General features: G+C 72.2%; 175 protein-coding genes, 8 tRNA genes and 1 pseudogene (1 of these 184 running past the window's edge). 140 read left to right on the top strand and 44 right to left on the bottom strand.

The genetic code is table 11. The annotated features are described in order from the left end of the window. Positions 1-160: 160 nt before the first annotated feature. Positions 161-1411, bottom strand: coding sequence for a glycoside hydrolase family 26 protein (locus tag MTQ01_RS18450; RefSeq protein ID WP_247491698.1), 1251 nt, complete (start codon positions 1409-1411; stop codon positions 161-163). A 152-nt stretch (positions 1412-1563) separates the two neighbouring features. Between MTQ01_RS18450 and MTQ01_RS18445 the strand changes: the two genes are divergently transcribed. Together MTQ01_RS18445 and MTQ01_RS18440 are read left to right on the top strand one after the other, a co-directional pair. Continuing rightward, positions 1564-3111: an ATP-grasp domain-containing protein gene (locus MTQ01_RS18445; RefSeq protein WP_247491696.1), complete on the top strand. Its 1548-nt coding sequence runs from the start codon at positions 1564-1566 to the stop codon at positions 3109-3111. Beyond that, a complete protein-coding gene (locus MTQ01_RS18440) occupies positions 3104-4360 on the top strand; it encodes an NAD(P)-binding domain-containing protein (RefSeq protein ID WP_247491694.1) in 1257 nt (418 codons plus the stop codon). The genes MTQ01_RS18445 and MTQ01_RS18440 overlap by 8 nt, the downstream gene beginning before the upstream one ends. 64 nt (positions 4361-4424) lie before the next feature. Here the strand turns inward: MTQ01_RS18440 and MTQ01_RS18435 are convergent. After that, a tRNA-Leu gene (locus MTQ01_RS18435) sits at positions 4425-4509 on the bottom strand. 134 nt (positions 4510-4643) lie between these two features. Between MTQ01_RS18435 and MTQ01_RS18430 the strand changes: the two genes are divergently transcribed. The 3 genes from MTQ01_RS18430 (at position 4644) to MTQ01_RS18420 (ending at position 7313) form a co-directional block, all read left to right on the top strand. After that, the gene (locus MTQ01_RS18430; protein WP_247491692.1) at positions 4644-5975 is read left to right on the top strand and encodes a M20/M25/M40 family metallo-hydrolase; all 1332 of its coding nucleotides are present in this window, start codon (positions 4644-4646) and stop codon (positions 5973-5975) included. Positions 5976-6152: 177 nt separating this feature from the next. Then, entirely contained in the window at positions 6153-6386 is a 234-nt protein-coding gene (gene chpH / locus MTQ01_RS18425; RefSeq protein WP_247491691.1) for a chaplin ChpH, read from the top strand. A 156-nt stretch (positions 6387-6542) separates the two neighbouring features. Beyond that, a complete protein-coding gene (locus MTQ01_RS18420) occupies positions 6543-7313 on the top strand; it encodes a chaplin (protein ID WP_247491690.1) in 771 nt (256 codons plus the stop codon). Positions 7314-7424: 111 nt separating this feature from the next. Here MTQ01_RS18420 and MTQ01_RS18415 read toward each other — a convergent pair whose 3' ends face one another. Further along, positions 7425-7613 (bottom strand): DUF5703 family protein, encoded by a 189-nt coding sequence (locus tag MTQ01_RS18415; RefSeq protein WP_211041498.1) that lies wholly within the window; start codon positions 7611-7613, stop codon positions 7425-7427. A 408-nt stretch (positions 7614-8021) separates the two neighbouring features. Here MTQ01_RS18415 and MTQ01_RS18410 point away from each other — a divergent pair, with 408 nt between their 5' ends. Next, the gene (locus tag MTQ01_RS18410; protein ID WP_247491689.1) at positions 8022-8690 is read left to right on the top strand and encodes a hypothetical protein; all 669 of its coding nucleotides are present in this window, start codon (positions 8022-8024) and stop codon (positions 8688-8690) included. Between the two features lie 140 nt (positions 8691-8830). Here the strand turns inward: MTQ01_RS18410 and MTQ01_RS18405 are convergent, their stop codons facing one another. Together MTQ01_RS18405 and MTQ01_RS18400 are read right to left on the bottom strand one after the other, a co-directional pair. After that, the gene (locus MTQ01_RS18405; protein ID WP_247491688.1) at positions 8831-10927 is read right to left on the bottom strand and encodes an ATP-dependent RecD-like DNA helicase; all 2097 of its coding nucleotides are present in this window, start codon (positions 10925-10927) and stop codon (positions 8831-8833) included. Further along, positions 10924-11910 (bottom strand): aldo/keto reductase, encoded by a 987-nt coding sequence (locus MTQ01_RS18400; RefSeq protein WP_247491687.1) that lies wholly within the window; start codon positions 11908-11910, stop codon positions 10924-10926. The genes MTQ01_RS18405 and MTQ01_RS18400 overlap by 4 nt, the downstream gene beginning before the upstream one ends. 88 nt (positions 11911-11998) lie before the next feature. On the opposite strand from MTQ01_RS18400, the gene MTQ01_RS18395 reads away from it, so the two are divergent. From MTQ01_RS18395 to mshC, 5 genes are all read left to right on the top strand, one after another. Then, positions 11999-13048: an LLM class F420-dependent oxidoreductase gene (locus MTQ01_RS18395; protein ID WP_247491686.1), complete on the top strand. Its 1050-nt coding sequence runs from the start codon at positions 11999-12001 to the stop codon at positions 13046-13048. A 301-nt stretch (positions 13049-13349) separates the two neighbouring features. Beyond that, positions 13350-14057 (top strand): histidine phosphatase family protein, encoded by a 708-nt coding sequence (locus MTQ01_RS18390; RefSeq protein ID WP_247491685.1) that lies wholly within the window; start codon positions 13350-13352, stop codon positions 14055-14057. 87 nt (positions 14058-14144) lie between these two features. Then, on the top strand, positions 14145-14735 hold the full coding sequence (locus MTQ01_RS18385; protein WP_247491684.1) for a DUF3090 domain-containing protein: 591 nt from the start codon (positions 14145-14147) through the stop codon (positions 14733-14735). After that, on the top strand, positions 14696-15688 hold the full coding sequence (locus MTQ01_RS18380) for an SCO1664 family protein (protein WP_247491683.1): 993 nt from the start codon (positions 14696-14698) through the stop codon (positions 15686-15688). Before MTQ01_RS18385 ends, MTQ01_RS18380 begins: the two co-directional genes overlap by 40 nt. Positions 15689-15840: 152 nt before the next feature. Beyond that, positions 15841-17070, top strand: coding sequence for a cysteine--1-D-myo-inosityl 2-amino-2-deoxy-alpha-D-glucopyranoside ligase (mshC, locus tag MTQ01_RS18375; RefSeq protein WP_247491682.1), 1230 nt, complete (start codon positions 15841-15843; stop codon positions 17068-17070). A 201-nt stretch (positions 17071-17271) separates the two neighbouring features. Here mshC and MTQ01_RS18370 read toward each other — a convergent pair whose 3' ends face one another. The 5 genes from MTQ01_RS18370 to MTQ01_RS18350 form a co-directional block, all read right to left on the bottom strand. Beyond that, positions 17272-18540, bottom strand: a complete 1269-nt coding sequence (locus tag MTQ01_RS18370; protein ID WP_247491681.1) for a PAC2 family protein — start codon at positions 18538-18540, stop codon at positions 17272-17274. Between the two features lie 365 nt (positions 18541-18905). Further along, complete coding sequence (locus MTQ01_RS18365) at positions 18906-20510, bottom strand: glycerol-3-phosphate dehydrogenase/oxidase (protein WP_247491679.1); 1605 nt, start codon at positions 20508-20510, stop codon at positions 18906-18908. Between the two features lie 5 nt (positions 20511-20515). Next, entirely contained in the window at positions 20516-22054 is a 1539-nt protein-coding gene (gene glpK, locus MTQ01_RS18360) for a glycerol kinase GlpK (protein WP_247491677.1), read from the bottom strand. Positions 22055-22121: 67 nt separating this feature from the next. Then, on the bottom strand, positions 22122-22904 hold the full coding sequence (locus MTQ01_RS18355) for an MIP/aquaporin family protein (RefSeq protein ID WP_211041510.1): 783 nt from the start codon (positions 22902-22904) through the stop codon (positions 22122-22124). Between the two features lie 272 nt (positions 22905-23176). Then, positions 23177-23941 (bottom strand): IclR family transcriptional regulator, encoded by a 765-nt coding sequence (locus MTQ01_RS18350; protein WP_247491675.1) that lies wholly within the window; start codon positions 23939-23941, stop codon positions 23177-23179. A 255-nt stretch (positions 23942-24196) separates the two neighbouring features. Here MTQ01_RS18350 and metH point away from each other — a divergent pair, with 255 nt between their 5' ends. The 3 genes from metH to MTQ01_RS18335 all read left to right on the top strand — a co-directional run bounded on the left by metH (position 24197) and on the right by MTQ01_RS18335 (position 30548). Next, complete coding sequence (gene metH / locus MTQ01_RS18345; protein ID WP_247491674.1) at positions 24197-27703, top strand: methionine synthase; 3507 nt, start codon at positions 24197-24199, stop codon at positions 27701-27703. Between the two features lie 186 nt (positions 27704-27889). Continuing rightward, positions 27890-28591, top strand: a complete 702-nt coding sequence (locus MTQ01_RS18340; protein ID WP_247491673.1) for an HAD family phosphatase — start codon at positions 27890-27892, stop codon at positions 28589-28591. 376 nt (positions 28592-28967) lie between these two features. Then, positions 28968-30548, top strand: a complete 1581-nt coding sequence (locus tag MTQ01_RS18335) for an ABC transporter substrate-binding protein (RefSeq protein ID WP_247491672.1) — start codon at positions 28968-28970, stop codon at positions 30546-30548. Positions 30549-30602: 54 nt separating this feature from the next. Here the strand turns inward: MTQ01_RS18335 and MTQ01_RS18330 are convergent, their stop codons facing one another. Continuing rightward, complete coding sequence (locus tag MTQ01_RS18330; RefSeq protein ID WP_211040545.1) at positions 30603-31274, bottom strand: response regulator transcription factor; 672 nt, start codon at positions 31272-31274, stop codon at positions 30603-30605. A gap of 141 nt (positions 31275-31415) precedes the next feature. Continuing rightward, on the bottom strand, positions 31416-32324 hold the full coding sequence (locus MTQ01_RS18325) for a RecB family exonuclease (protein WP_247491729.1): 909 nt from the start codon (positions 32322-32324) through the stop codon (positions 31416-31418). A gap of 227 nt (positions 32325-32551) precedes the next feature. On the opposite strand from MTQ01_RS18325, the gene MTQ01_RS18320 reads away from it, so the two are divergent. The 3 genes from MTQ01_RS18320 to MTQ01_RS18310 all read left to right on the top strand — a co-directional run bounded on the left by MTQ01_RS18320 (position 32552) and on the right by MTQ01_RS18310 (position 35707). Beyond that, complete coding sequence (locus MTQ01_RS18320) at positions 32552-33796, top strand: site-2 protease family protein (RefSeq protein WP_247491671.1); 1245 nt, start codon at positions 32552-32554, stop codon at positions 33794-33796. 117 nt (positions 33797-33913) lie between these two features. Beyond that, positions 33914-34840, top strand: coding sequence for a tRNA (adenine-N1)-methyltransferase (locus MTQ01_RS18315; RefSeq protein ID WP_247491670.1), 927 nt, complete (start codon positions 33914-33916; stop codon positions 34838-34840). A 240-nt stretch (positions 34841-35080) separates the two neighbouring features. Then, positions 35081-35707: a hypothetical protein gene (locus MTQ01_RS18310; RefSeq protein ID WP_247491669.1), complete on the top strand. Its 627-nt coding sequence runs from the start codon at positions 35081-35083 to the stop codon at positions 35705-35707. 63 nt (positions 35708-35770) lie between these two features. On the opposite strand, the gene MTQ01_RS18305 is transcribed toward MTQ01_RS18310, so the two are convergent. Beyond that, positions 35771-36070 carry a ferredoxin gene (locus MTQ01_RS18305; protein ID WP_247491668.1) on the bottom strand — a complete coding sequence of 100 codons (300 nt, stop codon included), beginning with the start codon at positions 36068-36070 and terminating at the stop codon, positions 35771-35773. A gap of 253 nt (positions 36071-36323) precedes the next feature. On the opposite strand from MTQ01_RS18305, the gene arc reads away from it, so the two are divergent. The 5 genes from arc (at position 36324) to prcA (ending at position 42362) form a co-directional block, all read left to right on the top strand. After that, a complete protein-coding gene (arc, locus tag MTQ01_RS18300; protein ID WP_247491667.1) occupies positions 36324-38090 on the top strand; it encodes a proteasome ATPase in 1767 nt (588 codons plus the stop codon). Between the two features lie 205 nt (positions 38091-38295). Further along, positions 38296-39807: a depupylase/deamidase Dop gene (gene dop, locus MTQ01_RS18295; RefSeq protein ID WP_374207783.1), complete on the top strand. Its 1512-nt coding sequence runs from the start codon at positions 38296-38298 to the stop codon at positions 39805-39807. Between the two features lie 121 nt (positions 39808-39928). Then, positions 39929-40144: a ubiquitin-like protein Pup gene (locus MTQ01_RS18290; RefSeq protein WP_247491665.1), complete on the top strand. Its 216-nt coding sequence runs from the start codon at positions 39929-39931 to the stop codon at positions 40142-40144. Positions 40145-40592: 448 nt separating this feature from the next. Further along, complete coding sequence (gene prcB, locus MTQ01_RS18285) at positions 40593-41438, top strand: proteasome subunit beta (protein WP_247491663.1); 846 nt, start codon at positions 40593-40595, stop codon at positions 41436-41438. Positions 41439-41462: 24 nt separating this feature from the next. Further along, positions 41463-42362, top strand: a complete 900-nt coding sequence (gene prcA, locus MTQ01_RS18280; RefSeq protein ID WP_247491661.1) for a proteasome subunit alpha — start codon at positions 41463-41465, stop codon at positions 42360-42362. Between the two features lie 58 nt (positions 42363-42420). On the opposite strand, the gene MTQ01_RS18275 is transcribed toward prcA, so the two are convergent. Further along, entirely contained in the window at positions 42421-43482 is a 1062-nt protein-coding gene (locus MTQ01_RS18275) for a LacI family DNA-binding transcriptional regulator (protein ID WP_247491658.1), read from the bottom strand. 48 nt (positions 43483-43530) lie between these two features. Here MTQ01_RS18275 and MTQ01_RS18270 point away from each other — a divergent pair, with 48 nt between their 5' ends. The 11 genes from MTQ01_RS18270 to MTQ01_RS18220 all read left to right on the top strand — a co-directional run bounded on the left by MTQ01_RS18270 (position 43531) and on the right by MTQ01_RS18220 (position 55882). Beyond that, positions 43531-44808, top strand: coding sequence for an MFS transporter (locus tag MTQ01_RS18270; RefSeq protein WP_247491656.1), 1278 nt, complete (start codon positions 43531-43533; stop codon positions 44806-44808). A gap of 9 nt (positions 44809-44817) precedes the next feature. After that, positions 44818-46179, top strand: a complete 1362-nt coding sequence (gene pafA / locus MTQ01_RS18265) for a Pup--protein ligase (protein ID WP_247491654.1) — start codon at positions 44818-44820, stop codon at positions 46177-46179. Between the two features lie 114 nt (positions 46180-46293). Beyond that, a complete protein-coding gene (locus MTQ01_RS18260) occupies positions 46294-47295 on the top strand; it encodes an FKBP-type peptidyl-prolyl cis-trans isomerase (RefSeq protein WP_247491652.1) in 1002 nt (333 codons plus the stop codon). A gap of 42 nt (positions 47296-47337) precedes the next feature. After that, on the top strand, positions 47338-47709 hold the full coding sequence (locus MTQ01_RS18255; protein ID WP_247491651.1) for an FKBP-type peptidyl-prolyl cis-trans isomerase: 372 nt from the start codon (positions 47338-47340) through the stop codon (positions 47707-47709). A 128-nt stretch (positions 47710-47837) separates the two neighbouring features. After that, positions 47838-48794, top strand: a complete 957-nt coding sequence (locus MTQ01_RS18250; RefSeq protein WP_247491650.1) for a YafY family protein — start codon at positions 47838-47840, stop codon at positions 48792-48794. Positions 48795-48805: 11 nt separating this feature from the next. After that, entirely contained in the window at positions 48806-49774 is a 969-nt protein-coding gene (locus MTQ01_RS18245) for a WYL domain-containing protein (protein WP_247491649.1), read from the top strand. Between the two features lie 9 nt (positions 49775-49783). After that, the gene (locus MTQ01_RS18240) at positions 49784-49987 is read left to right on the top strand and encodes a hypothetical protein (protein ID WP_211040531.1); all 204 of its coding nucleotides are present in this window, start codon (positions 49784-49786) and stop codon (positions 49985-49987) included. A gap of 280 nt (positions 49988-50267) precedes the next feature. Next, a complete protein-coding gene (gene tatA, locus MTQ01_RS18235) occupies positions 50268-50570 on the top strand; it encodes a Sec-independent protein translocase subunit TatA (protein WP_247491648.1) in 303 nt (100 codons plus the stop codon). A 94-nt stretch (positions 50571-50664) separates the two neighbouring features. Further along, complete coding sequence (gene tatC / locus MTQ01_RS18230) at positions 50665-51624, top strand: twin-arginine translocase subunit TatC (RefSeq protein WP_247491647.1); 960 nt, start codon at positions 50665-50667, stop codon at positions 51622-51624. Positions 51625-51783: 159 nt separating this feature from the next. Then, on the top strand, positions 51784-54585 hold the full coding sequence (locus tag MTQ01_RS18225) for an RNA helicase (protein ID WP_247491646.1): 2802 nt from the start codon (positions 51784-51786) through the stop codon (positions 54583-54585). Positions 54586-54733: 148 nt separating this feature from the next. Next, a complete protein-coding gene (locus MTQ01_RS18220) occupies positions 54734-55882 on the top strand; it encodes a phosphatidylinositol-specific phospholipase C1-like protein (protein ID WP_247491645.1) in 1149 nt (382 codons plus the stop codon). Here MTQ01_RS18220 and MTQ01_RS18215 read toward each other — a convergent pair. After that, on the bottom strand, positions 55868-56731 hold the full coding sequence (locus tag MTQ01_RS18215; RefSeq protein WP_247491644.1) for a siderophore-interacting protein: 864 nt from the start codon (positions 56729-56731) through the stop codon (positions 55868-55870). The genes MTQ01_RS18220 and MTQ01_RS18215 overlap by 15 nt on opposite strands. A 57-nt stretch (positions 56732-56788) precedes the next feature. Next, the gene (locus tag MTQ01_RS18210) at positions 56789-57694 is read right to left on the bottom strand and encodes a 5'-3' exonuclease (protein ID WP_247491726.1); all 906 of its coding nucleotides are present in this window, start codon (positions 57692-57694) and stop codon (positions 56789-56791) included. Positions 57695-57882: 188 nt separating this feature from the next. Between MTQ01_RS18210 and MTQ01_RS18205 the strand changes: the two genes are divergently transcribed. Then, positions 57883-59634, top strand: a complete 1752-nt coding sequence (locus tag MTQ01_RS18205; RefSeq protein ID WP_247491642.1) for a BCCT family transporter — start codon at positions 57883-57885, stop codon at positions 59632-59634. Between the two features lie 203 nt (positions 59635-59837). On the opposite strand, the gene MTQ01_RS18200 is transcribed toward MTQ01_RS18205, so the two are convergent. Continuing rightward, complete coding sequence (locus tag MTQ01_RS18200; protein WP_247491640.1) at positions 59838-60521, bottom strand: gamma-glutamyl-gamma-aminobutyrate hydrolase family protein; 684 nt, start codon at positions 60519-60521, stop codon at positions 59838-59840. 98 nt (positions 60522-60619) lie between these two features. Continuing rightward, positions 60620-61354 (bottom strand): FadR/GntR family transcriptional regulator, encoded by a 735-nt coding sequence (locus tag MTQ01_RS18195; RefSeq protein WP_247491638.1) that lies wholly within the window; start codon positions 61352-61354, stop codon positions 60620-60622. A gap of 68 nt (positions 61355-61422) precedes the next feature. On the opposite strand from MTQ01_RS18195, the gene MTQ01_RS18190 reads away from it, so the two are divergent. From MTQ01_RS18190 to MTQ01_RS18180, 3 genes are all read left to right on the top strand, one after another. Further along, positions 61423-62814: a glutamine synthetase family protein gene (locus tag MTQ01_RS18190; RefSeq protein ID WP_247491636.1), complete on the top strand. Its 1392-nt coding sequence runs from the start codon at positions 61423-61425 to the stop codon at positions 62812-62814. 9 nt (positions 62815-62823) lie between these two features. Further along, a complete protein-coding gene (locus tag MTQ01_RS18185; protein ID WP_247491634.1) occupies positions 62824-64227 on the top strand; it encodes an aldehyde dehydrogenase family protein in 1404 nt (467 codons plus the stop codon). A gap of 135 nt (positions 64228-64362) precedes the next feature. Then, the gene (locus MTQ01_RS18180; protein ID WP_247491632.1) at positions 64363-65145 is read left to right on the top strand and encodes a 3-oxoacyl-ACP reductase; all 783 of its coding nucleotides are present in this window, start codon (positions 64363-64365) and stop codon (positions 65143-65145) included. 243 nt (positions 65146-65388) lie between these two features. Here MTQ01_RS18180 and MTQ01_RS18175 read toward each other — a convergent pair whose 3' ends face one another. Next, positions 65389-66603: an amino acid deaminase/aldolase gene (locus MTQ01_RS18175; protein ID WP_247491630.1), complete on the bottom strand. Its 1215-nt coding sequence runs from the start codon at positions 66601-66603 to the stop codon at positions 65389-65391. A 785-nt stretch (positions 66604-67388) separates the two neighbouring features. On the opposite strand from MTQ01_RS18175, the gene MTQ01_RS18170 reads away from it, so the two are divergent. From MTQ01_RS18170 to MTQ01_RS18160, 3 genes are read left to right on the top strand one after another with little or no spacing between them, the layout of a single operon-like run. After that, positions 67389-68378, top strand: a complete 990-nt coding sequence (locus MTQ01_RS18170; protein WP_247491628.1) for a hypothetical protein — start codon at positions 67389-67391, stop codon at positions 68376-68378. Then, complete coding sequence (gene mycP / locus MTQ01_RS18165) at positions 68375-69535, top strand: type VII secretion-associated serine protease mycosin (protein WP_247491626.1); 1161 nt, start codon at positions 68375-68377, stop codon at positions 69533-69535. The genes MTQ01_RS18170 and mycP overlap by 4 nt, the downstream gene beginning before the upstream one ends. Before the next feature lie 43 nt (positions 69536-69578). Beyond that, positions 69579-70334, top strand: a complete 756-nt coding sequence (locus tag MTQ01_RS18160; protein WP_247491625.1) for an SseB family protein — start codon at positions 69579-69581, stop codon at positions 70332-70334. Positions 70335-70403: 69 nt separating this feature from the next. Here MTQ01_RS18160 and MTQ01_RS18155 read toward each other — a convergent pair whose 3' ends face one another. After that, the gene (locus tag MTQ01_RS18155; protein WP_247491624.1) at positions 70404-70784 is read right to left on the bottom strand and encodes a DUF1844 domain-containing protein; all 381 of its coding nucleotides are present in this window, start codon (positions 70782-70784) and stop codon (positions 70404-70406) included. A 558-nt stretch (positions 70785-71342) separates the two neighbouring features. Here MTQ01_RS18155 and infC point away from each other — a divergent pair. The 7 genes from infC (at position 71343) to pheT (ending at position 78991) form a co-directional block, all read left to right on the top strand. Continuing rightward, on the top strand, positions 71343-72020 hold the full coding sequence (gene infC / locus MTQ01_RS18150) for a translation initiation factor IF-3 (protein WP_247491623.1): 678 nt from the start codon (positions 71343-71345) through the stop codon (positions 72018-72020). Between the two features lie 138 nt (positions 72021-72158). After that, entirely contained in the window at positions 72159-72353 is a 195-nt protein-coding gene (gene rpmI, locus MTQ01_RS18145) for a 50S ribosomal protein L35 (protein ID WP_211040515.1), read from the top strand. 110 nt (positions 72354-72463) lie between these two features. Then, positions 72464-72847, top strand: a complete 384-nt coding sequence (gene rplT, locus MTQ01_RS18140) for a 50S ribosomal protein L20 (protein WP_232267269.1) — start codon at positions 72464-72466, stop codon at positions 72845-72847. An 86-nt stretch (positions 72848-72933) separates the two neighbouring features. Further along, positions 72934-73806 (top strand): RNA methyltransferase, encoded by an 873-nt coding sequence (locus tag MTQ01_RS18135; RefSeq protein WP_247491622.1) that lies wholly within the window; start codon positions 72934-72936, stop codon positions 73804-73806. A 70-nt stretch (positions 73807-73876) separates the two neighbouring features. Next, positions 73877-75115, top strand: a complete 1239-nt coding sequence (locus tag MTQ01_RS18130) for a PAS domain-containing sensor histidine kinase (RefSeq protein WP_247491621.1) — start codon at positions 73877-73879, stop codon at positions 75113-75115. Between the two features lie 175 nt (positions 75116-75290). Then, positions 75291-76451, top strand: coding sequence for a phenylalanine--tRNA ligase subunit alpha (gene pheS / locus MTQ01_RS18125; protein ID WP_247491620.1), 1161 nt, complete (start codon positions 75291-75293; stop codon positions 76449-76451). Beyond that, complete coding sequence (gene pheT, locus MTQ01_RS18120; protein ID WP_247491619.1) at positions 76451-78991, top strand: phenylalanine--tRNA ligase subunit beta; 2541 nt, start codon at positions 76451-76453, stop codon at positions 78989-78991. Before pheS ends, pheT begins: the two co-directional genes overlap by 1 nt. 111 nt (positions 78992-79102) lie before the next feature. Here pheT and MTQ01_RS18115 read toward each other — a convergent pair whose 3' ends face one another. Next, positions 79103-79966, bottom strand: coding sequence for a 3-hydroxybutyryl-CoA dehydrogenase (locus MTQ01_RS18115; protein WP_247491618.1), 864 nt, complete (start codon positions 79964-79966; stop codon positions 79103-79105). 287 nt (positions 79967-80253) lie between these two features. Between MTQ01_RS18115 and MTQ01_RS18110 the strand changes: the two genes are divergently transcribed. After that, positions 80254-81480 carry a glycoside hydrolase family 10 protein gene (locus tag MTQ01_RS18110; RefSeq protein ID WP_247491616.1) on the top strand — a complete coding sequence of 409 codons (1227 nt, stop codon included), beginning with the start codon at positions 80254-80256 and terminating at the stop codon, positions 81478-81480. Between the two features lie 129 nt (positions 81481-81609). Here the strand turns inward: MTQ01_RS18110 and MTQ01_RS18105 are convergent, their stop codons facing one another. Then, positions 81610-81810, bottom strand: a complete 201-nt coding sequence (locus MTQ01_RS18105) for a DUF1918 domain-containing protein (protein ID WP_247491615.1) — start codon at positions 81808-81810, stop codon at positions 81610-81612. Positions 81811-81918: 108 nt separating this feature from the next. Beyond that, positions 81919-83025 (bottom strand): DMT family transporter, encoded by a 1107-nt coding sequence (locus MTQ01_RS18100; RefSeq protein ID WP_308294413.1) that lies wholly within the window; start codon positions 83023-83025, stop codon positions 81919-81921. On the opposite strand from MTQ01_RS18100, the gene MTQ01_RS18095 reads away from it, so the two are divergent. The 3 genes from MTQ01_RS18095 to MTQ01_RS18085 all read left to right on the top strand — a co-directional run bounded on the left by MTQ01_RS18095 (position 83024) and on the right by MTQ01_RS18085 (position 85558). Next, positions 83024-84478, top strand: coding sequence for a PLP-dependent aminotransferase family protein (locus tag MTQ01_RS18095; protein ID WP_247491613.1), 1455 nt, complete (start codon positions 83024-83026; stop codon positions 84476-84478). The genes MTQ01_RS18100 and MTQ01_RS18095 overlap by 2 nt on opposite strands. A gap of 309 nt (positions 84479-84787) precedes the next feature. After that, positions 84788-85354 carry a histidine phosphatase family protein gene (locus MTQ01_RS18090; protein ID WP_247491610.1) on the top strand — a complete coding sequence of 189 codons (567 nt, stop codon included), beginning with the start codon at positions 84788-84790 and terminating at the stop codon, positions 85352-85354. A 63-nt stretch (positions 85355-85417) separates the two neighbouring features. Then, positions 85418-85558, top strand: a complete 141-nt coding sequence (locus tag MTQ01_RS18085) for a hypothetical protein (protein WP_247491609.1) — start codon at positions 85418-85420, stop codon at positions 85556-85558. A 168-nt stretch (positions 85559-85726) separates the two neighbouring features. Here MTQ01_RS18085 and MTQ01_RS18080 read toward each other — a convergent pair whose 3' ends face one another. After that, entirely contained in the window at positions 85727-86677 is a 951-nt protein-coding gene (locus MTQ01_RS18080; protein ID WP_247491608.1) for a phosphotransferase, read from the bottom strand. 328 nt (positions 86678-87005) lie between these two features. On the opposite strand from MTQ01_RS18080, the gene rox reads away from it, so the two are divergent. Both rox and MTQ01_RS18070 read left to right on the top strand, forming a co-directional pair. Continuing rightward, positions 87006-88487 carry a rifampin monooxygenase gene (gene rox, locus MTQ01_RS18075; protein ID WP_247491607.1) on the top strand — a complete coding sequence of 494 codons (1482 nt, stop codon included), beginning with the start codon at positions 87006-87008 and terminating at the stop codon, positions 88485-88487. Between the two features lie 378 nt (positions 88488-88865). After that, on the top strand, positions 88866-90338 hold the full coding sequence (locus MTQ01_RS18070; RefSeq protein ID WP_247491606.1) for an FAD-dependent monooxygenase: 1473 nt from the start codon (positions 88866-88868) through the stop codon (positions 90336-90338). Between the two features lie 78 nt (positions 90339-90416). Here MTQ01_RS18070 and MTQ01_RS18065 read toward each other — a convergent pair whose 3' ends face one another. Then, positions 90417-91022, bottom strand: coding sequence for a dihydrofolate reductase family protein (locus MTQ01_RS18065; protein WP_247491605.1), 606 nt, complete (start codon positions 91020-91022; stop codon positions 90417-90419). Positions 91023-91252: 230 nt separating this feature from the next. Here MTQ01_RS18065 and argC point away from each other — a divergent pair, with 230 nt between their 5' ends. The 10 genes from argC (at position 91253) to MTQ01_RS18015 (ending at position 101960) form a co-directional block, all read left to right on the top strand. Continuing rightward, a complete protein-coding gene (gene argC / locus MTQ01_RS18060; protein ID WP_247491604.1) occupies positions 91253-92281 on the top strand; it encodes an N-acetyl-gamma-glutamyl-phosphate reductase in 1029 nt (342 codons plus the stop codon). Beyond that, on the top strand, positions 92278-93429 hold the full coding sequence (gene argJ, locus MTQ01_RS18055; RefSeq protein WP_247491603.1) for a bifunctional glutamate N-acetyltransferase/amino-acid acetyltransferase ArgJ: 1152 nt from the start codon (positions 92278-92280) through the stop codon (positions 93427-93429). The genes argC and argJ overlap by 4 nt, the downstream gene beginning before the upstream one ends. Beyond that, positions 93426-94430, top strand: coding sequence for an acetylglutamate kinase (argB, locus tag MTQ01_RS18050; protein ID WP_247491602.1), 1005 nt, complete (start codon positions 93426-93428; stop codon positions 94428-94430). The genes argJ and argB overlap by 4 nt, the downstream gene beginning before the upstream one ends. Then, complete coding sequence (locus tag MTQ01_RS18045; RefSeq protein WP_282613800.1) at positions 94427-95743, top strand: acetylornithine transaminase; 1317 nt, start codon at positions 94427-94429, stop codon at positions 95741-95743. Before argB ends, MTQ01_RS18045 begins: the two co-directional genes overlap by 4 nt. A 2-nt stretch (positions 95744-95745) precedes the next feature. Beyond that, positions 95746-96273: an arginine repressor gene (locus MTQ01_RS18040; RefSeq protein ID WP_247491601.1), complete on the top strand. Its 528-nt coding sequence runs from the start codon at positions 95746-95748 to the stop codon at positions 96271-96273. Positions 96274-96419: 146 nt separating this feature from the next. Next, positions 96420-97295, top strand: coding sequence for a M23 family metallopeptidase (locus MTQ01_RS18035; RefSeq protein WP_247491599.1), 876 nt, complete (start codon positions 96420-96422; stop codon positions 97293-97295). 170 nt (positions 97296-97465) lie between these two features. After that, positions 97466-97843 carry a DUF488 domain-containing protein gene (locus MTQ01_RS18030; protein WP_247491598.1) on the top strand — a complete coding sequence of 126 codons (378 nt, stop codon included), beginning with the start codon at positions 97466-97468 and terminating at the stop codon, positions 97841-97843. Between the two features lie 247 nt (positions 97844-98090). Continuing rightward, positions 98091-99287 (top strand): argininosuccinate synthase, encoded by a 1197-nt coding sequence (locus tag MTQ01_RS18025; protein ID WP_247491597.1) that lies wholly within the window; start codon positions 98091-98093, stop codon positions 99285-99287. Between the two features lie 118 nt (positions 99288-99405). Continuing rightward, complete coding sequence (argH, locus tag MTQ01_RS18020; protein ID WP_247491596.1) at positions 99406-100848, top strand: argininosuccinate lyase; 1443 nt, start codon at positions 99406-99408, stop codon at positions 100846-100848. Positions 100849-100988: 140 nt separating this feature from the next. Beyond that, positions 100989-101960 (top strand): aldo/keto reductase, encoded by a 972-nt coding sequence (locus MTQ01_RS18015; RefSeq protein WP_247491595.1) that lies wholly within the window; start codon positions 100989-100991, stop codon positions 101958-101960. A gap of 163 nt (positions 101961-102123) precedes the next feature. Here MTQ01_RS18015 and MTQ01_RS18010 read toward each other — a convergent pair whose 3' ends face one another. Next, on the bottom strand, positions 102124-102894 hold the full coding sequence (locus tag MTQ01_RS18010; RefSeq protein WP_247491594.1) for a lysophospholipid acyltransferase family protein: 771 nt from the start codon (positions 102892-102894) through the stop codon (positions 102124-102126). Between the two features lie 423 nt (positions 102895-103317). On the opposite strand from MTQ01_RS18010, the gene MTQ01_RS18005 reads away from it, so the two are divergent. Further along, positions 103318-104478 carry a glycerophosphodiester phosphodiesterase gene (locus MTQ01_RS18005; RefSeq protein WP_247491593.1) on the top strand — a complete coding sequence of 387 codons (1161 nt, stop codon included), beginning with the start codon at positions 103318-103320 and terminating at the stop codon, positions 104476-104478. A 358-nt stretch (positions 104479-104836) separates the two neighbouring features. After that, positions 104837-105373, top strand: coding sequence for a GNAT family N-acetyltransferase (locus tag MTQ01_RS18000; RefSeq protein WP_282613840.1), 537 nt, complete (start codon positions 104837-104839; stop codon positions 105371-105373). Between the two features lie 297 nt (positions 105374-105670). Here the strand turns inward: MTQ01_RS18000 and MTQ01_RS17995 are convergent, their stop codons facing one another. Further along, positions 105671-106078 carry a hypothetical protein gene (locus MTQ01_RS17995; RefSeq protein WP_308294414.1) on the bottom strand — a complete coding sequence of 136 codons (408 nt, stop codon included), beginning with the start codon at positions 106076-106078 and terminating at the stop codon, positions 105671-105673. A 124-nt stretch (positions 106079-106202) separates the two neighbouring features. Further along, on the bottom strand, positions 106203-106571 hold the full coding sequence (locus MTQ01_RS17990; RefSeq protein WP_247491591.1) for a hypothetical protein: 369 nt from the start codon (positions 106569-106571) through the stop codon (positions 106203-106205). Between the two features lie 689 nt (positions 106572-107260). Here MTQ01_RS17990 and MTQ01_RS17985 point away from each other — a divergent pair. The 8 genes from MTQ01_RS17985 to MTQ01_RS17950 all read left to right on the top strand — a co-directional run bounded on the left by MTQ01_RS17985 (position 107261) and on the right by MTQ01_RS17950 (position 118666). Further along, entirely contained in the window at positions 107261-108322 is a 1062-nt protein-coding gene (locus tag MTQ01_RS17985) for a methionine ABC transporter ATP-binding protein (RefSeq protein WP_247491590.1), read from the top strand. After that, a complete protein-coding gene (locus tag MTQ01_RS17980; protein ID WP_247491589.1) occupies positions 108319-108990 on the top strand; it encodes a methionine ABC transporter permease in 672 nt (223 codons plus the stop codon). Before MTQ01_RS17985 ends, MTQ01_RS17980 begins: the two co-directional genes overlap by 4 nt. Before the next feature lie 90 nt (positions 108991-109080). Continuing rightward, complete coding sequence (locus MTQ01_RS17975; RefSeq protein WP_374207782.1) at positions 109081-109944, top strand: MetQ/NlpA family ABC transporter substrate-binding protein; 864 nt, start codon at positions 109081-109083, stop codon at positions 109942-109944. 177 nt (positions 109945-110121) lie between these two features. Then, a complete protein-coding gene (locus MTQ01_RS17970; RefSeq protein WP_247491588.1) occupies positions 110122-110775 on the top strand; it encodes a GNAT family N-acetyltransferase in 654 nt (217 codons plus the stop codon). 145 nt (positions 110776-110920) lie between these two features. Next, positions 110921-112174, top strand: coding sequence for a precorrin-6y C5,15-methyltransferase (decarboxylating) subunit CbiE (gene cbiE, locus MTQ01_RS17965; protein WP_247491587.1), 1254 nt, complete (start codon positions 110921-110923; stop codon positions 112172-112174). Between the two features lie 296 nt (positions 112175-112470). Then, complete coding sequence (cobT, locus tag MTQ01_RS17960) at positions 112471-116142, top strand: nicotinate-nucleotide--dimethylbenzimidazole phosphoribosyltransferase (RefSeq protein ID WP_247491586.1); 3672 nt, start codon at positions 112471-112473, stop codon at positions 116140-116142. An 87-nt stretch (positions 116143-116229) separates the two neighbouring features. After that, a complete protein-coding gene (gene cobA / locus MTQ01_RS17955) occupies positions 116230-117540 on the top strand; it encodes a uroporphyrinogen-III C-methyltransferase (RefSeq protein ID WP_247491585.1) in 1311 nt (436 codons plus the stop codon). A 223-nt stretch (positions 117541-117763) separates the two neighbouring features. After that, complete coding sequence (locus MTQ01_RS17950) at positions 117764-118666, top strand: RNA methyltransferase (RefSeq protein WP_247491584.1); 903 nt, start codon at positions 117764-117766, stop codon at positions 118664-118666. Between the two features lie 273 nt (positions 118667-118939). Here the strand turns inward: MTQ01_RS17950 and MTQ01_RS17945 are convergent, their stop codons facing one another. Beyond that, positions 118940-120211, bottom strand: coding sequence for a serine/threonine-protein kinase (locus MTQ01_RS17945; RefSeq protein WP_247491583.1), 1272 nt, complete (start codon positions 120209-120211; stop codon positions 118940-118942). Between the two features lie 681 nt (positions 120212-120892). Between MTQ01_RS17945 and MTQ01_RS17940 the strand changes: the two genes are divergently transcribed. After that, positions 120893-121117 (top strand): hypothetical protein, encoded by a 225-nt coding sequence (locus tag MTQ01_RS17940; protein ID WP_236073222.1) that lies wholly within the window; start codon positions 120893-120895, stop codon positions 121115-121117. A 269-nt stretch (positions 121118-121386) separates the two neighbouring features. Here MTQ01_RS17940 and MTQ01_RS17935 read toward each other — a convergent pair. From MTQ01_RS17935 to MTQ01_RS17915, 5 genes are all read right to left on the bottom strand, one after another. After that, a tRNA-Val gene (locus MTQ01_RS17935) sits at positions 121387-121458 on the bottom strand. Positions 121459-121511: 53 nt separating this feature from the next. Continuing rightward, positions 121512-121583, bottom strand: a tRNA-Val gene (locus MTQ01_RS17930). A 17-nt stretch (positions 121584-121600) separates the two neighbouring features. After that, positions 121601-121672: transfer RNA gene (locus tag MTQ01_RS17925), tRNA-Val, on the bottom strand. Position 121673: 1 nt separating this feature from the next. Next, a tRNA-Cys gene (locus MTQ01_RS17920) sits at positions 121674-121747 on the bottom strand. 30 nt (positions 121748-121777) lie between these two features. Next, positions 121778-121850, bottom strand: a tRNA-Gly gene (locus tag MTQ01_RS17915). Between the two features lie 113 nt (positions 121851-121963). On the opposite strand from MTQ01_RS17915, the gene MTQ01_RS17910 reads away from it, so the two are divergent. The 3 genes from MTQ01_RS17910 (at position 121964) to MTQ01_RS17900 (ending at position 124927) form a co-directional block, all read left to right on the top strand. After that, positions 121964-123043 carry a chorismate-binding protein gene (locus MTQ01_RS17910; RefSeq protein WP_247491582.1) on the top strand — a complete coding sequence of 360 codons (1080 nt, stop codon included), beginning with the start codon at positions 121964-121966 and terminating at the stop codon, positions 123041-123043. Between the two features lie 76 nt (positions 123044-123119). Further along, on the top strand, positions 123120-123944 hold the full coding sequence (locus MTQ01_RS17905; protein ID WP_247491581.1) for an aminotransferase class IV: 825 nt from the start codon (positions 123120-123122) through the stop codon (positions 123942-123944). Positions 123945-124090: 146 nt separating this feature from the next. Next, positions 124091-124927, top strand: a complete 837-nt coding sequence (locus tag MTQ01_RS17900; protein ID WP_247491579.1) for a GNAT family N-acetyltransferase — start codon at positions 124091-124093, stop codon at positions 124925-124927. A gap of 138 nt (positions 124928-125065) precedes the next feature. Here MTQ01_RS17900 and MTQ01_RS17895 read toward each other — a convergent pair whose 3' ends face one another. After that, positions 125066-125572 (bottom strand): DsbA family protein, encoded by a 507-nt coding sequence (locus tag MTQ01_RS17895; RefSeq protein WP_247491577.1) that lies wholly within the window; start codon positions 125570-125572, stop codon positions 125066-125068. A gap of 196 nt (positions 125573-125768) precedes the next feature. On the opposite strand from MTQ01_RS17895, the gene MTQ01_RS17890 reads away from it, so the two are divergent. Together MTQ01_RS17890 and MTQ01_RS17885 are read left to right on the top strand one after the other, a co-directional pair. Continuing rightward, complete coding sequence (locus MTQ01_RS17890; protein ID WP_247491576.1) at positions 125769-126239, top strand: hypothetical protein; 471 nt, start codon at positions 125769-125771, stop codon at positions 126237-126239. 68 nt (positions 126240-126307) lie between these two features. Next, a complete protein-coding gene (locus MTQ01_RS17885) occupies positions 126308-126493 on the top strand; it encodes a hypothetical protein (RefSeq protein WP_211040176.1) in 186 nt (61 codons plus the stop codon). Positions 126494-126578: 85 nt separating this feature from the next. Here the strand turns inward: MTQ01_RS17885 and MTQ01_RS17880 are convergent, their stop codons facing one another. Both MTQ01_RS17880 and MTQ01_RS17875 read right to left on the bottom strand, forming a co-directional pair. After that, positions 126579-127166, bottom strand: coding sequence for a CGNR zinc finger domain-containing protein (locus tag MTQ01_RS17880; protein WP_247491575.1), 588 nt, complete (start codon positions 127164-127166; stop codon positions 126579-126581). 224 nt (positions 127167-127390) lie between these two features. Further along, positions 127391-127804, bottom strand: a complete 414-nt coding sequence (locus MTQ01_RS17875) for an SsgA family sporulation/cell division regulator (protein WP_003959770.1) — start codon at positions 127802-127804, stop codon at positions 127391-127393. 275 nt (positions 127805-128079) lie between these two features. Here MTQ01_RS17875 and MTQ01_RS17870 point away from each other — a divergent pair. From MTQ01_RS17870 to MTQ01_RS17855, 4 genes are all read left to right on the top strand, one after another. Further along, positions 128080-128151 (top strand) — tRNA-Val (locus tag MTQ01_RS17870). A 122-nt stretch (positions 128152-128273) separates the two neighbouring features. Beyond that, positions 128274-128345 (top strand) — tRNA-Val (locus tag MTQ01_RS17865). A 164-nt stretch (positions 128346-128509) separates the two neighbouring features. After that, positions 128510-130489, top strand: a complete 1980-nt coding sequence (gene thrS, locus MTQ01_RS17860; RefSeq protein WP_247491574.1) for a threonine--tRNA ligase — start codon at positions 128510-128512, stop codon at positions 130487-130489. A 90-nt stretch (positions 130490-130579) separates the two neighbouring features. Continuing rightward, positions 130580-131140, top strand: a complete 561-nt coding sequence (locus tag MTQ01_RS17855) for an HIT domain-containing protein (protein ID WP_247491573.1) — start codon at positions 130580-130582, stop codon at positions 131138-131140. A 125-nt stretch (positions 131141-131265) separates the two neighbouring features. Here the strand turns inward: MTQ01_RS17855 and MTQ01_RS17850 are convergent, their stop codons facing one another. Next, positions 131266-132936 (bottom strand): hypothetical protein, encoded by a 1671-nt coding sequence (locus tag MTQ01_RS17850; RefSeq protein ID WP_247491572.1) that lies wholly within the window; start codon positions 132934-132936, stop codon positions 131266-131268. Between the two features lie 387 nt (positions 132937-133323). Here MTQ01_RS17850 and pgsA point away from each other — a divergent pair, with 387 nt between their 5' ends. The 15 genes and pseudogenes from pgsA to MTQ01_RS17775 all read left to right on the top strand — a co-directional run. After that, positions 133324-134103 (top strand): phosphatidylinositol phosphate synthase, encoded by a 780-nt coding sequence (gene pgsA / locus MTQ01_RS17845; RefSeq protein WP_247491571.1) that lies wholly within the window; start codon positions 133324-133326, stop codon positions 134101-134103. Beyond that, positions 134100-135173 (top strand): phosphatidylinositol mannoside acyltransferase, encoded by a 1074-nt coding sequence (locus tag MTQ01_RS17840; protein ID WP_247491570.1) that lies wholly within the window; start codon positions 134100-134102, stop codon positions 135171-135173. Before pgsA ends, MTQ01_RS17840 begins: the two co-directional genes overlap by 4 nt. After that, the gene (locus tag MTQ01_RS17835) at positions 135170-136327 is read left to right on the top strand and encodes a glycosyltransferase family 4 protein (protein WP_247491569.1); all 1158 of its coding nucleotides are present in this window, start codon (positions 135170-135172) and stop codon (positions 136325-136327) included. The genes MTQ01_RS17840 and MTQ01_RS17835 overlap by 4 nt, the downstream gene beginning before the upstream one ends. Before the next feature lie 54 nt (positions 136328-136381). Further along, complete coding sequence (locus MTQ01_RS17830; protein WP_247491568.1) at positions 136382-136927, top strand: hypothetical protein; 546 nt, start codon at positions 136382-136384, stop codon at positions 136925-136927. Positions 136928-137284: 357 nt separating this feature from the next. Beyond that, positions 137285-138202 carry a pyridoxal 5'-phosphate synthase lyase subunit PdxS gene (pdxS, locus tag MTQ01_RS17825; protein WP_211040185.1) on the top strand — a complete coding sequence of 306 codons (918 nt, stop codon included), beginning with the start codon at positions 137285-137287 and terminating at the stop codon, positions 138200-138202. Between the two features lie 248 nt (positions 138203-138450). Beyond that, positions 138451-139068 (top strand): pyridoxal 5'-phosphate synthase glutaminase subunit PdxT, encoded by a 618-nt coding sequence (gene pdxT, locus MTQ01_RS17820; protein ID WP_247491567.1) that lies wholly within the window; start codon positions 138451-138453, stop codon positions 139066-139068. A gap of 111 nt (positions 139069-139179) precedes the next feature. After that, positions 139180-139932, top strand: coding sequence for a YebC/PmpR family DNA-binding transcriptional regulator (locus tag MTQ01_RS17815; RefSeq protein WP_247491566.1), 753 nt, complete (start codon positions 139180-139182; stop codon positions 139930-139932). Positions 139933-140097: 165 nt separating this feature from the next. Continuing rightward, positions 140098-140697 (top strand): crossover junction endodeoxyribonuclease RuvC, encoded by a 600-nt coding sequence (ruvC, locus tag MTQ01_RS17810; RefSeq protein WP_247491565.1) that lies wholly within the window; start codon positions 140098-140100, stop codon positions 140695-140697. After that, a complete protein-coding gene (gene ruvA, locus MTQ01_RS17805; RefSeq protein ID WP_247491564.1) occupies positions 140694-141320 on the top strand; it encodes a Holliday junction branch migration protein RuvA in 627 nt (208 codons plus the stop codon). Before ruvC ends, ruvA begins: the two co-directional genes overlap by 4 nt. A 163-nt stretch (positions 141321-141483) precedes the next feature. Continuing rightward, the gene (ruvB, locus tag MTQ01_RS17800) at positions 141484-142590 is read left to right on the top strand and encodes a Holliday junction branch migration DNA helicase RuvB (protein ID WP_247491563.1); all 1107 of its coding nucleotides are present in this window, start codon (positions 141484-141486) and stop codon (positions 142588-142590) included. 173 nt (positions 142591-142763) lie between these two features. After that, positions 142764-143219 carry a preprotein translocase subunit YajC gene (yajC, locus tag MTQ01_RS17795; RefSeq protein WP_247491562.1) on the top strand — a complete coding sequence of 152 codons (456 nt, stop codon included), beginning with the start codon at positions 142764-142766 and terminating at the stop codon, positions 143217-143219. 114 nt (positions 143220-143333) lie between these two features. Beyond that, complete coding sequence (secD, locus tag MTQ01_RS17790; protein WP_247491561.1) at positions 143334-145190, top strand: protein translocase subunit SecD; 1857 nt, start codon at positions 143334-143336, stop codon at positions 145188-145190. Position 145191: 1 nt separating this feature from the next. Continuing rightward, positions 145192-146379 carry a protein translocase subunit SecF gene (gene secF / locus MTQ01_RS17785; protein WP_247491560.1) on the top strand — a complete coding sequence of 396 codons (1188 nt, stop codon included), beginning with the start codon at positions 145192-145194 and terminating at the stop codon, positions 146377-146379. Further along, the gene (locus MTQ01_RS17780; protein WP_247491559.1) at positions 146376-146948 is read left to right on the top strand and encodes an adenine phosphoribosyltransferase; all 573 of its coding nucleotides are present in this window, start codon (positions 146376-146378) and stop codon (positions 146946-146948) included. The genes secF and MTQ01_RS17780 overlap by 4 nt, the downstream gene beginning before the upstream one ends. Positions 146949-147495: 547 nt before the next feature. Continuing rightward, positions 147496-149805, top strand: a pseudogene (locus MTQ01_RS17775) (bifunctional (p)ppGpp synthetase/guanosine-3',5'-bis(diphosphate) 3'-pyrophosphohydrolase); the annotation flags it as partial. A 258-nt stretch (positions 149806-150063) separates the two neighbouring features. On the opposite strand, the gene MTQ01_RS17770 reads toward MTQ01_RS17775, so the two are convergent. Together MTQ01_RS17770 and MTQ01_RS17765 are read right to left on the bottom strand one after the other, a co-directional pair. Next, complete coding sequence (locus tag MTQ01_RS17770) at positions 150064-151293, bottom strand: DUF349 domain-containing protein (protein WP_247491557.1); 1230 nt, start codon at positions 151291-151293, stop codon at positions 150064-150066. Positions 151294-151495: 202 nt separating this feature from the next. Next, entirely contained in the window at positions 151496-152341 is an 846-nt protein-coding gene (locus MTQ01_RS17765; protein WP_247491555.1) for a peptidylprolyl isomerase, read from the bottom strand. 157 nt (positions 152342-152498) lie between these two features. On the opposite strand from MTQ01_RS17765, the gene MTQ01_RS17760 reads away from it, so the two are divergent. From MTQ01_RS17760 to MTQ01_RS17745, 4 genes are all read left to right on the top strand, one after another. After that, complete coding sequence (locus MTQ01_RS17760; RefSeq protein ID WP_247491554.1) at positions 152499-153209, top strand: MBL fold metallo-hydrolase; 711 nt, start codon at positions 152499-152501, stop codon at positions 153207-153209. A gap of 11 nt (positions 153210-153220) precedes the next feature. Beyond that, positions 153221-154480 carry a histidine--tRNA ligase gene (gene hisS, locus MTQ01_RS17755; RefSeq protein ID WP_247491553.1) on the top strand — a complete coding sequence of 420 codons (1260 nt, stop codon included), beginning with the start codon at positions 153221-153223 and terminating at the stop codon, positions 154478-154480. 61 nt (positions 154481-154541) lie between these two features. Beyond that, positions 154542-155192 (top strand): vitamin K epoxide reductase family protein, encoded by a 651-nt coding sequence (locus tag MTQ01_RS17750; RefSeq protein ID WP_247491552.1) that lies wholly within the window; start codon positions 154542-154544, stop codon positions 155190-155192. A 97-nt stretch (positions 155193-155289) separates the two neighbouring features. Then, positions 155290-156657, top strand: coding sequence for a replication-associated recombination protein A (locus tag MTQ01_RS17745; protein WP_247491551.1), 1368 nt, complete (start codon positions 155290-155292; stop codon positions 156655-156657). 136 nt (positions 156658-156793) lie between these two features. Here the strand turns inward: MTQ01_RS17745 and MTQ01_RS17740 are convergent, their stop codons facing one another. Beyond that, positions 156794-157555, bottom strand: a complete 762-nt coding sequence (locus MTQ01_RS17740) for a DUF2470 domain-containing protein (protein WP_247491550.1) — start codon at positions 157553-157555, stop codon at positions 156794-156796. 145 nt (positions 157556-157700) lie between these two features. On the opposite strand from MTQ01_RS17740, the gene rpsD reads away from it, so the two are divergent. The 15 genes from rpsD to nusB all read left to right on the top strand — a co-directional run bounded on the left by rpsD (position 157701) and on the right by nusB (position 172894). Continuing rightward, the gene (rpsD, locus tag MTQ01_RS17735; protein WP_247491549.1) at positions 157701-158312 is read left to right on the top strand and encodes a 30S ribosomal protein S4; all 612 of its coding nucleotides are present in this window, start codon (positions 157701-157703) and stop codon (positions 158310-158312) included. Positions 158313-158647: 335 nt separating this feature from the next. Beyond that, positions 158648-159088, top strand: a complete 441-nt coding sequence (locus MTQ01_RS17730) for a DUF948 domain-containing protein (protein WP_211041809.1) — start codon at positions 158648-158650, stop codon at positions 159086-159088. Positions 159089-159096: 8 nt separating this feature from the next. Further along, a complete protein-coding gene (locus tag MTQ01_RS17725) occupies positions 159097-159450 on the top strand; it encodes a DUF6167 family protein (protein ID WP_247491548.1) in 354 nt (117 codons plus the stop codon). After that, positions 159450-162116, top strand: coding sequence for an alanine--tRNA ligase (gene alaS, locus MTQ01_RS17720; protein WP_247491547.1), 2667 nt, complete (start codon positions 159450-159452; stop codon positions 162114-162116). The genes MTQ01_RS17725 and alaS overlap by 1 nt, the downstream gene beginning before the upstream one ends. A 19-nt stretch (positions 162117-162135) precedes the next feature. Continuing rightward, positions 162136-162588, top strand: coding sequence for a Holliday junction resolvase RuvX (gene ruvX, locus MTQ01_RS17715; protein WP_247491546.1), 453 nt, complete (start codon positions 162136-162138; stop codon positions 162586-162588). A gap of 318 nt (positions 162589-162906) precedes the next feature. Then, entirely contained in the window at positions 162907-164985 is a 2079-nt protein-coding gene (gene mltG / locus MTQ01_RS17710) for an endolytic transglycosylase MltG (RefSeq protein ID WP_247491544.1), read from the top strand. Then, on the top strand, positions 164985-165839 hold the full coding sequence (locus tag MTQ01_RS17705) for a shikimate dehydrogenase (RefSeq protein ID WP_247491542.1): 855 nt from the start codon (positions 164985-164987) through the stop codon (positions 165837-165839). The genes mltG and MTQ01_RS17705 overlap by 1 nt, the downstream gene beginning before the upstream one ends. Before the next feature lie 93 nt (positions 165840-165932). Then, the gene (aroC, locus tag MTQ01_RS17700) at positions 165933-167117 is read left to right on the top strand and encodes a chorismate synthase (protein WP_247491540.1); all 1185 of its coding nucleotides are present in this window, start codon (positions 165933-165935) and stop codon (positions 167115-167117) included. Beyond that, entirely contained in the window at positions 167114-167641 is a 528-nt protein-coding gene (locus MTQ01_RS17695; protein WP_247491539.1) for a shikimate kinase, read from the top strand. The genes aroC and MTQ01_RS17695 overlap by 4 nt, the downstream gene beginning before the upstream one ends. Beyond that, positions 167638-168732, top strand: coding sequence for a 3-dehydroquinate synthase (gene aroB, locus MTQ01_RS17690; RefSeq protein WP_247491538.1), 1095 nt, complete (start codon positions 167638-167640; stop codon positions 168730-168732). The genes MTQ01_RS17695 and aroB overlap by 4 nt, the downstream gene beginning before the upstream one ends. Further along, the gene (gene aroQ, locus MTQ01_RS17685; protein ID WP_247491537.1) at positions 168729-169184 is read left to right on the top strand and encodes a type II 3-dehydroquinate dehydratase; all 456 of its coding nucleotides are present in this window, start codon (positions 168729-168731) and stop codon (positions 169182-169184) included. The genes aroB and aroQ overlap by 4 nt, the downstream gene beginning before the upstream one ends. Positions 169185-169387: 203 nt before the next feature. Further along, the gene (locus MTQ01_RS17680; protein WP_374207786.1) at positions 169388-170281 is read left to right on the top strand and encodes an AAA family ATPase; all 894 of its coding nucleotides are present in this window, start codon (positions 169388-169390) and stop codon (positions 170279-170281) included. A 358-nt stretch (positions 170282-170639) separates the two neighbouring features. Further along, on the top strand, positions 170640-171821 hold the full coding sequence (locus MTQ01_RS17675) for a M24 family metallopeptidase (protein WP_247491536.1): 1182 nt from the start codon (positions 170640-170642) through the stop codon (positions 171819-171821). Positions 171822-171896: 75 nt separating this feature from the next. Further along, positions 171897-172463, top strand: a complete 567-nt coding sequence (efp, locus tag MTQ01_RS17670; protein ID WP_247491535.1) for an elongation factor P — start codon at positions 171897-171899, stop codon at positions 172461-172463. Between the two features lie 2 nt (positions 172464-172465). Continuing rightward, positions 172466-172894, top strand: coding sequence for a transcription antitermination factor NusB (nusB, locus tag MTQ01_RS17665; RefSeq protein ID WP_247491534.1), 429 nt, complete (start codon positions 172466-172468; stop codon positions 172892-172894). A gap of 421 nt (positions 172895-173315) precedes the next feature. Here the strand turns inward: nusB and bldD are convergent, their stop codons facing one another. Then, positions 173316-173816, bottom strand: coding sequence for a transcriptional regulator (bldD, locus tag MTQ01_RS17660; RefSeq protein ID WP_211040432.1), 501 nt, complete (start codon positions 173814-173816; stop codon positions 173316-173318). A 197-nt stretch (positions 173817-174013) separates the two neighbouring features. Here bldD and pyrR point away from each other — a divergent pair, with 197 nt between their 5' ends. From pyrR to MTQ01_RS17590, 14 genes are all read left to right on the top strand, one after another. Continuing rightward, on the top strand, positions 174014-174634 hold the full coding sequence (pyrR, locus tag MTQ01_RS17655; RefSeq protein ID WP_247491533.1) for a bifunctional pyr operon transcriptional regulator/uracil phosphoribosyltransferase PyrR: 621 nt from the start codon (positions 174014-174016) through the stop codon (positions 174632-174634). A gap of 103 nt (positions 174635-174737) precedes the next feature. After that, positions 174738-175745, top strand: a complete 1008-nt coding sequence (locus tag MTQ01_RS17650; protein ID WP_247491532.1) for an aspartate carbamoyltransferase catalytic subunit — start codon at positions 174738-174740, stop codon at positions 175743-175745. Further along, positions 175742-177034, top strand: coding sequence for a dihydroorotase (locus tag MTQ01_RS17645; RefSeq protein WP_247491531.1), 1293 nt, complete (start codon positions 175742-175744; stop codon positions 177032-177034). The genes MTQ01_RS17650 and MTQ01_RS17645 overlap by 4 nt, the downstream gene beginning before the upstream one ends. Then, on the top strand, positions 177031-177636 hold the full coding sequence (locus MTQ01_RS17640) for a hypothetical protein (protein ID WP_247491529.1): 606 nt from the start codon (positions 177031-177033) through the stop codon (positions 177634-177636). The genes MTQ01_RS17645 and MTQ01_RS17640 overlap by 4 nt, the downstream gene beginning before the upstream one ends. After that, positions 177633-178775: a glutamine-hydrolyzing carbamoyl-phosphate synthase small subunit gene (gene carA, locus MTQ01_RS17635; RefSeq protein ID WP_247491527.1), complete on the top strand. Its 1143-nt coding sequence runs from the start codon at positions 177633-177635 to the stop codon at positions 178773-178775. The genes MTQ01_RS17640 and carA overlap by 4 nt, the downstream gene beginning before the upstream one ends. Further along, positions 178768-182085 carry a carbamoyl-phosphate synthase large subunit gene (gene carB, locus MTQ01_RS17630; protein ID WP_247491524.1) on the top strand — a complete coding sequence of 1106 codons (3318 nt, stop codon included), beginning with the start codon at positions 178768-178770 and terminating at the stop codon, positions 182083-182085. The genes carA and carB overlap by 8 nt, the downstream gene beginning before the upstream one ends. Before the next feature lie 212 nt (positions 182086-182297). Further along, complete coding sequence (locus MTQ01_RS17625) at positions 182298-183413, top strand: quinone-dependent dihydroorotate dehydrogenase (RefSeq protein WP_247491522.1); 1116 nt, start codon at positions 182298-182300, stop codon at positions 183411-183413. Next, positions 183410-184273, top strand: a complete 864-nt coding sequence (gene pyrF / locus MTQ01_RS17620; protein ID WP_247491520.1) for an orotidine-5'-phosphate decarboxylase — start codon at positions 183410-183412, stop codon at positions 184271-184273. Before MTQ01_RS17625 ends, pyrF begins: the two co-directional genes overlap by 4 nt. Positions 184274-184782: 509 nt before the next feature. Further along, a complete protein-coding gene (locus MTQ01_RS17615; RefSeq protein ID WP_211040440.1) occupies positions 184783-185106 on the top strand; it encodes an integration host factor, actinobacterial type in 324 nt (107 codons plus the stop codon). Positions 185107-185201: 95 nt separating this feature from the next. Next, positions 185202-185759 carry a guanylate kinase gene (gene gmk / locus MTQ01_RS17610; RefSeq protein ID WP_247491519.1) on the top strand — a complete coding sequence of 186 codons (558 nt, stop codon included), beginning with the start codon at positions 185202-185204 and terminating at the stop codon, positions 185757-185759. 29 nt (positions 185760-185788) lie between these two features. Continuing rightward, positions 185789-186061, top strand: coding sequence for a DNA-directed RNA polymerase subunit omega (gene rpoZ, locus MTQ01_RS17605; protein ID WP_211040442.1), 273 nt, complete (start codon positions 185789-185791; stop codon positions 186059-186061). Between the two features lie 171 nt (positions 186062-186232). Further along, positions 186233-187450, top strand: coding sequence for a bifunctional phosphopantothenoylcysteine decarboxylase/phosphopantothenate--cysteine ligase CoaBC (coaBC, locus tag MTQ01_RS17600; protein ID WP_247491518.1), 1218 nt, complete (start codon positions 186233-186235; stop codon positions 187448-187450). 261 nt (positions 187451-187711) lie between these two features. Continuing rightward, positions 187712-188926, top strand: coding sequence for a methionine adenosyltransferase (metK, locus tag MTQ01_RS17595; RefSeq protein WP_247491517.1), 1215 nt, complete (start codon positions 187712-187714; stop codon positions 188924-188926). Between the two features lie 204 nt (positions 188927-189130). Further along, entirely contained in the window at positions 189131-191281 is a 2151-nt protein-coding gene (locus MTQ01_RS17590) for a primosomal protein N' (RefSeq protein ID WP_247491516.1), read from the top strand. A 278-nt stretch (positions 191282-191559) separates the two neighbouring features. Here the strand turns inward: MTQ01_RS17590 and MTQ01_RS17585 are convergent, their stop codons facing one another. Then, a complete protein-coding gene (locus MTQ01_RS17585) occupies positions 191560-192066 on the bottom strand; it encodes a hypothetical protein (protein WP_247491515.1) in 507 nt (168 codons plus the stop codon). A gap of 355 nt (positions 192067-192421) precedes the next feature. Between MTQ01_RS17585 and fmt the strand changes: the two genes are divergently transcribed. The 4 genes from fmt to MTQ01_RS17565 all read left to right on the top strand — a co-directional run bounded on the left by fmt (position 192422) and on the right by MTQ01_RS17565 (position 197021). Further along, positions 192422-193354 carry a methionyl-tRNA formyltransferase gene (fmt, locus tag MTQ01_RS17580; RefSeq protein ID WP_247491514.1) on the top strand — a complete coding sequence of 311 codons (933 nt, stop codon included), beginning with the start codon at positions 192422-192424 and terminating at the stop codon, positions 193352-193354. A gap of 249 nt (positions 193355-193603) precedes the next feature. Next, complete coding sequence (locus MTQ01_RS17575) at positions 193604-195031, top strand: RsmB/NOP family class I SAM-dependent RNA methyltransferase (protein ID WP_247491513.1); 1428 nt, start codon at positions 193604-193606, stop codon at positions 195029-195031. A gap of 33 nt (positions 195032-195064) precedes the next feature. Further along, entirely contained in the window at positions 195065-195748 is a 684-nt protein-coding gene (gene rpe / locus MTQ01_RS17570; RefSeq protein WP_247491512.1) for a ribulose-phosphate 3-epimerase, read from the top strand. Positions 195749-196001: 253 nt separating this feature from the next. Then, positions 196002-197021 (top strand): sugar-binding domain-containing protein, encoded by a 1020-nt coding sequence (locus tag MTQ01_RS17565; protein WP_247491511.1) that lies wholly within the window; start codon positions 196002-196004, stop codon positions 197019-197021. Between the two features lie 149 nt (positions 197022-197170). Here the strand turns inward: MTQ01_RS17565 and MTQ01_RS17560 are convergent, their stop codons facing one another. Further along, positions 197171-198964 carry an acyl-CoA dehydrogenase gene (locus MTQ01_RS17560; RefSeq protein WP_247491509.1) on the bottom strand — a complete coding sequence of 598 codons (1794 nt, stop codon included), beginning with the start codon at positions 198962-198964 and terminating at the stop codon, positions 197171-197173. Between the two features lie 266 nt (positions 198965-199230). Here MTQ01_RS17560 and MTQ01_RS17555 point away from each other — a divergent pair, with 266 nt between their 5' ends. From MTQ01_RS17555 to MTQ01_RS17535, 5 genes are all read left to right on the top strand, one after another. Further along, complete coding sequence (locus tag MTQ01_RS17555) at positions 199231-199554, top strand: putative quinol monooxygenase (protein ID WP_247491507.1); 324 nt, start codon at positions 199231-199233, stop codon at positions 199552-199554. Positions 199555-199919: 365 nt separating this feature from the next. Next, entirely contained in the window at positions 199920-201359 is a 1440-nt protein-coding gene (locus MTQ01_RS17550) for a GuaB1 family IMP dehydrogenase-related protein (protein ID WP_247491505.1), read from the top strand. Between the two features lie 172 nt (positions 201360-201531). After that, positions 201532-201987, top strand: coding sequence for an Lrp/AsnC family transcriptional regulator (locus tag MTQ01_RS17545; protein WP_211040454.1), 456 nt, complete (start codon positions 201532-201534; stop codon positions 201985-201987). Positions 201988-202276: 289 nt separating this feature from the next. Beyond that, positions 202277-203068: a carbon-nitrogen hydrolase family protein gene (locus MTQ01_RS17540; protein ID WP_247491502.1), complete on the top strand. Its 792-nt coding sequence runs from the start codon at positions 202277-202279 to the stop codon at positions 203066-203068. Between the two features lie 215 nt (positions 203069-203283). Continuing rightward, positions 203284-203700 carry the 5' end (the start) of an NAD(P)/FAD-dependent oxidoreductase gene (locus tag MTQ01_RS17535; protein ID WP_247491500.1) on the top strand. The gene runs 1305 nt beyond the window's last position, so only the first 417 of its 1722 coding nucleotides appear in the window; its start codon is at positions 203284-203286; its stop codon lies off the right edge, out of view.

Here is a 203700-nt window from a genome sequence, read left to right as displayed (position 1 = left end):
CGGTCCGGACGGGGCCGACCTGCTTCCGGACGGTCCGTACGGGGCCGACCGGCGGCCGGTCGGCCGGCGCGAGGCGGCGCCGCGCCCGGCTGGTCGGCCCGCCCCCGGCGGGGTGCGGCCGACGCCCGGGCGCAGAGCCGCACCGGCCGGGTGCGCGGGCTCAGTCGGAGGCGTCCCGGCGGCCCGCCCCGGGGCTCTCGGCCGGCAACTCCGGTCGTGCGCAGCCCTGTTCGTCACCGCGCCCGGCCCACTCGTGCAGCGGCAGCGTCGGACAGCGGGCGGCGCCGGAGGCGGACGGCTCGGGGCGCCCGCCTGCCTCGCGCCCGGCGTCCTCGACCAGCCGCTCGGCGATCTCCTTGCGGAAGATCGCCGCCGAGCGCGGGTTCTCCGAGCACTGCCAGACTCCGTGCGGGCAGTAGTCGGAGATGGTCTGGTACAGCGGCCGGTGCTGCTTCATCCAGTCCAGCATCCGCCGCATGTACTCCTCGTTGTCGCCGTTGCGGAAGAGGCCCCACTCCGGGTAGGAGATCGGCTTGCCGCGGGCGGCGGCGAACTCGACCTGGTGCCGCAGGCCGTAGGGCTGGTCGACGTGGTCGTCGAAGTCCTCGCCCGGCGGCTGGTCGTAGGAGTCCATGCCGATGATGTCGACGACGTCGTCGCCCGGGTAGCACTTGGTCCACGGGATGTCGTCGGTGCCCCGGTTGGGGGCGAAGTCGAAGCGGAAGTCCTGGCCCTCCACGGCGCGCATGGTGCCGACGATGCGCTTCCAGTACGCCTTCCACGCCTCCGGGTCCGGCCCGCAGCGGTGGGTGTAGGTCGTACCGTTCATCTCCCAGCCCAGCACCACGATGGTGTCCGGCACACCGAGGTCGACCAGGTGCCGGGCCAGCTTCTCGAAGTGCCGGTCGAACCGCCCGTCGGCGCCCGCCCGGAGCAGCGCGCGCACCTCGTGGTCGGGGACGTTCTCCTCGTTGCGCTCCAGCATCGGCACGTTCAGCACGAACAGCCGGTCCTGCTTCTCCTGCCGCCAGCGGGCCCAGCCCTCCAGCAGCCCCGGTGTGCCCTCGATGTTGGACCACAGATCGCCCGGCAGGTACGTGTGTCCCACGCGCAGCCCCGAGTCGCCCAGCCAGCGTTCCATCGCGCCGATGCGCGGAATGGTCTCCGGCCCGGAGGCCAGAAAGGCGCCGACCGCGCCGGAGAGCTGCTGTCCGCCGCCCGTCCTCGGCCCGCCCGGCGCGACCGCCGGCCCGCCGGGTGGGTTCGCCGTGTTCGGCGGGGGAGCCGCGTCGCTGCGGGTCTCACCGAGCCCGTCCCGGTCACGGTCGAGGTCGTACGGGCCCGCGAACAGCAGACCGGCTGCCGCGACCACCGCGCAGCCGCCCGTCAACCAGCGACGCCTCTGGGTCATGTGGGACTCCTTCCGGACCGGCTGTTGCACCGTTCGGCGCACGACTGAACGTAATCAGCCGATCGCCCTAATGGGCTGTTCGGTTCTGCGCCCCGTAGCCCATTCGAGGAATGTGTCCCCCACCCGGCCCATTGACGTGAAGGACCGACGCGATGCCGTCGTACGACAACCCGGTGCCCGCACTGCTGCTGCGTCTCGACGCGAACCCCTTCCACCACGGAACTCTCGCCGCCGTCCGCTCACTTGGGCGTGCCGGTGTCCAGACGCACGTGCTGCTCGACGGCCCGGTCGGCCCGCTCGGACGCTCCCGCCACCTCACCCGCGTCCACCGCCCGGGACCCGAGGGCACCACCGGGACCGTCCAACTGCTGCGCCGACTGCGTGAGATCGCGGCGGAGATCGGCCGACCGGCCGTACTCCTGCCCCTGGACGACCGCGGCGCGCTCGCCGTGGCCCGGCTCTCCGAGCACCTCGCGGGCCACTACCTGCTGCCCCGCCCGGACCCCGGGCTGCTCGAACGGGTGGCGGACAAGGGGGAGTTGGCCACGCTCTGCGCCGAGCACGGCATCGCCCACCCGGAGACCCGCAGCCCCCGCAGCGCCCCCGAGGCCGCGCGCGCCGCCCGCGAACTCGGACTGCCGGTGGTCGCCAAGTGGAGCAGGCCCTGGCTGTTGCCCCCGGGCTCCGGCCTGCGCAGCACGACCGTGCTGCACGAGCCCCGCCAGGCGTACGCGCTCCACGAGGCCGGTGCCGCCCGCACGCCGTACGGGCCGGGCGAGGCCGCGGCCCGGAACAGCGGTGCCCGCGGGGCGGCCGGTGGCGGCCGGCTGCTGCTCCAGCGCCGGCTGCCCGCGGGGCCGGGCTGCGACTGGTTCTTCCACGGCTACATCGACGCGACGGGCCGGCTGCTGGCCGGCGGCACCGGCCGGAAGGAACGCTGCTGGCCGCTGTCGGCCGGGCTCACCGCCACCGGCCGCTGGGTCCCCAACCCCCGCCTCGAACGGATCGCCACCGGTTTCGCCGCCGCCATCGGCTACCGCGGCATCCTCGATCTGGACTTCCGCCACGAGGCCGCCGGCGACACGTACCACCTGCTGGACTTCAACCCCCGCCCCGGCGCGCAGTTCCGGCTCTTCACCGACGTCAACGGCCTCGACGTCGTGCGCGCCGCCCACCTCGACCTCAGCGGCCACCCCGTGCCCGTGCACATTCCGGTGCCGGGACGGCGGCTGGTGGTCGAGCAGTACGCCCTCGCCGCCACCCTCCTCGCCCCCGTGCGCCGCTCCGGACCGGCCGGTCGGCTTCCGCGCGCGGCCGGTCGCGAGACCGCCTGGTACGCACGGGACGATCCGCTGCCGTTCCTCGCGCTGCTCGCGGCGCTTCAACGTCGCCTGGCCGCACGGCTGTTGGGCCGGCTCCGGAGGGCCTTGCGGCGCAGCCGGCCGGACGGCCCGCCGTCCCGCACCCGCAGCGCCGGGCGCGGCCCGGGCCGGCGTGCGCCGGCAACCGCGAGGCGCGCGCCCGCCGACCCCGCGCTGCGGGCGCCGCGCCCCCGCCTCCCCGGGGCGTCAGGGGCGTCCGGGGCGTCGGGGGAGACCGGAGCGCCCGCCGCGGATTCCCGCCGCGCCCCGTCCCGATCCGTCCGTCCCGGTACGCACACCGGGCGGCACCACCTCCAGGAGGAGAACACCGATGCATGACCTGCTAGTCGTGGGCGCCGGCCCCTACGGCCTGTCCATCGCCGCGCACGCCGCGGGTGCGGGGCTGCGGGTACGGATCTTCGGCCGTCCCATGGCCGCCTGGCGCGACCACATGCCGCGCGGGATGTACCTGAAGTCCGAGCCCTGGTCCTCCAACCTCTCCGACCCCGCCGCCGTGCACACGCTCGCCGCCTACTGCGCCGACCGGGGAGTCGCCGCCGAACACGGCCGACCGCTGCCGATCGACACCTTCACCCGCTACGGCCTGTGGTTCGCCCAGCAGGCGGTGCCGCCGGTCGAGGAGCGCACCGTGACCTCGGTGCGGCCCTACCTCGACCACTACCAGGCCCGCACCGACGACGGAGAGGTGATCTACACCCGTACCGTCGCGCTCGCCGTCGGTGTGCTGCCGTTCACCCATCTCCCCGAAGAGGTGCGGGAGTTGCCCGCGCAGTATGTCTCGCACAGCAGCGATCTGCGCGATCCGGCCGCCTTCCGCGATCTGGACGTCACCGTCCTGGGCGCCGGGCAGGCCGCGCTCGAGACCGCGACCCTGCTGGCGGAGGAGGGCGCGCGCCCCCGCATCGTCGCCCGCTCCCGCGCACTGGCCTGGAACACCGTGCCGCAGCCGCTGGACCGCCCGCTGGTGCGCCGACTGCGCGACCCCCACTGCGGGTTGGGCACCGGCTGGCCGAGCTGGGTCTGGTCCGAGGCACCCTGGGCGGTGCGCGCACTGCCGGCTGCTGCGCGGCTGCGCATCGCCGACCGCGCGCTCGGCCCGGCCGGCGCCTGGTGGCTGAGGGACCGCTGCGAGGACCGCGTACCGGTGCGGCTGGGACGTGTGCTGCGCAGCGCCGCACTGCGCGGGCGCCGCGTCGGGCTGGAGCTGCGCACCGCCGACGGCGGCAGGGAGCGGATCGAGACCGACCACGTGGTCGCGGCCACCGGCTTCACACCCGACCTGGACCGGCTCACGCTGCTCAACCCGGCGACCCGGGCGGCGATCCGGAAGCTGGGAGCGGGCCGGGCACCGAAGCTGGGCGCGGGCTTCGAGTCCTCGCTCCCCGGGCTCTACTTCGCCGGGCTGCTCGCCGCACCCGCGTTCGGACCGGCGATGCGTTTCGTCCACGGCGCGACGTTCACCGCCGAGCGTCTGGTGCGCGACGTGCGGCGCCACCTCGCCGGCCCGCGCGCCGCCCGGCTGCCGCGCCCCGCCGAACCGGTGAAGCTGCTCGCCCGCCAGCGCTGAGCAAAGGCTCCCGGCGCACGACGAAGCGGCCGGTCGGGATCTCTCCCGACCGGCCGCTCTGCTGTGTCCGAGGGGGGACTTGAACCCCCACGCCCGATAAAGGGCACTAGCACCTCAAGCTAGCGCGTCTGCCATTCCGCCACCCGGACCGGTGGTCCACAGGCCGTTGGCCTGCGACGCGGTCAACGATAACACTGCGATCGACGTCCTCGATCACGGGTGCTCTTGGGCGGTGCGGGGGAAAGCGGGAGGATGGGGCGAGAAGCTACTTCAGGGAGGCAGCGTGAGCGCATCGGGCCCTTCGGCCGGTGGGAACATCACAGGTGAGGACGAGGTCGTCGACCTGTGCCGGGATCTCATCCGGATCGACACGAGCAACTTCGGCGGCGGGGAGGCCAGAGGCGAGCGCGCGGCGGCGGAGTACGTCGCCGAGAAGCTGGCCGAGGTCGGCCTCGATCCGGAGATCTTCGAGTCCGCCCCCGGGCGGGCGTCCACCGTGGCCCGCATCGAGGGCGAGGACTCCTCCCGCCCCGCGCTGCTGATCCACGGTCACACCGACGTCGTCCCGGCGAACGCGGCGGACTGGACCCACGACCCGTTCTCCGGCGAGATCGCCGACGGCTGTCTGTGGGGTCGCGGCGCGGTCGACATGAAGGACATGGACGCCATGACCCTGGCGGTCGTGCGGGAGCGGATGCGCAGCGGGCGCAAGCCCCCGCGCGACGTGGTGCTCGCGTTCATGGCCGACGAGGAGGCGGGCGGCCTCTACGGGGCGCGGCACCTGGTCGACCACCACCGCGACCGCTTCGAGGGGGTCACCGAGGCGATCGGCGAGGTCGGCGGCTTCTCCTTCACCGTCAACGAGAACCTCCGCCTCTACCTCGTGGAGACGGCCCAGAAGGGCATGCACTGGATGCGCCTGACGGTCGAGGGGACCGCGGGCCACGGCTCGATGACCAACAACGACAACGCCATCACCGAGCTCTGCGAGGCCGTCGCCCGTCTCGGCCGGCACAAGTTCCCGGTCCGGATGACCAAGACCGTGCGCTCCTTCCTCGACGAGCTCTCCGACGCGCTCGGCACCGAGCTCGACCCGGAGGACATGGAGGAGACGCTCGCCAAACTCGGCGGCATCGCCAAGATCATCGGCGCCACGCTCCAGAACACCGCCGCGCCGACCCAGCTCGGTGCCGGCTACAAGGTCAACGTCATCCCCGGCCAGGCCACCGCGCATGTCGACGGCCGCTTCCTGCCCGGCCACGAGGAGGAGTTCCTCGCCGAGCTGGACAAGGTGCTCGGTCCGCGGGTCAAGCGGGTGGACGAGCACGCCGACCGTGCGCTGGAGACCACCTTCGACGGAGCCCTGGTCGACGCGATGCAGAACGCGCTGCGGGCCGAGGACCCGATCGCCCGCGCGGTGCCGTACATGCTCTCCGGCGGTACGGACGCCAAGCACTTCGACGACCTCGGCATCCGGTGCTTCGGCTTCGCCCCGCTCCAACTGCCGCCGGAGCTGGACTTCGCCGGGATGTTCCACGGGGTCGACGAGCGGGTACCGGTGGACGGGCTCAAGTTCGGCGTACGCGTCCTGGACCGTTTCCTCGACCAGGCGTGAGGCCCGCGGCGGACCGGCCCGGGGCCGAAGTGCCGTGCACGGCAGGCGAATTCGGGCGGGTGTGCGTGCTTACTCAGGAAGAGTGAATCGCGGCGGCAGGTCGTAGCCCGCCCCCGTACTCCTCGTTACACGTGATGCGGTCCGCAGGTTGGATCGCTTTGCCAACTAGGAGGAAAAATGCTCAAGAAGGTCGTCGCCGCCGCGGCTGCCACCGGTGGTCTGGTTCTCGCCGGCGCGGGTGCCGCTGTCGCCGACTCCGGCGCGCAGGGTGCCGCTGTGCACTCCCCGGGCGTCGTGTCGGGCAACGTTATCCAGGTTCCGGTCCACGTGCCCGTGAACGTCTGCGGCAACTCCATCAGCGTCATCGGGCTGCTGAACCCCGCCTTCGGCAACACCTGCGTCAACGACTGAGATCTGTTGACTCGATCCCACAGGGATTAACGCCGCGACCCCGGAGCGCGCGCCATGCGCTCCGGGGTCGCCGGGTTCCGGGCGAGCAGGTGCGACTGCCGGCGCAATGCCGCGCCCCGCTCGCGTATTCGCAAGCAGATAAGGCAGGAAACAACCATGCGACAGGTCACCAGAAAGAGCTTGGTGTCCGTTGCCGCCGCGGGCGGCGTGCTCGCACTGGCGAGCGGTACCGCGTACGCGGACTCGGGTGCCCAGTCAGTCGCCGAGGGTTCTCCCGGTGTGCTGTCCGGCAACAACGTCCAGGTACCCGTGAACGTGCAGGTGAACATCTGCGGGAACACGGTGTCCGTGATCGGACTCCTGAACCCGGCCGTGGGCAACTTCTGCGCCAACGTGAGCGACAGCTCGCACAAGGGCGGCCACGGCGAGCAGCGCGCCGCCCAGGGCTCTGACTCCTCCGCCACCCAGACGCGGTCCGGCGGCGGAAACGAGAGCGGTTCCGGCGGCGCCGGGGCCCAGGGCGTCGCCAAGGGTTCGCCCGGCGTGCTGTCCGGCAACAACGTCCAGGTCCCGGTCGACGTACCGGTCAACGCCTGCGGCAACAGCATCAACGTCGTCGGCGCGCTGAACCCGGCCATCGGCAACGAGTGCGTCAACGACTCGACCCCCGAGAAGCCGGCCCCCGAGAAGCCGGAGCACCCGGAGAAGCCGGAGAAGCCGGAGCACCCGGAGAAGCCCACTCCCGAGAAGCCCGAGACTCCGGAGAAGGAGACCCCCGAGCGGGTCGTCGAGCCCCAGACCGAGCAGTCGCAGCCCGAGCTGGCGCAGACCGGGGCCCCGGCCCTCGGCGCTGCGGCTCCCGTGGCCGTCGCGATGATGCTCGGCGGCTATGTGCTGTTCAGGCGGGGCCGCGTCGCCCAGCGCTGACACAACCGGCGTCGCGGACGCGCCCGGCCGGCAACGGACGCGGCGCCCGCAAGCACACCGGAAGCGGGTCCCGCAGTCGCGGGGCCCGCTTCCGCTGTCCGCGCTCCTGCCTCACCAGGTCGCGCGCAGCTGACGGATGATCCGCCGGCGCAGTCGCACCCGCCGACTCCCGTCCGGATGCAGCCGCAACCTGTCCAGCTCCCAGTGCCCGTACTCGGCGTGCTCGGTGAGCAGACGCGTCGCGGCGCTCCGGGAGACACCTCGGGGGACGTACACATCGCGAAACTCGTATTCCGGCATCGAACGTGAAACCGATCCATTCTCCCAGTGCGAAGACGTGCGACCACGATCCGCTCGGGTCGTCCCGCGCTGGGCCAGTAGAGACGTCGCAGGAGATCGTCCAGCTTCTCGGCACCTTCCCTCAGACTCTCCCGGTCCGGGCGAAGGTACACGTGCCGGCCGGGGCCAAGTCTGCGCGATCCGGACAGTGGCCGAAAGCATGCCGGCCCGTCGTGTCCGCTTGCAGTGTCCGGCAGCCGTGCGCGCCGGCCGTGTCCGCCGGATCAGCGACCGGCTGCTCCGGGAGGGCTTGCGAACGGCTCTCCGGGGCTCGGTGGCGGGTCGGGCCGGAGCCTGCCGGACGATTCTTGTGTTCCGGCATCGCATCTATTGTGCGGGCGGGGCCCCGTTGCGGATAGCGTCTGCTGTATGTCTGATGCTGCGCAGCCCGCCGCTGCCGAGGTACGAGCCGCCGTCGAAGCCCTGAAGACCGCGCTGGACCGTCACCTCGACGCCATCGAGGAACGGGACGGCTCCGAAGCCGCCGGCCCCGAGGAGGACGCCGCCGTCTACGCGGCCTTCAACGAACTGGCCGCCGCCGGCGAGGTGTACGACGCGCTGCTCTACGACGCCCACGACGAGGTCACGCCGTTCGAGATCCCCGGCGCGGACAGCCTCCCGCCGTACATGGGGCCGGACGACCCGAGCGCGGTGAGCGTTCTGGTGCGCCGGGACTACACCGTCGCCGAGCCGCTGCGGCTGCTCGCGCAGGCACGGCGCATCAGCGAACTCGATCCCGACTCGGTCGACGCCGAGGAGGAGGACGGCGAGGACGCCGGCAGCAGCGTGCACGCCGCGCTCGGCGTGCTGTTCGGGGAGTTCGAGCCGGACGAGATCTCCACCAGGCACAAGGAGTTCGGGCTGGAGGAGGGCGACTCCACGCTCTGGGTGCTGGCGGCGGACGAGCCGGCCGAGGCGGGGGAGTGGCTGAGCGCGCCCTTCGACGCCGCCGACCCGGAGCGCGTCATCTGCCGCTTCGACGTCAGCTCCGTCTTCGACGAGGACGAGCTCTACGACTCCCGGGACCGCCGGCACTGAACTCCCGGGGCTGCTGGGGCCGGACGGGTCGGGCGAGCCGAGCGCCGCACCGGGTCGTACGGCCGCCGCACCGGCCCCGCTCGCACGCTCGACGGGCCGGGCTCGGGTCACCGCGGTGACCCGACCCGGACGCCCGCCGGCTACTGCTCCGCCGGCTGCTGCTCCGCTCGCTGCTGCTCCGCCCGCTGGGCATTGAGCAGGGACCGCAGCCGGGTGAGGCGCGTCGTGCTGGGCCGCTCCGCAACGATCCGGTCCAGCTCGGGGCCGAGCCCCTGGACGACCGAGACGTGCCGTGCGCCGCGCCCGAAGGCGGTGTAGACCCAGCGGCGGTCCAGCAGCGCACCCGCGTCCCCCGGCAGCACGACGACCGCGGCGGGCCAACGCCTGCCGGCAGCCTGGTGGGCGGTGATCGCCCAGCCGTGCCGCACGGTCTCCGCCAGCAACTCCCTGGGCACGGTGATCTGTTGGCCGAAGCACTCCAACCGCAGACCGCTCTCGTCGGCGCCGAGGACGGTGGCGGGAACCGAGCGGCCCGGCTGCGGGGTGTGCAGCACCCGGTCCCCGGCGTCGAAGCCGTCGAAGGCGCCGGGGCCGGGGTTGAGACGCTGCTTGAGCGCGGCGTTGAGCGACCTGGCGCCCGCGCCGCCCTCCGGGCCGACGGTGACGACCTGGGTCTGCTCGGCCGGCACGCCGACCGCCCGCGGCACCGAATCGGCCACCAGCTGCACGGTGCGGTGCACCGCCTCGCCCGCGTCCCGCACCGGCACGATCACCACCTCGCGGTCGGGCGCCTCCACCCGGGGCAGCTCACCGATCCCGATGCTCGACACCAACTCGCCGAGCGGGCCAGGGTCGGGAGTGCGGGAGACGACCTGCGGGCAGATCCGCGCGGCGAACAGATCGGCCAGCACCTGCCCCGCGCCCGCAGAACCGAGCAGCTGCGGATCGCCGCTCAGCACCAGCCGCGCGCCCTCGGGCAGCGATTCGACGAGGGCGGCGGCCGTCTCGGTGCCCAGCAGACCCGCGTCGGTGACGATCAGCAGATCGACGGTGAAGCAGCCCTCCTCGTCCCGGCCGGGCCCCTCGCTCCCGCCGAGCAGTCCGGCGACGGTGACCGCGGTGCAGGCGTCCTCGCGCACCGACCCGTCGGTGGCCGCTGTCCCCAGCCGCTCGCGGTCCTCCTCGCTCCACGCGGCCACACAGACGCGCAGCCCGAGCGCGGCAGCCGCACCCGCCAGCGCGGCGGGCTCGGCCTTGGCGCTCTCGCCGCCGGAGTGCAGCACCAGCGCCGCGCCGGCGACCGCGCCGATCAACTCGCGGGCGGAGGGCCCGGAGACGGACGCTGCCGCCTTCTCCCACTCCTCACGGCCCTCGGTGTCCGGGGCGAAGGTGGTCAACAGCCGCTGTACGCCCTCGGCGAGGCTCTCCTCGGCCAGCGCCCAGCGCTCCAGACCGACCAGCACCGGGCCCGCGGGCTCCGCCACACCGCCCTCGCCGTCCGCCTCCGCACTGCCCGCCTCCGTACTGCCCGCACTGCCCGCCCGAGTGCCGTCCGCCGGGGGCTGCTCGGGAGCGAAGGCGAGCAGCAGGCCCTCCTCGGCCGCGGCGTACACGGCGGCCTCCGCCTCGCTCACCGAGAAGGCGGCCAACTGCTGCGCCAGCGCGCTCACTTCGAGCACCGTGTGGCCCTGGCGGGCGGCCCGGGCCAGCAGCCACACCGCGAGCGCCCGGCCCCGCGCGGGGCTGTCCGGCCCGTGCTCCTCGCCGGGCAGCGCCCGGGCGAACGCGTCTGCCTGCTCGGGTCGCACGCCGGGAACCAGCAGCAGCTGCCACGGGTCCTCCAGCAGCACCTCCGCCGCCCGCGGGCCGAGCGCGAGCACCACCGGGGCGGCCAGCGCGGCCGGGGCGCCGGCGCGCGCCAACAGCTCGTGGACCTCGCCGGGCACCTCCTGCGGCGCGGCGGCGTGCGGCGCGGCGGGGGCCGCAGACGGTGCGGCGCGCGGAGCCGTACGGGGCGGCGGCGCGGGAGCGGCGAAGAAGTCGGTCGCGGAGCGCTCCCCGCTCTCCACCGCTCGCACCGCCGCCATCAGCTCGGCGGCCCGTCCGCTCGGCGCGCTCCGCTCTTCGGCGGTGCCTGCCTCGCCGTCCGCCGTGCCTGCCGCCGCGCCGTCGCTCGGCGGTCGGGCGGCGTCGCTCGGCCCGGCCCCGGAGCCGGAAGTCGGGGGAGGAGTGGTCACTGCGTGCTCCAGTCCTGATCGGGATAGCGGTGCTCGGGCGCCGACACGTCGTCCAGCGCCCTGGTTATCTCGTCAGGAAGCGTAAGTGCCTCCACTGACAACGCTTGTCCCAGCTGCTTCGCGGTGCGCGCGCCGACCAGCGGGGCGGCGACCGCGGGCCGGTCGCGGACCCAGGCGAGCGCCACGTGCAGCGGACTGACGGCCAGTCCGTCCGCCGCGGTGCGCACGGCCTCGACCACCCGTTCCGAGGCGGCGTCGAGGTAGGGGCCGACGAATCCGGCCATGCGCTCGGACGCTCCGCGCGAGTGCTGCGGCCTGGCGCCCTCGCGGTACTTGCCCGTCAGCACCCCGCGTCCCAGCGGCGAGGACGGCAGCAGACCGACGCCGAGGTCCAGCGCGGCCGGCAACACCTCGCGCTCCGGGCCGCGTTGGAGCAGCGAGTACTCCAACTGCGCACCGGACAGCCGGATCCGCGACTCGCCCCCGGCCAACTGCCAGGTGGCCGCCTTCGCGAGCTGCCAGCCGCTGAACCCGCACACCCCGGCGTACCGGGCCCGTCCGCTGCGCACCGCGAGATCGACCGTCTGGAGCGTCTCCTCCAACGGGGTGTGCGGATCGAAGGCGTGCACCTGCCACAGGTCCACGTACGAGGTGCCCAGCCGTTGCAGGGAGGCGTCGAGCGCCGCCAGCAGATGGCCCCTGGAACCGTCGGTGGGCCGCTGGGGGTCGGGTACGCAGCCCGCCTTGGTCGCGATGACCAGGTCGCGTCGTGGGATGAGGGTCTCCATCAGACGCCCCAGCAGGCACTCGGCCCCGCCGTCCGCGTAGACGTCGGCGGTGTCGACCAGCGTGCCGCCGGCCTCCCAGAAGGTCTTCAGCAGGGTCGCCGCCTCCTGGTCGGAGGTCTCCCTGCCCCAGGTGAGTGTGCCCAGGCCGACCCTGGAGACACGGAGGCCGGTGCGCCCCAGTTGCCTTAGCTCCATGGGCGTTGAGACTAGTTCGGGCAGTCGCTACAGTCCCAGGGGCAGCAACGTTACTGATGGGTAAGGCTCAACGACGAGAGGAGCCCTCATGCGGCTCGGCATCAACCTCGGCTACTGGGGTGTCGGCATGGACCGGGACAACCTGGAGGTGGCCAAGGAGGCGGACCGGCTGGGTTACGAGGTCTGCTGGGCCGCGGAGGCGTACGGCTCGGACGCCCCCACCGTGCTCAGCTGGGTGGCCGCCCACACCGAACGCATCGACGTCGGCTCGGGCATCTTCCAGATCCCCGCCCGCGCCCCCGCGATGACCGCGATGACCGCCGCCACGCTGGACGCGCTCTCCGGCGGCCGGTTCCGGCTGGGACTGGGCGTCTCCGGCCCGCAGGTCTCCGAGGGCTGGTACGGCGTCAAGTTCGACAAGCCCCTCGCCCGCACCCGCGAGTACGTGGAGATCATCCGCAAGGCGATGGCCCGCGAGCGGCTGACCCACGAGGGCGAGCACTGGACACTGCCGCTGCCGGGCGGCCCGGGCAAGCCGATCAAGCTCACCGTGCACCCGGAGCGCGAGCGCATTCCGCTCTACATCGCGGCGATCGGCCCGAAGAACCTGGAGCAGACCGGCGAGATCGCCGACGGTGCGCTGCTGGTGCTCTTCGCCCCCGAGCACGCCGAGACGACGACGCTCGGCCCGGTGCGCGCGGGCCGCGAGAAGGCCGGAAAGACGCTGGAGGGCTTCGACGTCTGCCCGACGGTCCCCATGGCGGTGGGCGAGGACGTCAGCGCGCTGGCCGACATGTTCCGTCCCTACACCGCGCTCTACGTGGGCGGTATGGGCAGCCGCAAGCAGAACTTCTACAACCGCCTCGCCCAGCGCATGGGGTACGAGCAGGAGGCGGCCGAGATCCAGGAGAAGTACCTGGCGGGCGAGAAGGAGGCCGCGGGCGCCGCCGTGCCGGAGCAACTCATCGACTCCACCACGCTGTTGGGCCCGGTCGACCGCATCGCCGACCGGATGCGCGCGTACGCGGAGGCGGGTGTCGGCACCCTGTCGCTGGCGCCGGCGGGCTTCAGCCTGGAGGAGCGGATCGCCGCACTGCGGGCGGGTGTGGAGGCGCTGGAGCGGTCCGGCACGGCCTGAGCCGCACGGTGCCCCGCGCGAGCAGCCGAAGTCCGGTGCTGCGCAAGCGGTTCGCGAGCGCCGCGGCCGGGCGCGGCGAATGCAGCGGGGCGGAGGTCCCGCGCGAGGACCGGCCCGGGAGGAGTTTCGGCCCGGAACCCGGGAGGAGTTTTGGCCCGGAAAGAGTGAAGTCCCACGGCCGTGGTGGGGGCTCGGGGTCTCCCCGCCACGGCCGTCACGGGGCACAACGCTCGCACCCGTCCCGGAGTTACGGGCGCCGGAGGGCTCCGCGCCGCGAGAGCCCGGCCGTACGCTGGCAGACATGCCCACGCTCCTCCTCGTCCGGCACGGACGGTCCACCGCCAACACCTCCGGAGTGCTCGCAGGCCGCACCCCCGGGGTGGAACTCGACGCCCTCGGCGCGGAGCAGGCCCGCGCGCTCCCCGACAGACTGTCCGGCATCCCGCTGGCCGCCGTCGTGCGCAGTCCGATGCTGCGCTGCCGCCAGACGCTCGCACCGCTCGTCGAGCAGCGGGGCCAGGCCGTGGAGATCGAGGAGCGGATCAACGAGTGCGACTACGGCCAGTGGTCGGGCCGCGATCTCGCCGGGCTCGGCGGGGAGCCGCTGATGGCCACCGTCCAGCAGCATCCCAGCGCCGCCGTCTTCCCGGGCGGCGAGTCGATGCGCGGCATGCAGCAGCGCGCGGTCGAGGCGGTGCGCGAGTGGAACGCGCGGATCGAGTCCGAGCACGGCGCGGAAGCGGTCTATCTGATGTGCAGCCACGGCGACGTCATCAAATCGGTGGTCGCCGACGCCCTCGGAATGCATCTGGACCTCTTCCAGCGCATCGCGGTCGAGACCTGCTCGGTCACCGCCGTCCGCTACACCCCGACACGGCCCTACGTGGTCCGGCTCGGCGAGACGGGCGACCTCGGCTCGCTCGCGCCGCCGGCGGGGGAGAGCGCGCCGGAGCAGTCCGATCGGGGCGGTTCCCAGGGCTCGCAGGCGGCCGTCGGGGGTGGTCGGTAGCCGGGTTCCCCCGGTGCGTGGGCGAGTTGATCGGCGCGACAAGTAGGGTGCCGCTGTATCCCCGTAGCCCAGCTGTTGGAGTAGGACGTGTCGCGTCAGGTCTTTCTCTATGACCCCCCGGACCGGTTCGTCGCCGGCACGGTCGGCCTTCCCGGACGGCGTACGTTCTTCCTGCAGGCGACCAGTGCGGGGCGCACCACCAGCGTCTCCCTGGAGAAGGCCCAGGTGGAGGCGCTCGCGGAGCGGATCGACGAGCTGCTGGACGAGGTGGTCCGCCGCAGCGGCGGCGACGCCCCGGTCCCGGCGGTGGCCGCGGATTCGCCCGACACCGATCCGCTGGAGGCGCCGATCGACGAGGAGTTCCGCGTCGGCACGATGGCGCTGGCGTGGGACGGCGAGAGCGATCGCATGGTGATCGAGGCGCAGGCGCTGGTGGAGTTGGAGGCGGACTCCGAGGAGGACCTCGCGGACGCCGAGGAGCGGCTGCTCCAGGACGAGGAGAACGGCCCGCCGATGCTCCGGGTGCGGATCACCGGCGACATGGCGCGGGCGTTCGCCAAGCGGGCCATCGACGTCGTCAACGCGGGCCGCCCGCCGTGCCCGCTGTGCAGCCTCCCGCTCGACCCGGAAGGACACGTATGCCCGCGTCAGAACGGCTACCGCAGGAGCGCGGACTGACCGTCCCCGCGCTGCTCGCCGAGGGCGTACTGACCGTGCACGGCCGCATTCCCAACGCCTCGAACGCGGTGCTGTTCGCCACGGTGGCCCGCGGCGGGGAGCAACTGGACTGCGTGTACAAGCCGGTGCTCGGGGAGCGCCCGCTGTGGGACTTCCCCGACGGGGACCTCGCGGGCCGCGAGGTCGCCGCCTACGAGGTGTGCCGGGCGATGGGCTGGGACCTGGTCCCTCCCACCGTTCTGCGGGAGGGACCGCACGGCAGAGGGATGTGCCAGCAGTGGATCGGCCCCCGCCCGGGCCGGCCCGCCTCGGCCGAGCGGCCGGGACCCGACGGGCGCGCGGGGCCGGACGGTGACGCGGACCCGGAGAGGGACGCGGACCCGGCGGCGGACGCGGAGCCCCACGGGGCCGCGGGGCCGGAGAGCGCCGACGCGCCGGGCGGGTTCGGGCGGCTCGGCGAGCTGCTGGCGCTGGTGGACGCCCAGGAGCCCGGGCCCGGGTGGAAGGCGATCGGCTTCGCGGCCGTACCCGACGAGTCGGGAGCGGAGCGCACCGCACTCCTGGTGCACGCCGACGACGAGCGGCTGCGGCGCACCGCCGTGCTGGACGCGGTGATCAACAACGCCGACCGCAAGGGCGGGCACCTGCTGCCGAGGCCCGACGGGCGGCTGAGCGTCATCGACCACGGAGTGACCTTTCACACGGACGACAAACTCCGGACCCTGCTGTGGGGTTGGGCCGGGGAGCCGCTGCCCGAGGAGGCGACCGTCGCACTCCGCGAGCTCTCCCGTGCGCTCGCGGAGCACGGGGGCGCGCTGACCGAGCGTCTGGACGGACTGCTGAGCGAGGCCGAGATCCAGGCGTTGCGCAAGCGCGTCGCCGCACTTGTCTCCTCCGGCAGGCACCCGCTGCCGAGCGGCGACTGGCCGGCGATCCCCTGGCCGCCGGTGTAGGGCGACGGCCGGCACCCTGGCTGTGCGGCGCAAACCGCCCCCGGCACCCGAGGAACGCGGCACAGCGGCGCCGTCGGCGCAAGAGTGCCTTACCGGCCTTGTGACCGGCTCCCGTTCGTACCTGGAACACCCATCCGGTTACGCTCGTGTCCATGCATGTCTGGCCTGCTTCCGAGGTCCCCGCCCTGCCTGGTCAGGGCCGCGACCTGAGGATTCACGACACCGCGACCGGCACCAGGGTCACCCCCGACACCGGTCCCGTCGCCCGCCTCTACGTCTGCGGCATCACGCCGTACGACGCGACCCACCTGGGGCACGCGGCGACCTACAACGCCTTCGACCTCGTCCAGCGCATCTGGCTGGACGCGGGACGCCAGGTGCACTACGTGCAGAACGTCACCGACGTCGACGATCCTCTGCTGGAGCGGGCGAAGGCCACCGGAGTGGAGTGGACGGACCTCGCGGCCGAACAGACGGCGCTCTTCCGCGAGGACATGACCGCGCTGCGGATGCTGCCGCCGAAGGAGTACGTCGGCGCGGTGGAGGCGATCGACTGGATCGTTCCGCTGGTCGAGCGGCTGCGAGAGGTGGGCGCCGCCTACGAGTTGGAGGGTGACACCTACTTCTCCGTCGAGGCGGACCCGCACTTCGGCGAGGTCTCCGGGCTGGACGCCGAGGCGATGCGACTGCTCTCGGCCGAGCGCGGCGGCGACCCCGAGCGCGCGGGCAAGAAGAACCCGCTGGACCCCCTGCTGTGGCAGGCCGCCAGGGAGGGCGAGCCGGAGTGGGACGGCGCCTCGCTCGGCAGGGGCCGCCCCGGTTGGCACATCGAGTGCGTGGCGATCGCACTGCGATACCTGGGCATGGGCTTCGACATCCAGGGCGGCGGTTCCGATCTGGCCTTCCCCCACCACGAGATGGGTGCCTCGCACGCCCAGGCACTGGCGGGGGAACACCCCTTCGCCAAGGCGTACGTGCACGCCGGAATGGTCGCGCTGGACGGCGAGAAGATGTCCAAGTCGAAGGGCAACCTCGTCTTCGTCTCCGCACTGCGGCGCGACGGGGTGGACCCGGCGGCGATCCGCCTCACCCTCCTCGCGCACCACTACCGCGCGGACTGGGAGTACACCGAGTCCGTTCTCGACGACGCCACCTCCCGGCTCGACCGGTGGCGCGCCGCGGTCTCCCGGCCCGACGGCCCGTCCGCGGACGGCCTGTTGGCGGAGCTGCGCACAGCGCTGGCCGACGATCTGGACACCCCGGCCGCGCTGGCCGCGGTCGACCGCTGGGCGGACCTGCAGGAGCGCGAAGGCGGCTCCGACGAGGGCGCCCCGGGACTGGTCTCGCGCGCGGTGGACGCGCTGCTCGGCGTCGCGCTCTGAACCACCGCCGGTGTACGGCGCGACTGTCCGCAGCCGCGCCGTACACCGGTAGGTCGTTCCGCACTTGTCCGCGGGCGCACCCGGCGGTGCGGGGCCCCGCGCGCCGCGCCATGTCTCCCGGGCCGTGTTCCCGGCGCCACGTTTCGTGCGCCGCTCCTGTCGCGCCCAACCCGCGGGTGGTGGACGGGAGTTGAGCGGGCCTCAGCCGGTCGTGTCCGACCCGCCCCGGCCTCCCTCGCCCGACCCGTCGCTCTGGTCGCCGTCGCCCTGGCCCTCGCCGCTGTCGCCGTCGTGCTCGCCGTGCCCGGCGCCCTCGGCGTCCGCCCGGTCCCCGTCGCGGGAGTCCCCGTCCGGGTCCTCGTCCCGTGTCCGGTCCCCGTCCGTCGCGGAGTCCTCCTCCGTCGCCGAGGTCTTGTCCGGCGCCGAGTCGCCGTCGGGCGTCGGGCCGGCTTTCCTGCGCGGGCCGTCCTTCGGGGCGGAGGCGTTGTCCCGGCCGGAGTCCTCGGCGGCGGTCGACTCGTCCGTGCGACGGGCATCGGCGTCCCCACCGGGAGCGGGCTCCTCCGGGGAGCGCGCGGTTCGGCGGGTGCGACCGCTGTACCCGCTCTCGGCGGCCCGGCCGCCGGGCGAACCGTCCCGGCGGCGCAGATAGCGCTCGAACTCCTGGGCGATCGCCTCGCCCGAGGCCTCCGGCAGCTCGGCGGTGTCCCGCGCCTCCTCCAGCGCCTGGACGTACTCGGCCACCTCGCTGTCCTCCGCCGCGAGCTGGTCGACGCCCAACTGCCAGGCGCGCGCGTCCTCGGTGAGCTCACCGAGCGGAATGCGCACGCTCAGCAGATCCTCCAGCCTGTTGAGCAGCGCGAGCGCGGCCTTGGGGTTCGGGGGCTGGGAGACGTAGTGCGGCACCGCGGCCCACAGGCTCAGCGCCGGCACCCCCGCGTGGGTGCACGCCTCCTGGAGGATGCCGACGATGCCGGTCGCCCCCTCGTACTTGGACTCCTCCAGCTGCATGGTCCTGGCCAGGTCGGAGTCGGAGGTCATTCCGGTCACCGGAACCGGGCGGGTGTGCGGTGTGTCCCCGAGCAGCGCGCCGAGCACCACGACCATCTCGACGCCCAACTCGTGGGCGAACCCCAGCAGTTCGTTGCAGAACGAGCGCCAGCGCATGCTGGGCTCGATACCGCGGACCAGCACCAGGTCACGGGGTTTGTCGCCGCCGGTGCGCACCACCGAGAGCCGGGTCGTGGGCCAGGTGACCTTGCGGACCCCGCCGTCGAGCCACATGTGCGGCCTGTTGACCTGGAAGTCGTAGTAGTCCTCCGCGTCCAGCGCGGCGAAGACCTCGCCCTTCCACTCCCGGTCCAGATGTGCGACCGCGGCGGAGGCGGCGTCGCCGGCGTCGTTCCAGCCCTCGAACGCGGCCACCATGACCGGGTCGACCAGCTCGGGCATCCCCTCGAGCTCGATCACCCAGCGCCTCCTTCCGGCCGGTAGGGGCGACGCTGCGCGTTCCGCCCCGTACGGCTCACCTACGTATCGTTTGCCCGCCCAGCCTACGGCGTGCGGGGCCCCTCGTTGCAGCCCGCGGCGTCGAGCGCGGTACGGATCGGGCCGCAGGCCCGGCGGGTACCGGCGACGCAGCGGACCGCCGCACGAAAGTACGGCACCCGCCGCACGCCCGCGACGCCCGCGCCCGCACGCCCGCGCACCCGCGCCCGCGACGGCCGCGGGCACGGCGACGGGCCCGTGCGGGGCAGACGCCTCGATGGAGGCGGTCCGCCGCACGGGCCCGTGCCACGACCGGCGGGGGACCGGTCGCGACTTTCGCCGGAGCCTCAGCGGGCTTCCAGCAGCTCCTCGATACGGGCGCGGACCTCGGGGGTGTCCAGCCCCCGCACCGTCAGCGTGGTGCGCCGACGGGTGATGTCGTCGGCGGTCTGCGCCCACTCGTGGTCGCGGGCGTACACCGCCTGCGCCCAGATCTCCGGACCGTCGGGGTGGATGCGCTCCCCGAGGGCGGGGTCCTCGCTGACCAGCCGGGCGATCTCGAACGCCAGCGAACCGTAGTGGGTCGCGAGGTGACGCGCGGTCAACACGTCGATCCCGCCGTCCGGTTCGCGGTCCACCAGCAGTCGGTGGGCCACCGCGTTGGGGTTGGCGACGCCCGGCAGGGGCAGCCGTCGCGGCAGCGACCGCACCGGCTCCATGTCGTCGACCAGCGGGGCTCCGGGCAGCTTGGCCAGGCGGTTCATGACGGTGCGTCCGATGTGCCGGTACGTCGTCCACTTGCCGCCCGCGACCGAGAGCATGCCGCCCCGGCCCTCGGAGACCACCGTCTCCCGCTTGGCCGACTCCACGCCGCCCGGACCGCCGGGTAGCACCCGCAGACCGGCGAAGGCGTAGGTGATCAGATCGCGGGAGAGGTGCTCGTCCTTCACCGACACCGCGGCCTCGTCCAGGATCTGGTCGACGTCGGCGTCCGTGGCGTCGACGTTCGCGGGATCGCCCTCGTACATCTCGTCGGTGGTGCCGAGCATCAGCTGGTCCTCCCAGGGGAGGGCGAAGGTGATGCGGTACTTGTCGATCGGAGTGGCCATCGCCGCCCGCCACGGCGCCTTGCGGCGCAGTACGACGTGGGCTCCCTTGGAGAGGCGGATGCTCGGGTCGGCGCCTGCGTTCTCCATCCTGCGCAGGTGGTCGACCCAGGGGCCGGTGGCGTTGAGCACCAGCCGGGCGTTGACGCCGAACTCGGCGCCGTCCACCCGGTCCTTGAGCTCGGCGCCGGTGACCCGGCCGCCGGTGAAGCGCAGGCCGGTGACCTCGGCGTGGTTGAGGACGACCGCCCCCGACTGCACCGCGGCCCGCACCGTCATGATCGCGACCCGTGAGTCGTTCATCTGGTGGTCGCCGTAGACGGCCACCGCCTTGAGGTTCTCGGTGCGCAGCCCCGGGTTGTCGGCGGCGGCCTTGGACGGCGAGATGACCCGTCCGACTCCGTCGCCGAACGCGGAGAGCGCCGAGTAGGCGAAGACGCCGGCGCCCAGCTTGGCGGCGCCGTGCGGCCCGCCCTTGTAGACCGGCAGATAGAAGGTGAGCGGGTTGACCAGGTGCGGTGCCACGTCCTTGGCGAGCACTCGCCGCTCGTGGTGGTTCTCCGCCACCAGCTTGACCGAGCCGGTCTGGAGGTAGCGGAGACCGCCGTGGACCAGCTTGGAGGAGGCGGAGGAGGTGGCGCCGGCGAAGTCGCCGGCGTCCACCATCGCCACCCGCAGCCCCGACTGCGCGGCATGCCAGGCGACCGAGGTGCCCAGGATGCCGCCGCCGACGACCAGCAGATCGAAGTGCGCACCGGCGAGCACTTCCCTGGTTTCGGCGCGGTCGGGGCCGGTACCGGCAGTCGGATGCGTCCCCAGGGACGGGACGCGGGGCAGGGTGTTCATTGCGATCAGTTCTCCTCTTCGATCCAGCCCATGGTCCGCTCGACGGCCTTGAGCCAGTTCTTGTACTCGCGGTCGCGCACGGCCGCGTCCATGTGTGGGGTCCATTCGGCCGCCCGGCGCCAGTTGGCGCGCAGCGCGTCGGTGTCCGGCCAGAAGCCGACGGCCAGACCGGCCGCGTAGGCGGCGCCCAGGCAGGTGGTCTCGGCGACCATCGGACGGACCACGGGGGTGTCCAGGACATCCGAGATCTGCTGCATGAGCAGGTTGTTGGAGGTCATGCCGCCGTCGACCTTGAGCGCGGTCAGCTCCACCCCGGAGTCCTTCGTCATCGCGTCGACGATCTCCCGGGTCTGCCAGGCGGTCGCCTCCAGGACGGCGCGGGCCAGGTGGGCCTTGGTCACGTACCGGGTGAGGCCGGTGATCACGCCGCGCGCGTCGGGACGCCAGTACGGGGCGAACAGCCCGGAGAACGCGGGGACGAAGTACGTGCCGCCGTTGTCCTCGACCGTGCTGGCAAGGGTCTCGATCTCGGCGGCGGTGGAGACCAGGCCCATCTGGTCGCGCATCCACTGCACCAGCGACCCGGTCACCGCGATGGAACCCTCCAGCGCGTACACCGGCTTCTGGTTCCCGATCTGGTAACCGACCGTCGTCAGCAGGCCGTTGTAGGAGTTGATCGGCGTGTGACCGGTGTTCATCAGCAGGAAGGTGCCGGTGCCGTAGGTCGACTTGCCCTCGCCCTCGGCGTAGCAGGTCTGGCCGAAGAGCGCGGCCTGCTGGTCACCGAGCGCGGAGGCGACCGGGGTGCCGGCGAGCACGCCGCCGGCCGCGGTCCCGTACACCTCGGCGGAGGAGCGGATCTCCGGAAGCAGCTCGGTGGGCACGCCCATCGAGGAGCAGATCTTGGCGTCCCAGTCCATGGAGCGCAGGTTCATCAGCATGGTGCGGGAGGCGTTGGTGACGTCGGTGACGTGCACGCCGCCCTCGGTGCCGCCGGTGAGGTTCCAGATGACCCAGGAGTCCATGGTGCCGAAGAGGATCTCGCCGCGCTCGGCGCGCTCGCGCAGCCCCTCGACGTTGTCCAGCAGCCAGCGGACCTTGGGGCCGGCGAAGTAGGAGGCGAGCGGGAGCCCGGTCTCCCGGCGGAAGCGGTCCTGGCCGACGTTGCGGCCGAGCTCCCGGCAGATCGCGTCGGTGCGGGTGTCCTGCCACACGATCGCGTTGTGCACCGGCTCGCCGGTGTTCTTGTCCCACAGGACCGTGGTCTCGCGCTGGTTGGTGATGCCGATGGCCTGTACGTCGTCGGCGGAGATGCCCGCCTGGCGCACTGCTCCGTCGACCACTTCCTGCACGTTCGTCCAGATCTCGGCGGCGTTGTGCTCCACCCAGCCCGGCTTCGGGAAGATCTGCTCGTGCTCCTTCTGGTCGACCCCGACAGTGCGGCCGTCCTTGTCGAAGATGATGCAGCGGCTGGAGGTGGTGCCCTGGTCGATCGCCGCGATGTAGGCGCGGGAGGTGTCTGCTGCTGTGGTGTTCTCGGTCATGAGTGCGGCTCCGTGACGTCGATTCGGTGGCTGGCGCGGGCGGCGGCTGAGCGCCCGTCAGCGGTGGTCAGGCGAAGGCGAGCTGGTAGATCCCGCCGGCGATCGCACCGCCGAGCAGTGGGCCGACAACGGGCACCCACGCGTAGCTCCAGTCTGACCCGCCCTTGTTCGGCAGGGGGAGCACCGCGTGCACGATTCGCGGACCGAGGTCGCGTGCCGGGTTGATCGCGTAGCCGGTGGGGCCGCCGAGCGAGAGGCCGATGCCGACCACGACGAGCGCGACCATCAGCACACCGGTGCCGGAGACCGCCAGGCCCTCGGTGAGGTTGAGCGCCAGGATCGCCAGGACCAGGACGGTGGTGGCGATCGTCTCGGTCGCCACGTTCTGCACGGGGTTGCGGATCTCGGGGCCGGTGGAGAAGACGCCGAGCACGGGGCCGGGCGGAGTGGTGCCCGCCGGGGCGTTCTTCTGCGCCTCCTGCTGCGCCTTGACCGTCTCCGGGTCGTTGAGGTGCGCGAGGAAGTGGCCGTAGTACGCGACGTAGACCAGGGTGGCGCCGATGATCGCGCCGATCATCTGGCCGAGGAAGTAGAACGGCACCTTGTCCCAGGCGCCTTCCTTGATCGCGATGCCGACGGTGACCGCCGGGTTCAGGTGCGCACCGGAGAGGGTGGTCGAGATGTAGGCACCGGTGAGCACGCCGATGCCCCAGCCGAAGGTGATGGCCAGCCATCCCGCGTTGAACGCCTTGGAGCGCTTGAGGACGACACCGGCCACCACGCCGCCGCCGAGCAGGATGAGCACGGCGGTGCCGATGACCTCGCCGGTGAGTATGTCTGCGTTGGACACCCGCGACTCCTTTGTCAGGGAGATTCAAGAGACGTGCAGAAGTGGACGAGTGAACCGATCCCGTCTCGCGTTCGACAATGTCGACCGTCGCACGGCAGTTTTCTCCTCGAATGGATTTCCGTCAAGGGGGCGGGTGGGCACTGGTGCGGCTGTCCGGTGCACGGGTGCTGCGGCGGTGCGGCCGGGCGGTACGGCTGGGCGGTGCGGCCGGGCAGCGAGGCCGTGCCCCGTGCGGCGGTGCGGCGGTGCCGAGTCCCGGTGCCCGGGTGCGTTCAGAAGCGGCCGGCGCCCAGATCGCGGGAGACCGAGCGCGCACATCCCCGTACGGCGGCGACGAGCGAGGGGCGGATCGTTCCGTCCTCGCAGACCCGCTCCACCGCGCCGGTGATGCCCACCGCGCCCACCGGCATCCGCCGTCGGTCGAAGATCGGCGCCGCGACCGAGGCCACGCCCTCCCAGGACTCCTCGGTGTCGCAGGCCCAGCCGTGCTTCCTGGTCTGCTCGAAGGTCGCCTCGAGCTCCGGCGCCTCCGTGGTGGTGTGCGGGGTGAACGCCTCCCGCTCGCCGTCCAGCAGTTCGCTGTGGGCGACCGGGTCGTACGCGGCCAGCACCTTGCCCATCGCCGTGCTGTGCAGCGGCTGCATGGCGCCGATCTCCAGCACCTGGCGGCTGTCGTCCGGGCGGAAGACGTGGTGGACGACGAGCACGCCCTGCTGGTGCAGCACCCCGAGATAGACGGCCTCGCCGCTCGACCTGGCCAGATCGTCCGACCACACCAGGGCGCGGGCGCGCAGCTCGTGGACGTCGAGGTAGCTGTTGCCCAGCCTGAGCAGCTCGGCGCCCAGCTGGTACCGGCCCGACGCCTCGTCCTGCTCGACGAAGCCCTCCTGCTGGAGTGTGCGCAGCAGGCCGTGCGCGGTGCCCTTGGCCAGTCCGAGGGTCGAGGCGATGTCGGAGAGCCCGAGTCGGCGCTCGCCGCCGGCCAGGAGTCGCAGTACCGCCGCGGCCCGTTCCAGGGACTGGATGCTGCGGGCCATCGGGCTTCCTCCCTCGCCGTACGGGCCGTTGAGCGGTATCGACCCCAAGGCACGCTCGTCACTTACAGCGGTCGACCATGTCGAACGGTATCGGATCATGTCGTTCAGCGACAGCCGATCCGAGTCTACGGCGGTCCAGGAAGCGAAATGACTGACCGCACACGCGACCGAGACCTATACGCTGGTCCGCGTACCTCCGCCGTGGATGCGGCGGGAGGTAAAGCCGACAGCCGTCGCACTCCAGGGAGCACTCGTATGTCCTCGCCCGCGCAGCCCCTCGACCAGGCACAGCGTGCCGCAGCCCTGCGGGAGGCACTGACCTCCCGCGTCGTCGTCGCCGACGGCGCGATGGGCACGATGCTCCAGGACCAGGACCCCTCGCTGGAGGACTTCCAGAATCTCGAGGGCTGCAACGAGGTCCTGAACGTCACCCGTCCCGACATCGTCCGCTCGGTCCACCGGGAGTACTTCGCCGCCGGCGTGGACTGCGTGGAGACCAACACCTTCGGCGCCAACCACGCGGCGCTCGGCGAGTACGACATCGTGCACCGGATCGAGGAGCTCTCCGAGTCGGGAGCCGCCCTCGCCCGCCAGGTCGCCGACGAGTTCACCGCCGAGGACGGCCGGACCCGCTGGGTGCTCGGCTCGATGGGTCCGGGCACCAAGCTGCCCACGCTCGGCCACGCCGAGTACGCCGTCCTGCGCGACGCCTACCAGCGCAACGCCGAGGGCATGCTCGCCGGCGGCGCCGACGCACTGCTGGTGGAGACCACCCAGGACCTGCTGCAGACCAAGTCCTCGGTGCTGGGCGCCAAGCGCGCGCTGGCCGCCACCGGCCTGGACGTACCGCTGATCGTCTCGGTGACCGTCGAGACGACCGGCACGATGCTGCTCGGCTCGGAGATCGGCGCGGCCCTCACCGCGCTGGAACCGCTGGGCATCGACCTCATCGGGATGAACTGCGCCACCGGCCCGGCCGAGATGAGCGAGCACCTGCGCTACCTCGCCCGCCACTCCAGGACCCCGATCGCCTGTATGCCCAACGCCGGCCTGCCGGTCCTGGGCAAGGACGGGGCGCACTACCCGCTGACCGCGCCGGAGCTCGCGGACGCGCAGGAGGGCTTCGTCCGCGAGTTCGGCCTCTCCCTGGTCGGCGGCTGCTGCGGCACGACCCCCGAGCACATGCGCCAACTCGTCGAGCGCGTACGGGCCATGGCGCCGGCCGAGCGCAACCCCCGGCCCGAACCGGGCGCCGCCTCCCTGTACCAGACCGTGCCGTTCCGCCAGGACACCTCCTACCTGGCCATCGGCGAGCGCACCAACGCCAACGGCAGCAAGAAGTTCCGCGAGGCGATGCTGGAGGCCCGCTGGGACGACTGCGTCGAGATCGCGCGGGGCCAGATCCGCGAGGGCGCGCACATGCTCGACCTGTGTGTGGACTACGTCGGCCGCGACGGCGTCGCCGACATGAAGGAGCTGGCGGGCCGGTTCGCCACCGCCTCCACGCTTCCGCTGGTGCTGGACTCCACCGAGCCCCAGGTCATCGAGGCCGGTCTGGAGAAGCTCGGCGGCCGGGCCGTCATCAACTCCGTCAACTACGAGGACGGCGACGGCCCCGAGTCCCGCTTCGCGCGCATCGCCGGGATGGCGCGCGAGCACGGCGCGGCGCTCATCGCGCTCACCATCGACGAGAAGGGCCAGGCCAGGACGGTCGAGGACAAGGTCGCCATCGCCGAGCGGCTGATCACCGACCTCACCACCAACTGGGGCATCCGTGAGTGCGACATCCTCATCGACTGCCTGACCTTCACGATCTGCACCGGCCAGGAGGAGTCCCGCGGCGACGGCGTCGCCACCATCGAGGCGATCCGCGAGCTCAAGCGCCGCCACCCCGATGTGCAGACCACCCTCGGGCTCTCCAACATCTCCTTCGGCCTCAACCCGGCCGCCCGGATGGTCCTGAACTCCGTCTTCCTCGACGAGTGCGTCAAGGCGGGGCTGGACTCGGCGATCGTGCACGCGAGCAAGATCGTGCCGATCTCCCGGCTGGAGCCGGAGCAGGTCGAGGTCGCGCTCGACCTCGTCCACGACCGCCGCCGCGAGGGCTACGACCCGCTGCAGCGGCTGCTGGAGCTCTTCGAGGGCGTGGACGCCAAGTCGATGCGGGCCGGCAAGCAGGAGGAGCTCGCCTCCCTGCCGCTCGACGAGCGCCTGCAGCGCCGCGTGATCGACGGCGAGCGCAAGGGCCTGGAGGCGGACCTGGACGAGGCGCTGACCGAGCGTCCCGCGCTGGAGATCGTCAACGACACCCTGCTGGCCGGGATGAAGGTCGTCGGCGAGCTGTTCGGCTCGGGCCAGATGCAGCTGCCGTTCGTGCTCCAGTCGGCCGAGGTGATGAAGACCGCGGTCGCGCACCTGGAACCGCACATGGAGAAGACCGACGACGACGGCAAGGGCACCATCGTCCTGGCCACGGTCCGCGGCGATGTGCACGACATCGGCAAGAACCTCGTCGACATCATCCTGTCCAACAACGGCTACAACGTCGTCAACCTCGGTATCAAGCAGCCGGTTTCGGCCATCCTCGACGCCGCCAACGAGCACCGGGCGGATGTGATCGGCATGTCCGGGCTCCTGGTGAAGTCCACGGTGATCATGAAGGAGAACCTGCAGGAGCTGAACACCCGGGGCATGGCCGCCGACTTCCCCGTCATTCTCGGCGGCGCCGCGCTCACCAGGGCGTACGTGGAGCAGGACCTGCACGAGATCTACCAGGGCGAGGTCCGCTACGCCCGGGACGCCTTCGAGGGCCTGCGGCTGATGGACGCACTGCTCGCCGTCAAGCGGGGAGTCCCCGGTGCGGAGCTCCCGCCGCTCAAGCAGCGCCGGGTGCCCAAGCGCGACCTGGCGGTCGCCGAGGAGGAGCCGGTGGACAACACCCGCTCCGACACCGCGCTCGACAACCCCGTCCCCGAGCCGCCGTTCTGGGGCAGCAGGGTCATCAAGGGCATCCAGCTCAAGGAGTACTCGTCCTGGCTGGACGAGGGCGCGCTGTTCAAGGGCCAGTGGGGACTCAAGCAGAGCCGCAGCGGAGACGGCCCCAGCTACGAGGAGCTGGTCGAGACCGACGGCCGGCCGCGGCTGCGCGGCTGGCTGGACCAGCTGCACACCGAGAACCTGCTGGAGGCGGCGGTCGTCCACGGCTACTACCCCTGCCACGCCGAGGGCAACGACCTGGTGCTCTTCGGCGACGACGACAAGGAGCTGACCCGCTTCACCTTCCCACGGCAGCGGCGCGGCCGCCGGCTGTGCCTGGCGGACTTCTTCCGTCCCGCCGAGACGGGCGAGCGGGACGTGGTCGGGCTCCAGGTCGTCACGGTCGGTTCGCGGATCGGCGAGGCCACGGCCGAGCTGTTCGCCAGCGACTCCTACCGCGACTACCTCGAACTGCACGGGCTCTCCGTACAGCTGGCCGAGGCGCTGGCCGAGTACTGGCACGCCCGGGTGCGCTCCGAGCTGGGCTACGCCGGTGACGACCCCGCCGAGATCGAGGACATGTTCGCGCTGAAGTACCGCGGCGCGCGCTTCTCGCTGGGCTACGGCGCCTGCCCCAACCTGGAGGACCGGGCCAAGATCGCCGAGCTGCTCCAGCCCGAACGGATCGGGGTCAAGCTCTCCGAGGAGTTCCAGCTGCACCCGGAGCAGTCAACCGACGCCATCGTGCTGCACCACCCGGAGGCGAAGTACTTCAACGCCCGCTGACCGTCCCGAGCCCCGCCGACCTGCGGCGGGGTGAGCGGGGGAGCGCGTACACCCCGCCGGGACCCGCCGTGCGCGGACCGGGTGACCGCGGACGGGCGGGCGTACACTGTCCGACCCGACAGGGGCCGCTCGACGCCTGGGCCACCAGGCCCTCGACCGGCCCCTGAAGCCCTGGAGGTGCCGCGGATGACCAGCTCCACTCCCGCTCTCGCCACCCGTACCGCCGAAGGCTCGGCGTTGCAGGCCGTACTGCTCGACCTCGACGGGACGCTGGTGGACACCGAGGGCTTCTGGTGGGAGGTGGAGTGCGAGGTCTTCGCCGAGTTGGGCCACGTCCTGACCGAGCCGCACCGCCAGGTCGTGGTCGGCGGGCCGATGAGCCGCAGCGCGGCGTATCTGATCGAGGTGACCGGGGCGGACATCTCCGTGCCGGAGCTCTCGGAGGAGCTGAAGGCCCGCTTCACCGCGCGAGTCGAAGGCGGCGTGCCGCTGATGCCCGGGGTGCGGCGGCTGCTCACCGAGCTCGCCGCGCACCGGGTGCCCGCGGCGGTGGTGTCCGCCTCGCACCGGGTGAACATCGACTGCATGCTGCGCTCGCTCGGGCCGGAGAACTTCGCCCTCTCGGTCGCCGGTGACGAGGTCGGCCACACCAAGCCGCACCCCGAGCCGTATCTGACCGCGGCCCGCAGGCTGGGCGCCGATCCGGCGCGCTGCGCGGTGATCGAGGACACCGCCACCGGTGTCGCCTCGGCCGAGGCGGCGGGCTGCCGGGTGGTCGCCGTACCGTCCGTCGCGCCCATCGAGAGGACGCCCGAGCGGCTGGTCGTCGATTCGATCGAGGAGATCGACCTGGGCTTTCTGCGGTCGATGATCGCCGTGGTGAGCTGAGGCCGGGGCGGCGGCACAGCACGCCCGACGCCACGGAGCGGGAGCCCCGCCACGACGTTCCTCCGGCGGACCCGGGCCTCCGGGATCGCCCGCGCCCCGGCGCCCCGAGCCCACCCGGCCGATGATGCTCCCCGCCACCTGCCCGCGGCCGGCCGGTGTCACCCGACGATTCGTGATCCGGTCGGGCGCACCGTGTGACGCGGTCGCACCGGCCGCCCCCTGGTAAACGGGTGTAGAGGCCAACTAGGCTTCGTCCGACCGGCGCAGAGGACGCGCGGAGTGCCGGACGCCGGTGCGGGAGCGCAGCGTCCCCGAGCGTCGTACGGGCACCCGTCCGGGTGGGTGGCCGCGCGAGGGACAGGGTGGGAGCGTGCGCGTGAGAAAGCGGTACGGGCTGATCGCGCCGCTGACGGCCGTGGCGCTGGCGGCGGGGCTGCTCGGCGGTTGCGGCGTCACCGGCGGATCCGGCGACGACGACAGCATCGTGCTGGGGATGACCGACACGGTCCAGTCCGTCGATCCCGCCTCCGGCTACGACCCGGGCTCCTGGCTGGTGTTCAACAACGTCTTCCAGTCCCTGCTCAGCTTCCCCAAGGGCGGCGGCGGCCCACAGCCCGAGGCCGCCGAGCGGTGCGGCTTCCGGGACAGCAACAGCCGGGTCTTCTCCTGCACACTCCGCGAGGGACTGCGCTTCAGCAACGGCAACGAGCTGACCTCGAAGGACGTCAAGCACTCCTTCGACCGGACGCTGGCCATCGACGATCCGGACGGCCCCGCGGTGATGCTGCAATCGCTGCGCAAGGTCTCGACGCCCGACGAACTCACCGCCGTCTTCCACCTGAAGAAGCCGGACGCGACCTTTCCGCAGAAGATCGCCTCCGGCGCCGGGTCCCTCGTCGACCACCGCGTCTACCCCGCCGATCGGCTCCGCGAGGACGGGGATCCCGTCGGCTCCGGCGTCTACACATTGGAGAGCCACGACCGGCAGGAGGCGGTCTTCCGGACCAATCCCGACTACCGGGGCCCTGCCGAGACCGACAACTCCGGCGTGCGGATGCGGTTCTTCGAGGACCAGTCCAAACTGCGCGGCGCGCTGGTCGCCAAGGAGATCGACCTCGCCTACCGCGGGCTGGCCACCAAGGACCTCGCCGCGTTCGACGACGCGGGCAGAAGCGAGTTCGACGACTTCAAGGTCGTTCGCGGCACCAGCGCCGAGGTGCACCACCTCGTCTTCAACCTGGACCACGAGCAGACCTCGCAGCGGGCCGTGCGAGAGGCTGTCGCCCACCTCCTGGACCGCCCGGCGCTCACCCGCGACGTCTACCGGCGCACCACCGAGCCGCTCTACTCCGTCGTCCCGGCAGGCGTCACCGGCCACAACACCGCCTTCTTCGACCGCTACGGCGAGCGCCCGCAGCGCGGCCGGGCCGCCGCCGCGCTGAGGTCGGCCGGCATCGAGGGGAAGGCAGAGCTCACGCTCTGGTCCACCCCGGTGCGCTACGGACCCGACACCACAAGGGAGTTGAGGGCTGTCGCCGGGCAGCTCAACGCCAGCGGACTCTTCGACGCGGACGTGCGGGTGGCGGAGCTCGACCGGTACGAGAAGGGCATCGCGGCGGGCGAGTACGGCGTGTACGTCAAGGGCTGGGTCCCCGACTATCCGGACGCGGACAACTTCACCGACCCCTTCTTCGGCGAGGGGAACGTGCTGGACAACCGCTACGACGCCGGCCGCATCACCGCCGAACTCCTGCCGCGCACCGCCCGGGAGAGCCGCCGCGCCGACACGGTGGAGGACTTCGGCGCGATACAGGACCAGGTCGCGCGGGACCTGCCGATCCTGCCCGTGTGGCAGGGCCGCCAGTACGCCGTGGCGCAGAAGGACGTCACCGGCGTCGAATGGACCCTCGACGCCTCGACGGTCTTCCGCTTCTGGGAGATCGGCAGAACCGGCTGAGTCCGGGCGTGCGGCGAGGTGTCGCCCGCCGCGGCGGGCGCAGCGGGCGAGGGGCTACTGCGCTCCGGGACGCACCAGCCCGCTCTCGTACGCGTACACCGCCGCCTGCACCCGGTCGCGCAGCCCCAACTTCGTGAGCACATGCCCGACATGGGTCTTCACGGTGGTCTCGCTGACGAACAGGTCGGCGGCGATCTCCGCGTTCGACAGACCCTTGGCGACCAGCTTGAGGACCTCCACCTCGCGCTCGGTCAGAGTGTGCAGCGTCTGCGGTACGGGCTCCTCGCCGGCCGGCAGCCGTTCCGCGTAGAGGTCCAGCAGCCGCCGGGTGATCGAGGGCGCCAACATCGCCTCGCCGCCGGCCACCACACGGATCGCCTGGACCAGCTCCTGGGCGGGCGCGTCCTTGAGGAGGAAGCCGCTGGCACCCGCGCGCAGCGCCTCGACCACGTACTCGTCCAGATCGAAGGTGGTCAGCACCAGGACCTTGGCCACCCCGTCCTTCTCCGGGCCGGAGATCTGCCGGGTCGCCTCCACGCCGTCCATCCGCGGCATCCGGATGTCCATCAGCACCACGTCGGGCTGGAGCGCGCGCACCTGGTCCAGGGCCTGCTGGCCGTCCCCGGCCTCACCCACGACGGCGATGTCCTGCTCCGCCTCCAGGATCATGCGGAACCCGGTGCGCAGTAGCGGCTGGTCGTCCACCAGCAGGACTCGAATTGCCATGGCCACAGGAACTCCCCTTCACGGGCCGGTCTGTCGGTCCGGGCCATTCTCACTCAGGTGCGCGGCGAAGCACCGGCTGACCCCGCGCCCGAGCGGGCGTTCCCACCGCGAGCCGGGCCCGGCACCGCCGCCCGCGCGGCTCTACGCGTCCGCCGCCGGCCCGGGCGCCCCGCTCGCGCCGCCGCTCCCGGGCGCCGCCGGCGTACTGCCGTGGCACTCGACCTCCAGCGGCAGCTTCGGCTGGAGCGTCAGGGGATACGGCGGGGGAGTGCCGCCGAACTCGGGGCAGTGCGCCTGGTAGTCGCACCAGTCGCAGAGCCTGCTGCGCCGGGGCCGCCACTCGCCCGTCTCGGTCGCCTGCTGGATCGCGCTCCACAGCGCCAGCAGCTTGCGCTCCACCGAGAGCAGGTCCGACTCGTCCGGGTCGTACGTCAGCACATCGCCGCTGCCGAGGTAGACCAGCTGCAGCCTGGTCGGGACGCGGTCGCGCAGCCGCCACAGGACGAGCGCGTAGAACTTCATCTGGAACAGCGCCTCGCCGGAGTACTCGGGCCGGGGCGCCTTGCCCGTCTTGTAGTCGACGATGCGCACCTGGCCGTCGGGGGCGACGTCCACCCGGTCGATGATGCCGCGCAGCCGCAGGCCGGACTCCAGCCGCGTCTCCACGAACAGCTCCCGCTCGGCCGGCTCCAGACGGGTGGGGTCCTCCAGCGTGAACCACTTCTCCACCAGGGACTCCGCCTCGGTCAGCCAGCGGGCGAGCTCCGCTCCGTCCGCGGTGTCCCCGGCGAACAGCTCGGCCAGCTCGGGTCGTTTGGCGAGCAGCCGCTCCCACTCGCCGGCCACCATGCCCCGCGCCCTCGGCACACTGCGCTGCGCGGCCGGGGACTCGAAGAGCCGCTCCAGCACCGCGTGCACCACCGTGCCCCTGGCCGCCGCCGCGCTCGGCCGCTCCGGCAGCCGGTCGATCACCCGGAACCGGTAGAGCAGCGGACAGCGCATGAAGTCCGCCGCACGCGAGGGCGAGAGCGAGGACGGCCCTCCGGGCATGGGCGGCTCCGGCACGGGGGAGCCTTCCTGCTGCCGCGGCAGCACCTGCCCGGTCGTCTCCTCGGCCGCCACGGCCCGCGGCTCAGCGCTGTTTCCCATGGACAACGACCCTACGACGCCGCACTGACAGCCGGAGACTTACCATCGACGTCAGCACCGGCAACCCGCGGTGTCCCGGCGGGACATGCGCACGAGCGGGTGCGGGCGGACCGCGACGAGAGGACCCCGTGGGAGACACGGACAACAGCGCCGAGCCGGAGAAATCGAACCGGCAGCCCGGGGCACCGGGCGGGGGCGGGAAGCCGCCGGGGCGCAAGCCGGGCGGAGGCATCCTGATGGGCCGCCCGTTCGGGGTGCCCGTGTACGTCGCGCCGAGCTGGTTCCTCGTCGCCGCGCTGATCACCTGGGTGTTCGGCGGTCAGCTCGACCGCATCCTGCCCGACCTCGGCGCCGTGCGTTACCTGATCGCGCTCTTCTTCGCCGTCGCCTTCTACGCCTCGGTGCTCGTCCACGAACTCGCCCACACCGTCGCGGCCCTGCGCTTCCAACTGCCGGTGCGCCGTATCCAACTCCAGTTCTTCGGCGGCGTGTCCGAGATCGAGAAGGAGTCCGAGACGCCGGGACGGGAGTTCGTGCTGGCCTTCGTCGGGCCGCTGCTCTCGCTCCTCCTCGGAGCGGTCTTCTATCTCGCGATGTTCGCCGTCGAACCGCGCACCGTCCCAGGAGTCCTGCTCGCCGGACTGATGATCTCCAACCTCATCGTCGCCGCGTTCAACCTGCTGCCCGGCCTGCCGCTGGACGGCGGCCGGATGCTGCGGGCGGTGGTGTGGAAGCTCAGCGGCAACCCGATGACCGGGACGGTCGCCGCGGCGTGGACCGGCCGCGGGCTCGCCGTCGCCGTCCTCATCGGCCTGCCCCTCGCCACCCACGCCAGCGGGCTATCCCGCGGAGAGTCGGTGGGCAACCTCAACTCGCTGACGGACGCGCTGCTCGCGGCGATCCTGGCCGCCATCATCTGGACCGGCGCCGGGAACAGCCTGCGCTCCGCGCGGCTGCGCGCCCGGCTCCCCGAGCTGCGGGCGCGCACGCTCACCCGCCGGGCCGTGCCGGTCACCGCGGACACCCCGCTCTCCGAGGCGCTGCGCCGGGCCAACGAGTCCGGCGCCCGCGCGCTGGTGGTCGTCGACGCCCACGGCGCGCCCACCGCGGTGGTGCGCGAGTCGGGCATCGTGGAGGTCCCCGAGCACCGCCGCCCCTGGGTCGCGGTCGGCACCCTGAGCCAGGACCTGGGCGACGATCTGCGGATCTCCGCCGAGCTCGCGGGCGAGGAACTCATCGAGCGACTGCGGGAGTTCCCCGCCACCGAGTACCTGGTGGTCGAGGAGACCGGTGAGATCTACGGCGTGCTCGCCACGCACGACGTGGAACGCGCGTTCGTGGACGCCATGTCCAAGCCCGACACGGCCCGTTGACGCACCGCACTCACCGCACGCACCGCACGTCCCCGGCCTCGGCCTCGGGCCGGTCGTGCGCGTCGGCACGGCCACCTCGGTGCGGAGCCCGCCGCGGTCTGGACTAGGCTGGAGCGCATGTCCGAACCGACCGGTGCCGCCCGCCGCCGCGGGCCCTTCCAGGTCGGGGACCAGGTTCAGCTCACCGATCCCAAGGGCCGCCACTACACCTTCACTCTCGAAGAGGGGAAGAGCTTCCACACGCACAAGGGAGCCTTCCCCCACGACGAGCTGATCGGTGCCCCCGAGGGAAGTGTCGTCCGTACCACGGGAAACGTCGCCTATCTGGCGCTGCGCCCCATGCTCCCCGACTATGTCCTTTCCATGCCGCGCGGAGCGGCCGTCGTCTATCCCAAGGACGCCGGCCAGGTGCTCGCGATGGCCGACATCTTCGCCGGCGCACGCGTCGTCGAGGCCGGTGTCGGCTCGGGGTCGCTCAGCATGTTCCTGCTGCGCGCCGTGGGCGACCACGGAATGCTCCACTCCTACGAGCGCAGGGCAGACTTCGCCGATATCGCCCGCAACAACGTCGAGCGCTACTTCGGGGGCCCGCACCCCGCCTGGCAGCTCACCGTGGGCGATCTCCAGGACAATCTGAGCGACACCGACGTCGACCGGATCATCCTGGACATGCTCGCCCCCTGGGAGTGCCTGGACGCCGTGTCCAAGGCTCTGGTGCCGGGCGGCCTGCTCTGCGCGTACGTCGCGACCACCACGCAACTCGCGCGCACCGTCGAGGCGATCAGGGAGCACGGCACCTTCAACGAGCCGGCCGCCTGGGAGACCATGGTGCGCAACTGGCACGTGGAAGGCCTCGCGGTCCGTCCCGACCACCGCATGATCGGCCACACCGGCTTCCTGCTGACCGCGCGGAGGCTGGCGGACGGTGTCGAGCCGCCGCTGCGCCGTCGCCGTCCGGCCAAGGGCGCGTACGGCGAGGACTACACGGGGCCCGGCGGCAAGAGCGCCGAGGGTCGCGACAGTTCCCCGCGCTCCGCTTCCTGAGCGAGCCGCGAGCACTCCTCCGCACGTCCCGGGCGAGTTGTGCGTCCGTCCGCGCACGCACGGCCCGCCCGTCCCACCGTTTCCGCTCCAGGGCGCCATCGGCCCGCCGGAGCCCCCTCGAGGGCCCGGCCGCCGGTGGCGCCCTTCGCACATGCCCGCCGGGTGCTGTGGCCGAGGCGCGGTCGGGCCCAACTTCCTTGCGCACCCCGGCCGTTCCGGGCCGGTGTGATGTATGGCACGATGCTGCCCACTCCCGTAACCCTGCTCACACTGGAGACGTCCCGAGTGCAGCCCTCGGCAGGCCCGGACCTTCCGCACACCCGTACACGCCCGGTGCACTGGCTCGCCACCGCCGCGGCCCTCGCGGCGGTCGTCGCGACGACCGTCATGATCCAGCCGACCGACGCCACCGCCACCAGCGACACCGCCCCTCTCGCCGCACACCGGCAGGCCGGAGCGGGCGCCCCGGATCCGGAGAAGGCCAACTATCCGCTCGACTGCGGTCCCTGGGAGGCGGGTGTCGTCGAGCACGGCGCCGCGGACTTCGACGGCGACGGAGTGGCTGAAACCATCGCGGTCGTCCGCTGCGCGACCGAGGGCGGAACGCCGCCGAGCGGGGTCTTCGTACTCGCCCGCGGGGAGCGGGCCGGTGCCCCGCCGCGGGTGGTCCGCACACTGCTCGATCCCGCCGAGCGGTTGAGCGTGGACGACTTCGCGGTGCGAGGGGAAGTCATCTCCGCGACCCTGCGCGGCTACTCCTCGCAGAAGGTCCCGCGCTGCTGCCCCGACCAGGAGCGTTCGGTCAGCTGGCAGTGGACCGACGGCGACTTCGCGCTGAAGGCGGCCCCCACGGCGCTGGGCGTCTGAGGCGCCGCGCCGCCGGGCGCCGGGCGCCGGTGCCCGGGACGCCGGAAGGGGGCGCCGGCGCGGTCAGTCCGCGTCCGGTCCGTACACCTCGACGCCGTCGTCGACCCGGCGCACATGGATGCAGTCGCCGGGGCACTCCTTGGCCGAATCCACCACCTCGGTCAGCAGCGGAAGCGGCACCGGCGCGGTGGCCCCCGCCTCGGTGCGCAGCTCGTCGTCCGCGCCCTTCACGTACGCCAGGCCGTCGATGTCCAATTCGAAGACCTCGGGCGCGTACTGGGCGCAGATGCCATCACCCGTGCAGAGGTCCTGGTCGATCCAGACCTCCAGCTCGCCGGTGTCCGTCTCGTGCTGCACAGTCATCTCGCCTGCCGTTCCTGCACGGGGATTTCATCAATTGGTGCCACCCGGGAAGGGTGTTGACCACATCGACGATACAACTGGCCCACTTCCGATGTTGTTCCGGTGCGACGGGATGGGTATTGCCCTGGCGTGAGGGGTGCGCAGGAGTGAAGATCAGACACACCCCGATGTCTTTGTGATCTAGGGGTTTCAACCCCACCAGGCCCAGGTAGGGTCTGGATGCGTCCAGCTCCCCCTGGAGGAGGTGAGGACCGTGGCAGCCCACGACGACGACCAGAACCACGGCGCCCGGCCCGGTCGGGGTTCACAAGACCCGGCAGGCCAGGTCGCCCATCTTGAGCAGGAGATCGCCGTCCTGCGCCGCAAGCTCGCCGACTCTCCGCGGCACACTCGAGTTCTCGAAGAGCGGATCGTCGAGCTCCAAACAAATCTCGCGGGTGTGTCCGCGCAGAACGAACGACTGGCCGGCACTCTCCGCGAGGCACGCGACCAGATCGTCGCGCTCAAGGAGGAGGTCGACCGGCTCGCACAGCCGCCCGCGGGTTTCGGTGTCTTCCTGCACGCCAACGAGGACGGCACCGCGGACATCTTCACCGGTGGCCGCAAGCTCCGGGTCAACGTGAGCCCCAGCGTGGAGCTCGAGGAGCTCCGGCGCGGCCAGGAGCTCATGCTCAACGAGGCCCTCAACGTCGTTGAGGCCATGGAGTTCGAGCGCGCCGGGGACATCGTCACCCTCAAGGAAGTCCTGGAGGACGGCGAGCGCGCCCTGGTGGTCGGCCACACCGACGAGGAGCGGGTCGTACGACTCGCCGAGCCCCTGCTCGCGGCGACGCTGCGGGCCGGTGACGCGCTGCTCCTGGAGCCGCGCTCCGGCTATGTCTACGAGGTCGTGCCCAAGAGCGAGGTCGAGGAGCTCGTCCTCGAAGAGGTCCCGGACATCGACTACACCAAGATCGGTGGCCTGGGCGGGCAGATCGAGCTGATCCGCGACGCGGTCGAGCTCCCGTACCTCTACCCGGACCTGTTCCAGGAGCACGAGCTGCGCCCGCCCAAGGGCGTTCTGCTCTACGGCCCGCCCGGCTGCGGAAAGACGCTGATCGCCAAGGCGGTCGCGAACAGCCTGGCGAAGAAGGTCGCCGAGGTGACCGGGCAGCCCGCGGGGAAGAGCTACTTCCTCAACATCAAGGGCCCCGAGCTGCTCAACAAGTACGTCGGCGAGACCGAGCGGCACATCCGGCTGGTCTTCCAGCGCGCGCGGGAGAAGGCCAGCGAGGGCACGCCCGTCATCGTCTTCTTCGACGAGATGGACTCGCTCTTCCGCACCCGTGGCTCGGGCGTCAGCTCGGACGTGGAGAACACGATCGTGCCCCAGCTGCTGTCGGAGATCGACGGTGTGGAGGGCCTGGAGAACGTCATCGTCATCGGCGCCTCCAACCGAGAGGACATGATCGACCCGGCCATCCTGCGCCCCGGCCGTCTCGACGTGAAGATCAAGATCGAGCGTCCGGACGCCGAGGCGGCCAAGGACATCTTCTCCAAGTACCTCACTTCCCGGCTCCCGATCCACGCCGACGACCTCTCCGAGAACGGCGGCGACCGCGAGGCCGCGCTGTCCGGCATGATCCAGTCGGTCGTGGAGCAGATGTACGCGGAGTCCGAGGAGAACCGCTTCCTGGAGGTCACCTACGCCAACGGTGACAAGGAGGTCCTCTACTTCAAGGACTTCAACTCCGGCGCCATGATCCAGAACATCGTGGACAGGGCGAAGAAGATGGCCATCAAGGCGTTCCTCGACCAGAACCAGAAGGGCCTTCGCGTCTCCCACCTCCTCGCCGCCTGCGTGGACGAGTTCAAGGAGAACGAGGACCTGCCGAACACCACCAACCCGGACGACTGGGCCCGCATCTCCGGCAAGAAGGGCGAGCGGATCGTCTTCATCCGCACGCTCGTCACCGGCAAGCAGGGCGCCGACACCGGAAGGTCGATCGACACGGTGGCGAACACCGGTCAGTACCTGTAAAGAGCACACACCGCCCGGCTGCGGCTGCCCTTGCACGGGCAGTCGCAGCCGGAGCATTTCACCGGGAGCCCGCTTCGCCCTCCCCAGCAGCCTCACGGCGTTCTAGGCTCGGTGCACGCGCAGCGCACCGAAGGACGCGGGGTGGCGACGCGGCGGGACTTGAGCGACGGCCCGGGGCGGGCCGTCGCAAGGGCGAGGAGGTCGCATGACCGTACGGCGCGTAATGGGCATCGAGACGGAGTACGGCATCTCCGTACCAGGGCATCCGAACGCCAACGCCATGCTCACCTCCTCCCAGGTCGTCAACGCCTACGCCGCCGCGATGCACCGCGCCCGCCGTGCCCGGTGGGACTTCGAGGAGGAGAATCCGCTGCGCGACGCGCGCGGATTCGACCTCGCCCGGGACTCCGCCGACTCCAGCCAGCTCACCGACGAGGACATCGGTCTGGCGAACGTCATCCTGACCAACGGTGCCCGTCTCTATGTGGACCACGCACACCCCGAGTACAGCGCGCCCGAGGTCACCAACCCCAGGGACGCGGTGCTGTGGGACAAGGCGGGCGAGCGCATCATGGCCGAGGCCGCCCGCAGAGCAGCAGAGGTGCCGGGGTCCCAGCCGATCCACCTCTACAAGAACAACACCGACAACAAGGGCGCCTCCTACGGCACCCACGAGAACTACCTGATGAAGCGCGAGACCGCCTTCTCGGACATCGTGCGGCATCTGACGCCGTTCTTCGTCTCCCGGCAGGTGTTCTGCGGGGCCGGCCGGGTGGGTGTCGGCCAGGACGGCTCCGAGCACGGCTTCCAGATCTCCCAGCGCGCCGACTACTTCGAGGTCGAGGTGGGGCTGGAGACGACGCTCAAGCGCCCCATCATCAACACCCGGGACGAGCCGCACGCAGACGCCGAGAAGTACCGCAGGCTCCACGTGATCATCGGCGACGCCAATCTGTCGGAGATCTCGACCTATCTGAAGCTCGGCACCACCTCCCTGGTCCTGTCGATGATCGAGGACGAGTTCATCGCGGTCGACCTCGCCGTCGACCAGCCGGTGCGCACGCTGCACCGGGTCAGCCACGACCCCTCGCTGCGGCAGCAGATCACCCTGCGCAGCGGACGCAGCCTCACCGCCGTGCAACTGCAGATGGAGTACTGCGAGCTTGCCCGCAAGTACGTCGAGGAGCGTTGGGGCGCCGACGCCGACGAGCAGACGCTCGACGTCCTCGACCGCTGGGAGGACGTGCTGGGGCGCCTGGAGCGCGATCCGATGAGTCTGTCCGGCGAGCTGGACTGGGTGGCGAAGCTGGAGCTGATGGAGGGCTACCGCCGCCGGGACAAGCTGGAGTGGGACGCCGCCCGGCTGCACCTGGTGGATCTGCAGTACGCCGACGTCCGACCGGACAAGGGCCTGTACAACCGGCTGGTCGCCCGGGGGAAGGTCGCGCGGCTGCTGGAGGAGTCCGAGGTGGAGCGGGCCGTGGGCAAGCCGCCCGCCGACACCAGGGCGTACTTCCGGGGCCGCTGCCTGGAGCAGTACGCCGACGACGTCGCGGCGGCCTCCTGGGACTCGGTCATCTTCGACGTGCCGAGCCGCGACACCCTCCAGCGCGTTCCGACCATGGAGCCGCTGCGGGGCACCCGTAAGCACGTCAAGGACCTGCTGGACCGCTGCCGCACCGCGGAGGACCTGCTGAAAGCGTTGTCCGGCAACTGATTCCCGGGCGAGTATCCGGGAATGATCCAGACGGCCAGGAGCTTGAACAACCAAAGGGCCGATGTCAGTCCCAACCCTTAGGGTCTGATCTTGTACTTCGAATCCGAGCGGGGTGAGGCACATGGCGAGCAGGGACACCGGCGGCGGACAGCAGAAGGCGACAAGGTCCACCGAGGAGACCGAGGAACAGCAGGAGACCGAGGTCTCCGAAGAATTCAAGGAGCGCCAGGAAGAGCTCTCCGAGGACGTCGACTCGGTGCTGGACGAGATTGACGACGTCCTGGAGGAGAATGCCGAGGACTTCGTTCGCAGCTTCGTCCAGAAGGGCGGCCAATAACCGTCCCCTCGGCGCTCTCACCGCGGTGACGCGGTGGGGTGTCGAGCGTGTTCGGGCAGTGGCGGCGCGCCACCGGCCCGGTTGAGCCGAGGGCGGGAGGTGGAGAGGCCGCGCATCGCACACGGTGCAGCGCGTCGGCCCTCTCCACCTCTCTCCGTTCTCGGCGCTCTCGCTCTCCGCCGCGGGCGCCGCTTTCTGCGGCGTTCCGCCGGGCATGCGCGCCCCGAATTGCCAAGTGCGGTGGCCGGTGCGCACGTTGAGCCCTCGTCGAGTCCTCGAATCCACTTTTCGTCATGGGCGGAAGAGGTGGATAGAGATCACCGGGCGGGTAAGGTCCGAGGCGTACCGTGCTCCACCGGCGACGCTTCCATGGCGCCGCGGCAGTGGGGCAGTTCAAGGACAGGCCGGACGCCGGACGGCGGCGGCCCCACTACGTGGAAGGAAACGTGTGGAAGCCAAATTTGGTAGCACCGGGCGTCTGCCGGCCGCCTTCCTGACGCCCGGCTCGTCCTCCTTCATGGACTTCCTGTCCGAGCACGCGCCGGAGCAGCTGCCCGGCAGGCGGCAGCTGCCGCCCGTGCAGGGGGCCGTCGAGGCGCCGCACGGCACCACGATCGTCGCCGCGGGCTTCCCCGGCGGCGTCGTTCTGGCCGGCGACCGCCGCGCCACCATGGGGAACATGATCGCCCAGCGCGATATCGAGAAGGTCTTCCCCGCGGACGAGTACTCGGCGGTGGGCATCGCCGGCACTGCGGGCCTGGCGGTCGAGATGGTGAAGCTCTTCCAGTTGGAGCTGGAGCACTTCGAGAAGGTCGAAGGCGCACAGCTCTCCCTGGAGGGCAAGGCGAACCGGCTCTCCACCATGATCCGCAGCAACCTCGGCATGGCGATGCAGGGCCTCGCAGTGGTCCCGCTCTTCGTCGGGTACGACGTCGACCGCGAGAAGGGCCGGATCTTCTCCTACGACGTCACCGGCGGGCGCTCCGAGGAGCTCGGCTTCGCAGCCGTCGGCTCGGGCTCGGTCTTCGCCCGGGGCGCGCTCAAGAAGCTCTACCGCGAGGAGCTCACCGAGCAGCAGGCGGCGACGGTCGCGGTCCAGGCGCTCTACGACGCCGCCGACGACGACTCGGCGACCGGCGGCCCGGACCTCGCGCGCCGTATCTACCCCGTCGTCACGGTGATCACCGAGGAGGGCTTCAAACGGCTCACCGAGGCCGAGGTCTCGGAGATCGCGCGGGCGATCCACGAAGGCCGCCTCCAGCACCCCAACGGGCCCCAGGCCCCGGTTCTCTAAGCACAGGAAGGGACGGGAAAGCCGGTGTCCACGCCGTTCTACGTATCGCCCCAGCAGGCCATGGCGGACCGCGCCGAGTACGCCCGCAAGGGCATCGCTCGGGGCCGCAGTGTGGTGGTGCTGCAGTTCACCGAGGGGATCCTCTTCGTCGCCGAGAACCCCTCGCGCGCGCTGCACAAGGTCAGCGAGATCTACGACCGCATCGCCTTTGCCGCCGTCGGCAAGTACAACGAGTTCGAGAACCTGCGCATCGGCGGTGTGCGCTACGCCGATCTGCGCGGCTTCACCTATCACCGCAACGACGTCACCGCGCGGGGCCTGGCGAACGTCTACGCCCAGACGCTCGGCACGATCTTCTCCAGCGGCGCGGAGAAGCCCTACGAGGTGGAGCTGATCGTCGCGGAGGTCGGTGAGGCGCCCGAGGACGACCAGATCTACCGGCTGCCGCACGACGGCTCCATCGTCGACGAGCACGGCTCGGTCGCGGTCGGCGGCAACTCCGACCAGATCGGCAGCCACCTCGACCAGCGCCACCGCGACGACATGAGCCTGGCAGAGGCGTTGCAACTGGCAGTCGAGGCGCTGGGCCGGGACAGCACCGGAGGTGAACGCTCGCTGACGGCCGACCAGTTGGAGGTCGCCGTCCTGGACCGCAGCCGACCGCAGCAGCGAAAGTTCAAGCGCATCCTGGGCCGGCAGCTGTCCCGGCTGCTGGAGGCCGAGACGGGTTCGGCCGCTTCGGCGTCCGCCTCGGACGACGCGGATGCGGACGACGAGGGCGCGACCGGCTCCGGCGGCGCCGCGGCCGAGAGTGCGCCGAAGAGCAAGGCGCGCCCCGGCGCCAAGGGGAAGAAGCCCGCCGCCGATTCGAAGGATGCAGGCAGCGGGAGCGCCGAGGAGTCGGAGGACGACGACAAGGCGTAAGCGGCCCACCCGAGACGCCGTCGTCGTGAAGGGAGTGCCCTTCGCGGCGGCGGCGTTCTCAGTGCGGGGCGGGCCCGGTCGACGCCCTCGCCGCCAGTGAGACCGGAAGCGTGGTGGTGTCCGGTCGCAGCCCGTCCAGTACGGCGAGCAGGGCGCGCATCCCGGCCGCTCCCACCTCCTGCGCGGGCAGCCGAACCGTGGTGAGCTCGGGCTCCAGGGCGGTGGCGAGCGGAAGGTCGTCGAAGCCGGTCACCGACAGCTCGCCCGGCACCGAGAGGCCCGCGCGCCGCGCGGCCTTGCAGACGCCGGCCGCCAGTACGTCGTCGTCGCAGACGATCGCGGTGGGTGCCGGGCACAGGGCCAGCAGCTCGGCGGCCGCCCGCTGCCCGTCCTGGACGCTCAGCGCCGCCGCGCGGGTGGCGACGAGCTCGGCGCCCGGAAAGTTGTCGAGCGCCTCGTGCAGGGCGCGGGCACGGAGCCGGAAGGTCCAGCTCGGCACGTCCGCCGCCAGATGCGCCACCCGTCGGTGGCCGAGATCGAGGAGATGGTCGGCGACCCGGCGCATCCCGTCGGCGATGTCGGGGTTGACGACGGCCGAGGCCATCGGGTCCGAGGGCTCGCTGTCCAGCATGACCAGCGGGAGGCCGCCGTCCTGGAGCGCGCTCAGGGCCTCGGCCGCCATCGAGGAGGCGATCACTCCGTCCAGCGCCGCCCGCGCTGAGTCGAACGGGTCGGGGGCGCGGCCGATCCCCTCCGGCGAGGGATAGAGCACCACGCCGAAGTCGTGCTCGCCGGCCACGCGGGCTGCTCCGGTGTGCACCTGGGCGAAGAAGTCGCCGGTGAGCGCGGGGACGACCAGCATCGCGGTGCGCGCGGTGCCGGTGCGCAGGCTGCGGGCCGCCAGGTTGGGGCGGTATCCCAGCTGCTGCGCCGCCTCGCGGACGGTCTCTGCGGTCCGGGTCGAGACGCGGCCCCGCCACTTCCCGCCGAGCACCAGGGAGACGCTGGCCTGTGAGACGCCTGCCGCGCGCGCCACGTCGCGACTGGTGGGCCTGGAGGCAGAGGGCTTCACGTCGCGGGGCTCCGGCGGATGAGAGATGGACCTGGACACTGCGGTCATGGTACGTATGAGCGCGACGACGTTATACGTAACACGCGAGGAGTCACAGTGGCGAGGAAGCCGACCGGGTACGGCGAACTACTGCGCACACGGCACGCCGCCAGGCTGCTTGCGGGCACCCTGGTCGGTCGGCTGCCGAACGCCACCGCGCACGTCGCGATCGTTCTCTTCGTCCGCGCCGAGGGCGGCAGCTACACCCTCGCCGGCGTGCTCGCGACCGTGTACGGACTGGCCACCGCGATCGGCCAGCCGCTCCTCGGGCGGGCCGTCGACCTCCACGGCCAGCCGCGGGTGATGCTGCCGGCCGCGGTCGTCTCCGCCCTCGGCATGGTCGCCTTCGCCGTCGTCGGTGTCGAACCGCTGGGCGCCGCGGCGCTGGCCGTGCTGGTTGCGGGTGTCTTCACCCCGCCGCTGGAGGGCGGGCTGCGCGCGCTGTGGCCGAGTGTCCTCAAGCGGCAGGACCGGGTGCACAAGGCGTACGCGCTCGACTCGGTGGCGCAGGAAGTGATGTTCACCGTGGGCCCGTTGGCGGTGACGGTGTGCGTGGCGCTGTGGTCGGAGGCGACCGCGCTGCTGGTGATCAACCTGATCGGGGTGCTCGGCGCCCTCTCGGTCGCGGTCTCGCAGCCCTCGCGCTCCTGGCGCAGCGCGCCCCGCGAGGCGCACTGGCTGGGGGCGCTGCGCTCGGCGGGCCTGCTCGCGCTGCTCGGTGCCTTCGTGTTCGTCGGGATGGCGCTCGGCTCGATCACGGTCGCCGCGGTCGCCTACGCCGACGAGCAGACCGGCGTCAGCGGCAACGTCGTGTACGCGCTGCTGATGTCCGGGATCGGCTTCGGCGCACTGGTGGGCGGGCTGGCGTACGGCGCCCGGGAGTGGGCGGGCGCACCGGAGCCGCGGCTGCTGGTGCTGATCGGGCTGCTGGCACTGGGCTATCTGCCGTTGATGCTGACGCCCTCCTACGTTGCGATGACGGTGCTCACCTGCCTCGCGGGCGTCTTCCTCGCGCCGGCTCTGAGCTGCGCCTTCGTGGTCGTCGACCGGCACGCGCCCGCTGGTACGGTCACCGAGGCGTTCTCCTGGCTGGTGACGACCTTCGGTGTGGGCGCCGCGCTCGGCACCGCCGTCGTCGGACCGTCCATCGAGAGCGGGGGAGTCACCGGGGGATTCGCCGTGCCGGGCGCCGCGGGAGTGGCGGGTTTCCTGCTCCTGGTGCTGACGCGCCGTGCGCTCGCCGCTCCCCGCCGGACCGGGCTGCCGCCGGTGGCCGGGCAAAGTGATCCCAGCCGCGCGGCCGAACCCGGTTTCAAGACCGGTCATCAGGCGTAATGTTCATGCATGGACCGCCGAATCTTCGGGCTGGAGAACGAGTACGGCGTCACATGTACGTTCCGCGGGCAGCGTCGGCTGTCGCCGGACGAAGTGGCGCGGTACCTCTTCCGCCGTGTCGTGTCATGGGGCCGCAGCAGCAACGTGTTCCTGCGCAACGGCGCCCGTCTCTACCTCGACGTGGGTTCGCACCCGGAGTACGCCACTCCTGAGTGCGACAACGTGACCGAGCTGGTCACCCACGACAAGGCGGGCGAACGCATCCTGGAAGGTCTGCTGGTGGACGCGGAGCGCCGGCTCCACGAGGAGGGGATCGCCGGCGACGTCTACCTGTTCAAGAACAACACCGACTCAGCGGGGAACTCCTACGGCTGCCACGAGAACTACCTCGTGGGCCGCCACGGCGAGTTCTCCCGGCTGGCCGACGTGCTGATCCCGTTCCTGGTCACGCGTCAGCTGATCTGCGGCGCCGGCAAGGTGCTGCAGACGCCGCGCGGCGCCGTCTACTGCGTCAGCCAGCGAGCCGAGCACATCTGGGAGGGCGTCAGCTCGGCGACCACCCGTTCCCGACCCATCATCAACACCAGGGACGAACCCCACGCGGACGCGGAGCGCTACCGCAGACTCCACGTCATCGTCGGCGACTCCAACATGTCCGAGACCACCATGCTCCTCAAGGTGGGCGCCACCGACCTCGTGCTGCGGATGATCGAGGCGGGCACCGTGATGCGCGACCTCACCCTGGAGAACCCGATCCGGGCGATCCGGGAGGTCAGCCACGACATCACCGGTCAGCGCAAGGTGCGTCTGGCCAGCGGCCGGGAGGCCTCGGCGCTCGAGGTGCAGCAGGAGTACTACGAGAAGGCCGCCGACTTCGCCGACCGCCGGGGAATCCGCACGGGTCTGATCGAGCAGGTCCTGGAGCTCTGGGGACGGACCCTGGAGGCCGTGCGCACCCAGGAGCTGGACCGGGTCAACACCGAGATCGACTGGGTGATGAAGTACCAGCTCATCGAGCGGTACCGGAACAAGCACCAGATGCCGATGTCCCACCCCCGGGTCGCGCAGCTGGACCTGGCCTACCACGACATCCACCGCCGGCGCGGTCTGTACTACCTCCTGGAGCGCAAGGGGCACGCCAAGCGGATCTGCAACGACCTCAAGATCTTCGAGGCCAAGTCGGTTCCGCCGCAGACCACTCGTGCACGGCTGCGCGGCGACTTCATCCGGCGCGCACAGGAGCAGCGCCGGGACTTCACCGTCGACTGGGTGCACCTCAAGCTCAACGACCAGGCGCAGCGCACCGTGCTGTGCAAGGACCCCTTCCGGTCGGTCGACGAGCGAGTGGAGAAGCTGATCGCGGGCATGTAGGACATCTCGTCCACACCGTCCCGACGCGGGCCGCACAGCGCTGGTTGTGCGGCCCGCACCACGTCGTAGAGTGGCGCGCACTGTCCATCCGCCGTTCGACCAAACGAGGACACCGTGCGCCGACGCTCCCTCCTACTCGCTCTCCCCGCTGGCCTTGTCGCCCTCTCCGGCTGCGGTGACGACAGCGGCGACTCCGGTTCCAAGGAGAGCCCCAGCCCCGACGCCTCGAGCCCCGGTCCGGAGGCCGCCAAGCCCGGCAAGGTGGTCGACGGCCCGCTGCCGGAGATCACCGAGGGCACCGGCTTCGGCGAGACCCCCAAGCTCGCCAAGGCGACCGGCAAGCCCTCCCCGCACATCGCGGTGCAGGTGCCGGTCGAGGGCAAGGGCACCAAGGTCGCCAAGGGCGACTACGTCCAGGTCGACTACCTGGGCCAGGTCTGGGGAGCGGAGAAGACCTTCGAGTCGACCTTCGGCAAGGACCAGAGCGCCGTCTTCCCGATCGGGCAGCAGCAGATCCTGCCGGCGTGGGACCAGGTGCTCGTCGGCAAGACCGTCGGCAGCCGCGTCCAGATGGCCGTGCCGCCCAAGTACGGCTTCGGCGAGCAGGGCCAGCCGCAGCTGAAGATCAAGCCGGACGACACCTCGGTCTGGGTCCTGGACGTGGTGGACACCTTCAACGCCAAGAGCTCGGCCAAGGGCGAGAAGGTCGCGCAGGACGACGTCGACCTGCCGAAGGTCGGCACCAACACCAACGGCAAGGCCCCCTCCATCGAGGTGCCGGACACCAAGGCGCCGAAGAAGCTGGTCTCCAGCTACGTCATCGAGGGCGACGGTCCGAAGGTCGCCGAGGGCGGCTCGGTGCTCGTGCACTACCGAGGCGTGCTGTGGGACGGCGGCAAGGAGTTCGACGCCTCGTACAACAACAACACCCTCGCCCAGTTCTCGCTCCAGCAGGTCGTGGAGGGCTGGTCCAAGGGGCTGGCGGGCAAGAAGGCCGGCAGCCGGGTGCTGATCGTCGTACCGCCGGAGCAGGGTTACGGTAAGGAGGGCCAGGGCGACAAGATCCCCGGGAACTCGACGCTGGTCTTCAGCGTCGACATCCTGGCGGCCATGTGACGTTCGCCCGGGTCTCCCCGTAACTCTCCAAGGAGCATTCACGTGAGCATCGACAAGCCTGAGGTGGACTTTCCCGAGGGCGAGCCGCCGGCGGACCTCGAGGTCAAGGACCTCTGGGAGGGCGACGGCCCGGTGGCCAAGGCCGGGGACAACGTCTCCGTGCACTACGTCGGCGTCGCCTTCAGCACGGGCGAGGAGTTCGACGCCTCGTGGAACCGCGGCCGGCCGCTGCAGTTCCAGCTGGGCATCGGACAGGTCATCAGCGGCTGGGACCGCGGCGTCCAGGGCATGAAGGTCGGCGGTCGCCGCCGGCTGACCATCCCCCCGCACCTGGCGTACGGCGACCGCGGCGCGGGCAGCGCGATCAAGCCGGGCGAGACGCTGATCTTCGTCTGCGATCTGGTCTCCGTCTGAGGCGTCCGCTGCACGAGGCAGTGCCGGAGGTCCCGTACCACAGGGTGCGGGGCCTCCGTCGTCTGTTTGGTCGGTATGTGCTGGTGGCGGTACGGTCGGCGTCGATACCGGTAGCAGAAGGGGCGCCCATGGCGATCGCCAAGGCCGAGCGGCTGATGAACCTGGCGCTGTGTCTGCTGGGTACGGGACGGCCGCTGACCAAGCGGGAGTTGAGGTCCTCGATCGAGGCGTATCTGGAGGCCGGGTCCGAGGACTCCTTCAACCGCATGTTCGAGCGCGACAAGGACGATCTGCGCGAACTGGGCCTGGTCATCGAGACCGTGGAGAACTTCGAGGGCGAGGTCGGCTACCACGCCCGCCGCGACCGCAACCGGCTGCCCGATGTCTCGCTCGACGCCGAGGAGGCCGCGGCGCTCCAACTCGCGGCCAAGGTGTGGCAGCAGGCGAGACTCGCCGGAGCGGCGAGCGGGGCGCTGCAGAAGCTGCGCGCCGCCGGCATGCCGGACAGCGAGGCGGGCGCCGGCTCCTACGACGCGCTCGAACCGCGCATCCCGGCGAGGGAGGCGGCGTTCGAACCGCTGATGCTCGCCTGCCGCGACCGCCGGCCGGTGGTCTTCGCCTACCGCAAGTCCAACTCCGCCAAGGCCGAGCGGCGCCAGGTCGAGCCCTGGATCCTGGAGTGCTGGCGGGGGCACTGGTACCTCGCCGGCTGGGACCGCGACCGCCGGGCCGAGCGGGTCTTCCGCCTCTCCCGCATCACCGGGCCGGTCCGCTCGCGGGTCGGCGAGTACACCGCAGAGGTGCCGGAGCAGGTACGGGTGCGGGAGACCACCGAGCGCTGGGCCGGTGAGGGCGCCACCACCGAGAGCGCGCTGATCCGGCTGCGCCGGGGCTGCGGTTACCCGCTGCGCGCCAGAGCCACCCGGGTGCGGGAACTCGGCGACGGCTGGGAGGAGTTGGAGATCCCGTACGGGCACGGGCTGGACGCCTGGCTGGCGGAGTTCGGGCCCGATGTGGTGGTGCTGGAGCCCGCCGAGCTGCGTGCGGACATCGTCGACCGGCTGCGTGCCGTGGCCAAGGGCTGAGGGGGCGGGACGTGGCGACCAACGCCATCGACCAGACGAGGCGGATGCTCTCGCTGGTGACGTATCTCAGGGAGCGTCCGGGCGCCCGCGTCGAGGACGTGGCGCGCGCCTTCGGCGTGACCCCGGACGAGCTGATCTCCGACCTCAACGTGCTGCCGATGTGCGGGACCAGCTTTCGCGGCGGTGACCTGCTGGACATCGACACCGACGGCGAGCACATCTGGTGGCACAACTCCGAGGCGGTGACGGGCGGTGAGCCGCTGCGCATCGCCGCCGACGAGGCGACCGCGCTGCTGGTGGCCGCCCGCGCGGTGGCCACCCTGCCGGGCCTGCGCGAGAGCGACCGGCTGGCGCTGCTGCGCGCCACCGCCAAGCTCGAGACCGCCGCGGGGGACAGTGCCGCGGCCAGCGCACGGCTGGCGGTGACCTTCGAGTCCGAGGGCGGGGTCTTCGCCGACCTCGACCGCGCCATCGCCGAGCGCCGCCGGGTCTGGCTCCGTTACTACTCGCCCTCCCGCGACGAGTTGACCGAGCGCGAGGTCGACCCCATCCGGCTCTTCGTGCTGGGGCACACCTACGTCGAGGCGTGGTGCCGGCTCTCGGAGGCCCGGCGCACCTTCCGGCTCGACCGCGTCGCGGAGATCGCACTGCTCGACAAGCCGGCCGACCCGCCGTCGATCGAGCCGCGCGATCTGTCCGCCGGCCTGGTCCAGCCCTCGGAGGACGACCCGGAGGTCGTCGTGGAGGTCGGCCCCGGCGGTCGCTGGGTCGCCGAGTACTACCCGCACGACAGCGCCGAGGAGCGCCCCGACGGCGGCCTGCGGATCGTGCTGAGGTCGCCCGACCCGGCGTCACTTCGCAGGCTGGCGCTGCGACTCGGCCGCGACGGCCGGATCACCGAGCCGGAGGAGCTCGCGCACGCCGCCGCCGATGCCGCCAGGGCCGCCCTGGCGGCGTACGAGGACGACGCGGTCCACTAGGCTCGTGGCATGTTCTGGCCGATGTTCTTTCTCGTCTGCGCTTTCCTCGGCGTCGCGGTGCTGGGCGTGCTGGCGGTCCGTGTGGGACTGGAGGTCCGGCGCTTCTCCCGCGCGGTGGGCGACAGTGCCGAGCGCATCGCCCGTGCCGCGGAGGAGCTGGAGCGTTCCGCCGAGCCTCTGAGCGGCCATGTTGCCCTCACCCGGCGGGGTTGAGCGGGCCGGTTCGCGCCCAACCGGGCAGTACGGGCGACCGCTTCGGGCGCGTGCCGGGCACGAGGCGGGGCCGGGCGGCGGGCCGGCCGTTGCGCGCTGCGGCCGATGTCGGGTGACCCGGCCGGTCAGCCGGGGGATGCGCGGGGATTGCCAGGCGTTTACCCTCCCGCGTTACGATGATTTCCGTCGGGATACGGTCGGGCATGCTGGCGACCGGTCGATACCGCACACGTATCGTCGAAACCGCTACGTACCACAGCCTCGGTGAGAAGGTAGACACATGATTGGTCAGGTCGGTCCTTGGCAGCTGGTGATTCTGGTTGCCCTCGTCGTGGTGATCTTCGGCGCGAAGCGGCTTCCGGACACCGCCCGTTCGCTCGGCAAGTCCCTGCGCATCCTCAAGAGTGAGACCGCCGCGATGAAGAAGGACGGTGGCTCCTCCTCGGACACCGGCCGCGCCGAGTCCACCGAGGCGCGCACCGACGCCGACGCCGCCACCCCCTCCCGCACCATCCAGGCCGCCCCCGGCGATGTGAGCAGCGCCCGCCCGGTCGACGAGCCCAAGCGCACCAGCCAGGGCTGAGACCAGCAGTAAGTCATCGTCGGCAGCGGGCGGCCCTACGGCCTCCCGGCGGCCCCCGTGGGACGGGGGCCGCGTCGTGAGATAGGGACGTGGGTTGCTGAAGTCCGCCCGCAAGCAGAGCTCCGCGCGCAAGCAGAGCAAGGACCCCGAGGGGCGGATGCCCCTGGTGGAGCACCTGCGCGAGCTGCGCAACCGGATGGTCAAGTCGCTGCTGGCCGTGGTGCCGCTGATGGTGGTGGCGCTGTTCTTCGCCAAGGACATCATCGAGTTCATCACCGACCCGGTCCCGCAGTGCACCAGCGAGCTGGAGGCCGCAGCGCAGGAGGGCCGCTGCGCGGTGCTCTCCCAGGTCGGTCTGACCTCGCCCTTCACCACGTTCATCAAGGTGTCGCTGATCACTTCCCTGGTGGCCGCGGCGCCGGTCTGGCTGTACCAGATGTGGGCGTTCCTCGCGCCCGGTCTGCACAGCAAGGAGAAGAAGTACGCGCTTTCCACGGTGGCGTTCGGCACGCCGCTCTTCCTCACCGGCGCCTACCTGGCGTACTGGGTGCTGCCGCACGCCGTGCCGGTTCTGCTGAGCTTCAGCATCGACGGTTCGACGAACTACATCACCGCCGACGACATGATCGACATCTCGGTGAAGCTGACGCTTGCCTTCGGGCTCGCCTTCCAGCTCCCGCTGGTGCTCACCCTGCTCAACCTCGGCGGTGTGCTCACCGGCCGCCGGATGCTGAGCTGGTGGCGCGGCATGGTGATGGGCATCTCGATCTTCGCGGCCCTGGTGACCCCGACCGATCCGCTGTCGATGATCGTGCTCGCGGTGCCGATCATCGGGCTCTACTTCGCCGCCACCGGCTTCGCGATGCTCAACGACCGTCGCAAGGCCAAGGCCGACCCGGACGCCGACCTCGACGACGACGAGGCCTCCGACATCGATCTGACGCCCTCCACCATCGGAGGCGCGAGCGAGGTCGAGGGTGACGACGGACGTCACGGCAACGGCCACGTCAACGGCACCGACCGCCACCGCGGCGGCCTGGACGACGCGACCTGACGAGCGGTGGGCGGGAGCCGGCGATGACGCCCGGCCCCGCCCGCACCCGCGTCCGTCGGGAGCGGCGGCAGTGGTGAACGGCCGGTTGCCGGCGGCGTCACGGGCAGAGCGAAAAACGTCTCGGTGACTGTCAGGGGTGGCCGGTAGTCTCGTACCACGATGACCGACGACAAGTCCCCCGCTGAGCGGTACGCGGCGGCCAAGAAGCGCAACGCCGACCAGGCGACGGCGCTCGCCCCCTTCCGCGAGATGTACGACTTCGAGCTGGACGAGTTCCAGATCCAGGCATGCCAGGCGTTGGAGGCCGGCAAGGGAGTGCTGGTGGCGGCGCCCACCGGTTCGGGCAAGACCATCGTGGGCGAGTTCGCCGTCCATCTGGCGCTCAGCCAGGGGCGCAAGTGCTTCTACACGACCCCCATCAAGGCGCTGTCCAACCAGAAGTTCAACGATCTCTCCGCCCGCTACGGCGCGGACAGGGTCGGGCTGCTGACCGGCGACAACAGCGTGAACGGCGACGCCCCGGTGATCGTCATGACCACCGAGGTCCTGCGGAACATGCTCTACGCGGGTTCGCGGGCCCTGGAGGGCCTGGGGCACGTGGTGATGGACGAGGTGCACTACCTCTCCGACCGCTTCCGCGGCGCCGTCTGGGAAGAGGTGATCATCCACCTTCCCGAGTCGGTCAACCTCGTCTCGCTCTCCGCGACGGTCTCCAACGCCGAGGAGTTCGGCGACTGGCTGGACACGGTGCGCGGTGACACCGAGGTGATCGTCTCCGAGCACCGCCCGGTGCCGCTGTGGCAGCACGTCCTGGCGGGCCGGCGGATGTACGACCTCTTCGAGGAGAAGAGCGGGCGCCGCGAGGTCAACCCGGACCTGCTGCGCATGGCCCGGATGGAGAACAGCCGCGTGTCCGGCCCGCGGGACCGCAGGCGCGGCCCGCGGCGCGAGGCGGACCGGGAGCGCGAGCGCCGTCAGCGCACGCGGATCTGGACACCCAGCCGCGCGGAGGTGATCGACCGGCTGGACTCCGAGGGCCTGCTGCCCGCGATCACGTTCATCTTCAGTCGGGCGGGCTGCCAGGCGGCCGTGCAGCAGTGCCTCTACGCCGGGCTGCGGCTCAACGACACCGAGGCGCGGGCGCGGGTGCGGGCGATCGTCGAGGAGCGCACCGCGGCAATCCCGGACGAAGACCTGCACGTGCTCGGCTACTTCGAGTTCCTCGAGGGCCTCGAGCGGGGCATCGCCGCGCACCACGCGGGGATGCTGCCCACCTTCAAGGAGGTGGTGGAGGAGCTCTTCGTCAAGGGGCTGGTCAAGGCCGTCTTCGCCACCGAGACACTGGCGCTCGGCATCAACATGCCCGCGCGTTCGGTGGTGTTGGAGAAGCTGGTCAAGTGGAACGGCGAGCAGCACGCGGACATCACGCCCGGTGAGTTCACGCAGCTGACGGGCCGGGCGGGTCGGCGCGGCATCGACGTAGAGGGCCACGCGGTCGTGCTGTGGCAGCGCGGTATGGACCCGGGTGCGGTCGCCGGGCTCGCCGGCACCCGTACGTATCCGCTGCGGTCCTCCTTCAAGCCGTCGTACAACATGGCGGTCAACCTGGTCGAGCAGTTCGGCCGGCACCGCTCGCGCGAGCTGCTGGAGACCTCCTTCGCCCAGTTCCAGGCGGACCGTTCGGTGGTCGGCATCTCCCGCCAGGTGCAGAAGAACGAGGAGGGGCTGGAGGGCTACCGGGAGGGCATGACCTGCCACCTCGGCGACTTCGAGCAGTACGCCCGGCTGCGCCGCGATCTGAAGGACCGGGAGAACGAGCTGGCGAGGGAGGGCGTGGCCCAGCGCAGGGCGCAGGCCGCCGCCGCGCTGGAGAAGCTCAAGCCGGGCGATGTCATCCATGTGCCGACCGGCCGCTTCGCGGGCCTGGCGCTGGTGCTGGACCCCGGTCTGCCGTCCGGGCGCGCCCAGGGCCGTCGCGGCACGGACCACCACGACGGTCCGCGGCCGCTGGTGCTCACCGCGCAGCGGCAGGTCAAGCGGCTGGCCGGGATCGACTTCCCGGTGGCGGTCGAGCCGTTGGACCGGATGCGCATCCCCAAGAGCTTCAACGCCCGCAGCCCGCAGTCCCGTCGGGACCTCGCCTCGGCGCTGCGCACCAGGGCGGGCCACCACGAGCCGCAGCGCCACCGCAGACAGCGGGCCGCGGCCGCGGACGACCACGAGATCAGCAGGTTGCGCGCGGAGCTGCGCGCACACCCCTGCCACGGCTGCGACGAGCGGGAGGACCACGCCCGGTGGGCGGAGCGGTACCACCGACTGCGGCGTGACACCCGTCAGTTGGAGCGCCGTATCGAGGGCCGCACCAACACCATCGCGCGCACCTTCGACCGGGTGTACGCGCTGCTGGCCGATCTGGGCTATCTCAGCGGGGACGAGGTGACGGTCGACGGCAAGCGGCTGGCGAGGCTGTACGGCGAGCTCGATCTGCTCGCCGCCGAGAGTCTGCGCGAGGGCGTCTGGGAGGGTCTGCCGCCGTCCGAACTGGCGTCCTGCGTCTCGGCGTTGGTCTTCGAGGCCCGTGCCGCCGACGACGCGCTGCCGCCGCGGCTGCCGACGGGGCGCGCCAAGGAGGCGCTGGGCGAGATGGTCCGCATCTGGGGCAGGCTGGACTCCCTGGAGGACCAGCACCGCATCACCCAGTCCGAGGGCGTCGGGCTGCGGGAGCCGGATCTCGGTTTCGCCTGGGCTGCCTATCTGTGGGCCGAGGGGCACGGGCTGGACGTGGTGCTGCGCGATGTGGACATGCCGGCGGGCGACTTCGTGCGCTGGTGCAAGCAGGTGATCGACGTGCTCCAGCAGGTCGCGGTCGCCGCGGGCAGTGGCGGCACGGTGGCGAAGAACGCGCGTCGTGCGGTGGAGGCGATGCAGCGCGGCGTTGTCGCCTACACCTCGGTGGGCTAGTCGCCGTCCCTTGTCCGGGTGGTCAACCTCCCTTTGCCCGGGGGCGGTTGACCACCCGATCGGGTGGCGGGATGTTGGCTGCACATCCGTTGCTCCAGGGGAGGACGCTGTGCGCAGTCGACCGCTTGTCCGAGGTTTTCTCCGGCTGGTGGGAGCCCTCACCGGGCTCGCCTCCGCCGCCGCGCTCACCACCGCCGCCCAGGCCGGACCGCCGCGCGACCCCGCGGGCGGGCTGCGGCTGAACCAGGTCCAGACCGTCGCGACCCACAACAGCTACCACCGCGAGGTCGGTTTCGCGGAGCAGCGGGTGATGGGGGAGTACGACGCGAACTTCGGCAATCTGCTCTACAGCCACGCCTCGCTCCCGGTGCAGTTCGCCGAGCAGAAGGTGCGCGGGATCGAGCTGGACGTCTTCCCCGACCCGCGTGGCGGGCTCTACGCCGATCCCCTGATCCGTGACTTCGCGGGCCGACCGCCGCTCGCGGAGCCCGAGTTGGAGCGACCCGGTTTCAAGGTGCTGCACTGGGCGGACTTCGACTACGCGAGCAGCTGCGCGAGCCTGCGCGGCTGTCTGCGCCAGGTCAAGCGGTGGTCGGACGCCAACCCGGGCCATGTGACCGTCCCGATCCTGCTGGAGCTCAAGCGCACCGATCCGCAGTTCGAGAAGCTCGGCGGTGCGGTGAGCCCGGAGTGGACCACCGGGATGCTGGACGCCCTGGATGCGGAGATCCGTACGGTCTTCGGCGAGGACCGCACGGTCACCCCCGACGATCTGCGCAGGGAGGGGCGGACGTTGGAGGAGTCGGTGCTGCGGCACGGCTGGCCGAAGGTCGCCGACACCCGTGGACAGGTGATGTTCCTGATGGACAACGACGACCGTGCGATCCAGGACGCCTACCGCGCGGGCGGCCGGGAGAGCCTTCAGGGCCGGGTGCTGTTCACCGACGCCGAACCGGGCCGCCCGGACGCGGCGTTCGTCAAGGAGAACGATCCGACGGGTGCGGGCGGCGCGAAGATCACCGAGCTCGTCGAGCGCGGCTACTACGTGCGCACCCGTTCCGACATCCCGCTGGAGCAGGCGAGCACCGGGGACCGAACGATGCTGCGGGCCGCCCTGGCCTCGGGCGCCCAGATGGTCTCCACCGATTTCCCCTCGCCCGGCATGGCCGCCCGCTACGGCTCGGACTACACCGCACGGCTGCCCGAGGGCGCCACCGTGCGGTGCAATCCGGTCAGCGTGTCCGCCGAGCGCTGTCCGGGGCGCGACCTGGAGCGGGACCGGCTAGCTCGCCGCTGACAGACCGACCGGCCGCCGCTCCTGCTCGGCCTCGACCTGGGCGTTCCACTCGGGCTTGGCCGCCTGCCAGCCGTCCTCGTCGTGACCGAGGCGCCAGTAGCCGGAGACCGAGAGCCTCTCGCGGGGCACCAGACGTTCCATCCGCAGATGGCGGCGGATCTCCCGCACCCAGCCGGCCTCGCCGTGGACGAACACCTGCGGATCGCCCGTCCAGTCCTCGATTCCGCGCACCGCCTCGAGCAGGGCGCTGCGGGTGCGGCCGGGCCCGCGGTGCAGCCACCGCACCCTGGTGCCGGGCGCGGTGGCCAACTCCTGCTCCTCCTGCGGCCCTTCGACCTCCAGCAGGACCTCGGCCCGCGCTCCCGAGGGCATCCGCTCGATCGCCGCGGCGATCGCGGGCAGCGCGCTCTCGTCGCCGACCAGCAGATGCCAGCCGGCGCTCGGGTCCGGGCAGTAGCCGCCGCCGGGCCCGAGGATCCGGATGGCGGTGCCGGGCTGCGCGGCTCTCGCCCACGGCCCCGCGAGGCCGCTGTCGCCGTGCACGACGAAGTCGATCGTCAGCTCCCCGGCCTGCGGGTCGAAGCGGCGCACGGTGTACGTCCGCATGGCCGGCCACTGGTCGCGGGGGAGCTCCTCGCGGATGCGCGCGATGTCGAACGGCTCCGGGTGGCTGAAGCCGGGCTGCGGGAAGAGCAGTTTGACGTAGTGGTCCGTGTACTGGCCGACGGGCAGCCCGGCCAACTCCTCGCCTCCCAGCACCACTCTGATCATGTGGGGTGTGAGCCACTGGGTGCGCACAACGGTCAGAAGGCGGCTCGTCGGTCGGCTGCGTACCGGACGTGTGGACACGGGGACTCCTACCGGGACAGGACTGCATGAATGGTTAGGGGAGCCTAACCTAACAGTTCATTGCTCCAGGGTCTCCAGCAGTCGGCGCAGCGAGCTGCCCAGCCCCCAGCGCTCGCCCAGCTCCCGCACCGCCTCCGGGTCGCGGGGCGTACGGGGCAGGGCCGGCTCCAGGGCGGGGAGGGAAACGTCGTGCGCGACCCTGACGACCTTGGGGGCGACCGCGAGATAGGGCCGTGCCTCGTTCAGACGCCGGCGCTGCGCCGGTGTGACCGAGGAGGTCGGGTCCTCGGCCGCGGCCAGGATCCCCGCCAGGTCCTTGTGTGCGGCCAGCAGCTTCGCCGCGGTCTTCTCGCCGATGCCGGGCACACCGGGCAGGCCGTCGCTGGGGTCGCCGCGCAGCAGGGCGAGATCGAGGTAACCGGAGCCGTCGACCGCGTACTTGCTCTCCAGCGCGGCGCCGTCGAAGACGTCGAGCTGTCCCACGCCCTTGACCGGGTAGAGGACCCGTACCCGCCGCTCGTCGTCCACGAGCTGGAAGAGGTCGCGGTCCCCGGTGACGATGTCCACCGGGCCGCGCGCCCGCGCGGCGAGGGTGCCGATGACGTCGTCCGCCTCGTAGCCCGCTGCGCCTGCCCGGGCGATGCCGACGGCGTCCAGGACCTCGTCGATGATCGGCACCTGCGGGGCGAGGGTGTCGGGGACCTCCTCGGCGTCCGGGCCGCTCGCGGCCTCCTCCGCGACGCGGTGCGCCTTGTAGGAGGGGATCAGCTCGACTCTCCAGGCGGGTCGCCAGTCGAAGTCCATGCAGGCCACCAGCTCGTCGGGCCGGTGGTCCTGCACGAGGCGGGTGATGAAGTCCAGCAGCCCCCGCACCGCGTTGACCGGGGTGCCGTCGGGGGCCCGTACCGACTCGGGGACCCCGAAGTAGGCGCGGAAGTAGAGCGAGGAAGTGTCCAGCAGCATCTGGTGCGGTGTCGTCGTCACAGCCCCGATTTTGCCGCAAGGCAGCGGGGCGAACCGCCGTGAATCCGGCGGTGGGAGAAGAACTGAATCATGGGACGCATGGGATCATGCCTTCTGGGCAGGTGCGGCCAGCCGGCCAATGGGGCGCCGGCGGCCGAAACTGGAAACCGAGAGCAGAGGACGAGTGCGTGGCCGCGCAGCAGAGTCAAGAGAGCACGGACGAGGGTCCGGCTCGTCAGGAGGGCGCCGGGCAAGGGCGTCTGGCGACGATCGAACCGAGAGTGTTCTTCCCGGCGGCGATCATCATCGTCGCGTTCGTCATCTACGCCACCCTCTTCCGAGACCAGGCCGCGAGCCACGTCAGCTCCATTCAGGAGAACGTGGTGGGCGGCCTGGGCTGGTACTACACCGCCCTGGTGTCGCTGTTCGTGATCTTCGCCATCTGGGTCGGAGTGGGTCGCTACGGTGACATCCGGCTGGGCAAGGACGACGAGAAGCCCGAGTTCGGCATCGCCTCCTGGCTCGCGATGCTCTTCGCCTGCGGCATGGGAATCGGCCTGGTCTTCTGGGGTGTGGCCGAGCCGCTCACCCACTTCGACAGCCCGCGGCCCGGCACCGGTGACGACCCGGCAGAGCAGAACCAGGCCGCGATGGTGCAGACGTTCCTGCACTGGGGCGTCCACCCGTGGGCGATCTACGTGGTCGTCGGCCTCGCCGTGGCCTACGCGGTGCACCGCAAGGGCCGTCCGGTCTCGATCCGCTGGGCGCTGGAGCCGATCTTCGGCGACAAGATCAAGGGCGCCTGGGGCAACGTCATCGACGTCGTCGCCATCATCGGCACCCTCTTCGGTGTGGCGACCTCGCTGGGCCTGGGTGTCCTCCAGATCTCCGCGGGCATCGACTTCAAGGGCTGGATCGACGATCCGGGCAAGGGCGTGCTGGTCGCGCTGATCGTCGGCATCACGCTCCTGGCGACGATCTCCGTGGTCTCCGGCGTCGCCCGCGGCATCAAGTGGCTGTCCAACATCAACATGGTGATGGCCCTGATCCTGATGCTCTTCGTCCTGATCGCGGGGCCGACGCTGTTCATCATGAACGGCTTCGTGGAGGACATCGGCGGCTATCTGCAGAGCATCCTCTCGCTGAGCTTCGACACCGGCGCCACCCAGGGCGACGAGGGAACCCAGTGGGTCAGTGACTGGACGGTCTTCTACTGGGGCTGGTGGATCTCCTGGTCGCCGTTCGTCGGCATCTTCATCGCACGGATCTCCCGCGGCCGTACGGTCCGTGAGTTCGTGTGCGGTGTGCTGCTCGTCCCGACGGTGCTCACCTTCTTCTGGTTCGCCGTCTTCGGCGGCGCGGCCATCCACCGCGAGGAGTTCGGCGCCGGCGGTCTGATCGACTCCGAGGCTGACACCGCCGTCAACCGCGACAGCGCCCTCTTCCAGCTGCTGGACACCATGCCCGGCGGTGCGCTGGTGGCAGGGTTCGCGCTGCTGCTGATCGTGCTCTTCTTCGTCACCTCCTCCGACTCCGGCAGCTACGTGGTGGACATGCTGTCCTCCGGCGGCGACCCCGACCCGCCCACCTGGAGCCGGGTGTTCTGGTCGATGGCCGAGGGCGCGGTCGCGATCGCACTGCTGGTGGCCAGCGGTACCGGTACGGCCGCGCTGGACACCTTGCAGACGACGGCGATCCTCATCGCGCTGCCGTTCAGTGTGGTGATGATCGGTATGTGCTTCGCGACGATCAAGTCCTTCCACCAGGAACGGCAGGCCTATCTGGCCGCCCAGCGCAAGAAGCAGCACGAGAAGATCATCGGTGACACGGTCGCCGCCATCGAGGAGGGCATGGAGAACGGCACGTTCTCCGACTCCGGCGGCGGGAACGGCGGGCGCGGCCCGGACGACGCCCGTACCGATCTGAGCAAGAAGGGCTGACCCACCGGGCGGTGTACGCCCCCTGCCCCAGAGGTGGCCCCGTGTCGACCGGCCGGTCGACACGGGGCCACCGTCGTGTGCGGCGCGCGGTGTCGGGCGTGGGGCGCGGTGGCAAGCCCGGCGTCCCGACAGCCCGGCGTCCCGACAGCCCGACAGTCCGTCGGCCCGTCGGGGGCGTCCCGGTGGGCGGGCGGCTCGGCCCGTCAGCGCGTCGCGTCGATGAGCCCCCGCATCACCCGCAGGTCCTCGCCCGCCTCCGGGTGCCACTGGACGGCGAGCACGAACCCGCGCGTCACCGACATCTCCAGCGCCTCGACGGTGCCGTCCTGCGCGTACGCGCTCACCGTCAGCGAATCGCCGACCCGGTCCACGGCCTGGTGGTGGTAGGTCGGCACCTCCAGCGGCCCGTCCAGCAGCGCCGAGAGGCGAGTGCCCTCGACGGGGGTGACCAGGTGGGAGGAGAAGACGCCGGGCGGTCCGCCGTGGCCCTCCAGATGCTGGTTCAGCGTGCCGCCGCAGACCACGTTGAGCAGCTGCATGCCGCGGCAGATGCCCAGGAGCGGCAGTCGTGCGTCGAGTGCCGCCTCGATCAGCGCCGTCTCCCAGGCGTCGCGCGCCGGATGGGCCGCGCCGGTGTGCGGTCCGGGTTCGGCCCCGTAGCGGTCGGGCGCGATGTCGGAGCCGCCGGCGACCACCAGCGCGTCGAGCCGGGCCACCGCGTGTGCGGCGGCGTGCGGGTTCTCGTCCGGCGGCAGCAGCGCTGCGACACCGCCGGAGCGCTGGACGAGCTGGTGGTAGCCGGCGGGCAGCAGCGCGGCGGGCAGATCCCAGACGCCCCATCTCGCGGGTTCGAGGTAGGTGCTGATGCCGACGAGCGGTGTGGGCACGGTGGTGGTCCCTTCCGGAGCGGTGTGGTCCGCGGACAGTGGCCGGTCGTACGGTCGAACGTCGTGCGGTCAAAGGTTGTGCTGGAGACCTTTGGTGCTCAGGGGAGGAAGCCGCGCAGCAGCGCCGCCGTGCCCGCGCAGTGCTCCCGCATCACCGAGCGGGCGCTCTCGGCGTCGCCCGCGAGCACCGCCTCGGCCAACTCCGTGTGCTGGCGCTGTGCGTGCTCCAGATTGCGGACCAACAGGGGTATGCGGTCCAGGAGTTGGTTCAGCCGGGCGCGCACCGTGGCGTACTCGGCGGTCAGCGACGGCGAGCCGGCGAGTTCGGCGAGCGTGAGGTGGAAGCGGGTGTCGTAGCGCCGGTAGGTGTCGGGGGAGGCGTCCCCGGTCGCGGCCAGCGCCTCGGCGAGGCGGTCCCGTGCGGCCGGGCACGGACGTCCGCGCGCGGCCAGTTCCGCGATGCCGACCTCGAGCACCTCGCGGAAGCGCAGGGTGTCCTCCAGATCGGCCGCCGACACGCCCGGGCCCTGCGGCAGTTGCGGATCCGTCGCGGGACGGCGGACGAACGTGCCGCCGTAGCGTCCGCGCACGCTCGTCACCAGGCCCTGTTCGGTGAGCGTGCGCAGCACCTCGCGCAGGGTGGCGCGGCTGACGCCGAGCCGGAGTGCGAGCTCGCGCTCGGCGGGCAGCCGGTCTCCCTCGGAGAGCAGATCGAGCCGGATGACCCGCAGGATCTGTTCGAGCGCCTCCTCGTACCCGTTGCCGCTGCGCACCGGGCGCAGCACGGGGGAGAGCAGGCCCTTCCCGTCCTCGGCCGACCGACGCTCGTCCATCGCGCTACTTCCCTCCCAAAGGTACGCGCCACTACCTTAGAGCCTCCGGTGTACGGACAGGAGGCCCTGTGACACAGCGCGTAACCGCGGCAGGTGCGGAAGCCACGCCCCCACTGCCCCTCGAGGAGCTGACCCGGCTCGTCGAACAGGGCGAGATCGACACCGTCGTCCTCGCCTTCACCGACATGCAGGGCAGACTCCAGGGCAAACGCTTCGCCGCCCGCTTCTTCCTGGACGACGTGGTCGGCCACGGCACCGAGGGCTGCAACTACCTCCTGGCCGTCGACGCCGACATGAACACCGTCGACGGCTACGCGATGTCCTCCTGGGAGCACGGCTACGGCGACTTCGCCATGCACCCCGACCTCGCCACCCTGCGCCGCACCCCCTGGAACCCCGGCACCGCGCTCGTCACCGCCGACCTCGCCCGGCTGGACGGCACGCCCGTACCCGCCTCGCCGCGGCAGATCCTGCGCCGCCAGCTGGAGAGGCTGGCCGAACGCGGCTGGAGCGCGTACGCCGGCACCGAGCTGGAGTTCATGGTCTTCCGCGACTCCTACGAGGACGCCTGGACCGGCGGCTACCGCACCATGACACCGGCCAACCTCTACAACGTCGACTACTCCGTGCTCGGCACCGGCCGGGTCGAACCGCTGCTGCGCCGCATCCGCAACGAGATGGCCGGGGCCGGGATGGCGGTGGAGTCGGCCAAGGGCGAGTGCAACCTCGGCCAGCACGAGATCGTCTTCCGCTACGACGACGCCCTCACCACCTGCGACCAGCACTCCGTCTACAAGACCGGAGCCAAGGAGATCGCCGCCCAGGAGGGCCGTTCGCTCACCTTCATGGCCAAGTACGACGAGCGCGAGGGCAACTCCTGCCACATCCACCTCTCGCTGCGCGACTCCGACGGCGCGCCGCTGCTCGCCGACGACAGCGGGCCGTACGGCATGTCGCGGACGATGCGCCACTTCCTGGCCGGACAGCTCGCCGCGCTGCGGGAGTTCACCCTGCTGTACGCCCCGAACATCAACTCCTACAAGCGCTTCAGCCCCGGATCCTTCGCGCCCACCTCCGTCGCCTGGGGCCCCGACAACCGCACCTGCGCCTACCGCATCGTCGGCCGCGGCCACTCCCACCGGCTGGAGAACCGGCTGCCCGGCGGCGACGTCAACCCCTACCTCGCCCTCGCGGGGATGATCGCGGCCGGACTCGACGGCATCGACCGGGAGTTGGAGCTGCCGCAGGAGTGCACCGGCAACGCCTACACGGGCGACGCCGAACAGGTGCCGGCCACCCTGCGCGACGCCGCCGAGCTCTGGGCCGGCAGCGCCCTCGCCCGGGAGGCGTTCGGGGACGAGGTCGTGGACCACTACCGCAACATGGCGCGGGTCGAACAGCAGGCATACGACACCGCGGTGACCGACTGGGAGCGCTACCGCTCCTTCGAACGCATGTGAGGCCGAGAAGTGACCGATCCGCACCGCACCGGTGAGCCCCCCGCCGACCCGGACGCACCCGCCGCGCACGAGGTCCGCAACCCCGCGACGGAGGAGCTGATCGCCACCGTCCCCGCCGTCGACGCCCCGGGCGTGGACAGGGCCGTGCGCCGCGCCGCCGACGCACAGCGCCGCTGGGCCGCGCTGTCGCCCGGCGACCGGGCCCGACAGCTGCGCCGGTTCGCCGCACGGGTGGACGAGAACCTCGAGGAACTGGCGCTGCTGGAGGTGCGGGAGGCCGGCCATCCGATCGGCAACGCCCGCTGGGAGGCCGGCAACGCACGCGATCTGCTGGAGTACGCGGCCGGGGGAGTCGAGCGCCTGACGGGCCAACAGATCCCGGTCGACGGCGGAGTCAACCTCACCTTCCAGGAACCGCTCGGCGTCGTCGCCGTCATCGCGCCCTGGAACTTCCCGATGCCGGTCGCCGCCTGGGGCACCGCGCCCGCCCTCGCGGCCGGCAACGCCGTACTCCTCAAACCGGCCGAGACCACCCCGCTGACCGCGCTGCGGCTGGCCGAACTCGGCCTGGAGGCGGGGCTGCCCGAGGGCCTGTTCCAGGTGCTCCCCGGCGCCGGGGCCGGCACCGGGCGCGCCCTGGTCGACCACCCGGGGGTGGCCAAGGTCGTCTTCACCGGTTCGACCGCCGTCGGGCAGGAGATCATGGCGCGCTGCGCCCGCGGAGTGAAGCGGCTGACACTCGAACTCGGCGGCAAGAGCCCCAACCTGGTGTTCGACGACGCCGATCTGGAGCTCGCAGCCAGTGCCGCCCCGGGCTCCTTCCTGGACAACACCGGCCAGGACTGCTGCGCCCGCAGCCGCATCCTCGTCCAACGCGGCGTCTACGACCGGTTCATGGAGCTGCTGGAGCCCGCCGTACTGGCCTTCCGCTGCGGCGACCCGAACGACCCGGACACCGACATGGGCCCGCTGATCTCCGAGACCCAGCGGGAGCGGGTGCGCCGGTACGTTCCGCAGGAGGGCCCCGCGGCGATCCGGGGCAGCGCGCCGGAGGGCAGGGGCTATTGGTACCCGGCCACCGTGCTGGAGCGCGACCCCGGTGACCGGGCGGCGATCGAGGAGATCTTCGGCCCGGTCGCGGTGGTGGTGCCGTTCCGGGACGAGGAGGAGGCCGTCGCCCTCGCCAACGCCACCGATTACGGCCTCGCCGCCTCCGTGTGGACCCGCGACGGCGCCCGCGCGCTGCGTGTCGCCCGTGCGGTCGCCGCGGGCAACCTCTCGGTCAACTCCCACAGCGCGGTGCGCTACTGGACGCCCTTCGGCGGCTTCAAGCGCTCGGGCCTGGGCCGGGAGCTCGGCCCCGACGCACTGTCGGCCTTCACCGAGACCAAGAACGTCTTCCTCAGCACCTGACGGCGGTCCGCACCAGGACCAGGACTCACACCCGCGCCCGTGCCAGGGCCCGCACCAGGGCCCCCGTACCGAACCCTCGCACCCGTGCCCGGCTCCGTACCCGGGGGCGGGACTTCGTGAAAGGCAGGACCGCAGATGACCGAAGCAGCAGTGTGCCGGCGACTGATCGGCCGCACCGCCGTGGTGACCGGTGCCGGCAGCGGCATCGGGCTGGCCACCGCGCGCAGACTGGCCGACGAGGGCGCCCACGTGGTCTGCGCCGACGTCGACACCGACAGCGGGCGGGCCGCGGCCGAGGAGGTCGGCGGCCTGTACGTGGAGACCGACGTCACCGACGAGGACCAGGTGGCGGAGCTCTTCGCGACCGCCCACCGCACCTACGGCTCGGTCGACATCGCCTTCAACAACGCCGGGATCTCACCGCCCGACGACGACTCCATCCTCACCACCGGACTGGAGGCGTGGAAGCGGGTGCAGGAGGTCAACCTGACCTCCGTCTACCTCTGCTGCCGCCACGCCATCCCGTACATGCGCGAGCAGGGACGCGGCTCCATCATCAACACCGCCTCCTTCGTGGCCGTGATGGGCGCGGCCACCTCGCAGATCAGCTACACCGCCTCCAAGGGCGGAGTGCTGGCGATGTCCAGGGAGTTGGGCGTGCAGTTCGCCCGCGAGGGAATCCGGGTGAACGCGCTGTGCCCGGGACCGGTGAACACCCCGCTGCTCAAGGAGCTGTTCGCCAAGGACCCCGAGCGCGCCCAGCGCCGACTGGTGCACGTGCCGGTGGGGCGCTTCGCGGAGCCGACCGAGATCGCGGCCGCGGTCGCGTTCCTGGCCAGCGACGACGCCTCGTTCGTCAACGCCGCCGAGTTCCTGGTGGACGGCGGGATCGCCGGGGCGTACGTGACGCCGCTGTAGCCGGGTTCGGCTCCGTCGGGCCGGCGGAGAGCCGGTCGTACGGTCGGCTCCCGGCCGCCCCGGAACGCCGTCGCGCCGATGCGGGCACGCACCGATGCGGGCACGCACCGATGCGGGCACGCGCAGGTGCGCCGTGCCGCGGTCCGGGGCGACGGGCCGCGGTGACCGCGTGTCCACGGCAGCAGCGGGGCTGCGCGTCGGCCGACTGCCGCGGTGCGCGCCCGCGGCCGTCGGCCCGACCGGTCACAGAAAGGTGTGGCCCTCGCCCCGGTAGGTCGGTACGACCGAGGTGATCCGGTCGCCCTCGATCAGGTGCATCTCGGCGAACCGCTCGGCCAGTTCGCCCGCCTTGGCGTGCCGGAACCACACCTTGTCGCCGATCAGCAGATCGTCCGCCGCGGAGCCCAGCAGCGGTGTCTGCACCTCGCCGGGCCCCTCCAACGGGTCGTACCGCAGGCCCTCGGGGAGGTACGGCGTCGGCAGGCGGTCCGGTCCGGCGGCGCCGGAGGCGGGGTAGCCGCCGCCGAGCACCGTCACCACACCCACGCCGGGCCGGCGCACCACGGGCTGCGCGAAGAGCGCGGCCGGGCGGCCGGAGAAGCCGGTGTAGTGGTCGAAGAGCCTGGGCATCAACAGCCCGGAACCGGCGGCCACTTCCGTCACCGACTCCTCACCGACGGTGTGCTGGACGCTGCCGGTGCCGCCGCCGTTGACGAACTCCAGGTCGGGCGCCACCGCGCGCACCGCCCGTACCGCCGCGGCCCGCCGCTCGGCCAACTCCCGCCGCGCGGCGCGCTGCATCAGCCGCACCGCGCGCGAGTGCAGCGGCCGGCCGGGCACGTCGTCGCCGACGCCCGCGATGTGCCCCTCGTAGGCCATCAGTCCGACCAGGCTGAACCCGGGCCGGCGCGTCACCGACCGAGCCAGTTCGGCCAGTGCGCCGGGGGAGTGCAGCGGGGAGCGCCGCGCCCCGAACCGGACCCGGCCGCCGAACAGCCGGTAGGAGGTGTCCAGTTCAAGACAGACCCTGATCTCCTCCCGACCCCCGTCCCGGGCCTGGTCGATCATCGCGAGCTGAGCGGGGTCGTCGACCATCACGGTGACGGAGGCGGCGAGCTTGGGGTCGGCGGCCAGCTCGGCGTAGCCGGCGCGGTCCACCGAGGGGTAGGCGAGGAGCACATCGGAGATCCCGGACCTCGCCAGCCACAGGGATTCGGCCAGAGTGAAGCTCATGACGCCCGCGAAACCGGGGCGCTCCAGCACCCGCTCCAGAAGTGCGCGGCAGCGTACGGACTTGGAGGCGACCCGTACCGGCTTGCCGCCGGCCCGGCGCACCAGGTCAGTCGCGTTCGCGTCGAAGGCCTCCAGGTCCACCAGCGCCAGCGGGGCGTCGAGGTGAGCGGTGGCACGGTCGTATCGGGCCCGGTCGGCTGAGGGGTGCGAGGCGGAGGCGAACACGCACGCAGCTTGCCAGAGGGCGGCGCTTCAGGACAGTCCTGGTACGAGCGGGTTGTCGGACCACTGCGCACTCCACGTAAAGTGACGCGCACGCCTTCCACCGGCATGCCGGTCGCTGAAGCGGTGTTGTCCACACGAGCCAGGCCCCGCTCCCCAACCGGGCGGTGCCTCCAGGGAAGTGCGAGGGGGAGCGGGTGAGCACTGAGGCCGACTCAGCACGTCCGCCGATGCCGCCGCTGAATCCGCCGCGGCCCAGTGCGCCGCCGAACCCGACGGCGAGCCCTCCGCGGCCGCGCACGTCGACCGACCGCGGCGGCGGGCCCGTCGCGAAGACCCCGCCCGCCGGTACGGGCGCGTCGGGCGGGACTGCGCGCAGTGCTCCGCCCGCCCGTCGGCCGGAGGTCCCCCGGTCCGCGGCGGGCCCCGCCGCCCCGCCCAAGTCCGCGCCCAAGTCCCCGCCCGGGTCCGCGCCGAAGACCCCGCCCGGGTCCGCGCCCAAGTCCCCGCCCCGTTCCTCGTCCACGACCTCGCCCGCCTCCGCGGTCGCCGGTCGCGCGGAGCGGCCCAAGTCCCCGCCGGTACCTGCGGAGCCGCCCTCCGTACCGACGTCGCGCGATGACGCGCCGGCCGCGCCGAGCGGCCCGCCACCCGCCGTACCGCCCTCCTCCGCGCCCGAGCCCGCACCGGCGGCAGCCGGGTCCGAGACGCCCAACTCCCCGCCTGGGGCGGCCGGTTCACGGCCAGAGGCGCCCAAATCGCCGCCCGCCGCCCGGAAGTCCGCGCCGGTGCCGCCCGACTCCCCTCCCGCGGCGGCCGGTTCGCACGCGGCGGTTGGTGAGCGCCCCAAGTCGGCCCGCACCGCCGTCCGTTCGGCCGGCGCTCCGGCCGGGCCGCTGCCGCCGCGACCGGACACCGCGCCGTTCGGCGAGCCCGCGTACCACCCCGACGGCCCGATGCCGCCGCCCGCCCCGCCGCGCACCGATCCGCCGGCGACCCAGGGCGCGCCTCCGCCCTGGTACCGCCGACTGCCCACCGGACGGCCGCGGTTCGCCGCCGCGGCGCTGTGCATGGTGCTGGGGGCCGGGCTGCTGGGCGGGGCCGCGGCCGGCACCTGGATGACCGGCTCCGAGGACTCCGGGCCGACCGGCTTCCGCGCCGCCGGGAACCTGTGGCGGGAGACCCCCGTCGACGAGCTGTTCCCGCGCAATCTCCCCGGCGACGGCGCGGGCCCCGGCGGCGCCGACCGGCGCTGGATCCGGCTGGCGGCCGCCCCGGACAGCACCTGCGAGGGCGCCTTCGACGAGCTGCTGAGCAAGGTGCTCTCACCCGTCGGCTGCCGCCGCCTGGTGCGCGCCACCTACCTCGACGAGACCTCCAGCACCGTCACCACCGTGGGCATGGTCTTCACCAGAGCGGGGGCGGGCGGCATGGACAAGCTCCGCAACCGCTTCGCCACCGAGAACCTCACCCAGCGCACCGACCTGATGCCGCGCACCCACCCCGTGCGCGGCACCCTCGCCGCCGACTTCGGCGACGCCCAGCGCGCCAGCTGGACCATCCGCGTCCTGACCGACGCACCCGTCGTGGTGTTCGCCGTCAGCGGGTTCGCCGACGGCCGTGCCGTCAGCGATCCGCAACCGGCCGGCGACGCCACCCGCAAGGGCCAGAAGACCGCACCCGCGCAGGCCGGACTGGGCCACGACGCGCAGGGCATCGCCGACCGCGTGGAGCGGGGCGTACGCAGGACCGTCGCGGACACCGTGGAGGACGAATGACCGCCCGTCGGGCCACCGTGGCGACGCTGGTCGCCGCGCTGCTGCTGGTGCTGCCGATGCCCGCGGCGCAGGCGGACAACATTCGCGACCGCCAGTGGGCGCTGGAGGTGGTCGGGGCCCAGGAGGCGTGGAAGACCACCAAGGGCGAGGGCGTGACCGTCGCCGTGCTGGACACCGGTGTGGACGCCGAACACCCGGACCTGCGCGGCGCGGTGCTCGGCGGCAAGGACGTCGTCGGCTTCGGCGCCGCCCGCGGGGACGCGGCCTGGGCCAAGCACGGCACCGCGATGGCTGGCATCATCGCCGGCCGCGGGCACGGGCCGGGCCGTGGCAACGGCGTGCTCGGCGTCGCCCCGGAGGCGGACGTCCTCCCGGTCCGCGTACTGCTCGAACAGGACGACCCGCAGCGCAAGAAGGCGCGTTCCACCAGGGCGGGCGCGCTGGCCGAGGGTATCCGCTGGGCCACCGACCAGGGTGCCGACGTCATCAACCTCTCCCTGGGGGACGACAGCGCCTCGGCCGAGCCCGACCCCAAGGAGGACGCGGCGGTCCGCTACGCCCTGAGCAAGGGCGTCGTCGTGGTGGCCTCCGCCGGAAACGGCGGCGAGAAGGGGGACCCGGTCTCCTACCCGGCCGCCTACCCCGGAGTCATCGCGGTGACCGCGGTGGACCGGTACGGGGTCAGGGCCGCCTTCTCCACCCGCCGCTGGTACGCGACCGTCAGCGCGCCGGGCAAGAGCGTCGTGATGGCCGACCCGGACACCCGCTACTACCAGGGCTGGGGCACCAGCGTGGCCGCCGCGATGGTCTCCGGCACCGCGGCGCTGGTCCGCGCGGCGCACCCCGACCTGAGCCCCACCCAGGTCCGCACCCTGCTCGCGGACACGGCGGACAAGACCCCCGCCGGTGGCCGCAGCGACGCGCTCGGCACCGGCGTGGTGGACGCGGCAGCGGCCCTTGAGGTGGGCGCCTCGATCGAGGCGGAGGCCCAGCGCCCGGTCGCCGAGCCGTACGCCGAGAAGTACTTCGGCAGCGGCCCGGAGCGCACCGAGACCTCCACCGCCTGGCTCGCCCCGACAGCCGCCGCGCTCGGCGCGCTCTTCGTCGCCGTGGCGGTCTTCCTCTACCGCGGTACGGGCGGGCTCCGCCGCTACTGAACCCGGCCGCCCCGCCGGCCCCCGGCGCGGCTACGCTCCTCGGGTGGCGCTCAAGAACATTCCCGACTCCGGCTTCTCCGACGACGACGGGTCCGCGGACCCGGAGTTGGCCCGCGCACTCGCGGCCTGGCACCAGGACCGCGCCGCGGAGCCGCGGCTGCTCGCCGCGCTGGCCCGTGCGCGGCTGCTGGTGCCCGTCGTCGCGGTGCTCGGCGAGGCCGAGACCGGCCCCGACGGGCTGCGCCGGGACAAGAGCAGCGACATGGCCGTACCGACCCTGACCGCGCCCGGCGGTCGACGGGCGCTGCCGGCGTTCACCTGCACCGAGAACCTCGCCCGCTGGCGCGCCGACGCCCGCCCGGTGGCGGTGCCGCTGCACCAGGCGCTGCGCGCCACGGTCCAGGAGGGCGCGGACACTCTGGTGCTCGATCTGGCGGGGCCGGTCACCTACCAGCTGAGCGGCGCTGCGCTGCGCGCGCTGGCCCAGGGCCGCACCGAGGTGGGCGACCCGCTGCGGGACGCCGCGGTGCACCGGGCGCTGCGGGAGGTGCTGTCGACCGAGCCCGGGGTGCGCGCGGCCACTCTCGGCGCCGGCCGGGACAGCGACGGCACCCTCGCACTGCAGCTCGACGAGGCCGCGGACGCCGCGGACGCCGCGGACGCCGGCCGGGTGGTGCGGCGGCTGGCCGGGGCGCTCGCCGCGGACCCGACGCTGCGTGAGCGGCTGGTGCGCGGACTGGATCTCGCCCTGCTGCCCGCGGACGGCAGGCTGCCCGGCGACCCCGTCTACACCCGCTGACGTTCCGCCCCGACGTTCCCGTCCCTCACGTTCCGGTCCCGGGCCGGCACGTTCTCCCGCGCGGCCGGCTCAGCCGTGGACGGGACCGGTGTACTTCTCACCGGGGCCCTGACCGGGCTCGTCCGGCACGGTGGACGCCTCGCGGAAGGCCAGCTGGAGCGACTTCAGCCCGTCCCGCAGCGGCGCGGCGTGGTACGAGCCGATCTCGGTGGCGCCGGCGGTGACCAGCCCGGCGAGGGCGTGGATCAGCTTGCGGGCCTCGTCCAGGTCCTTGTGCTGCTCGCCCTCCTCGGCGAGGCCCAGGTTGACCGCGGCGGAACTCATGAGGTGCACGGCGACGGTGGTGATCACCTCGACGGCGGGGACATCGGCGATGTCCCGGGTCATCGCGTCGAACTGGGCGGTCTCGCCCTCGGGCGAGTCCTGCGGCTGGGGTGTGGCGTCGGTCATGGCTCTCTCGTCTCGTCCGGCCGCGGCGACGGCGGTGCGGACGGTCTGTGCGCGGCGGTCGGGCGGATGCGCCCGGGGGACGACGTCAGCCTAGGCGAGTGCGTCCGGACCTCCGCGCCCGGCACCGACGCCCCGACGCCGGCCCGGAGATGCGCGTCGCCGCGAGAAGCGCGCGCCCGTGCACGCCGCGCGCGGACGGGGCGCGGGATCCGGACGGGCGCGCGTGCGGCGTGCGGAGGAGGGGCGCGCGAGGCGTGCGGGCCGGGCGCACCGGGCGCGTACGGGGGTGGCTCCGACCGTCCGGCGGGTGTTGTAGCATGGAGTCCGACCGGTTGGGCATCACTGTGCCCGGCCCTCAAGTGGAGGCTCCAAGCTCCCACCTGATCGACCCCCGGGTCGGCAGGTCAAAGGTCAGACCGCGCCCCGCGAGACCGTGGTGGTGCTCCGTCTGTAGGAGCCCTCACCTGTGTCCTCGTCCGGGGCGTTTTGTGCGTCACGGGTGCCGCGAGGCGGTCGATCGAACAGACGTTGTGCGGCTGTCCGCCAGACAACCGCGCGGTGCTAATCCGAGGAGGCCTCATCAGCGCCGAGCCCCGTATCAACGACCGGATTCGCGTCCCCGAGGTGCGACTCGTCGGTCCCAGTGGCGAGCAGGTCGGCATCGTGCCGCTCGCGAAGGCACTGGAGCTCGCCCAGGAGTACGACCTCGACCTCGTCGAGGTCGCCGCGAACGCGCGGCCCCCCGTGTGCAAGCTCATGGACTACGGGAAGTTCAAGTACGAGTCGGCCATGAAGGCCCGTGAGGCGCGCAAGAACCAGGCGCACACGGTCATCAAGGAGATGAAGCTCCGGCCGAAGATCGACCCGCACGACTACGACACCAAAAAGGGTCACGTCGTCCGGTTCCTCAAGCAGGGTGACAAGGTCAAGATCACGATCATGTTCCGCGGTCGTGAGCAGTCCAGGCCGGAGCTCGGCTTCCGACTGCTGCAGAGGCTCGCGGAGGACGTCCAGGACCTGGGCTTCGTGGAGTCCAACCCGAAGCAGGACGGCCGAAACATGATCATGGTTCTCGGCCCGCACAAGAAGAAGACCGAGGCCATGGCCGAGGCTCGTGAGGCGCAGGCGGCCCGCAAGGCGGAGCGGCAGCGCGGCACCGAGTCGGCCGACGCGCCGGAGTCCGCCGAGGCGCCCGAGGCGGTCGAGGCACCCGAGCAGGAGCCCGCCGAGGCGTGAGCCTTCTCCGGAGAGCCGGGCGCGAGCCCGGCCGACCGGAACACAGTACGAAGACAGCTGACGTTTCCGCCTGCCGGAGCCGCTGGCACAGCGCGCAGGACGGGCGGAAACGCCACCGACGAGGAGAGAACGGCGACCATGCCGAAGAACAAGACGCACAGTGGTGCGAGCAAGCGCTTCAAGATCACCGGCTCCGGCAAGGTGATGCGCCAGCGCGCCGGCCGCCGCCACCTTCTCGAGCACAAGCCGTCCACGCTGACGCGTCGCCTTGCGGGCAAGACCCAGATGGCTCCTGCCGACGCCAAGAAGATCAAGAAGCTTCTCGGCAAGTGAGCCGGCTGCCGCCCGTGCGTGGACACGCACCGGGGCGGCAGCAGAACCGGGACCCCATCGATTTCCGGGTCGGATGAGTCAACTCCGGCCCCGCTTCAAGGAGTTAACACGTGGCACGCGTCAAGCGGGCGGTAAACGCCCACAAGAAGCGCCGGGCGATCCTCGAGCAGGCCAGCGGCTACCGCGGTCAGCGTTCGCGCCTCTACCGCAAGGCCAAGGAGCAGGTCACCCACTCCTTCGTCTACAACTACAACGACCGCAAGAAGCGCAAGGGCGACTTCCGTCAGCTGTGGATCCAGCGGATCAACGCCGCTGCCCGCGCCAACGGCATCACCTACAACCGCTTCATCCAGGGTCTGAAGGCAGCCGAGGTCGAGGTCGACCGCAAGATGCTCGCCGACCTCGCGGTCAACGACCCGAACGCGTTCGCCGCGCTCGTCGAGGTCGCGCAGAAGGCGCTCCCGAGCGACGTCAACGCCCCGAAGGCCGCCTGAGCCAGAGGACGTTCCTCAGCTGACCCGCAGGCCACCGCGCCTGCGGGTCAGCTTTGTTCCCGACCGGAAGCGAGTACGCCCCCGCCATGGCCCCGGACGAGCCGATCTCTCCGCGCAACCCGCACGTCGTCGCAGCCAGGCGTCTGGCGCGCCGCAACTTCCGCAGCAAGGAGCGGCGCTTCCTGGCAGAGGGACCGCAGGCCGTGCGCGAGGCGGTGGCGCACCGTCGCTCCGGTGAGGACGGCGCCGAACTGCCCGTTCTGACCGAGCTGTTCACCACGGCCGAGGCCGCCGAGCGGTACGCCGACATCGTCGACCGGGCCGCGGAGAGCGGCGCGCGCGTCTGCCTCGCCTCGGACGCCACCATGGCCGACATCTCCCAGACCGTCTCGCCGCAGGGCCTGATCGGTGTCTGCCGCTTCCTGGACTCGCCCTTCGAGCAGATCCTCGCCGCCCGGCCGCGTCTGGTCGCCGTGCTCGCGCACGTCCGCGACCCGGGCAACGCGGGCACCGTGCTGCGCTGTGCGGACGCGGCCGGCGCCGACGCGGTGGTGCTGACGGACGCCTCGGTGGACCTCTACAACCCCAAGTCGGTACGGGCCTCGGTCGGTTCGCTCTTCCATCTTCCGGTCGCCGTCGGCGTCCCGGTGGAGCGCGCCGTCGAGGGGCTGCGCGCCCACGGCGTACGAGTGCTGGCGGCCGACGGCGGTGCGGGCGCCGCGGACCTGGACGACGAGCTCGATCGCGGCACCATGGGCGAGCCGACCGCATGGATCTTCGGCAACGAGGCGTGGGGCCTGCCCGAGGAGACCAGGGCGCTGGCCGACCGGGTCGTCGGGGTCCCGATCCACGGCCGCGCCGAGAGCCTCAACCTGGCCACCGCCGCAGCCGTCTGCCTCTACGCCTCCGCGCGAGCACAGCGCGCCTCCGGAGGGTGCCGCTCTGTCACCTCCAGCTAGTAGGGTGACGTGACCTGCGGGCCCGCAGCGCGGTTCGTACCGCGGGCCGTACGGCGGGGGTGAGTGGGGGGTGGACGTGGGGACGTCACACGGGGCGCGAGGGGCGGAGCAGACTCCCGCCCCCGGCGAGCCGGCCGGTGGGACCGCCCGGTTCGAGGCGCACGCGGGCACATCCGGCGACGCCGGGCGGCAGGGGGAGTGCGCCGTCACTCCCGACGATCTGCCGGACGGCCTGGTCATCGCCGATCCGCAGGGCCGGGTGGTCTGCTTCAACGCCGCAGCCGCCCGCATCACCGAACTGCACCCGGCCAGCGCGCTGGGCCTGCCGATAGAGCGCGTGCTGCCGCTGGAGGACATGGAGGGGCGCCGCTGGTGGCAGGTGACCGACCCGTACGGCGGCCTCGCCACCAGGACCAGGCAGCCCGAGCGCAATCTGCTGCTGCCCGGCGGCCGTGAAGTCCTGGTCTCCGCCAGCTACGTGCGGGAGTATCCGACCGGTCCGATACGTCGGCTGGTGGTCGCCGTCCGGGGCACCGAGGCGCGTCGTCGCGGCGAACGCGACCAGGCCGAACTGATCGCGACGGTCGCCCACGAGCTGCGCTCCCCGCTCACCTCCGTCAAGGGCTTCACGGCCACCCTGCTGGCCAAGTGGGAGCGGTTCACCGACGACCAGAAGCGTCTGATGCTGGAGACGGTGGACGCCGACGCCAACCGGGTCACCCGGCTGATCGCCGAGCTGCTGGACATCTCCCGGATCGACTCCGGTCGTCTGGAGGTGCGCAAGCAGCCGGTGGACATGGTCGCCGCGGTCCGGCGGCACGTCGAGGCGCACCGGGCCGGCGGGACGGCCGCCGAGCGGTTCGAGGTCCGGGTCGAGCCGTCGCTGCCCGCGCTGTGGGCCGATCCCGACAAGATCGACCAGGTGCTCGGCAACCTGCTGGAAAACGCGGTGCGGCACGGCGAGGGACCTGTCACCATCGAGGTCGCCCCGGCCGTGCTGGAGAGCCGTCCGGGCATGCGCCGCGAGCGTCGCGGCACGGGCTCCTCCGCGGGCCCGGTGCGCCGAGCCCAGGAGGGGACGACCGTGACGGTGAGCGATCGGGGCCCCGGTATTCCCGAGGAGTCGCTGGGCCGCGTCTTCACCCGCTTCTGGCGGGGCAGCAAGCGCGGCGGCACGGGCCTGGGGCTCTACATCGTCAAGGGCATCGTCGAGGCGCACGGCGGCACGATCACGGTCGGCCGCTCGCCCGCCGGCGGCGCGGAGTTCCGATTTACCCTGCCCGTGGGTGCCCCCGCCGTCCTCTCCTGAGGTTGCCAGCCAGCGGCGTACGGCGGCCCGCCCCACGGGCTTCCTCGCAGAGCAGTCCGTGTGCGCTGCCCTCGGTGACCTCTCCGCAGGGGCACTAGACTGCCTCCTTGGCACCTTTGGCGCCCATGTGTCACGGGGTATGCGCGCAGCCAGCCAATCGGAAGCACGGGAAGAGATGTCCGCACCCAATAAGTCGTACGACCCAGTCGAGGTCGCAGCACTGAAACCGGAAGCGATCGACCAGGCGCGGGACGAGGCGCTGTCGGCCATCGCCGCCGCCGGCGACCTCGAGGCGCTGCGGGAGGTCAAGATCGCCCACACCGGCGACCGCAGCCCGCTCTCGCTCGCCAACCGGGAGATCGGCGCCCTGCCGCCGCACGCGAAGGCGGAGGCGGGCAAGCGCGTCGGCCAGGCCCGCGGAGCGGTGGGCAAGGCGCTCGGAGCCCGCAAGGAGGAGCTGGAGGCAGAGCGCGACGAGCGGGTGCTCGTCGAGGAGGCGGTGGACGTCACCCTTCCCGGCGAGCGTGCGCCGCGCGGCGGCCGCCACCCGCTGACCACCCTCATGGAGCGCATCGAGGACGTCTTCGTCGCGATGGGCTACGAGGTCGCCGAGGGGCCCGAGGTCGAGGCGGAGTGGTTCAACTTCGACGCCCTCAACATCCGGCCGGACCACCCGGCGCGCACCATGCAGGACACCTTCTTCGTCGACTCGGGCCAGGAGCCCGCGGACGCGGCGGGTACGCGCGGCGGTTCGGCCGTCGGCGACTCCGGCATGGTGCTGCGCACCCACACCTCGCCGGTGCAGATCCGTTCGCTGCTCGACCGCGAGCCGCCGGTGTACGTGATCTGCCCGGGCAAGGTGTTCCGCACCGACGAGCTGGACGCCACCCACACGCCGGTCTTCCACCAGGTCGAGCTGCTCGCGGTGGACGAGGGCCTGACCATGGCGGACCTCAAGGGCACTCTGGACCACATGGTCCGGGCGCTGTTCGGCGGCGAGGGGATGAAGACCCGGCTGCGGCCGAACTACTTCCCCTTCACCGAGCCGTCCGCCGAGATGGACATGGTCTGCTACGTCTGCCGCGGCGAGTCCGTCGGCAACCCGGACCGCCCCTGTCGCACCTGCTCCTCCGAGGGCTGGATCGAGCTGGGCGGCTGCGGCATGGTCAACCCGAGGGTCCTGGTGGCCTGCGGCGTCGACCCGGAGAAGTACAGCGGATTCGCCTTCGGGTTCGGCATCGAGCGGATGCTGATGTTCCGCCACAACGTCGAGGACATGCGAGACATGGTCGAGGGTGACATCCGGTTCACCCAGCCGTTCGGGATGGAGATCTGATGCGCGCCCCGCTTTCCTGGCTGCGGGAGTACGTCGAGCTGCCCGAGGGGCAGACCGGTCGTGACGTGGCGGCCAAGCTCATCGCCGCGGGCCTGGAGGTCGAGACTGTCGAGCAGCTCGGCCAGGGCCTGAGCGGCCCGCTGGTGGTCGGCAAGGTGCTGGCCGTCGAGGAGCTGACGGAGTTCAAGAAGCCGATCCGCTGGTGTCAGGTCGACGTCGGCGACGCCAACGGCACCGGTGAGCCGCAGAACCTCATCTGCGGCGCCCGCAACTTCGCCGTCGGCGACAAGGTGGTCGTGGTGCTCCCGGGCGCCGAACTGCCCGGCGGTTTCAAGATCTCCGCGCGCAAGACCTACGGCAGGGTCTCCGAGGGCATGATCTGCTCGGCCGCCGAGCTGGGCATGGGCACGGACCACGACGGGATCATCGTCCTGCCGCCCGAGCACGAGGTCGGCAGCGATGCGATCGAGCTGCTGGAGCTGGTCGACGAGGTGCTGGACATCGCCGTCACCCCGGACCGCAGCTACTGCCTGTCGATGCGCGGCCTGGCCCGCGAGGCGGCCACCGCGTACGGCGTGCCGCTGCGCGATCCGGCGCTGATCGACACCCCCGCCGCCAACGAGCACGGCCCGGCCGTCGAGGTGGCCGACCCGGTCGGCTGCGACCGCTTCACCGCCCGTGCGGTGCACGGGGTGCGCCCCGAGGCGCGCTCGCCGATCTGGCTGCGGCGCAGGCTGGAGAAGGCGGGCATGCGCCCGATCTCGCTCGCCGTGGACATCACCAACTACGTGATGCTGGAGCTCGGTCAGCCGCTGCACGCCTACGACCGGTCCCGCCTTCGCGGCACCATCGGGGTGCGCCGTGCCGAGGCCGGCGAGAAGATCACCACCCTCGACGGCGCCGTGCGCGAGCTGGACCCCGAGGACCTGGTCATCACCGACGAGCGCGGCCCGATCGGGCTGGCCGGTGTGATGGGCGGTGCGGAGACCGAGATCGCGGACGCCGAGCAGGACGCGGAGACCGGCGAGGTGGCCGGCACCCGCGAGATCGTCGTCGAGGCCGCGCACTTCGACCCGGTCGCGGTGGCGCGCACCGCACGCCGGCACCGCCTCACCTCCGAGGCGTCCAAGCGCTTCGAGCGCGGTGTCGACCCGCAGGCCGCCTCGGCGGCGGCCCAGCGGGCGGTCGATCTGCTGGTGCTGCTGGCCGGCGCCAGCGCCGAGGCCGGTGTGACGGAGGTGGTGACCCCGGGCGGTCCGCGCACCGTGGTGATGGCCGCCGACCACCCCGACCGGGTGGCGGGTGTGGAGTACGGCCGGGAGGCCGTGGTCCGCAGGCTCCAGCAGGTGGGCTGCGACGTGTACGGCTCCGACGAGCTGACGGTCACCGTGCCCAGCTGGCGTCCCGACCTGAACGACCCCAACGACCTCGCGGAGGAGGTCATCCGGCTGGAGGGCTACGAGAGCCTGCCCTCCACGCTCCCCAGGCCGCCGGCGGGCCGCGGGCTCACCGAGAGCCAGCGCGCCCACCGCAGGGTGGGCCGGGCACTGGCGGCCGAGGGGTACACCGAGGCGCTGAGCTACCCGTTCGTCGGCGACGGCGTCTTCGACCGGCTGCGGCTGGCCGAGGACGACCCGGCACGGCGCACGGTGCGCATCGTCAACCCCCTCTCCGACGAGGAGCCGCGGCTGCGCACGACGCTGCTGCCGGGCCTGTTCGGCGCGCTGCGCCGCAACGAGGGGCGGGGCGCGCAGAACGTGGCGCTCTTCGAGACCGGGCTGGTCTTCCACCCGCGTGCGGACGGGACGGCGGCCGTCGCCGACGCCTCGGCCGGGCTGTCCGCGGAGCGTCGGCCCAGCAACGAGGAGATCGCGGCGCTGGACGCGGCCCTGCCCGTGCAACCCCGGCACGCCGCCGTCGTGTTGAGCGGCGCGCGCGAGCTGGACGGCTGGTGGGGCAAGGGGCGTCAGGCGCTGTGGGCGGACGCCGTGGAGGCCGCGCGCACGGTCGCCCGTGCGCTCGGCGCCGAGCTGCGTGTCGGCCGCGGGGCGTACGGGCCGTGGCATCCGGGCCGTTGCGCCGCGCTGAGCGTGGTGGTGGACGGCGAGGAGCAGCTCGTCGGCCACGCCGGTGAGCTGCACCCGCGGGTGATCAAGGCGTTCGGCCTGCCCGCGGGTTCCGGCGCGATGGAGCTGGACCTGGACGCCGTGGAGCGGGCCGGCGGCCGGCTGGTGACGGCTCCCGCGGTGTCCACCTTCCCGGTGGCCACCCAGGACGTCGCGCTGGTCGTGGGGTCGGACGTCCCGGCGGCGGAGGTGGAGGCCGCGCTGCGCGAGGGCGCCGGCGAACTCCTGGAGTCGCTGCGGCTGTTCGACCTCTACACCGGTGAGCAGTTGGGCGGCGACGCCAAGTCGCTGGCGTACGCGCTGCGCTTCCGCGCGCCCGACCGCACGCTGACCGCGGAGGAGGTCGGTGCCGCCCGCGAGGCAGCGGTGGCGGTGGCCGCCGAGCGCACCGGAGCCGAGCTGCGCGGAGTCTGAGGCCGTCGGGCCGAAGTGCTCCGAGACGCACGAGAAGGGGTTCCCGATCGCCGATCGGGAACCCCTTCTCGTGTCGTGCGGGGCTGTCGTGCGCGGCGGCCCCGCCGGGTGTCAGCTGTCGTAGGAGTAGAAGCCCACGCCGGTCTTGCGGCCGTGGTGGCCGGCCTCCACCATCCGCTGGAGCAGCGGGGGAGCGGCGTACAGCGGCTCCTTGAACTCGTCGTAGAGCGAGTTCGCGATGGCCACGATGGTGTCCAGGCCCACCATGTCGGAGAGTCTGAGCGGGCCCATCGGGTGGGCGCAGCCGAGCTCCATGCCGTTGTCGATGTCCTCGCGGCCGGCCGCACCGCTCTCGTACATCCGGATCGCGGAGAGCAGGTACGGGACGAGCAGCGCGTTCACCACGAAGCCCGAGCGGTCCTGGGCGCGGATGGAGTGCTTGCCGAGGACGTTGGCGACCATGGCCTCGGCCCTGGCGACCGTGCCCTCGCTGGTGGTGAGGGCGGGGATCAGCTCCACCAGCTTCTGCACCGGGGCCGGGTTGAAGAAGTGGATGCCCATGACGTGGTCGGGGCGCGAGGTGGCGACCGCGAGCTTGACCAGCGGGATGGAGGAGGTGTTGGAGGCGAGGATCGCGTCCTGGCGGGTGACCACCTGGTCGAGCACCTGGAAGATCTCGGTCTTCACCTGCTCGTTCTCCACCACGGCCTCGATGACCAGATCGCGGTCGGCGAACTCGCCGAGATCGGTGGTGAAGGTGAGGCGCTCGGCGGTCGCGTCCCGCTCCTCCTCGGTGATCTTGCCGCGCTGGGCCGCGCGGTCGAGGGAGTTGAGCAGTCGGGTGCGTCCCAACTCAAGGGCCTCGCCGGTGGTCTCGGCGACCTTGACCTCGAGTCCGGCGCGGGCGCACACCTCGGCGATGCCGGCGCCCATCTGGCCGCAGCCCACCACTCCGACGCGTTCGATGTCGGTCACAACGTGCCTTTCGCTGGGTTTCCGGTCCGCGGCGCACTGCCGCGTCCAACCTCTGCCGTACGCGGTCGCGGCGCCTCGCCGCACGACGTTACCCGTCGGCGGCCGTCGTTGTACTGCCGGGTAGCCCAGTCGTCGCGCAGTTTCGCGCAGCTGTCGGTGAACACCCGTGTACGTGTCATGCGCCCTTCCCAGCGCCGGGCGGTACATGCTGTGCTCTGCACCACGCCGATCTGCCGGCGAACTCGGACGCAACAGCCGGCAACAGTCACGAACTGTCAGGGGGCAGTATGGGCCGCATCACTCGAAGGACCTTCGCGGCAGCAGCGGCCGGGGCCTTCTCCGGGCTGCTGACCGCCGTACCCGCGGTGGCGGCCGGCGCTCGGCCGGCCGACGGCGGCAGAGGCCGCGCAGCCGAGCTGCGCGGTGTGTGGATCGCCACCGTCGAGAACATCGACTGGCCGAGCAGCACCGGTCTCGAAGCAGCCGTCCAGCAGCGGGAGTTGATCGCCCATCTGGACACCGCGGTGGAGCGCCGGCTCAACACCGTCTACTTCCAGGTGCGGCCCACCGCCGACGCGCTCTGGCCCTCGCCGCACGAGCCGTGGTCCAAGGTGCTGACCGGCACCCAGGGGCAGGACCCGGGCTGGGACCCGCTGGCGTTCGCGGTGAAGGAGGCGCACGCGCGCGGACTTCAGCTGCACGCCTGGTTCAACCCCTACCGCGTCGCCAACTCCGAGGACCCGGCGCAGCTCTCGCCCGAGCACCCGGTGCGCAAGAACCCGGAGTGGGCGGTGCCCTACGGCGGCAAGCTCTACTACAACCCCGGACTGCCGCAGGTGCGGGAGTTCGTCACCAAGGCGATGCTGCACGCGGTCGACAACTACGACATCGACGGCGTGCACTGGGACGACTACTTCTACCCCTACCCGGTGGAGGGCGCGGTCTTCGACGACGACGCCACCTACGCCGAGCACGGCGGCGACTTCGACAACAAGGCGGACTGGCGCCGCCACAACATCGACCTGCTGGTGCGCGGGATGAAGGAGGCACTCGGCAAGCGCCGCGCGCCGCTGCCCTTCGGTGTCAGCCCCTTCGGCGTCTGGCGCAACAAGGCGACCGACCCGGAGGGTTCGGACACCAACGCCGGTGTGCAGACCTACGACGATCTGCACGCGGACTGCCGCAAGTGGGTGCGCGAGGGCTGGGTCGACTACATCACCCCGCAGCTCTACTGGCACATCGGCTTCACGGCCGCCGACTACGCCAAGCTGGTGCCCTGGTGGAACGAGGTCGTCCGCGGGACCGGAGTCGACCTCTACGTCGGCGAGGCGCTCTACAAGGTGGCCGATCCGGCCCAGCCGGAGCAGTGGCGCGATCCCGCCGAGCTGTCCCGCCATCTGACCTTCTGCGGCGACTACGACCAGGTCAAGGGGCACGCCTACTTCTCCGCCGTGCACGTGGCGAGCGACCCTCTCGGGGCGATGAGCCGCGTCGTGGACGATCACTACCGGTAGCCGTCGCACCGGCGCCGTCGGCAGCACCGACCCGTACGCGGTCGGGCCGCGGCGCCGGGCGCGCGTGCACATGCGCCGCCCGCCGCGCGGGGCCCCGGTCGTCGCGCGGCGGGCGGCGCACTGTCGTGCTCAGCCGCGTTCGTGGTCCGTTCCGCGCCGTACGACGCAGTCGGGTCCGGGGGACATCAACGTCTCGTGGCCGTCCTCGTAGCGCACCCGGTAGGGCGGTTCGCCGCCGCTGCCGAGGACTTCGACGATCTCGGCCACCTGGTCGCCGTGGCCGACCGTACGGCCGTGCACCAGCAGTTTGTCGCCGTTCTCCGCGTGCATGACGGGCCTCCTGCGCGAGCGGTGGGTGGGCCGGCACTTCCGCCGGCCGGGACTTCGCCGACTGTTCGGAGTGGGTTGCTCTCGAGTGAACGAGTCAGTCCATATCGGTCAATGTGCGTCGATGTTCGATTCTACTTTCCTCTCCCGGTGACGCCCCTCGGGTGACCCCGCGCCCGCTTCCGGGGCCGTGCGCTCTGTGGCTGCCGCCGGAGCCGTGCCCGCCGTCGGAGTCGTGCCCGCCGTTGGTGCCGTGTCCGCGGGGGTCGCGGGGGATCGCTGTGCGGGGGAGCCGCTGCGCTGCGTCACGACGATGCACGCCAGTACGCCCACCGCCGCAACCGGCGCGAGCGGCCCGAGGTGCTCGCCGACCAGCACGACCGACCACACCAGGGTGAGCAGGGGCTGGGCGAGCTGGAGTTGGCTGGCGCGTCCGACGCCGATCACCGACATTCCCCGGTACCAGACCACCAGGCCCAGCCACTGCGAACCGCAGGCCAGCCAGGCCAGGCCCGCCACCGTGCGCAGCGTCGGTTCCGCGGGCTCCAGGCTGAGCGCGACCAGCGCGGCGCAGACCGCGAACGGCAGCGCCACCGCCAGCGGCCAGCCGATGACCTGCCAGCCGGGCAGTTCGCGGGCGAGCCGGCCGCCCTCGCCGTACCCGGCGGCGCACACCAGCAGCGCGCCGAAGAGGAAGAGATCGCCGGTGGTCAGCCCGCCGCCGCTCTCCCAGAGCGCGAAGCCGCCCACGAGCAGTGCGCCCGCGACCGCCGCCGCCCAGAAGAGGGTGCTGTGGCGGATGCCGTGCCGCCAGGAGTTGTAGGCGGCCGTGGTGATGGGCAGCAGGCCGACGACCACCGCCGCGTGCGAGGTGCTGGAGGTCTGGAGTGCGAGCGTGGTCAGCAGCGGGAAGCCGAGGACCACGCCGCCGCCGACGGTCGCCAGTGCCGGCCAGTGTCGCCGCGCGGGCCGCCTCGCGCCCGCGAACCACAGGGTCGACGCGGCGAGGAGGCCGGCGAGTGCCATGCGCAGCGCGGTCGCGGACCAGGCGCCGAGCCCCTCCAGCGCCCAGGCGGTGGCGGGGAAGGTGAGGGAGAAGGCGATGACGCCGGTGGCCGCGAGCGCCGTGCCCCGGCGGTCGGAGAGTGTGCGCGACAGGGGCCCCGGCTCTGCTATTGCTATCGACTTGTGTGCGGTAGCGCTATCCTCTGCTCTCATGGGTCACAGTAGCAGCGTGCGCGATCTGGTGGATTCCCTCCGCTCGGAGCTGGGGCTTTACGCACCCGGTGGGAAGCTGCCGTCCAGTCGCGCTCTCATGGAGCGCTACCGTGTGAGTCCGGTGACCGTTACTCGTGCGCTGGCGCAGCTCGCTGCCGAGGGGCTGGTGGTCACCCGGCCCGGAGCGGGCGCCTTCCGTGCCGCCCCCGGGTCGGTGACGCCGCGTCCGCCGGCCGACACCTCCTGGCAGGAAGTGGCGCTCTCCGCCGAGTCCGCGCCGGACCAGGTGCCGCGCACGGTGGACGCCTCGGGGCTGCTCGCGACCCTGAGCACTCCGCCCGAGGGCGTCATCCCGCTGCACGGCGGCTATCTGCCGACCCGGCTCCAGCCCGAGCGGGCGATGGCCGCCGCGTTCGCCCGGGCGGCCCGGCGCCCCGGCGTGTGGGGGCCGCCGCCCCTGGAGGGCGTGGCCGAGCTGCGCGGCTGGTTCGCGCGGGAGATCGGCGGTGCGAGCGGGCCGCTGGACCCCTCCGACGTACTGGTCACCGCCGGCGGACAGAGCGCGATCACCACCGCGCTGCGCGCCCTGGCGCCGCCCGGGGCTCCGGTCCTGGTCGAGTCGCCGACGTACCCGGGGATGCTCGCGGTCGCGCGGGCCTCCGGTCTGCGGCCGGTCCCGGTGCCCGCCGACGCCGAGGGCGTGCGCCCGGATCTGCTGGCGCAGGCGTTCCGCGCGACCGGTGCCCGGGTGCTGCTGTGCCAGCCGCTGTTCCGCAACCCCGGCGGCGGAGTGCTCGCGCAATCCCGGCGGCGGCCGGTGCTGGCCGCCGCCCGCGCCGCCGGCGCCTTCGTCGTCGAGGACGACTACGCGCGGCGGCTGGTGCACGAGGACGCCGGCCCGCTGCCCCGTACGCTCGCGGCCGACGACGAGGACGGAGTGGTCGTCCACATCTGCTCGCTGACCAAGAGCACCTCGCCCAATCTGCGGATCGGCGCGCTCGCCGCCCGCGGCCCGGTCGTGGAACGGCTGCGGGCGATTCAGCTGGTCGACAGCTTCTATGTGCCGAGGCCCCTCCAGGAAGCGACGATCGAGCTGGTCGGTACGCCCGCGTGGCCGCGTCATCTGCGGGCGGTCGCCGCGGAGTTGAGGACGCGCCGGGAGGCGGCGGTCGCCGCGCTGCTGCGGATGGCGCCCGCGCTGCGGCTGGAGCACGTGCCGCGCGGGGGCTTCCATCTGTGGCTCGCGCTCCCCGGCGGGAGCGACGAGCAGGCCGTACTGGCGGCAGCCCTCGCCGAGGGGGTCGCGCTCGCCCCGGGACGCCCCTACTTCGCGGCCGAGGCGCCCGGACCGCACCTGCGGTTGAGCATCGCCACCCCCGACAGCGTCGGCGAGCTGACCGAGGGCATCGCCCGGCTCGCCGCGGCCTGCCGCCGGCTGGGCATCTCGGAGTGACCGCAGCCCCGGGGGGCTCGGCGTCGGTGTCGGCGTCGAGGTCGACAAGCCTGTACGCGGGTGCGGAGAACCGGCGGGTTCTCGGCGGGGCCGGTCCCGCCCTGCTCGCCGTACCGCGGCGCCGGTCCGCGGCTGTACGGGGATCCGGGCCGCCGCCGCGGGCACAGGTCGGCCCGGTGGGCGCGGTGCGCGACGCGAGGGCCGCGGTGCGCAAGGGCGCACGTTCGTTTCCGGCCAACCGCGTCCCGCCGGCTGCACGGCGCTGCGCGCGGTATCGAACATTCGGTCGCGCCGCCCTACGATCCGGCCATGCGCTGCCGTCTGACGCTGCTGACCGCTGCCCGCAGCTCCCCCCTGCTCGACGCACGCTTCGACGACGACCGACCGCTGGACCACGCCGGCTGGCAGGAGATCCACCACCGCGCGCCGGTGCTGCACGGACTCGCCGCCGCCGGGCTGCGCTACCGCTCGCCCACCGAACGGTGCCGCGAGACCGGCCATGCGCTGGGCCTCGCCCCGCTCGCCCAACCGGCCCTGCGCGACTGCGACATGGGCCGCTGGCGCGGTCGTACGCTGCGCGAGGTCGCCGCCGCCGAACCGGAGGCCTTCGACGCCTGGCTGGCAGACCCCCGGGCCGCTCCGCACGGCGGCGAGACACTGACCGGTTTCATCACCCGGATAGGCGGCTGGCTGGACACCCGGCCGCTGGAGGAGGACGGCTGGATGATGGCGGTCGCGGAACCCGCCGTCGTACGCGCCGCGCTCTGCTACGCGCTGCGCGTTCCCCCGGACACGTACTGGCGCATCGACGCGCACGCCCTGGCGACCGTCACCCTCACCGGCAGTCCGCGGAACTGGTGCCTGTCCTGTGACTGACCCGGGCCCGGCGCCGCCGAGGCCCTCCTGTCAGACCCGGAGCACTCCACTACGCTTTCAGCCATGTCCCGACACTCGCGCGAACCACTGTTCGTCTACTGGCGTTTCGGGGGCGGCTGGATCGTCAACCACCGCAACCCGCTCGGCCTGGCGTTCATCGTCGCGATCGCCTGCGGTCTGCTGCTCCTGCTGATCACGCTCTAGCCGCGCCGCCCGCGCCGGGCCCGCGAGCGGCCCGTCCACGAGCGACCGCACCCGGCCCGCGAGGGGCCCGTCCCACGGGCGACCGCACCCGGCCCGCGGGCACCCGTATCCACCGCCTCGCCGGGCGCGTGCCACCGCCGGTCGCGCCGTACTCCCGCGGGACGGCCGTCAGTCCGCCAGGCCGCCGGCGAACGGCATCGTCGGCCACTGCTCCAGCGCCGGCTTCAAGTAGTCCGCCAGCACGGGGAGTTGGGGCACGAGCGTGAGGGTGGCCACCACCCGCAACATGCCGACCGCATCGACGAAGCGCTGTACCCGCGGGTCCAGCGGGCGCAGGCCGTGGTGCCGAGCGCCCCGGTCGTACGCCGCGCCCAACTCCGCGCCGAGCGAGGCCAGGTCCCATTCGGCGGGGCCCAGGGTGATCAGCTCGAAGTCGGCGAAGCGGTGGCCGTCGACGCCCTGGAAGATGTTCGCGGGCGGGCAGTCGCCGTGCACCGGTTGCAGCTCCGCGCCCGGGAACGCCTCCTCGAACGCCGCGCGCGACCGCACCAGCGGCCCCAGCACCTCCCACTCCCGGCGCGCCCGCTCCAGCAGCGCGGGGTCGATCAGATCGGTGCGGCCCTCCAGCGCGGCCAGACTGTCCTCGACGTAGTCCGGTTCGGCGGCCGAGAGGAAGGGCAGCTCGCCCGGGTAGTCCCGAAGCGCCGCGTGCAGCTCGGCGGTGAGCTCGGCGTTCCTCGCGTAGTCGGGCTCCGCCTCCCGGTCCTCCTCCAGGAACTCCCAGAACGTCATGGAGAAGCCGCCGCGCTGCACCGGTTCGGCCGGGACCAGGGGGCTGGGCGGCACGACCGGCGTTCCGCGATCCGCCAGCCAGCGTGTGACCGCCAGTTCCTCGCGCTGGCGGCGGGCCAGCGCGAGGAGGTCGGTCGACTCCGGCAGCACGGTGGGGACCCGGGCCACCACCGGCGCGGGGGCGAGGTGGACGACCACGGAGAAGACGTCGTGCAGCACCCTGGCGTCCGTCACGGTCAGGCCCAGCTCCCGCCCGGCGGTCACGGCCGCCTCCACCGCGGCGGCGGTGCGGTCGGCGAGCTGCTTCGGAGTGGCGAAATCGGTCATGGCGCGATCCTTTCACGGCCGTTCGCGCACGTCCGAACCCCCGGACCTCGCACGTTCCCGCCGCGGCCCCGCTGCCCTCGATGCGGCGGGACCGGTTGAGGCGGGGCGGACCGGGCGGACCGGGCGGAACACCGCGGGCTCCGGCGGGTCGCGCCCGTAACGCATCCGGGGGCGTGAGTCCAGAGGTGTTGCCACTGTCCGCACCAATTGCGCGAGGTCTTGTCGAGGTGCCCCGTCGGCGGCGCAGAATCTCGGCCATGCTCGACGCCCGCGCGGCCGACAGCCGCAGCGGGCGGCGACGTCGACATCGTCAGTGGGTGGGGGATTCATGTTCGATGTGATCGTGGTCGGGAGCGGGCCCACGGGGCTGATGCTCGCGGGGGAGCTGCGCCTGCACGGGGCAGACGTCCTGGTGCTGGACAAGGAGCACGAGCCGACCGCTGAAGTGCGCGCGCCGGGTCTGCACGCGCGCAGCGCCGAGGTGCTGGACCAGCGGGGTCTGCTGGAGAAGTTCCTGGAGGTCGGCCAACAGGTGAGGACCGGCGGCGTGTTCGCCGGGCTGGGCAAGGAGTGGCCCGAGGGGCTGGACACCGCGCACTCCTACGTCCTGGCAGTGCCGCAACCGGTCACCGAGCGACTGCTGACCGAGCACGCGGTCGGACTGGGAGTCGAGCTGCGCCGCGGCCGGCGGGTGGTCGGGCTGATGCAGGACGCCGAGGGAGTGACCGTCGAACTGTCCGGACCCGGTGAGGACAGCCGGTCCGGCCCCGCCCCCGGCGCGCGCTCCGGCGCCGGGAGCACGCGGCTGCGGGCGCGGTACGTGGTGGGGTGCGACGGCGGGCGCAGTACGGTCCGCAAGCTGCTGGGCGTCGACTTCCCCGGCGAACCCAGCCGGGTCGAGACCCTGTTGGCCGAGGTGTCGCTGACCGCCTCCCCGCAGGAGCTGGCCGAGGTGATGGCGAAGGTCCGCAGGACCGAGCTGAAGTTCGGCGCGATGCCGGTGGGCGAAGGGGTCCACCGGGTCGTCGTGCCCGCGGACGGTGTCGCCGAGGACCGCAGCGTCCCGCCGACGCTGGAGGATCTGCGGAGTCAGCTGCGGGCGTACGGGGGTACGGACTTCGGGGCGCATTCGCCGAGGTGGATCTCTCGTTTCGGTGATGCGACGAGGCTGGCGGAGCGTTATCGGGTGGGGCGGGTGCTGTTGGCGGGCGATGCCGCGCACATCCATCCGCCGGCCGGCGGCCAGGGCCTCAACCTCGGTCTCCAGGACGCCTTCAACCTCGGCTGGAAACTCGCCGCCACCGTCGGCGGCTGGGCACCCGACGGTCTGCTGGACACCTACGAAAGCGAGCGTCGGCCGGTCGCCGCGGACGTGCTGGACAACACCCGGGCCCAGACCCTGCTGATGTCCACCGGTCCCGGAGCGTTGGCGCTGCGTGCGCTGATGTCCCGGCTGATGGAGTTCGACGAGGTCAACCGCCATCTGATCGAGATGGTGACGGCCCTGTCCACCCGCTACGACATCGACGGGGGCCACGAGCTGGTCGGCCGCCGGCTGAAGGACATCCCGCTCAAGGCGGGCAGGTTGTACGGGCAGTTGCACGCGGGCCGCGGTCTGCTGCTCGACCAGACCGGTCGGCTCTCGGCCGCGGGATGGCACAGTCGGGTGGACCAACTGGCCGACACCAGCGAGGAGTTGGACGCTCCGGCCGTACTGCTGCGCCCCGACGGGCATGTGGCCTGGGTCGGCGAGGACCAGGCGGAGCTGCGGGACCGGCTCGCCCGCTGGTTCGGCGCCCCGACCCACTGACCCGCCGCCGGTCCGCGGCGAAGGCGCCGCTCGGCCCGTGCACCCGCCCGCTCGCACCGGCGGCTGCGCGGGCCGTCGGCATGCTCGGACACCGGCGGGCCGCGACCGGCGTGCGGGGCCTGGGGAAGCGTGCCCGTGAAACACCGAAGGCAAGGAGCGCGCGCTCCTTGCCACTCTCAACGTATAGCGCACAGGGGGGCTTGCGGCAAGGCCCCCTGTGCGGCGCAGAATCGTCGCTCCAAAGCCGGTAACCGCGCATTCGCACCCTTGTGACGAATGCGTGTTCTGCCATGCTCTGTCGCAGGTTCGACCGGTGTCCGTGTACGAGGTTCCGGGGCGCCCCTTCGAGGGCTCCGCGGAGCCCGGGGTGGGGGTTCGATGTACGACGTGATCGTGATCGGCTGCGGGCCGACCGGTCTGATGCTGGCCGCGGAGCTGCGACTGCGCGGTCGCCGGGTGCTGGTGCTGGAGAGGCTGGCCGAGCCGACGGGGGAGGTGCGCGCGCTCGGACTCCATGTGCGCAGCATCGAGATCATGGACCAGCGCGGGCTGTTGGAGAAGTTCCTCGCCGAGGGGACGCAGCACCGTGTGGGCGGGATGTTCGCCGGGATCGGCAGCCACTGGCCGGCGGATCTGGACACCGCGCACTCCTATGTGCTGGGCATCCAGCAGCCCGCCACCGAGCGGCTGCTGCTGGAGCACGCGCTGGGCCTCGGCGTCGAGATCCGCCGCGGCAGCGAGGTCATCGGCGTCGAGCAGGACGCGGAGGCGGTCACCGTCGAGCTGTCCGGTGCGGACGCCGCGCGGGGCCCGGGCGCCGGGAGCACCCGGCTGCGGGCGCGGTACGCGGTGGGGTGCGACGGTGGGCGCAGTACGGTCCGCAAGCTGCTGGGCGTCGGCTTCCCCGGCGAACCCAGCCGCGTCGAGTCGCTGTTGAGCGAGATCCGGCTGACCGCGACGCCGCAGGAGCTGGAGGCGGTGACGGCCGAGGTGCGCAAGACCGAGCGGCGCTTCGGCGGCATGCCGCTCGCGGACGGGTCGTACCGCTTCCTGGTGCCGGCCGAGGGCGTCGCCGAGGACCGCAGCGTCCCGCCGACGCTGGAGGAGTTCCAACGTCAGTTGCGGGCGTACGGGGGGACGGACTTCGGGGCGCATTCGCCGAAATGGATCTCTCGTTTCGGCGATGCGACGAGGCTGGCGGAGCGCTACCGGGTGGGCCGGGTGCTGTTGGCGGGCGACGCCGCGCACATCCACCCGCCGACGGGCGGCCAGGGCCTCAACCTCGGTCTCCAGGACGCCTTCAACCTCGGCTGGAAACTCGCCTCGGTCCTCGGACACCGGACGCCCGAGAGCCTGTTGGACACCTACGAGAGCGAACGCCGTCCCGTCGCGGAAGCCGTCCTGGACAACACCCGGGCGCAGATGCACCTGATGTCGCAGGACGCCGGTGCGCGCGCGGTGCGCCGACTCCTCGTCGAGCTGGCCGGGTTCGAGGAGGTCAACCGGTATCTGATCGAGAAGATCACCGCCCTCGGGATCCGCTACGACCTCGGCGGCGGGCACGAGTCGGTCGGTCTGCGGCTGCGCGACCGGCCGCTCGGGAGCGGCCGGCTGTACGGGCTGATGCACTCCGGGCGCGGGCTGCTGCTCGACCCGGCCGGCAGTCTGTCGGCGGCGGGCTGGGAGGGCCGGGTGGACCATGTGGTGGACCCGTGCGCGGATTTGGGCGCGCCCGCCGTACTGCTGCGGCCCGACGGGTACGTCGCCTGGGCCGGCGAGGACCGCTCGGAGCTGCACTCCCGGCTGACCCGCTGGTTCGGCGCCCCCGACCGGGCCGACCGGGCCGGCTGACGCACACGCAGCCGCCCCGCCCGTCGGCCCCGCGCGTCCGTCACGCGCGCCAAACCCGCCCGTCGGCCCGCGCGTCCGTCACGCGGGGCCGCCGAGCGGCGGGTGTTCGAGCACCCGGGGCGCGTACTCGACGAGCTGGATGCCGCCCTCGAAGGTGCGGTGGTCGGTCATGTCGAGCGCGACGTCCGGATAGCCGTCGTAGATGCGTTCCGAGCCCGTGGTGCCGGTGATGACGGGGAACATCACGACCCGGAAGCGGTCGACGAGCCCGGCGCGCAACAGGGACCGGCACAGGCTCAGGCTGCCGATCGTGCTGAGGAGGCCGGTGCCGCTCGACTTCATGGCACGGACCGCCTCGACGGCGTCGTCACGGACCAGCGTGGAGTTGGCCCAGGTCAGCGGCGCCTCCAGCGAGGAGGAGAAGACCACCTTGGCCGCCCGGGTGAGCCCGTCGACGGACTCCTCCTCCTCGGGCCTGAACTCGTCCTGGCCGTCCGGGACCTCGCCCGCGGCGAAGCCCGACATCAGCCGGTAGGTGTTCGCCCCCATCAGGTGGGTGGGCTCCGGCTGTTCGCCGAGCCACGCGAGGTACTCCGGGCTCTCCAGGCCCCAGAATCCGGGCCAGCCCTCTCCCGAGGCACAGCCGTCGAGCGAGGTGATGAAGTCGACGAGAAGCTCCGACATGGTGGTGTCCTTTCCCGAGGTGTCGGCTGTACGGACCGGAGGGCAGCCGGAAACTCATCGGCGGCCCTCCTCCGCACGCGAGGAACCGCTGCCGCCTTCCCCGCCCGCCGTGGACCGCCCGCGGGCCGGGGCAGGCACGCTCTGCCGCGCAGCCCCGTGTCACCTGCTGAGATGTCGATTGCATAGAAGTGCATCGCTTCGTATAGTCATGCTGTCTCAAGGGAGGAACGATGACGGTACGTGTAGCGGTGGCGGGGGCGAGCGGGTACGCGGGCGGTGAGCTGCTGCGTCTGCTCGTCCAGCATCCGCGGGTGGAGATCGGGGCGCTGACCGCCGGGTCCAACGCGGGGCAGCGACTGGGTGCGCTGCAACCGCAGCTGCGACCTCTCGCAGACCGAGTGCTGGAGCCCACCACCGCGGAGGTGCTGGCGGGGCACGACGCGGTCTTCCTCGCCCTGCCGCACGGCCGGTCCGCCGAGCTCGCGGCTCTGCTCGACGAGCGGACGCTGATCGTCGACTGCGGCGCCGACTTCCGGCTGGTCGACGCAGGCGCCTGGCAGCGCTGGTACGACACCCCGCACGCCGGCACCTGGCCGTACGGACTGCCCGAACTGCCCGGCGCGCGCGAGGAGTTGCGCGGCGCCAGACGCATCGCCGTGCCGGGTTGCTACCCGACCGCCGTGACGCTCGCCCTGGCCCCCGCCCACGCGGCCGGGCTGGTCGAGCCGGAGGCCGTGGTCGTCGCGGCGACCGGCACCTCCGGGGCGGGCAAAGCGCTCAAACCGCATCTGCTGGGCAGCGAGGTGATGGGTTCGATGAGCCCCTACGGCGTCGGCGGTGTGCATCGGCACACCCCGGAGATGGCACAGAACCTCTCCGCGGCGGCAGGCCGGCCGGTGAGCGTCTCCTTCACCCCCACCCTCGCGCCGATGTCCCGCGGGATCCTCGCCACCAGCAGCGCCAAGGCGCTGCCCGGCCTCACCGCCGACCGGCTGCGCGAGACGTACGAGAAGGCGTACGCCGACGAGCCGTTCGTCGAGCTGCTGCCGCCGGGCCAGTGGCCGTCCACCGCGGCGGTGTACGGCTCCAACTCGGTGCTGCTCCAGGTCGCCCACGACCCGGACGCGGATCGGGTCGTCGTCGTCAGCGCCGTCGACAACCTCACCAAGGGCACCGCGGGCGGCGCGGTGCAGAGCATGAACCTCGCCCTCGGACTCCCCGAGGAGCTCGGACTTCCCACGATCGGAGTGGCACCGTGAGCGTGACCGCGGCGAAGGGATTCACGGCAGCGGGCATCGCCGCCGGGATCAAGGAGAACGGCAACCCGGACCTGGCCCTGGTGGTCAACGGCGGGCCGCGCCTGGACGCCGCAGGGGTCTTCACCAGCAACCGCGTCAAGGCGGCGCCGGTGCTCTGGTCCGAGCAGGTGCTGCGCGGCGGGCAGGTGTCCGCGGTCGTCCTCAACTCCGGTGGCGCCAACGCCTGTACGGGTGCGCCCGGCTTCCAGGACACCCACGCGACCGCCGAGCGGGTCGCCGGGGCGCTGGGGCACAGCCCGGCCGAGGTGGCCGTCGCCTCCACCGGGCTGATCGGACTGCGGCTGCCGATGGACAGCCTGCTGACCGGTGTCGACGCCGCGGCCCGCTCGCTCTCCCCGCACGGCGGCGAGAAGGCCGCCATCGCCATCAAGACCACCGACAGCGTGCACAAGACCGCGGTCGTCGAGGCGGACGGCTACACGGTGGGCGGCATGGCCAAGGGCGCCGGCATGCTGGCCCCCGGACTCGCCACCATGCTCGTCGTGCTCACCACCGACGCCGAGGTCCCGGCCGCCGAGCTGGACTCCGCGCTGCGCGCCGCCACCCGCACCACCTTCGACCGGGTGGACTCCGACGGCTGCATGTCCACCAACGACACGGTGCTGCTGCTGGCCTCCGGTGCTTCTCAAGTCCGCCCGGAGCAGGACGAGTTCGCCGAGGCGGTGCGCGCCCTCTGCGCGGATCTGGCGCTCCAGCTCGTACGGGACGCCGAGGGCGCCTCCAAGGACATCCGGATCGAGGTGGTCGGCGCCGCGAGCGAGGACGAGGCCGTCGAGGTCGGCCGCTCGATCGCCCGCAACAACCTGCTCAAATGCGCGCTGCACGGCGAGGACCCCAACTGGGGCCGCGTACTGTCCGCGATCGGCACCACCTCGGCGACCTTCGACCCGGACGAGCTGAACGTGGCCATCAACGACGTCTGGGTCTGCCGCAAGGGGCAGGTGGGGGAGGACCGTTCGCTGGTGGACATGCGCTACCGGGAGGTGCGCATCACCGCCGACCTGGCCGCGGGCCAGGAGACCGCGGTGATCTGGACCAACGATCTGACCGCCGACTACGTCCACGAGAACAGCGCGTACTCCTCATGAGCACCCGAGCCCACACCGCCCTGCCCAAGGCCCGCACGCTCATCGAGGCGCTGCCCTGGCTGACCCGCCATCACGGCCGCACCGTCGTCGTCAAGTTCGGCGGCAACGCCATGATCGACGAGGAGCTGAAGGCCGCCTTCGCCCAGGACGTCGTCTTTCTGCGCCACGCGGGCCTGCGCCCGGTCGTCGTGCACGGCGGCGGACCCCAGATCAGCGCCCAGCTCGACCGGCTCGGGATGGAGTCGGAGTTCAAGGCCGGGCTGCGGGTGACCACGCCGGAGATGATGGACGTCGTACGGATGGTGCTGGCCGGGCAGGTGCAGCGCGAGCTGGTCGGCCTCCTGAACCAGCACGGCCCCCTCGCGGTCGGCATGACGGGTGAGGACGCCCATCTCTTCGCGGCGACACGGCGGTTCGCCGACATCGACGGCGAGCGCGTGGACATCGGCCGGGTCGGCGACATCGCCGAGATCGACACCGGCGCCGTCGAGGCACTGCTGGACGACGGCCGCATCCCGGTCATCTCCTCCATCGCCCGCAGCGCCGACGAGCCCGCGGGTTCCGCCGGACCCGGCGTCTACAACGTCAACGCCGACACGGCCGCCGCCGCGCTCGCCGCAGCACTGGGTGCCGAGACGCTGATGGTCCTCACCGACGTCGAGGGGCTGTACGCGGACTGGCCGCACAGCGACGACGTCATCAGCAGGCTGACCGTGAGCGAGCTGGACCGCCTCCTCCCGGAGTTGGCCAGCGGCATGGTGCCGAAGATGGAGGGCTGCCGGTACGCGGTGCGGCACGGTGTGCGCACCGCCCGCGTGATCGACGGGCGGGTGCCGCACAGCATCCTGCTGGAGATCTTCACCGACGAGGGCATCGGCACGATGGTGGTGCCGGACGACCCCGGCGGCCCGGAGGACGCCCCGAGTCCGCCGGCTCCGCCCGGCACCGGGGGAAGCCGGCACCACGGGAAGACCGAAGCGACCGAGGGGGACCGGGCATGACGTCCGCACACCGGGCAACCGACGCACGCACCGCGACCGGCCGGGGCCAGGAGCCCGCCGCCGTTGCGCAGACGCCCACCACCGCCGTAGCGCCGACGCCTGCCGGCAACGCAGGCACCGCGGGCAACGGGGCGCTCACCGCCCGCTGGCAGGGCGCGTTGATGAACAACTACGGCACTCCGCGGCTGCCGCTCGCCCGGGGCGAGGGCGCGCGGCTGTGGGACGCCGAGGGCAGGGAGTACCTGGACTTCGTCGGCGGGATCGCCGTCAACTCGCTCGGCACCGGCCACCCGGCGGTGGTGCGCGCCGTCACCGAGCAGGTCGCCCTGCTCGGACATGTCTCCAACCTCTTCGTCGCCGAGCCCCCGGTAGCGCTCGCCGAACGGCTGCTGGAACTCGCCGGCCGCCCGGGCGCCGTCTACTTCGGCAACTCCGGGGCGGAGGCGCTGGAGGCGGCGTTCAAGATCGGCCGCCGCACCGGCCGGACCCACATGGTCGCCACCGAGGGCGGCTTCCACGGCCGCACCATGGGTGCGCTCGCGCTGACCGGACAACCGGCCAAGCAGCAGCCGTTCCTGCCGCTGCCCGGCGAGGTGACGCATGTGCCCTACGGGGACGTCGAGGCGCTGCGCGCGGCGATCACCGAGGAGACCGCGATGTTCGTGGTCGAGCCCGTGCAGGGGGAGAACGGAGTCGTCCTCCCGCCGCCGGGCTACCTGGCCGCGGCCCGGGAGATCACCGCCGCCGCCGGTGCCCTGCTGGTGGTCGACGAGGTGCAGACCGGGATCGGCCGCACCGGGCACTGGTTCGCGAGCCTGGCGCAGGGCGTGGAGGCGGACGTCATCACCCTCGCCAAGGGGCTGGGCGGCGGGCTGCCGATCGGCGCCGTACTCGCCTTCGGCCCGGCCGCCGGCCTGCTGGGCCCCGGTGAGCACGGTTCGACCTTCGGCGGGAACCCGGTCTCCTGCGCAGCGGCGCTCGCCGTGCTGGAGACCATCGAGCGCGAAGGGCTGCTGGCGCACGTACAGCGGCTGGGCGCCCGGCTGAAGGAGTCGGTGCACGCCCTCGGCCACCCGCTGGTCGACCAAGTGCGCGGCGAGGGACTGCTGCTGGGTATCGTGCTCACCGAGCCGGTGGCGCCGCAGGCGCAGCAAGCGGCTCAGGATTCGGGCTTCCTGGTCAACGCCGTCGCACCGCACGTTCTGCGGCTCGCCCCTCCGCTGATCCTCGGCGTGGAGGAGGCGGATGCGCTCGTCCGGGCACTGCCCGCGGTCCTGGACACAGTGCACCGCAGCCAACGAGCCGGAGAGTGACGATGACCGAAGGGCAGACCGTCGGGCCCGCCGTGCCCCAGACGCGTACCGCGCGCCACCGCCGCATCGTGGACATCCTGGGACGCCAACTGGTGCGCTCCCAGAGCCAGTTGGCCAAGCTGCTGCTGGACGACGGCCTTTCGGTCACCCAGGCCACGCTCTCCCGCGACCTCGACGAGCTGGGGGCGGTGAAGATCCGCAACTCCCAGGGCGAGCTGATCTACGCAGTACCGAGCGAGGGCGGTTTCCGTACGCCCCGGGCGCCGCTGGGGGAGTCCGCCACCGAGGGCCGGCTGTCCCGTCTGGCGGCCGAACTCCTCATCTCCGCCGAGGCGTCGGCGAATCTGGTGGTGCTCCGTACGCCTCCGGGGGCGGCGCAGTTCCTCGCCTCGGCGGTGGACGCGGCGGAGCTCTTCGAGATCATCGGCACCATCGCCGGGGACGACACCCTGCTGCTGATCAGCCGCGATCCGAGCGGCGGTCAGGAGCTGGCGGACCACATGCTGCGTCTCGCCCAGAAGGAGCGCTGACCAGCGGGGAAGGACGCGGCGCGGAGTGTGCGGGGGCGAGGCGGCGGAGTGTGGCGCTCCGGTTGGGGTGGTTGCGGGACGGCCTTCCGCGGGAAAGCGGATTCGGCTAGCTTTCACCTTCCGCGGTCCCCACACCGGAGGTTGTCATGCCCACATCGGAGTCTTCGTCGGGTGAGTTCGTCCTCAGCAGACGAGGTCTGCTGCGCGGGTCCGCCGCGGTGACGACCACCGCGGCGCTCGCGGTCGGCGGTGTCTTCGCCGCGACGCGCAACGCCGCCGCCGTACAGACCGCCTCCGACTTCTACCACCCCTTCACCGGCTACCCCGTGACGGGAACCTGGCAGGACCACATCGGACGCGGATCGCTCGGCGGCATCGACTTCGGCATGGGCGTGGGCACCGGGCTCCCGGCCTGCGGCGGCGGAGTCGTCACCAACATCCCCGAGAACGGGACCGGCGGCCACACCGTGACGATCGCGCACGACAACGGCTACCGCACCCAGTACATGCACCTTTCGCAGTTCGTCCTGGACAACGGCACAAGGGTGGCCGCCGGTGCGATCGTCGGGCTCTCCGGCGGCGAACCGGGCGCCCCGGGCTCGGGCGAATCGACCGGCCCCCATCTGCACTGGCACATGATCAACCCGAACGGCACCCGCATCAACCCGGTCGAGTACGTCGGCGGGGGCGGCGGGAAGCTGCCCAAGACCGGCACGGAGCAGGACGGGGTGCCCGGGGTCATCTTCTGGCAGCGAGCCCAGAAGTGGCTGTCCCTCGAAGCCGGCTACACCGGTCCCGTCGACGGCGCCCCCGGCAAGGGCACCTACTCCGCGCTCCAGCGCGCACTGCGCGACGGCTGGGGCTACACCGGTCCCATCGACGGCGTGCCCGGCGCCGCCACCTACTCCGCGCTCCAGCGGCTGGCCGCCGAACACGGCTACACCGGCCCGATCGACGGCGCGATGGGGGCCAACTCCTGGCGCGGAGTCGCGCGCTTCCTCAACCAGGACCGCTGGGACTGACCGCGTACGGAGCCTCCGCGGCGGCCGTCCACTCCCCGGGGAGTGGACGGCCGCCGTCCGCCGCCGGTCGACGCGGTACGCACCGGGATTCGTGCGGTCGGTTCCGGGCGCGGCTCGTGCGGGCCTTCGTCGGTCCGGCAGGTTCCGGCGGCGGGCCCTAGCCTCGTGGTATGAGGAGAGAACCGCGGGTGCGCAGGGTCTACGACCGCCGCGAGACAGCCGACGGCCGGCGGGTTCTGGTGGACCGGCTCTGGCCGCGGGGCCTGTCCAAGGAGGCCGCGGCGCTGGACGAGTGGGCCAAGGACGTCGCGCCCAGCCCGGAGCTGCGCCGCTGGTACGGCCACCGGGTGGACCGCTACCCGGAGTTCGCCCGCAGATACCGTGCCGAGCTGGAGACGGCGCGGGCCCGCGAGGCGGTCGAGCGTCTCGCGGAGCTGGCGCAGGACGGTCCGCTCACCCTGCTCACCGCGACCAAGGATCTGGAGCACGCCCACACCGCCGTACTCGCGGACGTGCTGCACCACCGCGACGGCGACCTCCCGGGCTGACCGCCACCACGGCGCCACCCGCACCGCGAACCCGCGCGGTCACACCCGCCGCACCCGCACCGCGCACCGGTTCGCGCCGCTGACCCGCGTGGCCCACGCGAACCCGCTGCCCGTCGGCACTCCCTGTCCGGGCGCCGTATCCGCCGTCCGCAGGCTGTTATACCCCTCTTCATCAGGCGCTTTGACGTTCCATACGAGTCGATGCATACTTATACCTGTCACCGCATGGATCGTAAGGAGCAACACCGTGACCGAGCGCGTCGTACTTGCCTACTCCGGTGGCCTGGACACCTCCGTCTGCATCGGCTGGATCGCCGAGGAGACGGGAGCCGAGGTCATCGCCGTCGCCGTGGATGTCGGCCAGGGCGGCGAGGACCTCGATGTGATCCGCAAGCGTGCGCTCGCCTGCGGCGCGGTGGAGGCCGAAGTCGCCGACGCCAAGGACGAGTTCGCCGAGGAGTACTGCCTCCCCGCGATCAAGGCCAACGCGCTCTACATGGACAAGTACCCGCTGGTCTCCGCGCTCTCGCGGCCGACCATCGTCAAGCACCTGGTCGCCGCCGCCGAGAAGCACGGCGCGAGCACGGTCGCGCACGGCTGCACCGGCAAGGGCAACGACCAGGTCCGCTTCGAGGCCGGCATCCAGTCCCTCGCCCCGCAGCTCAAGTGCATCGCGCCGGTCCGGGACTACGCCATGACCCGGGACAAGGCCATCGCGTTCTGCGAGGACAAGGGCCTGCCGATCGCCACCACCAAGAAGTCGCCCTACTCCATCGACCAGAACGTCTTCGGGCGCGCGGTGGAGACCGGCTTCCTGGAGGACATCTGGAACGCCCCGATCGAGGACCTCTACGAGTACACCTCCAACCCGGCCACCGCCCAGGAGTCTGACGAGGTCGTCATCGCCTTCGAGAAGGGCGTGCCCGTCGCGATCGACGGCCGCCCGGTCACCGTCCTCCAGGCGATCCAGCAGCTCAACGAGCGCGCCGGCGCCCAGGGCATCGGCCGGATCGACATGGTCGAGGACCGCCTGGTGGGCATCAAGTCCCGCGAGGTGTACGAGGCCCCGGGCGCCATCGCGCTGATCACCGCGCACCAGGAGCTGGAGGCGGTCACCGTCGAGCGCGAGCTGGCCCGCTACAAGCGGCAGGTGGAGCTGCGCTGGACCGAGCTGGTCTACGACGGCCTGTGGTTCTCGCCGCTCAAGCGCGCGCTGGACGGCTTCGTCGCCGAGGCGAACGAGCACGTCACCGGTGAGATCCGGATGACGCTCCAGGGCGGTCGGGCCACCGTCACCGGCCGGCGTTCCGCCCAGTCGCTGTACGACTTCAACCTCGCCACCTACGACACCGGTGACACCTTCGACCAGTCGATGTCCAAGGGCTTCATCGAGATCTTCGGCCTGTCGAGCAAGATCGCCGCCAAGCGGGATCTGGCACAGTAAGTCCCGCGGCCCGCGCCGCACTTCGCAACTCACGACAGCAACGCCCGTACAGGGCCTCGGCCGTCTCCCCCGCGAGCAGGGGAGGCGGCCGACACTCATCCACGAGGAGCACAGCGAGATGACAGAGGCACCCCGGCCCGGCGGCGAGGGCGACGTACGGCTGTGGGGCGGCCGTTTCGCGGACGGGCCCTCCGAGGCACTGGAGCGGCTGAGCGCCTCGGTCCACTTCGACTGGCGTCTGGCCCCCTACGACATCGCCGGATCCCGGGCGCACGCCAAGGTCCTGCGCAAGGCCGGGCTGCTCACCGAGGACGAGCTGGCCCGTATGCACGAGGGTCTGGACCGGCTCGCCGCGGACGTCGCCGACGGGTCCTTCACCGGCACCGTCGCCGACGAGGACGTCCACACCGCCCTGGAGCGCGGCCTGCTGGAGCGCGTCGGCCCCGACCTCGGCGGCAAGCTGCGCGCCGGGCGCTCGCGCAACGACCAGGTGGCGACCCTCTTCCGGATGTATCTGCGCGACCACGCGCGGATCGTCGGCGGTCTGCTCGCCGACCTCCAGCAGGCCCTGGTCGGCCTCGCCGAGGCGCACCCCGACGTCGCGATGCCCGGCCGCACCCACCTCCAGCACGCGCAGCCGGTGCTCTTCGCCCACCATGTCCTCGCCCACGCACAGGCGTTGGGCCGCAACGGCGAGCGGCTGCGCCAGTGGGACGAGCGCACCGCCGTCTCGCCCTACGGCTCCGGTGCGCTCGCCGGTTCCTCGCTCGGCCTCGACCCGGAGGCGGTCGCCGCCGACCTCGGCTTCGAGCGCGGCTCGGTGGGGAACTCCATCGACGGAACGGCCTCGCGCGACTTCGTCGCCGAGTTCGCGTTCGTCACGGCGATGATCGGGGTCGACCTCTCCAGGATCGCCGAGGAAGTGATCATCTGGAACACCAAGGAGTTCTCCTTCGTCACCCTCCACGACGCGTTCTCCACCGGCTCCTCGATCATGCCGCAGAAGAAGAACCCGGACATCGCCGAGCTGGCGCGCGGCAAGTCCGGCCGGCTGATCGGCAATCTGACCGGACTGCTCGCCACCCTCAAGGCGCTCCCGCTCGCCTACAACCGCGACCTCCAGGAGGACAAGGAGCCGGTCTTCGACTCCTGCGACCAACTCGAGGTGCTGCTCCCGGCGTTCACCGGGATGATGGCGACCCTCACGGTGAACGCGGAGCGGATGGCGGAGCTGGCGCCGGCCGGCTTCTCGCTGGCCACCGACATCGCCGAGTGGCTGGTGCGGCGGGGAGTGCCCTTCCGCGTCGCGCACGAGGTGGCGGGGGAGTGCGTCAAGGTCTGCGAGGCGGAGGGGATCGAGCTGGACGGGCTGAGCGACGAGCAGTTCGCGAAGATCTCGCCGCATCTGACCCCCGAGGTCCGCACGGTGCTGAACGTTCCGGGCGCGCTGGCCTCCCGCAGCGGCCGCGGAGGCACGGCCCCGGCCGCGGTCGCCGTGCAGTTGGAGGAGGTCAGGGCGGAGCTCGCCGTCCAGCGCCGGTGGGCCGACCAGGTGCGGTAGCGGCGGCCCGCCCCCGCCGGGACCCGCGCAGCCGTGCCCGCCGGTCCCGGCGGCACCGGTCCCGGCGGGCGGACCCCGGTGGAGCGGCGCGGTTACGGTGGAGTGAGTCAGCCGTCCACGCCGTCCCACCGGAGTACGCGATGCCGCTGTCCCGACTCGCCGAAGCCACCACGCCCACCGCACAGATCGGGCTCGGGCTGGCGGCCCTGGGCAGACCCGGCTATCTGAACCTCGGCCGCGACCGCGACCTTCCCGACGACCGCTCGCCCGACGCCCTGCGCGCCCGTACCCACCAGCTGCTGGACGCGGCGTACGCGCAGGGCGTCCGCTACGTCGACACCGCACGCAGCTACGGACGGGCGGAGGAGTTCCTCGGCCAGTGGCTCGCCGACCGTCCCGAGGCGCGGGACGTGGTGGTCGGCAGCAAATGGGGCTACGCCTACACCGCGAACTGGCGGGTGGTCGCCGATGTGCACGAGGTCAAGGAGCACTCGGCCGCGATGTGTACGACGCAGTACGCGGAGAGCGTCGAACTCCTCGGCGGCCGACCGGACTTGTACCAGGTGCACTCCGTCACCCCGGACAGTCCGGTGCTCACCGACGCGGCCCTCCAGGAGCGGCTGGCGGAGCAGGCCGCCGACGGTGTCTCGGTCGGGCTGTCGGTCAGCGGGCCGCGGCAGGCGGAGGCGGTGCGTGCCGCACTGCGCGTCGCGCCCGGGGGAGAGCGGCTGTTCCGCAGCGTCCAGGCGACCTGCAACCTGCTGGAGTCCTCGGTCGGCGAGGCGCTGGCCGAAGCGCACGAGGCGGGGCTGTACGTCATCGTCAAGGAGGCGATGGCCAACGGCAGGCTCGCTCCCGAGGCCGCTCCCGCCGCGCTGCACCGCGTCGCCGAGGAGTGCGGCGCCACCACCGACGCGGTGGCGATGGCGGCGATGCTCCACCGGCCCTGGGTCACGACGGTGCTGTCGGGGGCCGTCACCACCGAGCAGCTGTTCGCCAACCTGCACGCGGTCACGGTCGACCTCGACGACGAACAGCTGGCCGCACTCACGGAGTTGGCCGAGGAGCCGGAGGCCTACTGGCAGACGCGCGCCGCTCTGCCCTGGCACTGAGCCCAGCACCCCGACTGCACTGCCCTCGCCCGCGCTGCCCCCGACCGCGCTGCCCCTGAGCACCTCACGGACCCCCGCGGCCGTACGGGCCGACGCGCCGTGGCGGCAGCCGGCCCGTACGGGCGGGGAGCGCGCCCCGTACCGCGGCTGCGGCGGAGCCGGTTCAGGCGGCCTTCGCGTCGCCCCGGCCCTCGGAGCCGCCCCGGCCCTCGGAGCCGCCCCGGCGCTCGGAGGCGGCGCGGCTCGCGGCGCCCGCCGCCCGCGCCTTGGTGGCGTACATGTCCACGTACTCCTGGCCGGACAGTTCGCGGACCTCGCTCATGACCTCGTCGGTGACGGCGCGCAGCACGTAGCGGTCGCGGTCCATGCCCTCGTAGCGGGAGAAGTCCAGCGGCTCGCCGAAGCGCACGGTGATGCTGCGGCCGGGGCCCAGCCGGGGCATCCCCTTGCCCGTCGGCTGCACCCGGTCGGTGCCGATCAGCGCGAACGGGACGACGGGCGCACCCGTCATCAGCGCCATCCGCGCGATGCCGGTACGGCCCCGGTAGAGGCGGCCGTCGGGGGAGCGGGTGCCCTCCGGGTAGATCGCGAAGACCCGGCCCTCCTCCAGGATGCGCCGCCCGGTCATCAGCGCCGCGACACCGCCGTGGCTGCCGTCCCGGTCGACCGGGACCATGCCGACACCGGTGAAGAACCAGGCCATCAGCCGGCCCTTGATCCCGCGCCCGGTGACGTACTCGTCCTTGCCGATGAAGAAGACCTGCCGCCTGCTGACGATGGGCAGTACCACGGAGTCGATGAAGGTGAGGTGGTTGCCGGCGAGGATCACCGGCCCCGAGCCCGGCACATGTTCGATGCCCTCCACACGGGGCCGGAACAGCACGCGCAGCAGCGGCTTGCACAGCACCTTGATGAGAAGGAATCGGGCCTTCACGGTTCTTTCGCCTCCGGTTGTCGCGCACTCGCGACAGGTCTCGGCCGTCTCGGCCGCTGTGGTCAGGTCGTTGGGCGGTACGTGCCGGTCCTCCGTGGATCCACGTCGGTCCCGCACGGCCTGCCGCGGTCGTCCCGGGGGTCGCCCGGGTACCGGACGTCCGGGCGGCGGCTGATGGTGCGCGCCGCCCTGGACGATACTCATCGTCCATCTTCCCTCGTGTCGCGGGTGTCCGCCGCACGGATGAGCCCGGAACCCGTGTGACGTGTGTTTCTGTCATGTTCCGACGAACGTCTCCCCGGTGTAAGCCGTTCCCCTCTAACCTTCAGCGCGCGGCGCCCACCACGGCGCGCGAGTGACTCGGAGGCCCAACTCCGCAGCGAAGGTGCGTCGTTGGGACCGACCCAGCAGTGAGGAGAGCTCATGGACCAGGTGCAGCGACCGGAGAGCCGTCCGGGCAGACGGGCCCTGCTGGGAGCGGCTGCCGCTCTCGGCGCCGGTGCCACTCTCGCCGCGACCGGCAGCGCCGCCGCCGAGGGCCGCCCCGCGCAGGCGGGCCGCCCGCCGAAGCTGCCCGTGCCCACCGTGGTCGCGCACCGCGGTGCGAGCGGCTACCGGCCGGAACACACCCTCGGCTCCTACCAGTTCGCCCTGGACATGGGCGCCGACGTGATCGAGCAGGACCTCGTCCCGACCAAGGACGGCCACCTGGTCTGCCGCCACGAGAACGACATCACCGCCACCACCGACGTCGCGGACCACCCGGAGTTCGCCGATCGCCGGACGACCAAGTCCGTCGACGGGGTGGAGTACACCGGCTGGTTCACCGAGGACTTCACGCTCGCCGAGCTCAAGACCCTGCGCGCCACCGAGCGCATCCCGAAGCAGCGCCCGAACAACACCCTCTACAACGGCCGTTGGGAGGTACCCACCTTCGAGGAGGTCCTGCGCTGGGCCCGCACCGAGGGCCGTAAGCGGGGCCGCCCGGTCTGGCTGTACGTGGAGACCAAGCACCCCACGTACTTCCGCAAGCTCGGCCTCGGGCTGGAGAAGCCCCTCGTACGGCTGCTGCGCAAGTACGGGCTGGACGGCCGTCGCGCCCCGCTCTTCCTCCAGTCCTTCGAGCCGAGCAGCATCGAGCGGCTCAGGAAGCAGGTCGACACTCCGGGTGTGGTGCTGCTGTCCACCATCGACTCCCGGCCCTGGGACTTCGTCGAGTCCGGCGACCCGCGCACGGTGCGCGATCTGATCACGCCCGCCGGGCTGCGGGAGATCGCCTCCTACGCCCAGGGCATCGGCCCCGAACTGAGCCTGGTCATCCCGCGCCGCCAGGACGGCAGCCTGGGCGAGCCCACCAACCTGGTGCGCGACGCGCACGCCAAGGGGCTGGTGCTGCACCCGTACACCCTGCGCAACGAGAACTCCTTCCTGCCCGCCGAGTTCCGTCGCGGCGAGGACCCGAACGCCTTCGGCGACGCCTTCGGTGCGCTCCGGGCGTACTTCGACACCGGGATCGACGGGATCTTCGCCGACCACCCGGACACCGCGCTGTACGCCGCGGCGGACTTCCGCGCCCGCGGCTGAAAGCGTCACCGACAGCCCGGTGGTCCGACGGCCCGACGGCCCGACAGCCCGGTGGTCCGCGGGCTCCGGCCGCGCCGCCCGGTGGGACGAGCCGTCCCACCGGGCGGCGCGCGGTCGCCCGAGCTGCCGTGTCGGTGGTGCTGCTCCGACGCTCATCGCCAGGCAATCGCAGGCGAGTTGGGTTTCTCACAGCGAAGTTCAGGGCTCTCGCGTTCCCGCCGCCTGTGATGTCTGCGCAGAATGCCGGGGACAACGGTTGGATACGCCCGCTCCGGGGAACCCTGGGGACTGGCGCGCGACACAATCCGGCGTCAGCAGGGCAGACAGGCCGGCCGCGCGACCCTCAATCCGGTGCGGACTGGCGCGACAACCAAGGGAGAGGCGTGCGCACGTGGGCATGAGCGTGACCATCTCTACAGCGGCAGAGCAGGACGCCGAGCAGATCCTCAAGCTCCAGTACCTCTGCTATCAGAGCGAGGCGCAGCTGTACGGCGACTACGGCATCGAACCTCTCACCCAGTCGCTCCAGGACCTCCGCATCGAGCTGGGCTCGGGTCGGGTGCTGGTGGCCCGTCTCGGCGAGGAGGTCGTCGGCTCCGTGCGAGCGGTCGTCGACGGCGAAGGCATGGCGCTGATCAACAAGCTGATCGTGCATCCCCGCCTCCAGCGGCACGGGCTGGGCGCACGACTTCTGAGCACCCTGGAGGCCGAGCTCGCCGAGCAGCAGGGCGCGCGCCGCTTCCGGCTGATCACCGGCCACCGCAGCGACGGGAACATCCGGCTCTACCGGCGCTGCGGCTACGTACCGAGCAACACCGAGCGGGTCTCGCCGCGGCTGAGCCTGATCACCCTGGAGAAGGAGGCGGTGGCGCAGGCGTACGTCGCCAGCGCCTGAGCGCGGCGACGGGCCGACCGCGACACGGGGCGGCCGGGCGACGGTGGACGACCGCCCCCGGCCGTCCTTCGCTGTCCGCCGCGCGCCCGCGGCCGGGCACCGGGGAATCCCACCCCGCTTCCGGGGCCGTCCGCTCCGGGGCTACTCCGATGCCGGGGCGCGTCCGATGCTCCCGCACCGAGGGGCGAGGCAACCGCCACCGCGGGGCGGCGCTCCCGCCGCATCCGGTCGACCCGGAACCCGGCGGCGGTCGACCCTGGGCCGGGGCCCGACGGGCCCGCGCGGTTCGGGCGCGGCTCAGTCGCGGCGCAGCCAGTACAGCCCGACGACCGGCAGCACCAGCGGGATGAAGAGATAGCCCTGCCCGTACGTCGACCAGACCGTGGAGTCCGGGAAGGCGTCGGAGTCCACCACGGTCCAGGTGCCGACGACCAGTACGCCGATGAGCTCGGCCGCGCAGCAGCCGACCGCGATCCGGCGGGCGCGCTCACCGCCGCGCACCAGCGCGACCGTGATGAAGCCGTAGACGACGGCAGCCAGAGCGGAGAGCGTGTACGCCAGCGGAGCCTCGTCGAACCGGGTGGTCAGCTGGTACAGCGCACGGGAGGTCGCCCCGACGGTGAAGATGCCGTAGAGCGTCATCAGCAGCAGTCCGGGCCCCTTGCCCAGACCGCCCTCGACGCGGGACGCCCCGGCCCCGTCGATGTCCCCGTCGGAGTCCCGGCCGGCCGGAGCGTGCGTCGCGGCTCCCCGGCCGCCGGTCCTGTCGCCCGACTCGGTCGGCCGGGCGGTCTCCTCGGCCCGGTCGGCGCTGCTCGTGCGTTCGTTCTCAGACACCGCTGCCCACCCAGATGTCATGCAGCCGCACCTGGAGCACGGCCAGGACCACGGCGCCGGCGGCCACGGTCGCCGACCCCCAGCGGGTCCGCTCGGAGAGCGAGAGCATCGCCACCGCCGGGATCGACGCGGCGGCACCGAGCAGGTACGAGACGAAGACGACCGCGCCCTCGTCCGCCTCCTGTCCCCGGGCGAGCTGGACGATGCCGACGACCAGCTGCACCAGGGCGAGCACGGTGACGACGGCCATGCCGATGAAGTGCCAGTCCTTGGTCGGCTGGTCCCGGTAGGCCGCAAAGCCGCACCAGGCGGCCAGCGCGAGCGCGGCCACGGCGACCGCGACCGTCAGCGGGGTGAGCATGGCGCCGACTCTAGTACGGCCCCCGCGCCGCTCCTCGGGCGGGCCGGGAAGCGGTGGGCGAGGCAGGACCGCGCGGCTGCCGGCCGACCGTCTGCCGGAACGCCGGCTGAGACGCCGGGTCCCCGGAGCGTGTGCTTGGCCACAGCAGCCATTGACGGCCGACTCCTCGCGGGCGCCCGAACGCACTGCCGGCCGAGGGAGGTTCTCGCAGCTCAGATCAGGTTTACGCGGTGGACAACAGCCGGGACTGCCTCGGTCGTCGCCGGGTGCGGCCCGCCGCGCTTCCCCGCCCTCGCCGTCCAGCATTCGGACCGGCGTCCCACTTCGCGGGAAGCCGCCGGTCGGTTCTGTTTTACTGAAGAACATGAGCACGACGCACCGCAGTCCAGCCGCAGCCGAGGTGGCCACCACCCCGAGCGCTCGCTGCTGTCGGTGCCGAATGTGTGAGCGCTGAGGGCCCCCGACCGAACCACTTCGCGCCCCGAAGCGAGAGCCCGACCGCGCCCGTTCCGTGCGCAGGGCTCGTCCCGTGCGGCCCGCCGCGACAGCGGAGCAGGGCCACGGGTGTTCACCTCCTCCCGCCCCTCTTCCCGCGTGCCCGGCTGCGCACTGCGCAGCCGTGACCGCAGGGAGCCCCCGTGTGCGGCTCCGCGACCCGGTGCCGCGCACTCGACAGCGACGGACAGCCAGTGATCACCACCACGGACCTGACCAAGGTCTACCGAAGCCGAGACCGTGAGGTCACCGCCCTGGACGGCGTGAACCTGCACGTCGAACAGGGCGAGGTGTACGGCGTCATCGGCCGCAGCGGAGCCGGGAAATCCTCCCTCATCCGCTGTGTGAACCTCCTGGAACGCCCGACCTCGGGCACGGTGAGCGTCGACGGCCAGGACCTCACCGCCCTGGTGACCGGTTCCGGCGCCCGCCCGCCCGCCGCACTGCGCAGGGCCCGTGCCGGAATCGGCATGATCTTCCAGCACTTCAACCTGCTCTCCTCGCGCAACGTGCTGAAGAACGTCGAACTGCCCCTGGAGATCCTCGGCCACTCCGGCCGCGAGCGGGAGCGCAAGGCACTCGAACTGCTCGACCTCGTCGGCCTGGCGGACAAGGCGCGCGCCCATCCCGCCCAGTTGTCCGGCGGTCAGAAGCAGCGCGTCGGCATCGCCCGGGCGCTGGCGGGCGATCCGAAAGTGCTCCTCTCCGACGAGGCGACCTCCGCGCTCGACCCCGAGACGACCCGTTCGGTGCTCCAGTTGCTGCGCGATCTCAACCGTCAACTCGGTCTGACCGTGCTGCTGATCACCCACGAGATGGACGTGGTCAAGACCGTCTGCGACAGCGCGGCGCTGATGCGCGAGGGCCGCGTCGTGGAGTCCGGCACGGTGCAGCGGCTGCTCGCCACCCCGGGCTCGGAACTGGCCGCCGAGCTCTTCCCGGTCGGGGGCGTCCCGACCGGACCCGGCACGACCGTGGTCGACATCACCTTCCACGGCGAGGCCGCGGCAAGGCCGGTCGTCTCGCACCTCGCCCGGGCCCACGACATCGACGTCTCCATTCTGGGAGCGGCCATGGACACCGTCGGCGACCGCCAGATCGGCCGGATGCGCATCGAACTGCCCGGCGGACGCGAGGAGAACGCCCTGCCGCTGGCCCATCTTCGGGAGCAGGGGCTGACCGTGGAGCTCCCCGGGGACCCCGCCGCCCCCGTTTCCGCCCCCGCCGCCGACCTGACGAAGGAGACGGCCAAGTGACCTGGTCCCAGATGCAGCCCCTGCTCAACCAGGGCCTGGTGGACACCGTGTACATGGTCGGCTGGTCGACCCTGATCGCGGCGCTCGGCGGACTTCCGCTCGGCGTGCTGCTGGTGCTGACCGACCGCGGCGGGATGCTGCGCAACACGGCGGTCAACAAGGTGGTCGGCGCGATCGTCAACGTCGGGCGCTCGCTGCCGTTCATCATCCTGCTGGTGGCCCTGATCCCGTTCACCAAGCTGCTGGTCGGCACGTTCATCGGGCCCACCGCGGCCATCGTGCCGCTGGCCGTCGGGGCCATTCCGTTCTTCGCCCGGCTGGTGGAGACCGCGATCCGCGAGGTCGACCACGGGCTGGTGGAGGCCGTCCAGTCGATGGGCGGCGGTACGCGCACCACCGTCTTCAAGGTCCTGCTGCCGCAGGCGCTGCCCTCGCTGGTCGCTGGCCTCACCACCACCGTGATCGTGCTGCTCGGCTACTCGGCGATGGCCGGCGCGGTCGGCGGCGGCGGGCTCGGCGACCTGGCACTGACCTACGGCTACCAGCGCTTCGAGACCGGACTGATGCTCGCCACCGTCGGCGTGCTGATCGTCCTGGTCACCTTCGTCCAACTGATCGGCGACCTCGCCGTACGACTGCTGACGCGGCACGAGCGGAAGGCGGGCTGAACCGCCCGCCCCCGCCCACCGCGTCGGGCGACCCCTGTCCCGAACCCTTCGTCGGGCACGCACCACCCACACAGGAACGAGGCACTCTTCGTGCGCATCAACCACCGCCACACCCGCAAGCTCACCCTCACCGCCGCGGCCACCGCCGCCCTCACCCTGGGCCTGACCGCCTGCGGCACCGCCTCGGACCCGGACAGCGGAGCCGGCTCCGACAGCAGCAAGCCGCTCACCGTCGGCGCCTCCGCCACCCCGCACGCCCAGATCCTGGAGTACGTCCGGGACAACCTGGCGGCCGACGAGGACCTGGACCTCAAGATCAAGGTCTTCGACGACTACGTGCTGCCCAACACGGCGACGCAGGAGGGCGAGATCGGCGCCAACTTCTTCCAGCACAAGCCGCACCTGGACGACTTCAACAAGCAGCGCGACGGCAGTCTCGTCCCGGTGGTCAACGTGCACCTGGAGCCGCTCGGCCTCTACTCCGAGTCCGCGAAGGACGTCAAGGACATCAAGCCGGGCCAGACCGTCGCGGTGCCCAACGACGCCACCAACGAGGGACGCGCCCTCAAGCTGCTCGCCGACAACGGTCTGATCGAACTGAAGAAGGGCACCGGCACCACCGGAACCCTGCGCGACGTCGCCGACGCCAAGGGCCTGAAGTTCAAGGAGCTCAAGGCCGCCACCCTGCCGCGCTCCCTCGGCGAGGTCGACGCGGCCGTCATCAACGGCAACTACGCGCTGGAGGCCGACCTCAAGCCGGCCGACGACGCGCTCGTGCTGGAGAAGGCCGAGGGCAACCCGTACACCAACTTCCTCGCGGTCAAGAAGGGCAACGAGGACGACGAGCGGGTCGAGAAGCTGGCGAAGCTCCTCAACTCCGACGAGGTGAGGAAGTACATCGAGAAGGAGTACGACGACTCGGTGCTCCCGGTCTTCGGCGCCGTCCGGGACTGACCCGGACGCGGACCGACCCGGGCGCGGACCGGCCGCGGCGCGCGGATCCCCGCGCGCACCGTGCTCCACCGCGCCAACGGCGAAGCGGTGGGCCCCACTTGCGGGGCCCACCGCTTCGTGCGCGCCCGCGCATGCGGCATGCTGGTGCACTTGACCCCTCGCAGGCTGGAGCGGCGTATGACTTCGACTTTCCCGGACGTATCCATCAGTACGGAACGTCTCGTACTGCGACCGTTCGAGGAAGCGGACATCCCCGCCCACACCGAGATGATGAACGACGAGCTGGTGGCGGCGTGGACGGACGTCCCCGTGCCGTTCACCGAGAGCGACGCGCGCCGCTGGGTCACCTTCACCGCGCCCGCCCAGCGCACCGCAGGCACCGGAATCGCCTTCGCCATCACGGAGTTCCTCACCGGCCGCCTCGTCGGCAGCCTGCGGCTGAGCAACACCGACTGGCGGCTGCTGTCCACCGAGGCCACCTATGTGATCGCCCCGTGGGCCAGGGGCGAGGGATACGCCAGCGAAGCGCTGCTGGTCATCGCGGGCTGGCTGTTCCAGGACCAGAAGTTCGAGCGCCTGGAGCTGCGCACGGCCGCCGACAACACCGCGGCCCAGCAGGTCGCCCAGAAGGTCGGCAGCATCAGCGAGGGCGTACTGCGCAACGCGTGGATAGCCCGCAGCCGCACGGAGGACGGCGGCTGGGTCGAGCTGCGCGGCGATCTGATCGTGTGGGGCCTGCTGCCCGAGGACACGGACGGGATAGCCGAGGAGCTCGACCAGGGAGGCACCTACTCCCACTACCCCAACTGGCCGGGCGTTCACGGAGGTTGACGCCGCGGACCTCCCGCCCGGCGCCCGCGCCGGCGCCCCTGTCGCGCCGCACCGGGGGTCGGCCGAAAGACGGCTCGGCGCACACCCGGCGGCTCGGGTAGTGTCGCTCTGCCCCCACCTGCGCTGACTCCAGGAGACCCCACCCATGGCCGACCGTGTCACCGTGATCGGGTGGGACGGCTCGCCGCTGACCGACGCCGCGCGCGCCGCACTTCAGGCCGCGAGCCTGGTCGCCGGCGCCGCCCACCACCTCGCGCTGGACGACGTGCCCGAGCGGGCCGAACGCATTCGCCTGGGCAGCGTCGCCCTGGCGGCGCGCCGCATCGCCCGTCACCGCGGCACCGCGGTGGTGCTGGCCGACGGCGATCCCGGGTTCTTCGGTGTGGTGCGCACACTGCGCGCTCCCGAGCACGGACTCGAGGTCGAGGTCCAGCCCGCCGTCTCCGCCGTGGCCGCCGCCTTCGCCCGAGCTGGGATGCCCTGGGACGACGCGCAGGTCGTCGTCGCGCACAGCCGCAACCTGCGGCGCGCGGTCAACATCTGCCGGGCCCACCCCAAGGTCGCCGTTCTCACCTCGCCGGGCGCGGGCCCGGCCGAACTGGCGCTGCTGCTGGGGGAGGTGCACCGCACCTTCGTCATCTGCGAGGCGCTCGGCACCCGTGAGGAGCGCGTCACCGTCCTCACCTCCGAGAAGGCCGTCGACTACCTCTGGCGCGACCCGAACGTGGTCATCGCCGTCGGCGGCCACACCCGGCCCCAGGCACCCGTGGACCCCGACCCCGCGGCGGCCGGCCGTCCCGTCAGGAGCGGCGACGGCTGGCTCGCCGGCCGTACGCCCGGCTACCCGGACGGGCCCCGCGGCTGGGCCGGACACGGGCCGGTGCCGGACCACGCGGCGCGCACGGACGGCCGGTCCCAGGAGCTGCGGGCCGCTCAACTCGCCCGTCTGGGCCCCCGATCGGGCGATCTGGTCTGGGACATCGGCTGCGGCCCCGGACTGATCGCCGCCGACGCCGCGCGCTTCGGCGCCGCCGTGATCGCCGTCGACCGCAACGCCGAGGCGCTGGCCCGCACCACCGCCCGCGCGGCCGAGTCCGGGGTGATGCTGGAGGTCGTCCACGGCGGCGCTCCCCAGGTGCTGGAGCGGCTGCCCGAGCCCGACGTCGTACGGATCGGCGGCGGCGGGCTGCGCACGGTCGAGGCGTGCGCGGACCGCCGGCCCGAGCGCATCGTGACGCACGCGACTACCCGCGATGAGGCAGAGGCCACTGGACGGGCGTTGGCCGACCGTGGTTACCGCGTCGAGTGCGCACTGCTGCAGTCGGTCGAGATGGACACCGTGGACTGGACCGAGAGGGATCGGACGGTCGTTTTTCTGCTGTCCGGAAGTCGTATGTGATCTGTCCGGAATGAACCGTGACCAACCGGGTCCAGTCACCTCCCCGTGGAGGGTCCGACCAGCGGCTGCGGGTAGGGTTATGGACCGTTGTGTGTCCAGCCCGCCGGGCGGTTTCGCACCATCTTGCTTCGGTTTCGACGGCACCCGCCGGACCGGCCGGAGCGATGGCGCACCCGTCAACCCGCGGATGACACACGGGCGGAGACGTGCCGTGCGCCTGACGCGCTCGTTCTTCTCCGTGGGGGCGTCGATCCCGTCGGGCTGGAAGGAAGACGAGCAATGGGCGAGGGGTACGCATGACTGACACCGGCCGAATGCCCGGCGAGGGGCAGCCGGAGAACGCAGGCGCACCGCAGGAGGAGCCCGGCGCGCCGGCGCCTGTCGGACACACCTACGCTCCGCAGCGCAACGGCAGGCCCGGCACCGCGGGTTCGGGTCGCCACGCACAGGACGACCTGCTGCTGATGCCGAGTTCGCAGGGTGCCTGGGGAGACCCGGGAGTCCAGCCGTTCACCCCGCAGCCCGTACCGGCCGACGCCGGCTACGACGGGGCTGCCGCCGCGGCGCAGCACCCCGAGCAGGGCCCGCACGTTCCGGAGGGCCACGAGGCCGACGGCAGGGACTCGGGAGCGCACGACTACAGCGCCGTGCGCACACCGCCCGCCGGCTCGCCCGTACCCGGTGCGGAGCACGCCGCCCACACGGGCACGACCGCCGTTCCCGGTGAACCGGCCCCCGGCGAGCCCTCGTTCGGGGAAGCGCCGGCCGGTGCCGTACCCGCCGATCCGGCACTCGCCGACCCGTTGTCCGACCCGCTGCCCGAGGGCGCCCTCCCGGGCGAGCCGCTGTCCGGCGAAGCAGCCGGCGGCGGAGCGCCGGGCGACGTGCCGCAGCAGCCCGTGCCCGCGCAGAGCTGGGGCGGGCAGCAGACGCAGCCGACCCCGGCCGCTCCGCGCCGTCCGCTGCACCTGGGACCGCCCGTTCCCGAACAGTCCGGCGCCGTACGGTCGTTGGCCGAGCGCGGGCCGAGCACCCAGCCGGGCACGGCCTTCGCCGGCCCGGTCGACAGCGGTGTCCGGCCTGTCGCCGAGCCCGCCGCCGCACCGCAGCCCGCTCCCGGCGCGCACGACGCCTCGCTGAACCAGACCGCGCCGCCGGCGCCGAGCACCGAGCACGGCCTCCCGGCCGAGCCGGAGTACCTCGACGTGCCACCGGCCGATCAACTCCCGCAGCAGCCCGAGCACTTCGAGGACCCCTCGCAGCTGCCCGGGCCGCAGCTCGGCGCGCTGCCGCCGCAGGATCCGGGAGCCTGGTCCGCGCAGCCGGTCCACCCGGACGCGGCCGTCCACCCGGACGCGGCCGTCCACCCCGTCGAGCACCCGCTGGCCGGACCGGATCTGGCCGCCGAGCCGGTGACGGCTCCCGCGGCGGTCGACCCGTCCGGGCCGCAGGAGGGCGGCGCCGCGCCCGCAGCGGCGTACGACGCCCCGCAGCCCGTCGCCCCCGACGGGCCGGCAGGCGCCGATCAGCCGGTCGCCCCGGAAACCCTCGCCCCGGAACCCGTCGCCACGGAGCCGGGTCCGGTGGAGCCGGTCGTCGCCGAGGCCGGAGTCGTCGTCGAGCCCGGGGTCGTCGCGGAGCCGGTGGCCGAGCCCGGCGAGCAGCCCGCGCCGCAGGGCGCCCAGGAGCAGGCCGCGGTGGAGGGTGCGCCCGTGCAGGACCCGGGCGCCACCATCCCCGCCCAGGCGGGGGATCCCGATCCGATCCCCGCCGCCGCACAGCCGGTGCCCGCACCGCGCGAGGCCGAGGCCCCCGCGGCGAGTTCCGAGGACGCCGCCGCCTCCGGCCCGGACGAGGCGCCCGCCGAGGAGCCCCTCGACGCGCAACTCCCGCAGCCCGACGGCGATTCGGCCGCGGCGCCGCAGCAGGGCGAGCCCCGGCACGCCGCTGCCGAGCCCGTCCCGGACCCGGTGCCGTCCGCCGAGCCCGAGGCGCACGAGGCTCCCGCCGCACCACAGGTCGACGCGATACAGCCCGATGCCGCAGCCGAGCCGGAGCTAGACGACCCCGCCGCGCCACAGGCCCAGGCTCCCGACGACCGGACCCCCGACGGCGCCACCGTGCCCGAGGACTCCGCGGAGCCGCCGGCCGAAGGCACCGAGTCCGCGGCCTCCGAGACCCCGGCCGCCGAGTCCGCCCCCGCCGAGGAGCCTGCGCCCGTCGAGGAGGCGGGGCCGCCCGCGCCGGGCTACCCGGACGCCGAGCGCGAGGCGGTGCATCGGGCCATCCGCGAGCGCCGCGACGTGCGCAACGGGTTCCGCGCCGACCCCATCCCGCACGAGGTGCTGCTCCGGGTCCTGGAGGCCGCCCACACCGCGCCGAGCGTCGGCCACTCCCAGCCCTGGGACTTCGTCATCATCCGCTCTCCCGAGACGCGGCAGACGATGCACGAGCTGGCCCTGCGCCAACGCGACGCCTACGCCCAGTCGTTGCCCAAGGCGCGGGCGAAGCAGTTCAAGGAGCTGAAGGTCGAGGCGATCCTCGACACCCCGGTCAACATCGTCGTCACGGCGGACCCCACCCGCGGCGGACGCCACACCCTGGGCCGGCACAGCCAGCCGCAGACCGCCCCCTACTCCTCCGCCCTCGCGGTGGAGAACCTCTGGCTCGCCGCGCGCGCCGAAGGGCTCGGGGTCGGCTGGGTCAGCTTCTTCGACGAGCGGGAGATGGTCCGCGAGCTCGGCCTGCCCGAGCACCTGGAGGTCGTCGCCTACCTCTGCGTCGGCTATGTGGACGCCTTCCCCGAGGAGCCGGAGCTGGTGCAGTCCGGCTGGTCCCGGCGGCGCCCGCTGTCCTGGGTGGTCCACGAGGAGTCCTACGGCCGCCGGGTGCTGCCCGGCGCCGAACCGCACGATCTGCTCGGCGAGACCCTGGCCGCCATCCGCCCGCTGGACGCCAAGGCGCTCGGCGAGGCGTGGGAGCGGCAGAAGCGGATGACCAAGCCGGCCGGCGCCCTCGGCATGCTGGAGATCATCTCCGCGCAGCTGAGCGGCCTCGCCCGGCAGTGCCCGCCGCCGGTGCCGGAGCCCGCCGCGGTCGCGGTCTTCGCCGGTGACCACGGGGTGCACGACCAACGCGTCACGTCCTGGCCGCAGGAGGTGACGGCCCAGATGGTCGACAACTTCCTCTCCGGCGGCGCGGTCTGCAACGCGTTCGCCAAGCAGGTGGGCGCCGAGGTCTGCGTGGTGGACGTCGGTGTCGCACAGCAGCTCCCGCCCACGCCCGGGCTGCTGCCGCGCAAGGTGCGCGCGGGTACGGCCGACTTCACCACCACCGCCGCGATGACGCGCGAGGAGGCCCAACGGGCCGTCGAGGTCGGCATCGAGACCGCGCGCGATCTGGTCGCGGCCGGCAACAAGGCGCTGCTCACCGGTGAGATGGGGATCGCCAACACCACCGTCTCGGCCGCGCTGATCTCCGTCTACACCGGCGTGGACCCGCTGGAGGTGACCGGTCGCGGCACCGGCATCAGCGACGAGATGCACGCCCACAAGGCCGAAGTCGTGCGCCGCGCACTGGAGTTGCACCAGGTCGACCCGGCCGACCCGATCGGGGTGCTGGCAGCCGTGGGCGGGCTGGAGCACGCCGCGCTCGTCGGACTGATCCTCGGCGGGGCCTCCCTGCGCACACCAGTGGTGCTGGACGGCGTCAGCGCCGGCGCCGCGGCCCTGGTGGCCAGGGCGATGGCACCCGAGGCGCTCGCCGCCTGCATCGCCGGCCACCGCAGCCCCGAGCCCGGCCACCACGCCGCGCTCTCGACGCTCGGCCTGCGCCCGCTGGTCGATCTGGAGCTGCGCCTCGGTGAGGGCACGGGGGCGCTGCTCGCGCTGCCGGTCGTACAGAGCGCGGCCCGCGCCATGCACGACGTGGCAACCTTCGACGCGGCAGGCGTCACGGAGAAGAACTGAAACCCGCAACCGGCCGTCCACAGTGCCCGTACCCGCCGCTCCGGCGCCGCAGCGGCCCACGCAGCATGTGCAAGGAGCAGCACCACGATGTCCGAGCTACCCGCCTACCCCGTCGGACTGCGTCTTGAAGGCCGCCGGGTCGTCGTGCTGGGCGGCGGCACCGTCGCCGGACGGCGGCTGCCGGCGCTGATCGCCGCCGGCGCGGCCGTGGAGTTGATCTCTCCGCGGGTCACGCCCACCGTCGAGGCCATGGCCGACGGCGGCGAGATCCGCTGGGAGCGCCGCGGATACCGCTCCGGCGACCTGCAGGGCGCCTGGTACGCGCTCATCGCCACCAGCGACCACGAGGCGAACGTCGCGGCCTCGGCCGAGGCGGAGGCGGCCAGGGTGTGGGCGGTGCGCAGTGACGACGCCGAGGCCGCCACCGCCTGGACCCCGGCCACCGGCCGCAGCGACGGCGTCACCGTCGCCGTGCTCACCGGCCGTGATCCGCGCCGCTCGGCCGCGGTGCGCGACGCGGTCGTCGAGGGGCTCCAGGACGGCAGCCTCGCCGCACCCTCCCACCGCTCCCGCACCGCCGGGGTGGCGCTGGTCGGCGGAGGACCGGGCGATCCCGATCTGATCACCGTCCGCGGTCGGCGGCTGCTCGCCGCCGCCGATGTGGTGATCGCCGACCGCCTCGGTCCGCGCGACCTGCTGGACGAACTCCCGCCGCACGTACAGGTGATCGACGCCGCCAAGATCCCGTACGGCCGGGCGATGGCCCAGCAGGCGATCAACGACGCGCTCGTCGAACACGCCCGGGCCGGCCGCGCCGTCGTACGTCTCAAGGGCGGCGATCCGTACGTCTTCGGCCGCGGAATGGAGGAGGCACAGGCGCTCGCCGCGGCCGGTGTGCCGGTCACCGTCGTGCCGGGGATCTCCAGCGCGATCAGCGTGCCCGCACTGGCCGGTGTGCCGGTCACCCACCGCGGTGTCGCGCACGAGTTCACCGTGGTCAGCGGTCATGTGGCGCCCGAGGACGAGCGGTCCCTGGTGGACTGGTCGGCGCTCGCCCGGCTGCGCGGGACCCTGGTCGTCCTGATGGGGGTGGAGCGGCTCGCCGCCATCGCCGCGGCCCTGCTCGCCCACGGACGTGCGCCTCAGACCCCGGTCGCCGTCATCCAGGAGGGCACCACGGCCAACGAACGGCGGGTGGTCGCGACACTGGCCGACGTCGCCGACCGGGTGCGGGAGGAGGGCGTACGTCCGCCGGCCGTGATCGTGATCGGCCCGGTCGTCGACGTCGGCCGCTCGGGATGGCTCCGCCACGGGAGCGGCACGGGCCCCGACGAGCAGTCGGGGACCACCGCCGATGCCCCCCGAACCCAGGAGCCGCCCGCGAGTCCGGCGCCGTAGCCGTCGGCGGCCGAAGCCGCGCGGAGCCGCGGGCAGGCCGGGTCGCGGTCCCGGTCCCGCGCGGCCGGGACTGCCGTACGGCCCGGTGGCGCCGTCTGCGGCTCGTCGCGCTCTGCGGTGCGGGCGGCCCGACACCTCGGCGGTGGCCGCGCACCCCGCACCCCGCGCACCCCGCGCGCACCCCGCGTATTCCGCCGCCCGTCGGGCAGGGCAGTATCGTTCCGTGGCTCACCGCAAGGCAGAACTCATCACCGTCGACGATCCGCACGACCCCCGGCTCGGTGACTACACCGACCTGACCGACGTCGAACTGCGCCGTCGCAGAGAGCCGGCCGAGGGGCTGTTCATCGCCGAGGGGGAGAAGGTCATCCGGCGGGCCCTGCACGCCGGTTACACGATGCGCTCGATGCTCCTCTCCGAGAAGTGGACCGAGCAGATGAGCGACGTCATCGCCGAGGCGAGCGCGCCGGTGTACCTCGTCTCGCCGGAGCTCGCCGAACGTGTCACCGGCTACCACGTCCATCGCGGCGCGCTCGCCTCGATGCAGCGCAAACCCCTCCCCGAACCGGAGGAGCTGCTGCGTGCCGCACCGAGCTCTGTGGTGGCCCCGGAACCGGTCGTGGACCGCGCGGACACCGGTACGAGCTCTGCGGCGGCCCCGCGGCAGAGCGCAGGTTGTCGTGTCGCCATCTTCGAGGACATCGTCGACCACGCGAATCTGGGCGCTGCCTTCCGCAACGCTGCTGCGCTGGGCGTGGACGCCGTCTTCCTCACCCCGCGCTGCGCCGACCCCCTGTATCGGCGGGCCGTGAAGGTGTCGATGGGCACCGTCTTCCGCGTTCCCTGGACCCGGCTGACCTCCTGGCCGAAGGACCTCGACCTCTTTCGCCGCAGCGGTTTCGTGACGGCTGCCCTCTGCCTCGACGAGAAGTCGATCACCGTGGACGAACTCGCCGCCCGCCGCTACGAGAACCTCGCACTCATGCTCGGCACCGAAGGCGACGGCCTGTCGGTCGGCGCCCAGCGGGCAGCCGATGAATGGGTCCGCATCCCGATGGTCGCGGGAGTGGACTCCCTCAACGTCGCAGCAGCCTCCGCCGTGGCCTTCTACGCGACGAGGCTCTGAGGTCCGGCCGGCGCACCTCCCGCGCAGAGCGGAAGCCGGCTTCGGGTCGGAAGACGAGCAAGTGTCTCCCCGGTCGCGGAGGTGACCGGACGAAACCCCCTGTCGCAACGGCCTGTCACCACAGCGCGGGCCACCTGCTCGCAGCAGTGTCCGACCCATTGGACTCCGGCGTCGCCAGGCCCTTTCGTGCTGGACGGGCAGCTCACCGGTGCGAACTCCGCAGCTGAGGCTCCTGCCCGGCCACCGCCCTGCGGGCAGCCCGCAGCGGCTCCCTCAGCGCGGCGCCGGAGGAGAGCCGACTCCCGGACTCCCGCCCGAGGGCACCTGCTCCGAGGAGGCCCGCTCCGAGGGTGGCGCCCCGCGGACCTCGCTCTCACAGCCCTGCGCGAGCGCGATGCCCAACGCCATCAGCAGCGTCACCGTCACGAAGACGAAGAGCCGCTGACGCAGCAGCCTCCGGTCCGGCGGCACCGTGCGCCTGCTCGAACCGGAGCCGGTGCGCCCGGGCCCGGTCCTCGGCCTGCTTGCCGACCTGCGCGCACCGCCGGGGGCGGACTGCGGGCGGGGACGGCGGGTGGCGGACGCGGCGCCGGTGCGCCGCGCCTCCTGCCCGCCGCCCGTGCGCTGCGCGCTGCTGCGCCCCGCGGTGGACTGCCGGGCCCGTACGGTGGGCTCCGCGGCGCTGCGGGCCGGTGCCGGGGGCAGCCGGCTCTCGGGCACCGCACGTGCCTCGCGCGCGGCGATCTCCTTCAGGCGCAAAGAGAGCTGAAGAGTGGTGGGCCGCTCCTCCGGGTCCTTCGCCAGGCACGCGTGCACGATCGGTGTCAGCGCTGCCGGCACCCCCTGCAGCTGTGCCTCCTCGTGGACGACCCGGTAGAGCATGATCTCCGAACTGCCCTGTCCGAACGGCGAGTCGCCGGTCGCCGCGTACGCGAGGGTGGCGCCGAGCGCGAACACGTCGGTCGCCGGGGTGACGGCGACTCCCCGCACCTGCTCCGGGGCCAGGAAGCCGGGTGAGCCGACGGCGGTGCCCACGTGTGTGAGCGTGCTGGAACCGGTCGCCCAGGCGATCCCGAAGTCGATGATCCGCGGGCCCTTGGGGGAGAGCAGGATGTTCGAGGGCTTGAGGTCGCGGTGGACCACACCGGCCTCGTGCACCGCCACCAGCCCCTCGGAGAGCGCCGCGCCGACCGCGGCCACCTGCGAGGCCGGCAGCGGGCCGCCGTCGTGCACCTTGTCGTGCAGCGAGGGCCCGGGCACGTACTGGGTGGCGAACCACGGTCGCGGCGCGTCCAGGTCCGCGGCCACCAGCCGTGCCGTGCAGCCGCCCCTGATGCGCCGGGCCGCGGAGACCTCCCGGGCGAACCGGATCCGGAACTCCTCGTCCTCGGCCAGATCGGGCCGGATCACCTTCAGCGCGACTCGCTGGCCGCGCCGGTCGGAGCCCAGATAGACGACGCCCATCCCGCCCGCTCCCAGCCGCCGGTGGAGCTTGAACGAGCCGACGACGCGCGGGTCTTCGCGTCGGAGCCGCATGATCGCCATTGTCCTTCCCCTACCTCCGGTGGGGAGGCCCCACTGCTTCGATACCGGTTCGCGTTGCTGCCTGTGCGCGGATGTCCACAGCTTACGGAGTGCCAGGTGCGTCTGCGCAGATGCCGCGCACGTCCGCGCGGACCGATTGCGAGTGCGCGGCGAAGAACGGGAGTTGTGCGCCCCCGGCCGCACTCCCGTCGCGGCTGCGGCCACTCTCACCCCCAACACCCCCTGCTGCAAAGGGATATGACGCGACGCCACCTTTCGTCCACGCGTTCTGGCGCCGTCCGGGGGACCAGCGGTCCACCCCCTCCCGGCGTCCCGCCCCGCCGGGCGCATCGGTGCCCCGGGGCGGCTGTCGGGGCGCCCCGAGGTGAGTGAAGTCACGTGTCCCGGGCGTGGTTTGTGCACGTGAGAGGCGTGATCACGGCCTCCGCGACACCCCGCACGACCCGTTGTCGGGCCCGACCGACCCCGAGTGACGTCCCCGGACTCTGCCGTTCGGCCAGGGTCTCCCTCCACCCCTGGTACTACCCGGGGTGGAGATCGCTCCTTCTGGAGGATGCCCACGGTCGGTACGCCGGCATGACGCCGTCCGACGGCCGCGCTCCTACTGTTGATTCCAAGCGGTGAGGGACACGCTCGTCCCCCGAGGTTTGTCGCTCACCGCTCCGACCAGAAGGGGAAACCATGGCGCGAGCAACAGAGGCAAGGACACCGAGCCGGTTGCAGGCGCGGGCAGCAGGGATCACCACCGCGGTGGCGACCTTCGGCACCCAGCCCTCCGGACAGCGGCACCCGCTCGTCGCGACCGCCATGGTTCTCCCAGTGGCACTCCTGTTGGCCGCCCTCTTCGGCGGTTTCGACGCGGTGGCCACCCAGGCGTCGTCCGTAGCGGGAATGTTGCAGCGCTGATTTTGCGCACCCGGGCGGGAGAGCGGCCCGCGCCGGGCACTTCCGGCTGACAACCCCGTGGGGACGGGGGTGCGGCGGACGGCACGGAGGGCCAGGCGGCTGGGGAGCCGCCTGGCCCTCAAACCTTTGCTCCCAGCGCTCGCCTGCTCACGCGCCCCCGCCGAGCCCGACACGGCCTCGACCCGGATGGCGCGAAGGCCCCGGACGGCGCGAAAGCTCCGGAAAGCCGCGAAGGCCCCGGTCTCTGCGACCGGGGCCTTCATGTGCGGTGGACGATACTGGGATTGAACCAGTGACCTCTTCCGTGTCAGGGAAGCGCTCTCCCGCTGAGCTAATCGTCCGCGGCGCCCACCGCCCCGTCGTGGAAACCGACGAGGACACGAGGTGCGTGCGGTGCGCGATACTGGGATTGAACCAGTGACCTCTTCCGTGTCAGGGAAGCGCTCTCCCGCTGAGCTAATCGCGCGGGGCCCCGAGGGGCAGTGGACGATACTGGGATTGAACCAGTGACCTCTTCCGTGTCAGGGAAGCGCTCTCCCGCTGAGCTAATCGTCCTTGGAGGTGGAGACGGGATTTGAACCCGTGTAGACGGCTTTGCAGGCCGTTGCCTCGCCTCTCGGCCACTCCACCAGGAGTGCGGGGTGCAACCCCGTACCCACGAGCGGACGACGAGATTCGAACTCGCGACCCTCACCTTGGCAAGGTGATGCTCTACCAACTGAGCTACGTCCGCAGTTTGCCGTGATCCCGGGCCACTGTGTGACCTGGCGACGTGGTGAACTCTAGCGGATTCCTCGGCCAGCTCAAATTCCGTTTCCGTTCTCGGACATGCCTAGACTCGAAGCCGTGCCCGACCAACCGCCTCTCGCCTCCTTCAACGGAGTTGTCGCCTCGGACCTCCGGGACGTCACCAGCGACCCCGCCGCGCTGGAATCGCGTGGCTGGTGGGCCGTGGTCGCCGACTTCGAGGGCGGGGTGCGGTGTGCGCGCTTCGGCGACACCCGACCGGCTCCGGCGATCCGCCCGCACCGCTGGCGCGGCCCCCGCCCCGGAAGCTGGACGTCCTCGCTGGAGCGGAGCGCCTACCTCGACGGGGTGCGGCGCATTCGGGAGCACATCGCCGCGGGCGACGTCTACCAGGCCAACCTGTGCCGGGTGCTGAGCGCGCCGCTGCCCGACCCCGCGCGCGCCGACATCGCCGCGCTCGCCGACGTCCTCGCCGCCGGAAACCCCGCCCCGTACGCGGGCTGTGTGCGGCTGCCCGCACACGGTGTCGAGGTGGCCACCGCCTCGCCCGAGCTCTATCTGCGCAGGCGCTCGGGCACCGTCTGGTCCGGCCCGATCAAGGGCACCGGCCGCACCGAGGCGGATCTGGCGGAGAAGGACTTCACCGAGAACGTCATGATCGTCGATTTGGTGCGCAACGATCTCGGGCGGGTCTGCGCCCCGGGCAGCGTCACCGTGCCCGCGCTCTGCGAGGTCGAGCCCCACCCGGGACTCGTGCACCTGGTCTCCACGGTGCGCGGTGAACTCGCCCCCGGCGCCGGCTGGCCGGAGCTGCTGCGTGACACCTTCCCTCCCGGCTCGGTCACCGGGGCGCCCAAGAGCAGCGCGCTGCGGATCATCGAGCAGCTGGAGACCTCGCCGCGCGGCCCGTACTGCGGAGGGATCGGCTGGGTCGACGCGGACCGCGGCACCGGTGAACTCGCGGTCGGCATAAGGACGTTCTGGATCGAGCGGGACGCCCCGGGCGGCCCCGCCCTGCGATTCGGTACCGGCGCCGGCATCACCTGGGGATCGGATCCGCACCGCGAGTGGGCCGAGACGGAGCTGAAGGCCGCCCGGCTGCTGCGGGTGGCGTCGGGGGAGGCCCGTCCGCAACCGGACGAAGCCGCGCCCGGGACACAGGCTCAACAGCACGTATGACAGGCACGACAGGCAAAGCAAGCACGACAGGTACGGCGGGCGCACTGCCTCCCGTGCCCGAGCGAAAGGTGGAACCGTGGCTCTGATCTGGGTGAACGGTGCGCTGCACGACCGCGACAGCGCACGTCTGTCGGTGCTCGACCACGGACTGACCGTCGGCGACGGGGTCTTCGAGACCCTCAAGGTGCAGGACGGCAGGGCCTTCGCCCTCACTCGTCATCTCGACCGGCTCGCCGTCTCCGCGCGCGGCCTCGGTCTGGAGGCGCCCGATCTCGCGCTGGTGCGTCACGCCTGCGAGGCGGTGCTGGAGGCCAACCCCGTCGCACACGGCCGGTTGCGGCTCACCTGTACGGCCGGACGCTCGCCGCTGAGCTCCGAACGCGGCGGCGAGGAGCTCTCGTTGGTCGCCGCCGTCGATCCCTGCGAGCCGGCGGCGCCGAGCACCGCGGCGATCACCGTGCCCTGGGTGCGCAACGAGCGCGGCGCGCTCACCGGACTGAAGACCACCTCGTACGCGGAGAACGTCGTCGCGCTCGCCGAGGCGCACCGGAGCGCGGCGTCCGAGGCGCTGTTCGCCAACACCGCGGGGCGGTTGTGCGAGGGCACCGGCACCAATGTCTTCGTCGCCGTCGACGGTGAGCTGCACACCCCACCGCTCGCGGCGGGCCCGTTGGCCGGCATCACCCGGGCGCTGGTGCTCGAGTGGGTGGGTGCCCACGAGACCGACCTCCCCTTCGACGTGCTCGAACGCGCCGACGAGATCTTCCTGACCTCCTCGCTGCGGGACGTCCAGGCCGTGCGCCGGCTGGACGGCCGCGATCTGCCGGACGCACCCGGACCGCTGACCGCCAAGGCGCAGCGCGTCTTCGCCGAACGTTCGGCAGCCGACATCGACCCGTGACGCCACCACGGTCGGTACCGGCCCGCTCGGTCGGCACTCGACCGGCTCCCGGCGGCGGCGTCCGGACCGTCGCCGCCGGTCACCCCGACCGTCCGCGGTGACGGGCGCACTGGGCAGCACCGCGCGCCACTGGTAGAACACTGTCGATGACCACCACACTGCGCCCCGCGGAGCCCGAGCATGTGCTGCGGGACGGCACCCGCTCGCGCTCCTACGACATCTGCGTCAACAGCAGGGTGGTGGGAGGCGTACGGCTGCGCGCCGAACCGGAGTTGGCCGGCCCGGGCTCGGTGGGCCGGATGGACCGGCTCCGGGTGGAGGAGCCGGACCGACGCCGCGGACGTGCGACGGTCGCGGCGCTTGCGGGCGAAGAGGTGCTGCGCGGCTGGGGCTGCCGCCGGATGTGGGTCTCGGTGCCCGCGACGGCCGTCGAGGCGCGGCAGTTGGCGCAGGCTCTGGGCTACCGCGAGACCAACTGCCATCTGACCAAGGCGCTTTCGGCCCCGCCGGAACTGCCGCCCGGCACCACCGTCCGTCCGTTGACGGAGGAGGAGTTCCCGGCCTGGAGCGCCGCCTCGCACGCGCAGTTCGTGGAGAGCTGCGTCGCTCAGGGCCTGGACCGCGCCCACTCCGAGGCCAGATCGCGCTCCGACTTCGCCGAACTGCTGCCCCGGGGCCCGGCCTCCTCGGACGTGCTGCTGCTCGTCGCCAACCACCGCGGCCAGGACGTCGGCACCCTCTGGCTGGCCCTGCACGAGCCGGTGGACCGGGGCGGCTTCGTCTACTCCGTCGCGGTCGTCGAGGAGCACCGCGGCCGGGGGCACGGCCGTGCGCTCATGCACATCGCAGAGCGCGAGGTCCTGGCCGCCGGGGGCAGCCGACTTGCGCTCAACGTCTTCGCCCACAACACCACGGCCCGCGCCCTCTACGACGGGCTCGGGTACGAGCTGATGCTCTCGCACTACGCCAAGCCACTGCTCTGAGCTCGCGCTGCCCGGCACCCAGCACCACGGTCGACGCGCCCCGAGCCCGCGCCCCGCGGGTCCCCCCGGAACCGGGGGAGGACCGGTCCCGCCCCGCGGCGCGGTCGGCGCGGTCGGCGCGGGCGGTCGGGCAGGCGGTCAGGAGCCGTGGGCGGCCTCCACCAGCTCCCCGATGCGCTCGCGCAGTCCCTCCTGGCTCTTCCCGCCGTCCAACCGCTGTCCGCCGATCACATACGTGGGCGTACCGGTGACCCCCAGCGCCTTGCCCTCTGCCTGGTCGGCGTCCACCGCCAGCAGATGGCGCCCGTCGAACAGCGCGCTCTCCACCTCGTCCGCGTCGAGCCCCGACTCCCGTGCCAGCTCCACCAGCAGTGCTTCACCGCGCTCGCCCAACTCCGCGGTGCGTGCCAGGAGTTCACGGACGTACCGCTCGCCGCCGCCCTGTGCGTACGCCTCCTCCGCGGCCTGCGCGGCGGCGTACGCGTACTTGTGCTTCGGCAGCGGGAAGTGCCGCAGCCGGATCTCCAGTCCGTCGCCGTACTGCTCCCGCAGGGCGTCGACGTCGCCCTGCGCCGCGTGGCAGTCCGGACACTGAAGATCGAACCAGGTCTCGAGTACGGCGCGCGACGCGCTGTCGTTGTCCATGCGCCCAGTCTCCCAGCCCCGCACCCCCGCCCGGTCCGGCCCTCTGCCCGTCTGTGCCCTGCCACTCCCGGCAGCAGGGCCCGGGGCCCGTGCGTTCTGCCGTGCTCGGTCCCGCGGAGGAGGAACCCCGGGGATGACCCTGAAGTTTTCGCCCACGGCTTGGCATCCGCCCCCGGTGGGAAGGCAGGATGGAGACATGCTGACCGTGACCGTGTGTGCCGCACTCTCCGCGGCGGGGCTGGCCGTCTCCTTCCTGACGGCCTACCGCCGCCGCTTCGTCGCCGCCACCCGGCTGGCGGCCCTGTCCCTGGTGCCCATCGGCCTGGCGATGGCCGGCCTGATCGGGCTCGGCGGAAAGATCGTCCGGGCGTTCTCCTCCTGGGCGGCCGATCTGGTGTTCAAGCCGACGGTGTGGGCCGGTTTCGCCGTGCTCGCGCTGGCCGTGGTGCTCTATCTGATCGCGCGCTTCGCCCAGGCGCGGTCCGTGGGCGCTCCCGCGCAGGCGGCGGAGCCCGCTGCTTCCGCGCCCGCCGGCGGCCGGGCCGCACCCGCGCCGACCGCGGACCCGCCGGCCGTGCGCTCGGGGCGGGGCAAGGCGCCCGCACAGCAGTCCGGCACCGAGGACTTCAGCGATATCGAGGCGATCCTCAAAAAGCACGGAATCTGACGAACTCCGTTGTGTGCCGGGCGTGTTGAGCGCGCGGTGGGTCTGGCCTGCGCGATCATCGCGGCGAGATGCAGCACTACCCCGCGGACCAGCTTCCGCCAGCACAAGACGAGTCGGACACCTCCTCACAGCCCGGTGCACCGGAGCCCAGAGGTTGTCTCTACGCACTCTCCCAGCCGCCGTTGATGCTCTTCCTGGCATTCATCGGCCTGCTGTTCCTCCTTGCCGCGATGCACGACCTCTTCCTGCTGTGAGGCGCCCTCGCACGGTGGAGGAGCTCGGGCCTGGAGCGGGCCCGCCGGTACGGCCGGCTGCCGCCCTGACACCGGACGGCCGGTGTCAGGCCTTCGCGTCCCCGCCGGCGCCGGCGTTCTCCGCGGACTCGCGTCGGCGCGCTCGGTACGCGGCCACATGCAGCCGGTTGCCGCAGGTGCGGCTGGAGCAGTAGCGGCGCGAGCGGTTGCGGGAGAGGTCGATGAACGCGCGGCGGCAGTCGGGGGCGCCGCAGCGGCGCAGCCGCTCGCGTTCGCCGCCCACCAGCAGGAAACCGAGCGCCATCCCGCCGTCGGCGGCGAGGTGGTCCGAGATGCCCGAGTCCGGTGCGAAGTAGTGCACGTGCCAGTCGTAGCCGTCGTGGTCGGTGAGCTGCGGAGTCGTACCGGCCCGGGCGACGAGTGCGTTGACGAGCCCGGCGGCGGTGCGGTCGTCCGGCGCGGCGACGATCCGCAGGAAGTCCTCGCGGACCTCGCGGATCGCGAGGAGGTCTGCTTCGCAGAGCCGCTCGGCGCCGCTGATGCTGTTGCGCCTCACGAACTCGCGCAGCGCGTCCAGATCGGGCAGCCCCTCCGGCACGTCCCGGTCGGGCGCGGTGTTCAGCAGGTCGACAACACCGTCGAGGGCGAACCTGGTGTCGTGGTTGATCAGCACGGTGTCGCTCCAGGCCGGTGGGAATGCTCGGTTCCAGTGGGTGCTCGCTGACCGAGGACTCTATCCCGCTGCACAGAGGAAGGCCGCCGCCACGGTGAGTGTGGCGACGGCCCTGCCTGGTCGGGCGACGTCTGTCGTCGCTTCGGGGTGGTTCCCACCGGACCCGTGCCATCGCCCCGAGTCGGACGGCACGAGCGGTGGGGTCTTGGGTTGTCCCGGTTGCCTCAGCTCTCCGCGAGGATGTGGGAGAGCTCCGTATCGAGATCGAAGTGGCGGTGCTCGGTGCCCGGGGGCACCGCTGCGTCGGTCCGCTTGAGGAAGGACTCCAGCGCGCGGGCCGGGGCCTCGAGCAGTGCTTCGCCCTCGGGTGAGCTGAGGGCGATGCAGACGACACCCTGCCCGTGGCTCCGGGAGGGCCAGACACGTACGTCGCCGGTGCCAGTGGGCCTGTGCAGCCCCTCGGCGAGAAGGTCGCGGGCGAAGACCCACTCGACCGTCTCTTCGGCACCGGTGTGGAAGGTGGCATGCACCGCGTAGGGGTCGGCCGTGTCATACCGCAGACCCGCAGGGACGGGAAGGGAGGACTCGCTCGATACAACGAGGCGCAGGTGCAGCTCGCAGCTGACCGTGGTGTTCATAAGCGCCAGGGCCTTTCGCTCAGTGTGCGCTCGGGGATTCGCACGTCGGCGAAATCGACATGCCACTTACCAGACGGTTGTAAACCCCTCCGCCGGATATCGGGCTGTTTCAGACGGAGAGCAAGCCGATTGGGCGTTTATGACGTGCGTACTGAGAGGTGATGAAAGTCGCTTTTGCCGCATGGTGTGAACGCGTCAAATCTCGGTGTGCGGTCGCCCGGTGAGCACCTGGTCACCCGGGGGTGTCGCGGTGGGGTAGTCTCGTGCCGAGCAGAGGGCGATTAGCTCAGCGGAAGAGCGCTTCGTTCACACCGAAGAGGTCACTGGTTCAAACCCAGTATCGCCCACCGCCACAGGCCGGGGACCAGCGTCTCCGGCCTTCTGCGTGCCCGTGCGTACCCGGGTCCGGCGCGGTTTGGATGATCGCCGAACCGCACTGTATGGTTCTGTCCGTGCCGCAGGGCGCAGGGGGCGATTAGCTCAGTGGGAGAGCGCTTCGTTCACACCGAAGAGGTCACTGGTTCGAACCCAGTATCGCCCACCCCCGGAAGGCCGGTCAGTCTCGCGACTGACCGGCCTTCGTCGTGTGCGCCGCGGCTCCCGGCCGCCCGGGGAACTGCTTCGCGTCCACCGCTCGCGGCTCGGTACGATTCCTGCGGCGGTCGGCACTCGCCGCCGCTTCCCCGGCGAAACAGGAGAGATCCGGTGTCAGACGTGCGTGTGGCCGTTCAACGCGATTCCGAGCGGGAAGAGCGCGTGGTCACCACGGGCACGAGCGCCGCCGCACTCTTCGAGGGGGAGCGCAGTGTCGTGGCCGCCCGAGTCGCCGGAGAGCTGAAGGACCTCGCGTACGAGCTCGCCGACGGCGACGAGGTCGAGCCGGTCGAGATCTCCAGCCCCGATGGGCTGGACATCCTGCGCCACTCCGCCGCGCACGTGATGGCGCAGGCCGTGCAGGAGCTCTATCCGGAGGCCAAGCTCGGCATCGGCCCGCCCATCAAGGACGGCTTCTACTACGACTTCGACGTGGCGGAGGCGTTCCACCCCGATGACCTCAAGCGCATCGAGAAGAAGATGCAGGAGATCATCAAGCGGGGCCAGCGCTTCTCCCGCCGGGTCACCACCGACGAGGACGCCCGCGCGGAGCTGGCCGACGAGCCGTACAAGCTCGAGCTGATCGGCCTCAAGGGCTCCGCCGCCGAGGCCGCGGACGGTGCCTCCGCCGAGGTCGGCGCCGGCGAGCTGACCATCTACGACAACATCGACGCCAAGACCGGCGAGCTGTGCTGGAAGGACCTCTGCCGCGGCCCGCACCTGCCGACCACCCGACTGATCCCGGCCGTCAAGCTGATGCGCTCGGCAGCCGCGTACTGGCGCGGCAGCGAGAAGAACAAGCAGCTGCAGCGGATCTACGGCACCGCCTGGCCCACCAAGGACGAGCTCAAGGCGCACCTGGAGTTCCTGGCCGAGGCCGAGAAGCGCGACCACCGCAGGCTCGGCACCGAGCTCGATCTCTTCTCCATCCCCGAGGAGATCGGTTCCGGGCTGGCCGTCTTCCACCCCCGCGGCGGCGTGATCCGCAGGGTGATGGAGGACTACTCGCGGCGCCGCCACGAGGAGTCGGACTACGAGTTCGTCTACACCCCGCACGCCACCAAGGGCACGCTCTTCGAGAAGTCCGGCCACCTGGACTGGTACGCCGACGGCATGTACCCGCCCATGCAGCTGGACGAGGGCCAGGACTACTACCTCAAGCCCATGAACTGCCCGATGCACCACCTGATCTTCGACGCGCGCGGCCGCTCCTACCGCGAACTGCCGCTGCGGCTCTTCGAGTTCGGCACGGTCTACCGCTACGAGAAGTCGGGTGTGGTGCACGGGCTGACCCGCGCCCGCGGCTTCACCCAGGACGACGCGCACATCTACTGCTCCCGCGAGCAGATGGCCGACGAGCTGGACTCGCTGCTCACCTTCGTGCTCAACCTGCTGCGCGACTACGGACTCGACGACTTCTACCTGGAGCTGTCCACCAAGGACCCGGAGAAGTTCGTCGGCTCCGACGAGGTCTGGGAGGAGTCCACCGAGGCGCTGCGCCAGGCCGCCCAGAAGCAGGGGCTCGAACTGGTGCTGGACCCGGCCGGCGCCGCCTTCTACGGCCCGAAGATCTCCGTCCAGGCCAAGGACGCCATCGGCCGCACCTGGCAGATGTCCACGATCCAGGTCGACTTCAACATGCCCGAGCGCTTCGACCTGGAGTACACCGCCGCGGACGGCTCCCGCCAGCGTCCCGTGGTGATCCACCGGGCGCTCTTCGGCTCGATCGAGCGGTTCTTCGCCGTGCTGCTGGAGCACTACGCGGGCGTCTTCCCGCCGTGGCTCGCCCCGGTCCAGGCGACCGGCATCCCGATCGGCGACGACCACGTCCCCTACCTGCGCGAGTTCGCCGCACAGGCACGGGCCGAGGGGCTGCGGGTCGAGGTGGACGCCTCCTCGGACCGGATGCAGAAGAAGATCCGCAACGCCCAGAAGGCCAAGGTGCCCTTCATGGTCATCGCCGGTGACGACGACGTCGCCGCCGGGGCCGTCAGCTTCCGCTACCGCGACGGCTCCCAGAAGAACGGGATCCCGCGCGAGGAGGCGCTGGCGGAAATCCGCACCGCGGTCCGGGACCGCGTGCAGATCTGACGGCCGCGCCACCAGGGCGCGGACACAGGCAGGTTCACCGGCAGGCCCGGGGGCAACGACCCCCGGGCCTGCCGGTGCGACGGACGCCATATGCTGGCCGACATGACCAGCGAGCCGGAGCAGCAGATCGGAGTGGGGACACCGGACGCGTTCCAGCGCCTGTGGACTCCCCACCGCATGGCGTACATCCAGGGCGAGAACAAACCCACCGGCTCCGCACCGGGAGACGGTTGCCCCTTCTGCGCCATCCCCGAACGCGACGACGAGGACGGGCTGGTCATCGCCCGAGGGCGGCACGTCTACGCGGTGCTGAACCTCTACCCGTACAACGGCGGCCATCTGATGGTGGTGCCCTTCCGGCACGTCGCCGACTACACCGAGCTGGACGCGGGCGAGACCGCGGAGCTCGCCGACTTCACCAAACGGGCCATGACCGCGCTGCGGGCCGCGTCCGGTGCGCACGGCTTCAACATCGGCATGAACCAGGGCACGGTGGCCGGCGCCGGAATCGCCGCCCACCTCCACCAGCACCTGGTGCCGCGCTGGGGCGGGGACACCAACTTCATGCCGGTCGTCGGGCACACGAAGATCCTGCCGCAGCTGCTCGCCGACACCCGTCGGCTCATCGCCGAGGCATGGCCGACCGACTGAGCTGGTCAGACGCGTGAACGCCGCTGCCGGGAGGGGAGTTGCCCCTTCCCGACAGCGGCGTTCGGCGTTTCGCAGTCGTGCCGGCGCGCTCGCGGCGAGCGCGCCTCAGCTGCGCGGCGGGGGGATCAGAGTCCGTACTCGTCGGGCTTGCCCGGGGTGGCGCCCTGCACCTGTCCGCTGAGGAACTGCGAACGCGCGCCGAACTTCTCCGTGGCGACGCCGTTCTCGGCGAGCACCTTCATCGCGGCCGAGTGCACCACCCGCAGCACCGGTGTCGCAGCGCGCAGCGCGTCGTCCGCCATGAAGCGGTGGCGCCACGGCTTGTCCGCCCAGGAGTGGCGCAGCCCGAACGGCTCCGGCAGCGCCAACTTGCCGCCCAGGTAGTCCAGTACGGGCGGGAACCAGGTCAACGGGGCCCGCGCCGCCAGCCGTACGACCTCCTTGGCGTCCACCAGCGGCAGCGGCACGCTCTTGGTCTCCCAGAACTTGACCGTCTTCGACACCTGCTTGGACTTCGGCGACGGCTTCGTGGTGAAGAGCGGGTGCACCGGGCCCAGCGCGTGACCGGTGACCTCGATGCGCAGCGTGTGGTGCAGGACCGTGACGGTGATGAGCAGCGTCAGCACCAACTGCCCGTCCCACAGGACGAACTGGACACCCAGGTAGTGGCGGTTGCCGCTGCCGAACTGCTGCTCGTTGCAGATGCGCTGGATCTCGTGGTCGCGCACCTGGAAGGAGGAGATCTCCTGGCCCTCCGGCCTGGACACGCCCTTCGCGCCCTCGGGCACCGGCGAGACGACCCAGTGGCGTATCGAGGGCGTGGGGAACCCGCCGGTGTGCAACGGCCCGCGCTCCAGCATCCGCAACTGGTCGTGGATGGACTGGATGACGTCCCAGCTGCGGAACGGGTTGATCTCGTCGACACCCGCGGCCGGGGTCAGCTCCTCGGCGAGCTGCCAGCTGCCCCAGCGGGTGCCCATCCCGAGTATCCCCTTGGGGCCCGCGTAGAAGACGATGTTGCTGTTCTGCTCGGCGGCGAGCTTGGTCAGCGCCTTGCGCAGCCGCTCGGCCTCCTCGTCGTTGGGGTCCTGCGGAACGGCCTCGGGGATCCGCGCGCCCGGGCCGCCGCCCGAGAGCAACCCGCTCCAGAACTCCCGCAGATCGCGGGCGTAGCGCTCGCTGATCCGCTTGGCCAGGAACCAGCCGAGTATCGGGGCCACGAACATGACCCGCAGATAGATGGCCAGCACGCCGTTCACCGGAAGCTGGATCGCGGCGAGGATCACCACACCGGCCAGCAGCGCGAGCGCCGCGAAACCGATCGCTCCGGCGCGCTTGTCCTGTGCGCCGGCCAGCCAACGGCGCAGCTGGAAGCCGAGCAGCCAGATCAGTACGCCGGGCAGGAAGAGCACACCGAGCAGCATCATCACCGCGGTCAGCCGGGCGTCCCTGGCCTTGCGGATCCGGCTGGCGGCCAGGCAGTGGTCGACGATGACCTGCGGGTCGGTGCCGAAGGACTGGATGAGCGGCGCCCTGGCGCCGCCGAGCATCCGGACCTGCACCGCGCGCGCGTACGCCTCGCCCAGATTGGGCTCGAACAGCGAGAGCTTGGGCGGCTTGACCGTGGCGGCGTCGTTCGCGTCGACCAGCTTCTGCACCGGGAAGTCCTGATAGGCCGCGGAGGCGAGCGCCTGCGTCACGGCGGTCTGCCCCGAGGAACCGGACAGCGGAATCTGGGCGCCAGGGCTGAAGTCCACCTCCACGCCCTGCTGCTTGCCGTCGTCGAAACCTGCCACCTGGAGCCCCCAACATTGTCCGCGCGTCCGCACCCAGCCAGTTCCCAACCCGGGGGTGTCGCACACATCCTGCCGGACCGTCAGGGTATCGACGCAGCCGCTCGTGCTGCCGGGCTTCGCGAAACCCGGCAGCACGAGCCGGGAGCGCACGGGGGCGCGGGCCCGGTCGGCGTGCGGTGAGCGGTCCGGTCCGGTCGGCGGTCGCGGTGTGCGGCGGTGACGAACCGGACGCCCGGGGACGTCCTGGTGGGCGCCGGTACGGGGCACGCACCCCGCGCCCGCGGACGGCCGGAGGCGATCCGCCAGCAGCGGCCGGGCGGGCGCTGGCTACGATGGGCCACCCGGCGGCCCACTGCCACCGGGCAGAACCAACACTCCGGGACAACGATGCTGAACAAGTACGCGCGTGCGTTCTTCACGCGTGTCTTCACGCCACTCGCCGCGCTGCTGCTGCGGCTGGGAGTCAGCCCTGACGCGGTCACCCTGATCGGGACCGGCGGGGTGGTCGCCGGAGCGCTCGTCTTCTATCCGCAGGGCGCCTTCTTCTGGGGCACCGTGGCGATCACCGTCTTCGTGTTCTCGGACATGCTCGACGGCAACATGGCCAGGCAGTCCGGCAAGTCGACCCGCTGGGGCGCCTTCCTGGACTCCACCCTCGACCGGGTCGCCGACTCGGCGATCTTCGGCGGCCTCGCGCTGTGGTACGCGGGCCGCGGCGACAGCGTGATGATGTGCGCGGTGGCGATCTTCTGCCTCGCCGGCGGCCAGGTCGTCTCGTACACCAAGGCGCGCGGCGAGAGCATCGGGCTGCCCGTCAACGTCAACGGACTCGTGGAGCGCTCCGAACGCCTGGTGATCACCCTGGTGTGCACGGGACTTGCCGGCTTCGAGGCGTTCGGCGTGCCCTACATCGAGGTGCTGCTGCCGGCCGCGCTGTGGGTGGTCGCCGCCGGCAGCTGCGTCACGCTCGCCCAGCGGGTGGTCACCGTGCGCCGCGAGGCCGAGTCCGCGGACGCGGCCCAGGCACGGACGGAGAGCCGGGAGTCAGCCGCGCAGGAGCGCGAGGCGAGGCGCCGCGAGACGCAGCACCGCACGGGGACGGGGACCAACGGGGCGCGGCGCCGGGCCGCGAAGCCCGACGCAGACCGGGGGAGTGGCACCGCGTGAAGGAACGTCTGACCGACAGCCTGTACGGACTCGGCTGGAGCGTCGTCAAACGCCTCCCCGAACGCACCGCGGTACGGCTGGGGGAGCGCGTCGCCGACCGCACCTGGAAGAAGCGCGGCAAGGGCGTCACCCAGCTGGAGCGCAACCTGGCGCGGGTGCGCCCGGAAGCCGGTGAGCAGGAGCTGAGGGAGCTCTCCAGGGCCGGGATGCGCTCGTATCTGCGGTACTGGATGGAGTCCTTCCGGCTGCCGGCCTGGAGTCAGGAGCGCATCGCCCGCAGCGTCTTCATCCACGAGCTGCACCACCTCACCGACGCCCACGCCGAGGGCCGCGGCGCCGTGCTGGCACTGCCGCACATGGCCAACTGGGACCTGGCGGGCGCCTGGCTCGCCACCCACAAGAACATCCCGTTCACCACCGTCGCCGAGAGGCTGAAGCCGGAGAGCCTCTACGACCGGTTCGTCGCCTACCGCGAGGGTCTGGGCATGGAGGTGCTGCCGCACGAGGGCGGCGCTGCCTTCGGCACCCTGGCGAGGCGGATGCGTGCGGGGGGAGTGGCGGCACTGGTCGCCGACCGCGACCTGTCCTCCTCGGGCATCGAGGTCCGGTTCTTCGGCGAGACCGCGCGGATGCCGGCGGGCCCCGCGCTGCTGGCGCTCCAGACCGGCGCGGTGCTGCTGCCCGTCAATCTCTGGTTCGACGGCACCGAGGTGATGAAGGGCCGGGTGCACCCGCCGGTGGAGGTCCCCGAGACCGGTACTCGTGCGGAGAAGGCGGCGGCCATGACGCAGTCGATGGCGGACGGGTTCGCCGTCGGCATCGCCGAGCACCCCGAGGACTGGCACATGCTCCAGCGGCTGTGGGCAGCCGACCTGGGGAGCCGCCGCACCCCCGGGGCGGGCGACTCCGAGGCGGCCGACTCCGCAGCGCAGGCCCCTGCGGCGAAAGGCACCCGGGGCCCGGGTACCCAGGGCCCTGGCTCCGAGGGGCCGGGCTCCGAGGCGCAGGGCACGGCGGCTGCGGACCGCGGGGCGCGGCCCTCGGCGGCCGGGGAGAGGGAGCTGCCGTGAGGATCGGCATCGTCTGCCCCTACTCCTGGGACGTGCCGGGCGGAGTGCAGTTCCACATCCGCGACCTCGCCGAGCACCTGATCGAGCTCGGCCACGAGGTCTCCGTGCTCGCCCCCGCCGACGACGGCTCCGTGCTGCCGCCGTACGTGGTCTCCGCCGGCCGCGCGGTGCCGGTGCCGTACAACGGGTCGGTGGCACGGCTGAACTTCGGTGTCCTGTCGGCCGCCCGCACCCGACGCTGGGTCAACGAGGGCGACTTCGAGGTGCTGCATCTGCACGAGCCGGCCGCGCCCTCGCTGGCGCTGCTCGCCTGCTGGGCGGCGCGCGGCCCGATCGTCGCCACCTTCCACACCTCCAACCCGCGGTCGCGGGCGATGATGGCCGCCTACCCGATGCTCCAGGCGGCGTTGGAGAAGATCAGCGCCCGCATCGCCGTCAGCGAGTACGCCCGGCGCACCCTGGTGGAGCATCTGGGCGGGGACGCAGTGGTGATCCCCAACGGTGTCGACGTCGACTTCTTCGCCGACGCCGAGCCCAAGGCGGAGTGGCAGGACGGCACGATCGGCTTCATCGGCCGCATCGACGAGTCCCGCAAGGGCCTCCAGGTGCTGATGCGCGCACTGCCGCGGATCCTGCGCGAACGCCCTGGCACCCGGCTCCTGGTGGCGGGCCGCGGCGACGAGCAGGAGGCGCTGGCCGAGCTGCCGCAGGAGTACCGCGACCGTGTCGAGTTCCTCGGCATGGTCAGCGACGAGGACAAGGCCCGGCTGCTGCGCAGTGTGGATGTCTACGTCGCGCCCAACCTCGGCGGGGAGAGCTTCGGCATCATCCTGGTGGAGGCCATGTCGGCGGGGGCACCGGTGCTGGCCAGCGATCTGGACGCCTTCGCCCAGGTGCTGGACGGCGGCAGCGCGGGTCAGCTCTTCCGCAACGAGGACGCCGACGATCTGGCGGCCGCGGCCGTCGAGCTGCTGGCCAACCCCGAACGGCGCGAGGAGCTCCGCGAGAAGGCCTCCCGCCACGTGCGGCGCTTCGACTGGTCGACGGTGGCGGCCGACATCCTCGCCGTGTACGAGACCGTGACGGAGGGCGCCTCGACGGTGGCGGCGGACGAGCGGCCGCGTGCACTGGGCCGGCTGCGCCCCAGGCCCTGAGGCGGCGGGCTCCGATGGACCGGGCGCCGGTGGTGCCGGGTACTGTGGCCCGCCGTGACCACGTTCTACTGGATCTTCTGGGCTGCCGCGGCGCTCGCGTTCATCGGTGTCTACCTCAGCTGGACGGCCGGCCGTCTGGACCGGCTGCACACCCGAATCGACGCCGCCCGCGCGGCACTTGACGCGCAGCTGCTGCGCCGGGCCTCGGTGGCCCAGGAGTTGGCGACCTCCGGGGTCTTCGACCCCGCCGCCTCGATGGTGCTCTACGACGCGGCGCACCACGCCAGGCAGGCCGACGAGGACGGACGCGAGGTCGCCGAGAGCGAGTTGAGCCAGGCGCTGCGCGCGGTCTTCGACGACCGCGAGCAACTGGTCGCGGTGCGAGAGGCGCCCGGCGGACAGGAGAGCGCCCGTGAACTCCTCGCCGCCGTACGCCGCGTCCCCATGGCCCGCCGCTTCCACAACGACGCGGTACGTGCCGCGCGGGCGCTGCGCCGCCACCGCAAGGTGCGCTGGTTCCGGCTGGCCGGTCACGCGCCGTTCCCGCTGGCCTTCGAGATGGACGACGAACCGCCGGTGGTGCTCGCCGAACACGGCTGACACCTCGCGCGTCGGTCCGGCCTTTCTCGGCGCACGGCTTCGCCCCCGTGCCGTGCGCGGGTGCGCACCGGCACGCCCTCGGGCCCGGCTCCGCCATGGAGTGCGCGCGACCGCGGCGGGGCGCCACCTCGGCGGGGCTGCGCCCCGGCGGGCGCGAGCCGCCCCACACTGTGGTCGGGCTGCCACTTCGAACCGGCTGCGGTCCACCTGTGCTCAATTGGCCCTTTCCTGCGGCCGCCCCGGTCGGCTTCCCTCTGAGGTAGCAGTGCAGGCGGTCCGCCCGGTCCGTCGGCCGCTGCACCGAGCGGATCTGTGATGGGTCCGGCCCCTGGTTTCTTCGTCGAGTGAGGTCACACCGTGTCGAGCACGCCCAACAGCACGTCCGCAGCCGCTCCCGAGACCGGCACCGCCCGCGTGAAGCGCGGCATGGCCGAACAGCTCAAGGGCGGCGTGATCATGGATGTGGTCACCCCGGAGCAGGCCAAGATCGCCGAGGACGCCGGCGCGGTGGCCGTCATGGCGCTGGAGCGCGTACCCGCCGACATCCGCAAGGACGGCGGCGTGGCCCGGATGTCCGACCCGGACATGATCGAGGGCATCATCGGCGCCGTCTCCATCCCGGTGATGGCCAAGTCCCGCATCGGCCACTTCGTCGAGGCCCAGGTGCTGCAGGCGCTCGGTGTCGACTACATCGACGAGTCCGAGGTCCTCACCCCGGCCGACGAGGTCAACCACAGCGACAAGTTCGCCTTCACCACTCCCTTCGTCTGCGGCGCCACCAACCTCGGCGAGGCGCTGCGTCGGATCGCCGAGGGCGCCGCCATGATCCGCTCCAAGGGCGAGGCCGGCACCGGCAACGTCGTCGAGGCCGTACGGCACATGCGGCAGATCCGCGGCGAGATCGCCCGTCTCAAGGGCTACGACAACAACGAGCTGTACGCCGCCGCCAAGGACCTGCGCGCCCCCTACGAGCTGGTGCGCGAGGTCGCCGAGCTGGGCAAGCTGCCGGTCGTTCTCTTCTCCGCGGGCGGTGTGGCCACCCCCGCCGATGCCGCGCTGATGCGTCAGCTGGGCGCCGAGGGCGTCTTCGTGGGCTCGGGCATCTTCAAGTCCGGCGACCCGGCCAAGCGTGCCGCCGCCATCGTCAAGGCCACCACCTTCTACGACGACCCGAAGGTGATCGCCGACGCCTCCCGCGACCTGGGCGAGGCGATGGTCGGCATCAACTGCGACACCCTGCCGGAGAACGAGCGCTACGCCTCCCGCGGCTGGTGATCCGCGCCCGTACGACCTGAGCGGCGTACGGGCCGAGCGAGATCCGGGCGGTCCGAACTCCTGTCGGAGCGCGGGCCGCCCGCCGCGTGTGCGGCTGCCCGCCGTGTGCGTGCCGCGTGCCGGTGCGTGCGTCCGCGTGCCGCTGCGTCCGCCGTCCGCCGTGCGCTCGGCGGGCACGGACCGCCGGCTCCCGAGCCGGCGAGGAGAACCGCAAGACCGATGTGTCCCCGAACGATGAGGCGACCTCTGTGAACACCCCAACTCCCCCCGCCGCGCCGGTGATCGGCGTGCTGGCCCTCCAGGGCGACGTGCGCGAGCACCTCGCCGCGCTGACCGGCGCGGGCGCCGACGCACGTTCCGTCCGCCGCCCCGAGGAGCTGGCGGCGGTCGAGGCACTGGTCGTCCCCGGCGGCGAGTCCACCACCATCTTCAAGCTGGCACGCATCTTCGACCTGCTCGAACCGCTGCGCGAGCGGGTGCGGTCGGGGATGCCCGCGTACGGCTCCTGCGCGGGAATGATCATGCTCGCGGACAAGATCCTCGATCCCCGCTCCGGCCAGGAGACGGTCGGCGGAATCGACATGATCGTGCGGCGCAACGCCTTCGGCCGGCAGAACGAGTCGTTCGAGGCCGCCGTGGACGTGGCCGGGGTGGACGGCGGGCCGGTGGAGGGCGTCTTCATCCGTGCACCGTGGGTGGAGTCGACCGGCGCGGGGGTCGAGGTGCTCGCCTCCGTCGAGGGGCACCCGGTCGCCGTGCGGCAAGGGCCGCTGCTGGCCACCTCCTTCCACCCGGAGCTGACCGGCGACCACCGGGTGCACCGGCTGTTCACCGAGATGGTGCTCGCCGCGCGTCCGCAGAGGTGACGAGACCGCACGTATCCGGCGATTCGGGTCCTCGACGGGCCGCGGGGCGGTCGCGGCGTGACGGTAGGATCGAGCGCACTGTTTCTGTAGGTGACATCGAAGGAGCCAGGCGTGTCCGGCCACTCCAAGTGGGCAACCACCAAGCACAAGAAGGCCGTGATCGATGCCAAGCGCGGCAAGCTCTTCGCCAAACTGATCAAGAACGTCGAGGTCGCGGCCCGGATGGGTGGAGCAGACCCCGAGGGCAACCCGACGCTCTACGACGCGATCCAGAAGGCAAAGAAGCAGTCGGTTCCGAACAAGAACATCGACAGTGCGGTCAAGCGCGGTGCCGGTCTTGAAGCGGGCGGAGCCGACTACGAGACGATCATGTACGAGGGCTACGGCCCCAACGGTGTCGCGGTGCTCATCGAGTGCCTCACCGACAACCGCAACCGCGCCGCCTCCGACGTGCGCGTCGCCATGACCCGCAACGGCGGTTCCATGGCCGACCCGGGCTCGGTCTCGTACATGTTCAGCCGCAAGGGCGTCATCATCGTGCCCAAGGGCGAGCTGAGCGAGGACGACGTGCTCGGCGCCGTGCTGGAGGCGGGCGTCGAGGAGGTCAACGACCTCGGCGAGTCCTTCGAGGTGCTGAGCGAGGCCACCGACCTGGTGCAGGTACGCACCGCGCTCCAGGAAGCCGGCATCGACTACGACTCGGCCGACTCCAGCTTCGTCCCCTCCGTGCAGGTGGAGTTGGAGGAGGAGGGCGCGAGGAAGATCTTCAAGCTGATCGACGCCCTCGAGGACAGCGACGACGTGCAGAACGTTTTCGCCAACTTCGACGTCTCCGACGAGGTCATGGCCAAGGTCGACGCCTGAGCCACGGGCGCGCGGCCGGCTCTGCCGGGCCGGGCGCGCCAACTCCCGGTCGGGCCGGGCGGGATGACACACCCGCACCGGCCCGTCGGTGTTGTCAGTGCCGGCCGGTAGCCTGCCCAGCAGCCGACGGCCGGACGGCGGCCGTGGACGACAGGGGAGGGCATCGTGCGTGTGCTCGGCGTGGACCCGGGGCTGACCCGCTGCGGGGTGGGCGTCGTGGAGGGCACGGCGGGCAGGCCGCTGCGGATGGTCGCGGTGGGGGTGGTGCGGACCGATCCCGGCTCCGACATCGCCGAGCGGCTGGTCGGCGTCGAGCGAGGGCTGGAGCAGTGGCTGGAGGAGTACCGGCCCGAAGCCGTCGCGGTGGAGCGGGTGTTCAGCCAGCACAACGTCAGCACCGTGATGGGCACCGCCCAGGCGAGCGCGGTCGCGATGCTCTGTGCCGGCAGACGGGGACTGCCCGTCGCCCTGCACACCCCCAGCGAGGTCAAGGCCGCCGTCACCGGCTCGGGCAGGGCGGACAAGGCGCAGATCGGCGCCATGGTCACCCGCCTGCTGCGGCTGGACGCGCCGCCCAAACCGGCGGACGCCGCGGACGCCCTCGCGCTCGCCATCTGCCACATCTGGCGGGCCCCCGCCCTCAACCGCCTCCAGCAGGCACACGAGATCGCCCGCCGTGCGGCAGCCCCCAACTCCCGCGGCTCCGGGGCGGGTTCGCCCTCCCGGTCCCCGCGGGCACGTACCCGGAAAGGCACCACCACATGATCGCCTTCGTGCAGGGGCCGATCGCGGCGCTCGCGCCCGACAGCGCCGTCGTCGAGGTCGCAGGCGTCGGCCTCGCGGTCCAGTGCGCCCCCTCGACGCTGGCCGGGCTGCGCCAGGGCGAGCCCGCCAGGCTCGCCACCTCGCTGGTCGTGCGCGAGGACTCCCTGACGCTGTACGGATTCGCCGACGACGACGAGCGGCAGGTCTTCGAGCTCCTCCAGACCGCCAGCGGCGTCGGGCCGCGTCTGGCCCAGGCGATGCTCGCCACCCACAGCCCCGACGCGCTGCGCACCGCCGTCGCCGTCGGCGACGAGAAGGCGCTCACGGCAGTCTCCGGCATCGGGAAGAAGGGCGCCCAGAAGCTGCTGCTGGAGTTGAAGGACCGGCTCGGCCCACCCGTCGGTTCCCCCGCGCGGGGCGTCCCGCCCGCGCAGACGCCCGCCGCGGGCTGGCGCGAGCAGCTCCAGGACGCACTGCTCGGCCTCGGCTACGCCGGCAGGGAGGCCGAGGAGGCCGTCGCGACGGTGGCGCCCAGAGCCGAGGCGGCGATCGCCGAGGGAGGCGTCCCGCCGGTGCCGCAGTTGCTGCGGGCCGCACTGCAGAGTCTCAACCGCGCCCGATGAGGCGCCCGTCGGACCCGCCGCCGGCGGGCCCCCGCCCCGTACCGCACCGCACGACCGCCGTGCGGCGCCGCTCGTACGCGGCCCGCTTGCCCGCGGCCCGCTTGCCCGCGGCGCACCCGCCGGTGCCGCAGCCCGTACAGCCCGCCTCGACGAAAGACCACCGATGAACTGGGACGACACCGGCCCCGACGAGAGCGCGACCGCCACCACCGGCGGCGCGGAGGCGAGTGCCGAGCGGCTCGTGGGCAGCGTCGCCGACGGTGAGGACACCGCGGTGGAGGCGGCGCTGCGGCCCAAGGACCTCGGCGAGTTCGTCGGTCAGCCCAAGGTGCGCGAGCAGCTCGACCTGGTGCTCCGCGCCGCCCGGCAGCGCGGGGCCACCGCCGACCACGTACTGCTCTCCGGAGCGCCGGGCCTGGGCAAGACGACGCTGTCGATGATCATCGCCGCCGAGATGGGCGCCCCGATCCGGATCACCTCGGGCCCTGCCATCCAGCACGCCGGGGACCTGGCCGCGATCCTCTCCTCGCTCCAGGAGGGGGAGGTGCTCTTCCTGGACGAGATACACCGGATGTCCAGACCGGCCGAGGAAATGCTCTACATGGCGATGGAGGACTTCCGCGTCGACGTGATCGTCGGCAAGGGCCCGGGCGCGACCGCGATTCCGCTAGAGCTGCCCCCGTTCACCCTGGTCGGCGCCACCACCCGGGCCGGCCTGCTGCCGCCCCCGCTGCGGGACCGGTTCGGTTTCACCGCGCACATGGAGTTCTACGAGGCGGAGGAGCTGGAGCGGGTGCTGCACCGCTCCGCCCGGCTGCTGGACGTCAGCACCGACGAGGCCGGTGCGCGCGAGATCGCGGGCCGTTCGCGGGGCACGCCCCGGATCGCCAACCGGCTGCTGCGCCGGGTCAGGGACTACGCCCAGGTCAAGAGCGACGGCGTCATCACCAGTGAGATCGCCCGCCAGGCGCTGGCGGTGTACGAGGTTGACGAACGCGGGCTCGACAGACTCGACCGAGCGGTTCTGTCGTCGCTGCTCAAGCTCTTCAACGGAGGCCCGGTCGGCCTGTCGACGCTCGCGGTCGCGGTGGGGGAGGAGCGCGAGACCGTCGAGGAGGTGGCCGAGCCCTTCCTGGTGCGCGAGGGGCTGCTGGCCCGTACGCCCAGAGGCCGCGTCGCGACTCCCGCCGCCTGGGCCCACCTGAACCTGACCCCGCCGGCGTCGAGCCGGGCGAACAGCACGGGACAGACCGGACTCTTCGGAATGTGAGCGGACCGCGAGTCGTGGAGATCGACCTCCGCGGAACCCTGGGCGCCTGCTGGACGTTGTTCCACAGGCGTGGGCTCGCTTAGACTCCGCCGATGCCGCCTCCCTCGGGCGGCGACCGACCACCCAAACCCCCAGACCGCTCCCTGGCGGTCACACTAAGGACCTCTTCCGCCGTGGATATCGTAGTTCTCTTCCCCCTCCTCCTGCTCATCGGCGCCATGTTCATGATGACGAGGTCTGCGAAGAAAAAGCAGCAGCAGGCCATGGAGATGCGCGACCAGGTGCAGCCCGGCACCGGCATCCGGACGATCGGGGGCCTGTACGCCCGGGTGAAGGAGATCGGCGACGACACGGTCCTCCTCGAGCTCGCCCCCGGTGTGCACGCGCACTTCGCCAAGAACGCCATCGGCGCCGTGCTGGAGGACGACGAGTACAACGCGATCATCAACCCCCAGGCCGCCGAGCTCGACAGCGACGGCACTGTCGTTCCCGACGACGCCTCCTCTCTGACCGACTCCGACACCTCCAAGCCGAACATGGTGAAGGACAGCGACGACGACGCGGCGGACGCCACCGACACGGACGCCTCGTCCGACGACACCAAGAAGAAGGGCGACGACTCCAAGTAGCCGTCGACAGCCGCGGGTTCGTCGAGCGCCGCGGCCCGCTGTCGTATCGCACACCGCTTCGTTCCGGCTCGGTAGTCACCGTGCGCGGGCGGCTGGACAGGGAGACACGAGAAGGTGGCAACACCGAAAAAGCGCCGCAGGGCGACCGGGGGGCAGGGAGCACCGGTGCGTGCCCTGCTGCTGATCTTCGCGCTGATGGGAATCCTCGTCGGCGGCATGTTCCTCGCCGGCACGCCCACACCGCGCCTGGGAATCGACCTCGCCGGCGGCACCAGCATCACGCTGACCGCGCAGAAGCAGCCCGGCAAGGAAGACGCGGTCAACGCCGCGAACATGAACACCGCGGTCTCCATCATCGAGCGCCGTGTCAACGGCCTCGGTGTGCAGGAGGCCGAGGTGCAGACGCAGGGAAGCGACAACATCGTTGTCAACATCCCGCGAGGCACCAACGAGAAGCAGGCCCGCGAGCAGGTGGGTACGACGGCCGAGTTGGGATTCAGACCGGTGCTGGCAGCAGCACCGGCCACCCCGCCCGGCGAGGAGACCCCCGGCGCCGATGACGGCGCAGAGGAGGGCGACAAGGGCGACGGCGAGAAGTCGGGCGACGGCTCCGGCGACAAGGGCGACGGTGAGAAGTCCGGCGACAAGGACGAGGACACCGACAAGGAGAAGGCCGACGGTGACAAGGCCGGCGACGACTCCTCCTCCGGCCCGAGCCCCCAGGGCGGCGTCACCGAGCAGACCGCGCTGAAGGCGAACGAGACCGAGTCGCCCAGCGCCGACGACTCCCCCTCCCCCTCTCCGAGCGACAAGGAGAAGGAGCAGAGCAGGGACCCGCCGGCGCAGGAGGACGGCGGAGTGCCGCCCGAGGTGGGCAAGCAGTTCGAGAAGCTGAACTGCACCAGCGACAAGGCCCGCGCGAAGATCAACCGCGCGGTCGCCGAGGCCGAGAACAAGGACACCGTCGCGGCCTGTGAGGAGGGCGGCGCGGCCAAGTACATCCTCGGCCCGCTCGCCGTGCCCGGCACCAACGTGGACGGCGCCAGCGCCGTCTTCAACCAGCAGCGCGGCCAGTGGGTCGTCAACGTGGAGTTCACCTCCGCCGGTTCCAAGCAGTTCGCCGACACCACCTCGCGCATCAGCCGACTGCCCCAGCCGCAGAACCAGTTCGCCATCTCCCTCGACGGAGAGGTCGTCTCCGCCCCGAGCGTCAGCGAGCGCATCTCCGGCAGCGCCGAGATCTCCGGCAGCTTCAAGCAGCAGGAGGCCGATGACCTGGCCAACGTGCTGAAGTTCGGCGCGCTGCCGATCAGCTTCAACGAGTCCAGCGTCAGCACCGTCTCGCCGATGCTCGGTGGCGAGCAGCTCGAGGCCGGTCTGATCGCGGGCGGCATCGGCCTCGCGCTGGTCGTGGTCTACATGGTCCTGTACTACCGCGGCCTGTCCCTGATCGCGCTCGCCAGCCTCATCGTCTCCGGCGTCCTGACCTACGCGCTGATGTCGCTGCTCGGGCCCGCCATCGGCTTCGCACTGAACCTCCCGGCGGTCTGCGGCGCGATCGTGGCCATCGGTATCACCGCGGACTCGTTCATCGTCTACTTCGAACGGATCCGGGACGAGGTCAGAGAGGGCCGTACGCTCAAGCCCGCCGTCGAGCGGGCCTGGCCGCGCGCCCGACGCACCATCCTGGTCTCGGACTTCGTCTCCCTGCTCGCCGCCGTCGTGCTCTTCGTGGTCTCGGTCGGCAAGGTGCAGGGCTTCGCCTTCACCCTCGGCCTGACGACGCTCCTCGACGTGGTGGTGGTCTTCCTCTTCACCAAGCCGGTGATGACGTTGCTGGCGAGGAAGAAGTTCTTCTCCGGCGGTCACCCGTGGTCCGGGCTCGACCCCAAGCGCCTCGGCGTTTCGCCTCCCATCCGGCGGACGCGTCGTCCCGCCGCCGCCGTTTCCTCCGACCCGAAGGAGGCGTGAGATGTCACGACTCGGTGACCTCGGTGCTCGCCTCTACCGCGGCGAAGCCGGTTACGACTTCATCGGCAAGCGCTTCATCTGGTACGGCGTCTCGATCCTCATCACGATCCTGGCGTTCGCCGGTCTGGGCCTGAAGGGCCTGCACATGGGCGTGGAGTTCTCCGGGGGTGCGGTCTTCACCACCCCGGAGGGCAGCAGCATCTCGGTGGAGGAAGCCCGCGAGACGGCACAAGAGGCCGCGGGCAACCTCCCGCTGGTCCAGGAGCTCGGCAACGGCTCGCTGCGGATCCAGGTCTCCGACCTGGACACCGAGGAGTCCACCGTGGTCCGCGAGCAGCTCGCCGAGCGCATGGACCTCGACCCGCAGCAGATCAACGCCGAGCTGGTCGGCCCCAGTTGGGGTTCCCAGATCGCCAACAAGGCCTGGCAGGGCTTGGCGATCTTCATGGTGCTGGTGGTGATCTACCTGGCGATCGCCTTCGAATGGCGAAAGGCGGTCGCGGCGCTGATCGCGCTGATCCACGACATCACCATCACCGTCGGCGTGTACGCGATTGTCGGCTTCGAGGTCACGCCGGGCACGGTGATCGGCCTGCTGACGATTCTCGGTTACTCCCTCTACGACACGGTCGTCGTCTACGACGGCCTGAAGGAGACCACGCACAACTACCGGAAGCAGACCCGCTTCACCTACGCGGAGCTCGCCAACCGCAGCCTCAACGCCACCCTGGTGCGTTCGATCAACACCTCGGTGGTGGCCCTGCTGCCGGTCGCCGGCCTGCTGTTCATCGGCGGCGGCGTACTCGGCGGCGGCATGCTGAACGACATCGCGCTCTCGATCTTCGTGGGCCTGGCAGCCGGTGCGTACTCCTCGATCATGATCGCGACGCCGCTGGTCTCCGACCTCAAGTCGCGCGAGTCGGCCATCAAGGCCCATGACCGCAGGATCCTGGCCAAGCGTGCCAAGGCCGAGAAGGCCGAGGACGGCACCGCCGAGGACGCCGGCGCGGACGAGGCGGAGACTGACGAGGACGACGCGCAGGACGAGGGCGACGAGGGCGCTGCCGCCTCCGGCGAGGACGTGCCGGAGCCTCGGGCCAGGGCGACGGCCGGTAGCGGCGCGGGCCGCTCCACACGGTCGGGATCCCGGTCGCGCGGCCGGGGCAAGTCCTCTGGGAAGCGGCGATGACCCGCCCCGCAGCCACCGCCGAGGGCTCTGCGGAAGGGCTGGGCGATCTGCTGCTCAGTCGTATCCGCGATGTCCCCGACTACCCGAAGCCCGGTGTGGTGTTCAAGGACATCACCCCGCTGCTGGCCGACCCGGCCGCGTTCGGCGCGCTCACCGAGGCGCTGGTCGAGCGGTGCGTCGCACACGGGGCGACGAAGGTGGTGGGCCTGGAGGCCCGCGGCTTCATCCTGGCGGCGCCGGTGGCACTGCAAGCCGGTGTCGGCTTCGTTCCGGCGCGCAAAGCGGGCAAGCTGCCCGGTCCGACCCTGGGCCAGAGCTACGCCCTGGAGTACGGCACGGCCGAGATCGAGATCCACGCCGACGCGCTGACCGCCGAGGACCGTGTGCTGGTCGTCGACGACGTCCTCGCCACCGGTGGCACCGCGGAAGCGTCCGTGCAGCTGGTACGTCGGGCGGGTGCGCAGGTGGCCGGCGTCTGTGTGCTGCTCGAGCTCGGGTTCCTCGACGGCCGGGAGCGGCTTGCTCCCGCGCTGGAGGGCGCCGCGCTGGAGTCACTGGTGCGCATCTGACCTGCTGAGCCGGACGAAGGACCGGGGGAGGCGGCCACACGGCCCGCTTCCCCCGGTCCTTCTCCGTTTCCGCTCCCGGCCACCGCCGCTCCCGGCCACCGGGCCTCCCGAGCCGTGCGGCGCATCCGAAGCCCGCGGCCCCGCCCGCCGAACACCTTGCCCACCAGCGGCGGAGAACGCCCGGGGCACCGGCCAGGGTGGTGTGGAGCACGGCTCGCTACCATGGCTGTCCGACCGATCCCTGGCCGGGACAGCTAGAGGAGTGCTCTTGCCGGACGAGGCCCAGCCGCCCACCGCGACCCAGCGACCGGATTCCGGTGCGCCCACGGGCAGTGGCGCGCACGCACCGGACGTGAACTCCGACGCGACGTCGACGGGCGCGGGCCCGCGCCCGGCCTCCGGGGCGAGCACGCGCGGGGACCAGTCCGCCGCGCGCGGCGCCAAGCGCAGGGCGCAGGGTGCACAGGCGTCGCCGACCGAGTCCGCCGAGTCCTCCGCCGAGCCCGCGTCCGCCGCGGACCAGGGCCGGGCCGTCTCGGGCGTCTCCGGGCGCTACGGCTCCTCGAACCGGGTGCGCGCCCGGCTGGCCAGGCTCGGCGTGCACCGTTCCAGCCCGTACAACCCGGTGCTGGAGCCGCTGCTGCGGATAGTGCGGGGCAACGACCCCAAGGCCGACACCGCGACCCTGCGCCAGCTCGAACGCGCCTACCAGGTCGCCGAGCGGTGGCACCGCGGCCAGAAGCGCAAGAGCGGCGATCCGTACATCACCCACCCGCTCGCGGTCACCACGATCCTCGCCGAGCTCGGCATGGACCCGGCGACCCTGATGGCCGGTCTGCTGCACGACACGGTGGAGGACACCGAGTACGGACTGGACACCCTGCGCCGCGACTTCGGCGACCAGGTGGCGCTGCTGGTCGACGGTGTCACCAAGCTGGACAAGGTCAAGTTCGGCGAGGCGGCGCAGGCCGAGACGGTCCGCAAGATGGTCGTCGCGATGGCCAAGGACCCGCGCGTACTGGTCATCAAGCTCGCCGACCGGCTCCACAACATGCGCACCATGCGCTTTCTGCGGCGTGAGAAGCAGGAGCAGAAGGCCCGCGAGACGCTGGAGATCTACGCCCCGCTCGCCCATCGACTGGGCATGAACACCATCAAGTGGGAGCTGGAGGATCTGGCCTTCGCCATCCTCTACCCGAAGATGTACGACGAGATCGTGCGCCTGGTGGCCGAGCGTGCGCCCAAGCGGGACGAGTACCTGGCCACCGTGATCGACGAGGTCCAGGCCGATCTGCGCGGGGCCCGCATCAGAGCGACGGTCACGGGCCGACCGAAGCACTACTACAGCGTCTACCAGAAGATGATCGTCCGCGGTCGGGACTTCGCGGAGATCTACGATCTGGTCGGCATCCGCGTCCTGGTGGACACGGTCCGTGACTGCTACGCGGCTCTCGGCACCGTGCACGCGCGATGGAACCCGGTCCCCGGCCGGTTCAAGGACTACATCGCGATGCCGAAGTTCAACATGTACCAGTCGCTGCACACGACGGTGATCGGCCCCGGCGGCAAGCCCGTCGAGCTGCAGATCCGCACCTTCGACATGCACCGCCGCGCCGAGTACGGCATCGCGGCCCACTGGAAGTACAAGCAGGAGGCCGTCGCGGGCGCCTCCAAGGTCCGCACCGACGTGCCGAAGAAGGCGGGCAAGGGCGGCGACACGCTCAACGACATGGCGTGGCTGCGGCAGTTGCTGGACTGGCAGAAGGAGACCGAGGACCCGGGCGAGTTCCTGGAGTCGCTGCGCTTCGACCTCTCCCGCAACGAGGTCTTCGTCTTCACCCCGAAGGGTGACGTGATCGCGCTGCCCGCCGGCGCCACCCCCGTCGACTTCGCGTACGCGGTGCACACCGAGGTCGGGCACCGCACGATCGGCGCCAAGGTCGGCGGTCGCCTGGTGCCGCTGGAGTCCACCCTCGACAACGGCGACACCGTGGAGGTCTTCACCTCCAAGGCGTCCGGGGCGGGCCCGTCCAGGGACTGGCTGGGCTTCGTCAAGTCCCCGCGGGCGCGCAACAAGATCAGGGCGTGGTTCTCCAAGGAGCGCCGCGACGAGGCGATCGAGCACGGCAAGGACTCCATCGTCCGCGCCATGCGCAAGCAGAACCTCCCGATCCAGCGCATCCTGACCGGCGACTCGCTGGTGACGCTGGCGCACGAGATGCGCTACCCGGACATCTCCTCCCTCTACGCCGCGATCGGCGAGGGGCACGTGACCGCGCAGAGCGTGGTGCAGAAGCTCGTCCAGGCGCTGGGCGGCGAGGACGAGGCCAGCGAGGACATCGCCGAGACCTCGCCGCCGATGCGCGGCGGCAGGGGCGAGAAGCGCCGCTCGAACGCCGACCCCGGCGTCATCGTCAAGGGCGTCGACGATGTGTGGGTCAAGCTCGCGCGCTGCTGCACCCCGGTGCCCGGCGACCCGATCATCGGCTTCGTGACGCGGGGCAGCGGAGTGTCCGTGCACCGTGCGGACTGCCTGAACGTCGACTCCCTGGCCCGGGAGCCCGAGCGGATGCTCGACGTGGAGTGGGCGCCGACGCAGTCCTCGGTTTTCCTGGTCGCCATCCAGGTCGAGGCGCTGGACCGCTCCCGCTTGCTGTCGGACGTCACCAGGGTGCTGTCCGACCAGCACGTCAACATCCTCTCGGCGGCGGTGCAGACCTCCCGGGATCGGGTGGCGACCTCGCGCTTCACCTTCGAGATGGGCGACCCCAAGCACCTCGGCCACGTACTGAAGGCGGTGCGCCGGGTGGAGGGTGTCTACGACGTCTACCGGGTCACCTCCGCCCGCCGCCCCTGACCGAAGCGCGGCTCCTGGCCGGACCCGGGCCTCACCGGACCCGGGCCTCACCGGACCCGGGCCTCACCGGACCCGGGCCTCACCGGACCCGGGCCCCAGCGGGCCGCTGCTCGGCAGCCTCCCGGGGACGGACGCCGCTCACCGGGCCCTCGCCGGACCCGGGCGCTCACCGAACCCTCGCCCGGCGGCGCGAGCGCGAAACGCGGTGGGGCCCCGATCCGCGATCGGGGCCCCACACACGCACGCAGTACGGGCAGTTCAGCCGCCGAACTCCTCCAGGCCCTTCAGCGCCTGGTCCAGCAGCGCCTGGCGGCCCTCCAGCTCGCGCTCCAGCTTCTCCGCCTTGGCGGTGTTGCCGGCGGCCCGCGCCTTCTCGATCTGGCCGCGCAACTTGTCGACCGCGTCCTGGAGTTGACCGGTCAGACCCGCGGCGCGCGCCCGTGCCTCCGGGTTCGTGCGCCGCCACTCGGCTTCCTCGGCCTCGGTGATGGCGCGCTCGACGGTGTGCATCCGGCCCTCGACACCGGCCTTGGCGTCCCTGGGCACGTGACCGACGGCGTCCCAGCGCTCGTTGACCAGACGGAACGCGTTGCGGGCCGCCTTGAGGTCGGTGACCGGGAGCAGCTTCTCGGCCTCGGCCGCCAGCTCCTCCTTGCGGGTCAGATTCTCCCGCTGCTCGGCGTCCCGCTCGGCGAACACCTCGCTGCGCGCCTGGAAGAAGACGTCCTGGGCGCCGCGGAAGCGCTGCCACAGGTCCTCTTCGTGCTCGCGCTGCGCCCGGCCGGCCGCCTTCCACTCCTGCATCAGCTCGCGGTACTTGGCCGACGTCGGGCCCCAGTCGCGCGAGCCGGAGAGCGCCTCGGCGTCGGCGACCAGCTTCTCCTTGCGCTTCCTGACCTCCTCGCGCTGGCTGTCCAGCGCCGCGAAGTGGCCCTTGCGCCGCTTGGAGAAGGCGGACCTGGCGTGCGAGAAGCGCTGCCACAGCTCGTCGTCGCTCTTGCGGTCCAGCCGGGGCAGGCCCTTCCAGATGTCCACCAGTGCCCGCAGCCGCTCACCGGCCACCCGCCACTGTTCGCTGGCGGCCAACTGCTCCGCCTCCGCGACCAGTTCCTCCTTGCGCTGCTTGGCCTCCTCGGACTGCTTGGCCTTCGCGGCCCTGCGCTCCGTCCGGCGCGACTCGATCGTCTCCGTCAGCTTGTCCAGGCGCCGGCGCAGCGCCTCGAGGTCGCCGACGGCGTGGTGGGCGTCCACCTGCTCGCGGATGTGCGAGACGGCCGTCTCCGCGTCCTTGGCGGACAGGTCCGTCGTCTTCACACGCCGTTCCAGGAGGTCGATCTCCACGACCAAACCCTCGTACTTGCGCGTGAAGTAGGCGAGGGCCTCGTCCGGAGAGCCGGCCTGCCACGACCCGACCACCTTCTCGCCGTCGGCCGTCCTCACGTATACGGTCCCCGTCTCGTCGACGCGGCCCCACGGGTCGCTGCTCACAGCGCCTCCTCCACATGACGCCGGCGGGCCCCAAGACCCCCGGCATCGTCCACAGTTGTCGTCCGGCAGAGCGGCGCGCCCGCCGAGGCGGGCCGGCCGCGCCCTGCGCAACGCCCAACATAGGCGAAGCACGAAGGGCTGTCCGCACAGCGCGCGAGCCGACTGCCGGTGCCCGGCACGGCGCGGCCCGCCGTGCGGACGGTCAGTCCGCGCTGACCGTCGCCTTGTTGATCACCACGGTGGCGTTCGGCGAGGTCGCGCTGATCTCCTCGTTGTCGTAGGAACCAGCCTCTGCGATCTTCCGCAGTACGTCCATCCCCTTCGCGCCCTCGCCGATGGTGCCGAACGGCGTGTAGTCGGGCGGCAGCGGGCTGTCCTCGTACACCAGGAAGAACTGGCTTCCGCCGGTGTCGCGCCCCTCGTCCTGTTGGGCGTTGTAGGTGTTGGCCATCGCGACGGTGCCCGCGGGGTAGACGTCGTCCTGCACCTCGGGGGCGTCGAGGTTCTCGTCCGGGATGTTGTAACCGGGGCCGCCCTGGCCGGTGCCGGTCGGATCGCCGCACTGGAGGACATGGATGCCCTGGTCCACCAGCCGGTGGCACCGGGTGTGGTCGAAGTACCCCTCGCCGGCGAGGAAGTTGAAGGAGTTGACCGTGCGGGGCGCCTTCTCGGCGTCGAGGGTCAGCTCGATGTCGCCGCAGGTCGTCGCCAGCTTCATCCGGTACGAGGCGTCCTCGTCGATCGAGACCTTGGGCTCCTTGTCCCACTGCTTGCCGTTCGGCTCGCCGCCGGCGGGCTTCTCGCAGGGGTCCTTCGCCTCGCGCTCCTCACCGCCGTCCCCGGTGGCCGCGGTGTCCGCAGGGTCGGAGGTGCCGGTGAACGCGGACACCCCGGCCCACACGACCGATCCGGCCAGCACCATCGCCAGCACGGCCGCGACCGAGGCGTTGCGGACCTTCCTGCGGCGCTGGGCGGCCCGCTCCTTGTCCAGCCTGCGCTGCCGCTTCTCCCGCGCCAGCTGCTTCCGCCGTTGCTCACCGCTGACCACGAGAAGACTCCTTCGAACTCCGAACGCCCCGCGGGGCGTCCACGCAAAATCGGGAACAGCCTGGACGGGCCGGGAGCGAACTGGTTCGCACCGGCACCGCCGCCGCCGGTAAGCTCGCGGTCACCGCGATTCTCTGCCGGACGACTGAAGGACGAACGTGCTCATTGCCGGGTTCCCAGCAGGCTCCTGGGGGACCAATTGTTATCTTCTCGCCCCGGCGGCCGGTGAGGAGTGCGTCATCGTCGACCCGGGCCACCAGGCCGCCGCGGGCGTCGAGGAGGCCGTCGCCAAGCACCGGCTGAAGCCGGTGGCGGTCATCCTCACCCACGGCCACATCGACCACGTCGCCTCGGTCGTGCCCGTCTGCGGAAGCCACGACACCCCGGCCTGGATCCACCCCGCCGACCGGTACATGATGAGCGAGCCCGAGAAGGCGCTGGGCCGCAGCTTCGGCGACCGGCTGCTCGGCGAGCTCACCGTCGGAGAGCCGGACGAGGTCAACGAGTTGACCGACGGCGCCGTGCTGAAGCTGGCAGGGATGGAGCTGACCGTCACGCATGCGCCCGGCCATACCAAGGGGTCGGTGACCTACGGTCTCCCCGAGCAGGCGGACATCCCGCCGATCATGTTCGCGGGCGACTTCCTGTTCGCCGGCTCCATCGGACGCACCGACCTGCCCGGCGGCGACCACCAGGAGATGCTGGCGTCCCTCGCCCGCGTCTGCCTCCCCCTGGACGACGAGACGGTCGTCCTGTCCGGGCACGGTCCCCAGACCACCATCGGCCGTGAGCGCGCCACCAACCCCTTCCTGCGGGAGCTGGCCGCCGGAGGCGAGGACCTGCCGTCCGCGCCTCGACGAGGAATGTGACGAGACCTTCCGTGAACACCTTCTCCGCCCCCAAGGGCACCTACGATCTGCTGCCGCCGCAGTCCGCCGAGTTCCTCGCGGTGCGCGAGGCGATCTCCGCACCGCTGCGCCGGGCCGGTTACGGCTACGTCGAGACACCCGGTTTCGAGCAGGTGGAGCTGTTCGCCCGAGGCGTGGGCGAGTCCACCGACATCGTGACCAAGGAGATGTACACCCTCACCACCAAGGGCGGTGACGAGCTCGCACTGCGTCCCGAGGGGACCGCCTCGGTGCTGCGCGCCGCACTCCAGGGGAACCTGCACCGCGGAGCCCTCCCGGTGAAGCTGTGGTACTCCGGCTCCTACTACCGCTACGAGCGCCCGCAGGCCGGCCGCTACCGGCACTTCTCACAGGTCGGCGCGGAGGCGCTGGGCGCCGAGGACCCGGCGCTGGACGCCGAGTTGATCATCCTGGCCGCCGACGCGTACCGCACGCTGGGTCTGCGCCGGTTCACGCTGCTGCTGAACTCGCTGGGCGACCGCGAGTGCCGCCCCGTCTACCGTGCGGCGCTCCAGGACTTCCTGCGCGGCCTCGACCTCGACGAGGAGACCCGCGCCCGGATCGAGATCAACCCGCTGCGGGTGCTGGACGACAAGCGCGAGAGCGTCCAACTGCAGCTGGCCGATGCGCCGTTGATGCGCGACCACCTCTGCGAGGGCTGCAAGAGCTACCACGAGCAGGTGCGCGAGCTGCTGACGGCGGCCGGTGTGGAGTACAGCGACGATCCGCGACTGGTGCGCGGGCTGGACTACTACACCCGTACGACCTTCGAGTTCGTCCACGGCGGTCTGGGCTCGCAGTCCGCGATCGGCGGCGGCGGCCGGTACGACGGCCTGGCCGAGATGATCGGCGGCCCCGCCCTGCCCTCGGTCGGCTGGGCGCTGGGGGTCGACCGGACGGTGCTCGCGCTGCGCGCCGAGGGCGTGGAGCTGCCGGCCGGCGACACCACCGAGGTGTACGCGGTGCCGCTCGGCGAGGAGGCCAGGCGGTCGCTGTTCTCGGTGGTCACCGAGCTGCGCCGCGGTGGCGTGGCGGCCGACTTCGCGTACGGCGGCAAAGGCATGAAGAACGCCATGAAGTCCGCGAACCGCTCCGGCGCCCGTTACGCGCTCGTTCTCGGTGAGCGCGACCTCGCCGAGAACGTCGTACAGCTCAAGGACCTGGAGAGCGGCGAACAGACCGCCGTCGCCCTCGATTCGGCAGTCGATCACGTGCTGACGAAACTCCATTGAGGTCGTGGTCGTTGAGGCACAATGAGCGCCACACACGACCACCTGACGGGATGACGACGCCATGACCACCACGGCACCCTCCGAGAGCTCCGCGGGCAGCAGCCTGGACGACGGTTCGGGGGGTGCCGTTCCGGCGACCAAGCCCTTCGCCTGGATCCTGATCATCACTGCCGCGGCCGGGCTCCTGTCCGCCTGGATGATCACGCTGGACAAGTTCCGGCTGATGCAGGCCGAGTTGGTGGGCGAGGTCCACACCCCCGGCTGCAGCCTCAACCCCATCGTCGCCTGCAAGGGCGTGATGGAGAGCGACCAGGCGGAGGCCTTCGGGTTCCCCAACCCGATGCTCGGCATGGTCACGTTCGCGGTCGTCGTCGCCATCGGGGTCGGCGTGCTGGCGGGCGCCCGCTACCGGCGGTGGTTCTGGCTCGGGCTGCAGGCCGGCACCCTCTTCGGTGTCGTCTTCTGCACCTGGCTGATGTACCAGTCGCTGTACGAGATCGGCCTGCTCTGCCTGTGGTGCACGCTGACCTGGGTCGCGACCCTGTTCATGTTCTGGTTCACCCTCGCCCACAACCTCAGGCACCGCTTCATCCCGGCCCCGGAGAGCGTGCGCAGCATCGTGCTGGAGTTCCCGTGGATGCTGCCGGTGCTGCACACCGGGATCATCGGCCTGCTGATCCTGACCAACTGGTGGGACTTCTGGACCAGCTGACCGGTCCCGGCCCGGCCCCGGCCACCGACACCGCTCGCGGACGGGGCGGGGCAAGGGGCGGGCCGCGCTGTCAGTGGGGTGACTTAGGGTCGGGGACGTGGAGCCCGACCTGTTCACCGCCGCCGCCGAGGAGCGCCAGGAGCGCGACCCCTCCGCGAGCCCGCTCGCCGTCCGTATGCGCCCGCGAGTCCTCGACGAGGTGGTGGGCCAGCAGCATCTGCTGCGTCCCGGTTCACCGCTGCGCCGCCTGGTGGGGGAGGGCGGGGCGGGCCCGGCCGGCTCGTCGTCGGTGCTGCTGTGGGGACCTCCGGGCACCGGCAAGACGACACTCGCGTACGTCGTGAGCAAGGCGACCGACAAGCGCTTCGTCGAGCTGTCGGCGATCACCGCCGGCGTCAAGGAGGTCCGTGCCGTCATCGAGGGCGCCCGCCGGTCCTCGGGCGCGTACAGCAAGGACACCGTCCTCTTCCTCGACGAGATCCACCGCTTCAGCAAGGCGCAGCAGGATTCGCTGCTGCCCGCCGTGGAGAACCGCTGGGTCACCCTGATCGCGGCGACCACGGAGAACCCCTACTTCTCGATCATCTCCCCGCTGCTCTCGCGCTCGCTGCTGCTGACCCTGGAGCCGCTGACCGACGAGGACCTGCGGGCGCTGCTGCGCCGAGCGGTGTCCGAGGAGCGCGGGCTCGGCGCCGCCGTGGCGCTGCCGAAGGACGCGGAGGACCACCTCCTGCGCATCGCCGGGGGCGATGCACGCCGCGCGCTGACCGCGCTGGAGGCCGGTGCCGGATCGGCGCTGGCCAAGGGCGAGAGCGAGATCTCGCTGGCCACCCTGGAGGAGGCCGTCGACCGGGCGGCGGTCAAGTACGACCGGGACGGCGACCAGCACTACGACGTCACCAGTGCGCTGATCAAGTCGATCCGCGGCTCGGACGCGGACGCGGCCATGCACTATCTGGCCCGCATGGTGGAGGCGGGCGAGGACCCGCGCTTCATCGCCAGACGCCTGATGATCTCCGCGAGCGAGGACATCGGCCTGGCCGATCCCACCGCTCTCCAGACGGCTGTCTCCGCAGCCCAGGCGGTGGCCATGGTCGGCTTCCCGGAGGCACGCATCATCCTGGCGCAGGCGACCCTCGCGCTGGCGCTCGCACCGAAGTCCAACGCCGCGATCAGGGCGATCGACGCCGCGCTCACGGATGTGCGGGCGGGCCTGGCCGGCGCGGTGCCGTCGCATCTGCGCGACACCCACTACAAGGGCGCGCAGAAGCTCGGCCACGGCGAGGGCTACCAGTACCCGCACGACGTACCGGGTGGGATCGCCGCCCAGCGGTACGCCCCGACCGAGGTGCACGGCCGCCGCTACTACGAGCCCACGCGGTACGGCGCCGAGGCGCGTTACGCCGAGGTCGCGGAGCGGGTCAGGGCCAGACTGCGGGGCGAGGGCGGCGAAAGCACGGGCTGACGCCCAACCGGCCCCGGGACGGCGCCAGTTCGGCGCCGCGCCGCTCCCGGTCCCGTCGCCGGTCCCGGTCCCGTCCCTACGAGGTTCCCGGCCCCGCTCCCGGTCCCGACGAGGTTCCCGGTCCCGGCCGGCCCGGTCAGTGCGCGGCTTCGAAGAGCCGGTGCATCTCCCGCCGCAGCCCGCTCACGTCCCGGACCGGCTCGGGAAACTCGAAACGCACGTCGAAGCCGTCGTGCGGTCCGCAGAAGCGCACCCGCATCCCGTAGCGGTCGAGCGCGAGCGGCACCGCTCGTCTGCGGTCGACCAGGCGCAGGGCGTCCTCGCCGAGCAGGTGCTGGAGCCGCTCGACCTGTTCGGGATGGGCCGTGGCCAGGTGCTGGAGCAGTTCGGCCTCGTGGCGGCAGAGCGGGTCGGCCTCGGCGGTGAGGAAGTCCTCGGGCTCGATGTGCGTCTCGCCCCACAGATCGTCCACATACGCCTCGCCCACCTCGAGCCTCAGCACCGACCAGCGCCGACTGTGCGCCGAGGGACTGGTGGGGTCGTGTGCGGCGAGCAGTTTCGCGGCCTCGCCCAGGGCGGGACCGCGCACCGCGGTGAGCCAGCCGGCGACCCAGGCCCGGCCGCGGATCCGGTGCGGCACGGAGACGGGTGCCACATCGGTGATCTCCATCACCGCGGTGGCCTCGTCGTCCTGGGCGTGAGTGACGGCCCTGGCTGCGGGGGAGTCCGCGGGGACCAGTAGGATGACGTCTCCATCGGTGTTCACAGCGCGCGATTCCGGTACCCCCGAGCCCAGTTCGTCGGGCTCGATTCCCGGAATGCTCAGTGCTGCGGATACCCTGGACTCAACGAGGGTGCGCACCCGCTCGGCGGCCGACGGCTGCCGGAGGTCTTCCATGGGACGCGGCTGCCCCTCCCCCTGCTCGACGTGGGGGGACGCCTGGTCATCGTGAACGGTTCCGGGCAGGGGGTTCCCAGGACGAAACATGCGTTCTCCTCTACTAAGGTAAGCCTCACCTAACTTACACGGAGGACTGTTCAACGTGAACCAGTCGCGTCCCAAGGTCAAGAAGTCGCGTGCACTCGGCATCGCGCTGACCCCGAAGGCCGTCAAGTACTTCGAGCAGCGCCCGTACCCGCCGGGCGAGCACGGCCGTGGCCGCAAGCAGAACAGTGACTACAAGGTCCGTCTGCTGGAGAAGCAGCGCCTGCGCGCGCAGTACGACATCAGCGAGCGCCAGATGGTGCGTGCCTACGACCGCGCTCGGAAGGTCGACGGCAAGACGGGCGAGGCCCTGATCATCGAGCTTGAGCGCCGTCTGGACGCGCTCGTCCTGCGGTCCGGCCTGGCCCGCACGATCTACCAGGCCCGCCAGATGGTGGTCCACGGCCACATCGCGGTGAACAACCGCAAGGTCGACAAGCCGTCCTTCCGCGTCCGTCCGGACGACGTCGTGTCGGTGCGCGAGCGCAGCCGCGCCAAGCACCCGTTCCTGGTCGCCCGCGAGGGTGGCTACGCGGGTGAGGGCGAGACCCCGCGCTACCTGGAGGTCAACCTCCAGGCGCTGGCGTTCCGCATGGACCGGGACCCCAACCGCAAGGAGATCCCGGTCATCTGCGACGAGCAGCTCGTCGTCGAGTACTACGCCCGCTGATCGTCCGGGACGGGTTCCGCCCGTCCCGTGATCGGTGACGCCCTCCGCCCGTCGGCCCCGGCCGCGGCGGAGGGCGTTTGCGTTCCCCGGGGCAGGGGCGGGTCCGCTGGGGCGGATCGGGTTCGACTCCGGCAGGGCCGGGGTGCGACTCGCCTTCCCGGGGGTGCGGCCCAACTCCCGGGGCACGGCTCGGCTTCCGCGGCGAAGCCCGACTTCCGGTCCGCGGCTCATCCGGTCCGTCGCTGTCACCGCCGCGCGATAGGGTCGTGGCCTGCCGCGCGTACCCGGGTCGGGGAGGCGGCCGAACCCATACCGATCAAGGGAAGCGGTGCAGCGTGTCCGGTGGAGAGGTGGCCGGCATCCTCGTGGCTGTCTTCTGGGCGATTCTCGTGTCGTTCCTCGCCGTCGCACTGGTGAGGCTCGCGCAGACGCTCAGAGCGGCGACCAAGCTGGTGGCGGACGTCACCGAGAAGGCCGTTCCGCTGCTGGGGGAGGCGTCGCAGACGGTGCGCAGCGCCCAGACGCAGTTGGAGAAGGTGGACGCCATCGCCACCGACGTCCAGGAGGTCACCTCCAACGCCTCCGCACTCTCCTCCACCGTCTCCACGACCTTCGGCGGCCCGCTGGTGAAGGTCGCCGCCTTTGGCTACGGCGTGCGCCGAGCCCTGGGTGCGCGCAGGACCGAGCCGCAGAAGCGGCGCCGAGTGACCGTAGTGCCGGGTGCCGCCGTGCCGTTCGCCAGAGGCGGTCGGCGGCGGCGCGGTGGAAAGGACTGACGACAGCGATGTTCCGTCGAGCTTTCTGGTTCAGCGCAGGTGCCGCCGCGGGCGTGTACGCCACCACCAAGGTCAACCGCAAGCTGCGCAGCCTCACCCCCGAGTCGCTCGCCGCGCGCGCCGCGGACAAGGCGCTCGAAACCGGCCACCGGGTCCGGGAGTTCGCCGTCGACGTGCGCCACCAGATGGCGCGCCGCGAGGAGGAGCTCAACGACGCACTCGGTCTGACCGCCGACCCGAACGAGCCGGTGACGATCCGTCAACTGCCGGGCGGCGGGAAGCGCGCCCAGCTGGGACCGGCACCCGGCGCCCACACGAACCGCACCAACGGACACCGCAGGACAGGGAAAGAGGACCTCTGATGGAGTCGGCTGAAATCCGTCGCCGCTGGCTGAGCTTCTTCGAGGAGCGCGGACACACGGCCGTGCCCTCCGCGTCGCTGATCGCCGACGACCCGACGCTGCTGCTCATCCCGGCCGGCATGGTGCCGTTCAAGCCCTACTTCCTCGGCGACGTGAAGCCGCCGTTCGCGCGGGCGACCAGCGTGCAGAAGTGCGTGCGCACACCGGACATCGAAGAGGTCGGCAAGACCACCAGGCACGGCACGTTCTTCCAGATGTGCGGGAACTTCTCCTTCGGCGACTACTTCAAGGAAGGCGCCATCACCCTGGCCTGGGAGCTGCTCACCTCCCCGGTGGCCGAGGGGGGTTACGGCCTCGACCCGGAGAAGCTCTGGATCACCGTCTACGAGAAGGACGACGAGGCCGAGCGCATCTGGCGCGAGGTGGTCGGCGTCCCCTCGGAGCGCATCCAGCGCCTGGGCATGGGCCCCAACTACTGGGACATGGGCGTCCCCGGCCCCTGCGGACCGTGTTCGGAGATCAACTACGACCGCGGTCCGGAGTTCGGCGAGGAGGGCGGCCCGGCCGTCAACGACGAGCGCTACGTGGAGATCTGGAACCTGGTCTTCATGCAGTACGAGCGCGGCGCCGGCTCCGGCAAGGACTACCCGATCCTCGGCGACCTGCCCGCCCAGAACATCGACACCGGGCTCGGCCTGGAGCGACTGGCGATGATCCTCCAGGGCGTGCGGAACATGTACGAGACCGACACCCTGCGCGTGGTCATCGACCGCGCCACCGAGCTCACCGGTGTCCGCTACGGCGCGAGCGACGACGGCGACGTCTCGCTGCGGGTGGTCGCCGACCATCTGCGCACCTCGGTCATGCTCATCGGGGACGGTGTCACCCCCGGCAACGAGGGCCGCGGCTACGTGCTGCGCCGCATCATGCGCCGCGCCATCCGCAACATGCGCATCCTCGGCTCGCAGGAGCCGGTCGTGCAGACCCTGGTCGACACCGTGATCGGCACGATGGGGGAGCAGTACCCCGAGCTGGTCACCGACCGGGAGCGGATCTCCACGGTGGCGCAGGCCGAGGAGGTCGCGTTCCTCAAGACGTTGCGGGCCGGCACCAACATCCTGGACACCGCCGTCACCGAGACCAAGGCGTCCGGCGGTCGGGTGCTCGCCGGCGACCAGGCGTTCCTGCTGCACGACACCTGGGGCTTCCCCATCGACCTCACCCTGGAGATGGCGGCCGAGCAGGGGCTCAGCGTCGACGAGGAGGGCTTCCGCCGGCTGATGAAGGAGCAGCGCGAGCGGGCCAAGGCCGACGCGCGCTCCAAGAAGACCGGCCACGCCGACCTCTCCGCCTACCGCGAGGTCGCCGACGCGGCCGGCGCCACCGACTTCACCGGTTACACCCACACCGAGGGCGAGGCCAGCATCGTCGGCCTGCTCGTGGGCGGGGCCTCCTCGCCGGCCGCCCACGAGGGCGACGAGGTCGAAGTGGTCCTGGACCGCACCCCGTTCTACGCCGAGGGCGGCGGCCAGCTCGCCGACACCGGCCGGATCAGGCTGACCGGCGGGGCTGTCGTGGAGGTGCGGGACGTACAGCGTCCGGTGCCGGGCGTCAGCGTGCACAAGGGCGTGGTCCAGGTCGGCGAGGTGACGGTCGGCGCGCAGGTGCACTGCGCCATCGACGTCGGCCGCCGCCGGGCGGTGGCCCGCGCGCACAGCGCCACCCACCTCACCCACCAGGCGCTGCGCGACGCGCTGGGCCCCACCGCCGCCCAGGCCGGCTCGGAGAACTCCCCGGGCCGCTTCCGGTTCGACTTCGGTTCGCCGACGGCCGTGCCCGGCTCGGTGCTGCTCGACGTCGAGCAGCGGATCAACGAGGTGCTCAGCGGCGATCTGGACGTGCAGGCCGAGGTCATGACGCTGGACGAGGCCAAGAAGCAGGGCGCCATCGCGGAGTTCGGCGAGAAGTACGGCGAGCAGGTCCGCGTCGTGACCATCGGCGACTTCTCCAAGGAGCTGTGCGCCGGCACCCACGTCTCGAACACCTCGCAGCTCGGTCTGGTCAAGCTGCTGGGCGAGTCCTCCATCGGCTCCGGCGTGCGCCGGGTGGAGGCGCTGGTGGGCGCCGACGCCTACAAGTTCCTCGCCAAGGAGCACACCGTCGTCTCCCAGCTCACCGAGCTGGTCAAGGGCCGCAGCGACGAGCTTCCCGAGCGCGTCTCGGGGATGATCACGCGGCTGCGCGAGGCGGAGAAGGAGATCGACCGGCTGCGTGCCGAGAAGGTGCTCCAGGCCGCCGGTTCCTTCGTGGAGCAGGCCAAGGACGTCAAGGGCGTCGCGCTGGCCTCCGGGCGGGTGCCCGACGGCACCAGCGCCGACGACCTGCGCAAGCTCGTACTGGACGTGCGCGGCCGTATCGCGGGCGACCGGGCAGCGGTGGTGGCTCTCTTCACCGTGGTCAAGGACCGTCCGCTCACCGTCGTCGCGACCAACGAGGCCGCTCGTGAGCGCGGACTGAAGGCCGGCGATCTGGTGCGCGTCGCGGCGAAGACCCTCGGCGGCGGAGGCGGCGGCAAGCCCGACGTCGCCCAGGGCGGCGGGCAGGACCCGGCCGCGGTCGACGAGGCGCTGGCCGCCGTCGAGCGTCAGGTGGCCGAGGTCGCGTGAGCCCGCTGGAAGTCAACTGATGCGCAGGGGACGGCGGTTGGCCGTCGATGTGGGGGACGCCCGGATCGGGGTCGCGAGCTGCGACCCCGACGGGGTGCTCGCCACTCCGGTCGAGACCGTGCCCGGCAAGGACGTACCGGCCGCCCAGCGTCGCCTGGCACAGCTCGTCCAGGAGTACGAGCCGCTGGAGGTGTTGATCGGGCTGCCCCGTTCGCTGAGCGGTGGCGAGGGGCCGGCCGCGGCGAAGGTGCGGTCCTTCGCGGAGCGGCTGGCCGCTCTGGTCGGCCCTGTGCCGGTGCGGCTGGTCGACGAGCGCATGAGCACGGTGACCGCCGCCCAGTCGATGCGTGCGTCCGGGGTGAGCGCGAAGAAGGGCCGGTCCCGTATCGACCAGGCCGCGGCGGTGGTGATCCTGCAGAGCGCGTTGGAGGCGGAGCGCGGATCGGGTCAGCCGCCGGGCCACAGCGTCTGAGCCGGCCCGCGGGGGCGGCGGAGCAGGGTTTGGTGGGAAGTGCGCCCGCACGCGATCGGTCCCGGGCCGATTCCGCCCGCGGGGCCCGGTCCTGCGGGAACGTCGTGCTCCCGGGGCTCGTTGGCGTGTACGGGTGCCGGGTCCGCGGACTCGGGCGACCGCTCGTCGGCGCGGGCCCGACCGGGGGAGGGGCACGCCCCGCAAGGGTCCGGCTCAGGTGGTTGTGTGATCGCAATACGGTAGCGTTCCGGGCGACACGGCGGCCGACCGAGCGTCGAGCTCTCGATGGCGGAAGCCGAAGCGCGGCATAGGGGATCGATGACTGAGTATGGCCGGGGCCCAGGCTCCCAACCGTGGCATCCCGAGGACCCGTTGTACGGGGACCAGGGCTGGGACGGTACTCAGCAGGCGCACCGGGCGCCGGACCGGGGCCACCCGCAGCAGGGCGGGCCCCAGCAGGACCCCTACGGCTACGCCGACTGGCAGCAGCAGCCGGCCGCGCCCCAGTCGCCGTACGGTGACGACCCGTTGGGCATGAACCAGCAGCAGGGCCAGTACCAGGACCCGTCCCAGCAGTACCAACAGCAGCAGCAACACCAGTCGCAGTACGACCCGCACGCCCAGCAGGGCGGCTACGGCTACGGCGACACCAGTGGCGGCCGGCAGTCCTACGCACCCCAGGACGCCTACGGGGCAGGCTCCGCCTACGGCCAGGACCCGTACGCACAGCAGCACGACTCCTACGGCGGCGGCATCGCGGCCGGGCAGCAGCAGGGCGGTTACCCGGCCGGCGATCCGTACGCGCAGCAGCAGGGCTACGGTGGCGCGGAGTCCTACGGCGGCCCCGCCGGACACCCGCAGAACCCCTCGTACGGACACGGCGATCCGCACGGCCGGGACGCCGCCTACGGCGCGGACACCTCCTACGGGCAGGACAGCTCGTACGGCGCGGACACCGCGTACGGCCAGGACGCCTCCCTGGGCCGGGGCGCCCCGTACGCGGGGGCGGCCGGCGCGCAGGCGCGCGGAGCGGCACAGGCGCGGCAGCCCGAGCCGGCGGCGCCCGAGGAGTGGGACAGCGACTCCCGCCTGGAGAACCACGCCTTCTTCTCGGACGAAGCCGCCCCCGCGGCTTCCGGCGGGCGGGGGCAGGCGCGGGCGGAGCGGGCCGCGGGCCGGGGCGAGCGTGCGGACAGCGGTGAGGGCGGCGAGGGTTCGGGGCGCAGGGGCCGTGCCGGAGCAGCCGAGGACGACGACTTCGACGACGATCCGGACGAGCGGGAGCCGGGCCGCAGGCGCGGGCGCGGGCGCAAGGACGGCGGTCGCAAGGACGGCGGGCGCAAGAAGAACGGCATGGCCTGTCTGACGGCCGCGGTCGTCCTGGTCGGCGGTGTCGGCGGCGCGGGCTACCTGGCGTACGACTTCCTCCAGGGGCAGTTCGGTTCCGCGCCCGACTACTCGGGAGAGGGCAGCGGCGAGGTGCAGGTCGAGATCCCGACCGCGTCCTCGCTCTCCGACATGGGGAACATCCTCAAGAAGGCCGGTGTCGTCAAGAGCCACGACGCCTTCGTGGAGGCGAGCGGGGAGAACGGCGACGCGGCCAAGATCCACGCGGGCACGTATCTGCTGCGCAAGGGCATGTCCGCCGAGGCCGCGATCAAGCTGATGCTCGACCCCGCCAGCCAGAGCGGGCTGATCGTGCCCGAGGGGCTGCGGGCCAGCAAGATCTACGAACTCATCGACGAGCGCACCGAATCGCCCGAGGGCACCACCGAGAAGGTCGCCGAGAGCACCGAGTTCGACCTGCCGTCCTGGGCGGAGGAGGGTGGGGACCCGCTGGAGGGCTTCCTCTTCCCGTCCAAGTACAGCGTCTCGAAGAAGACCGAACCGGTGGCCGTGCTCAAGGAGATGGTCAAGCGCGCCAACGCCGAGTTCAAGAAGGTGGATCTGGAGGGGAACGCCAAGAAGGTCGGACGCACCCCCTACGAGGTGCTCACGATCGCCTCGCTGATCCAGGCCGAAGCCCAGTCCGACGACGAGTTCGGCAAGGTCTCCCGGGTCGTCTACAACCGGATCAAGCCGGGCAACAGCGCCACCAACGGCCGCCTGGACTTCGACTCCACCATCAACTACGCGCTCGGCCGCTCCACCCTGGACGTCAGCGTCACCGACACCAAGCTCGACCACCCGTACAACACCTACCGCATCGCCGGGCTGCCCCCCGGCCCGATCGACAACCCCGGCCACCAGGCGATCGAGTCGGCCCTCAAGCCGACCAAGGGGGAGTGGCTCTACTTCGTCACCGTCCGGGCCGGCGATACCCGCTTCAGCGAGACCTTCGAGGAACACTCGCGGCACGTGCGGGAGTTCAACGAGGAACAACGCAGGAACGACTGATGACCGAAGAACGAAGGGCCGCGGTTCTCGGCTCGCCCATCACCCACTCGCTCTCGCCCGAGCTGCACCGCGCCGCGTACCGGGCGCTGGGGCTCAGCGGCTGGGCGTACGACATGTTCGAGGTCGACGAGCGGGCGCTCGCGCCGTTCATGGGCACGCTGGACGCCTCCTGGGCCGGCCTCTCCCTCACCATGCCGCTCAAGCGGGCCGTGATCCCCCTGCTGGACGAGGTGAGTCCGACCGCGGCCGACATCGAGGCGGTGAACACGGTCGTCTTCACCGAGGACGGCCGCCGGGTCGGCGAGAACACCGATGTGCCCGGCATGCTCGCCGCGCTGCGCGAGCGCGGTGTGCAACGGGTGCCGCACGCCGCCGTTCTGGGTGCCGGCGCCACCGCCGCCTCCGCGCTCTCCGCCCTCGGCCGGATCTGCGACGGCGAGATCACCGCGTATGTGCGCAGCCCCGAGCGCGCCCGGGAGATGCGCGGCTGGGGCGAGCGGCTGGGCGTCTGCGTCACCACCACCGACTGGAGCCGGGCGGCGGAGGCGCTGGGCGCACCGCTGGTGGTCGCCACCACCCCCGCGGGCGCCACCGACGCACTCGCCGGCTCCGTGCCCGAGCGCCCCGGCACGCTCTTCGACGTGCTGTACGAGCCCTGGCCGACCGAGCTGGCCGCGGCCTGGCAGCAGCGCGGCGGGCAACTCGTGGGCGGCCTCGACCTGTTGGTCCACCAGGCCGTGCTCCAGGTGGAGCTGATGACCGGCGCCGAGCACGGGCCGCTGGCTGCGATGCGCCGCGCCGGCGAGGCCGCGCTGACCGCCCGCGGCACGCTGTCCGGCGGGCTGTCCGGCTGACGGACCTCCGCCCGGAGCGCGAGGCGGTCCGTGGCAGGATCTGCACCACACGTCGCGCCAGGACCCGACGCGTCGAGGACTTGAGGAGAACCGTTGAGCAGGTTGCGCTGGCTGACCGCAGGGGAGTCCCACGGCCCCGCACTGGTGGCGACGCTGGAGGGGCTGCCGGCCGGTGTGCCGATCACCACCGAGCTGGTGGCGGACGCCCTTGCCCGGCGCCGTCTGGGTTACGGACGCGGCGCCCGGATGAAGTTCGAGCGCGACGAGATCACCTTTCTCGGCGGTGTGCGCCACGGCCTGTCCCTGGGCTCCCCGGTCGCGATCATGGTCGGCAACACCGAGTGGCCCAAGTGGGAGCAGGTGATGGCGGCCGACCCGGTCGATCCGGAGGTTCTCGCCGACCTGGCCCGCAACGCCCCGCTCACCCGCCCCCGGCCCGGCCACGCCGACCTCGCCGGCATGCAGAAGTACGGCTTCGACGAGGCCCGTCCGATCCTGGAGCGCGCCTCGGCCCGCGAGACCGCGGCTCGGGTGGCACTCGGCGCGGTGGCGCGCTCGTACCTGAAGGAGACCTGCGGCGTCGAGATCGTCTCGCACGTGGTGGAGCTCGGCGCGGCCCGCGCGACGTACGGCAGGGTGCCGGTGCCGGCGGACGTCGAGCGCCTGGACGCCGACCCGGTGCGCGCGCTGGAGCCCTCGGCCTCCGAGGCGATGGTCGCCGAGATCGACCAGGCCCACAAGGACGGGGACACCCTCGGAGGGGTGGTCGAGGTCGTGGCCCACGGTGTGCCGGTGGGCCTCGGCTCGCACGTCCACTGGGACCGCAGACTGGACGCACGACTGGCCGGTGCGCTGATGGGCATCCAGGCGATCAAGGGAGTCGAGGTCGGGGACGGCTTCGACCTCGCGCGGGTCCCCGGTTCGAAGGCGCACGACGAGATCGTCGTCACCGACGACGGCATCCGCCGCGCCTCGGGCCGCTCCGGCGGCACCGAGGGCGGGCTGACCACCGGCGAACTCCTGCGCGTACGGGCCGCGATGAAGCCCATCGCCACGGTGCCGCGGGCCCTGGCGACCGTCGACGTCAGCACCGGCGAGACGGCCAGAGCGCACCACCAGCGCTCGGACGTCTGCGCGGTGCCGGCCGCGGGCATCGTGGCGGAGGCGATGGTCGCGCTGGTGCTCGCCGACGCGGTGGCCGAGAAGTTCGGCGGCGACAACGTCGCCGAGACCCGCCGCAACGTCTCCGGCTACCTCGAGAACCTGGCGATCCGGTGAGCGCCGCGAACGCCGGCCCGGCGGTGGTCCTGGTCGGCCCGATGGGCGTCGGCAAGTCGACCGTCGGCCGACTGCTGGCCGAACGCCTGGACGCCGTCTGCCGCGACACCGACGAGGACATCGTCGGCGGAGCGGGCAAGCCGATCGCCGAGATCTTCTACGACGAGGGCGAGGACCACTTCCGCGCCCTGGAGCGCGCCGCGGTGCGCACCGCCCTGGCCGAGCACGAGGGCGTGCTCGCGCTCGGTGGCGGTGCGGTCATCGCCGCCGAGACCCGCGAACTGCTCGCCGGGCGCCCGGTGGTCTTCCTGGAGATGGGCGTCGCCGAAGCCGCGCGTCGCACCGGGCTCGACGTCGCCCGGCCGCTGCTCGCCGTCAACCCCCGCCAGCAGTGGCGCCGGCTGATGGAGGAGCGCCGCCCCCTGTACACCGAGGTGGCCCGGGTCGTGGTGAGCACGGACGAACGCACCCCCGACGAGGTCGTCGAGGAGATCATGGACGCCCTGGAGCTGAGGAAGGCATGAGCAACGAAACCCCGGTACGCGTCACGGTCGCCGGCAGCGCGGGCACCGAGCCCTACGACGTCCTGATCGGCCGTCAACTCCTCGGCGAGCTGCCGGCCCTGATCGGAAAGCAGGCCCGGCGGGTCGCCGTGCTCCACCCCGAGGCGCTCGCCGAGACCGGGCAGGTGCTGCGCGAGGATCTCGCCGAGCAGGGGTACGAGGCCATCGCGGTCCAGCTGCCCAACGCCGAGGAGTCCAAGACGGCCGAGGTCGCCGCGTACTGCTGGAAGGCGCTCGGCCAGACCGGCTTCACCCGCAGCGATGTCATCGTCGGGGTCGGCGGCGGCGCCACCACGGACGTCGCCGGCTTCGTGGCGGCGACCTGGCTGCGCGGAGTGCGCTGGATCGCCGTGCCCACGACCGTGCTCGGCATGGTCGACGCGGCGGTCGGCGGCAAGACCGGCATCAACACCGCGGAGGGCAAGAACCTCGTCGGCGCCTTCCATCCGCCGGCCGGGGTGCTGTGCGACCTCGCGGCGCTGGACAGCCTGCCTGTCCACGACTACGTCAGCGGCCTCGCCGAGGTCATCAAGGCCGGCTTCATCGCCGACCCGACGATCCTGGAGCTCATCGAGAGCGACCCCGAGGGCGCCCGCGGGCCCGCCGGTCCGCACACCACCGAACTGCTGGAGCGCTCGATCCGGGTCAAGGCCGAGGTGGTCGGCAGCGACCTCAAGGAGTCCGGCCTGCGCGAGATCCTCAACTACGGCCACACGCTCGCCCACGCGATCGAGAAGAACGAGCGCTACGAGTGGCGCCACGGTGCGGCCGTCTCCGTCGGCATGGTCTTCGCGGCCGAACTGGGCCGTATCGCGGGCCGGTTGGACGAGGCGACGGCGCAGCGCCACCGTGCGGTACTGGAGTCCGTCGGGCTGCCCGTCACCTACCGCGGCGACCAGTGGCCGATGCTGCTGGAGACGATGAAGGTCGACAAGAAGACCCGCGGCGACCGGCTGCGCTTCATCGTCCTGAACGGACTGGCCTCGCCGACCGTGCTGGAGAGTCCCGACCCGGCGATGCTGCTGGCCGCGCACGCGGAGATCGCGGCGTGAGCGGCAGCCGCGTCCTGGTCCTCAACGGTCCCAACCTCGGCCGGCTGGGCTCCCGCGAGCCCGATGTCTACGGCGCCACCTCCTACGCCGGCCTGGTCGAACGGTGCACCGCGCTCGGCCGCGAACTGGACCTGGAGGTGGAGGTCCGCGAGACCAACGACGAGGGCGAGATGATCCGCTGGCTGCACGAGGCGGCCGACGGACGGCTGCCGGTGGTGCTGAACCCGGGCGCGTTCACCCACTACTCGTACGGAATGCGGGACGCCGCGGCGCAGCGCACCGCACCGCTCATCGAGGTGCACATCTCCAACCCGCACGCCCGGGAGAGCTTCCGGCACACCTCGGTCGTCGCCGCGGTCGCCTCCGGGACGATCGCCGGTTTCGGCATCGACTCCTATCTCCTGGCCCTGCGTTCGCTTGCCGCGCAGGTCCGCGGCGACGCCAGGGGCTGAGAGAACCAGCAGGTCCGCTCCGCCCTGCCCCGCAGCTCCGCCGCCCCTCTCCGCAGGTGCGCACCGGGGCGGGGCGGTCCGGAGGCACCGGGGCGGGGCGGCCGGTGGCGGGTGCACCGTTCCCACCCGTTCGGGTGGACGGTACGGTTCGGTACCGTTGACCCAGCGCACAGCGGGTGCGTGAAAGATCGGAGTGGGACCGGATGCAGCACTACGGGGCGCAGCAGCCCGTTCCCCCCTCCATGGCCGTCCCCGGCCATCAGCCGCCCTCCGGGCAGCACCCCGGGCCCCCGCCGCCCCACGCACATCCGCAGCAGCCACCGATGCAGCCCCACCCGCAGCCGCCGCCCGTGCAGCCCCAGCCGCACGCGCCCCAGCCCCAGCCGCACGCGCCGCAGCCGCCGCACGGTGGCTGGGCTCCGCCTCCCGCCCCGCCCCAGCAGTCGGCCGGTGAGCTGACCGGCCACCTCCAACTCCCCACCGGCGACCCGGTGTTGGCACCCCATCAGACGGCCGACCAGTCCGCTCCGGACGTGGCGCACACCGCCGTGGCGGTGCTCCTGATCGGCCCGGCGGGCGCGGGCAAGACCACGGTCGCCCGCTACTGGGCCGACCGCCGCCAGGTGCCGACCGCGCACATCAGCCTGGACGACGTGCGCGAGTGGGTGCGTTCGGGCTTCGCCGACCCGCAGAGCGGCTGGGACGACAACTCCGAGGCCCAGTACCGCCTGGCCCGCCGCACCTGCGGCTTCGCCGCGCGCAACTTCCTGGCCAACGGCATCTCCTGCATCCTCGACGACGCCGTCTTCCCCGACCGTCCCGTCATCGGGCTCGGCGGCTGGAAGCGCCACGTCGGTCCCGGCCTGATCCCGGTGGTGCTGCTGCCGGGCCTGGAGATCGTGCTCGAGCGCAACGCCGAGCGCAGCGGCAACCGGCGTCTGAGCGACGAGGAAGTGGCCCGGATACACGGGCGGATGGCCGGCTGGTACGGGTCGGGACTGCCGATCATCGACAACTCCCGCAACGATGTGGAGACCACCGCGCGGCTGCTCGACGAGGCCGTCTCGCGCAGCCTCGCCAGCCCGCCCAGCTGGTAGCAGCGCCCAGGGCGCCTCAACCGGCACCGCCGCCCGTCGGGCCCGGCGCTCCCGCCGGTCGTGCAGCGACGTGCCCGTGCTCCCGCCCGTCGGGTCCGCGCTCCCGCACCCGGCGGCCCGTCCGTCCCTGCCTGACCACTGCCCGCCTCCCCGCCTGTTCTGCCTCGACCGCGGTACGCCCCGCGTCGCCTCCGCGCCCGTACGCCGCGGCCGTGCCGCTGTCGCACCGCTGGACGTGCTGTTCGCGCGCCGCCCCGCGGCCTCCGTTCCGCCGGTCCGCCGGTCCGGTGTGGGCGTCCGCCGCCCACTCGGAGTGCCTCGACCGGCCGGGCGGCCCGTGCGGCCGTACGCTCGCGACATGTCCGAGGTACACATGGCCCGTCGCGCCCGACTGCGGGACCGCTGTGCGCTGGCCGCCGACGGGGCCGGAGAAGGGCGCACCGGCGCAGTCGTCTCCCAACCCGCGAACCTGCGGTACCTCACCGGGTGCGCGCCGCCGTACGCCGTCCTGCTGGTCGGACACGACGGCCGGGACACTCTCTTCGTGCAGCCGACCCTGCCCGCGCCGGTGGCCGCGGGGGCGGGCGGTACGGCCGCGCTCGCCGCGGACCTGGGGGAGCGCCCGCTGTGGCTCCCCGGCGCGCAGGACGAACTGCGGCACGAACTGCTGCCCGGCGGAGGCGATCCGCTGCTGGCCGCAGCGCGGTCGGCGGTCGCGGTCGGCACCGAGCTGCTGGTGGTCGAGGAGAGCCATCTGACCGTGCGGCGCCACCGCGCGCTGGTCGAGGCGGCGCCCGAGGTGCGGCTGGGAGATCTCAGCGGCGCGGTGGAGCATCAGCGGCTGGTCAAGGACGAGGACGAGATCGCCTGTCTGCGCATCGCCGCGGAGATCACCGACCAGGCGCTCGGCGAGCTGCTGGAGTCCATCCTGGTCGGCCGTACGGAGCGTCATCTCGCGCTGGAGCTGGAGCGGCGCCTGATCGACCACGGAGGAGACGGCCCCGCCTTCCCCACCTCCGTGGCGACCGGCCCCAATGCGGGCGTCCCGACGCACGTTCCCACCGACCGAAGGGTCGAGGAGGGCGATTTCCTCTCCGTACGGATGGGCGCCCGCTACCGCGGCTACCGCTGCCAGATCGGCCGCACCTTCGTCATCGGCACCGCTCCCGAGGATTGGCAGATCGAGCTCTACGAGCTGGTTTTCGCAGCTCAGCGCGCTGGGCGCGAGGCGCTGGTGCCGGGTGCGGAGTGCCGCGCGGTGGACCGTGCAGCCCGTGAGGTGTTGGCCGCGGCCGGGCACGGCGGGGCGGTGGAGGCGCGCACCGGGCACGGGGTGGGGCTGGAAATCGGAGAGGACCCTCAGCTGTCGCCGGACGCCATGAGTAAACTTGACGCTCGCGTACCGGTCACCGTCGAGCCCGGGGTACATCTGCCGGGCCGGGGCGGGGTCCGGATCGATGACACACTCGTTGTCCGCTCTCTCGCGGACGGCGGGCCGGAGCTACTTACCATCACGACCAAGGAGCTGCTCGCCCTCTGAGGCGCCCCGCTGCACATGGCGGGTGAATCCAGTTCCCCGGTCGTCCGAGCAGCAGTCTCAGGAGAATCCGCCACCGTGGCCAGTACGAACGACCTCAAGAACGGCATGGTGCTCAAGCTCGACGGGGGCCAGCTCTGGTCCGTAGTTGAGTTCCAGCACGTCAAGCCCGGCAAGGGCCCCGCCTTTGTGCGGACGAAGCTGAAGAACGTCCTTTCCGGCAAGATCGTGGACAAGACGTTCAACGCCGGTACGAAGGTCGAGACCGCCACCGTCGACCGCCGCAGCATGCAGTTCAGCTATGTGGACGGCGAGTACTACGTGTTCATGGACATGGACACCTACGACCAGATCCACGTCGACACACCCACTCTCGGCGAGGCGGCGAACTACCTCATCGAGGGGTTCGAGGCCACCGTCGCGATGTACGAGGGCAACCCGCTCTCGGTCGAGCTGCCGGCCTCGGTCGAGCTGGTCATCAAGCACACCGACCCCGGTGTGCAGGGCGACCGCTCCACCGGTGGCACCAAGCCGGCCGAGCTGGAGACCGGTTACGAGATCGGTGTTCCGCTGTTCATCTCCACCGGTGAGAAGATCAAGGTCGACACCCGCAGCGGCGAGTACCTCGGCCGGGTGAACAGCTAACCGTGGCAGCCCGCAGCAAGGCCCGCAAGCGCGCCTTCCAGATCATCTTCGAGGCCGACCAGCGCGGCAGCGGCGTCAACGACGTGCTCGCCGACTGGATCCGGCACGCCCGTACCGACAGCCGGCAGCCACCGGTCAGCGAGTACACGATGGAGCTGGTGGAGGGGTACGCCGAGCACGTCGCCCGGATCGACGAGCTTCTCTCCACCTACACGGTCGACTGGCCCCTGGACCGGATGCCGGTCGTCGACCGCAGCATCCTGCGCCTGGGGGCGTACGAGCTGCTGTGGGTGGAGGAGACACCGGACGCGGTCGTGATCGACGAATGCGTCCAGCTCGCGCGGGAGTTCTCCACGGACGACTCCCCGTCCTTCGTCAACGGCCTGTTGGGCCGTCTGAAGGAGCTGGGTCCCAACCTGCGCCGCGTCTAGGCGAGTTGACGACCGGGGCCTTTCGGCGCCGTGCGGAGGGAGACCTCCCGGCACGGCCGTCGGAAGGCCCTTGTGCGTTCCGGGACACCTCTGGGCACATGTCGACGGAAACGGGGCTCGGTCGGCGGCTGCGAAGTGTCGCCGACGATCACGTGCAGTAGTCCCGTGGCCTTCGACGGGGCGCGAACGGGCGGCCGGGTGCGCACAGTTCGTGTCCGGCGCTCACCGGGAGCGCGAACTGCGCGCCGGGCGCGGTCGGTTGGCGCCCACCGCGCCCGCTGCACCACCCACCGAGCCCCGCCCGCTGGTGCCTGAGGTGCGCGCGCAGGGCCCGCAGACGCGACGAGGGGCCCGGTGGAAGCTGTCGGCTTCCACCGGGCCCCTCGACGGTGGCTCGGTCTCCCCTTGGGTCCGGAGCTGCTCAGATGTCCTCGGAGGCCACCGCGCGCCGGGCGTCGGCGTCCAGCACGCCCCAGCTGATCAGCTGCTCGGTCAGGACGGAGGGGGACTGGTCGTAGATGACGGCCAGGGTGCGCAGGTCGTCCTGGCGGATCGAGAGCACCTTGCCGTTGTAGTCCCCGCGCTGGCTCTGGATGGTGGCGGCGTACCGCTGGAGCGGGCCGGCCTTGTCGACCGGCACGTGGGCCAGTCGCTCCAGGTCGAGCACGAGCTTGGGCGGCGGCTCGGCGGCGCCGCCGGGGGTGGTGCCCGGCAGCAGCTCCTGGACCGGAACGCCGTAGAAGTCGGCCAGCTCGGCGAGACGCTGGACGGTCACCGCACGGTCGCCGCGCTCGTAGGAGCCGACGACGACGGCCTTCCACCGGCCCTGCGACTTCTCCTCGACTCCGTGGAGGGACAGGCCCTGCTGAGTGCGGATGGCGCGGAGTTTGGCCCCGAGCTGCTTGGCGTATTCGCTGGACATAAGGCTCCCCGGATGAGGTTCTCGTAACTCACTGTGAGGTTACGCAGCGTAATGTCCGCCGTCAAGCTGAGGGCAGGACTTCCGCCGCCCACCAGGCCGGATACGGAGGGTGGAAACCCCGCTGGTACGGTGGTGGAAGTCAACCCAGACGTCCTTTAAGACCCGTCCCGTGAGGCGGGGAAGGGGGTCCGTTTCGCATGGACAGCAGCAGTGAGGGCGCCGCAGGCGTGCCCGTGGACGGCTCCGCGGCCGCCCCGACGCCTCCCGCCCGTCCGGTGCTCGAAGCTCCGGACATCGCACGGGTGTTGACCCGTATCGCCCACGAGATCGTGGAGCGCGCGAAGGGCGCCGACGACGTCGTGCTCCTTGGCATTCCGACGCGAGGTGTACACCTCGCCCAGCGCCTGGCGGCCAAGCTCCAGGAGATCACCGGCCATCCCGTGCCGGTCGGCTCGCTCGACATCACCATGTACCGCGACGATCTGCGGCTGCGCCCGGCCCGCGCCCTCGCCCGCACCGAGATCCCCGGCGACGGCATCGAGGGCCGCCTGGTCGTCCTCGTCGACGACGTCCTCTTCTCCGGGCGCACCATCCGCGCCGCGCTCGACGCACTCGGCGACATCGGCCGGCCCCGTGCCGTACAGCTGGCCGTGCTCGTCGACCGCGGCCACCGCGAGCTGCCCATCCGCGCCGACTACGTCGGCAAGAACCTCCCCACCTCGCTGCGCGAGACCGTGCGGGTGCGGCTCACCGAGGAGGACGGCCGGGACGGCGTGCTGCTCGGCCAGCGCGCCGCAGCGCCCACCGCCGAGCAGTAGCTCCTCCGCACGCCCCGAAGCGCACCGGCGCCCGCGCCCGGTGGTGCGTTCGGCGGCCCGCGCCTGCCCGCATCCAGCCAACCCAGTTCACGGAAGGCAACAGATGAAGCGCCACCTCATCTCGGCCGCCGACCTCAGCCGCGACGACGCCGTCCTGATCCTCGACACCGCCGAGGAGATGGGACGGGTCGCGGACCGGCCGATCAAGAAGCTCCCCACACTGCGGGGCCGTACGGTGGTCAACCTCTTCTTCGAGGACTCCACCCGCACCCGCATCTCCTTCGAGGCCGCCGCCAAGCGCCTGTCCGCCGACGTGATCAACTTCTCCGCGAAGGGCTCCTCGGTCTCCAAGGGCGAATCGCTGAAGGACACCGCGCTGACCCTGGAGGCGATGGGCGCCGACGCCGTCGTCATCCGGCACCACGACTCGGGGGCGCCGCATCGGCTCGCCACCTCCGGCTGGATCGGCGGCTCGGTCGTCAACGCCGGCGACGGCACCCACGAGCACCCCACCCAGGCGCTGCTGGACGCCTTCACACTGCGCCGCCGCCTCGGCGACGGGCCGGGCACCGACCTGGCCGGGCGCCGCGTCACCATCGTCGGCGACATCCTGCACAGTCGCGTCGCCCGCTCCAACGTCCACCTGCTGAGCACGCTGGGCGCCGAGGTCACCCTGGTCGCGCCGCCGACGCTGGTGCCGGTGCGCACCGAGCAGTGGCCCTGCGAGGTCTCCTACGATCTCGACGCCCAGCTCGCGAAGTCCGACGCCGTGATGATGCTGCGCGTCCAGCGCGAGCGGATGAACGCCGCGTACTTCCCGACCGAGCGCGAGTACGCCCGCCGCTACGGGCTCGACGGCCAGCGCATGGCGCGGATGCCGGAGCACTCGGTGGTCATGCACCCCGGGCCGATGAACCGCGGCATGGAGATCACCGCCGAGGTCGCCGACTCCCCCCGCTGCACGGCCGTCGAGCAGGTCACCAACGGCGTGAGCATCCGCATGGCGGTGCTCTACCTGCTGCTCAGCGGCGCCGAGCCGGCCGTCACCGACACCAGCGAGAACACCGCCGCCGCACCCGGCCCCGCCACCCGTACCGAGGAGAACGCATGAGCCAGCACAAGACCCTGATCCGCGGTGCCAAGGTGCTCGGCGACCGGCCCCAGGACGTACTGATCGACGGCGAGACGATCGCCGAGGTCGGCCAGGGGCTCGACGCGGCGGGGGCGACGGTCGTCGAGGCGGACGGGCAGATCCTGCTGCCGGGACTGGTCGATCTCCACACCCACCTGCGCGAGCCCGGCCGGGAGGACTCCGAGACCGTCCTGACCGGCACCCGCGCCGCGGCGGTCGGCGGCTTCACCGCCGTCCACGCGATGGCGAACACCTTCCCGGTGGCGGACACCGCGGGCGTCGTCGAGCAGGTCTGGCGGCTGGGCGCGGAGGCGGGCTACTGCGACGTGCAGCCGGTCGGCGCGGTCACCGTCGGGCTGGAGGGCAAGCAGCTCGCCGAGCTGGGAGCGATGCACGAGTCGGCGGCCGGTGTCACCGTCTTCTCCGACGACGGCAAGTGCGTCCACGACGCGGTCATCATGCGGCGCGCGCTGGAGTACGTGAAGGCCTTCGACGGCGTCGTCGCCCAGCACGCCCAGGAGCCGCGGCTGACCGAGGGCGCCCAGATGAACGAGGGCGTCGTCTCCGCCGAGCTCGGCCTCGGCGGCTGGCCCGCGGTCGCGGAGGAGTCGATCATCGCCCGGGACGTGCTGCTGGCGGCCCACGTCGGCTCCCGGGTGCACATCTGCCACCTCTCCACCGCGGGCTCGGTGGAGATCGTGCGCTGGGCCAAGTCCAAGGGCTGGAACGTCACCGCCGAGGTCACCCCGCACCACCTGCTCCTCACCGACGACCTGGTGCGCTCCTACGACCCGGTCTACAAGGTGAACCCGCCGCTGCGCACCGAGGCCGACGTCGCCGCGCTGCGCGAGGCGCTGGCCGACGGCACCATCGACTGCGTCGCCACCGACCACGCCCCCCACCCGCACGAGGACAAGGACTGCGAGTGGGGTGCGGCGGCCATGGGCATGGTGGGCCTGGAGACCGCGCTCTCGGTCGTCCAGCACACCATGGTCGACAGCGGGCTGATCACCTGGAACCAGGTCGCCGAGCGGATGTCCTTCCGCCCCGCCGAGATCGGCCGCCTCGCCGGGCAGGGCCGACCGATCGCCGCGGGGGAGCCCGCCAACCTCACCCTGCTGGACTCCGCTTACCGTGGAGCGGTGGACCCCGTACATTTCGCGTCCCGCAGCCGCAACACGCCCTACCGTGGACGTGACCTGCCCGGCCGTGTGACGCACACCTTCCTGCGGGGCCGGGCCACGGTCATGGACGGGAACCTCACGTGAACTCTGCTCTCCTCACCCTCCTCGCGGACGAGAACGTCGAGCGAAAGTCCAAGGAGGTCACCAACTGGGGCGCGCACATCGGTTGGGCCGTCGGCACGCTGCTGTTCATCGTGCTCGTCTACTGGCTGATGCGCACCGGCTGGAAGCGGCGGGAGACCCTGCACGGCGACCTGCCCGCGCCCGAGGCGCTGCCGACCGAGCAGGGCGCCGCCCGGCTCACCCTCACCGGCAGGTACCACGCCTCCACGACGGCCGGCCAGTGGCTGGACCGCGTCGTCGCCCACGGCCTGGGCACCAGGAGCCAGGCCACGCTCACCCTCACCGCCGAGGGACTGGGCATCGAGCGGCCCGGAGCGGCCGACTTCTTCGTCCCCGCCGACCAGCTGCGCGGCGCCCGGCTCGACACCGGGATCGCCGGCAAGGTCCTCACCGAGGGCGGACTGCTGGTGATCACCTGGCAGTTGGGCGACCAGCAACTCGACTCCGGCTTCCGCGCCGACCACCCCGCCGAGCACCACCGCTGGGTGGAGGCCGTCAACGAACTCGCCGGCAGCCCCGCAGACGTGGCAGCCAAACCGCAGCACCAGGAAGGCCCGCAATGACGACCGCCACCCGCAGAGCCAGGAGCGCTCCCGCCGTACTCGTTCTGGAGGACGGGCGCAGCTTCCGGGGCCGCGCCTACGGAGCGGTGGGGGAGACGTTCGGCGAGGCGGTGTTCTCCACCGGCATGAGCGGCTACCAGGAGACACTGACCGACCCGTCGTACCACCGCCAGGTCGTGGTGATGACCGCCCCGCACATCGGCAACACCGGCGTCAACGACGAGGACCCGGAGTCGTCCCGCATCTGGGTCGCCGGCTACGTCGTGCGGGACCCCGCGCGCGTACCGTCCAACTGGCGCTCGCAGCGCTCGCTGGACGAGGAGCTGACCGCCCAGGGCGTGGTCGGCATCAGCGGCATCGACACCCGCGCCCTCACCCGCCATCTGCGCGAGCGCGGCGCGATGCGCGCCGGCATCTTCTCCGGCGAGGCGCTCGCCGACGAGGCCGCACTGCTCGCCCGGGTGCAGGACTCGCCGCAGATGAAGGGCGCGGACCTGTGCGGCGAGGTCGCCACCAAGGAGCCGTACGTCGTGCCCGCGATCGGGGCGAAACGCTTCACCGTCGCGGCGGTGGACCTCGGCATCAAGGGCATGACCCCGCACCGCATGGCCGAGCGCGGCATCGAGGTCCATGTGCTGCCCGCCGACTCCTCGCTGGAGGACATCTACGCGGTCGGCCCCGACGGCGTCTTCTTCTCCAACGGCCCCGGTGACCCGGCCTCCGCCGAGCACCCGGTGGCCCTGATGCAGGGCGTGCTCGCCCGCAGGACGCCGCTGTTCGGCATCTGCTTCGGCAACCAGATCCTCGGCAGGGCTCTGGGCTTCGGCACCTTCAAGCTGAAGTACGGCCACCGCGGGATCAACCAGCCGGTCCAGGACCGGGCCACCGGCAAGGTGGAGATCACCGCGCACAACCACGGCTTCGCCGTCGACGCGCCGCTGGACACCGTCTCCGACACCCCCTACGGGCGTGCCGAGGTGTCCCACGTCTGCCTGAACGACAACGTCGTCGAAGGGCTGCGGCTGCTCGACCAGCCCGGTTTCAGCGTCCAGTACCACCCCGAAGCGGCGGCGGGCCCGCATGACGCGGCCTACCTGTTCGACCGCTTCGTCTCCCTGATGGAGGGCCAGCGTGCCTAAGCGCACCGACATCCAGTCCGTCCTGGTCATCGGATCGGGACCGATCGTCATCGGCCAGGCCGCCGAGTTCGACTACTCCGGCACCCAGGCGTGCCGGGTGCTGAAGGCCGAGGGCCTGCGCGTCATCCTGGTCAACTCCAACCCGGCCACGATCATGACCGACCCGGAGATCGCCGACGCCACCTACGTCGAGCCGATCACCCCCGCGTTCGTCGAGAAGATCATCGCCAAGGAGCGCCCCGACGCGCTGCTGCCCACGCTCGGCGGGCAGACCGCCCTGAACACGGCCATCTCGCTGCACGGCTCCGGCACCCTGGACAAGTACGGCGTCGAGCTGATCGGCGCCAACGTCGAGGCCATCAACAAGGGCGAGGACCGCGACCTGTTCAAGGAGGTCGTGGCCGCCGTCAACCGGGACATCGGCCACGGCGAGTCCGCCCGTTCCCACATCTGCCACTCCATGGACGACGTGCTCGCCGGCGTCGAGGCGCTCGGCGGCTATCCGGTTGTGGTCCGCCCCTCCTTCACCATGGGCGGCGCCGGCTCCGGCTTCGCCCACAACGAGGAGGACCTGCGCCGGATCGCCGGCCAGGGCCTGACCCTCTCGCCGACCACCGAGGTGCTCCTGGAGGAGTCGATCCTCGGCTGGAAGGAGTACGAGCTGGAGCTGATGCGCGACAAGCACGACAACGTCGTGGTCGTTTGCTCCATCGAGAACTTCGACCCGATGGGCGTGCACACCGGCGACTCCATCACCGTCGCCCCGGCGATGACGCTGACCGACCGCGAGTACCAGACGCTGCGCGACATCGGCATCGCGGTGATCCGCGAGGTCGGGGTGGACACCGGCGGTTGCAACATCCAGTTCGCGGTCGACCCCGCGGACGGCCGGGTCATCGTCATCGAGATGAACCCGCGCGTCTCCCGCTCCTCCGCGCTCGCCTCCAAGGCCACCGGCTTCCCGATCGCCAAGATCGCCGCCAAGCTCGCCGTCGGCTACACCCTCGACGAGATCCCCAACGACATCACCGAGCAGACCCCGGCCTCCTTCGAACCGACGCTGGACTACGTGGTGGTCAAGGCGCCCCGGTTCGCCTTCGAGAAGTTCCCGGCCGCCGACAGCACGCTCACGACCACGATGAAGTCGGTCGGCGAGGCGATGGCGATCGGCCGCAACTTCCCCGAGGCGCTCCAGAAGGCGCTGCGTTCGCTGGAGAAGAAGGGCAGCTCCTTCGACTTCGCCACCCCGGTGGCGGAGCTGGGCGACAAGGCCGAGCTGCTGGCGGACATCCCGCGGCCGACCGACGGCCGGATCAACACGGTGATGGCCGCCGTCCGCGCGGGCGCCACCCAGCAGGAGGTCTTCGACGCGACCCGGCTCGACCCCTGGTTCGTCGACCAGCTCTTCCTGATCAAGGAGACCGCCGACGAGCTGGCCGCGGCCGAGCGCCTGGACGCCGAACTCCTCACCGAGGCCAAGCGGGTGGGCTTCTCCGACGCGCAGATCGCGGCCGTGCGCGGACTGCGCGAGGACGTTGTGCGCGAGGTGCGGCACGCCCTGGGCGTGCGCCCCGTCTATAAGACCGTCGACACCTGCGCCGCCGAATTCGCCGCGCGGACCCCGTACTTCTACTCCTCCTACGACGAGGAGAGCGAGGTCGCACCGCGGGAGAAGCCGGCGGTGATCATCCTCGGATCGGGGCCCAACCGCATCGGCCAGGGCATCGAGTTCGACTACTCCTGCGTCCACGCCTCCTTCGCGCTGAGCGAGGCCGGCTACGAGACCGTGATGGTCAACTGCAACCCCGAGACCGTCTCCACCGACTACGACACCTCCGACCGGCTCTACTTCGAGCCGCTCACCCTGGAGGACGTGCTGGAGATCGTGCACGCCGAGCAGCAGGCGGGCGAGGTCGCGGGCGTCATCGTCCAGCTGGGCGGTCAGACACCGCTGGGCCTGGCCCAGGCGCTGAAGGACAACGGGGTACCGGTCGTCGGCACCTCGCCCGAGGCGATCCACGCCGCCGAGGACCGCGGCGCCTTCGGCCGCGTCCTGACCGAGGCCGGGCTGCCCGCGCCCAAGTACGGCACCGCGTACTCCTTCGAGGAGGCCAGGGCCATCGCCGCCGGGATCAACTACCCGGTGATGGTCCGCCCGTCCTACGTGCTGGGCGGCCGGGGCATGGAGATCGTCTACGACGAGACCTCGCTCGGCGCCTATCTGGAGCGGCACGCCGGACTGATCTCCGAACACCCCGTCCTGATCGACCGGTTCCTCGACGACGCCATCGAGATCGACGTCGACGCGCTCTACGACGGCACCGAGCTCTACCTCGGCGGCGTGATGGAGCACATCGAGGAGGCCGGCATCCACTCCGGCGACTCCGCCTGCGCGCTGCCGCCGATCACCCTGGGCGGTCACGACATCAAGCGGCTGCGCGCCTCCACGGAGGCGATCGCACGCGGCGTCGGCGTACGGGGTCTGATCAACATCCAGTTCGCGCTGGCCGGGGACATCCTCTACGTGCTGGAGGCCAACCCCCGCGCCTCGCGCACCGTTCCCTTCACCTCCAAGGCGACGGCCGTACCGCTGGCCAAGGCCGCGGCCCGCATCTCGCTCGGCGCCACCGTCGCGCAGCTGCGGCAGGAGGGTCTGCTGCCCGCCGGCGGCGACGGCGGCACCCTGCCGATGGACGCGCCGATCTCGGTGAAGGAGGCGGTGATGCCGTGGTCGCGCTTCCGCGACGTGCACGGTCGCGGCGTGGACACGGTGCTCGGTCCGGAGATGCGCTCCACGGGTGAAGTCATGGGCATCGACTCGGTGTTCGGCACCGCGTACGCCAAGTCCCAGGCCGGTGCGTACGGTGCGCTGCCCACCAAGGGGCGGGCCTTCATCTCGGTCGCCAACCGGGACAAGCGCTCGCTGATCTTCCCGGCGCGCGAACTCGTCCAACTGGGCTTCGAACTGCTCGCCACCGCGGGCACCGCCGAGGTGCTCAAGCGCAACGGCATCAACGCCGGCGTGGTGCGCAAGCAGTCCGAGGGCACCGGGCCGAACGGCGAGCCGACGGTGGTCCAGCTGATCCACGAGGGCGGCATCGACCTGATCGTCAACACCCCGTTCGGCACCGGCGGACGCCTGGACGGCTACGACATCCGCACCGCGGCCGTGGCCAGGGGCGTGCCGTGCCTGACCACCGTGCAGGCGCTGGCCGCCGCGGTGCAGGGCATCGAGGCGCTCGGCAGGGGCGCCATAGGCGTGCGTTCGCTCCAGGAGCACGCCGCGCAGTTGACCGCCTCGCGCGGCTGACCACCCGGGTCCCGGCCCCGGGCCCGTACGCCCGCCCGGGACCGTACGCCGCCCCGCCCGGCCCGCGCCGTGCCGCGGTGCCGGGCCGGTGTGCACCGACCGACGCGCCCCGGGCCCGGGCGCCCGCCCGCGCGCCGCTCGCCTTTCGGCGGCGGCGCGCCGGGCGGGCGCCCGGCCTCCCTCCTCCTCCGACGCCGAGAGGCAGACCAGCCATGTACCGCCTCCTCTTCCAGCTCCTCTTCCGCCGCATGGACCCCGAGCGCGCGCACCACCTCGCCTTCTCCTGGATCCGGCTGCTCGCCCGGGTGCCGGTGCTGCGCACCTTCGCCGCGGCCTTCCTCGCCCCGCGCCACCGCGAACTGCGGGTGGAGGCGTTCGGTCTGCGCATGCACGGCCCGTTCGGGCTCGCCGCGGGCTTCGACAAGAACGCGGTCGGCATCGACGGGCTGTCGATGCTCGGCTTCGACCACGTCGAGATCGGTACGGTCACCGGCCGTCCGCAGCCCGGCAATCCGCGCAGGCGGCTCTTCCGGCTGGTGGAGGACCGGGCCCTGATCAACCGCATGGGCTTCAACAACGACGGCTCCGAGGCCGTCGCCGAACGACTGGCGGCGCGCCGCGAGGTCTTCCGCACCACCGTGGGCGTCAACATCGGCAAGACCAAGGTGGTGCCGGAGGCCGAGGCCGCCGACGACTACGTGACCTCCACCCGCAGGCTCGCCCCGTACGCCGACTACCTCGTCGTCAACGTCTCCTCGCCCAACACGCCCGGACTGCGCGACCTCCAAGCCGTGGACTCCCTGCGCCCGCTGCTCACCGCGGTGCGCGAGGCGGCGGCCGCCGCCGTCACCGACCGGCGGGTCCCGCTGCTGGTCAAGATCGCACCCGATCTCGCCGACAGCGACATCGACGCCGTCGCCGACCTCGCGGTGGAGCTCGCCCTGGACGGCATCATCGCCACCAACACCACCATCGCCAGGCAGGGGCTGGGCCTGGCCTCGCCGCCCGAGCAGACCGCCGAGGCCGGCGGGCTCTCCGGCGCGCCGCTCAAGGAGCGCTCGCTCCAGGTGCTGCGCCGCCTCTACGCGCGGGTCGGGGACCGGGTCACGCTGATCGGCGTCGGCGGCGTCGAGGACGCGGAGGACGTCTGGCAGCGGATCCTCGCCGGTGCCACCCTCGTACAGGGGTACAGCGCCTTCGTCTACCAGGGCCCGCTGTGGTGCCGCGGCATCCACAAGGGGCTGGCCGCACGGCTGCGCAACAGCCGGTACCGCACCCTCGCCGACGCCGTCGGCGCCGACGTCAGAAAGGCGGAGTCCGCGGCATGAACACCGCACCCACCGCACCCGAACCCTTCGGCGCCCGACTGCGCAGGGCCATGGACACCCGCGGCCCGCTGTGCGTCGGCATCGACCCGCACGCCGAACTCCTCGCCGACTGGGGCCTGTCCGACGACGTCGCCGGTCTGGAGCGCTTCACCCGCACCGTCGTCGAGGCGCTGGCCGACCGGGTGGCGGTGCTCAAGCCGCAGTCTGCGTTCTTCGAACGCCACGGCTCGCGCGGGATCGCGGTCCTGGAGCACGCGGTGGCCGACGCCCGGGCGGCCGGTGCGCTGGTCCTGATGGACGCCAAGCGCGGGGACATCGGCTCGACCATGGGCGCGTACGCCTCCGCCTATCTCACCGAGGGCAGCCCGCTGTTCTCGGACGCGCTCACCGTCAGCCCCTATCTCGGCTTCGGCTCCCTGCGCCCGGCGCTGGACGCGGCGCGCGAGAGCGGGGCCGGCGTCTTCGTACTGGCACTCACCAGCAACCCGGAGGGCGCCGAGGTCCAGCGGGCCACCGTGGCCGACGACGGTTCGGGGGGCCCGGTCCTCCTCGCCCAGCGGGTGCTGGACCGGATCGCCCGGGAGAACGCGGACGCGACGCCGCTCGGTTCGGTCGGCGCGGTCGTCGGCGCCACACTCGGCGACACCGGCGCCGATCTGGCGATCAACGGGCCGCTGCTCGCTCCCGGCCTCGGCGCGCAGGGCGCGACCGCAGCCGATCTGCCGAAGGTCTTCGGCGACCGGGTGCGCGACGTACTGCCCTCGGTGAGCCGCGGAGTGCTGCGCAGCGGACCCGAACCCCGGGCGCTGCGGGCGGCTGCGGAGCAGTCGGTGCAGGAACTCGCGAGCGCTCTGGGCTGACGCCCGCCCCGGCCGCGGAGGCGGGGGACCGGCGGCGGGAATCGACGGCGGGGCCGGCCTGCGCCCGGCTCGGCTGGAGCTCGCCGCCGCCCGTCCTCGCCGCGGCGCCGCGGGGGCGTGCCGGTCGGGGACGGCCCCGGCGACAATCGTCGGACGGTCCGTAAGGGGGCGGAGAAGGCCGGGGCAGCACCCGCAACGAGGGCTACCGGCGCGTAGAAAACCCAAGTCCGCTGCGCCGTCGGACGGTTCGCGGTGGTCGCTGCCCCTTACAGGGAAAACTTCCTGCTCGGTTCTGTCCCGATATGTCCAGGTCGACTTGAGTCTGACCAGGACTTTTCCGCTGTTCTCGCTGACTCCGGGCGAGTCTGGCGCTAGTCTCCGACGTGGACACCGCGCACAGGTGCGATGTCCACAGTTCCGCAGGTGCGGGGCCTGCCGGGTCCCGCGTCCGAGTCGCAAGGCTCACGCGATCCATGTATCCGACCGTTCAAATCTGAGGTGACGAAGGCGTGGCTCTTCCGCCCCTTACCCCTGAACAGCGCGCAGCCGCGCTTGAGAAGGCCGCCGCGGCTCGCCGGGAGCGCGCCGAGGTCAAGAACCGGCTTAAGCACTCCGGAGCCTCGCTCCAGGAGGTCATCAAGCAGGGCCAGGAGAATGACGTCATCGGAAAGATGAAGGTCAGCGCTCTCCTGGAAAGCCTGCCGGGCGTCGGCAAGGTCCGCGCCAAGCAGATCATGGAGCGGCTCGGCATCTCCGAGAGCCGCCGTGTCCGTGGTCTGGGCTCCAACCAGATTGCCGCCCTGGAGCGGGAGTTCGGCACCCCGGCGGGCTGAGTCCCACCCGTACGGGCACCGTGGGGTGAGGTCGGAGTGCGGCTCCGGGGCACCCCCCGGGCCCAGGCATTCCAGAAAACCGGGATAATCGCTGTATGAGTGAACGCCCGCGGCTGACCGTGCTCTCCGGCCCCTCCGGGGTCGGCAAGAGCACGGTCGTCGCTCATCTCCGCACCGTCCACCCCGAGGTCTGGCTCTCCGTCTCGGCCACGACGCGCAAGCCCCGCCCCGGCGAGCAGCACGGCGTCCAGTACTTCTTCGTCGACGACGAGGAGTTCGACAAGCTGGTGGCCAACGGCGAGCTGCTCGAATGGGCCGAGTTCGCCGGCAATCGCTACGGGACTCCCCGGCGGGCGGTCCTCGACCGCCTGGACGCCGGTGAACCGGTCCTCCTGGAGATCGACCTCCAGGGAGCACGGCTCGTGCGCGACTCCATGCCCGAGGCACGTCTGGTCTTCCTCGCGCCGCCCAGCTGGGACGAGCTGGTGCGCCGCCTCACCGGAAGAGGCACGGAGACGCCCGAGGTCATCGAGCGACGCCTGACCGCGGCGCGCACCGAGCTCGCGGCCGAGCCCGAGTTCGACACCACCCTGACCAACACCTCCGTCGAGGACGTGGCAGCCGAGCTGCTAGCCTTGATGCGCGTCAGCTGATCTCTTTCACCACCTTCGGAAGGCACAGAGTGTCCTCTTCCATCACCGCGCCCGAGGGCATCATCAACCCGCCGATTGATGAGCTGCTCGAAGCCACCGACTCCAAGTACAGCCTGGTGATCTACGCCGCCAAGCGCGCGCGTCAGATCAACGCGTACTACTCGCAGCTCGGTGAGGGCCTGCTCGAGTACGTCGGCCCCCTGGTGGACACCCACGTCCACGAGAAGCCGCTGTCGATCGCGCTCCGCGAGATCAACGCCGGCCTGCTGACCTCCGAGAAGATCGACGCCCCGCCGCAGTAGGCGCACAGCGCCGCGGCAGGCGCCCATGCCTGACCGCCCCGGGCCCGGTAGCGTCGCTGCCGGGCCCGAGGTGTGTCCCGGTGCGTGGCCGGAACGGGGCGCAGTCGCGCAGACGAGCACCACCCGCCGAGCGATCGCTCGATCGCGCAACCCGCTCCGGGGAGACCAACGATGGACAAGCCCAAGGTCGTTCTGGGTGTCAGCGGCGGGATCGCCGCCTACAAGGCGTGCGAGCTGCTGCGCAGGCTGACCGAGAGCGGGCACGACGTGCAGGTCGTCCCCACCGAGGCCGCGCTGCACTTCGTCGGCGAGGCGACCTGGGCCGCGCTGTCGGGGAAGCCGGCCGCGACCGGGGTGTGGGAGTCGGTCCAGGACGTACCGCATGTGCGGATCGGCCAGCAGGCGGACCTGGTGGTCGTCGCCCCGGCCACCGCGGACCTGCTCGCAAGGGCCGCGCACGGGCTGGCGGACGATCTGCTGACCAATACACTGCTGACCGCCCGCTGTCCGGTCGTCTTCGCGCCGGCGATGCACACCGAGATGTGGGAGCACCCCGCCACCCGGGAGAACGTCGCCACGCTGCGCCGCCGCGGCGCGACCGTGGTCGAGCCCGCGGTCGGCCGGCTGACCGGAGCGGACACCGGTCGCGGCAGACTGCCCGACCCCGCCCGGCTCTTCGACGTCTGCCGGCGGGTGCTCGCGCGCGGGGACCGCGCCGCGGACCTGGCCGGCCGACATGTGGTGATCAGCGCCGGCGGCACCCGTGAGCCGCTCGACCCGGTGCGTTTCCTCGGCAACCGCTCCTCCGGTCGGCAGGGGTACGCGCTGGCCACCACCGCGGCGGCGCGCGGTGCCCGGGTCACGCTGGTGGCCGCCAACTCCGCGCTGCCAGACCCCGAGGGCGTCACCGTGGTCCGCGCAGGTACGGCCCTGGAGCTGCGCGAGGCGGTGCTGGCGGCCGCGTCCGACGCCGACGCCGTGGTGATGGCCGCCGCGGTGGCCGACTTCCGGCCGGCCGTGTACGCCGAGGGCAAGATCAAGAAGCGGGAGGGCAGCGGTCCCGCGCCGATCGAGCTGGTGCGCAACCCCGACATCCTGGCCGAACTCTCCGCCGAGCGCGGCCGCGAGGGGCAGGTGGTGGTCGGTTTCGCCGCCGAGACCGACCAGGTGCTCGCGAACGGCCGCGCCAAGCTGGCCCGCAAGGGCTGCGATCTGCTGGTGGTCAACGAGGTCGGTGCGGAGAAGACCTTCGGTTCGAGCGACAACGAGGCGATCGTCCTGGCCGCCGACGGCACCGAGGTCCCGGTGCCGCACGGTCCCAAGGAGGCGCTCGCCGACACCGTGTGGGACCTGGTGGCCGACCGCCTCGCGGGTGCGAGTGCCGGCTGAGGCCCTGCTGGGCGGGGCGCACGAGCGGTGGTGCGGGTGGTGGCCGCGTGACGGGAGCGTCTTGACAGGTGCGCCGGTCAGGGCATGATGAGTCGTCCCACGCCCTGTCGGGGCGTGGGACGGTTCGGTGTCGGTTCGTGAGACACCCGGCCCGTACGGCAGTACTACCGATAAGCTGTCGCAGGACCGCCACCGAAGGGGCGCAGCCCCCGGCGGTCCGTTAATGATCAGCCAGCAGCCGCTGCAACCTCAGGGAGCGATGTGTCCCGCCGCCTGTTCACCTCGGAATCTGTCACCGAGGGTCACCCAGACAAGATCGCTGACCAGATCAGCGACACCATTCTCGACGCTCTCCTGACCCAGGACCCGTCGTCGCGCGTCGCCGTGGAGACGCTCATCACCACGGGTCTCGTCCACGTCGCCGGAGAGGTGACGACCAAGGCGTACGCGCCGATCCCCTCGCTTGTCCGCGAGAAGATCCTGGAGATCGGCTACGACTCCTCCAAGAAGGGCTTCGACGGGGCCTCCTGCGGAGTGTCGGTCTCGATCGGCGCGCAGTCCCCCGACATCGCCCAGGGCGTGGACACCGCGTACGAGAAGCGCGTCGGCGGCGAGGCCGAGGGTGACGACCTCGACAAGCAGGGCGCGGGCGACCAGGGCCTGATGTTCGGCTACGCCTGCGACGAGACCCCCGAGTTCATGCCGCTGCCGATCACCATCGCGCACCGGCTGTCGAACCGGCTGAGCGAGGTCCGCAAGAACGGCACCATCCCCTACCTGCGGCCCGACGGGAAGACCCAGGTCACCATCGAGTACGACGGCGACAAGGCCGTGCGCCTGGACACCGTGGTGGTCTCCTCGCAGCACGCCTCGGACATCGACCTCGACTCGCTGCTCGCCCCCGACATCCGCGAGTACGTCGTCGAGCACGTCCTCGGCCAGCTCGTCGACGAGGGCATCAAGCTCGACACCGACGGCTACCGCCTGCTGGTCAACCCGACCGGACGCTTCGAGATCGGCGGCCCGATGGGCGACGCCGGCCTCACCGGCCGCAAGATCATCATCGACACCTACGGCGGCATGGCCCGCCACGGCGGCGGCGCCTTCTCCGGCAAGGACCCGTCCAAGGTGGACCGTTCGGCCGCGTACGCGATGCGCTGGGTCGCCAAGAACGTCGTGGCCGCCGGCCTCGCCTCGCGCTGCGAGGTCCAGGTCGCGTACGCCATCGGCAAGGCGGAGCCGGTCGGTCTCTTCGTCGAGACCTTCGGCACCGCCAAGACCGACGTGGCCAGGATCGAGCAGGCCATCGCCGACACCTTCGACCTGCGCCCGGCCGCGATCATCCGCGATCTGGACCTGCTGCGTCCGATCTACTCGCTGACCGCCGCCTACGGCCACTTCGGGCGCGAGCTGCCCGAGTTCACCTGGGAGCGGACCGACCGCGCGGACGCCCTGCGCGTCGCCGCCGGCCTGTAGTCCCGCACCTGCTCCACCGTCACCCGCCGCGGCTGCCGCCCGGCGGGTGACGTGCGTGCGGACCAGTTCTCGCCGGCCGCCCACCGGCCCGCGTGCGCACGCCGTGCCGGGCCGGTGTGGGCACGCACCCACCGGCCCGGACGAGCCTGTGGACGACGGTCGGTGCGCGGCCGGTTGTCGGTGGCCTCTGTCAGACTTGAGCCCGTGAGCAGCACGGACGGGGATCGCGAGGGGGCGGCGGCCGAGAGCGGCCCTCCGGAGCAGCTTGCGCTGATCCGGGAGACGGTGCGCGAGCGCCGGAAGCTGCCGAAGGCCAAGCCCCGCACCTGGCGCGGTGCGGCGACGGCGGAGTCGCTGCCCGTCGCCCGCGTGCTGGTCGACAAGGGCCTGGTGCATCTGGACCGCTACTTCGACTACGCGGTGCCGGCGGCGCTGGACGCCGAGGCCCAGCCGGGCGTGCGGGTACGGGTGCGTTTCGGCGCGGGGGAGCGGGACGGCCGCCGCGAGGGCGGACGGCTGATCAACGGATTCGTCGTCGAGCGGGTGGAGCACAGCGAGTTCCCCGGCGTGCTGGCGCCGATCGCCCAAGTCCTCTCCGCCGAGCCGGTGTTGACGCCCGAGCTGCTGGAGCTGTGCCGCGCCGTGGCCGACCGGTACGCGGGCGCCCTGGCCGACGTCGTACAGCTGGCGGTGCCGCCGAGGGTGGCGCGGGCGGAGAAGGGCGGCGGCGGGCAGCCCCCCGAGCCGCCCGCCCCGCCGGAGCCGGGCACCTGGCAGAGCTACGGCCAGGGCGCGGAGTTCCTCGCCGCGCTCGCCGCGGGGGGCGCCCCCCGCGCGGTGTGGAGCGCGCTGCCCGGCCCCCGGTGGCCGCAGGAGCTGGCGCTGGCGATGGCGGCGGCGCTGGCGTCCGGGCGCGGCGCGCTGGCGGTGCTGCCGGACGGGCGGACGGCCGCGCGGGTGGACCGCGCGCTCACCGAGCTGGTCGGCCCCGGCCACCATGTGCTGCTCACCGCCGACGCGGGCAGCGAGAGCCGCTACCGCCGTTGGCTGGCGGTCAAGCGCGGCACCGTTCGCGCGGTGGTCGGCACCCGGGCGGCGATGTTCGCCCCGGTCGCCGACCTCGGTCTCGCCGCGATCTGGGACGACGCCGACGCCGCGCACAGCGACGACCACGCCCCCCAGCCGCACGCCAGGGACGTACTGCTGCTGCGCGCCGCCCACGAGAACGCCGGCCTGCTCCTGGGGGGCCACCAACGCTCGGTGGAGGGCGCGCAGTTGGTGGAGACCGCCTGGGCGGCGGAGCTGTCCGCGCCCCGCGAGACGGTGCGGGCGCGGGCGCCCCGGATGCGTACGGTCGGAGACCGGGAGGAGGCCCGGGACGTCGCCGCGCGCACCGCCCGACTGCCCTCGCTCGCCTGGGAGGTGGCCCGGGAGGCGCTCGCGCTCGGCCCGGTCCTGGTCCAGGTGCCGCGCCGCGGTTACGTGCCCCGGCTGGCCTGCGCGCGGTGCCGGGAGCCGGCTCGCTGTGCGCGGTGCCGGGGCCCGCTGATGGCGGGCGAGGCGGACGGTGCGCCGAGCTGCTCCTGGTGCGGTCTGGACGCGGCGGGCCGGCAGTGCCCGGTGTGCGGCGGCGTACGGCTGCGGGCCAGCGTGGTCGGTGCGCGGCGCACGGCGGAGGAGCTCGGCCGGGCGTTCCCGAGTGTGCAGGTGCGCACCTCGGGGCGCGACCATGTGCTCGACACCGTGCCGGACCGGCCGGCGCTGGTGGTGAGCACCCCCGGCGCGGAGCCGGTGGCGGAGGGCCCGGGCTACGCGGCGGCGCTGCTGCTGGACGGCTGGGCGCTGCTCTCCCGCCCCGATCTGCGGGCGGCCGAGGAGGCGTTGCGCCGCTGGTTGACGGCGGCGGCGCTGGTGCGGCCCGGCAGCGAGGGCGGCACCGTGGTCGCGCTCGCGGAGCCGTCGCTGCGTCCGGTGCAGGCCCTGCTGCGCTGGGCGCCGGAGTGGTTGGCCGCGGCGGAGCTCTCGGACCGGGCGGAGCTCGGCTATCCGCCGGTCTCCAGAATGGCCGCGCTCAGCGGACCGCCCGCCGCCGTACGGGAGTTGCTGGCGCGCACGGAGCTGCCCGAGGAGGCGGAGGTGCTGGGCCCGGTGGAGCTGCCGGTGGTCGAGCCGGGGCGTCCGCGCCGGGTCGGGGACCCGCCGGTGGGCGAGAAGTGGGACCGCGCGCTCGTCCGGGTGCCGCCGGGCAGGGGGGCCGCACTGGCGCTGGCACTGCGCACCGCGCAGGCGGCGCGGCTGGCCAAGCGGGAGGGGCCGCCGGTGCGTATCCGGGTCGACCCGCCCGACATCGGGTGAGCGCCCGGCGTCGGGTGGGGCGCGGTGTCGGGTCGAGCGCCCGGCGCGGGTGTGGCGCGCGGTGGGGCGAGAGAGCCTGCGTCGGGTGGGGCGGGCGTTCTCGAGGGAGGAGCCGGCTCGGGAAGAAGGGGCCGACATGGGCGAACGGGCCCGCCGCGGCGTCGGGTTGACGTGCGGCGGGTCGGTGCCGGCCGGCCGCGCCGCCCGGTTCGGTTGCCGGGCGCGCGTACGGCAGGGGTGGCGGGATGCGGCCGGGGGAGAGCAGGGGCAGCGGGGATTCAGCCGTTGCGCGGCCTGGGCACCACCTGGGGGCGTCCTTCGCCCTGTGTCGCCCGGTCGGTCTGCGGTTCGGCGCCCGCCGGTCCGGCGGCCTCTGCCGATTCGGCGGTGGTCACCGGCCTGCCGGGCGGGCCGGGCGGTGGGTAGGTGGCCCGCTCGGAACGCCGGGCACCGTAACGCCGGTGCACCGCCTGCTTGGTGACGCCGAGTGCGGAGCCCACCGAGTCCCAGGAGAAGCCGAGCGAACGGTCGAAGTCGACCGCCGCCGTCACCAGCGTCTCGACGTGCTCGCGCAGCTCCTGTGCGAGGGCGACGGTGGGTGCCGGGGCGCGGCCGTACACGACGAAACCGGTCGACGGGCTGGTGCGGCGCGGCCGGTAGACGGTGCCGAGCTGGGAGGTGAGGGTGCGCATCGCCTCCACCTGCCGGCGGACCCGCTCGATGTCCCGTACCAACAGGTGCAGACTTGCGCGTGCCTGGGCGTCGAACGTGGCGTGGTCGGACATGGACTAGCCTCTCGGACCTGCGTCGGATGCGGGGCGCTGTCGGCGTCCCGGTGCTGCGTGATGACTGCCCCGTACATGTGCTCCGACGGATCGGTGCGACGGTCGGTGTACGGGTGCGAGCGGTGTGCGGTTCTGCGAGTCGGCCCGGTGGTCGGGCCCGGGGATGCCGCCGGTCAAGGGGACTTGACCGGGAGAACGTCCTGACAAACGCCTCACTCGGCACACGGTCACGCTCAGGTGGTGCACGGCCTGCCGCGCACCACGTCCGCACCCCTGCACGCCCCCCGGGCGCCGGTGTGCGGGGACCGTAGACTGATGCGCCCGCCCGCGCAGTTGGAGAGGTGAAACCGCACCGATGAGGCTTGTCTTCGCCGGCACCCCCGAGGTTGCCGTACCCGCACTGGACGCACTGATCGCCTCGGAACGCCACGAGGTGGTCGCGGTGGTGACCAGGCCGGACGCGCCGGCGGGCCGGGGTCGGCGGCTGGTGGCGAGCCCGATCGGCGAGCGGGCGGAGGAAGCCGGCATCGAGGTGCTGAAGCCCCGTCACCCCCGCGAGGAGGAGTTCCAGCAGCGGCTGCGCCAACTCTCCCCGGACTGCTGCCCCGTCGTCGCCTACGGAGCGCTGCTGCCGCGCCCGGTGCTGGACATCCCCGCACACGGCTGGGTCAACCTGCACTTCTCCCTGCTGCCCGCCTGGCGCGGCGCCGCGCCGGTGCAGCACGCGGTGCTCGCCGGCGACGAGATGACCGGTGCGGCCACCTTCCGCATCGAGGAGTCGCTGGACTCCGGTCCCGTCTACGGGGTCGTCACCGAGGAGGTGCGGCGCACCGACACCAGCGGCGACCTGCTCACCCGACTCGCCTTCGCCGGCAGCGGGTTGCTCGCGGCCACCATGGACGGCATCGAGGACGGCACGCTGCACCCCGTGCCGCAGGACGAGAACGGGGTGACCCACGCGCCGAAGATCACCGTCGAGGACGCCCGGGTCGACTGGAAGGCTCCCGCGCTGAGAGTGGACCGCGTCGTGCGCGGCTGCTCGCCCGCTCCCGGCGCCTGGACGCGGTTCGGCGGCGACCGGCTCAAGCTGATCCAGGCCGCCCCCGATCCGGCGGTGACCGGACTGGCGCCGGGGGAGTTGGCGGTAGGCAAGCACACGGTGCACGTGGGTACGGGATCGCACGCGGTCGAGCTGCTGTGGGTCCAGCCCCAGGGCAAGCGGCCGATGAAGGCCGCCGACTGGGCCCGCGGAGCGCGGTTGGCCTCCGGCAGCACCCTGGGCGACTGACCGCCCACCCCGTCCGGCCCGACACCGCCGACCGGGCCCGGCCCCCACTGCCGCCGACCCGAAGCTGCCGCCCCGGCCAATCTGCCGCCGCGCGAACGCCACGGCACGCACTCCGCCGCGCGAACGCCGCCGTGCGGTCGGGCCTCCGCCCCGCCACGCCTCCCGGCCGGTGACCGCGGCGTACCGGCCGGGCGGCGCGGCGTACGCTGAACGGGTTCGCACCGACCCACGCTCCGGAGCACCTTTCCCTTGACCGACCAGTCATCCCGTCGCCCCCGCAAGCCCTACCGCCGTCCGCAGCGGGACCCCGTGCGCATCCTCGCCTTCGAGGCGCTGAGGGCGGTGGACGAGCGGGACGCGTACGCCAACCTCGTCCTGCCGCCGCTGCTGCGGAAGGCGCGCCAGGCACCGCCGGGTCCGGACGGTTCGGCCTTCGACAGCAGGGACGCGGCGCTCGCCACCGAGCTGGTCTACGGCACTCTGCGCAGGCAGGGCACCTACGACGCGATCATCGGCCAGTGCGTGGACCGCCCGCTGCGGGAGGTGGACCCGCCGGTGCTCGACGTGCTGTCGCTGGGCGCGCACCAGGTGCTGGGCACCCGGATCCCGCCGCACGCCGCGGTGAGTTCGACCGTGGAGCTGGCGCGCTGTGTGCTGGGCGACGGTCGGGCGAAGTTCGTCAACGCGGTGCTGCGGCGGATCACCGCGCACGATCTGGACGGCTGGCTGGAGCGCGTCGCCCCGCCCTACGACGAGGACCCCGAGGACCACCTCGGCCTCGTCCACGCCCACCCGCGCTGGATCGTCTCCGCGCTGTGGGACGCGCTCGGCGGCGGTCGCTCCGGAGTGGAGGAGCTGCTGGAGGCGGACAACACCCGCCCCGCGGTCACCCTGGTCGCCCGTCCCGGTCGCTCCACCTCCGCTGAGCTGCTGGAGCAGCCGGACGCCGAGCCCGGACGCTGGTCGCCGTACGCGGTGCGGCTCTCCGAGGGCGGTGAGCCGGGCGCGATCCCCGCGGTGGCCGAGGGCCGCGCCGGCGTCCAGGACGAGGGCAGCCAGCTGGTGGCGCTGGCGCTGGCTGCGGCTCCGCTGGAGGGGCCCGACCGCCGTTGGCTGGACGGCTGCGCGGGGCCGGGCGGCAAGGCGGCGCTGCTGGCGGCGCTCGCCGCGGAGCGCGGTGCGTCGCTGCTGGCCGCCGAGAAACAGCCGCACCGTGCCGGGCTGGTGGCCCGGGCGCTGGCCGGCGGCCCGGGGGACCACGGCGTCGTGACCGTCGACGGCACCCGGCCGGCATGGCGTCCCGGGACCTTCGACCGGGTGCTGGTCGACGTGCCCTGTACGGGACTTGGCGCGCTGCGCCGTCGTCCCGAAGCGCGCTGGCGCCGCCGCCCGGAGGACCTGGACGGCTTCGCGCCGCTCCAACGCGGCCTGCTCACCGAGGCGTTGCGCTCGACCCGGCCGGGAGGCGTGGTCGGCTACGCGACCTGTTCGCCGCATCTGGCCGAGACCCGCGCCGTCGTCGACGACGTGCTCAAGAGCGAGTCCGCCCAGTGGATCGACGCCCGGCCGCTGCTGCCGGGCGTACCGGAGTTGGGCGAGGGGCCGGATGTCCAACTATGGCCGCATCGGCACGGCACCGACGCGATGTATCTGGCGCTGCTGCGTCGCACCGGTTGAGGAGTCGGGCCCTCCAAGGGACATACTGGGGCCATGGTTCAGATCAATCCCAGCATTCTCTCGGCCGACTTCGCCCGGCTCGCACAGGACGCGGAACGGATCGGTGGCCAGGACGGCGCCGACTGGCTCCATGTCGATGTGATGGACAATCACTTCGTGCCCAACCTCACCATCGGTCTGCCGGTGGTCGAGTCGTTGAGCAGGGCGACGGAAATCCCGCTGGACTGCCATCTGATGATCGAGGAACCGGACCGCTGGGCGCCGCAGTACGTCGAAGCGGGCGCCGGCTCCGTCACCTTCCACGCGGAGGCCGCCGCGGCTCCGGTGCGGCTGGCCCGTGAGATCAAGGCCAAGGGTGCCCGCGCCTCCATGGCGCTGAAGCCGGCGACGCCGATCGAGCCGTACGAGGACCTGCTGCCGGAGCTGGACATGCTGCTGGTGATGACGGTCGAGCCCGGCTTCGGCGGGCAGGCGTTCCTGGACATCATGCTGCCCAAGATCCGCCGCACCCGGCAGCTGATCGAGAAGCACGGGCTGGAGATGTGGCTCCAGGTCGACGGCGGTGTCTCCGCCGAGACCATCGAGCGCTGCGCCGAGGCCGGCGCGGACGTCTTCGTGGCGGGCAACGCCGTCTACGGCACGGACGACCCGGCCGCCGCGGTGCGCATGCTGCGGCAGCAGGCCGAGGAGGCCGGGGTGCGTGCCTGTCGGCACTGAACCCCTCCCGCACCGACCCCGCGCGGAGCGTGCGCGCGGGAAGCGGTGCCGGCGTCGTGAGTGCGGGCCACCGGCCCGCGCCCGCGCCCGCGGGCACCTCGCACCCGCGCGAGCCGCGCAGTTGCGGAAGCGGTACGCCCCGCCGCCCACCGGCGGGGCGCCCCGGCCGGTACTGATCATGGTCCCGGCGAATCTGCGAGGATGACGTCCGTGCGTTGACGCGCGAGGGCGGCTAACAGTGAGGTGAGTTGCAGTGTCGACGGGTCGGGCGGCGACGAGGATGGGGCCCGCCGAGCTGATGCAGGCGGCGGCGATGGCGCGGCGCTTCTATCTGGAGGGCAAGTCCAAGATCCAGATCGCCGACGAGTTCGGGGTGAGCCGCTTCAAGGTCGCCCGGGTGCTGGAGACGGCACTGGAGCGCGATCTGATCCGTATCGAGATCCGGGTGCCGGCCGAGCTGGACGCCGAGCGCTCGGACGCACTGCGCGCCCGCTACGGACTGCGGCACGCGGTCGTCGTCGAGGCGCCCGCCGAGGCTGCCGAGGACGCGGCCGACCCGGAGAACCTCGGTGAGGTGGCCGCGGACCTGCTCGGCGAGCTGGTCACCGAGGGCGATGTGCTCGGGCTCGCCTGGGGGCGTTCGACGATCCACATGGCCACCGCGCTGCGCCGGCTGCCGCCCTGCACCGTCGTCCAGCTCACCGGCGTGTACGACGCGGGCACCGCCGACCGAGGTTCGGTCGAGGCGGTCCGCCGCGCGGCCGAGGTCGCCGGCGGGGAGGCGCATCCGATCTACGCGCCGATGCTGCTGCCGGACCCGGCGACCGCCGAGGCGCTGCGCCACCAGACCGGGATCGCCGCCGCCTTCGAGTACTTCGACAAGGTGACAGTCGCGGCCGTCTCCATCGGCTCCTGGGAGCCGGGCGTCTCCACCGTGCACGACATGCTCTCCGAGCAGGAGCGGGCGCACTACGCCTCGCTCGGTGTCGCCGCGGAGATGTCCGCGCACCTCTTCGACGCCGAGGGGCGCCGGATCGGGCGCGACCTGGGGGAGCGCTGCATCACCGTGGAGGCCGACCGGCTGCGCCGGGTGCCGGAGGTGGTGGCGATCGCCGGCGGCGGGCGCAAGGCCGAGGCGATCAACGCCGTACTGCGCTCCGGCCTGGTGACCAGCCTGGTCACCGACACCGCGGCCGCCGACCGGCTGCTCAAGGAGCTCAGACCCGGCCCGCACCCGGCGCGCGAGCGCACCGACCCCGACGCCGCCGCGTAGCCGCTCGCTGCGGCGCGGCCCCGAACCGCCGGGGTCTCCCGCGGCCCGGGGCCGTCCCGGCCCGTGTCGGGGGCCGGGACGCCGGGTCCCGAGCCGGGACGCCGGGTCCGGAGTCGTCCCTGGGCATCGTGCGTGCGGCGGGGAGCTGCTCAGAAGCCGTCGTCGGGGAAGTCGACGGCGGTCCGGTCCAGGCTCTCCAGCAGGTCGAACTGGGCCTGTACGCGCGGCAGTTCGTGCCGGTAGAAGAACCGGCAGGCGCCCCGCTTGCCGTCGTGGAAGGCGCTGTCGTGCCCCTCGGCGGCCAGCAGCTGCTCCAGCCACATCCAGGCCACCACCACATGCCCCACCGCTTCGAGGTAGACCGTGGCGTTGGCCAGTGCGGTCGCCGGATCGCCGTCGGCCCACAGTCTGGCCGTCACCTTGAGGGTGCGGGCGACGCACCCGTCCAGCTCCCGGGCGTACCCGGCCGCCGCTCCGCCGGCGTGGTGCGCGCGGGCCGTCGTCGCCGTGATCCGCTCGGCCAGCAGCCGCAGTCCGGCGCCGCCGTCCATGACCGCCTTGCGGCCCAGCAGGTCCAGGCCGTGGATGCCGTGGGTGCCCTCGTGGATCGGGTTGAGCCGGTTGTCGCGGTAGAACTGCTCGACCGGGTACTCGCGGGTGTAGCCGTACCCGCCGTGCACCTGGATGGCGAGGCTGTTGGCCTCCAGCCCGTACTGGCTCGGCCAGCTCTTGGCGATCGGGGTCAGCACGTCCAGCAGCGTCTTGGCGCGGTCCCGGTCCTCGGCGTCCTCGGCCGTCCGCTGCTCGTCGACCAGCCGCCCGCAGTAGAGCGTGAGCGCCAACGCGCCCTCGACGTAGGACTTCTGGGCCAGCAGCATCCGCCGCACGTCGGCATGGTCGATGATCGGCGTCTGCGGGGTCTGAGGGTCCCTGGCGCCGAGCGGGCGGCCCTGCGGGCGGTTGCGGGCGTAGTCCAGCGCGTGCAGATAGCCGGTGTACCCGAGAGCGGCGGCACCGAGCCCGACACCGATGCGAGCCTCGTTCATCATGTGGAACATGTACGACAGCCCGCGGTGCGGCTCGCCGACCAGCTCCCCGAGGGCGCCGGGCTCGCCCCGGGGCGTGTGGGCGCCCTCGCCGAAGTTGAGCAGGGTGTTGGTGGTGCCCCGGTAGCCCATCTTGTGGTTGAGCCCGGCGAGCACCACGTCGTTGCGCTCGCCCGGCGAACCGTCCTCGCGCACCAGGTACTTGGGCACGACGAACAGCGACAGCCCCTTCACCCCGGCCGGGCCGCCGGGGATGCGCGCGAGAACCAGGTGGACGATGTTCTCCGACAGTTCGTGGTCGCCGCCGGAGATCCACATCTTGTTGCCGAACAGCCGGTAGCCGCCGTCGGGCCTGGGCTCCGCCCTGGTCGTGACGTCGGCGAGCGAGGAGCCGGCCTGCGGCTCCGACAGGCACATCGTGCCGAAGAAACGCCCCTCGACCATCGGCCGGACGTAGGTCCCGATCTGCTCCGGACTCCCGTGCGCGAGCAGCAGGTTGGCGTTGCCCATGGTCAGGAAGGGGTACGCGCTGGTGCCCACGTTCGCGGCCTGGAACCACGCGAAGCAGGCGTTGGCCACGACGTTCGGCAGCTGTCCGCCGCCGACCGAGGCGTCCATGGTCGCGCCGGTCAGTCCCGAGCGGCCGAACGCCCGCAGCGCGTCGGCGACTTCGGGCACGGTGTGCACCCGCTCGCCGTCGAACGTCGGCTCCTGGGCGTCCGCCTTCCGGTTGTGCGGGGCGAACCGCTCCTCGGCCAGCCGGGCGCTCAGATCGAGCACGGCGTCGAAGGTCTCGCGCGAGTGCTCGGCGTACCGCTCGCGAGAGGTCAGGTCGGTCACCCGGAGCCAGTCGTGGAGCAGGAAGTCGAGGTCGCGGCGGGACAGGAGCAGGGACATGCGCACTCTCCACGGGCTTGGGCGGTGGCGGCGCACGGGGTGGACGCGCACCGGTCTGCGGTGTTGGCGGCGTTTATGCTAAGCGCTTGCTCAGTGCGCTCGCCAGGCCCCTCGCCCGGGCTCGCCCTCCCGGGCGCCTCCCGTGTCGGCCCCGGCGCGGTTTGCGGACGACCGGTCGTTCGGGAAAGGCTCGGGGCGGCAGGACCGCCGGTGCCCTCGGCTCCGGCGCCCGGCCCCGAACCCAGACGGCCAGGAGGCAGCAGCGCATGATCTTCATCACGGTCAAGTTCCCGGTGAAGCCGGAGTACGCCGAGCAGTGGCTGGAGAGGGTGGACACGTTCACCCGGGCGACCAGGGCGGAACCGGGCAACAAGTGGTTCGAGTGGTCCCGCAGCGTGGACGACCCGAACACCTTCGTACTGGTCGAGGCGTTCGAGGACGACGCGGCCGAGGCGCACGTCAACTCCGAGCACTTCCGCACCGCGATGACCGAGCTGCGTCCGCTCGTCAGCCGGACGCCCGACATCGTCAGCACCACCATCGAGGGCGCCGACGGCTGGAGCAGGATGGGCGAACTCGCCGTCGACTAGGACCCGTTGACCCGGGCTCGGCAGCTCTCGGGGCCTCTCGGCGGCGCTCAGTCGTACCCCCGACGAGGTCGAGCCGTTCCCGCCGAACCCGGTGGTACGCCGCCGCACCCGCCGGACTCGGAGCTGCGTCCCGAGCCCGGCGGGGGCTTCGGCCCCGCGCTGCGGACCGGCAGGACCCGCCGGGCCGGAGCGGCGGCGCGACCGGTGGTGTGCGCCGCGGCTCGTGGGTTCCTACCAGGGCGGGCGCGGGCGCTCTGGCGGATCGTCCCCGGGTGTTCGCCGGGGGTGCCGTGGGAGAATGAAGTACGTGCGTCTTCCTCCGGCGGCAGGCCGGAGGCCCTCCGATCGACTGGGATGTTCAGCACGTGCGATTCCTCAATGACCAGCGGCCCCCGTACGACCTGACGTACGACGACGTCTTCATGGTGCCGAGCCGTTCGGCGGTCGGCTCCCGGCAGGCGGTCGACCTGTCCGCACCGGACGGGACCGGCACCACGATCCCGCTCGTCGTCGCGAACATGACCGCCGTGGCCGGCCGCCGGATGGCCGAGACCGTGGCCAGGCGCGGCGGGCTCACCGTGATCCCCCAGGACATCCCGATCCCGGTCGTCGCCGACGTGGTCGACTGGGTCAAGCGGCGCCACCTCGTGCTGGACACCCCGATCACCCTCGCGCCGCGCGCGACCGTGGCCGACGCGCTGTCACTGCTGCCCAAGCGGGCCCACCGGGCCGCGGTGGTGGTCGAGGACGGGCGTCCGGTGGGTGTGGTCACCGAGAGCGACCTGGTGGGCGTGGACCGGTTCACCCAGCTCAGCGAGGTCATGTCGGGCGAACTCCTGCTGGTGGACGCCGACATCGAGCCCGTCGAGGCGTTCAACCGGCTGGACGCCGCGCACCGCAGGCTCGCTCCCGCGGTCGACGCCGATGGCAGGCTCGTCGGCATTCTCACCCGCAGGGGCGCCCTGCGCGCCACCCTCTACTCGCCGGCCACCGACGACCGCGGGCGGCTGCGGATCGCCGCGGCGGTCGGCATCAACGGCGAGGTCGCCGCGCACGCCCGCGCACTGCTGGACGCGGGCGTGGACACCCTCGTGGTGGACACCGCGCACGGCCACCAGGAAGGCATGATCGAGGCGCTGAAGGCCGTCCGCGCGCTCGACCCGCAGGTCCCGATCGTGGCCGGCAACGTCGTCGCCGCCGAGGGCGTGCGCGACCTCATCGAGGCGGGCGCCGACATCGTCAAGGTGGGCGTGGGCCCCGGAGCGATGTGCACCACCCGGATGATGACCGGCGTGGGCCGCCCGCAGTTCTCCGCGGTGCTGGAGTGCGCCGCCGAGGCGCGCAGGCACGGCAAGCACGTCTGGGCCGACGGCGGAGTGCGCCACCCCCGCGATGTGGCCATGGCACTGGCCGCGGGCGCGTCGAACGTGATGATCGGCTCCTGGTTCGCCGGTACCTACGAGTCGCCGGGCGACCTCCAGCAGTCCGCCGACGGCCGGCTGTACAAGGAGTCCTTCGGCATGGCGTCCGCGCGGGCCGTGCGGCACCGCACCGCCGAGGAGTCGGCGTACGCCCGTGCGCGCAAGTCGCTCTTCGAGGAGGGCATCTCCACCTCGCGGATGTTCCTGGACCCGGCCAGGCCGGGTGTCGAGGACCTGATCGACTCGATCATCGCCGGGGTCCGCTCCTCCTGCACCTACGCCGGCGCGGGCTCGCTCGCCGAGTTCGCCGAGCGCGCCGTGGTCGGGGTGCAGAGCGCGGCCGGATACGCCGAGGGCAAGCCGCTGCACGCCAGTTGGAGCTGATCCCGCCGTCCGCCGGCGCGCGTCCCGGTGCCGGCGGACCGGGTGGCGAGGGTTCGGTCGCCGTACCGCCGCCCGCCCCGTGTTCTACTTCCGGGGCGGGCGGCACCGGCCTCCCGCACAGGCGGCGACACCGCCGCCACCTCGCCGAACGCAGAGAAGTGAACGACCCGCAGTGCGACTGAACGAACTCGACGAACGCATCGTCCACGCCCTCGCGGAGGACGCGCGCCGCAGCTACGCGGACATCGGCGGCCTCGTCGGCCTCTCCGCCCCGGCCGTGAAACGGCGGGTGGACCGGCTGCGCGCCGAGGGCGCCATCACCGGCTTCACCGTACGGGTGGACCCGGCGGCGCTCGGCTGGGAGACCGAGGGCCACGTGGAGATGTACTGCCGCCACAACACCTCGCCCGCCGACATCCGGCAGGCGCTCTCGCGCTACCCCGAGGTGGTCTCGGCCTCCACCGTGACTGGCGAGGCGGACGCCGTGGTGCAGATCTACGCCGCCGACATGCGCCACTTCGAGCGGGTGCTGGAACGCATCGCCGGGGAGCCCTTCGTCGAGCGCACCAAGTCGGTGCTGGTGCTCTCCCCGCTGCTGCGCCGCTTCGGCGCGGGCACCCCGGAGTAGGGCCGAGCGCCGAAAGGGCTGGGCACCGAAGGGCCGAGCACCGAAAGGGGCCGAGCGCCGAAGGGGGTCGGGAGTCGCGAGACGGGGTGCCGCCCGTACTGCCGTACTGCCGTCCGCGCCGGGTGCGTGCGGGGTCGCGCAACGAATCGCCGTCCAACTGCCGTCCGACGCAACGAAGGCGGTGTGGATGCGCAAGGAAGGCATCTTGTTGCGGCGGGTGCGGCGCCCGTACCGTCGAAGGTGCCCGGGAAACGCCCGCCGGCCGAGAGTTCCCAGGTCACGAGGTTCCATGACAGTGCTGCGCATCGCCCTGTACCAAGGTCCGGGCGGCGTACCCGAGAGCAGGCACGCGGCGCTGGACGCGCTGGAGCGTGCGGCGGCGAAGGCCGCGGCCGCGGGCGCGGCGCTGTTGGTGACCCCGGAGCTGTCGCTGACCGGTTACGCCCTCGGGGAAGGTGTGCGGGCCGCCGCCGAGCCCGCCGACGGGCCGTCCGCGCGGGCGCTGTCGGCTGTCGCCGCCCGCCACCGCATCGCGCTCGTCCACGGCTACCCGGAGCTCGACGGCGACACCGTCTACAACAGCGCCCAGCTCATCGGCGGCGACGGCACGACGCTGGCGAACTACCGCAAGACGCACCTCTTCGGCGACTTCGAGAAGTCGGCCTTCGCCCCCGGCGCGGAACCGGTCGTCCAGGCGGAGCTGTCCGGCGTCCGGCTGGGCCTGCTGATCTGCTACGACGTGGAGTTCCCCGAAACGGTGCGCGCCCACGCACTGGCAGGCACCCAACTGCTGCTGGTGCCCACCGCGTTGATGCGCCCCTACGAGTTCGTGCCGCAGACCCTCGTCCCGGCACGTGCCTGGGAGAACCAGCTCTACCTCGCCTACGCCAACAGGTACGGCACGGAGGGCGACCTGACCTTCGCCGGCCTCAGCGCGCTCGCCGCGCCCGACGGCACCGTGCGCGCCAGGGCAGGTGTCGGCGAGGACCTTGTGGTGGCCGACGTCGACCTCGCACTGCTATCCGCCGTGCGGGCGGAGAACACCCAACTCGTCGATCGCAGGCCCGAGTTGTACCGCTGACCCGATCCCACGAACCGGGTCTGTCCGCCGGGCCCCGCAGCACGCCGCACACACGCCCGCCGAGCCCCGCGCCCGTCCGTACGCCCCCAACCGCACACCCGTGTGCCCAGAACCGCGCACCGGCCCGCCCGGCGCCGGCCCGTGCGCGCCGCAGCACCTCCGTGCGTACGCGCACCGCAGACCCGCCCACGCACCACCCGCAAGGAGACGCCCCGATGAGTGCCAACGTGCCCGCCGCCGTCCATGACGAGCACGCCGACGCCACCGAGCCGCAGGCGCCGATCACCATGTTCGGACCGGACTTCCCGTTCGCCTACGACGACTTCCTCGCCCACCCGGCGGGTATCGGCTCGCTGCCCGCCACCGAGCACGGCACCGAGGTCGCGGTCGTCGGCGGCGGTCTGTCCGGCATCATCACCGCCTACGAGCTGATGAAGATGGGCCTGCGCCCGGTCGTCTACGAGGCGGACGAGATCGGCGGCCGGCTGCGCACCGCGACCTTCGAGGGGTGCGAGGGCGAACTCACCGCCGAGATGGGCGCGATGCGCTTCCCGCCGTCCTCGACCGCCTTCCAGCACTATCTGGATCTCGTCGGGCTGGAGACCAAGCCCTTCCCGAACCCGCTGGCTGCC

The sequence above is a fragment of the Streptomyces sp. XM4193 genome (genome assembly GCF_023072595.1).
Classification (GTDB): Bacteria; Actinomycetota; Actinomycetes; order Streptomycetales; family Streptomycetaceae; genus Streptomyces.
This window is presented reverse-complemented; position numbering and strand designations above follow the sequence as displayed.

Coding starts and splice junctions, on each gene's coding strand:
- MTQ01_RS18350 (WP_247491675.1), bottom strand. CDS start 23,941: ATGGCCCGCAGCATCCAGTCCCTGGAACGGGCCGCGGCGGTACTGCGA.
- mshC (WP_247491682.1), top strand. CDS start 15,841: ATGCATGTCTGGCCTGCTTCCGAGGTCCCCGCCCTGCCTGGTCAGGGC.
- MTQ01_RS18340 (WP_247491673.1), top strand. CDS start 27,890: ATGACCAGCTCCACTCCCGCTCTCGCCACCCGTACCGCCGAAGGCTCG.
- MTQ01_RS17585 (WP_247491515.1), bottom strand. CDS start 192,066: ATGTCCGACCACGCCACGTTCGACGCCCAGGCACGCGCAAGTCTGCAC.
- tatA (WP_247491648.1), top strand. CDS start 50,268: ATGATTGGTCAGGTCGGTCCTTGGCAGCTGGTGATTCTGGTTGCCCTC.
- gmk (WP_247491519.1), top strand. CDS start 185,202: ATGAGTGAACGCCCGCGGCTGACCGTGCTCTCCGGCCCCTCCGGGGTC.
- MTQ01_RS18400 (WP_247491687.1), bottom strand. CDS start 11,910: ATGGAGCTAAGGCAACTGGGGCGCACCGGCCTCCGTGTCTCCAGGGTC.
- coaBC (WP_247491518.1), top strand. CDS start 186,233: ATGGACAAGCCCAAGGTCGTTCTGGGTGTCAGCGGCGGGATCGCCGCC.
- carA (WP_247491527.1), top strand. CDS start 177,633: ATGACGACCGCCACCCGCAGAGCCAGGAGCGCTCCCGCCGTACTCGTT.
- MTQ01_RS18275 (WP_247491658.1), bottom strand. CDS start 43,482: ATGACCGCAGTGTCCAGGTCCATCTCTCATCCGCCGGAGCCCCGCGAC.
- MTQ01_RS17990 (WP_247491591.1), bottom strand. CDS start 106,571: ATGCTCACCCCGCTGACGGTCGCGGTCGCCGTGGCCGCGCTCGCGCTG.
- MTQ01_RS17970 (WP_247491588.1), top strand. CDS start 110,122: ATGACTTCGACTTTCCCGGACGTATCCATCAGTACGGAACGTCTCGTA.
- MTQ01_RS17885 (WP_211040176.1), top strand. CDS start 126,308: ATGCAGCACTACCCCGCGGACCAGCTTCCGCCAGCACAAGACGAGTCG.
- MTQ01_RS18035 (WP_247491599.1), top strand. CDS start 96,420: ATGCCCACATCGGAGTCTTCGTCGGGTGAGTTCGTCCTCAGCAGACGA.
- MTQ01_RS17725 (WP_247491548.1), top strand. CDS start 159,097: ATGTTCCGTCGAGCTTTCTGGTTCAGCGCAGGTGCCGCCGCGGGCGTG.
- MTQ01_RS18040 (WP_247491601.1), top strand. CDS start 95,746: ATGACCGAAGGGCAGACCGTCGGGCCCGCCGTGCCCCAGACGCGTACC.
- MTQ01_RS17875 (WP_003959770.1), bottom strand. CDS start 127,804: ATGAACACCACGGTCAGCTGCGAGCTGCACCTGCGCCTCGTTGTATCG.
- pheS (WP_247491620.1), top strand. CDS start 75,291: ATGTCCGCACCCAATAAGTCGTACGACCCAGTCGAGGTCGCAGCACTG.
- ruvB (WP_247491563.1), top strand. CDS start 141,484: ATGAACTGGGACGACACCGGCCCCGACGAGAGCGCGACCGCCACCACC.
- alaS (WP_247491547.1), top strand. CDS start 159,450: ATGGAGTCGGCTGAAATCCGTCGCCGCTGGCTGAGCTTCTTCGAGGAG.
- MTQ01_RS18395 (WP_247491686.1), top strand. CDS start 11,999: ATGCGGCTCGGCATCAACCTCGGCTACTGGGGTGTCGGCATGGACCGG.
- MTQ01_RS18310 (WP_247491669.1), top strand. CDS start 35,081: ATGCTGCCCACTCCCGTAACCCTGCTCACACTGGAGACGTCCCGAGTG.
- MTQ01_RS17940 (WP_236073222.1), top strand. CDS start 120,893: ATGGCGCGAGCAACAGAGGCAAGGACACCGAGCCGGTTGCAGGCGCGG.
- MTQ01_RS18210 (WP_247491726.1), bottom strand. CDS start 57,694: ATGCTGCTGGACACTTCCTCGCTCTACTTCCGCGCCTACTTCGGGGTC.
- MTQ01_RS18110 (WP_247491616.1), top strand. CDS start 80,254: ATGGGCCGCATCACTCGAAGGACCTTCGCGGCAGCAGCGGCCGGGGCC.
- MTQ01_RS18065 (WP_247491605.1), bottom strand. CDS start 91,022: ATGTCGGAGCTTCTCGTCGACTTCATCACCTCGCTCGACGGCTGTGCC.
- secF (WP_247491560.1), top strand. CDS start 145,192: ATGTCACGACTCGGTGACCTCGGTGCTCGCCTCTACCGCGGCGAAGCC.
- MTQ01_RS18015 (WP_247491595.1), top strand. CDS start 100,989: ATGCCGCTGTCCCGACTCGCCGAAGCCACCACGCCCACCGCACAGATC.
- MTQ01_RS17740 (WP_247491550.1), bottom strand. CDS start 157,555: ATGGAAGACCTCCGGCAGCCGTCGGCCGCCGAGCGGGTGCGCACCCTC.
- MTQ01_RS17680 (WP_374207786.1), top strand. CDS start 169,388: ATGCAGCACTACGGGGCGCAGCAGCCCGTTCCCCCCTCCATGGCCGTC.
- pyrR (WP_247491533.1), top strand. CDS start 174,014: ATGGACAGCAGCAGTGAGGGCGCCGCAGGCGTGCCCGTGGACGGCTCC.
- pafA (WP_247491654.1), top strand. CDS start 44,818: ATGGACCGCCGAATCTTCGGGCTGGAGAACGAGTACGGCGTCACATGT.
- MTQ01_RS18420 (WP_247491690.1), top strand. CDS start 6,543: ATGCGACAGGTCACCAGAAAGAGCTTGGTGTCCGTTGCCGCCGCGGGC.
- mltG (WP_247491544.1), top strand. CDS start 162,907: ATGACTGAGTATGGCCGGGGCCCAGGCTCCCAACCGTGGCATCCCGAG.
- rpmI (WP_211040515.1), top strand. CDS start 72,159: ATGCCGAAGAACAAGACGCACAGTGGTGCGAGCAAGCGCTTCAAGATC.
- cobA (WP_247491585.1), top strand. CDS start 116,230: ATGTCCGAGCTACCCGCCTACCCCGTCGGACTGCGTCTTGAAGGCCGC.
- pheT (WP_247491619.1), top strand. CDS start 76,451: ATGCGCGCCCCGCTTTCCTGGCTGCGGGAGTACGTCGAGCTGCCCGAG.
- argH (WP_247491596.1), top strand. CDS start 99,406: ATGACAGAGGCACCCCGGCCCGGCGGCGAGGGCGACGTACGGCTGTGG.
- MTQ01_RS18155 (WP_247491624.1), bottom strand. CDS start 70,784: ATGACCGACGCCACACCCCAGCCGCAGGACTCGCCCGAGGGCGAGACC.
- pyrF (WP_247491520.1), top strand. CDS start 183,410: ATGAACACCGCACCCACCGCACCCGAACCCTTCGGCGCCCGACTGCGC.
- MTQ01_RS18250 (WP_247491650.1), top strand. CDS start 47,838: ATGGCGATCGCCAAGGCCGAGCGGCTGATGAACCTGGCGCTGTGTCTG.
- rpe (WP_247491512.1), top strand. CDS start 195,065: ATGGTTCAGATCAATCCCAGCATTCTCTCGGCCGACTTCGCCCGGCTC.
- fmt (WP_247491514.1), top strand. CDS start 192,422: ATGAGGCTTGTCTTCGCCGGCACCCCCGAGGTTGCCGTACCCGCACTG.
- MTQ01_RS18450 (WP_247491698.1), bottom strand. CDS start 1,411: ATGACCCAGAGGCGTCGCTGGTTGACGGGCGGCTGCGCGGTGGTCGCG.
- pgsA (WP_247491571.1), top strand. CDS start 133,324: ATGCTGAACAAGTACGCGCGTGCGTTCTTCACGCGTGTCTTCACGCCA.
- bldD (WP_211040432.1), bottom strand. CDS start 173,816: ATGTCCAGCGAATACGCCAAGCAGCTCGGGGCCAAACTCCGCGCCATC.
- argB (WP_247491602.1), top strand. CDS start 93,426: ATGAGCACCCGAGCCCACACCGCCCTGCCCAAGGCCCGCACGCTCATC.
- dop (WP_374207783.1), top strand. CDS start 38,296: ATGACCGTACGGCGCGTAATGGGCATCGAGACGGAGTACGGCATCTCC.
- MTQ01_RS18325 (WP_247491729.1), bottom strand. CDS start 32,324: ATGCCCGGAGGGCCGTCCTCGCTCTCGCCCTCGCGTGCGGCGGACTTC.
- MTQ01_RS18100 (WP_308294413.1), bottom strand. CDS start 83,025: ATGAGAGCAGAGGATAGCGCTACCGCACACAAGTCGATAGCAATAGCA.
- MTQ01_RS18390 (WP_247491685.1), top strand. CDS start 13,350: ATGCCCACGCTCCTCCTCGTCCGGCACGGACGGTCCACCGCCAACACC.
- MTQ01_RS18410 (WP_247491689.1), top strand. CDS start 8,022: ATGTCTGATGCTGCGCAGCCCGCCGCTGCCGAGGTACGAGCCGCCGTC.
- MTQ01_RS17705 (WP_247491542.1), top strand. CDS start 164,985: ATGACCGAAGAACGAAGGGCCGCGGTTCTCGGCTCGCCCATCACCCAC.
- MTQ01_RS17625 (WP_247491522.1), top strand. CDS start 182,298: ATGTACCGCCTCCTCTTCCAGCTCCTCTTCCGCCGCATGGACCCCGAG.
- chpH (WP_247491691.1), top strand. CDS start 6,153: ATGCTCAAGAAGGTCGTCGCCGCCGCGGCTGCCACCGGTGGTCTGGTT.
- MTQ01_RS18305 (WP_247491668.1), bottom strand. CDS start 36,070: ATGACTGTGCAGCACGAGACGGACACCGGCGAGCTGGAGGTCTGGATC.
- MTQ01_RS17780 (WP_247491559.1), top strand. CDS start 146,376: ATGACCCGCCCCGCAGCCACCGCCGAGGGCTCTGCGGAAGGGCTGGGC.
- MTQ01_RS17540 (WP_247491502.1), top strand. CDS start 202,277: ATGACAGTGCTGCGCATCGCCCTGTACCAAGGTCCGGGCGGCGTACCC.
- MTQ01_RS18380 (WP_247491683.1), top strand. CDS start 14,696: ATGCCCGCGTCAGAACGGCTACCGCAGGAGCGCGGACTGACCGTCCCC.
- MTQ01_RS18105 (WP_247491615.1), bottom strand. CDS start 81,810: ATGCACGCGGAGAACGGCGACAAACTGCTGGTGCACGGCCGTACGGTC.
- MTQ01_RS18195 (WP_247491638.1), bottom strand. CDS start 61,354: ATGGACGAGCGTCGGTCGGCCGAGGACGGGAAGGGCCTGCTCTCCCCC.
- MTQ01_RS18315 (WP_247491670.1), top strand. CDS start 33,914: ATGTCCGAACCGACCGGTGCCGCCCGCCGCCGCGGGCCCTTCCAGGTC.
- MTQ01_RS18445 (WP_247491696.1), top strand. CDS start 1,564: ATGCCGTCGTACGACAACCCGGTGCCCGCACTGCTGCTGCGTCTCGAC.
- MTQ01_RS17650 (WP_247491532.1), top strand. CDS start 174,738: ATGAAGCGCCACCTCATCTCGGCCGCCGACCTCAGCCGCGACGACGCC.
- cbiE (WP_247491587.1), top strand. CDS start 110,921: ATGGCCGACCGTGTCACCGTGATCGGGTGGGACGGCTCGCCGCTGACC.
- MTQ01_RS17855 (WP_247491573.1), top strand. CDS start 130,580: ATGCTGGCCGACATGACCAGCGAGCCGGAGCAGCAGATCGGAGTGGGG.
- MTQ01_RS18440 (WP_247491694.1), top strand. CDS start 3,104: ATGCATGACCTGCTAGTCGTGGGCGCCGGCCCCTACGGCCTGTCCATC.
- MTQ01_RS18045 (WP_282613800.1), top strand. CDS start 94,427: ATGACGTCCGCACACCGGGCAACCGACGCACGCACCGCGACCGGCCGG.
- MTQ01_RS17560 (WP_247491509.1), bottom strand. CDS start 198,964: ATGTCCCTGCTCCTGTCCCGCCGCGACCTCGACTTCCTGCTCCACGAC.
- MTQ01_RS17945 (WP_247491583.1), bottom strand. CDS start 120,211: ATGGCGATCATGCGGCTCCGACGCGAAGACCCGCGCGTCGTCGGCTCG.
- mycP (WP_247491626.1), top strand. CDS start 68,375: ATGACCGCCCGTCGGGCCACCGTGGCGACGCTGGTCGCCGCGCTGCTG.
- argC (WP_247491604.1), top strand. CDS start 91,253: ATGACGGTACGTGTAGCGGTGGCGGGGGCGAGCGGGTACGCGGGCGGT.
- MTQ01_RS18240 (WP_211040531.1), top strand. CDS start 49,784: ATGTTCTGGCCGATGTTCTTTCTCGTCTGCGCTTTCCTCGGCGTCGCG.
- ruvA (WP_247491564.1), top strand. CDS start 140,694: ATGATCGCCTTCGTGCAGGGGCCGATCGCGGCGCTCGCGCCCGACAGC.
- MTQ01_RS18005 (WP_247491593.1), top strand. CDS start 103,318: ATGGACCAGGTGCAGCGACCGGAGAGCCGTCCGGGCAGACGGGCCCTG.
- metH (WP_247491674.1), top strand. CDS start 24,197: ATGTCCTCGCCCGCGCAGCCCCTCGACCAGGCACAGCGTGCCGCAGCC.
- MTQ01_RS18030 (WP_247491598.1), top strand. CDS start 97,466: ATGAGGAGAGAACCGCGGGTGCGCAGGGTCTACGACCGCCGCGAGACA.
- glpK (WP_247491677.1), bottom strand. CDS start 22,054: ATGACCGAGAACACCACAGCAGCAGACACCTCCCGCGCCTACATCGCG.
- MTQ01_RS18070 (WP_247491606.1), top strand. CDS start 88,866: ATGTACGACGTGATCGTGATCGGCTGCGGGCCGACCGGTCTGATGCTG.
- MTQ01_RS18085 (WP_247491609.1), top strand. CDS start 85,418: ATGTCCCGACACTCGCGCGAACCACTGTTCGTCTACTGGCGTTTCGGG.
- MTQ01_RS17675 (WP_247491536.1), top strand. CDS start 170,640: ATGTCCGAGGTACACATGGCCCGTCGCGCCCGACTGCGGGACCGCTGT.
- MTQ01_RS18290 (WP_247491665.1), top strand. CDS start 39,929: ATGGCGAGCAGGGACACCGGCGGCGGACAGCAGAAGGCGACAAGGTCC.
- MTQ01_RS18180 (WP_247491632.1), top strand. CDS start 64,363: ATGACCGAAGCAGCAGTGTGCCGGCGACTGATCGGCCGCACCGCCGTG.
- MTQ01_RS17645 (WP_247491531.1), top strand. CDS start 175,742: ATGAGCCAGCACAAGACCCTGATCCGCGGTGCCAAGGTGCTCGGCGAC.
- aroB (WP_247491538.1), top strand. CDS start 167,638: ATGAGCAACGAAACCCCGGTACGCGTCACGGTCGCCGGCAGCGCGGGC.
- MTQ01_RS18415 (WP_211041498.1), bottom strand. CDS start 7,613: ATGCCGGAATACGAGTTTCGCGATGTGTACGTCCCCCGAGGTGTCTCC.
- MTQ01_RS17750 (WP_247491552.1), top strand. CDS start 154,542: ATGACCACCACGGCACCCTCCGAGAGCTCCGCGGGCAGCAGCCTGGAC.
- cobT (WP_247491586.1), top strand. CDS start 112,471: ATGACTGACACCGGCCGAATGCCCGGCGAGGGGCAGCCGGAGAACGCA.
- MTQ01_RS18095 (WP_247491613.1), top strand. CDS start 83,024: ATGGGTCACAGTAGCAGCGTGCGCGATCTGGTGGATTCCCTCCGCTCG.
- MTQ01_RS18365 (WP_247491679.1), bottom strand. CDS start 20,510: ATGAACACCCTGCCCCGCGTCCCGTCCCTGGGGACGCATCCGACTGCC.
- MTQ01_RS18080 (WP_247491608.1), bottom strand. CDS start 86,677: ATGACCGATTTCGCCACTCCGAAGCAGCTCGCCGACCGCACCGCCGCC.
- MTQ01_RS18135 (WP_247491622.1), top strand. CDS start 72,934: ATGGCCCCGGACGAGCCGATCTCTCCGCGCAACCCGCACGTCGTCGCA.
- MTQ01_RS17555 (WP_247491507.1), top strand. CDS start 199,231: ATGATCTTCATCACGGTCAAGTTCCCGGTGAAGCCGGAGTACGCCGAG.
- MTQ01_RS17895 (WP_247491577.1), bottom strand. CDS start 125,572: ATGGACAACGACAGCGCGTCGCGCGCCGTACTCGAGACCTGGTTCGAT.
- MTQ01_RS17900 (WP_247491579.1), top strand. CDS start 124,091: ATGACCACCACACTGCGCCCCGCGGAGCCCGAGCATGTGCTGCGGGAC.
- MTQ01_RS18225 (WP_247491646.1), top strand. CDS start 51,784: ATGACCGACGACAAGTCCCCCGCTGAGCGGTACGCGGCGGCCAAGAAG.
- ruvX (WP_247491546.1), top strand. CDS start 162,136: ATGCGCAGGGGACGGCGGTTGGCCGTCGATGTGGGGGACGCCCGGATC.
- MTQ01_RS18090 (WP_247491610.1), top strand. CDS start 84,788: ATGCGCTGCCGTCTGACGCTGCTGACCGCTGCCCGCAGCTCCCCCCTG.
- MTQ01_RS17890 (WP_247491576.1), top strand. CDS start 125,769: ATGCTGACCGTGACCGTGTGTGCCGCACTCTCCGCGGCGGGGCTGGCC.
- MTQ01_RS18330 (WP_211040545.1), bottom strand. CDS start 31,274: ATGGCAATTCGAGTCCTGCTGGTGGACGACCAGCCGCTACTGCGCACC.
- rox (WP_247491607.1), top strand. CDS start 87,006: ATGTTCGATGTGATCGTGGTCGGGAGCGGGCCCACGGGGCTGATGCTC.